This window comes from Paenibacillus sp. VMFN-D1 (assembly GCF_003386155.1).
Lineage (GTDB): Bacteria > Bacillota > Bacilli > Paenibacillales > Paenibacillaceae > Paenibacillus_AQ > Paenibacillus_AQ favisporus.
In genome coordinates this window covers 284,705-510,730 of sequence record NZ_QRDU01000002.1, presented here as the reverse complement: position 1 = coordinate 510,730, position 226,026 = coordinate 284,705, and the positions used below count along the sequence as shown (strand labels likewise).

Below are 226,026 nucleotides of genomic sequence, written 5' to 3'. Positions count from 1 at the left end.
GAGCTGTGGTACTGGCTGGAGGTTACCGGAAGCTGTCTGACCGGATTCGGAGGAGTGATCTCCACTTCCTCCGAGTGCGGCCTGTCGGAGGACTCACTGCCTGGATGCTCTGTATTGTTGTCTTTTCCAAGGGACTTAAACGGCCCGTAAGAATAGTAATAAGATGAATTATTCGAATCGGAAGACGGCTGTTCACGCTTTGTTGGCTCTTGATCAAACGAATCTTCCGGCTGGCCAAATCTGTTTCTTTCGTCCATGTGATTCATGCCTCCTGCTTTCCCTGATTTATAGCGTTCCGTAAGGGATATTGTTTAACTGTTTATATCATGTACTATAAACCTTAATGACAGATTAAAAACAATTAAAAAGCAGATAAAACATGTCGGGAAAGGCTATGACTGCACCCATCCTTTGCGGTGGGCGTAGATGGCCAGCTGCGTCCGGTCTTCCAGCTCGCATTTCATCAGCAGGTTGCTCACATGGGTCTTAACCGTTTTGATGCTGATATGCAGCTCCTCAGCGATATCCTTGTTGCTTTTGCCTTCGGCGACGAGCAGCAGCACTTCCTTCTCGCGTTCGGTCATCCCGGTGGAATCCCCCTGAACGGTCCGCTGGCGGATGCCTCTAGTCAGCGCCTGGGACACATCCCCCGTCATGACCGGCATGCCCCGGTTGGCCCCTTGCAGCGCATAGATCAGCTCGTCGGCCGAGACGGTCTTCAGCACATAGCTGACAGCTCCGGCTTCCACCGCGTCCACCACCAGGTCGTCTTCGAGAAAGCTCGTCAAAATGACGATTTTGATCGAAGGGTATTTCGCCAGAACGGCCCGCGTCGTTTCGGCACCGTTCATCACCGGCATCATCAGATCCATCAGCACCAGATCGGGATGCTCCTCCTGCGGCCGCTGGTCCAGCCAGTCCAGCAGCTCTTTGCCATTGCCTGCTTCCCCGATCACTTCAAAGGAAGGCTCCAGCATCAAATATGTTTTCAATCCCATTCTGACCATATCGTGATCATCCACGATGACCACCTTCACGCTCTCTGCCATTTCGATTTCCCCCTGCCTGTATTGATGAACCGTTCAAGATAAACTTATGTAAACTTCGGTATATGTACACGGATGGTCGTGCCCGAGCCTTGGCGGCTCATAATTTCGACCTGTCCGCCCAGCTTCTCGGCCCGCTCCCGCATCGTTGAGAGTCCATATGATCCCGGTCTGTGCGGAATCGAGTCAAATCCCTGGCCGTCGTCACTGATGCTGAGCACCACCTGCCGGCTCTCTTCGCGAAGCGACATGCTGACCAGTCTGGCGTGGGCATGCTTCACAATATTCGCCACCGCTTCCTGAATGATCAGAAACAGCTGATGCTCGATCGCTTCCGACAGGCTGCCCTTCAGTTCGACCTCCTTCATGCCCTTGAGGCCGTTCTGCCGGCAGTAGTCCGGGAACCAGACTTCCAACGCTTCAGCCAGGCTCTTGCCCTCCAGCTCGACGGGACGGAGCTGTGCAATCAGCGCCCGCATCTGCTTCTGGGCCATCTGGGACATTGTGATGAGCTGTTCCATGACGACTTTGCCCTGCTCCTCGTTCCGTTCAAGCACCCTCGGCAGCGATGAAGCCGACATATGAATGGCGAACAGCTGCTGGCTGACGGTATCGTGCAGATCCCGGGCCATCCGCCGGCGCTCCTCGATAACAGCCGACTCCGCGGCTTTTTCCTTTTCGATGACTTCCTGCTCGCCCATCCGCTGCAGCAGCTCCATTTTCTTTTCAATCGAATCCATCACATTGTTGAACTCATGATAGAGCCGGGCAAACGTCGGGTCGTCGGTTTCGCCGATCCGTACCGACAGATTCCCTTTGGAAACCTGAAGCATGTTAAGCTCCAGCACATCGATGCGTCTCTGAATCCGCTGACCAGCCATGTATCCGATGATGATCGACAACAGCAGAAACCCCAGGCAGGAATAAATCCATACCCAGGTTCCTTTAATAACGAGATATCCGCTGTCGCTGCCGATATAGAAAATCGCCGTCATCAGAAGGCCGGTCAGCAGAAAGTAAAACAGCAGCATCCATTTAGTATTTTTCATGATACTTTTCATACGATCAACCTACTTTGTTTACTTTAATATCACCGATAAACGCGCTGACGTTAATTTTGATTTTTTTGCGCGCTTCCTTGTAATACGGCGTTCGGGTCGAAATGTTGCCTGCAAATCCGCTCCGCGATTCGTTCAGCACCGACATATCCCCGATAAAGGAGCTTGTGTTCACCGTGACGCCCAGATCGGTATCGTCCGGGATGTACACCTTGATATCGCCGATAAACGCGGAGATGTTGATTTTGGTCTCCCCATAAGGAATATGCGCCCGGGTCAGGTCCAGTACCGTGTCTCCGATAAATTGGGACAGGTTGGTCGGCTTCAGCTGGAAGGAATCGTGTCCGAGATAAATATCCCCGATAAAAGAGGACTTGTTGATTTTCCCGTCGTGGTCGGATTCGCTGAAAGGACCGTGGTGGTCCCAATCGTGATCATCCGGTTCACGGAATGGTCCGCCCCGGCGGGCTTCCTCTCTGGCGTAGTGCTTGTAGTATCTTTTGTAGTGCCGCTTGTACTTGTTCTTGTAGTGCTTCTTCATCCGGTCCATTTCGTCGTCATCGTCCGAATCAAAATCGTCCATATCAACGTCTTCCTCATAGGAGGATTTCGGCGGAACGCCCTGCGGTCCCTTCTCCTTGCTGTACGGGATACCGAATTTCTCCTCGAACTGCCGGTCCAGGGACGAACCGTCAAGCTCAACCGGCTCCGGGGGCACCGGAGGTTCCGGCGTAAACACGGGCTCCTCGGGAAGGCGCTTGTCGGCTGGCGGAGGGGTCCGGTCATTCGGTTTGAAAATGACATACAGCCCGCCGATAATCAGCAGCGCAGGAATGATGATTTTAAACAGATTGCCTGGCGAGATCCAGAGCCATCCCAGATTACGGCCCAGGAAATAAGCCCCGATCAGGAGCAGGATCGCCCCGCCAAAGAATGAGCGCCGGCCCTTGGCCAGCTCTTTGAGCCCCAAAACAACCAGAATCACCGGCCAGTAGTCTCCGACCAGTCCCCAGAAGCTGACGTCGATATATCCGAGCTGATTCAACAAAAACACAACTCCGATCGCAATCAGCACCAGGCCTCCAAAAAGGCGGTCCACCCATTTTTTTTGCATAACCGTATCTCCTTTAACTCCATTGTTCATATCCTATAAAGTTCGCATCGCTTGCGAATCTGATATCAGTGTACAATAATGGCGGCCAGGCCGACAGCGGCGGCGGAATGATCCTGTTCTCGGTCCCCAGACCGAGGCGGATTACTTTTTTTTCCAAACAAAATAAAACACCCGCTTTTCAGCGGGCATTTTAGCAAACTTGACGAAAGAATGATTATTGTTGATCGTTTTGTTTGAATTCTTCGTCAAACTTTTGGTTAGGTGTTTTGAAGTTGCTGCTTTGGAATTTTTGTTTTTGCGTAGTGGAAGATGCGCTCTCGTTTCCGATTTCTGCAAACTCCTCGTCAAACTTTTCGTTTGGCGTTTTGAAGTTGTCTTGTTTCTTTTGCATTTGGGTTCACCTCCCTGTAGCTTGTCTGGCCGGGGATTCAAGCATCGCTTTACCCCTGTCGTAGTATGTGAAGCCTCCTGGAATTTATACCGTTCTGCGGCAAATTTGAAGAATGGAAAACGATACATAAATGGCATCCAAAAACAATAAAAGCCCTGGAGCGCCGCATTTCGGGCCCAGGGCTTCCTTCTTATTAAGTTTAAACCGCTTCATCCAGCAGCGAAGCCGGGACGGTCTTATACGTCTGGATCGCTTTCCCCAACGTCTGCAGCATTTCCTCGCTGCACTTGCCGTTCCCCCGCTTGATTACAAACACGTCCACCTCTTTTTTTCCCCACTCCTTATACACCTGCTTGGTCGTGGAGAAATACAGGTCGATCTTACGGCCCTTGATGGCCGAACCGGTATCCGCAACGACACCATAACCGTAACCTGGCACATAAAGGATCGTTCCGAGCGGGAACCATTTCGGGTCGGCCGCGATCGTCGAAATCGTATTTTTGTCTCTGCGCACCTTTACGCCGGAATACGTAATGCCGTATGACGGATGGCTCGGATGTTTGCCCGTGGATTCATAACCCGCGGTGTATCCAGTCGCTGTGACTTTTACCTTGCGGATGACCTGCTCCTGGCGCGGCATCAAGACCGGCATGGACGGCTCTTTAACGGCACCTGCCTCCTGCTGCGGCTTAACCTCAGCTTTACCGATCGCGGGAACAGCCGCCTTGGCCGTATATTTAGGCATGAACTCATTTTGCTTAAATACGTTTTGCTCCGCCCGCTTTTTCAAATCAACCACCTGAAACATTTCCGGCTTCGTAGCATATTTTAACGGCTTTTGATAATAGTCATTCGCCGCCAGCATCGGACTCTTTGCACTTCCATTCCCCGTAACCCCGTCACTCTCCAGCAGCGAGAAGGATGCCGCATACATCTTGGGCGCCCCTGCAAGCATGCCAAACAGAAACATACAACACAAAATCCTCTGCCATGTTTTCACCTTGTTCATATGAAATCCTCCCCCTTTACTTGCGAGGATGTCCATATGTTCCGGCGTTTATACATGTAAAAGTGAAGTCAGTCGTCTCACTTTGCAGAGGATTGTGCAAGCTTATCAAGTTATCGTGTTACACGAGTTTGTGTCTTAGAAAATTTCGCGTTTCGCGATTTGTTCACGGAGCAGCGAAATCGCCTCATCCACGGTTTTGGCCCCGATGTCGCCTTCGCCGCGTTTGCGGATCGACACGGTTCCCGCGTTCATTTCGTTATCGCCGACAATGAACATGTACGGTACTTTCTCGAGCTGGCCTTCGCGGATTTTGTAGCCAAGCTTCTCATTGCGCACGTCCGCTTCCACGGATACGCCCTGAAGCTTCAGCTTCTCGGCCACTTCCTTGGCATAGCCTTCGAATGCGATGGAGACCGGAATGACCTTAACCTGCACCGGAGACAGCCACAGCGGAAGGTTGCCCGCGAAATTCTCCAGCAGGAAGGCCGTAAAGCGTTCCATCGTGCCCAGAATGCCGCGGTGGATGACCACCGGACGGTGCTTCTGACCGTCGTCGCCGACGTATTCCAGTTCGAAGCGCTCAGGCAGCAGGAAGTCCAGCTGTACGGTGGACAGCGTTTCTTCCTTGCCAAGGGCGGTGCGAATCTGCACGTCGAGCTTCGGACCGTAGAAAGCGGCCTCGCCTTCGGCCTCGAAGAACGGGATGCCTGTTTCTTCCACAACCTCGCGCAGCATGCGCTGGGACATTTCCCACATGGCATCGTTCGGGAAGTACTTCTCAGTATCCTCCGGATCACGGTAGGACAGGCGGAAACGGAAATCGTGGATGCCGAAGTCCTCATACACCTTCGTGATCAGCTGAATAACACGCAGGAATTCTTCCTTGATCTGATCCGGACGGCAGAAAATGTGGGAATCGTTCAGCGTCATCGCGCGTACGCGGTGCAATCCTGTCAGTGCCCCGGACATCTCGTAACGATGCTGCATGCCAAGCTCGGCAATCCGGATCGGCAGATCGCGGTAGCTGTGCATTTCGCTCTTGTACACCATCATATGGTGCGGACAGTTCATCGGACGGAGCACCAGCTCTTCGTTGTCGAGCTCCATCTTAGGGAACATGTCCTCTTGGTAATGCTCCCAGTGGCCGGAGGTCTTGTACAGCTCTACGTTACCGAGAACCGGCGTGTAGACATGCTGGTACCCCAGGCTTTCTTCAAGGTCCACGATGTAGCGCTCGAGGGTGCGGCGCAGCTTGGCGCCTTTCGGCAGCCACATCGGCAGGCCTTGTCCCACCAGCTGGGAGAAAGTGAAAATGTCGAGCTCTTTACCGAGCTTGCGGTGGTCGCGCTTCTTGGCTTCTTCAAGGAAGTGAAGATGCTCATCCAGCTGCGCTTTCTTGACAAAAGCGGTTCCGTAGACCCGCTGCAGCATTTTGTTCTTGCTGTCACCGCGCCAATAGGCACCGGCCACGCTCATCAGCTTGAACACCTTGATCTTGCCGGTGGAAGGCAAATGCGGTCCGCGGCACAGGTCGAAAAATTCGCCCTGCTCATAGATGGTGATGACACTGTCTTCAGGCAGCGCGTTGATCAGTTCGAGCTTGTAGGGATCCCCGAGCTCGCCGAAAATGTCCAGCGCCTCCTTGCGGCTGACTTCCTTGCGGACGATCGGCAGGTTTTCGCCTACGATGCGCTCCATTTCCTTTTCGATCTTCTGCAGATCTTCCGGATTGAGCGGATGCTCCAGATCCATGTCGTAGTAGTATCCGTCCTCGATGACAGGTCCGACGCCGAGCTTGACCTCTTTGGCCCCGAACAGGCGCTTCACGGCTTGGGCCGTCAAATGCGCCGTACTGTGGCGCATCACTTCGAGGCCTTCCGGCGAATCGAGCGTAACGATTTCCACCGCGGCTCCTTCCACGAGCGGAGTGGACAAATCGACTACGATGCCGTTCAATTTCCCTGCGGCCGCATTTTTCTTCAGGCCGCTGCTGATCGAAGCGGCGACGTCTTCAATGGTACTTCCGTCCGCATATTCGCGAACCGAGCCGTCTGGCAGTTTGATGCTTACTGACACGTTGTATTCCTCCTTGGCATTTCGGCGGACAGCCGCCCTTTTCAAAATCGTACAGGCAACGCAAAAAAACACCCATCCCTATACAAGGGACGAGTGTTTGTACCCGTGGTTCCACCCAACTTCGACAGCCCTCCATATTCCCTGTTGCAGGTGAATACGAGATTGCTGTCCTTCAGCATCAGATAACGGAATGACCCGGCGGCTTATACTGAGCTTCCCCGACTGATCAAGAATCCGGGTAAACAGGTTCCAAACCGCAGCTGTAGAGGGGTAGACCGAAGCCGGAATTCGTGAGGAAATTTCAGCCAAGTTCCCTCTCTCTGACCGTCCGTATCTTCAGGTCCATGTCTCTGTCGACGCTTTTATCGAATTATGTGTAATTATAAATCCCTGTCCAGCGGCGAGTCAAGCTATATCTTACCTGTTTCGCGAAAATAGGCGTGGCAGTCCGGGCAGTAACGGCAAATTTCCACCCGCTCATCGAAAATCTGCATCAGCGTGCGAACGACGGTCATATGCGGTTCCCGCGTATGGATGACGATTTTGGCAGGGGACACGGAAATCAGCGTCGTGACGACCGTATCCTCCATTTGCAGGTCCTGCTGGTCCAGCCGCTCCACCACGACGCCTTCGTCATGACGGTACTCGAGCGGCCTTAAATCGCCGTCCAGCACGAGTAAATCCTGGCCTCCCTTATGAATGACATGGGCGATCGGCATCTGCGGCTGCTGGAAATAAACGAAGTATTTCAGAATGCTGACAAACTCCTCATACTGCCGGTCCATCAAAAACTCATCCACTGCGTACTCCACGACTTCCTTCAGCTCTTTAATGTAAGCAGCGGCACGAAAGGTCAGAAATCCGTCGACATGGAGCAGCGGCCGTTCGCTCAGGCACTGCTTGATGCCGCGAACGAGCATATCGTAACGGCGGGACCATGCGCCCCCTTCGGAGTTTTTTTCCAGGCTCATCCGGCAGTGCTTCAAAATCTGCTCTTTTTCCTCCGGATCGGGAAAATCAAAATCATCGGCCAGAATCTTCTCGATCAGCCGCTGCTCCTTTTCCTGCAAAATGTAATGGGCCACCGTCTTGGCGGCAGCGGCATACACCTGCTGCAGATGATGCTCCTTAAAGAACCGCGGATCGTCCTCCCGGCAGCTCCACAGCATCATATCCTCATGGACCGTACAGCTGATTGCGAGTGATCTGTACTTGTTATGTAAAACCTGGTTCGCTTCCGAAACCATGCGCTTATATTCCTCCGCTTCCCGCGGACTAAAGGTTCGGGCTGCTATGCTGAACAGTTCCATGGAGAACACTCCTTTCAAATTCCTTCTTACAAAGTATATGTTTTAGCCGGGGGGATATACGGGAGGGATCGATGGAAAACAGGCTAACATTTCTCAGTTAAAATCGACATGAAATGCTTGGTAAACGGGGGTTTCCGCTGAATAAAAAAGGTACCTTTTGCCGGGAAATAATAAAAGGCCTCCCCCTTTGAACAACAAAGGAAGAGGCCCCTATTCATATCTGAAATCGATCGGTTGTCAAGCCAGCCGGCCCGCGGCCTTGACCTTTACGAGCAGTGCGTTGCCCGGCAGGTATGCAAGCGGAATATCTTCGGAAAATACGACTTGGACCGTATCCGGCTCCGCCCCGGCAAGGACGGCTTGCCGAACGGCATGGTTCTTCGCATCAAGCATTGCTTCGTCATACGTCATCTCGTCCAGCGCGTAGATCCGCTCGGTCTCTCCGCTGACTTCCCCGAGCGCGGCGCCGATGGCGTTGGCGGCGTCGTAATGGTCGGGTCTGACAATCCGCGTGACGCCTTCAAGACGGTCCGCCACAAGGATGCTGCCGCCGCCGACAAGCACGACGTCGACCGGATCCGAGCTCGTCTTCATGCGGTCGATCGCGTCCTCGATGTCGCGCGTGATGATGCCGTCGGCCTGGCGGCACATCGTCTCGTCCAGACCGGCTGTGTCTGCGCCGCCCCAGGCGTGGCGTCCGAGCTTCACGGCCACATCGGTGGCCGTCAGCGTGTCGCCGCCGAAGATCCGGCCGCGCTGCAGCAGCTCGTAGCCGACGCTGTCCGGCCCGACGGTGACGCCGCCGGCTGCGTCCTGCCGCACGATCGTGCCGCCGCCGATGCCGATGGACAGAATGTCCGGCATCCGGAAGTTCGTGCGCACGCCGCCGATCTCGACCGCGGCCGAGGACTGGCGCGGGAAGCCGTGGGCGAGCACGCCGATGTCTGTCGTCGTGCCGCCGATGTCCACGACGAGCGCGTCGCTGAGGCCCGACAGATGGGCCGCGCCCCGGATCGAGTTGGTCGGACCGCAGGCGATGGTCAGGATCGGGTAGCGCAGGGCGTAATCGCTGCGCATCAGCGTACCGTCATTTTGGCAAATGTAGACGCCGGCCTGGATGCCAAAGCTCTCCAGCGCCTGCTCAAAGCCGCGGACGACGCCGGCAATGACGTTCAGCAGCGCAGCGTTCAGAAGCGAGGCGTTCTCCCTCTCCAGCAGTCCGATGCTGCCGATCTCATGGGAGAGCGTTACCGGCATATTCTCGCCGAGCACCGCTTTGACGATCTGCATCGCCCGCTTCTCCTGCTCGCCGTTGACCGGGGAGAACACGCCGCAGACCGCGACCGCGTCCACTTCTCCCCGCATACGGCCCGCCACTTCGGCAATCTGTGCCTCATCCATGTCAACAATCGTCCGGCCGTCATATTCATAACCGCCGCTGACCACATACGCATGCGGGCCAACCGCCGCTTTCAGCGCATCGTCCCAATCTGCAAGCGGCGGCACCGAGGTCGTTGCCGGCGCGCCGATTCGAATGAGGCCGACCTTACCCAGGTGCTTGCGCTCAACGATAGCGTTGGTGCAGTGCGTCGTTCCAAGCATCGCATAGCGGATCCGGGCGGGATTCACGCCGCTCTCTGCGAGCAGGCGGCGGATCGACTCCACGATGCCCTCGTTGACGTCGCGGGTCGTATGAACCTTGACCGTGTGCACCGGTCTCAGGCTGGAATCAAGGAGAGCCGCGTCCGTATTCGTACCGCCGACGTCGATGCCGATCCGGTAGAGATCTTCGCCGCCCTCAAGTTTCTCCCTACTGGATGGAATCACGTTATTGTTCAGCGGACTGCTCACATTACTCACGTTCATCGGATTACTCATGAGCCGCGCCTCCTTTCCCTTCGGCCAGTACTTCAATCGGCACATAGGGCGTGTCGTAGCCGAAGTATTGCGGCCCTACCGTCTCCAGCCCCTTCGGTGTACGCCATTTCGGATCGCACGGGAAGCCGACGGCCGTCACGCGGGCGCCGTATTTCAGATTCTCTGTCGTAATCGGCATGCCCGTGTCCTGATCCAGCAGCGCGATGAGGTCCGGCGTTACCGCCAGCGACGTTCCGTCCTGCGTGGCCAGCAGGAACTCGTTCTGGAAAAAGAGCTTCATCGTCCGGCCCCTCTGTGCATCCGTGCCCTCGAATACCGCTTCGCCCCGCGTAAACCCGCCTTCCGTGCGGCGGCGGATATCCACGGCTTTGCCATGGAACAGCGCATAACCGCTCAGCTGCTTGAGCAGCGCTTCGATCGGGTTCTGCTTCCGCTCTTTGGACAGATACAGTGTCCGGCCGATTTCATAGGCCTGGGTCAGCGTATTGCGCACCACGCTGCGCTTCGCTTGGGCGCCGGTGACCGGATAGTCGCAGATCGACGCCGATCCGCCCATCTGAATCGTCACGGCCCGCGCCATCCGTTCCTCCCAAATGCCGTCGACGGCATGCATCAGCACGGCGTTGCCGCGCTCGTCCGCCATCGTAATCGGGCTGCAGTCGTACCCGTCGAGGTAGAACGTCACCATTTGCGACTCCGGAAAAGCGCGGCCCATTGCGTCGGCGTCCAGCATCGGAATGCCGCGCTCCGCCGCCGCGATGACGGGCACGAGCGAGTTGCCGCCGCCCACCTCGATCGGCATGATGGCCGTCACTTTGCGGCCAAGCTCCCGCTCGAGCAGATCGAGCGGCTTCGTCATCTGCTCCGCGGACGGAATTTTCTCGTTCATGACGGTCGGCGCACCGATCATCGACAGCGGCACGACCAGGTCGTCATCCGCCAGCTCGTCCGGCTGCAGGAGCCGAACCGGACCGTATTTGCGAATGGCCTCGATGGCCATCAATTTACCGATATGGGGATCGCCGCCCCCTCCGGTCCCGAGCACCGCCGCACCGACGGCAATATAGTGGACGGCTTGCTCGTCCAGTTCCGTTAACACGTTGTTGTTCATGATGTAGATTTATCCTTTCTTACTTGCAATTTTTCCAATGATCCACTGTACGATAAAAGCAAAAACAAAGGCATCCAGCGCAGGGACGCGCGTCAATTGGAAGAGGCCGAACCCGTCCGGTGACGGTGTGGTCATATAAGCGAACAGCGTAGCCAGAATCCAGACAACCAGGGAACGGAAAATCCAGTTCCGGTTGCGGTCCAGCCCTTCAAACGTAAATTTCTTTCGGTCCACCAGCAGATACTCGGCGGTATACAGCCCTCCGATCGGCGACACGAAGCTCGTAATGACATTCAGGAACGACAGGAACTTGTCGTAAATGCCAAAGACGGCGAGCGAGGTGGCGATCAGTCCCGCAATGACGGTGATCCATTTTTTCGGGAACTTCTGAAATACGACCGAGAAGCCGAGCGACGCCGAATACAGGTTGTTCGTATTGGTCGTCCACTGCGCCAGCGTCAGAACGATGATGGCCGGCAGTCCGAGTCCAAGCGCGATAAAAATGTTCGTCAAATCGTCGGTGTCCATCAGCCGCGACAGGAAGATCGCGATGATCGTCATGAAGCTGTTGCCGACGAAAAATCCGATAAATGCGGCCGTCACCGCATGCATCGGCGTGCGCGCCCAGCGCCCGATGTCCGGCGAGAGCACCGTGCCGACGATAAAGATACCGATGACAAGCGAAATGGCGATGCCCATCGGAATCGGCGCTCCGGCAATCGGTTCCCATATCGCCGATGTTCCTTTCGTCTTAAACGCCGCTACGATGGCCACGCCGATAAAAATGACCAGCAGCGGCACGGACCATACGCTGAGGCGCTCGATCGAACGATAGCCCCAGATGGCCGTCGACATCATCAGCAAACCTCCGACAAAGGACAGCACGCCGAGCGGCAGGTCAATTCCCAGCAGCTTGTCAAAAGCGGTATGCATGTTCGACGAGAAAAATCCGACCTGCACGCCGAACCAGCCGAGCGAGAAAATTCCGAGCACGATCGATACGATGCGCGCTCCGACGTTTCCGAACAGAAACCGGCTGATCATCGCGGTGGACAATCCCGTCTTCGCCCCGACATAAGCGCAAAGCGCGCCGATCAGACCGAGGATGACCGAACCGACGATCGTTGCGGTCAGCGAGTCCGCCAAATTCATGCCGTTGCCGAGCTCCGCGCCGAGAAACATGGCTGACAGGTCGATGCCGATCGCGATCCAGACGAGCGACATGGACAACCATTTTTTGCGCAAATGCTGGGGAACGGGTTCCCTTTCAAAATCCTGTGTACTGCCTTCACTGCCGATGACTTGACTCGCTTCACTCATGTAAACCCTTCCCCCTGTTGTACAATCTTCTCGGTGAGGTGTCCCGCCTTACGAACGCACGCCGCTCCAGAAGGTCTCGAAGGCGTTGTTCACTTTGCGGGTGTACACCTCTTTGGAGGTGTAGTAGAAATATTGCATGCTCAAACCGTCCATCAGGTTCAAAAAAGCGTCCACGAGCTGCTGCACCGGCTGCTCCCGGACCGCCCCTTCCTCAATCCCCTGCACGATCCACCGTTCGACTGCCTGTGTCAGCAGCTCGTCGGCCTGCAGAAATGCCTCCTCGATCGTCTCCTTCAGAAAGTCCGGCGGGAACAGCACGTACCGCAGCACGAACATGCTCGCCTCCGGATGCTGCCGGTAAAACTCCGATTGTCTGGACACCGCGCCGTACAGGCAGTCCCGGGCGCTCATCGCCTGCTTCTCCTCCGACAGCTCCTGAATAAAAGCGTTGTACGAGAGCATCGCTTCGCGAAAGACCGTCATAAACAGATCCTCTTTGTTTTCGAAAAAGGCGTAGATCGCCGGGGTTTTGACCCCGACTTCCTTGGCGATTTCGGAAAGGGCCGTTCCGTCGTACCCTTTTTCCCCGAACAGCCGCAGCGCGGCTTCCTTCAGCTTGTTTCTGGTCATGGAATATCCTCACACTTCCTGTTTAATTAACGTTAATTAAGTAAACTATACAAAATAACGCATAAAAATACAACGTCTTTTTGTAACAATTCGAAGGAAGAATAACTGGAAACTTGCACCGGGTACGTGCCCTTAGACTTTTATGCAACACAAAAAACCGCCTCGCATAAGCAAGGCGGCCGGTCGTATCAAGAAATATATGAGATCCGTTCTAGTTCTGCATGACGAAGTCGCGTTCCACCTGGGAACCTTCTTCAAAGACGCGAAGCGTTTCGTATCTCGTGTTCCGCTGCGCCGGGATTTTACCTGCTTCGCGGATCAGCTGCAGGATGGATGTGATGTTAACCTTGTGCACCGCACCGGCGGAGGACACGACGTTCTCTTCCATCATGGTGCTGCCGAAGTCGTTGCAGCCGTAGCTGAGCGACAATTTGCCGACTTCCGGTCCCATCGTGACCCAGGAGGACTGCAAATTCGGCACGTTGTCCAGCACCAGGCGGCCGATCGCCACCGTCTTCAAATATGCTTCCGGCGTTTCGCGTTCCCGCTTCAAGCCCGTATTGTCCGGCTGGAACGTGAACGGAATAAAGGCGAGGAAGCCTTTGGAGTCGTAGCCGTTTGCGATACATTCGTCCTGCGCGTCGCGGATGCGCAGCATGTGCAGGGCGCGCTCTTCCATCGATTCACCGAAACCGATGACCATCGTGGCCGTCGTGTTCATGCCGATTTTGTGCGCCATTTGCATGACGTCCATCCAGTCGCGCCAAGTTCCTTTATGCCGGCTGATTTTGGAGCGGATCCGGTCGTCGAGGATTTCGGCGCCGCCGCCCGGCAGGGAATCCAGTCCCGCTGCTTTCAGCTCGCGCATAACTTGTTCCAGAGACAGCCCCGACACTTCCACCATTTTGCGGATTTCCGCCGGCGAGAAGGAGTGCATCGTGATGTTCGGGAACCGCTGCTTGATGCCCTTCAGCAGGTTCGTGTAGTAATCGAACGGCAGGTACGGGTTCGTTCCGCCCTGCATTAGAATTTCCGTGCCGCCGACGTCTTCGGTTTCCTTGATTTTTTGGAAAATCACTTCGTCCGGCAAGGTATACCCTTCTTTGTGCCCAGGGACACGGTAAAATGCGCAAAATGTGCAGTATGTATCGCACACGTTTGTATAATTGACGTTACGTCCGATGACGAAAGTCGTAATTGGATCGGGATGAACCCTCTTCATCATGATATCGGCAGCATGACCCATTTTCTCCACTTCATTGCTTTCGAACAATGTCACGCTGTCTTCCAAATTCAGGCGTTCGCCCCGCAGTGCTTTATCCAGGATACGGTCAACCGCACTCATATTTGGCAGCCTCCTATCATATGTGAATTTTGTAACATAAATTAAAACATGACCAATACCATCTTAACACAATTGGCGCACGGGGCAAACGAAATTCATAGAATCCGTTGGCCGAATGGCCGAACGTGGGCTGACGCGGGCGTCGCGGGCTGGATGGAGGAAAGGCACCGCCGGAAGCGGTGCCTTTTTGATGATTTAACCTTGAAGCGCCTGATCCAGATCAGCGATCAGATCGTCGACGTCCTCGAGGCCGACCGAGAAGCGGAGCAGCCCGTCAGTAATGCCGCGCTCCAGCCGAACCTCTGCCGGCATTGCCGCATGGGACATCATCGCCGGATAGGACAAAATGCTCTCCACCGCGCCCAGGCTGACGGCTACGAGCGGGATCTGCGCGCGGTTCAGCACCTGCTTGGCCCGCTCGCCGGAGCCCACGTCAAACGAGACGACGGCCCCGTAACCGGTGGACTGCTTCTCGTGAATTTCTCTGCCGGGATGATCGATGAGCCCCGGGTAAAAGACCTGCGTAATATCCTGACGACCTTTGAGCCAAGCGGCCAGTACGGCCGCGCTCTCTTCGCTGTGCTTCATGCGTGCCTGCAATGTTTTCATGCCCCGCATCAGCAGCCAGCTCTCCTGTACGCCCAGCACCGTTCCGAGGCCGTTCTGCAGCTGCTTCAGCTGGCGGCCGATTTCCTCGGTACGGGCGACGGCCAGACCGGCCAGCACGTCGCTGTGTCCGCCAAGGAACTTCGTGGCGCTGTGCAGCACGATATCCACACCCACCTCGATTGGGCGCTGGTAATACGGCGTCATAAACGTGTTATCCACCATGGTGAGCAGATCATGCTCCTTGGCCCACTTGGTGACGGCTTCGATATCGGTAATTTTCAGCGTCGGATTCGACGGGGTTTCCATATATACGGCTTTGGTGTTCGGCTTCAGCGCAGCCTTTACCTGCTCCAGATCGGTCATGTCCACGAAGGTGCTCTCAATGCCGTGCCGGTTCAAAATGCTTGTAAGCAGGCGGTAGGTTCCGCCATATACGTCCTCGGTCACGATCATGTGGTCGCCGGCCGACAGAAGCATAAACGTGCTCGAAATGGCCGCCATGCCCGATGAATAGGCGAACCCGCGCACCCCGCCTTCGAGCAGGGCGATATAGTCTTCCAGCGCCTGGCGGGTCGGATTACCCGAACGGCTGTAATCATGCACTGGCGGATTGAAAATATCTGCATGGTGGAACGTCGACGCCTGATAGATTGGCACGCTGGAGGCTCCCGTCGCACCATCGATTTCCGAGCCAAAATGGAGCAGCTTGGTCGCGAATTTCCGCTCCTGCTTGCCTTTGTCCTGATGTCCTTTGCCCAAATCACTCATCCTTGGCTGCTCCCTTCCACTTCCTTGATCGCGGCATCCAATGCGCCGCCCAGATCCGCAATCAGGTCATCGATATGCTCGATGCCCACCGAGAAACGGAGCAGGCGGTCGTCGACGCCGACGGCTTTGCGGATTTCTTCAGGTATATCGGCATGCGTCTGCACGGCCGGATAGGTCATCAGCGACTCGACGCCGCCAAGGCTTTCCGCAAAGGCGATCAGCTGGATGTGGCGAAGCACGGGCTCTACGTAACGGGCATCCTTCACCTTAAAGGAGAAGATCCCCGTATTCCCCCGTGACTGCCGGCTTTGGATGTCATGTCCCGGATGGTCCGGAAGCGCCGGATAGAACACTTCGGCAACCGCCGGATGCGTCTGGAGGTACTTGGCCATCGCTGTGGCGTTGCTTTCATGGCGCTCCATCCGCAGGGCCAGCGTCTTCATTCCTTTCATGAGCTGATAGGAATCCGTCGGCCCGAGCACCGCCCCGATGGAATTGTGCAGAAACGCTATTTCCTCGGACAGCTCTTTGCCTTTGGTCACGATCAGGCCTGCAAGGACATCGTTATGTCCGCCCAAATATTTGGTCGCGCTGTGCACGACGATATCCGCGCCGAGCTCGATCGGACGCTGGAAAAACGGCGTGAGGAGCGTATTGTCCACGATGGACAGCAAGCCGTGGCGGTGCGCCCAATTGGAGACGGCCTCGATGTCCGTAATCATCATAAGCGGATTCGTCGGCGTCTCGATAAACACCGCTTTCGTGTTCGGGCGTCTGGACTGTTCCAGCTCGTCCAGATTGTTGGTGTCGACATACGTTGCGGTAACCCCGTATTTGGAAAGGATTCTTTCCAGCAGGCGGTATGTACCACCGTACAGGTCCAGCGAAACGATCAGATGATCGCCCTGGCTGAACAGGGTGAAGATGGTTTGCAGCGCAGCCATGCCTGAGCTGCAGGCAAAGCCGGCGTCCCCGGATTCCAGCTTCGCTGCCGCGGCTTCGAGCACTTTGCGGGTCGGGCTGGCGGTCCGGGCGTAATCAAAACCGGTGCTTTGCCCAAGCTTCGGATGGCGGAAGGCGGTTGCCTGATAAATCGGGAAGTTTACCGCTCCGGTCACGGGTTCTTCGACGGAGCCGATTTGGGCCAATCTGCTTTCAATTTTCCATGGTTCCTTTTCCATATGCGTATCCTCCTGTAGGGTCGACTAAATTTGCGGCCAGACTTCAAGACTCTCCCCGATATCATAAGGAGTCTCCTGATATACATAGTAATTCAGCCAATTTGAGAATAATAAGTTGGCATGCGAGCGCCAGATGGCGAGCGGAGCCTGATTCGGATCGTCGTTCGGGTAGTAGTTGACCGGAATTTTCATGTCCATGCCTTTGGCGATATCACGCTCATACTCCCATTTCAGCGAGTCCGGATCGTATTCGGAGTGGCCTGCCACAAAGATCTGCTTGCCGTCCTTGCTTGCTACCATATGGATGCCGGCTTCCTCTGACTCCGAGAGGATCTCCAGCTCCTCCACATGCTCGATATCCTCGCGCCGCACCTCGGTGTGGCGGGAGTGCGGTACATAGAATACATCGTCGAAGCCGCGGAGAAGCTTCACATTGTTCTTCATCACCCGGTGCGGGAACACGCCGAAGCATTTCTCCTTCAGGTCCCACTTGGGAATGCCGTAGTGGTGGAACAATCCCGCCTGGGAGGCCCAACAGATATGCATCGTCGAAGTGACGTTCGTTTTGGTCCAGTCCATAATCTCGCGGAGCTCATCCCAATAGTTCACGTCTTCAAAATCCATTTTTTCGACCGGCGCCCCGGTGATGATCATACCGTCAAAACGGCGGTGCTTCACTTCCTCGAACGTTTTGTAGAACGACTTCAGGTGCTCCGAAGGCGTGTTCTTGGAAATATGAGAGCCCGGATGAAGCAGCACAATGTCGACCTGCAGCGGCGAGTTCCCAAGCAGGCGTAGAAGCTGGGTTTCTGTCGTTTCCTTGGTCGGCATCAGATTGAGAATCGCGATGCGCAGCGGACGGATGTCCTGGTGATACGCTTTGGTATCGTCCATGACGAAAATATTTTCCCGGGTAAGAACTTCTTTCGCCGGTAAAGTGTCGGGAATCTTGATCGGCATCGTTATCATCTCTCCTTTTTTCTGAAGACCGCGAAAATCGTAGCTTGAGAAGAAGCCGAGTATACAAAAATGACCTTTCCCATACAAAAGAGAAAGGTCATTACACGCTCATTACCGCGCCTCTCTCATCTGTCAGGAGACAACGCCTAAAGGCCGCTGCCATGCTCCTGCAAGAATTAGCACCGTGCGTAAATACCGCCGGTTGCCGGGTTTCATCGGGCTAGTCCCTCCACCTGCTCTTGATAAGATTTCGCTGTATTCAATTTTTCATTGTCTTGTTCCTTACTTTAAATCATAAGCCCATCCTTCGTCAAGACGCGGATTTGTCATTTTCGGCAGCATTTCGTGCACCGATCGAAGGTCGCTTCCATACCCTGTTATCGGGACCTGCCGGCCGCCATTTTGTTCTTGAAAGGAATAAAACCCGGCGTTATACTAGACAAGTGTTTCATACCCCGATATGACTGAGGTGACATGAAAGATGGAAGGCGACCCGAGCCCGAAGCTGAATGCATGGAAAACACAACTGCATAGACCTGAGATCAGCTTGCCGGCAGAGGGAAGTTATCGTTTTCATGCCCGTACGTTTATTCAGTACTCCCCCAAATCCCGCTGACCGGCAGCGCTGATTTCTTTTCTATGCTCAAACATCTTGAGCAAGGAGTGAAGTCATATGAAAATCCGGTTGGTAAACGAAGGAGTATTTACTCCGATCGATGACCTGCAAACTGTACTAACCCCGCCTTTGGCCGGCTTTTACTGGATCGATGCCGACGTCGACGACCTCGAGGAGCTGCAGCCGCTGTTTTCGCTGCATGATCTGGCGGTTGAAGACTGTCTCAGCGAAGAGGAGCAGCGCCCGAAGATCGAAATTTACGAAAACCACTATTTTATCGTGGTCAACAGCATCCGGTTTGACGATGAGGAGATTTTTCTGCGCGCACTGAACGTTTTCCTCGGAAGACACTTCATCATTACGGTGACGAAACAGAAAATCAACGAGCTGCGGACGCTGAAGCCGATCCTGTGGGAACAGGAAGTCAGCGGACCGGACCGTTTTCTGTACCTGCTGATCGACCTCGTGGTTGACAACTACTTTGTGGTCGGCGACCGGATCGAAGCCAAAATCGAGAAGCTCGAAGAAGACATTCTCATGCACACGAAAAAGTCCCATTTGAACGAAATTATCGGTCTGCGAAGCGAGATTCTGTGGCTGAAAAAAGTGCTGGGTCCGCAAAAGGATGTCATCAATACGTTAAATAAAAAAGACCTCCGGCTGATTGACGATCAGCTGCAAAAATATTTCAGCGACATTTACGAAAATGCGGTCAAAATTTCCGAAACATTCGATACGTACCGCGATCTGATGAGCAACTTGCGCGAGGCCTACCAGTCAAGTATCGCCAACCGCGCGAACGAGATCATGAGAGTGTTTACGGCCATGACCGTGATCTTCATGCCATTGACGATCATTACAGGAATCTATGGCATGAACTTCGATAACATTCCGGAAATTCATTGGAAATACGGTTATTTCATGATCCTCGGCATCATGCTCGTCCTTGGTCTCGGCATGGTTGTCATTTTCAAGAAAAAAGACTGGATTTGAAAGTCAGCGCATCACCCCATCATCATGCATTGGAAAACAGGACGAAGGAGACGGCCGCATGCGGTTAGAGCCTTCGTCCTTTTTGCATGGTCACCATCCGTAACTCCAGCGGGGAAGCACCCCGTTCACCCCACGCTTCTGTGGGTGCCGGGCTGCCGGCGGAACCGGATGCGGATCAGACGGATCCGCTCATAACGCTGCTCCATACCGCTTCCCGAGCCGGCATCCTCTCCATACACTTGCAGCAGCACCGGCTTCAAGAGCGCATCGCCCAGCTCCTCCAACGCGGCCCACACCCGCTCCTGCTCCTCATTCGGCACCTCCTCCAGCTCGCTTTGGATCAGCCGCTCGGTATCATACCCTTCCTTCTCCAGCTGCTCCAGCGCCTCCACCAGATCTCTGCGCGGCAGACCGCATTCCTGTTCAAGCTGCTGCAGATTCATCCCCTCATAAATTCCCTTCAGCATGGTGCGCCGTGTACGGTATTTATCCAGGTCCTGCTTGTACTTATGCTCCTTCTGCTTGTAGGTCCACGATAGATATGACTGGTCGTCCAGGGCGTCATTCACCCAATCCAGCGGAAATTCGTGGCTGCGCTGCACCGTTCCCGCAATCTCGATCAGATCGGCTCCGTACTCCGACGCCTTGCTCTCCCCGACGCCCGGAAGCTGCAACAGCTCTTCGATGGTATGCGGCACAAAGGCGCTGATCAGACGGAGCACCCGGTTGCTGGCGATAAAATAAGGAGCCTTGCGTTCGCTGGCCGCTTTCCTTCTCCGCCAGGCGCTGAGTTCGGCGTACAACTCCTCGTTGTTGTGCAGTTCGCTGTAGCAGTACAGCTTCTGTACAGCATGGCTGCGGCCCTTCAGCTCCTCCTCCTCATGGAACGTGCCGTCGATCAGCGGGCGGAATCCTTCGCCGAGCTTGACCGCCAGGCCGTGTCTGTAAATGTACAGCATCTCATTCCAGGATCCGCCTTCATACCAAGCGGTATCCATGGCTTCCCCAGTCATCTCCAGATCTCTCCATCCGAGATGCCAGGTTCCCTCCTCTTCGCCGATCCATACCTGCGCGAGCTTTTCTCCCTCGCTTCCCGCATCCTTCACAAGCCGGTTCATAAAAACGATTTGCATGTTCACCAATTCCTCCATCCACGTAGGGTAATCAGCACAACGCAAAAAAGCACCTCTCTTAAATTAAGAGAGGTGCTTCCCCATTCGTGCAGATGTGCTGTTATAGTTGATCATACCATATTATGTAAAATGGTCAATGGGTTTTTCGCCAAATCTCCGAAATAGCCGAGCAGCCGCTCAGCTGCGGCTCAGCGCGGAATGATATTCCTGCAGCTTTACCCGGGTCTCCGGGGAAGGGCTGTAAATCATGACTTTCAAATCCGGATCTTCGGGCGCCTGGAGCGTAATATGCTCGAATTCCAGGTGTCCCATGACCGAATGCTCGATTTCTTTATGGCCTTCCATCTTTTCCGCTGGATCGTGCTGAAGCCAGAGCCGGGAAAAATCCGGGCTTGCCTCCTTCAGGTCCCGGATCAACGCATCCATTCCTTCATCCTCCATATAACGGGCTCTCGCCGTATGGAATTCCGATATAACGCTTCTGGCCACCCGCTCCCAGTCGAGGTAACGCTGCCTGGCTATAGGGAGCGTAAACAGCCTCCATACCAAGTTGTAATGATACGGCGGAGCCGGGATATCCATCGCAAAAATGTCACCGGCCATCGCGTTCCAGGCCAGAAAGTCCCACCGTCTGCCCATGACGTAGGCCGGGACCGGATTCAGGTCGTCCAGTACGCTCTGCAGCGTCGGGCTCACTTCTTCTTCCGGCAGGGCAAGCGGCGGCAGGGATTCGCCCGCGAGAAGAAACAGATGACGGCGTTCATTCGCGCTGAGCCGGAGTGCCCGGGACAAGCTGTCCAAAATTTGTACGGAAGGGTGTACATCCCGGCCCTGCTCCAGCCATATATACCACGATGTCCCCATATTGGCAAGGAGCGCAACTTCCTCCCGCCTCAGCCCAGGGGTGCGCCGCTGCGAACCGGTGGGCAGCCCATAATCCTCCGGAGACAAGCTCTCCCTTTTGCCCCGTAAAAACTGGCCGAGCGCTGTGCGACGATCTTGGTCGTTCATATCGATCACTCCTCATCGTGGTGTTCCGAAACCTATGTTCAAGCCGCCTCTTCACCCGTCAATTCACCCAAAGTATACTCAGCCTTAGAACGTGAGTCAATTTCGGAGCCGTGTCATCTAGCTGCCATTTAAGACAGCATGGGGCCATTGAAAAAGAGCTCTGGATCAATCCAAGGAGGCAAAAACATGAATCAGATCACTTCTCAGCATCTTCAAAACCGGCAGGGTTTGCTCCACGATAAAGTGGCGATCATTACAGGGGCCAGCCGGGGGATCGGCGCCGCAGCCGCCAGGCTGTTCGCCAGGGAAGGAGCAATCGTAACCTTGATCGCCAGAACCGAGTCCAGCCTCGCGGCCTTGACGGAGGAAATCCGGGCTGCAGGCGGACAAGCGGATTACGTCACTGCGAATCTCGCGGAAGCCGGCAGCATCGAGCACGCAGTGCAGACGACGCTTGACCGTTACGGCCGCCTCGACATCGCCTTTAATAATGCCGGAGCTGCCATTCCTCCGGGACCGCTCGCCGAGACGGAGGAGCAAGGCTTTGATTTTATTCAGGACGTAAACTACAAAGCCATATGGCGGGCTATGGTTGCCGAAATCCGGGCGATCCGCGGCACGTCAGGCCGTGGGGCGATCGTAAATACCAGCAGCGTCGGCAGCTTGCAGGGGAACCCCGCGTTATCCCTTTACGGTGCGGCGAAGCGTGCGGTCAACAGCCTTACGCAAACGGCTGCGATCGAATACGGCCCGGAAGGCATTCGAGTCAATGCGATCGCTCCAGGTACGACGATGACCGAAATGATTCAGGGATGGGAATCGGAGCAGCCTGGGGTCATCGATCATCTGAATTCCCGGACGCCGCTGCGCCGGGCTGCGGAGCCGGAAGAAATTGCAGAGGCCGCCGCATGGCTCCTAAGCGACCGCGCAGCTTATGTTACCGGGGTGATCCTGCCGGTTGACGGGGGACTAAGCGCTTAAGTCTACGAAATTCCCCTTAGGCACAGCGTAGAGCAAGCTGCTGCGTTTGCTATTTTAAGGTTAGATGCAAACTTCCGCATAAACACAAAAAAGAGGGCCTTTCAGCCCTCTTTTCTTATTTCTATTCACCATCTCATGAAAGCCCGTCAGTCGATCAAGCCTTCGGCTTAACCCGCAGCCAGCGCCTTCTTGGCGAGCGCAAGCGCACCGCACAGGCCGGCGTTGTCGCCAAGCTGAGGCGGAACGATGTAATTCTCGATATCGTCCATGATGGCTGGAACCTGTACGTAGCCGTTCAGCTGTTTGCGCAGCTCGGCATGAATCAGCGGGAACAGCTGCAGCTGTTTCATGACGCCGCCGCCCATGACGATTTTTTGCGGAGACAGGATCAAAATGTAGTTCATCAGCGCCTGAGCGAGATAGTAAGCTTCCATCGCCCAAGCCGGATGGTCCGGCGTCAATTCCGCACCCGGAACGCCCCAGCGTTTGGACAAGGAAGGTCCGGCTGCCAGCCCCTCCAGGCAATCGCCATGATATGGGCAGAAGCCTTCGAATTTGTCCTCCGGATGACGGCGGACCAGGATATGTCCCATTTCCGGATGGGACAGGCCATGGATCAGCTCGCCGCCCACAACCGCACCGGCGCCGATGCCCGTGCCAACGGTAATGTACAGGCAGCTTTCGAGCCCCTGGGCTGCTCCCCAAGTCGCTTCGCCCAAGGCGGCCCCGTTCACATCGGTATCAAATTCGATCGGCAGATCGAAGTGAGAGCGCAAATGTCCTACCATATCGAAATTGCTCCAATAAGGTTTCGGCGTCGTCGTAATCCGTCCGTATGTAGGACTTCCCTTTACCGGGTCAATCGGCCCGAATGAACCTGCTCCGATCGCCGCGATGTCTTTGCCCTTAAAGAAATCGACCACCTGGGCCATCGTTTCCTCCGGCGTCGTTGTCGGGAAGCTGATCCGTTCCACAACGGTACCGTCCTCTTGGCCGATTCCGCATACGAATTTCGTTCCCCCTGCTTCAATTGCTCCTAATAGACTCATCGTAGTCGTTCCCTCCTGCAGCGGGCCTCCCCAGCCCTGTATAAATGCCATATACCTTCTATCTTGTCTATCAAACAATCACGGGCATTATAGCCCAGTTAATCCTTGAAAGTCAATCGAATAGCGCACAAAAGAGCCGGCGCTCCAAAAACGCCAGCACTCTGCACTCGTTAGCCGATGGCCAGTCCCATAAGAGAACACAGGCTCTTCATTTCCAGTTCTTCAAACTTGCTGATCACCTGATGATGATCGAGCGACAGCTGGCACACATCCAGCGAGCAGGCGACGGGCACGCAGCAGTGAATTTCGGCCAGCTTGCGCGAAAGGTGCAGCATGTCGAGGTCGGCCTCGATCTTGGCGCGGACACTCTTGGACAGCTGGTCCAGATTTTCGAGAATCCCTTCAACGGATTCGTATTCCTGCACAAGCTTGATCGCCGTCTTCTCGCCGATGCCCTTCACGCCGGGGTAATTGTCGCTCGTATCGCCCATGAGCGCCTTCACGTCGATAATCTGCCGCGGGCGCAGCTGCTTCTCTTCATACAGGGATTCCGGTGTATACACCATATAATTGCCGTGCCCTTTTTTCATAATAATGACCGTCGTCCGATCGCTGACGAGCTGCAGCAAATCGTTATCGCCGGACAGGACCATCACGTCCATCTCCCGTCCGAACTGGTCGGCCAGCGTCCCGATGCAGTCGTCCGCTTCATACCCTTCTGCGCTGATATTCGGAACGCCGAGGCTGTCCATTACGTCGCGGATCATCGAAAACTGCGGAATCAGATCGTCCGGGGCGTCCGGACGGTTGCACTTGTAAGCGGCAAACTGCTGTCCGCGGAACGTACCGCCTCCGAGATCCCAGCAGCAAACCACATGCGTCGGATTAAACGTTTGCACTGCATCCCAAAAATAACGAATAAAGCCATAGATCGCGTTTGTCGGAACCCCCGCCTTCGTGCGGCGAATGTAGCCGCTGGACGCGGTCGCGAAATAAGCTCTGAATAATAAGGCCATGCCATCCACGAGCATCACGGATTGGCGCTGTTCATTTGCTGTCACTTCTTGTTTCTCCCCTTGTCTGCCTGTTTCCCCTGGATTCCAAGGTTCGGCACTGCTTCCTCTAGTATAGCATATCCGCCAGGGCATGAGGCCCTTCCTGATATCACCATTCCCGGCTTATTCCTGCCTTTTTGTCCCGCCCGCTAAAGTCATAAACCAGACAGCCTATTACATAAAATTTGTGAAGAAGATCTCCCTTCATCCTGAATTACGCAGCAGGAGTTATTCTCCAAATATCGAATCTTGAAAAGGATAAATCCACTTAAGCAACAGGAGGAATGAATATGGGAAAAACGATCAAGGTTGCTGTCATCGGCTGCGGGACCATTGCCAGAGCGGCGCATATCCCCAACTATTTGAAACATCCGGACGCCGAAATCAAATATTTTTGCGACACGGACAAGAAGAAGGCAGAGCAGGCAGTCAAGGATTATGAATGCGGCACCGCCGTGGAAAATTACCGTGACATTCTGGACGACCCCGAGATCGATGCCGTCTCCGTATGTACCCCTAACGATGCTCATGCCGCCATCTCCATCGATTTTTTGCGGGCGGGCAAGCATGTCCTGTGTGAAAAGCCTGCGGCCCGCACCTACGCGGAAGCGCTGGAGATGCAGAAGGTGCAGCACGAAACGGGCAAAGTGCTGAATATCGGGGTCGTGAACCGGTTCAACAAAAGCGTGAACATGATCAAAAACCTGATCGAAAGCGGCGAGCTTGGCGAACTGTACCATATCTATGCAAGCTTCCGCGCTCACCGCTCCATTCCGGGACTTGGCGGCGCATTTACCACCAAATCAATTGCCGGCGGGGGCGTCCTTATCGATTGGGGCGTCCATTATCTGGACATCGTCATGTACTGCGCCGGCGATCCGCGCCCGTTGACGGTATCCGGCCAGGCCTACTCCAAGCTGGGGCGGGACCTGCCGAATTACGCCTACCTGAACATGTGGGCAGGACCCCCGAATTACGCCGGTACGTATGATGTCGACGACTTCGTCACGGCCATGATCCGCACCGAAGGACCGGGCATTACGATCAACGGTGCCTGGGCGCAGAACATCGGCACACCCGAAACCTACATCGATTTTCTGGGCGACAAAGCAGGGATCCGCCTACAATACGGAGGCGACTTCACTATTTACGGGGCCAAGGACGGAGCTTTGCTGGAAACGAAGCCCAAGTATTCATCGAGCGACCATTTCGAAAACGAAATCAACGGCTTTCTCGAATGCATCCAGACCGGCGTAAAGCTGCCGTCCCATATCGATACCGTCATCGTCACCTCCAAGATGATTCAGGCGATCTACGACTCTTCCGAGCAGCGCAGGGAGATCGAGCTGTAATAAGCGACTGAGGGGGATTGCTGCTTGAAAACGATCGGTTTTATCGATTATTACCTCGATGAATGGCATGCCGAGCATTATCCGAAGTGGATTGAACAGGCATCGGGCGGCACCATGAAGGTGGCCTATGCCTATGGAATGGCCGATTCGCCTTCCGGGCGCACTAACGTACAGTGGAGTGAAGACAAAGGGATCGAGCTGCTCCCTTCGATTGCCGAGGTCGTAGATCGAAGCGATTACATCATTGTCCTTTCGCCCGACCATCCGCAGTACCACGAGCCGCTCGCCCAGCTTCCGCTTCAATCCGGCAAGCCTACCTATATTGACAAAACCTTTGCCCCGGACCGCCAGACCGCTCGGCGCCTGTTCAATCTAGCTGAGCAGCACGGGACGACGCTGTTCTCCAGCTCGGCGCTTCGCTTCGCCGCGGAGTACGCCGGGGCCGAGCGCGCCGGCATCGAGAACATCATCAGCTTCGGGCCGGGGCGGTACGACAACTATTCGATCCACCAGATCGAACCGATCGTCTCGCTGCTGGGCCCCGGCGTCCGCCGGATGATGTATACCGGAACGCCTCACGCCCCGTCGTGGCTGATCGGATTCAGCGGGGGCCGCCAGGCCGAGATCCATCATCTCGGCGGGGGATGTCCCTTTTCGCTGACGGTCAGCTATACATCCGGTGAGACGAACGTGCTGAAAGCGGACTCCGATTATTTCGGGCTGTTCGCTGGGGCGCTCGTCCGCTTCTTCGAAACCGGTGTTCCGCCTGTCGATCCGGCCGAGACGGTAGCGATCATCACGATTATAGAACAGGGCTTCAAGGCGATGGAAACGCCCTATCAATGGGTAGAGCTCCCTTCGGAATAGATCCTCGAACGCAAAACAAAACGGTGGCAAAGCCGCAGGGAAATGCTAGGACCCTTCCCTGTCGGTCATGCCACCGTTTTTTACGGAATCCCAGGCTACGCCCAGTTCTCCTCGTACATGTCCTCTTTAAAGCCGACCGTCACCTTGCTGCCATCGGTTACGATCGGACGTTTGATCAACCGGCCGTTACTGGACAGCAGCTTGATCTGCTCTTCCCGGCTCATTGCAGGCAGCTTGTCCTTCAGACCCAGCTCCTTGTACGCCTCTCCGCTGGTGTTAAAAAACTTCTTCAAATCAAGCCCGCTCTTCTCGACCAAGCGGGACAGCTCGTCCGGAGCCGGCGGCTCCTCCCATAAATGCTGGAGCTCCAGCTCGTGGCCGTGCGCTTCCAGCCATTTCACCGCACTGCGGCACGTACCGCATTTGGGATAATGGTATACTTTCAATTTGCTCATCGTTGCTCACTCTTTTCATTGATCAAGTTCATGTTGCTTCGCCTGTGCAATCAGGCGGGTCATGTCGGGCGGCAGCGGTGCCTGAAACGTCATCCGCTCCCGGGTAACGGGATGCTGGAAGGACAGCTCCCAGGCGTGCAGCGCCTGCCGCGAAATGCTGTGATCCAGCAGCACCACAGTCCGCTCGGATGGGGTTAATCCCTGAGGCAGAACGGTCTCCGGGGCCCCCTCTTCCTCAGGCGGAAGCATCCGGTAGACCGGATGACGATACAGCTTATCGCCGATCAACGGGCAGCCGATGCTCGTCATATGGACGCGGATCTGGTGGGTTCTGCCCGTTTCCAGCTTCAGCTGAACGAGCGAAGAAGACGAGCCGTACGCCTCAACAACCTTATACCGCGTCAGCGACGGATACCCGTCAGGCGTAACGATACGGCGATGCGGCTCTTCCGGGTCGCGGTCGATCGGTCCGTCCACCTCCCCTTCTTCCGGAGACGGAACGCCATGAACGAGGGCCAGGTACCTTTTGTCCACCTCGTTTGCGATCATTTGCTCCGAAATATGCTGGTGGACATACGGATTTTTGGCAATAGCGATGACGCCCGACGTTTCCTGGTCCAGCCGGTGCACGGCTCGAAAGCGGAACGCCTCTCCCTTGTCCCGCCAATAGTGAACCACGCCGTTCGCCAAGGTTCCCGTATAGTGTCCGTGCGTCGGATGCACGATGATGCCGGCTTCCTTGTTTACGATCAGCAGGTGCTCATCCTCGTACAAAATGCGAAAAGGAATGGACTCTGGCAGAATATCATCCGAAATTTCTTTCTCCATCCGGATTTCCACCACATCCCCATCCCTGACCGGAACGCTGATGTACACTCTTTGGCCATTCACGGTAATCCCCTGTTCCGTCAGCTTCAGGCGGGACTGCAGCTTGCGGGATACGTGGAGTCTCTTCTGCAGAATCGTCTTCAGCAGCCACCCGTCTTCCGAAGGCGGGACGGTATATGAAATCGGGGGATAGTATTCGCTCATTTTTTCCGTCCGAATACCTTTTTGCTGCGCACGTATTCGATATCCGCCACGCCGCTGCGGGCGTTGGCCGTCCGGGCCACAACGAAGAAGTAGTCCGACAGACGGTTCAAATACCTGCGCACGTCGGGATTAATTTCTTTCTCCCGCCCCAGCGTCACGACTCTGCGCTCTGCGCGGCGGCAGACCGTGCGGCATACATGCAGCGTGGATGCCAGCAGGGTGCCTCCAGGCAGAATAAAGCGCTCCAGCTCCGGCGTCTCCTCCATGTAAGCATCCATCCACTGCTCGAGCCGCGTCACTTTGTCGGGACCGACCTTGTATTTGCTCTCGCTCAGCTTCACAAATGCCAGATCGGAGCCGCAGTCAAACAGCTCATGCTGAATCTCGATCATATTTTCTTTCAGGTCCTGCAATGACTCCGCTTCCATCAGGCTGATCGCCTGGCCCACAAAGCAGTTCAGCTCGTCAATCGTGCCGTAGGCCTCAACCTGCAGGTCGTCCTTCAGAACGCGCCCGCCAATGACGGACGTTTCGCCTTCATCGCCTGTGCGAGTGTAGATTCTCACCAGCTTCTTCTCCCCTTTATCGCGTTATATCATACATCAAAGGAACCGCGGAAGCCGCGTCCCCTGTGCTGGCTTCTTTACTCCGTCAATGCCTTGAGCGCCTTTACCGCATTGTCGACCGACTTGGCCGAGATCGGGATCGTGGCGTACAGCTTCTCCGGAACGTATTTCTGGTCTTTGAAAAATTTCATTTCACGAACGGGGATGCCGTACAGATGCTCGGTCGTATCCGTCGTGCCGTCTTCTTTTTCCTCGTTGCTGGCGAACACGCCGTCCGGATATTTTTTCGGGTCAAAATACGAATCGAGCACGGTATGGCCGCCCATTTTGGCGTAATTTTTCATATCGTCTTCCGGCAGAAAAATGATGTCATGCCCGCCGGCAGCATATTCAACCATCAGCTTCTCCGGGTTATAAATCGGACTTGCCGATACTTTGACCTTCAGGTCGGGCCCCATCACTTCCTGAAGCTTGTCCTGCACCTTCTCATACACCTGAGACGGATCGGACTGATTGTCAATCATAAAGACCGATAACTCGTTTTTATCTCCCTTGCCGCAGCCCGTCAGCAATAAAACGGCAAAGACAACCAGCAGCGCCAGCTTCCCGTATACCTTCAACTCCTGCTCCCCCTTTTCTCCGATAGGTTCAATATATCACAACCTGATGAGAGAAAAAAAGAAGACCCCATTCCGGGGTCTTCCTACTGCCGATTAAGATTTCTTCTTCGGGCAGCTTTTCATATATTCGTTTATTTTCAAATCCAGCAAACTGCTGATTTCGATTACGATTTCCGATGTAAAAGACTGTTCCTGCATAAAGATCTGTTCCATTTTTTTGCGGAGCATCATGATTTCGTCTTCCAAGGATAAAGTTTTCGTCTGATCTGTCGTTTTGGTTGACCATTTTACATTATTGCTGCCTTCAGCTGCGTAATGTCCGCGGAATGCAGGCAAATCGTATTCAGCGCAAAACAAGGTCATCCCTCCTTGGCAAGTCAATTTTTGCTCCCAAAATAGAATTATAACATACAAATAAATAAATAAAAGTGAAATTTATGTTAAATTCTACTAGAAACAGGGAATTATTGTTCAGCTGGTTTTCAGTTTGTGGACAAATTCTCCAATGCGCTCCAGAGCCTCAGTCAGCTGGGCGACGGAGGTGGCATACGAGCAGCGGAGAAAGCCTTCTCCCCCTTGTCCGAAAGCCGTTCCAGGCACTGCAGCGACCTTCGCTTCCATCAGCAGGCGCTGGGCGAACTCATCCGAGGACAGCCCGGTCTCAGCGATGCTAGGGAAGGCATAAAAGGCACCTTGCGGCTCATGACACGGCAGTCCGATATCGACGAAGCCCTGCACGATCAAACGGCGCCGCTGATTGTAGGACTCGATCATCCGGTCCTTTTCTTCCAGCCCGTTGGTCAGCGCCTCCAGCGCGGCCACCTGCCCCATCACCGGTGCACACATCACTGTGTATTGGTGAATCTTCAGCATGGCGGCGATCAGGTCGGGATGGGCACAGGCATAGCCCATACGCCAGCCGGTCATGGCGAACGCCTTGGAAAAGCCGCTGACCAGAACCGTCCGGTCCATCATGCCCGGAATCGAGGCAAAGCTGACATGCTTCTGCGTATACGTCAGTTCGGCATAGATCTCGTCGGAAATGACGATCAAATCATGCTTCTCCACCACTTTGGCGATCGGCAGCCAGTCCTCATACGTCATAATGGCGCCGGTCGGATTGCTCGGGTAACATAAAATCAGCACCTTGGACTTCGGCGTGATTTTGGCCTCAAGCGCCTCTGCCGTCAGCTTGAAGTCGTTCTCTGCGAACGTCTCGATGCCGACCGGAACCCCGCCGCCGATCGAGGTGATCGGGGAGTAGGATACGTAGCAGGGCTCGGGGATGAGAATTTCGTCCCCAGGCACGATCAGCGCACGCAGCGCCAGATCGATCGCCTCGCTGCCGCCGACCGTCACTAGAATTTGATTGGACGGCTGATAGGAGACCTGAAAGCTGTCATACAAATACTGGGCGATAGCTTCCCGGAGCTCGATCATCCCGGCATTGGAAGTGTAGGCCGTGCGCCCCCGCTCAAGGGAATATACGCAGGCTTCTCTCACATGCCATGGAGTCGTGAAGTCCGGTTCCCCTACGCCCAGTGTAATAATGTCCTTGCTTCCTTCGGCCAGGTCAAAAAATCGGCGGATTCCGGATGGCGGAATATCGCGGACCAAAGGAGCCAAATACGATTGCATCGATTTCGAATTTTGCGGTTTCTTCGTTTCTTCATTCACGATCATGACACATCTTCCTTTACGGTGAGATCATGAGACGGTTATCTTCTTCACGGTCTTCAAAAATAATTCCGTCCTGCTTATATTTCTTCAAAATGAAATTCGTCTTCGTCGACAATACCGAATCAATCGGCGACAGCTTCTCGGAAACGAAGTTGGCCACTTCCCGCAGGTTGCGCCCTTCCACTTCCACCAGAAGGTCGTAGGCTCCCGACATGAGATACACGGATTTGACCTGCGGATACAAATAGATCCGCTCCGCGATCCCTTCAAAGCCCCGCCCGCGCTCGGGCGTAATCTGCACTTCGATCAAGGCGGTTACCGTCTCGTCTTCAATCTTGCTCCAGTTCACGACCGCCGCATATTTTACGATGACATGGTCTTGTTCCAGCTCTGCGATCGCTTCCTTGACCGCTTCCTCTTCAACGCCGATGAGCGTTGCCAGCAGGGCCGGGGACCGTCTCGCGTCTTCGTTCAACAGGTCGAGGACCTTCAGTTTCAAATCCGTCAGTTGTTTCATACAGCATCCTCCAGCGCTTGTTCCACGGGCCTTCTTCACTATTACGACAAAGGACCCGGGTTCGAGATTAATACTAATATTACATGAAATTATCATGCATGCAAAGCAAAACCGTCTCCCCGGCGTGGGCCGAAATGGAGACGGCAAAATGGGTCCATGCTTCATAGAAGCAGGATTTTGGGTACTTATTGTTATCCGCTTGGTGACGCCGCACATGAGAACTAAACGGCGCCTGCACCACAGGCAAATTACATGTAATACGGGTTTTGGGAGCTTTGCTGCTGCTGGTACGGATTGGATGCCTGGGCATATTGGCCCATGCTGCTTGTTTTTTGCTGCACGAACTGACGGTTCTTTTGCTGCAAATTTCGCGCATCCTGAATCGACTTGTCCACATCTTGGCGAAGCGCCTTGGATGACGTGGAGTACATATTCAGCTGCTTCATCAGATTGTATAATTCTCCCTGCATGCGGAGCGTATCGTTCGTCAGCTGCGTAAACAATTGCCGCACGGTCGGACAGGAGGATTCCGTCGTTGCCGTGGTGTATTCGCGGACCGTTCTTTTCAGATCGGCCAGGATCGTGTACAAGAGGTCCTCGTCCTGCATGAACTGCGAGTTATTGGAATTTTGATAATACATTGCGCAATTGCCTCCTAAGCTATCATTGTTGGGGACTCGTCGGCGCCAGCGGCTGGTGCTGCTGAATGGCCTGTACGAGCAAATCGATATGGTGGTCCAGCGACCGGATGTATTGCTGGCACGCCTGCTGAATCGTCGGATTCTGCGTAGCAGCGGCCGTTGCCGCACACTGCTTGATCAGCAGATCCTCATTGGAAATCGAATCGACGATATATTCCAGCTCCTTGCCGGTAATCGCCTGCATTTGATTGGACTGCATCGGTATTCCTCCTCTGGATATCTCTAACTCCATCCGTATTATGTCCCGGGATAGCTTTTCTATGTATTGTCAGGCATGGCCTATTCCACCAGCCTGATCTGCCGGAACGGGCTATAAATTGTGCATGTGGAGCAAATACTTTGAATACTACCGATAAGGGGCGAAACACACATATGATTCTGAATAAAGGGAACTTGGCATGGCCGTCTACATTGAAGCCGGCACCCGCTTATCCGGAACTTGATCAAGATCTCTCCTGCGATGTGCTGATCATTGGCGGCGGGATGGGTGGAGCCCTTCTTGCCCACAAGCTGTCCGGGACCAATCTTCAGGTGGTTCTGCTGGAAAAGGGACGGATCGCTGAAGGAAGCTCTTCAGCCAATACCGGACTGCTTCAAAGCTTCAACGATAAATCGCTGACCTCCATCATCCATACGTTTGGCGAACAGGCTGGCATCACCTTTTACCAAATGTGCAGGGACGCGATGAGCAAGCTCAAGGAAGCAGCCAGCGGTCTCAAACTGGAACCCGAGTTTATTTCCCGCAGCAGCCTGTATTACGCAAGCAGCGAAGAGGATGTGCCTTACCTCAAAGAAGAATATGAAACCCTTCGCAGGCATGGCTTTGCAACGACTTATTGGAATCAGGCCGATATCGCTTCGCGGTTCCCCTTCTCCAAACCCGCGGCGTTGTATACGACCGGCGATGCCGAAGTCAACCCTTTCCGGTTTGTGCACGCCCTCGTCAAGTATGCAGTGGATCATGGGATACGGGTGCACGAAAACAGCCCGGTGATTCATTTGGAGTATGGAGAAGACGGCGTGGTTTGTTATACGCGCACCGGCCGGATCTTCGCCCGGAAAGTCGTCCATGCAGGCGGCTACGAAACACAGGAAGAGAAACCGGACCGCAATGCGCTGCTTCAGACAACCTATGCGATTGTCACGAGCCCCGTACCCGATTTTACCGGTTGGCACGAGCGCTGCCTCATCTGGGAGACGGCACGGCCGTACCTTTATATGCGGACCACCCCGGACAACCGTATCGTAGCAGGGGGCCTGGACGAGCATCCGGTCGATCCGGAGGAGAGGGAAGGCCGAATCCGGCATAAAAGCGAAATGCTGCTGAACGAGATTAAAGCCCTTTTCCCCCGTTACGCCGGTATCCAAGCAGACTATGCATGGGCTTCGCTGTTCGGGCTCACCCACGACGGACTGCCCATGATCGGTCCGCATTCCCGGTTTCCTCACAGTTATTTTATTGAAGCCTATGGCGGCAACGGGACGGTCTACTGCATGATTGCGGCGGATCTGCTGAGCGATGTTCTTTGCGGGAAAACGCGCCCCGAGCTGGACATTTTCTCATTGGAGCGGACTTCCAAACCGTCCCCCAATGCTCAGGTTCCCGGCTCCTGATTGGCAGATCAACTTTAAACCTTGCAGCCAGGTTGGGCTTCCGTAAGTTCAATCTTCCCTACTGAAAAATCCCCTGACTCCGAATGAAGGAATCAGGGGATTTGCTGTGTAACACGATTGTTCAAGTGCGTGCCGATTTCCCCGGCTTGAGCAGCCGTCTCACGCAGATCCAGCTGAGGATCGGTGATGCGCCGAGCACGAGCATCAGCACGGTTATGGTGCTCTGGTCTTTGCTGAAGGACAGCACGATGATGAATATTATCGTACCGAGAAGGCGGCCCACCATCAAACTGAGCTCACGCAGAACGACCAGCTCGACCCGCTTTTCCACGTTTTCGTCGCTGGTCCCCATCAAGTCGAAGCCGGATGAGACCATCGGCAGGATGTACAGCGGCATAAAGATAGCTGTACCTATGCCGAGCAGCAGCAGGGTGAAATAATTGACCTTCCAGATAAGCGGTACCATGACCACCCACAGCAGCAGGGCGCCCACCAGCATGCCCGCGCTCCGGTAGGCCGGTTTGAACCATTTGCCAGCCAGCCAGTACGTGGCCAGCGATACCGCGGACGTAATGAGCGAGAACTGCCCCAGCTTCGACTCCTGTTTCGTGGCTACAAACACAAGGAGATTGATCAGAAAGGCGAACACCCCTTCCCGAATTCCCTGCGCCGCCAGACCGGGGGCCATAAGCCGCCAGGGGCTGCCTTTGTCCTTCAGCTGCTTCACAGGCTCGAGCCAGGCATAGGTTCCGCCCTTTTTCCTCTTTTTCAAAAAGAAGCTCAGCACCACGCCGAGGGCATAAATGATCAGGGACGTCGTAAAAATAATCCGATACCCCCGGTCGCCCTTCAGCATGGAAATCAGCAGGCCGGAAAACCAGGGCCCGACAATGCCCGTAATGGAGCCGAGCAGGCCGACCCACCCGTTAAACAGGTCCCGGTTCTCCGGATCGGTGACTTCGAAATACACCACGTTAAAAGCAATCCAGAACAGCCCGATCGCAATCCCAAGCAGTATCCCGAGCGGCCATATATAATAAATTGCCTTTTCCCCAACCCACAGAACCAGCAAATAAAAAAGGCCCGTCAGCCCGATCCCCAGCCTGAGGGCGTTCATTTTGTTATACTCCTTCACCCATTTGCCTGCCAGCCAAAAGGTGAGCCCGACGGCCAGCTGCTGGGCGACGGTAAACCATCCGATCATCGCGTAATCCTGTTTGCTTTTCCATAAATATACGTTGAGAAACGTGCCCGACAAGGCGCCGGATAAAACGATCAGCCCGTTAACGGCAAGCAGCAGTATCGTTTGCCGGTTCAGCCGCGCAGATGATTTTGATTTCATAATTACCCCCTTCATATCCGGGTCTACCTCATTAGTAGTTCCCTAAAAGGGGGCAAATCATCGGTCGGTTTGCTTTTTTTACGAATTCTTCTTCTCTTGGCTCAAGTGGTCGACCATCCGCAGCCGGTCTTCCTCGGCCAGATTGTATTCGACATGAAAGCATCCCGTGCAAATATACATTTGAACTTGAAAAGGCGGAGTCAATACCGGACCTTGGAGCACGCCGAAAGCCGCGGGCTGAAATTGTTCTCCCACCTGATGCGTGCCGGCAAGCACCATGTAATCCCGGCATTTCGGGCATTCCGGCACTTCCTCCTGCTCATCCAGAATTTGCTCCACTGTCTCCTCGTAGTTCATGAGGTCATGGCTGTCCTCATACTTATCGAGCGTCCGGATCGACGGAGGCAGCTGCTGCATGTCTTCCTCATTCCAAAAAGGAACGGCTTTATCGTCATCCTCAGGAAGCTCCCAATCCGAACCTTCGATTCCCTCATGCTCCTCATCTACGTCCGCTTCCTCTTCATCGGCACCCAGCTGGATGCTCAGCGTCCGGTAACCTTTCAGCTCATTGTGGCAGTAAGGGCATTCATCCTCGGGGCCCAGTTCCTCGTCCCATACGATTTCCGTCTGGCACCAAGGGCAAACCGTGGTTTCCATATGATCCATCTCCTTAATGTTTCATCAAATATACGACGCCCACAACAAAGAAGGCGACCGCAGCGACGAACAAAATCCTCGCCAAATTTTTCATGTGTTCCTCCTACATTAAACAGGCTCCAATCACATATGAAAGGGACACCGGGATCAGCATAGAGATCAGGCCGACCGCCCGGTTATCCCGTTTAATTTCTTCGTCCACGGAAAACACCGGGGTTAAAAATTCGTACAGCAGGTAGGCGATAAACAGCAGCAGAAAGCCGTAGAAGGCCCACTTCATCATGTCATAGATCGACGTTTTGGACTCGATGCTGTACCTCAGCACATTGCAAAGGCCGAATATTTTACCTCCGGTAGCCAAAGCGGCGGCAATATTGCCTCGTCCGATTTCATCCCAGCACTTGTACCTCGCCACGATTTCAAAACAGTACAGAAAGACGATCAAGCCCAGAATCGCTACCGAAAAATAACCAATCAGCGTACCGATCGGATAGGCCAACAGCAGATCAGCCCCGTTCTTCACTCCCAACATCCCCCTGTTCCCGGCCGAAATTCAGGCTCGCACCCATATTATTTAAGCTCAACCACCGTCACGCCGGTTCCGCCTTCGCCGTAATTTCCCAGACGGTAACTTTTAATATGCTTGTGCTTGCGGAGATATTCCGAGATTCCCTGTCTCAAAATGCCCGTGCCTTTCCCGTGAATCAGGTAGACTTGGCCAAGGTTGCCCAAAAACGCTTCATCGATAAAACGGTCGACTTCGATCAGCGCCTCTTCCAGATTCGCGCCCCGCAGATCCAGCTCGCTGCGGATGTTGTCATCCCGCGTGCGCTTGATCGTAGTCGCATGCCGCTGCACCTGCTTCTCGGCCGGTTTGTTCGCATTCACCAGCTCGAGGTCGTCCAGGCTGACCTTCATCTTCATGATGCCGAGCTGCACCACGGCCTCCTTCGCGCCGGACAGCTCCACGACATGGCCCTTCTGGTTCAGGCTGTAGACCATGACTTCATCCCCGGGCTCGATCTGGCGCGGGGCCTTGGCCTTCGGTTTGGCCGCTCCCTTCTTGCGCTGCTGCGGCTCAGCCTCATCCAGCTGCCGGCGGGCAGCGATCAGCTTATGCTCCTTGACCGAAGCCCCTTCCTCTTTGGCCAGCTGACGCAGATCGGCGATGATCTGCTCCGCTTCACGGCGGGCTTTGGCAATGACTTCCTTGGCCTCGCCCCGGGCCTTCTCGATCAGCCGGTCGCGCTGCTCCTCGAGCTTTTCGAGCTCCTGCTGGTGCCGGCTCCGGAGCTGCTCCATCTCCTGGCGCAGTTTCTCGGCCTTCTCGCGTTCGCTTTCGGCGCCCAGCCGGTTCTCCTCCAGAGAGGCGATCATATGCTCGACGCGCTGATCTTCTTCTTTCACTTCCCCGCGGGCATAATCCAGGATCACATGCGGAAGTCCGAGCCGCTCCGCAATCGCAAACGCGTTGCTTCGTCCAGGAACGCCGACGAGGAGCCGGTAAGTCGGACTCAGTGTGTTCACGTCAAATTCCATGCTGGCGTTGATGACGCCTTTGCGTTCATAGGCATAAGCCTTGAGTTCGCTGTAGTGGGTAGTAGCCACCATCCGGCAGCCCAGGCTGTGGATATGCTCCAGAATGGAAATAGCAAGCGCTGAGCCTTCCGCCGGGTCGGTCCCGGCCCCCACTTCGTCAAGCAGCACCAGGCTCTTCGGCGTCATATGGTTCAAAATACGGATAATATTGGTCATATGGCTGGAGAACGTACTCAAGCTCTGTTCGATGCTCTGCTCGTCCCCGATATCGGCGTAAATGGCGTCGAACACGCAGAGTTGACTTCCTTCCTCCGCGGGAACGAACAGGCCGGACATCGCCATCAGGCTCAGCAATCCGATCGTCTTCAGCGTAACGGTCTTACCGCCGGTATTCGGCCCGGTCACGATAATGGAAGTGTAGGAGTTGCCCAATTCCACGTCGATTGGCACAACCTTCTCCATGTCGATCAGCGGATGGCGTCCTTTCTTCAGCTTCAAGTATCCCCGGTCGTTCATTCTCGGCTGGCTGGCCTTCATGACATGCGCCAGACGCCCCTTGGCAAAAATAAAGTCGAGCTGTCCCAGCAGATCGATATCGAGCAGAAGAAGATCCGCTTGATCACCGACGAGCGACGTCAGCTTTTGCAAAATAATTTCAATTTCGCGTTCTTCCTTCATCCGGGTTTCGCGCAGCTTGTTGTTCATCGCTACGATCGATTCCGGCTCAATAAAGAGCGTCGCTCCCGAACCGGACTGATCATGCACGATCCCGCCAAAATACGAACGGTATTCCGCTTTAACCGGAATGACAAACCGGTCCCCCCGGATCGTAATAAGCTGGTCCTGCAGCATTTTGGCCACGCTGGAGGAACGGATCATCGAATCGAGCTTCTCCCGGATCCGTACTTCGCCGGATCTCAGCTCCCGCCGAACCTGGGCAAGCCCCGGACTGGCGGAATCGAGCACTTCGGCGCTTTCGTCGATGCATGCTTTAATGGCATCTTCCAGCGCCTTCTGCTCGGATAAATTTTCACTGATCCCCTCCAGCAGGGGAATCGGCTCGTCCTCGTGAACATTCGCGATGAACCGCTTGATCCGTCTCGAACCGTTCACGGTGTTGCCGATGGCCAGCAGCTCGTTCGGGCTTAAGGTGCCGCCGATTCTGGCGCGCTTCAGCGGAGCGGCGATGTCCGTAATGCCGCCGAAGGACGGATTCCCCTTCAGACGGTCCACGGTATACGCTTCGTCGGTTGCCTGAAGCAAACGCTTTACCGATTCCAGATCGGTATCGGGCTTCAAGGACTCGGCCGCTTCCCTCCCCATCGAGGTTTGGGTATAGGCAGCGCATTTATCTAAAATCTTGCGGTATTCGAGCGTATGCAAAATCTTGTCGTCCAACAGTATTCACTACTCCTCTCGTGCAATGCCTTTATTATATACGAAATGTTTGCCGCTTCGCCATTTGCAGCGCTAAATCATTCCATACATAACATGGCGAAAATTGAATACAATAAGGTTTGCATAACACAGTATCCATGTGTAAAGGAGGCCAGTTGCATGCATTTTCTGGGTCATGTCGTTCGCTTTATCGTGTCTGCCATCGTCCTGCTGATCGTTGGCTGGATCGTTCCCCAGTTTTCCGTCGGAGGGTTCTGGAGCGCTCTGCTGCTCGCTTTGGTAATCGCACTGCTGGGGTGGATTATTGAAGGAATCTTCGGCAAAAGGGTTACTCCCTTTGGACGCGGGATCGTCGGTTTCATCGTCAGTGCCCTCGTCATATACATCGCCCAATTTATTGTCAGCGGCGTAGAAGTTACCATCCTTGGCGCCATTCTCGCCGCCCTCGTCATCGGTATTATCGACCTGTTTATCCCGGTGTCCGCATTTAATGCCGGAAGGGACAAGCGGTAAACCGTTTCCCGAATGAAAACCCCTGCCTAAGGACAGGGGTCTTTCCTTTTTTATCCGGCATAATCAGCTGCGTCTTCACCCGCGGTCACCACTTTATTTTTTCCCGTCCGTTTGGCCTGGTACAGCGCCATGTCCGCTTTTCGAAATAATGATTCCTTGTCGTCCCCCTGCTGAAAATTGCAAAGTCCAATGCTCACCGTAACCGGCTTCACCGTATGCGGCAGCTCGGTTCTGGCGATCCGTTCACGCAGCTGCTCAGCCATGCGTTCTGCTTCTTCCAATGTCTTATCCGCCATAATAATGGCAAATTCCTCTCCGCCATAACGAGCGGCAAAATCATTCGGCGTCATCGTCGACATCACCTTCGAAGCGACCTCTTTCAGCACGACATCGCCCACCCGATGCCCGTAATTATCGTTGACCTTTTTAAAATTATCGATATCGATAATTGCCAGCTGCAGCGGAAGCTGATACTTCTCGCATTGCTCCAGCAGAGCCTCCAGGTATTCGTGAAACGCCTTGTGATTGTATAGCCCGGTCAGTGCATCGATTTTGAGCAGCTTGTCCGATATCGTTCTTTCCACCAGGAGCTGCTGCTCCGACTTCATGACCGATTCCAGATGGCGCATAAATTCCTTGACCCGGACCAAAATCGTATGACCAATCATGATGCTGACAATAAACACGCTTTGGATTTGGATGAATTCCTGAATGGGTTTCTGGTAAAGGGAGCGTTCGGTGAGATAGATGAGACAGTACAGGAGGATCGTTAACGAACCAAAGCTATATAGAAGCTTGCGGTCAAAATAAACGACGGAAATCAAAACGGGCAGAAGGAGCGCCATCTGTGCCCCGTCCACGATCGGCTGAATGATGAAATAGAACAGGTAGGAGAGCAAAAATCCGCAGCCGACCACAACCTGCTTCCGGTATTTAGGTTCGAATCGCAGCCAGGTCTGTGCCGCCAGCATAAGCAGCAGGATGCAGCCGTCAGGGATGCCCAGACGCAACCAGTCCTCCGGCCCGTCCCCGGCGGTCACGGAAGGAATGCAGCCCAGCAGCAGCAGAACCGCCTCTGCCGCGAAAAACATCAGCGTCACGATCCAATAGGCGTTCAATATTTTGCGATGCCATAAATCTTCCAAAATCAACCCCGTGCGATTCATTGGAATGTCATTCCCCTAATCTTCTAAACAAGAATATTTGCGGGCTTCGTACATCGTCAATGCTCATTATATCTTAAATCCAAGATAAGCACTATCTTTTTTCCAGCTGATCCTTTTCCTGGGCGCGGCAAAATCAACGGGTGCTGCGTTCACCAATTTTTCAAATGAGCCTCGCCCAGACATATCCAATTTAAGGTATGATAAGGCATGGAACCAATTAAAATGATGAAGGTATACATAAAGGAGGATCACAAGTGAAGAAGACCCTGGCTGTCGTCCTTTCCTGCGTGCTGCTTCTGGTGCTGGCTGCTTGCGGACAATCCAAGAGCGGCGATTCCGCATCGGGCAGCGGAGTCACCGAAACCGGTGTAGCCCCGAGCGAGGAATTGGTGATCAAGGCGACAAACTATGCATTCGATCAAAAAGAATATCATCTCAAAAAGGGCGTACCTGTCAAAATTACGCTTGAAAACGATAAGGGAAACCACGGCGTTCTCATTCCGGGTCTCGAGCTTCAGCTTGACGGTAAAAACAAGTCCGCTGTCGTCACGCCGGAAAAAGCCGGCACGTTCGAAATGGCCTGCTCAGTGTTCTGCGGAGCGGGACATTCCGGCATGATTGCCAAAGTCATTGTGGAATAAAAGTTAGGCAGACTTGAACCCAAAAGTTAAAATCCCCTCGAAGTATGCTTCAGGATGATGCATGATCCGTCCTGCCGCTTACTCCGAGGGGATTTTCATTTAGGTGTGAAATGTGGGTGGTCTATAGAAGTCAGCTCTGATCCTGTTCGATCAGCTCGATCCACTCGTTATATTCGGTCTGCAGCTTGGAATACTCGTCCTTGAGCAAGCGGTACTCTTCCTCCAGCTTGCCGGTCTTCTCCAGCTGAATCTCATGCTCAGCCTGCAGCAGGCGGTATTGATGCGTCACCAGCTCAAAGCTTTCGCCCACCTGGCGTAGCTCATCCGCGACCGACTCCTTCTCGCTCTGGATCCGGGTAAGCTGCTGCTCGCCGGCAGCGATCTGCTGCTGCCAAGCCTCAAGCTCCTCTTGCAGCTCCAGCTCCCGGCTGCCCCAGGCTTCCTGCTGATCCATCATATCCTTCAGCTTATCCTGATAAGACTGCATGGATTGCTCGGCACTGCGCAGCAGTCCGCGCAGCTCGGTCTCCCGATCGGCCGCTTCATCCAGCTGCAGCGATGCTTCCTCCAGCTTCTTCACCGCGGCCTCTTTCTCCTCCAGCAGAAGCAGGTATTCGATTTCGGCATCCTCCTGGCGGCTCTGCGCCTCCTTCACCTGGCGCTGCAGCTCCTCATACTGCCGCTGCAAGCCCTGATACTGCTGGTTCAAGCTGTTGTACTGTTCGCGCTGGGCTTCGGTTTGGCTCCGCAGCTGTTCATTTTGCTCCTGAGCTGCCCGGTTGACCCGCTGCAGCTCTTCGTACTGAGCCTGAACGTCCTTGGCTTGAAGCTCCAGCTCTTCAAACCGTGCTTCAGCTTGCTCCTGCTGCTGGCGCAATGTGCTGTTGTCGCGGGCATATTCCTCGGACTGCAGCCGCAGGCGCCCGATCATTTCCCGGCTGTCCTCCAGCTGCTGCTCCAAATCCGCCAGCTGCTCTGCTCTGGCGTCATGCGCCTGCTGCAGTTCCTGATACAGCTCCTGGTGGTCATCATATTCCATCCGAAGCTCGTGATACTGCTCCTGCCGTTCTTCCAGCCGGAGCTGCAGCGCACGATACTGCTCTTGATGACCTTCGCTCTGCTGCTGCAAGGTTAAATATTGCTCTTCGAGATCTTCCAGCGCCCGGCGGGCCTTCCGATGCTCCGCCTGCTGTTCCTCGAACTGCTCCTGAACCTCCAGGTACTGATTCTCGAGGTCTTCCAGCGCCTGGCGGGTCGTTTGGTGCTCCTGCCGCTGCTCCTCCAGCTGCCGCTGTACGGCTCGATGCTGCTCTTCGCGCTCCTTCAGCGCCCGAGCCGCCGTCTGCTGCTGCTCTCGCTGCTCTTCCAGCTCCTGCTGCAGCAATGCGTACTCCTCTTCGCGCTCCTTCAGCGCCTGGGCAGCCGTCTGCTGCTGCTCACGCTGCTCTTCCAGCTCCTGCTGCAGCAATGCGTACTCCTCTTCGCGCTCCTTCAGCACCTGGGCAGCCGTCTGCTGCTGCTCACGCTGCTCTTCCAGCTCCTGCTGCAGCAATGCGTACTCCTCTTCGCGCTCCTTCAGCACCTGGGCAGCCGTCTGCTGCTGCTTCCGCTGCTCTTCCAGTTCCTGCTGCAGCGCTGCATTCTGCTCCTGCTGCTCTTCGAGCAGAAGCTGGGCGAGCTCGTACTGCTCCTCATGCTCAGCCACCTGCTTCCGCAGCTCGCCGCACTGCCGCTCGTATTCGCCTGAACGGCTCTGCAGCTCGGCATACCTTGCCTGCTGCTCTTCCCACTGCTCCTTCAGACCTGCATAACGTTTCCGTTCCTCTTCCGCCTGAAGCTCCAGCTCCGCGTGTACTTCCCGTCTTCTCTCCAGCTCCTGCTGCAGGTTTTGTACGTTCTCCTGCTGCTCCTCTGATTGGATTTCGAGCTCGAGATACAATTCCTGCTGTTCCTCCAATTGAAGCCGAAGGTCCTTGAGCTGCTGCGCATATTGGCTCGACTGCCGCTCCAGGCCTGCAATCTGCTCCTCTTTGGCCTCGATCTGCCGCCCGTAATCCTGCAGATCCTGCTCCCGCCCTTGCAGCGCCTGCTTCAGCGATTCCAGCTCTTGCTCCTTCGCGGCCAGCACCTTCTGCTGAGCTTCCAGCTGCTTCTCCAAGCGCTGAAGTTCCTCTCCCTGTTCCGAGGAAGAACGCTCCTGCGCCTGCAGCTTCTGCACCTGGGCTGCGAGCTGCTGCTGCTTATCTGCCAGCTCCTGCGCAAGCTGCTGCAGCCGCTCCTCTTTCTCGGCCAGTTCCTGACGGAGCACTTCCCGCTGCTGCTCGGCTTCCTGGCGGAGCCTACTCTCGCCGTCCGCCTGCTCTTTCAGCACGCTCAGCTCGTCATGCAGCGAAGCCATGCCTGACTCGAGCGTCTCGTTCTGCTCGCCGGCTTCCAGCACCTGCAGCTCCAATTCGCCGATCTCTTCCTTCTGCTTCTCGATCGTGCCTTGAAGGGTTTCGGCTTCGGCCGTCAGCTGGGCGATTTCGCCGGTCATTTTCTTGGAAGCCTCGCTGTAATCCTCAAGCAGCTTCTGCATGCGGCGGTGTTCCTCTTCCGAAGCGGCCGCCTCGTCCTTCAGCTTGCTGATCTGTCCGTTCAGCGCTTCCTCCTGCTCGGTCAAAGCCTGCACTTGCGCCTTGGCCTCCTCCTCGCGCACCAGCACGACTTGATGCTGCTGCCGCAGTCTGGAATAGGCCTCCTTGGCGTTCTTCAGCTCCTGCTCCATGTTCTGCAGCTTCTCCTGAAGCTCGCCGCTGCTGCCGCGAAGCTCGGTCAGCTGCTCCTGCAGCTCCTGAATAGAAGCTGCATGCTTCTCTTCGAGCTCCTTGACGGCTCCCTGATGCTTCTGCTCCAGCTCGGTGATCTTCGCGCGGTTGTTCTCCTCCGCCTCTTTCAACGCTCCGACCCGCTTCTGTTCGGCGGATTGCAGCGCTGCCGCATGCTTCCGTTCCAGCTCCAGCACGGCAGCTTTATGCCGTTCCTCCACAGCCTGCTTGTCCTTCTGCATTTGCTCCGCGGCCTGTTTCTCCTTGCGAAGCAAAGACTCCTTCTGTTCTGTCTCCCGCTTCAGCGAAGCGCGGAGCTGATCCAGCTCCTTCGTCAGTGAATTCCGGGTCTGCTCCAGCCGCGCCGTAAGCTCGGACTTGGACTGCTCCAGCTCTTTCGCAAGCGCAGCCTTCTCCTGCTCCAGCCGCTTTTGCAGCTCTTCCTTCTCCTTCTTGATCTGCTGCGCTTCTTCCTTCTGCTTGTTGACTTCCGCCAGCTGCTCGTCCCGTTCGGACTGCAGCCTGGTGAGCTCCGAGCGCAGTTCGCTGCGCTCGCCGGTCAGCATCTTCACTTCGTTGCGGAGATCCTGCATCTGCACGGCTTCCTCCGCCATATGTACCGCGGCCAGAACGGCAATCCTAGGGGTGTCCAGCCGGGAATTGCTTTTGGAAATGGCATTCATCCGTTCATCGACATAACTGGCAATCTTTCGCATATAATCGGCACTGCTGCCGACCAGTTTATAAGAAGTCCCGTAGATCTCCACGGAGACGCGTGTACGATCAGGTGTAGTCACAGTTGTGCCCTCCTTCATATGTGTGTTGACTCTAAGATGTCTTGTTCTCTCCAATAAAAAAAATCACATCGAATCTCTGTGTCTAAGGATTCGATGTGATTGGATTCAATTCCTGCTATTTTCTTAATTCCGCTTGAAACTTTTGCTCAAGGGCGCTGACGACCCCGGCATGCGCCGCGGTGACTTCCTCATCCGTCAGCGTGCGCTCATTGTGGCGGTAGACGAGCGAAATCGCTACGCTCTTCTTGCCTTCGCCGAGCTTGCTTCCGGTAAACACATCGAATACCTGTACGTTCTGCAGGAGTTCGCCCGCGGCTTCGCGGATCGTCTCAAGCAGGGAGCCCGCTTCCACGGCGCTGTCCACTACGACTGCAATATCCCGCTCCGAAGCCGGGAAGCGCGGAAGCTCCTGATAGCGGATATCAAAATCGGCATGATCGTACAGCGGCTGCAGCAAAATTTCCGCAACGTACACATCGCCGAGTCCGCGCTCCTGCTGCAATTCGGGATGCACCTGACCGAGCGTGCCGATCAGCACCTGCTCTCCGCCGCCATTGATCAGGTAGACGGAAGCCGAACGTCCGGGATGATATCCGGCCGGCTGGTTCGCCACGTACCGGATCGCCCCCTCCAGACCCAAATCTCCGAACAGCGTCTCCAGGGCACCCTTCAGGTCGAAGAAATCGACTTTCTCCGGCGCATAGTTCCACTGCTTCTGCCCGCGGTTGCCGCACAGCAGCAAGGACAGCACGTTCAGCTCTTTTGGCTGAACCGTCAGTGTCTGCTCCTGCGAGAAGAACACGTTGCCCACTTCGAACAGCGCCAGATCGTACTGCTTCCGGTTGGCGTTGTGCACCGCGATATCAAGCAGCTGCGGCAGAATGCTCGTACGCAGCACGCTGCGCTCCTCGCTCATCGGCATCGACAGCTTCACCGGCACGCTTCCTTCCGTCAAGGCCGGGAACAGCGCGGCCAGATCCGGATGGGTGAAGGAATAGCTGATCACTTCCTGCCATCCGCCATGGGTGAACAGTCTGCGGATTTCGCGGCGGATCGCCTGAGGCTTCGTATAGCCCCCCGGCGTAGTAGGCCCTTCGATCGCCGTCGTCGGGATATTGTCGTATCCGTACAGGCGGGCGATTTCTTCGATCAGGTCGACGTCTTTCGTAATGTCTCCGCGGCGCGTCGGTACCTGCACTTCCAAAATACCCTGGGCGGTATCCGCAGCGTGGAAATGGAGACGGCCAAAAATCGTCTTCACTTCCAGCATCGACAGCTCCGTTCCAAGGAACCGGTTCAGCTTGTCAAAGGACAGAACGATTACCTTTTCTTCTGCCTGCGCGGCACCGGCTTCGACGATGCCCTTATGAACCGTTCCTGCGCAATAACGGGCGATCAGCGACGCAGCCCGGTTCAGCGCCGGAATGACCGCACCCGGATCGACTTCCTTCTCGAAGCGCTGGCTCGCTTCGGAGCGCAGTCCGAGCTGGCGGGAAGTCTTGCGGATGGTGCCTCCGTCGAACTTGGCTGATTCGAGCAAAATGTTCACAGTGCTGTCCGTAACCTCGGAATCCAATCCACCCATGACGCCGGCTAATCCAACCGGCTTCACGCCGTCGGTAATGAGCAGCATGTGCGGCTCCAGCTTGCGTTCCTGGCCGTCCAGCGTCACGAGCGTCTCACCTTCACGGGCCAGGCGAACGTCAACGGCCCCGCCTGTCAGGCGGTCCGCATCGAATGCGTGCAGCGGCTGACCGTATTCAAGCATGACATAGTTGGTGATATCAACGATGTTGTTAATCGGACGGACGCCCGCAGCCATGAGGCGGTTCTGCATCCACTGCGGCGACGGCGCGATCTTCACGCCCGTAATATAACGCGCGGTGTAATGGCTGCAGTGCTCAGGCGAGCTGATTTTGACCGAGATATGGCTGCTTGCCGCGTCAGCGACCTCAACCAGTTCCCTTTCCGGATCAGGCAGCTTAACGTCACGGCCCAGAATGGCCGCCACTTCGTAAGCCGCTCCGCGCATACTGAGGCAGTCGGAACGGTTCGGCGTCAGGTCAAAATCGAGTACCTTGTCGTCCAGGCCGAGCACGGAGGTGATCGGCGTTCCGATCTCCGCGTTCTCCTCCAGGACGAGTATGCCTTCCTGCTGCTCCTTCGGCAGCAGCTTGTCGTTCATGCCCAGCTCTTTGGCGGAGCAAATCATGCCTTGAGAAGCGACGCCGCGCAGCTTGGCTTTTTTGATCTCCAGCCCGCCGGGCAGCAGCGCGCCAACCAGGGCGACGGGTACTTTTTGTCCGACATCCACGTTTTTCGCGCCGCAGACGATCTGCAGGTCTTCGCCCTGTCCCGCGTCAACGACGCAGACGTTCAGCTTATCCGCATCGGGATGCTTCTCCTTGCTTTTTACATAACCCACGACGACTTTCGAAATGCCGTGATTGCGGTGCTCAACCTCGTCGATCTCGATGCCCGCACGCGTAATCTGCTCGGCCAGCTCTTCGGCCGTTACATTTTCCAGTGATACATAATCGGATAACCATTCAGTTGATACTTTCACTTACGTTCCCTTCCTTCTTCCCGTATTCGCTAACCTTACGCTTACATGCGGGCAAACTGCTTCAAGAATGCCACATCGCCGCCATAAAAATGACGGATATCGTCGATTCCGTACTTCAGCATCGCAATCCGGTCCGGCCCCATGCCAAACGCGAAGCCGCTGTGCACTTCCGGATCGTAGCCGCCCTTGCGCAGCACTTCCGGATGCACCATGCCGCAGCCCAGAATTTCCAGCCATCCCGTATGCTTGCACACCCGGCATCCACTGCCGCCGCATCTGGCACAGGTTACGTCGACCTCCGCGCTCGGCTCTGTGAACGGGAAGAAGCTTGGACGAAGGCGGATCTGCGTGTTCGGTCCGAACATTTCGCGGACGAATTGCAGCAGCGTGCCTTTCAAATCGCTCATACGGATGTTTTCGCCGATCACCAGGCCTTCAATTTGGTAGAACTGGAACGAGTGCGTCGCATCGTCGTCGTCTCTGCGGTATACTTTGCCCGGGCAGATGATCTTCACCGGCACCTTGCCCTCCATGCTCTCCATCGTCCGGACCTGCACCGGCGACGTCTGCGTTCTCATCAAGAGCTCCTCGGTAATGTAGAACGTATCCTGCATGTCGCGGGCCGGGTGGTTCTTCGGCAGGTTCAGCGCTTCAAAATTATAATAGTCGGTCTCCACTTCCGGTCCTTCCGCAATGTGGTAGCCCATACCGATGAAAATCTCCTCGATTTCCTGGATGACTTTGTTGAGCGGATGGGTGCCGCCTTGGGTCATTTTGCGGCCGGGGAGCGTAACGTCCACCTTCTCCGCCTGCAGGCGCTGCTCGGTTTCGGCCTTTTGGAAAGCCTGCTGCTTGGAATCGATCAGTCCTTCGATCGCTCCGCGCACATCATTGGCCACCTGGCCGATCAGCGGGCGTTCCTCCGCGCTAAGCGCGCCCATGCCACGCAAAATCTCGGTCAGCGCCCCCTTTTTCCCCAGATACTTCACGCGCAAATCGTTCAGCGTCTGTACGTCAGCGACGTCATTCAGCTGCGCGATCGCTTCCTGCCGCAATGCTTCCAGCTTTTCTTTCATGAACTTCCTGCCTCCTTCTTGAAATCGCCAATACATTTTTGACCAACAACGCCCCGCAGAGCAGGGCTTTTGCCCCGGATGACTGCTCAGGTACTTGGCGGGGATCCTCAGAAAAAAATTCCCAAGAAATACAAAAAGGCCTTTTCTCCCGAAAAGGGACGAAAAGACCGTGGTACCACCCTTGTTAGACAAGCGAAAAGCCGTTTGATACGCACACGCGCACCTCTGGCCAGCTTGATCTCACTCTCACTCGATGTAACGGATCGAAAACCGTTATCCCCTACGCGGAATCCTGTCAGCAAACATATGCTGGCGCGTGGATTCGTTCAGGGAACTGCTCCGGAGGGAATTTCAGCAGCCTGTTTCTGTAGAGACGCTCTCAATCTCCGGCGTCCCCTCCCTGTAAAGAGGCACTGCTTACTTATCTCCATCAACGCATTTGTCTTGACACATAAATTGGATTGCAATGGCTGATCCATACGGGTCATTCATTCACCGGGATCAGTCCGTTGACTATAGTCAATAATTATAGGCAAAAAAAGCTGTATTGACAAGTCCGAATCGCCTAAATCAATAGGCGTTCCCCTTCTCAGCATGCCCATTTTTTGCGGAACCAGACTTCATTCCTCAAATTAGAGCTGTTCCAGCTCGCTCCGGAGCCTGCGGATATTCGTAATCCGTGCCGCAGCCTCCTCGTCGCTCCCGCCGTCTTCGTTCAGCAGCCGGGTCAGCTCCCATTCCAGCGCCAGCCGGGCGTTTTCCCGGTCGGTATCCTCCTTCAGTGCTCCGTTATGTCTGGCCAGCTGCTCTTCCTCTTCTTGAACCGTGCCCTCAAACAGATGCGGTTCTTCCGTATGGGAGACGGTCAGCAGCCGGTCCGCGAGCTTGCGGATCAGCATCCGGTCATGGGACACGACGACCAGAGCACCCGGATATGCGGATAACGCCTCCTCGATCACTTCCCGCGTCGAGATGTCCAAATAGTTCGTCGGCTCATCCAGCACGAGCAGATTGGCCCCGGAGAAATACAGCTGCACGAAAGCCGCACGGCATTTCTCCCCCATGCTTAAATCCCCGATTCGCTTAAACACGTCTTCCCGCTTGAACAAGAAGCAGCCCAGAAGCGTCCGCGCATGCGTCTCGGTCATCGAAGGCAGGCGTAGCAGGCTGTCAAGCAGCGTCTCCTCTTCGTTCAGCACCTCCAGCTCCTGCGAGAAGTAACCGATCTTCAGGGCCGGATGCTGCCATACCGTTCCTTCGCTCGGCACAAGCTCGCCCAGAATCAGCTTGAGCAGGGTTGACTTGCCCGCCCCGTTCGGCCCCCGCACGGCCAGCCGGTCGCCGCGGGAGAGGATCAGGCTGAACTTGTCGAACAGCTTCTTCGTCCCGTAGCCGAAGGACAGCTGCTCTAGCCGCACCAGCACACGTGCGGAGAACCCGCCTTCTCCCAGCTGCAGGTTGACCTTCGGTCCGCTCTTCGGCTTCTCCACGCTTTCGCTCTCGAGCCGCTCCAGCTCTTTTTGCTTGGCGTGGTACCTGGAGATGTTCTTCTTGGCTTTGGCTTTGTAGTAAGGCAGCGCCGCCTTCGTTTCCGTATTTTTATCCGCCGATTTCTCGGCCTGGTGGAACCATTCCTGGTAGTTGCGGATCGATTCCTCTAACGCTTCCCGGGCCTGCTTCTGCTTCTTATAGAGCGCCTCCTGCTCCCGAAGTTCGCGGTCCTTTTCCCTCCGGTAATCGGAGTAGCCGCCCTTATATTTTTTCAGTCCGGTCTCGGTCAATTCGCAGACTCCTGTCACCACCCGGTCCAAAAAGGTCCGGTCATGGGACACGACAATGACGGTGCCTTCGTAGTGACGGAGCCATTCCTCCAGCCAGTTCATGCTCTCCTCGTCCAGATGGTTGGTCGGTTCGTCGAGGAGCAGCACCTCCGGCCTTTTGACCAGCAGTGCCGCCAGCCTGACCCTGGTTTTCTGGCCGCCGCTCAGATCGGCAAAAGGGACCTGCCACAGCTCGGGACCGATGTGCAGCATGGTCAAATGCTTCTCCAGCCCGGTCTCCCAGTCAAAACCGCCGCTGAGCTCATACTGCTCAAGCCGCTGGCCGTATTCCTCCAAAAGATCAGAACCTACTTCGCCCGTCGCCATCGCCTGCTCCAGCTCCTTCAGCCGGCGCTTGATCTGCCACAGCTCGCCGCTTTCGCGCCCTGCCGCATCCAGTGCGGTCAGATGCATCAACTCTTCCGACGTCTGCGTCATATATCCCCACTGCTCCAGCGGGATTCCGCGTTCCACGGTGCCGCGGTCAGGCTCCAGCTGTCCGGTCAAAATCTGCAGCAGCGTCGTCTTCCCCGCGCCGTTGACGCCGAACAGCGCCAGCCTCTCGCCTTCATAAATTTCCATGTCTATCTTTTCAAAAACGGTCTTCCCTTTAAATTCTTTGGCTATATGTTTCGTTTTTACGATATTCAACATTAAGCATCACCCTTTAAAACATAAATTTGAATTTCCGTTGTTTCAGACACACCAGCGGTTTCCGTCCAGCCCCGGCCTCTGATCCATTTCACGAATCAAAAAAGCCGCAGGCAGCATCGCCTACGGCAGGAAATTCGTTATCATTGTCTATGTCAAAAAAAGGGTTACCCGTCCGAAATACCGCCCCGAACATGATAATCCGGCACGATATCACCCCATGAACACGTCAAAATGCACAAAAAAAGCATGATCCGTATCCATCGGTGAGGTATCCAGTCTCTGAAAATAGACATAACGATTCTCTTCCCTGCGGCAGGCGCAGAAACTGCATGGTTTCAACATTAAGTTGGTTTGCAGATTAGAGAGATCAGTCATGTTTATCCATCGGCTGTGTGGTTACCTCGTTTTCTTCAGGATGAAATGCTTGCTGTCATTTTAACAAAATTATCGAAAAAAGAAAAGCCCAAACCTATTCGTCCACAGTCATGTACATCTCCGGATGTACATCGGCCGAAAGAAAATCACCACACGGTTCGATTACGCGGCCGGTCCTCCTTGGTATGCTGGATTCATCACGAAAAATGAATGAGGTGTTAGCGATGGATCAATACTCAACTTATATTATTATCATCCTGCTTGTCATTTGGCTTACCGCAAGGGAAAGAACCTTCCGCCCTTCCAGCATGTGGATCGTTCCCTTGTTATGGGGAGGAATGGCCCTTTCGTCCATCCCGTGGGCATCGGTAGGTCCGGTTGAAGTCGTGCTGTTCGCCGTGTTTGCCGCTGCCGGTTTGGCAACAGGTATCATCCGGGGTAAAATGGAAAAAATGCGCATGGGAATGGACGGCCAGGTTACCGTGCAGGGTTCCATTGCCAGCATCCTGCTGTTTCTCGCCGTGCTGGCGTTGCGGGTGCTTGCGCAGTCCTGGGGGCAGTCACACGCCTTCTATCACATCGCGAATGCGCTGATGTTCATGCCGCTCGGTTCCATCTGCGCACGCCGGTACGTCATTTACCGGAGATATCAGGCGATGATGGGACAACGGGCATAAAGACCTGAAACACCGGCGTCCATGTGCCAGCTAAAGGAGACCTGCTATGGAAACAGGCAACGATGAACGAACAATACTGTCTTCCAATCCGGCCAGAAGGGCGCTGCTGAGTTTGTTGATCGTGTATTCCGCGATTCAGAACGGCATGTACGGTGAGCCCCGTGCGTTCGTTCCCGGCGTGCTGTTGACGTTGGCCGCGCTATGCCTGCAATGGCGTTCCCGGTGGTTTACCCGCCGGGGGCCGGCGCCTGCTTTTGCCGTGTGTGCCTTGCTTGGTATCTCTTCCATTGGGGTCATCCTGGGACTTGACGGCAGCTTGTATATTATCGTCTTTTTTCTGCTGGGATGGGTGAGCTACCGGCTGCCGGCATCGTACTCGGCCTCATATACCGTTCTAAATATAGCTGCCGCAGCGTGGATCCTGCTGGATCAGCATCAGACTTTAGAAGCAGTGATGACCCAATGCCTGATTCTCGCGGCGGTCTATCTTCTATTTTTGGCCGGCAGGCTACGCAGAACGACCCGAACGATGAAAGAAACGCATCTGCAGGAGCTGACGTCCGCTCATCAGGAGCTGGAGGCGGCTTACCGCAGCCTGCGCCAAGCTCACGAGGAGCTGGAGGCGGCTTCCGAGCAGGCTCTGCGCTATGCGGTACTGGAGGAGCGCAGCCGGATCGCAGCCGATATCCATGACAGCATCGGTCACGGCCTGACCTCCGTCATCGTGCAGCTGCAGGCGCTTCCGTATATGATCGAAGCGGCGCCGGACGAAGCCCGCTCAACGCTCAGGCAAGTGACGGATGTGGCCCGCGGATGCCTTCAGGACGTCAGAACGGTCGTTCACGAAATGGGGCTCGTCCGGCCCGGCGAAGGACTGAAGGAGCTCAGGAAGCTGGTGGACACCTTCAGTGAGCGAAGCGGGATTCCGGTGGCCTTTACCACGGATATCCCCGGCACCATCGCACCGGAGCAGCTGTACGTCCTTTACCGAATCCTTCAGGAGGCACTGACCAACATGATGCGCCATGCCCAGGCCACCCAAGCTGAGGTCCGGCTTATAGGTAACAAGGAAGGCCTGGTCTTGACTATCCGGGATAACGGCGTGGCGCAAGGTCCGGTCCAGCCGGGATTCGGACTGACCGCCATGCGGGAGCGATGTGCAAAAGCCGGCGGACGTCTGACGGTCACCCCCCTCGCTCCCCATGGTCTGGAGATTACCGCAAGCCTGCCGTTTTCCGCAGCGACACCCAATAACAGAGGGGAATGAATGCTAAAATGGACCCAGAACGTATCCGCATCATCATCGCGGATGACCAGCCCCTGATCCGGCACGGCATCGGGTTTATTATTAAGGCTCAGCCGGACATGGAATGGTGCGGAGAGGCGGGCGACGGCCGCGAAGCCGTAAACCTTGCGCTCCGAACCCGGCCGCATATCGCCTTGATGGACGTGCAAATGCCCGGCATGAACGGGATCGAGGCGACACGGGAGCTCCGGCGGCAGCTGCCGGAGTGCAAAGTCATCATCCTCACCACCTTCGATCTCGAGGAATACGTGTATGAAGGCATTCGGGCCGGAGCCGTCGGCTATTTGCTGAAGGATGCGGCGCCGGAGGAGCTGCTCCATTCCATCAGGGCGGCGAGCCGCGGCGAAGCCATCTACCGGACGGGAGCCGCAGCCCGGATGATTTCGGAGGCGCTGCGCCAGACGGAATCGTTCCAGGACCGGCAGGACATGCGGCTGTCCCTGCCGGACCCGCTGACTGACCGTGAGCTGGAAGTTCTGCAGGAAATGGCTTACGGCCTGAAAAACGAAGATATCGCCGCCAAGCTCCACATCAGCGAAAGCACGGTCAAAACCCACGTGCACCGCGTCCTGCAAAAAATCGGCGCCGAGGACCGCACCCAGGCCGTCGTGCTGGCCATACGCAATCAATGGGTGCAGTAAATTGCCTTTACAAAAAAGCAGGCTTTGCCGGGAAGTCCCGCAAAGCCTGCTTGTATTGGAATGGAAACGTATTTTAGCCGCGATACCTTGTCTTTACTCTGCTTCCTCCAGAATCATGACGCCGCGTCCCGGCACCTCGGCCGCCCCGTCCACGGTTACGCCGCTGAGAAGGTCCCGGCGTTTGATATCCCCCGTGCGAACTGTCGTACTCTCCGCGTTATGGTTAAGCACGAACAGGAACGAGCGTCCTTCTTTCACACGGCGGGCAACCTCTACGCCGGCCGGAAGCTCCGGCACCAGCGGCTGAACGCCTTTCTCGGCGCAGACGGCCCCGAGGAAGCCTTCCATGAACTCGCTGTCCGCGCTGGTCGCCACATAGTATGCTTTGCCTTCGCCAAAGCGGTTCACCGTGAGGGCAGGCATGCCTTTGTAGAAGTCCGAGCCATACTCGGCCAGCACTTCCGCGCCTTCGGCATGGATGAGATCAAACAGCATCTCGCATTTGTAGCTGCCCGTAAGCTTGCCGTACGGCTGCTTCATGACGATTTCATTGTACTGCCCGAGCGGCAGTGCGTCGATTTCCTCCGCCCAAATGCCGAGCAGCTTGCGGAGCTCGCCCGGATATCCGCCGAGGGTCACGAGATCGGTCTCGTTCACGATGCCGCTGAAGAACGTCGTAATAAACGTGCCGCCGGCAGCGGTGAACGCCTCCGACTTCTCGGCAAAGCCCGGCTTGACCATATACATGACCGGTGCAATTACGATATCGTATTTGCTGAAGTCGGCTTGGGTGCTGATCATGTCCGCCTCTATGCCCTGCTTGAAGAGGGCGTCGTAAAACTTATGCACCTCGCGCACATAATTCAGCTCAACGGTCGGACCGCTCGAGAGCTCCATGGCCCACCGGTTTTCCCAGTCGTACACGATGCCAACCTTAGCATCCGTCACAGCGTCCAGCAGCGTGTCCCCAAGACGGCCCAGCTCCTCCCCGAGCTGCGCCACCTCACGGAATACCCGCGTATTCTCATGACCGGAATGCTCAATGACGGCGCCGTGGAACTTCTCGCAGGCGCCCTTGGAGCGCCGCATTTGGAAGAACATCACCGTATCCGCGCCGCGGGCAACGGCCTGATAGCTCCACAGGCGCATCACGCCGGGACGCTTAAGCGAGTTGTACGCCTGCCAGTTCTGCTGGCTCGGCGTCTGCTCCATCAGCATGAACGGCGCCCCGTGCTTCAGGCCGCGCATCAAGTCATGCGTCATGGCAGTTTCACTGACCGGCGTCGTCAGAGACGGATAATTATCCCACGAGACGATATCCATATGCTTCGCCCAGTCGAAGTAGTTGAGCAGCGGGAACAACCCCATCAGGTTGGTCGTGATCGGCACGTCCTTCGAATGCTCGCGGATCGCTTCCGCCTCGATGTTGTAGCATTCCAGCAGACTATCGGACATAAACCGGCGGTAATCCAGGGAAATGCCCTGGAACGCGCTGACGTTGCCTTCTCCCTCTTCGCTCAGCCCGTCCGGAAGTACGATTTCGTCCCAGTCGTAGAAAGTGTGGCCCCAGAAGCGGGTGTTCCATGCTTCGTTGACGGCATCAAGGGCGCCGTAACGTTTTTGCAGCCAGACACGGAATTCGGCTGCACAGTTGTCGCAGTAACAGAAACCGCCGTATTCATTGGATACGTGCCAAAGCAGCAGCGCCGGATGATCCTTGTAGCGCTCGGCGAGCTTCCCCGCCATCAAGCGGGAGTATTTGCGGTAAGTCGGGCTGTTCGGGCAGGAGTTATGCCTTCCGCCGAACTTTCTTTTTCGCCCGTAAAAATCGACGCGGGTCACGTCGGGATGCCGCTTGGCCATCCAGGCTGGATGCGCCCCGGTGCTCGTCGCCAGTACGACGCCAACGCCGTCCTTGTGCAGACGGTCCATCGTCTCGTCGAGCCACCCGAAATCGTAAGTGTCCTCGTCAGGCTGGTTTAACGCCCAGGAAAAGACGTTGATCGTCGCCACGTCGATCCCGGCCAGCTTGAACATCCGCTGGTCCTCTTTCCATTCTTCCGGTCCCCACTGTTCAGGGTTATAATCTCCGCCGTACCAAATCTTAGGCAGTTTATCGTTAATCACGTACCCACTTCCTTTCTCTTGTTGATTCGCCGATAGCCCGTAACCTTGGCCCGCGACTTAGCCTGTAACTCTTAGCCCGTAACAAATAAAATGTCTTCACCGGCTTCTTGTACCGTAGAAGGTTTCCCACGGTTTTTTCGGTTTTTTCGGTTTTTTCGGTTTTTCGGCTTTCTTCTGTTTTCTTAGGTTTTCTTCGGTTATCTTCCGCTTCCTTCGGCTTCCTTAGCTTTCATTTCAGCCTCAGCTTCAGCTTCAGCTTCAGCTTCAATTCACCGATACCGTTTCCTTGTCCCGTGGTATAATTCGGTACATTTCGCCTGCTGTCGTAATAAATCCGTCAGCCGGTAGCTCCTGCCCATATGGTCCCTGCACCCGGTACAGGGAATGGTCTGCGATCCGGCAGATCCCGCCATGCGTGGAGGTTATTCCTGCTTCCTCGATCGTTCCGGCGCTCCACTTCATGTCTACCACGAAGCCGCCTCGCGCCCGCAGTCCTTTGACTTCCCCTTCGTTCCAGGCTTCCGGCAGAGCCGGCAGCATCCGGATCTCGCCCTGGTGGCTTTGCAGCAGCGCTTCCGCAACGCCGGCCGCATAACCGAAATTGCCGTCAATCTGAAACGGCGGGTGGTTGCCGAACAGGTTCGGCAGGCTGGAGTCGCTGAGAATCCGCCGGATGGAGCGGTACACGTTCGCCGGCTCCTTAAGCCGCGCGTACAGGTTAAAGATCCAGGCCGCACTCCAGCCCGTGTGCCCGCTTCCCGCCTCAATCCGCTTCTTCAGCGACAAGGAGGCGGCTTGCATCAGCTCCGGCGTATTCTCGTTTACGGCGTCTCCCGGGTACACTCCGTACAGATGGGATACATGGCGGTGCCCCGGCTCATTCTCGCCGAAATCGCGCTCCCATTCCCGCATCCGCCCGTCCGGACTCATGCCGGGATGTGCCAGCCGCTCCCGTTTTGAAGTCAGCTCCTGCCGGAAATCCTCATCGATCCCAAGCACTTCAGCTGCATTGATGCAGTGTCCGAACAGCTCGTCAATGAGCGCCATATCCATCGCCGATCCGGCAGCCGTACTGCAAGGCTCTCCCGATTCGGTCAGGAAGACATTCTCCGGTGAAGTCGAGAGACCCGTCGTCCATCGTCCGTCGGGAAGCTGGACAAGCCAGTCCAGGCAGAACAAGGCGGCTCCTTTCATCAGCGGATACGCTACCTCCTGCAGGTAGGCCGCATCCGGCCGGAACGCATACCGTTCCCACAGATGTCTGGACAGCCACACGCCGCCCATCGGCCAGAACGCCCACATGGCCCGCCCATCCGAAGGCGTCGACATCCGCCACAAATCGGTGTTGTGATGAGCCGTCCAGCCTCTTGCACCGTAATGGATCGCCGCGGTCCGGCTGCCGGTGACGCTCAGTTCCCGGATCAGGTCGAAGAGCGGCTCATGGCATTCTCCCAGACCGCACACCTCGGCCGGCCAATAGTTCATTTCGGCATTAATGTTCGTCGTATAATTGCTGTTCCAAGGCGGCTGCTTGTGCGGATTCCAAATGCCCTGCAGGTTCAGCGCCTGCGTACCCGGACGCGAACCGGCAATCATTAAATAGCGTCCATAATGGAACAGCAGCGTTTCGAGGGCCAGATCGACTCCTCCTCGGCGATACAGCTGCAGGCGTTCGTCCGTCGGCATTTCCGCTTCAGCCTGTGGCAGCTGTGGGCTCAGCCCCACCTGCAGGTCTACCCGGTCAAACAGCGCGCGGTAATCATCCAAATGCCGCTGTTTCAGATGCAGATAATCACTGTCCGCCGCGTCGGCATGTTCCCGGCACAAGCGTACCGGATCGATGCCTGATGCGCCCGGCATGACGTCAAAGCCTGCGAAATCGGTCGCCGCAGCCAGCACAAAGGTGACCGTGCTCGCTTTTTCGATCCGCAGCCGCCCTTCCTCCGTCTGCACCTCTCCGTCGGTCCGCACCGTCAGTACAGCTGCAAACCGGAGTCCCAGTCCTTCTTCATAGAGAACCGACTGAGGATGATCCCCCAAGTAATTGTCCGCGACATGCGACGGAGCTTGTCCTGTCAGGACCAATGCCGCCGGCTCTGCGCTCACATTGCTAAGATGCGGAGAGGTGAGCCATGCCGTCAACTCCGGCAGCTCCGCCTTCCCGGCCGAACCCCCGCTCACTGCGGGCTCCGTCCGGAAATGGACGACGATAACCTCATCCGGTCGGCTCGCAAATGCTTCGCGGATGACGCGCACCCCGCCGGTTTGAAAAGAAACCGATGCAACCGCATGCTCCAAATCCAGCTCCCGCTCGTAATCGTTAATTTGATCCATGCGGCCAAAAGTAAAATGCAAATCGCCGAGCGGCTGGTAGGATTCCGTGCGTCGTCCCAGCATCCCGGCTTCGATCAGCGCCTCCGCTTCGGCATACCGGCCCTCGGCGACCCATGCCTTGGCCGGCTCCAGATGCCGCAGGGCATTATAATTAACCGTGTCCCGGGGAAATCCGGACCACAGCGTGTCCTCGTTCAATTGAATTTTCTCTTCTTCCGCCCCGCCGAACACCATGCCTCCCAGCCGTCCGTTTCCGATCGGCAGCGCTTCCTCCCATACAGAGGCCGGCTTGCGGTACCACAGCCTTTTATTGACGGCGCGTTTGCTGCTTTGCTCCACGCTTATCTCTCCCTTTTCCGCGAACGGTTGTTTCTTCCAGTACCTTGCCGGACCGGCGGCCGAAGCGTGTGCTTTCGTATATCAGGCTGCCTGAAGAAAAACGTCTATCGCCGTACCTTCAAAGATGACAGACCGCTTCTAGAGGAGGTTTTTCTTGCGAGGTCAGAAAGCAGAAGCTCCGAAGCTTATACTTTCTGATCTCTGAAGAAATGACGGGAAGCCCGATGTATTGGATCAGACTTCCCGCCCTGTTTGCTTTTCAGCATATTAAATGAGTGATCTTCAAAACATTATGGCAGTACACGCCAACCGAACAGAGCCTTACGGTCCGCAGTTTTCGGTATTCCCCGCTATTTTTACCGCCATATAGGCAAGGTACGGATGATCTACCCTTATTCTAAAGTTCTGAAAGCGATTGCAGTACCCCGAAAATTCGATAAAAAATCATGTCTAAATTAGACATTAAGCAGAGCTTTCCGTATCTCATCCGCGCAAGGGAGGCACCGGCTTCCTAGTTCCGGTAAGGAACCAGCTTGCTGTTCAGCTCACGGGTTTGGCTGTATACTTCCTGGTACAGGCTGAACAAGCCGCTGTACAATTCAGCCTGCTCCGCATTCGGCGCGTACGTTTTGGCCGGGCGGATGAACGCCTTCGCACAATCCGTCAGCGACGGGAACCAGCCGCAGCCGTATGCAGCCAACATCGCCGCTCCCATCGCCGGGCCTTGCTCGCTTTCGAGCTTGATGATCGTTGCGTTGAAAATATCCGCCTGCATCTGCAGCCACGTTTCGTTCCGCGCGCCGCCGCCGATGGCCACGACCTCATGGATCTCTTTGCCGGATTCGCGTACGATGTCGATCGATTCCCGCAGCGAGAACGTAATGCCTTCAAGCACCGCTCTGGCAAAATGGGAAAGCGTGTGGCCGGAGTCCATTCCGATAAAGCTTCCGCGGATATCCGCGTCCGGATGCGGGGTTCGTTCCCCGGAAATGTACGGTGTGAACAGCAAGCCGCTGCTGCCCGCAGGGATGGAGCCGATGCCTTCAAGCAGCTCATCGAAGCTTTTTTCCTTGGCGAACGTCTCCTTAAACCAGGTCAGGCTGTGACCGGCCGCAAGCGTGACGCCCATAACATAGTACGCGTCCTTTTCGCTGTGATTAAAGAAATGCAGCTTGCCGTCGGCCTCCAGTTCCTTGCGACTTTCAAAAGAGAGGACGACGCCTGATGTACCGATACTGCACATCGTTTGCCCTTCCTGCAAAATCCCTGCACCGATGGCGCCGCAAGCATTGTCCGCTCCGCCCGCGAATACCTTGGTCGACGGCAGCAGGCCGGACGCCTCGGCGATGTCAGGCAGCAGCGTGCCCGTTTGATCGAAGGATTCCACGAGCGGAGGGCAAAGCGACAGCGGCAGATCAAAGGCTGCGGCAATGTCCTGGCTCCACGTTTTACCCGAAACATCCAGCAGCAGCGTGCCCGCAGCGTCGGAGTAATCCATCGCGTATTCGCCGGTGAGCCGGTATCTCACGTAATCCTTCGGCAGCAGGAACAAGCTGGCTTGGGACAGAATGTCCGGTTCGTTCTCCTGCACCCACAAAATTTTAGGCAGCGTAAAGCCTTCCAGGGCGCGGTTTTTGGCAATACTCAGCAGCTTTGATTCCAGCGTGTTCTCGATCTTGCGGCACTGCGCCGTCGTACGTGTGTCGTTCCACAGAATGGCCGGACGCAGCACCTTGCCCTTCGCATCCACCAGCACAAGGCCGTGCATTTGGCCGGAGAAGCTGAGGCCTTCCACTTCCTGCGGGTCCGCACCCGACTTTTCCATCAGTCTGCGGAGACTGACCAGCGTCTTGTCCACCCAATCCTCCGGATTCTGCTCGCTCCAGCCCGGCTCAGGTCTGCTCAGCGGATAAGCTTCAGAGTGCTCGTGCACGACTTCTCCCTGGGGATTCACCAGCACCGTCTTGACGGCGCTGGTTCCCAAATCAACACCAATAACGTATTTCATACTTTTTCCTCCTGTATGGATCGAATGGACATCAACGACGAACCAAGGATGTTCCGCATGGAAATCCGGTTCAAAAAAAGGCTGCCCGAAGAAGCTTTCTTCAGGCAACCTTCGTTGCATTTCAAAGAGATTTCATGATCGGTTTTGTAACAGCTGTGCCTGATGCTTGCTTCTACTCAGCCAGGATGTACTGGTTCAACTGAGCTTTCAGCAGCTCTTGGCGGCTGGACTCGTTGCGGCGCGGATTTTCATTGTTCAGTGCATACTCAGCCAGGGAAGCCAGGGTCGCTTTGCCGGATACGACGTCTGCGCCGATGCCTTCCTTGAAGCTGGCGTAGCGCTTGTCGATGAAGTCGTCGAACACGCGGTCTTCGATCAGCTTAGCAGCTACCTTCAATCCTTTTGCGTAAGTGTCCATACCTGCGATATGCGCCAGGAACAGATCTTCCGGCTCAAACGACTGACGGCGTACTTTGGCGTCGAAGTTAATGCCGCCTTTGCCAAGACCGTCGTTCTTCAGCACTTCATACAGCGTAAGCGTGGAATCGTAAATGTTCAGCGGGAACTCGTCGGTATCCCAGCCGAGCAGCATGTCGCCTTGGTTGGCGTCCAGGGATCCGAGCATACCGTTGATACGGGCTACGCGAAGCTCGTGCTCGAACGTGTGTCCGGCCAGCGTTGCATGGTTGGCTTCCAGGTTCAGCTTGAAGTGCTTGTCGAGATCGTATTTTTGCAGGAACGAAATCGTCGTCGCTGCGTCAAAGTCGTACTGATGCTTCGTCGGCTCCTTCGGCTTTGGTTCGATCAGGAACTGGGCGTCAAAGCCGATTTCCTTCGCATAATCCACAGCCATGTGGAACAGGCGGGCCATGTTGTCCATTTCAAGCTTGAGGTCCGTATTCAGCAGGGTTTCATACCCTTCGCGTCCGCCCCAGAATACGTAGTTTTCCGCACCGAGCTGTTTGCCGACTTCAAGGCCTTTTTTGACTTGGGCTGCAGCATGGGCATACACGTCCGCGTTGCAAGTAGAACCGGCACCGTGCATGTAGCGTGGGTTTGTGAACATGTTGGCTGTGTTCCACAGCAGCTTCTTGCCGGAGGTTTTCATGCCTTGGCTGATCAGGTCGACGATTGTGTCGATGTTGCTGTAGAACTCACGCAGGCTGCTTCCTTCCGGTGCGATGTCGATATCGTGGAAGCAGAAGAACTGCAGGTTCATTTTGTCCAAAAATTCAAAAGCGGCTTCCACACGGGCTTTGGCCTTGTCCATACCGTCGTATTTGTCCCAGCTGCGGACAGCGGTCTCTACGCCGAACGGATCGGAACCACCGGCAGTCAGCGTATGCCAGTAAGCCATCGCAAAGCGAAGATGCTCTTCCATCGTTTTGCCTGCTACCACTTCTTGCGGGTTATAAAATTTGAACGCGTACGGATTGGTCGAACGGCTTCCTTCATAAGCGATCTTCCCAACGTTCTCAAAGTATGCCATGTATAATCCTCCTCAAAATTTGCTTGTCGCAAACGTTTACAGGAACATAGTAACACATCGGATCGACTTTGTATATTGGTTAAACAAAGTTTTTTTAAACAGGTGATTTCGGGTTGCTTTTTGCTGCGGATGGCTCTAGACTAATTGATTATGTACTAGTGGGATTACTCGAAGGATGTGCGATATACATGAAAGTCACCGGCGACCAGGCTCTGGTCAAAAAAATAAACCGCTCGCTTGTGCTTCACACGATCCGCAAGCATTCCTCCACCCTCTCCAGAGCCCGGGTATCGGAAATGACCGGCCTGAACAAGGCGACCGTCTCCAATTTGGTAGCCGAGCTGTGCGAGCAGCAGCTGGTCACCGAAGTCGGGCCAGGCAAGTCCAGCGGTGGGCGTAAGCCGCTGCTGCTGCATTTTAACGCGATGGCTGGCACCGTTATCGGCATTGAGCTGCGGGTGAAGCAGCTGACGGCCGTGCTGTGCGACCTGGGAGGCAACGTACTGGAGGAGCGGGATCATACGCTTGCGCGTCACGATTTGTCTTATGTACTTGAAGCCATGAAGAAGGTGATCTCCAGTCTTATGGAATCGGCTCCGGACACGCCATACGGAACCGTCGGGATCGGGGTCGGCGTGCCCGGCATGGTGGATGAGAACGGGATCGTTTTATTTGCTCCCAACCTCGGCTGGGAAATGGTTCATTTGCGCCAGCTGCTGGAGGAAGCCTTTTCGGTACCTGTCACCATTGATAACGAAGCCAACGCCGGCGCGCAGGGCGAGCTGAATTTCGGGGCAGCAAAAGATGTGCGCCACCTGCTCTACGTCAGTGCGGGCTCCGGTATTGGTTCCGGCATTATCATCGGCGGGGAACTGTACAAAGGTGCGCGCGGGTACGCCGGCGAGACCGGCCATATGTGCATCGAGGCCGACGGAAGGCCATGCACCTGTGGAAGCCGGGGCTGCTGGGAGCTCTACGCCTCGGAGAAAACGTACGATACGGCCGGCACTGCCTTGCCGGCCCACAATACGCCGGAGCTGGTGCGCCTGGCTTCCGAGGGAAACGAGGCTGCCCGGGAACAATTCGCCCAGATGGGCAAATATTTGGGTATTGGCGTAACCAACCTCATCAACAGCTTCAATCCTGAGCTCATCGTGATCGGCGGGGCGCTGTCCGAAGCCCGGGATTGGCTGGCCGGGCCGATGCAGGCAGTCGTCGCGGAGCGGACGCTGCCTTACCATAAGCAGCAGCTCGAGATCACCTTCTCCCGGCTTGGCAGCCGGGGAACGATGATCGGCGCAGGCTTCGCCGCCGTAATGCATTTTCTCGGGCACGCGCGCGTCACACTGTAACCGAGGGTATAAAAAAGGCCGGAGATCCATGGATCTCCGGCCTTTTTCATCTATGGTGCGGGATAAATGTCCGCATGGACGGTAATCGACATCCTGTTCCAACAGCGAGCCTTTGGCTCGCCCTCAACTAGAAGTTGAAGCGCGCCCTGTAGAAGGATGTAAAAAGCTATTTCTATAATATCCAGATTACTCAAAAGCTCGTAAGATGGTGTCATATGGAGGTGGAGATGTTGAACAATAAAAACATTAAACTCAGGATTGTCTGGATTATTCCAAACGTTTTTATATATCTTCTTTTTATAGGTTTTGGAACCTTTGTACTTATTAATGCAGATGGTCTAAGAGATATCAATCGACTTGGCATTTGGGTATTCATGCTGCTTCTTATACTATTTGCGGCTTTGTTTGGTTCATTTCGAATTTGGACTTGGATAAAGCAAGGAAAAATATAGCATAAAAAAGGAGCTTTCAGCTCGCCACTAAGGTAGATGTTGACGCGCGTCCTGATCAGTCCCTTCATAGATGCCTGCACGGACGGTCGCACCCACGCTCGTGGGTTCTCTCCCGCACAACCACTCCAAAATAAAAAAACGCCATCGGCGTTGTTTGTTTAAATTAATATGGAGCGGGTGATGGGAATACTCAACATCCCGATCCAACAGCGAGCCTCTAAGGTAGATGTTGACGCGCGTCCTGATCGGGTTCCTTCATGGAAGCCTGCACGGACGGTCGCACCCACGCGCGTGGGTTCTCTCCCACACAACCGCTTCAAAATAAAAAAACGCCATCGGCGTTGTTTGTTTAAATTAATATGGAGCGGGTGTTGGGAATACTCAACATCCCGATCCAACAGCGAGCCTTCGGCTCCCCACTAAGGTAGATGTTGACGCGCGTCCTGATTGGGCTCCTTCGATGAAGCCTGCACGGACGGTCGCACCCACGCGCGTGGGTTCTCTCCCGCACAACCGCTCCAAAATAAAAAAACGCCATCGGCGTTGTTTGTTTAAATTAATATGGAGCGGGTGATGGGAATCGAACCCACGCTATCAGCTTGGAAGGCTGAAGTTCTACCATTGAACTACACCCGCATATCACCTGTAAAAGCAAAGCCGCCAAGGCGAATCTCGTACTTTCTCAGGGTGAATGTCTAGTATCGGGATGACACGATTCGAACATGCGACCCCCTGGTCCCAAACCAGGTGCTCTACCAAGCTGAGCTACATCCCGTTGCATTCAAGATATATCATCTTGTGAAGACAAGAAATAATATACCACGGATGCCGCGGGATTGCAATACTTTTTTAATTCAGCAGAAAGGTCCGTTCGAAATCCTCTGGTGAAATCGGCTTGCTGAAATAGTAGCCTTGTCCCTCGTGGCAGCGCTGCTCTTTCAGGAAATGGAGCTGCTCCTCATTCTCTACGCCTTCGGCCGTTACCTTGAGCTGCAGATGATGCGCCATCGATGCGATCGTGGAGACGATCGCCGCATCGTTATGGTCGCTCATCACTTCGTGGACGAAGGAACGGTCGATTTTCAGCCGGTCGATCGGCATGTTTTTCAAGTAATGCAGCGAGCTGTACCCCGTCCCGAAGTCATCGATACTGATGAAGACGCCGAGCTGCTTCAAGCGCCGAAGCTGGTCAAAGGCCGTCTCCTTGTCAAACGTCATGCTTTCCGTAATCTCCAGCTCGACGTACTTCGGATCCAAGCCGATTTCCTCCAGGATGGACCCGATGCGTTCAGCCAGCTGGGGCTGGAGAAACTGGCGCATGGATAGATTAATCGATACGCAGATCGGCTTATACCCCGCCTGCTGCCATTTTTTATTCTGCATGCACGCCGTGCGGAGAACCCATTCGCCAAGAGGAACAATCAGACCGCTTTCCTCTGCCAGCGGAATGAATTCGGCCGGCGAAACGAATCCCCGTTTCGGATGCCGCCAGCGCAGCAGCGCCTCCATGCCGACGATCTCGCTGCTCTCCAAATGAACGAGCGGCTGGTACTCCAGGTAAAACTCTTCCCGCTCGATCGCTTTACGCAGGTCGTTCTCCAGGCGGAGCCGCTCCTTCGCCTTCATCTGCATGGATGGGACAAAGTGACGAACGTCGACTCCATAGTCTTTGGCATGATGAACGGCGGTGTCCGCATGCTGAATCAGCTCCTCGGCCGTATCTCCGTCCTGCGGAAAGACCGCCATCCCTGCGCAGAGCGTGATATGATAATCGTTTTCCTCGATGACGACGGGCTTTTCAAAGAGCGTCAGCAAATAGCGGATTCGCTCCATCCCCTCTTCCACGCCGGCAAGCGCAGGCAGAATGATGGCGAACTCATCGGCGCCCATACTGAACACTTCCTCCCTGGACCGGGTATTCCGTTTGAGGCGGTCGCCGACAAGCTGCAGAATTCGGTCCCCCGCCTGATGCCCAAGAGAGTCATTGATATTTTTGAAGCGGTTGACGTTAAAAACGACGACCCCTGTCATTTCATGGCCCGTATTTTTGATCTTACTGGAAATGCGCTGAGTCAACCGGCGTTTGTTCGGAAGTCCCGTCAGGTCATCATGGAACGCCAGATAGTTCATCCGCGCCTCCACCCGCTGTTGTTCCCGGAATGGATCCTCGATCGTCAGGCGGTAAACCCCTTTGAGCATTAGATAGTAAGCCACACCTCCGGAAAGGGTGCCAAGCAGGTAATTCCACTGGTATGTATGATTCGCCGTCATCATCAGCCCCTGTCCGAGAGCGGAGTAAATCAGCGCCCGGATAATAATAAGCAGCGATGGGGCCCGGTCCTTTTTGCCCCGGTACATGATCGATCCGATGCCAATCAGGCATACCGCAATGATCATCAGGTCCAAATATTTCTTCAGCCAATTAATGCTGCCATGGTTCATCAGCAAAGGAAGTTTCTGATGCCACAGGAAAAAGGCAAACACACCAAATACGATCACGACCGACGTGATCATAAATGCGAAGCGTTTATGGGTAATTGACACCATCGTGTCTTTCAGATTATAAATCGACAGAAGCCCGAGGGCGCACGCCCCCTTGGAGATAATAAGCAGCCACATGGCATCGTCCTGGTTTAATGCATAGCCGAATAGAGGAATTCCGAGCAAGCTGACCGTCTGCAAAAAGTCAAATACAGCCAGAGACAAAAACAGCGCAGCCGTATACAGCCTATGCCGCGACAGTTTGTGCGAAAATAACAGCCATCCCTGGGCGAACACGGCAAAGCTGACAGCCACGCTGCTCCAGCCGGCAAGAACATAAACCGTCTTGAACCAGCCGGCGCCATCATTACTGTATAAAAATGCAGTTTGAACGATCTGAACCGCAACAAAAAACAAGATTCCCACCAAGGCCGTCCTGATTGTTCGTCTTTTCTCTACTCTGGTATGCATGCAGTCCTCTGACCCCCGGGCTTTTTCTGAAATATTTATATATGAATTTCATGCTAAATAATTCCACGTTTATGCCGACATTCCTGCTAACATTAGACAATAATTTTGCATTGGGGTCATCGTTCGACATGAGTCGTTTTGCAAAAAAATGAATCCTCATCCTCCTTCATCCGTATTGTAGATTATAATACCTAAGGGGTGTGGCATTGTATGATCATTACAACAACCGAAAATGTAGCCAATCATGAAATTATCGAGGTACTCGGCACCACGTTTGGAGTCGTCGTTAGAGCCAGAGGCATCGGCGGGGACATTATGGCTTCCCTCAAGGGCCTTGTCGGCGGCGAGGTGAAGCAGTACACACAGATGATTGAGGATGCACGGCGGCAGGCGGTGGACCGGATGGTGCAGAACGCGCATGCAATGGGCGGGGACGCCATCGTGATGATGCGCTTTGACAGCGGGGATATCGGCAATAACATGAGCGAAATTGTTGCCTACGGCACGGTCGTTAGAACCCGTCCTGTTAGCTGATGGGAGGTATGGTCATTATTCTGCTCATATACGCCTTGGAGCTGGTCGCTTTTCTGCTGCTGTTATGGGTAAGCTGGCGTTTCTTCGACAAGAGATACCGCCGCCGGGACGACAGCGGGGGCAGCAGGGACATCATGAACGGATCGTTTACGCCGACTTCGGAAGTATTTATTGACCCGAAAGACGGTCATAAATACCAGGTCTATTATAATCACCGTACCGGTGAACGCGAATATATCAGACTCGATTGAAGCCAAAAAAGGGCTGCCCGTACAAGTACGGGCAGCCCTTTTTCTAATGAATCAAATGAAGCGGTTTACTTGTGTTTCGGATCAAAGTTGACTTCCGGAGTCGTCAGCTTGTCGTAAAAATCCACGTACTTGTCCTTATCCTCCGATGCCCGGAGCGCCATGGCGGAACGTGGATGCTCCCCCAGCGTTCCCGTAACCATGTAAGGAATCAGGTAGCCCCATTCTTCCTTCTCACGAAGCGGAATCATCAGGCGTTCGATCACATCCAGCACCGGACGAAGGTTGTAATGGGTATTTTTCAGATGAGTGACGAGCAGCTCGGTCGGGCAGTTGCCAGCCGCGCGGCCCATTCCGTATACGGACGCATCCAGCAGCTCCACGCCCAGCTCCGCGGCGGTCAGCGTGTTGGAGAAGGCCAGCTGCATATTGTTATGCGTATGAACGCCAAGGCGCTTGTTCGGCAGGTGCTTCTTGAACTTCTCGACCAAATACTCCATGTCCTTGTGGTCAAGGCTTCCATAGGAGTCGACGATGTAGACGACATCGACCACGCTCTCCCGGATCATTTCGAAGGCTTCCAGCAGCTCGTTCTCCATGACGTTGGACAACGCCATAATATTCAGCGTCGTTTCGTAACCGCGTTCATGGAACGTCTGCACCAGCTCCAGCGCTTTATCCACGTCCTTGATGTAGCAAGCAACACGGATCAAATCCAGCATGCTCTCTTCGCGCGGCAAAATATCATTCTCATCGACACGGCCGATATCCACGAGGGCGGACAGCTTGGTTTTGCCCTTCTGGGGGATCACTTCACGCAGGAAGGAATCGTCCAAAAAGCGCCAAGGTCCGGCAGATTCGGCGCCCTTCAGCAGTTTGGGTGAATTTTTGTAGCCGATTTCCATATAGTCAACACCGGCCTCATTCAGTCCGGCGTATAAAGTTTGTACAAACTCGACGCTGAAGTCCCAGTTATTAACCAGTCCCCCATCGCGAATCGTGCAATCGACAATTTTACAAGGGTTCGTTTTCATCCAACAAGCTTCTCCTTCCGGCATAAAATTTATTCCTTCATCATACTTGAAGGTGACCAGAAAAGTAAAGGTTAATTGTCCGGACGGATATGACCGCGAAATGACGGCATACGAAATAAAGCGGCTATCCCGCTCAGGATTCCGCTTTACGTTCATGGTCTTTTATGAGGATGCCGCTTGCGACAAAATCCACTCCAGCAGGGTCCGGACCATCACCCCGGTACCTCCCTTCGGATTCACACCCCGCTCTTTTTGGGCGTAGGCCGTTCCGGCGATATCGAGATGAACCCACGGCAGCCCTTCGGCAAAGGTTCCGATAAACAGGCCTGCCGTTATCGCAGCCCCCCTGCCTCCGGTGCTGTTGCGAATGTCCGCCACGTCGCTTTTGAGCATATCCCAAAATTCCTTGTAAGCAGGAAGCGGCCATACTTTTTCACCGGATCTTTTCGAAGCGAGGATCAGCTCCTGGAGAAAAGTGTCATCGTTCGTTACCGCTCCAGTCGCCACATCCCCTAAAGCCGTCACGACGGCGCCTGTGAGCGTCGCCACATCGATGAGACGGACCGCTCCGAGCTGTCTGGCATAAGTCATGCCATCGGCGAGCACCACTCTGCCTTCCGCATCGGTGTTCAGCACCTCGATCGTCCGCCCGCTGAACGACCGGATGACGTCCCCCGGCTTAAAGGCACCGCCTCCAGGCATGTTCTCGGCACTCGGAATGACAGCCACGACGTTTACCTTCGGCTTCAGCGTTCCAAGTGCGTTCATGACACCCAGCACCGCAGCGGCTCCAGCCATATCGCTGATCATCTCTTCCATGCCGAGCCGCTTCTTCAGAGAGATGCCCCCGGTATCGAACGTAATGCCTTTGCCGACAAGCCCTAAAACGTCATCCCAGCTGTCCCTTCCTTGATATTTCATCACGATCATCCGCGGAGGTTGAATGCTCCCCTGGCCAACCGAGAGCAATCCCCCCATGCCGAGCGCCTTTTGCTCTTCGACATCCAGCGTGTGTGATTCCATGCCATGCTTCCGGGCAATTCGCTGCGCATGCTTCGCCAGATCTTCTGGAACCAGCATATTCCCAGGGAGGTTCGTTAAATCCCGCGCCAAACAGGTAGCTTCGGCTGCCGCTTTCCCACGGACTATGCCTTGACGCCATTCTTCAGCTTCCCGGGGATCCGCGTTTCCTTTTCGAAAAAGCACCAGCTCTTTAATTCCATGGTACGTCGGATGGTTTCGTTTGTACTGCTTGATCCGGTATGCGCCCAGAATGAACCCTTCGGTCAGGGCCTGGGCCGCAGTGATCGTGTTCTGTTCCGCAGTAAATCGCATCATGGTCATCGGCACTTCCCATGCCAGGCTGTGGGCTTGGATTTTGAGCGCGGTTTTAGCCGCCTGGGCGGCAGCAAGCCTGAGTTCTTCGGAGGTCAGCGGACGTTCGCCGATCCCGACTAGAATAACGGCGCGATGGCCGCTTGAATCAGGCACAGGCAGTGCGTGGATTTGATTGAAGGCAGCACCGAACAGGCGGCTGTCCCTGAGCTGCTGCACAATGGGTGCAAGACTGGGAGAAAGTGCGTTATCCTCAAAGTCCTTTTGGGAAACCATAACAACAAGCGCATCCATACTGAGCTGAGCAGCTTCCGTATGATCCTTCCATGTGACCGTAATATCTTGTCCTTCGGAAAACGGATGTCCATTCATCGGCGTCATCTTCCTTTGTCTTCAAGTTTTCGGACGATAGTCATATATATTATTCCACCGTTGTCCAAAGCAACTCCAAAGACAAAATGTTCCTGCTGTGCCGAATCAGGACATTTCAACGATCGGAAGCGAGATCACAAACTCTGTTCCCTTCCCTACTTTGCTGTCCACAGAGATATATCCCCGGTGATTCTTGATGATCCGGTAACTTACGGACAGACCAAGGCCTGTCCCGCTCTCCTTGGTCGTAAAGAAGGGATCGAATAAATGGCTCAGCGTGATATGATCCATACCCTTTCCGTTATCCGAAATACATATATTCACGTTTTTCTGGTCCTTGCGCGTGCGGATTTCAATCTTCCCGGTATGCTCATGTCCCTGATCAGCAATCGCATCCATGGCGTTTTTAATGATGTTGAGAATGACCTGCTTAATCTGCTTCACATCGACGGAAATATGAAGGGGCGTAGACTCATCAAGCAACACAACCTCGCAGCCATTCATCAGCGCTTCGCTCTCCGTAAGGAGAACAACTTCCTTCAGCAAAGACGAAACCGGGATGACGGTCGTTTGCGGCGCAGATGGCTTGGACGAATTCAGAAATTCATAAATAATATCGTTCGCCCGGTCGATCTCGGTCAATATAATGCGAGCATACTCGTCTTTTCCTAGCTTGGTCAAATGAGGTCTCAGCAGCTGAATGAATCCACGGATGGCCGTGAGCGGGTTGCGGATTTCGTGGGCGATCGATGCCGAAATTTTGCCGAGCATCGCCAGTTTGTCGTTTCGGTAGGCGGTTTGTTCGATCTGCTTGAAATCGGATACATCCTTGACACTAAATAAAAAATCACCGTCCATTTGATCGCCGTAGGTGACCGTAAGAAGCCACTGGCGTCCGGTTTCATCACTTAGCTCATGGTATCTTTTTCGGTGAAAAATGGTTTCGCGGTAAATACGCAATATTTTCTTCTTCTTATACCTGCTTAACTGGGGATGACGCAAAATTTGAAGCAAGGTTAGGCCAGTCAACGACTTACGGGAAATTTCCAACAACCTCGCCATTTGCACATTGATAAATGTCAAAACGCCCTCACTGTCGAAAAGGATTACCCCACTGTCCAAGTGCTCCAAAATGTTCTCGTACTTGTTCTTCACAAGCTGCGTAGATTGAAACGCCTCCAGGGACTGCAACAACGTCTCTTGGATTTCGCTCACACGATGCCCCCCCTTTATAAGGAAATGACGGAATTGGCAAATCGTTAGCAGGCAGATATTCCATCTTTTGGCCAGTAATAAAGATTAGTTTAATCATAGACAAGCTCGCCGGAAAACTCAACAAGAGATACTGTCGAAAAAAGAAAAAATGGTCCCAGCCTGAAAATGATGGCCGTCAATCGGTGCTCTTTCTTAGCCGAAAGTCCCCGCTTATGCAGAAGTTTCTCCTGTAAAAATAAGGATGTCGCCTCTTGCGGAAGCGAATCTTAAAACAAAAGCATCAGACACAAAAAATTTATATTTTTGTACCTGATGCTATGTCATGACCGGGCGCTCAGCCGGGACGATTTCCGCCGATTCGACGGCAGGCCCGGGTATCCGATGAAATTTTATGATTTATGCTGAAGACGCAGCCGGCGCTGGCTCATGACCGCGAGTCTTTTTTTCAGCTCGCTCTGCCATTTCTCGTCTTGAATTTGCTTGGCGACCGTCAACAAATCAAGGGCCATGTCAATCTGGCTCTGAATGATGTCTTTCGGATCTTCCTTCTCACAGTTGACCACATTTTCAAAAATGGTCTCTTCGTCCTCGATCACATAATCCTGAAAGTCAATTTCTGCCGCTCCGTCACCATGCGCATATTCGGCCAAAATTTCGTATTCATTCTCAACCTTGTAATGAACCTCAACCCGGTGGCACACGGGACAGAACAACAGGGGAACATTATGGACCTGAGTGCGATAATGTTTAAGTGTACCTTTCGTTCCAACCATACTTGCTCCGCAGCAATAACTCATTCCAGTTCACCCTCCTCTGGATTCCACCGTATTTCTTCATAATGTATTCGATTCCAAGCTCGACAATTCCTTTTTTTCAACCCTGACGGGACCCAAGTTTTCTCATGTATGCCTGCTCTTTGGTTTTCTATATCGCCCTGTTCAAATCCTGCTAAATAGATCAGTTCATTCTATATTAATGCCAAAACAAGACGTTATGCCGCTCCTAGCCATATTTCAACTTCTCCGAGGCATTCTAAACCCAAAACCACAGTTGATGAAAAACCCCCTTGGCCTGCATCAAGCAAGGCAAAGGGGGCTTGTCCGAATATTTAGAAATTAGTTGGTTACCAGATTTTTGTCGCCTGGTTTCCAGTTCATTGCGCACAATCCGCCGGATTGCAGCGCTTGGAGGACGCGAAGGGTTTCTTCAACACTGCGGCCGATATCGTTGTGGTTAACCACTTGATATTTCAGCTCGCCTTCAGGGTCGATGATGAACAGACCGCGAAGAGCAACGCCTTCTTCTTCGATGTACACGCCGTAGTCTTTTGCAACGGATCTCGTGATGTCGGAAGCCAGCGGGAAGTTGATTTTTCCAAGTCCGTTCGAGTCGCGCGGTGTGTTGATCCAAGCCTTGTGGCTGTGGATGGAGTCCGTGCTCACACCCAGAATTTCAGCGTCAAGCGCTTTGAACTGCTCGTAAGCATCGCTCAGCGCAGTGATTTCCGTAGGGCATACGAAAGTGAAATCGAGTGGATAGAAGAAAAATACGAGCCATTTACCGCGATAGTCAGTCAGGCTTGCTTTGCTGAAATCCGTGCCGTCACCTGTTACAGTTTCCATCGTAAATTCAGGAGCCGGTTTACCTACTAAACGTTCTGCCATGTCAAAAATTCCTCCTTTAATATAAAGAACAACTGCTCTGTTCTAGATTGAGTATCGTATTGCATCCCAAGTGGAATCTACATTTCAAATGGTATCATTCGACGAAATCAAAGTCAAGATTATATAGGTTATTTATTTATAATAATTATAAATAAGAAAATATCGTGAACTTTTCACCGAATCTTCAGCAGATGGATGTAAAAAAAAGGGGCCGCCGATCACCCGGCAGCACCCTTCCAAAAAAATCCCTTCATTTATATAGCGCTAAAACGACCTCAATATTACGTTGAAAATTACTTCTTCATCGCAGCCACGATCAGGTCGCCCATCTCCCGGGTGCCGATCGCCTTGCTCTTATCCACAGCGATGTCGCCTGTGCGATGTCCGGCATTCAGCACGTCAGCCACAGCTGCTTCAATCGCGTCTGCCGCATCGCCGTATCCAAACGTAAGGCGGAACATCAGCGCCAGTGACAGAATCGTGGCGATCGGATTCGCCAGGTTCTGACCCGCGATATCCGGTGCGGAGCCGTGAACCGGCTCATACAAGCCGAACGCGCCTTCTCCCATCGAAGCGGACGACAGCATGCCGATCGACCCGGTCAGCATGGCGGCTTCGTCGCTCAAAATATCGCCAAACATGTTCTCCGTCACGATGACGTCGAAGCTGGCTGGCCGGCGCAGCAGCTGCATGGCGCAGTTGTCGACAAGCACATGCTCCAACTCCACGTCCGGATAATCCGGAGCGACCCGATTCACCACTTCACGCCACAGGCGGGAAGTTTCGAGCACGTTCGCCTTATCGACGGAAGCGAGCTTCTTGCGGCGCTTCTGGGCGATTTCAAAGGCTTGGCGCACGATCCGTTCCACTTCCGCCACATTGTACACGCAAGTGTCCACCGCTTCTTCGCCATGCTCGCCTTGGCGTCTCAGCTTGTCACCGAAGTAAATGCCGCCGGTCAGCTCCCGTACGACCATCAGGTCCGTGCCTTCCAGCACCTCAGGCTTCAGCGTCGAGGCGTCCTTCAAGCAGTCGAACACCACGGCTGGACGCAGGTTGGAGAACAATCCGAGCGCCTTGCGGATACCGAGCAGGCCAGTCTCCGGACGAAGCTCCTTCGGATTGTTGTCCCATTTCGGTCCGCCTACTGCGCCAAGCAGCACCGCGTCTGCATTTTTACATACCGCCAGCGTCTCTTCCGGAAGCGGGGTCCCCTTCTCGTCGATCGCGATTCCCCCGAACAGCGCATGCTCTGTTTCAAACGAATAGCCGAACAGCTCCTCTGTGCGCTTGAGCACTTTCTCCGCTTCCGCGACAACCTCCGGCCCGATGCCGTCCCCTGCGATTACTGCAATCTTTTTAACCTCTGCCATAATTTCAGTCACTCCTTCAGTTACCTGCGTTTTCACTGTCCTAATTCTCTATATACTGTTGTAACACATGAAGGAGAGCATTGACCAAGATATAGAATCTATGACCTTAATAGTATTTTCCTATAAGCTGACCGAATGGATTAAATTATTCTATACCTGCCTTAACAAGGCACATTTCTTTTCCTGATTAATCCGGGTACAATGGTATTGTTTGGACTTATACTCTTCAATCGCAAAGGAGTTGAACGGATTCATGCAGTATACGTATTTGGGAAAATCGGGTTTAAAAGTGAGCCGCTTGTGCCTGGGAACGATGAACTTCGGACCGGCGACGGACGAGAAGGAAGCGTTCCGCATCATGGACGCGGCGCTTGACGCCGGCGTTCAGTTTTTTGATACCGCTAACATTTACGGCTGGGGTGAAAATTCCGGCTTGACCGAAACCATTATCGGCCGCTGGTTCGCCCAGGGCGGCGGCCGCCGCGAAAAGGTGGTCCTCGCCACCAAGGTTCATGGCGACATGAGCGACCCGGCGGACGGTCCGAACGGAGCGCGGGGCCTGTCCTCGTACAAAATTCGCAGGCACCTTGAAGGATCGCTCCGCCGCCTGCAGACCGACCATATCGAGCTGTACCAAATGCACCATGTCGACCCGAACGTCACTTGGGACGAGCTGTGGGGCGCTTTTGAAATCGCTGCGAACCAGGGCAAAATCGGCTACGTCGGCTCCAGCAACTTTGCTGCCTGGCAGCTGGCCATCGCCCAAAGCGAAGCGAAGAACCGCCATTTCCTCGGCCTGGTGTCCGAGCAGCATAAATACAGCCTGAACTGCCGCCTTCCGGAGCTGGAAGTGCTGCCGGCTGCGCAAAGCCTCGGCCTCGGCGTGATCCCGTGGAGCCCGCTCGACGGCGGATTGCTCGGACGCAACGCGCTGAAGAAGCTGGAAGGCACGCGCAGCGGCGGAAGCGCGGAGCGCATCGAGAAGCATCGCGCCAAGCTCGAGGCGTTTGCCGAACTGTGCAATGAGCTCGGCGAGCCGCAGGATAACGTCGCGCTTGCCTGGCTGCTGAGCAATCCGGCGGTGACGGCGCCGATCATCGGGCCGCGCACGCTGGAGCAGTTCGAAAGCTCCCTCGGCGCGCTCGAAATCAAGCTGGATGAAGCCGTGCTGAAGCGGCTGGACGAAATCTTCCCGGGACCGGGCGGCGCCGCTCCCGAGGCATATGCCTGGTAAGCGGGCATAACGGCTTACATCACTGCTCCCGAAATGCAAAAGGCGGATCCCCTCTATATCCGGGGATCCGCCTTTTTTATTGATGGATGAGTGCCGTATGTTATTTCTTGATCCAATGCATCATTTCGCGCAGCTGACCGCCGACAACTTCGATCGGATGGTTCGCTTCGTTACGGCGCGTTGCATTCAGGAATGCACGGTTGGATTGGTTCTCAAGGATAAAGTCGCGGGCGAATTTACCTTGTTGGATGTCGGACAGCACTTCCTTCATCGCTTTCTTCGTTTCTTCCGTTACGATGCGAGGTCCAGTTACATAGTCACCGTACTCAGCCGTATTGGAGATGGAGTCACGCATGTTAGCCATGCCTCCTTCATAGATCAGGTCAACGATCAGCTTCATTTCGTGGAGGCACTCGAAGTAAGCCATTTCCGGAGCGTATCCAGCTTCAACCAGCGTTTCGAATCCGGCTTTGATCAGCGCAGTTACGCCGCCGCAAAGTACGGCTTGCTCACCGAACAAATCGGTTTCGGTTTCTTCGCGGAAGGAAGTTTCGATAACCCCTGCGCGGGTACAGCCGATACCTTTTGCATAGGCCAGTCCGATTTGCTTCGCGTTGCCTGTAGCGTCCTGCTCGATGGCGATCAGGCCAGGAACCCCGAAGCCTTCGACATACGTACGGCGAACCATGTGGCCTGGGGATTTTGGAGCAACCAGGAGCACGTCGGAATCTTTAGGAGCGACGATTTGTCCAAAATGAACGTTGAAGCCGTGGGAGAACATGAGCGCAGCGCCTTTTTTCAGGTTAGGCTCGATTTCGTTTTTGTACACGGATGCTTGAGTTTCGTCCGGCATCAGGATTTGTACTACGTCCGCTTGGCTTGTTGCTTCGGCAACGGACAGAACTTCGAAACCGTCGTTTTTAGCTTTATCGAAAGATTTGCCTTCGCGAAGACCGATAACGACCTTGACACCGCTGTCACGCAGGTTTTGCGCCTGTGCGTGGCCTTGGCTTCCGTATCCGATAACGGCAACGGTTTTTCCTTTTAAAGCGCTGAGTTCTGCGTCTTGCTCGTAATAAGTTGTAACTGGCATGTGAATAAATCCTCCTTTGTTTTTAAAAAGAACCCTTCATAAAGAGCGGGTGTTTCAAAGGACCCTGCACCCGGTTTGTCCCGCTTTCGGGATACGATCCTCTCAAACCCCCGCTCTTTAGCGGGAATTTAATGAATATGTTGTTGTGTATGATTATGCATTTCCGCGAATCATGGCGGTGACTCCGGTGCGAGACAGCTCCCGGATTCCGTACGGCTTCAAGAGCTCGATCATGGCGTCGATTTTCGAGGAATCCCCGACAACCTGAACCATAATGCTGCCGCTTCCGATGTCGACGACCGAAGCGCGGAACGTTTCCACGACGCCGAGGATTTCCGGACGTTCCGCCGGCTCCGCACTGACTTTGATCAGCGCCAGCTCCCGCGCCACCATTGGTTTGGAGCTAAGGTTGATGACCTTGATAACATCGATCAATTTGTACAGCTGCTTCTCGATTTGCTCCAGCGTCATGTCGTCACCGATCGTGACGATGACCATGCGGGAGAGCCCCGCTTCTTCCGACTGCCCGACCGTAATGCTCTCAATGTTGAAGCCGCGGCGTCCAAACAGTCCGGATACCCGCTGCAGCACGCCCGGCTGGTCATTCACTAGAACGGCAATGGTATGTCTCATGCTCATAATTATGCATCCCCCATCAACATTTGATCAATGGTCGAGCCTTGAGTAACCATCGGATATACGTTCTCACCCTTGCTGACCACAAATTCCACAACGACAGGTCCCGGTGTTTCGAGCGCTTCTTTCCAGGCCGTTCTGGCCTCTTCCTTGTTCGTCGCCCGAAGTCCCTTCACTCCGTAAGCCTCGGCCAGTTTGACGAAATCCGGGCTTCCTTCCAGGTCGATATGGCTGTAACGGTTATCATAAATCAGTTCCTGCCACTGACGAACCATACCGAGCACTTGGTTGTTGATGATGACGACCTTCACCGGTATGTTGTTGATGGCGCAGATGGCAAGCTCCTGAGAGCACATCTGCATGCCGCCGTCACCATTCACCGAAATGACGAGCCTTTCCGGATTGGCCATTTGGGCACCGATGGCGGACGGAAGTCCAAATCCCATCGTTCCGAGACCGCCTGAGGTCACCCAGGAGCGCGGCTGATTGAACTTATAGTACTGTGCAGCCCACATTTGATGCTGGCCTACGTCGGTCGTGACGATCGCTTCGCCCTTCGTCGTATCGTTCAGCAGCTCGATAACCCATTGTGGCTTGAGCTCTGTATCCGAATCAGCGTAGCGGAGCGGATGCTCCAGCTTCCACTGCTGAACCCGGGTTCTCCAAGCCTCTGCCTTGCCCGCCCGCTTCACATCGTTGTTCAGCATTTCCAGCACCGTCTTGCAGTCGCCTACGATCGGAATGTCTGTCGGCACGTTTTTGCCGATTTCCGCCGGATCGATGTCGATGTGCACGATTTTTGCGTTCGGGGCAAATCCGTTCAGTTTGCCTGTTACCCGGTCATCGAACCGTGCGCCGATGTTGATCAGCAGGTCCGACTCCTGAATCGCCATGTTGGAGGCGTAAGTTCCGTGCATCCCCGGCATGCCCGTCCAGAGCTCGTGCCCGCTCGGGAAAGCGCCCAGACCGAGAAGCGTCGTCGTGATCGGAATTTCGGTCCGCTTCACGAATTCGTACAGCGCTTCATGTCCGCCGGAGTAGATCACGCCGCCGCCGGCAATGATCATCGGCCGCTCGCTCTCTTCGATCGCTGCAACCAGCTTGTCGAGCTGAAGCTTGTTAGGCACCAGCCGCGGGTTGTATCCGCGAAGGTTGATGCTGTTTCCCGGTTCGAACAGCGTAAGTGCCGCCGATACGTCCTTCGGAATGTCGATCAGCACCGGACCTTTGCGGCCGGTCGAAGCGATGTGGAATGCTTCGTGAATAATTCTCGGTAGATCTTTGACATCTCTGACGAGATAGCTGTGCTTCGTAATCGGCATCGTGATGCCGGTAATGTCGGCCTCCTGAAAAGCATCCGTTCCGATCAGGCTCGTTGCGACGTTACCCGTGATAACAACCAGAGGGACGGAATCCATATAAGCGGTGGCAATTCCTGTGACCAGGTTGGTCGCCCCCGGTCCCGATGTTGCTATACACACGCCGACTTTGCCGCTTGCCCTTGCGTAACCGTCTGCCGCATGGATTGCTCCCTGCTCGTGACGAGTCAGCACATGTTTGAAATCCTTAAATCCATACATCGCATCGTAAATGTAAAGCACTGCCCCGCCCGGATACCCGAAAACACACTCGACACCTTCCAGCAGAAGGCTGCGAAGCAGTATTTCCGAGCCGGAAATGACTTCCGGCTTCATCCATTTCTCACGTAATTGTTCTGTAGACCGCACTTCAGGAATTTGCGCGCTCATCAGTCATCCTCCTCTCAAGAATACGTTCATTTTTTTGTGATGGTAAACAAAAAAACCTTCCATCCCTCATCACACAATGTTCTTGTGTGAGGGACGAAAGGTTGTTCTTCCGTGGTACCACCCATATTTGCTCCGCACTTCACAGTGCACAGCCTCAGCAGGTATAGAAAATCAGGAACGGTGCCTCATCATCGATGGCTCATCCGTTTCCATACCTTGAGTCCGTAACGTGGACCTGACGATTCTCCCTAATAGGCTTTAGCGCTTTTCAGGAGAACAGCTCCGAGGTGAGCTCGTATAAAAGGGGTTTTGGCGGAGGTTGCAGCAGATCCTCTCACTCTCTGTTCAAAAGAGCCCTTTAAACTTCGTCCTCTTCATTGCCGATGACTGTATACTCGATAAAATGTTTAGACACATTATATGACCCATCGATTCTATAGTCAATACCCAGATTCGGATAAAAAAATACATGTCCGCTTTTGTCCTCCATTTTCCCGGGAACTTTCGGCACACCGCCCACCCCTATTTTCATATGATGACGTATGTCGCTCATGGATGAATTGGGCAGCAGAACGGAGGACAGACTCTATGATTAGATACCGCAGACCCAAGCAGGACGATGCTGTCATCATGCATTTAATCGAGACCCAGCTTGTCCCGCTGTCCCATATGACCAAAAGCCAATTGGATCAGGTGCGAAAGGATCTTCCCGGGCGCATGAACCGCGGCGTGACGCTCATCGCTTCCCCCTACTACGAAGGGGATCCGGTAGGATTTGTCCACTTCATGCTTCACGGCGATCTGCTCTATATCGATATGTTAGCCGTCGCACCCGAATCACAGCGCAAAAGATGGGGAAACCTCTTGATGGCCCATGCGGAAAGATTTGCGTTGTCACGCGGGTGCAAACGGTCGAAAGTCATGGTTGATTCCGGGAATGCGAATGGAATGATATTCTACCAAAAGTTAGGATATTTCAACATCAAGTACCACGCCAAAAACCAGTGCTACGAATTGGAAAAGCGGCTTTCCTAGCCGCGCCGAGAACTTCCTGCACTCCCCTTAACAATTGAGCCGGTAATTAAAGGCTTACCAGAATCCACCGCCGTAAGGATAAGCGCCCGGATATCCGACGGGGCCGTATCCAGGGCCGTAGCCGCCGTAAGGTACTCCGCCGTATCCCCCGTAAGGGCCGTAGGCGTATGGAGCCGTTCCGATCGCCAGCAGGTCAAACAAGACGAGCGGAATGATCGCTTTGGTGTGAACCTTTTTCCCTTTATCCCGCTGCAGAATCAGGCGGTTGCCCGAGATGCGCAGCAATTTTCCGGTCACCAGGCTTCCGTCTTTTTTGGCAGCTACAATATGTTTACCAACAAACTTCTGGGCGTGTTTACGAGTCACAGACTGTTGCATGTAATCCCTCCTCCAATGGTCTTCACATCAATCTATTCGAATGCCCCGCACGGCGCTTGTTCCATAGCCCGGTTCACGGGAAGATGGGTGAAGCAGGCATCGCGGGCGCAAGCATTGGAAGTATGTACTGCTGTCGGGAGGAATCCGCTGCTGGATGCTAATCAAAAAAAAGCTGCACTCCAGTTGAATGGAATGCAGCTTTTTCTGCGGTTTGATCATTATCTTTTTCCCGGATCGTACGGTTCCCCCAGCGCAGCCGGCGCAGACGAGCGTCCCACGGCCGCCACCAGAACGATAACGGTCAGTACGTAAGGGAGCATGTAAATAAATTCCTGCGGAATGTCATGCGCCCAATCGAAGAGCTGGAAGTAGTTCCCGATGGCCTGGGAGAAGCCGAAAAACACAGCTGCCCCGAACGCACCGAGCGGATTCCACTTCCCGAAAATCATCGCAGCGATCGCGATAAAACCTTGGCCTGAAATCGTATTATGCGAAAACGTGCTCGTCGTCGTGAGCGTAACCGTGGCTCCGCCGAGCGCAGCCAAAGCACCGCTGATCATGACCCCGATATACCGCATCCGGCGCACTTTGACGCCGACCGTATCGGCGGCGCTTGGATGCTCTCCGACCGCGCGCAGACGAAGGCCGAAGGAGGTTTTGTACAGGATATACGAAGCGACGATGACGACAATAATAGCCAGATATGTTGTCGGGTAATTGCTGAATATGCCTTCCCCGATAATCGGAATTTTGGAAAGGAAAGGAATCTTCCATTTTTCCAGAGACTCATTTAACAACGGTGTTTCTCCCGCACCTTCAAACATCAGCTTGACCATATACAGCGTGCTTCCTGTTGCCAGGAAGTTGATCACGACGCCGCTGATCACCTGATCCGCCTTAAAGGTGATCGAGGCGACGGCATGAATCAGCGAAGCGACTAGCCCGATCACGATCGCAGCAAGCATGCCGATATATGGGGAAGCCGCCCCCATGCCTGCATCTTCCGCGTAATAGGAAGCGACGCCGGCCGCAAACGCCCCGAAGGTCATCAAACCCTCAATCCCGATGTTCGTTACCCCGGAGCGTTCAGAGAAGATGCCGCCCATGGCAGCAAAAATGAGCGCTGTCGAAAAAACGAGCGTCGTATTCAGCAGCTGGCCAATTGTTGTGATCCAATCCATTTACAACACCTTCTCTTTCTTGCGCTTCAGATAGAAGGGCTTTAGAACCCAGCGTACAATGCCTTGTGCAGCAATAAAGAATATGATGGATCCGATAACGATCCGGATGATTTCCGGCGGAACGTCCGCACCGAAGCTCATGCCCGCGGAGCCGTAAGTCAGCGTACCGAACAAGGCAGCGGACAGCAGAATGCCGAACGGATGGTTCATGCCGATCAGCGCCACCGCGATTCCGTCAAAGCCGACGCCCGGAGACCCCGTGAAGATCGCCTGGTAATGAAATACGCCAAGCACCTGAAAGGCACCGCCCAATCCGGCGAAAACACCGCTGATGAACATGGCTTTCACGATATTGCTCTTCACGTTCATGCCCGCATATTTCGCGGCATCCCCGTTATGTCCTACGGCCCGCAGCTCATACCCCTGCTTGCTCTTCCACATGAACACATAGAAAAACACAGCTGCTAGAATCGCAATGGCGGTTCCCCAGTGCATACGAGCATCGCTAAACATGTCGGAAAGCCAGCCAATTGATATTGACGCCGTGTCCTTGATGTCCTCAGAGCGCTGCTGGCCCTTGAGAAGCAGGAAGTTTCTCACGATATAGTTACTCAAATACAGGCCGGTCCAGTTCAGCATAATCGAAATAATAACTTCGTTTACGCCCCGCTTGGCTTTGAGATAACCGGTGATGCCAGCCCAGATCCCTCCGGCCAGTCCGCCGGCAATGATCGCGACGATGGCATGCACGACGATTGGCAGCCCTGTCAGCTTAATCCCGACCACAGTCGCGGCGGTCATGCCGACAATGTACTGCCCTTCCGCCCCGATGTTGAACAGGCCTGCCCGAAACGCAAAGGCGACGGCAAGACCGGTCATGATCAGCGGCGTAATTTCACGGATCGTTTCCCCAAAATCGTACAGGTTTCCAAATACGGTGCTGAACAGGGAACTGTACGCCAGAATCGGATCGTACCCCCCGATCAGCATAATGATGGCCCCTACGATGAGTCCAAGCACAATCGATACGAGAGGCGTCAACAAACTGTTGACGGTAAAAATTTTAAACAATTTATTCATTAGACCTTACCTCCCGCAACCTTGCTGCCCGCCATCATCAGACCCAGCTCCTGGTCATTCGTGTCTTCCGGCCGCACTTCGCCGACGATCTGCCCTTCGTAAATGACCGCAATCCGGTCGGACACGTTAATGATCTCGTCCAGCTCGAAGGAGATCAGCAGCACGGCTTTCCCCTTGTCCCGCTGCGCAACAAGCTGCTTTTGCACAAACTCGATCGCACCGACGTCAAGTCCCCGCGTCGGCTGTGCCGCGATGAGCAAATCCGGATCTTTATCTATTTCCCGGGCTATAATCGCCTTCTGCTGATTACCGCCGGATAAAGCACGAGCCTTCGTCTCAATGCTCGGCGTTCTGACGTCAAATTGCTCGATCAGGCGTTTCGCCTGGTCGTCAATGGCGCTTTTATTCAAGAAGCCGCCTTTAGTATAAGGAGCTTTATAATACGTTTCCAGCACCATATTTTCACTCATGGAAAAATCAAGGACAAGCCCGTGTTTATGCCGGTCCTCCGGAATATGGGATACCCCACTTTCCGAAATGAAACGCGGTGGTTTGTTGGTAATATCCTTGCCGTTGATTTCGATCAGACCGCTGTCAACCTTGCTCAGGCCCGTCAGCGCTTCGATCAGCTCGCTCTGCCCGTTTCCGTCAACGCCGGCGATGCCGAGAATCTCCCCTGCACGCACCTGGAGATCAAGCCCGTTCAGAACGGGAATTCCCTCTTTGTTTTTGGACACCAGATTTTTTACATTTAGCACGGTTTGCTTCGGTACGGACGGCTGCTTGTCCACCTTAAAGGAGACGCTGCGGCCCACCATTTTCTCGGCAAGCTCGTTCGGGTTCGTCAGGGACGTCTTCAAGGTGTCGATGACTTTTCCCCGCCGTATAATCGTCACTGTGTCGGAAATTTGCATAATTTCCTTAAGCTTGTGCGTAATTAAAATAATCGATTTACCTTCGGCAACCAGCCGCTTCATAATGCCCATAAGTTCGCCGATCTCCTGCGGTGTAAGCACGGCCGTAGGCTCATCAAAGATGAGAATGTCAGCGCCGCGGTAAAGCGTCTTCAAGATCTCGACGCGCTGCTGCATCCCGACGGATATGTCGTGAATTTTGGCATGCGGATTAACTCTCAAACCATACTGGTCGGACAGGGCTTTGATCTTGGCAACCGATGCTCTGTAGTTCAGATGCACCCCGGCAATTTTGGGCTCCATCCCCAGTACGATATTTTCGGTTACCGTAAACGGCTGAACCAATTTAAAATGCTGATGCACCATGCCGATGCCCAGCTCGATCGCTTTATTAGGACTGTCAATGATGACGGGCTTGCCATTCACTTCGATACTGCCTTCATCAGGTTGGTACAAGCCAAACACGATATTCATCAAGGTCGACTTCCCCGCACCATTCTCACCGAGCAGTGCATGGATTTCGCCCTTGTGCAGCTTCAAGCTGATGGAGTCGTTGGCAACGATGCCGGGAAAGCGTTTGGTAATTTGCTTCAACTCAACGACAGGGGTCGCTGCATCCATGAGATCACCCTTATCACATATTTTGCGGCCTCTGTTTGGGCCATAACGTAAGACAAGGCTAGTCATAATAACCAGCCTTGCCGTTTGGTACACATGAATTATATCAGTTCAAATTATCATTATGGGGTTATTTTGCAGGGGTTTCAGGAACTTTGATCTCGCCGTCGATGATTTTTTGCTTGAACTCATCCACTTTTTTCAGGACGTCTGCAGGGACGTTTTTGCTCGAGGTATCGGCCAGACCTACGCCGTTTTCCTTCAGACCAAGAGTTTCATGCCCGCCTTTGAACGTACCGTCAATCACTTCTTTGGTCACTTTATCAACCGCGGTGGACACGCCTTTAACCATCGAGGTCAGCGTTACATCGTCGCCGAATTTCAAAGACTGATCTTTGTCTACGCCGATAACCCAAACTTTGCTGCCACCTGCTTTATTTCTTTCAATCGCTTCGTTGAATACTCCATTACCAGTAGCACCGGCAGCATGGAAAATAATATCTACGCCATTGTTGTACAAAGTAGCTGCAGCCGCTTTACCTTTATCAGGCGCGTCGAATGCACCTGTGTAGTTGACGGTGACTTTTGCTTCTGGATTCGCTGCGGCAACACCAGCTACGAAACCAGCCTCAAAACGTTTGATAACCGGAATTTCGGATCCACCGACAAAACCGATTTTGTTCGATTTCGTCATGGAGCCTGCCACGACACCAACCAGAAATGCTCCTTCGTTCTCCTGGAACGTCACGGAACGTACGTTAGGCGCGTCTACTTCCGCATCAATGATCGCCATCTTGGCATCCGGGTTCTGCTGGGCAACCGTCTTCATGTCTTCGCCAAGGTCAAAACCGATCCCCCAAGTGAGGTCGTATTTGCCTTTGACATATTTGTTCAGGTTCGGAACATAATCTTCTTTGGACTTACTTTGCAGATACTGGGCTTCGATCCCCTTGTCCTTCTTCAAAGCTTCGAGAGCTTCCCAAGCGGATTGGTTAAAGGACTGGTCATTAACCCCGCCAACGTCAGTCACGAGACCGACCTTCACGCTAGATTTTGCTGCGCCGCCTTCTTCGCTGCCGCCGGACGAGCTGCTCGTATCTTCGTTCTTTTTACCGCAGCCGGCCAGTACAACTGAAAATGCAAGCAGCATAATCAGCGACAATTTGAACATTTTCTTCATTAACTTATAGTCCCCCTAGAATGAATTATATCCTTTCACCTGTCTTCGCCCTTCAGCAATTGATCTATGGTCAATTAATTGCTTGTGAAGGCTTGTTCAAATGTCGGACATTCCACAGAACAGATTATACATTTTACCTACGCCAAAATCCAGCAAATTTACGTCAGAAAATAAAACTTTTTTAGTGAAAAATCAAGGGAAAACGCTTTATTTTGCCATAAATCACACAGCCTGTTATTTCCATGGAAGAGTAGCTGTCTATAAGCTCACCTGATGTCGATTCTAGAATGAAAAGATACGTGAAATTAACATTCATACCCATTCATGAGTGCGGCACCCGGTACCTGCGACGCTAGGTTCTGATTTATGTTAGCAAGCGGGGCTTTTCTTGTTGGGGATATGATTCTTATATCTAAAGAAACACGTCTATCGGTGTACGTTCTATGAAGCCAGACCGCTTTTAGCGGAGGTCTTTCTTGCGATATAAGGTAGTTTAGTCTCTGATGTATTTTCTTTCTTATATCTTAAAAAAACCGCCGGTTAGGGCGGTTTTAATATGCATTACAAGTATATTACGCGTTGACTTTCTCTTTGGCAACCGATGCGATCGAGTTGAACGCGTTGATGTCGTTAACGGCCAGGTCAGCCAGCATTTTGCGGTTGATGTCCACGCCAGCCAGTTTCAGACCATGCATCAGTTTGTTGTAAGACAGTCCGTTCATGCGGGCTGCAGCGTTGATACGCACGATCCACAATTTGCGGAAGTTCCGTTTCGTCTGACGACGGTCACGGTATGCGTACACGAGGGATTTCATAACCTGCTCGTTAGCTGTTTTAAAAATGCGGTGTTTGGAACCGAAATAACCTTTTGCAAGTTTCAATACTTTTTTATGTCTACGACGAACGACGAATCCGCCTTTTACTCTTGCCATAATATAAACCTCCCAAAAATGTGTGATTAACTATTTCAAGTTCGCCAAGCCTTGTTTCAAGCGTCTTACGTCCCCCGGCGCCATTTCTGGGTTGCCTGCCAATACGCGTTTAGCACGCTTGGACTTGTGGGAAAGCAAATGGTTTCTGTAAGCTTTGTAGCGAGTCACTTTACCGGAACCGGTAACTTTGAAGCGGCCTTTAAGGCTGCTGTGTGTTTTCATTTTAGGCATTGTACTTCCTCCTCAGGATCATTGGGCTTTTGGAGCCAAAATCATAATCATGCTGCGTCCTTCCAGCTTCGGCTGACGCTCAACGCTGGAGTGCTCGGCAACTTCTTCCCTTACACGCTCCAGAATCTTCTGGCCGATGCTCGCATGCGCGATTTCGCGTCCGCGGAAACGAACGGAGCATTTGACCTTGTCGCCTTCCTTCAGGAACTTGACGACATTGCGGAGCTTAGTCTGGTAGTCGTGCTCATCAATGTTTGCTCGGAACCATACTTCTTTAATATCAACGATTTTCTGATTCTTCCGGGCTTCCTTCTCTTTCTTCTGCTGCTCGTAGCGGAACTTGCCGTAATCCATGATGCGGCACACCGGCGGCTTCGCCTGCGGCGCCACGTTCACCAAATCCAGATTCAAATCCGCTGCCATCTGCAGAGCCTCACGAAGGGGCTTGATGCCAATCTGTTCGCCTTCAGCGCCTACCAAGCGAACTTCCTTCGCCCGGATCTCCTCATTGATCATATGTTCCTTACTGATAACCGTCCACCTCCAGATCTAATAGGTATTTCTGTGTGCAGAAGCAAAATAAAAAGGGATGCGGGTATCAGCACCCAGCATCCCTATGATCAACTCTTCATGAAATATCGCATTCACAAATCATTGGATCAGTAACCCGCCAACCTTCGTCGGTCAGGTGAGAAGCTGGAGCTTCTGCTTTGAATCCATTTCATATTTAAAGCACTCAAATAGTTTAACACAGGGCCCGGACAATGTCAACCCGGTTCCATGCGTTTACCCCTGCTTGCTCTGCACCTCTTCCAGTCTTACCACACGGGTATGCTGGGTATGGCTCCACTGCTTGTTGTTCTGCGTGAAGAACGCATAGAACGTGATTGGATACCAGGAGATCAGATAGATCGGGAAGAGCACCAGGTACAAATAGACCTTCTTGAAGGTGACCTTCTCCAAAATCATCGCAGCCAGGAACGTAAAGACGTTGGCACCGATCGCCACAAAGCTCAGCCACAACGGCAGATAGCCGTAGAGGTTGGCGATGTTCGGACCGTCGAAGAACGTATTGTCCACCCAGATCGTGGCCGTCATCAGGAATGTCAAGAGAACGATGTATACGTTCGCCCCGTACAGCGCCAAGTCCAGCTTGACGATGCTGCGTTCCTTGATGCTTTGCCAGATCAGCGGGAAGAAATAGCGGCGCGCCACCGTAAAGTGTCCCTGCATCCAGCGCAGGCGCTGTCTTGCGGAAGCCTTGAACGTCAGCGGCTTCTCGTCGAACACCTTGGCGTCGTAGTTGAATTTTGGATAGACGCCGCGCTTCACGCTGCGCATCGTAAACTCCAAGTCTTCAACCAAGCTGGTGGCTCCCCAGCCCATTTCCTTCAGCAGGTTGGTTTCAAAACACATCCCCGTACCGCCGAGGAAGTTGGCCATGTTCATGTTATGACGCGACAGCTGCCACAGACGGTTGATGTACCAATACGAAATCCCGTATGCAGCCGTAATCCAGGAATCCTCGGGATTCTTGGTGTCGATGTATCCTTGAATGACGCGTGCGCCGGAGCACAAATCGTCGTTCATTTCTCTCAAGAAATTTGTATCTGCCAGGTTGTCGGCGTCAAACATGACGACCGCATCATACTGGCGGGGCATGGCCCACAATTCCTTCAGCATCCACTCGATGGCGTAGCCTTTACCGCGAAGATTGTTGTTGGTGCGTACGCAGGCGTTCATGCCATGCTCGCGCACGATACGTGCCGTACCGTCCGTGCAGTTGTCACAGATGACAAACACGTCGTACAGCTCCTTCGGATAATTCAGCTGCTTCAAGTTCTCCATCAGAGCCCCGACAACCTGCTCTTCATTGTGCGCTGCAACGAGCACAGCGAAGGACTTGGTCGGTTCAAAATGCTGCTTCCTCTTTTTCCTGTAAAGTCCCAAAACGGAAAATACAAACTGGTACACACCGATCGCGGCCAGCAAAACCTGGAGCGCGATAAAAATGGCGTCTAACATGACTCTCAGAACCCCCCTTTTTTACCCCTCATAATCATGTTTCTCTCTGTAGATAGATTGAACTAAAGTTTGTTGAACTTCCTGTTATAGCGGTCCAATACGGTCCTGTTATGTTCATTTCCTTAGTTCATTCTATATAGATTACGGTAAAGCCGTTACCCTTTTCTAATTCTTTATGACCCTTTTGACCTTTTACATTCTTTTACGTTTTGTTAACGCTTCGGATGACCCTATCGATTTTCCACACTTTTCAGTCATTTGTCAAAACCGTAAAACCTCGTAATCGTCTAAAAAAACGGTAATGAGGCGGTTTCCTGACGGTTCAGCCCCTTACGGGCTCCTATTCATGACTGTTAGTTCTTATTTTCATCTCTTTTCCGGGTTTTTATTTCTCAGGTCCCCCCTTTTTTTAGTCATCAGTTTCCATGATTATCGGCATACTTTATAAATAAACGAGATAAAGCCAAGAAAAGTTATACTTTAAACATCAATTCTTTATAAACGGATTGCACCCGTTTGAATCATTGTAAAGGTTCCTCAGGGGGAAGTCAAAGTTGGCCAATTCCTTGCCGGGCCCCATTTTTCCGCGAAAAATGGCTTTGGACAAGATCGGCCGATTCCCGACAAAGTTCTCGGGCGGTGTCAAATAACGACCCTGAACTGGGTTATATATTATAAGAAGGGGACTTACGAAGTTATAGTTTCTGCTCCCTTCGGAAATATGATAAAATTTAGAAAAACATCGCATGAGTTGTCCATGATCTGCCATTATTTCATAGAAGATTGGCTGTACACGGAGGGATGGAATGAGACGTTTGTTCAAGAAACTTCAATTATGGGACCGGCGTCTTTTCCAATGGATCAACGGACGTCTTCATAATCGTTTTTTCAATTTCTGGCTGTATTATTTAACGCATCTCGGAGGGGCTACGTTTACGATCTGTGCCTGCCTCCTGTGCTGGGGCCTGGCCCCGCCGTCATGGAGCACCCAAGGCGCCCAGGCCGCCGTCGCTCTGGCCGTCAGCCACATCCCGGTTGCGGCAGCCAAGAAGATGTACCCCCGGGTCAGGCCGCATCTCGCCCTGCCGGGAACCCGCACCTTTCGTAAGCCGCTGGTGGACCATTCGTTTCCATCCGGGCATACGACGGCAGCATTTTCCTTGGCAGTTCCTATGATGATCGGGCATCCTGAGTGGACCGCGCTTTTTTTGGCTTTAAGCCTCGTGGTCGGATTTTCCCGGATGTATTTGGGACTTCATTACCCATCCGATGTGCTTGCGGGAGCTGTAATTGGTACTTCCGTAGCTACAGCAACAGTTGCATTGTGGCCCTAAAGTCGATATGGTGGGTATAAGGAAAAACATGCAGGAACAGGTGAATTGAGAGTGATGAAAAAAAGAGTATTGTTATTATCTGAAGGCTTCGGTGCGGGACATACTCGAGCGGCTTACGCACTCTCAAGCAGTCTGCGCAAGCTGTCGCCGAGTGTGCAAACCAAAGTGCTTGAGCTCGGAAGCTTCCTGAATCCCAAGGTCGCACCGCTCATTATTACCGCCTACAAGAAGACCGTTCTTTCGCAGCCGAGGCTGGTTGGAATGATGTACAGGCACCAGTATAAAAAGTCACTGAACCGGTTTACGACATTAGCGCTTCACCGCATTTTTTATACACATACCAAAAATATCGTCAATCAGCTGCGGCCCGACATCGTCGTCTGCACGCATCCGATTCCGAGCGCGGTCATTTCCCGCTTGAAACGGCTCGGTTCGAACATTCCGCTGTGCACGGTTATCACGGATTACGATGCCCACGGCACCTGGATCAGCCCGGAAGTGGACCGCTACCTGGTCTCCACCCAGGAAGTGAAATCGAAGATGCTGGAGCAGGGCGTCGCCGCCTCCAAAATCGAGGTCACCGGTATTCCGGTGCATCCGAACTTCTGGGAGCATCCGGTCAAGGAAGAGATCCGGGAGAAGTTCGGGCTGAAGAACATGCCCACGGTGATGGTCATGGGCGGCGGATGGGGCATTATGAATGACGAAGTCATCAATAATTACCTGACCCGCTGGAGGGACCAGATTCAAATCGTGTTCTGCCTCGGCAACAACGAGAAGGTCCTCCGCAAGCTCGAACAGGATCCAAGCTACAACCATCCCAACATCCGGCTGATCGGGTTTACCCCCGAGGTCGATAAGCTGATGGAGGTTTCCGATCTGCTCGTGACGAAGCCTGGCGGTATGACCTGTACGGAAGGTTTGGCCAAGGGCATTCCGATGCTCTTCCATCACCCGCTTCCCGGACAGGAAGAAGAGAACTGCCAGTACTTCACCGCCCAGGGCCTTGGAGAGCCGATTTCCTCTCTGGAGGTCATCACCAAGTGGATGAACAAATTGATCCACGAATACGATTCGATCCAGCAGCGCCGCGAAGAGCAGCTGAAGAGCATTGACCGCTACCGGCCGATGCAAAGCGCCCAGAGCATCATCGACATGCTGGAATCAAATAAGGTGCCTTCCTGAGGGAAGGCACCTTATTTTGTATTTATGGTTGTTCGCTGGAGGCCTCTTCCGGCTGCCCCGGCTTGTCCGGCCGCAGTCCGTATTTGTCGAGCCGCTGTTTCTGATACCGGCTCAGCGCTTCCTTGCCCACAATCACTTCGCAGCGGTGAATGTTGATGCCCTGACTTACAAATTTAGTCTCATACTCGGTCATGACATGCTCTTCGTTCGGTCCTTCGCGGTGCAGATTCAGCGAGATGTTCGTCATCTGCAGACCGTAATCCGCAAAGGAATTCAGCGAAAATTCAAACAGCGTCTGCGAGTCGGTCTTCAGATGAATTTCACCGTTATCGTTGAGCAGACCGCAGTATTTGTCGAGGAAACGGGGATGTGTCAAACGGCGGCGGGCATGTCTGGCCTTCGGCCATGGATCGCTGAAATTCAGGAAAATCCGCTCGAGTTCTCCCGGCGCGAACACTTCCTCCGCATATTCGACATTGGCCAACGCCAGCCGCAGATTCGGCGGATATTCGACCTCCCGTTCGGCCCAGGCGAGCTTGGCTTTCTCGCTGGCCCGGCGAATGAGTTCATCATACATATCGATGCCTATAAAATTAATGTCCGGGTTGCGATAGCTCATCTGGCTGATAAACTGTCCTTTGCCCATGCCAAACTCCACGTAGATCGGCCGGTCGTTGCCAAAGAGCGATGACCATTTTCCTTTATACGACCGGGGGTCCAGAACGACGAAGCCCTGCTGTTCTTCCAGACTTTCCCGGATTCCTTTTCTTCCGCGTAAACGCATCTCATACCTCCGCTAGTTATACTTCCGTCCTGCCGCGGCACTTGCGGCTACTGCAATATTGTGCCGAACTTAAGCCGAAATGTAAAGAGGGAAAGCTTGACTCGCCCCAAAAGAAAAAGAATCCCGGTCTCTCTCATGCGAACACGAGGAATTCGGAATTCTTTTCCATTATCTATTTGGAATTGGGGTCCAACGGTTTCATTGTTGATAGTCTACCGCATCTTGATGCTGAAAATCAAATGTCTTTTCGAAGGCGTTGCGAATTTTTCGGCGGGCAGCCGCTTTCACTTCCGGATTGCCGTTAAACTCTACGCCTGTCAGGGCAAGCGCCTCATCAGGAGTCAGCTCTACAGAAATCTTGCCTTTACCTTGTGTCTCAGCAGTTGAAGAATTCATCATTATCACCTCACGGTTAATATGTTGGCCATGACGTCACGCTTTTATGAATTCTATAAGATATTTACCCCGAAACCGGGGTGCTGACGCTAATTAAAATATAACACTTCATGTAAGTTTTATCAATGGAATATTCGCCTGATTAGCGGCATAGCGGCGCTGTTTTTGAAACATTTTTTTGCAGTCTATGAACCTGAAATATCCGGGTATTTCGCCCCGATTCATGGAGAACCTCTATATTAAATAACGGCTCAAAATCCAAGGGGAGAAAAGCCCGTAAGTCTCAGCGTTTCCCACGGGCCTCCTCATACCCTTTAGGCCTGATTTTTGTTACAATAGAGCAAGCGTAAGCCGCAATGCACAATAAAGGAGTACCATCCATGAACAGCCCAACCCTTTCTTCTCCCCTGCTGTGGGGCGATAAAAGATTCCATACGTGGAATTACGAGATGCGGGAACAGTTTAACGATAAAGTGTTCAAGGTCATGCTGGATGCCGGATTCACCTGCCCCAACCGTGACGGTTCAATCGCGAGGGGCGGCTGCACCTTCTGCAGCGCCCGGGGCTCGGGCGACTTTGCCGGCAGCCGGCGCGACGACCTGATCACCCAGTTTAACAGCATCCGGGACAAACAGCATGAGAAGTGGCCGCACGCCCGATATATCGGTTATTTCCAGGCCTATACCAACACGTACGCCCCCGTCGATGTGCTGCGCGAGTACTATGAAGTCATTTTGGAACAGCCGGGCGTTGTCGGCTTATCCATCGCCACGCGGCCGGACTGCCTGCCGGACGATGTGATCGAGTATTTGGCCGAGCTGAACGAGCGGACCTATCTGTGGGTCGAAATGGGGCTGCAAACCATTCACCAGGAGACGTCCGATCTGATCAACCGTGCGCATGACACCCAGTGCTTCATCGACGCCGTGGAGAAGCTGCGGAGGCATGGCATCCGGGTATGCGCGCATATCATTTACGGCCTGCCGCAGGAAACCCACGAAATGATGCTGGAGACCGGGCGTGCCGTGGCTAACATGGACGTTCAAGGCATCAAAATCCATCTGCTTCACCTGATGAAGGGCACGCCGATGGTCAGGCAGTATGAAGCGGATCTGCTCCGCTTCCTGGAACAGGATGAATATATTAAGCTGGTGGCGGACACGCTTGAATTTCTGCCGCCCGAAATGATCGTTCACCGCCTGACGGGCGACGCTCCGCGGAAGCTGCTGATCGGCCCAATGTGGTCTCAGGAGAAATGGGAAGTGCTGAACGGCATCGACGCCGAGCTCGAGGCACGAGACAGCTGGCAGGGTAAGTATTGGAGGAAAGTATAGCATGGGGTTTCTTTCCGTTCTTAGCTTTGCCCACAAACAAATCGCCGAGCGTCTGAGTCCCGGGGATATTGCCGTGGATGCCACGATCGGTACAGGGGCCGATACGCTCTTTCTGGCCAAGACGGCCGGACCCAAGGGGCACGTCTACGGCTTTGACGTGCAGGAGCAGGCGCTGACCCTGACCCGGCAGCGGCTGGCGCAGGAAGCACCGGAGCGGATCGCTCCGGTGACGCTGTACCTGCAGAGCCATGCCGCGATGCGGGAGGCGCTGCCGGAAGGCGTCCACGGCCGGGTCGGGGCGGTGATGTTCAACCTCGGCTACCTGCCTGCCGAGGAGGCGGACAAAGGCGTCATCACCACGCCGGACAGCACGATTGAAGCGCTGGAAGCCGGATTGTCCCTGCTGAGACGGCGGGGCATTATGACGGCCGTGCTGTATCCGGGCCATGCCGGCGGCGATCTGGAGGCCCAGGAGGTAACGGCTTGGGCCACCGCCCTGCCGCAGTCGTCGGCCCAGGCCGTCATATACAGGCAGCTGCAGCGCGCGGATGCCCCTTATGTCATTGCGCTGGAGAAAAAATAGCGCGCTGGCCGCTTATGCCGCTCGTGCCGCGAGCTTCCGCCCACCAGGCGTCGCGGCATGCTGAACACTTTGAAACCGTTTGTGCCCGGGGCCCGGCGCCCTCTTCATCCGGATGGATTCCGGTCCAAGGGGATCAGCCCGGCCCAAGGTATTGTTTTACATAGTAGCGGTTTATCCCAAGCGATCACACGAACCCAAGAAAGGAACGATGAAGACATGACACAACCTTATCCATTATTATTTCAGCCGGAGTTTAAAGAACGCGTATGGGGAGGCCGGGCGCTCGAGCAGTTCGGGCTGCAGATTCCGGAGGGACATATCGGCGAGGGCTGGATGATCGCCGATCATCCGAACGGCACGACAACCGTGATTAACGGCGAGCTGAAAGGCCAAGGCCTGGACCAGGTCCGCGAACAATTCGGCAAGGAATGGTTCGGCGCCAAGGGATTTTCCGAGAAAAACGGCCGTTTCCCGCTCCTGATCAAGCTGCTGGACTGCAATGACGACCTGTCGGTCCAAGTGCATCCGACTGACGACTATGAGGGGCTGCCGAAAGGCGAGCTCGGCAAGACGGAAATGTGGTACGTGCTGGACGCCAAGCCGGACGCCAAAATCATCTACGGCCTTAAGGAAGGTGTTACACGTGAGGCAATGAAAGAAGCGCTCGAGAACGGAACCGTCATGGACAGCCTGCAGGAAGTTTCCGTCGAAGCCGGAGACACGTTCTATATCCCTGCCGGCACGGTGCATGCGCTGTGCGCCGGTGTCGTCGTGGCTGAAATCCAGCAGAACTCCGATACGACATATCGCCTCTACGACTACAACCGTCCGGGATTGGACGGCAAGCCGCGCGAGCTGCACATTGAAGATTCGCTGAACGTCATCGCCTATGAAGGATCCGGCGCCACAACGATGAAGACCGCCGGCAGCGCTGCAGGCGAATGGCTGCAGCTGGCGAAGTCCCCTTATTTCATCGTGGAAAAGGGAATCGTGGACGGAGCCTGGAGCCTCTCCACCACGCCGGACAGCTTCACCATCTTGGTCGTATGCGACGGCAGCGGCTCCATCGCCTGGGACGGCGGCTCGCAGGACTACAAAGCCGGCCAGTGCTTCCTGCTACCGGCTAATCTCGGTCAATATGAGCTAAAAGGAAATGCTACCGTTCTTCGTTCCTACCTGCCTTAAGCCTATAAGGCGCGGGGCATTTCTTCTGATTCATCTGTCATTCACGAAAGAATGAAGGAGTGACCTCCATTGCGGGAACAAACGTTTACGATGACGGATCCGCTGGGCACGCAGATCCATGTCTATGCCTGGCTTCCCGACGAGCCGGCTGGAGTGAAGGCCGTCCTGCAGATCACCCACGGCATGTGCGAAACGGCCGAACGCTACAAGCGGCTAGCCGCGCTGCTCACGCGGTTCCGCTATGCCGTATATGCCCACGACCAGCGCGGGCACGGCTTGACCGCCGGCAGTGTGGAGCGGCTCGGCCATACCGGCAAGGACGGCTTCCGGCATATGCTCCAGGACATTCAGCAGCTCGGCGGTATCGTTCGTGACCGGCACCCGGATATTCCCCATTTTTTGATGGGGCACAGCATGGGGTCGTTCCTCGTGCAGCGGGTGATGGAGACGGACGGTGGACCGTATACCGGCTTTATTCTGTCCGGCACGAACGGCCCGCGGAGCATGCTGAACGCCGGCAAAGCGGTCGCCAGGCTGCAGGGTGCACTCCAGGGAGAGTCGCACCGCAGCGTCCTGCTGAACGCAATGGTCTTCGGCAGCTACAACCGCAGCTTTGCCCCGACCCGGACGCGGTTTGACTGGCTCTCCCGGGATCCGAAGGAAGTCGATAAATACATTGAAGATCCGTACTGCGGAGCCATTTGCACGACCTCATTCTTCTACGACTTCTTCAGCCTGCTGCAGGATATTCAAAATCCCGGCAGCTATGACGGCATTCCCCGGGATAAGCCGGTGTACCTCTTCAGCGGGGAACTCGATCCGGTCGGGGAACAAGGCAAGGGCGTCCGGCGGCTGGAGGACATTTATCGCAGCATCGGCATCAAGGACGTGGAATGCAGGCTGTACCCGAACGGACGCCATGAAATGCTGAACGAGATGAACCGGGACGAGGTCATGACCGAGCTGCTCGATTGGTTGGAGCGGCATGTGTAGTGCCCTTCCCCTACTTCGAAGAAATACCCGCAGGTTCAAGGCCTGAATGAACAAAAGCCGCTGCACGGTGGTCATAACCCCGTGCAGCGGCTTTTCTTTGCATATTATCGACGCTCAAAATTTGCCGATCTTAACGCGTTCAATTACAGCAACTCCGCCGGCTGCAGCTTCATCGTATAGAACACAGGCAGTTCGCTCTCGTTCTGCTGGTACAGTACGATCAGCACCGTCCCCCCGGAAGCCTCCGCTCCGTCGTCTCTGCCGGCCAGCAAGTCATCCAGCGCAAACGGCAGCACTTCAAGCACTGCATGCTTTTGAAGCTCCCGTTCGGACAAGCCCAGGGAAGCGAAGTTCCCCGAGACGAGCTCCGGATGCTCCGTAACCTTTCGCATCAGGCTGCTCCAATCGTCCTTGGCGAGCGGCTGCTCCCACCAAATTTTACGCGGCTTGTACTTATGGTTGAGGAAGTAATCCAGCTTCATCAGCCCCAGAATCACATCCATGCGCTTCGTCTCCCGCTGCTTCAGGAAGGCGGCCAGACGCGTGAACAGGTCCTCGAGCTGATGGCCGATCTTCTGCCAGCCCTGCCCTTCCCAATAGTCGCCGAATTCCTGGAAGAAGTCGAACGGTGACGGAAATTCATGGGTCATGAGATAGTTCAGCGTATGATCCATCCGGTGCGCATTCCAGTATTTCTCAAGCACATCCTCCAGCCGCTTAAGCCGGACGATGTCGGCAAATGGCAGCTTATGGCTGCCAAGAATTTCGTAAGGCGCCTGATCCATGTACGTGTAATCGTACTTGCCGGCATCGCGGCGCAGGCCGGTGCCCCGCAGCATTTTCAGAAAACCGAGCTGCAGCTCTTCCGGTCCCAGGGCAAACACGTCGTTAAACGTCTTACGGAACGTTTCATAATCTTCTTCCGGCAGACCGGCGATCAGATCCAAATGCTGGTCGATTTTGCCGCTGTTTTTAATGATGCTGACGGTCCGGGACAGCTTCTCGAAATTTTGCCGCCGCTTGACGATGACGTTGGTCGGATCGTTCGTCGACTGTACGCCGATTTCGAACCGGAAAATCCCCGGGGGCGCGTTGTCGGCTAGATATTGCAGCACTTCGGGACGCATGATGTCCGCCGTAATTTCGAACTGGAACACGCAGCCGCGGTTATTTTTAATGAGAAAATCAAACATCTCCAGCGCATACTGATGGTTAATGTTAAACGTGCGGTCCAGAAACTTGATGATCTTCGCGCCGTGATCGATCAAATACGTAATATCGGACTTCACCCGCTCGATGTCGTAATACCGGACGCCGTTCTCAATGCTGGAAAGGCAGAACTGGCACTGGAACGGACACCCGCGGCTCGTCTCGAAGTAGACGATTCGCTTCCCCAAATTCGGGATATCTTCGGGAAAACGGTGCGGCGTGGGCAGCGTATTGAGGTCGCTCTTCGGCCGCGGCGGGTTGATGATCACTTCGTCGCCCTTCCGGTAAGCAACGCCATAGACAAAATGGAACTTGCGGTCTCCTTCGATCACCTGCAGCAAATGGTGAAAGGTCTCTTCGCCGTCGCCCATGACGATGAAATCGACCGCCGGCATCCGCTCCATCCAATACTGGGTGTCATAGGAAACTTCCGGTCCGCCGAGCACGATCGTGACTTCCGGCATGACCTTCTTCACGATCTCGATCACTTTAAGCGTCTCTTCGATATTCCAAATATAGCAGGAGAACCCGATGACGTCGGGTTTCCGTTGAAACAGGTCGGACACGATGTTCATGACCGGGTCTTTGATCGTATACTCGGCCAGCTCGATATCAAATTCATGCTGGCTGTATGCCTTGAGCAGGCGGATGGCCAGGCAGGTATGGATGTATTTGGCATTCAGGGTGGATAACAGGACTTTCATCGGTTCACGACCTTCTTCTTATTCATCATATCCGCCAGCGTAGGCATCATCGCTCTGATTTTGGAAAAAATCAAGAAACGGTCTGCCGTACTTCCGGAACTTCACCTCGCCGACGCCTTTAATATTCAGCATTTCATCTTCGGTCTGCGGGCATACCACGCTCATCTCGCGCAGCGTCGCATCGTTGAAAATAATATACGACGGCACATGCTCCTTACCCGCGAGCTCGCGCCGGATCAGGCGCAGCTGCTCGAACACGGTCTCGTTGACCGCCGACGGCGAGACGTCGCGGCTGCGGGAGCTTCGGCCGCCCGTTTGCGCCACTGCCGGGCGCGCGGTGCGCTGCAGCACCTGCCGCTGGCCCTTCAGCACTTCGGCCGCCAGCGGCTGCAGCCGCAGCACCGGATACTGGCCTTCCGAAAGCGCCAGATACCCCTCTGAGGCGAGCACGTTAATGATCTCGGAAATTTCCTTCTCCGTCCGGTTCGCCATCGTCCCGTAAGTGGACAGGCTGTCAAAGCCGTACTGCAGCACCTTTTTATTCTTCGAGCCCTTCAGCACCGCCGCCACCAGCGATACGCCAAAGCGTTCGCGCATCCGGTGGACGCAGGAGAAAATTTTCTGCGCATCGACCGTCATATCGACCAGCTCGCGGTCATCCGTACAGGAACTGCAAATCCCGCAGGGCTTGTCCTCGTGAGACTCGCCGAAATAGTCCAGCATCGCGCTGCGCAGGCAGCGGGTCGTATAACAGTAATCGACCATTTGCTGAAGCTTGCGGTACTCGTTCGATTTGCGGTCCGTTTCCTGCGGGTTCTGCTCAATCAGAAACTTCTGCGTAATAATATCCTGCGGGCTGAACAGCAGAATACATTGGCTCGGCTCGCCGTCCCGGCCGGCGCGTCCGGCCTCCTGGACGTAAGCCTCCATGTTTTTCGGCATGTTGTAGTGAATCACGTAACGGACGTTGGACTTGTCGATACCCATTCCAAAGGCGTTGGTGGCAACCATCACCCGGATGTCGTCGTACAGAAATGCCTCCTGGCTGGCGGCGCGCTCTTCATCGCTCATCCCCGCATGATAGCGGCCTGCGGCCAAACCCACGCTGCTCAGACGCTGGTACAAATCGTCCACGTCCTTGCGCGTCGCCGCGTAAATAATCCCTGGCTGGCTGTTATGCGCCTCGGCGTAGCTCATGACAAAATCGCGCTTGTTCTCCCCGCGCAGCACCGACATGGCCAGATTGTCCCGGCCCAGCCCGGTGACGAACACTTCCGGCTCCTGGAGCCTCAGCAGGCGGACCATGTCTTCGGTCACTTCCGGGGTAGCCGTCGCGGTGAACGCCGCCAGGATAGGCCGCTCAGGCAGCCCTTCCACGAACGGAGCTACCGACAGGTAGCTCGTCCGGAAGTCGTGCCCCCACTGCGACACGCAGTGGGCCTCGTCGACGGCCACGCAGGAAATTTCCAGCTGGGCCATTTCGTCGCGGAACCAGTCGAGCTCAAGCCGCTCCGGCGCCACGTACAGGAGCTTCAGCTCTCCCCGCTTGGCTGCGCGGATCCGCTCGTTCACTTCCTTGCCGCTCAGCGTGCTGTTGATGTATGCAGCAGCGATGCCCATCGCCGTCAGCGCATCGACCTGATCCTTCATCAGGGAGATCAGCGGCGATACGACCAGGGTCAGGCCCGGCAGCATCAGCGCCGGAATCTGGTAACAGATCGACTTGCCTCCGCCCGTCGGCATAATGCCCAGCGTATCCTGATGCTTCAGGAGGCTGGATACGATATGTTTCTGGCCCTCCCGGAAGTCGGGATAGCCGTAATATTTTTGCAGCATTTCCTGTGCCCGTTCCAAAGAAGGGGTCTCCACACTCATAAATAAGAACTCCTAACGATGCAAATTCAGCGGCGGCCCATGCAGCTTCCAAGGCTGCGCCACATTTGTAAATTCAACCTTTGACTTTAGGGAATAGACATGATGACTTTCGAGAATGACTTGATTCAATCCAATTATAAGTTTACCGGGGTTTCCGGGAATGAGCAACCGTGGTGAAGGGATTCTGCCCGTGCTGGGAGTGCACTTCTTGTTGGTGAAACAGAATGTGCCAGCGATGGTTGCAGCTTAAGCGGAACATGGGATGCAACTCTTGCCGTCCGGTTCTCGTCATAAAAGATACATGGGGAGGGAGTGCAATGAAAAGAGGATGGTTATCTCTGCTTATCGCTGTGACGTTCCTGGCCGGGTGCTCTCAGGATTCTGATTTGGATAAAGGTAACGCTGCACCGTCAGCAGAGATGGCAAATCTTGAGGCCGATATGCCTGCAGACATGCCGGATGATTTTAATTTCGTTGTCCGTTTTGGTTATGGCGAAGTCACTAAAAATGAGATAAACACCTTTCAAGGGACCGTAACGAAAGATCTAATTACGAAAGGTACCGCAACGGCTCATCTCAAGTTCACCCCCAATGAAATGCGGGAGATTTACGGCAAAATGAGAGAAATAAACATCATAGCACCGAAGAAATTTGCTACAAGCCGAAATTGCTCCCAGTCGCCAAGCAATGAAGATGAGTGGACGGTAACCGTCGATGGTAAAACGGAGTCGTTCTCGTGGACAGACCGGAATTGCGAACTGTCCAACGATGCAATCGCGTTGTTGGAATTAAGAAATTTCATTCAATCCATCGTAAACGCCAAAGAAGCCTATCAGGCCTTGCCGGCAGCTGAAGGCGGTTATGACTAAGGGACGCTTGTTCATGGCCGAAAAAAAGTCGGCAGTCCGCCAGGCGCCTCCCATGATCGATGGGTCCATATGCACCGCGGACTGCCGCTTAGCGGCGGTATTCAGCTTTTGTGGAGCTACGCCCCGTGAAAAGTTCGTTAAACATCGAATCGATCCGGCGCGGCTTACCAGGTCAGCGCTGCTTCGAGACTGCCCCTTGAGCGGTATCCCAGCGGTGGCTGTACTGCTCAAGCTTCGGATGCACCGTCTCCGGCTCCTCCGTCAGCAGCAGCCTCAGCTTGACGATCCATTCCCCAAAGGTACTGTAGCTGGCAAACTGATTCGCCATCTCCGGCGTCAACAGCAGAAAATGCGGCGCAGGATATTTCTCCGTCAGATGGCGAAGGGCGGCTTCCACCGGCGTGTATTTTTTCCGGCGCCCCTCCCAGTTCTCGATGACCGTCTTCCCGTGCCCTTCAGATCTCCAGGCTTCCAGCCGTTTCTCCCGTTTGTAATACGGACTGACCGGTTCCTTGGTCATTCTCCGCACCGTCTCCTCATGCAGCGGATACAGCACCAGCTTGGAAAAGGATAGCACGCCGGCCAGAGACTCCGCTTCATTCAGACCTTCTTCATCAGTCTCTTCAAACGTATCGTAATAAATGAGCGTCCCCTTACGCTTTTGCACCGGAGGCTCGTACCCGTAGGGAACCGTCTGTACCGTATGCTTCATCCTCATCACTCCCCAGATTCATCCTATATGTAATGTACCCGGCAGCGGATGACGTGATCACTCCACTCCAGTTGCGGAGGCTCGCAGAGTTATTCGTCGACCTCGTCCAGGTGGTCCCGGCAGAAGTTTTCGAGCAGCTCCACTTCGTCCTCCTCCAGGTCAAAATCGAGATACTGCCCCGTCGTTTTTTCATAAATTTCGTATTTCACGATCGCGGATTGGTCTTCGTCAACCTTGTAAATGACCCGGACATAAAGTCCATTCTCCGTATAAAGCTCATCGTCATCAGGCACCTCGATGTCGAGCTTGAATTCATAGCGGGTTCCCTGCAAAATGCGGAACGGGTCCTTGATCTTCTCCGCTTCGTATTCCGTTATCGTCAGCATGTTGTCATCCTTTCATTCATCCATCCTATTCTTTATTGTACCAGACCTGTCCCGGTCCATTCACGGACACGAGCCCGCCGGGCATATAATAGCCCCATAAAGGGAGGCGTTAGCCATGATTTATGCAGTCATGCAGCTCATCGGCGGATTTATTTTGGCGTTCGGCTGGATTCCGCAAATTATTCAGGTCATCCGGACCAAATCGGTCGCGGATCTGAGCCTGAAAACGTTCGGCTCGCTCGTAGCCGGCATCGGCCTGATGGAGGTCTATGCCGTTCATATCGCACAGGGCGGTGTCGGCATTCCGTTTCTGATCACCAATACGCTGTCTCTGGTGCTGATGCTGATTATGATCGGCTGCATTTTAAAATACCGCAAGCGGCCGTAGCGCAATACTAACGCATACTTTCTGCCCCATCAACCAAGCCATCCAATCATCAGCGGCAGCAGCACAAAGGAAGCGAGCGTCGTCCATAATATGCACCGGGTCACGACTTTGGGGGCCGCATCAAACTGCTCGGCCAATATGACCGCGTTAACTGCGGCCGGCATGGAACTGAGCACCAGCATAACGTTAAACAATACGCCATGAATGCCGAGCAGGTATAAGAGCAGTGCGGACGCCACCGGCGAGATCACCAGGCGCATCGCCAAACCGGCGTAGAAAGCTTTGTTCATCGCTGCCGTATAAGCCGACTTCCCGCTCCTGACACTGACCATCTGCGCCCCCAAAATAAACAGAGCCACCGAGGAATACGCACCCGAAATCATCGATATTCCTTGATTCAGCTCCTGCGGCAGCTCCACATGCGTTGTCCGGCAAATCACGGCGAGCACAGCCGCGTAGATCGACGGCAGTTTGAAGATCGACAGTGCCGCCTGCTTTACGGAAAACTGCGAACGTGCGGCAAAATACACGCCCAGCGTATTCACGATGATGATCTGCAGAATAACGTACACTGATGCCTTATCCAGCCCCGCTTGCCCAAAAGCCAGCAGCACCAGCGGCAGACCATAATTGACGCAGTTCGTAAACAGCGCCGTCAGCGTGAGGCCTGACCGTTCGGCGGCCGGGAGCGAACACGCTTTTCCAATCCCTACGGCAATCCCCCACAGCAGCAGCATATTAAGGATCGTGAACAGAACCGTATCCGTAATCTCACCGTAGCTGATGTCGGCCCCAATCAGCGTTTCGAAAATAAGAGCCGGACTCAGCAGGTACAGGGACAGCGTGGAGATCGGCTTGGTATCGATCGGCTTAAAATGCTTGATCAGCGCCCCTCCGATTACCGGCAGCGATATCGGGAGGAACACCTGGTACACTGTAGTCAAAAACGTCTGCAGCATATGTAATCCTTTCCTGTCTTTGTGCTATGTTTAATCCCAGACGGGGGCCTTGTCCGGATGCCGCATCAATTCAAACATCAGCCTGATCTGCTCATCCGTATTACGGATTTGCGAAAGGGCGGGAAGGTCGTCCTCTGCAAAAAACTGAACGCCGCTCGTCTCTACCCCCTCAGCCGCTTCGCCGCCGGTGATTTCGCAGGCGATGAATATTTTATACACATGATACGGGCCCGGCGGATTATGCTTCAGGTTGTCGAGCACGGCCAGGAGCCGGGTCGGTGTAACCACAAATCCGGACTCCTCCCGTACTTCCTTCACGGCAATTTCGGAAGGCGACAGCCCGATATCCGCCCAACCGCCTGGCAGCGACCATTCCCCTTCGGCCTTTTCGCGGACAAGCAAAATTTGATTTTCCTGAAAAATCACCCCTCGCACATCCACCTTCGGTGTGGCGTATCCGTCTTCCCCGGCAAAAAGTGCCGTCAACAGTTCGGTCTCAACATTGGTGTACTCCCGCATAATCTCTACGCTCAGTGCCCGAAGCTGTTCAAAGCGTTCCAGGTCATATACGTCCCGCGAGTATGCCAATCCTGTCTGGGCAACGGCTTGAATCTGTTTGGCCCACTCCAGCCATTTCAACGGTTTGTTCATCGGCAGGTCTCCTCCACTGAATCGAATTCAACAATTTTTTCATAAAAATTAGTGAGAAAGATTATCATTGAGAATGAATGTGTGATACAATGATCTCGAGTTATCATTCATTAACATATCATAAGGAGTCGACGACCATGGTGAAAGCCCCTGATCAAAAATACGCTTCCTTGCGGGTTGACGATTATCTTGACCTTTTAAACCTGGCGAAGCAGCTGCAAGACACCCGGTGGCAGAAGGAAATTATCCGCAAGCTCGAACGCCTCAACAATACATCGATCCATCCATTGTCCTGTTAACATAGAAGACCGCGGGGCGCGTATTTTGATAGTACCATGCCTTCGGGGGAATCTGAACATATTTTCCAAAAGTATACCGTGAGCGTATTTGATATTTCAGCAGGGGTACCCCAGAGGGTGCTTCTGCTTTATTTGTGTTGGTCACCCTGCGTCTTCAGCCAATTTTCCCACCGGCGGGTCATGGACAGGCGTGCCTCGGTGCTTCGCTCGGAATAGGTGCCCTGCCCTTCCCTCCACTCCGGTATGGGTGGAAATTGTACACCTGTAATCCGTTCCAGTGCATTGCAGCGCTCGCCAAAGGTGGAAGCCCGTTGATGATTTGCTTCCTCAGCTAATCCCGCGATCAAGGGCCGGACAAACAGTGGATCGTTGATGTTTGCTGCGAGACGGACAGCCCAATACCGAATATCTAAGCTCGGGTCCCCAAGCAATGGAACGAGTTCCTCTGTGATCTCATCCCACCATTCTGGGTGCCTCTGGATCGCATACACCCCAGCCATGCGAACATGGGGACTTGGGTCCCGCAGCACCTCCCGTACCAATTTGGTCGTGTACCACTCCGGATGTTCCGACAGCAGCAGGGCAGACACGCAGCGAACTTTTTCATCGGGATGCTGAAGCCATTTATACAGTGGTTGTTTCAGTTCGATTAGGGCGGCATCGGAGTAAAAGGAGAGCAGCGACTTCATCACTTTATCGGTGTCACCACTCTGCAACGCTTGCAGCCTGTCGGCCAACCCTTTTCTTTTCCACCGTTGCCAACAAGCGTAAGCCCCCTCCCCCTGTATTTGCTCGATTCCATGATCAAAGTTCACAGCTGCATAGACATCAACAACGCCTGCCTGGAGTTTGTTCCATATCGGGAGCGAGGCTCGGCTGGTCGCCAGTAGAGCAGACTTCACCTGCCGGGAAGACCAGTTTGGTCTAGCCTCCCAAATGCAAGCGGCAGCTCCCAAGATCATCGGGGCCGCAAAGGAGGTTCCTTCTGTCCTGGCATAGCCCCAAGGCAAAGAATCGGATGAGGCAGTGAAATGATTCAGAAATTCCTCTCTGGACTGGAACGGAGTGGGCAGCATGATATTAGCGGCAGGGGCCAAAATTTCCGGAGTCCACTTATTTTCAAACGTCACGCCTCTGCTATTGGGATACGGGAGCGCATGCTCCGCCTTCCCATCTTTCGGAACGATCACACCACCTACCGACAAAACGGACGGGGCAGCTGCGGGTGCGTTGCTAATCAGCTCACGGGTATTCCCGCATGCCGAGACCAACATCAGCCCTTCGCCGGCCAGCTCCTCGCATAATCTGCGAACGGGATCAGCCTGCCAAGGCAGCAGCCCGGTGTCTCTGGAAGCGCTCACGGTCAAAACAGCCCCGCGAATGCGGTATTGGCGCCAGTTCGCTTTTAACCAGAGGAGTGCCCCTCCAATTTTCTCTTCAAGATCCTTGGGAGTGTGGAGCGCTCCTGCTTCGAGCAAAAATAAATGGGCTTCAGGTGCTGCCCCAGCATACTCTCCTTCCGAAAGCTCCCCGGATCCGGCAGCAGCGGCTGCGCTCATTAATCCGTGATGCCCTCGATCCCAAGGGCCTTGGTCAGCAGCTAGAAGTTCAGGCACCGCCTGAGAGTCTGATGTACGGACCAGATATGTGTCCCGCCGCTTGTTTGATGCAATGTCAGGATGGTGCGGGAAAATGCCGTCAATGACGGCGATATTGACGTTCTTCCCCGTTAAATGGTCTGGAATAGCCAGAAATGATCGAATCGATGGCCACATGCTAATTTCCTCCCTCAGTTTGGAATGAAATGCTTATTGCTGCCTCTCCTCACACGCACGAAAAAACGGACTGCCTGCAGGCAGTCCGTTTCGTTGTATACGTTCAGGTAAAATATGATATTAACCTTCGAGCAGCAGAGATTCCGGATCTTCCAGCATCTCTTTGATCGTCACCAGGAAGCGTACGGCATCAGCGCCGTCGACGATCCGGTGGTCATAGGACAGCGCGATATACATCATTGGACGGTTCTCCATCCGCTCGGCGTCGATGGCAACAGGGCGAAGCTGGATGTTGTGCATGCCCAGGATACCAACTTGTGGTGCGTTCAGGATCGGCGTGGACAGCAGGGAACCGAAGGTTCCGCCGTTCGTGATCGTGAACGTTCCGCCTTGGAGCTCAGACAGCGCCAGCGTATTGCTGCGCGCCTTGCCGGCCAGCGTGGCGATCTCTCTTTCGATGTCGGCAAAGCTGAGGCGGTCGGCATCACGTACGACAGGTACGACGAGGCCTTCTTTGGCCGATACGGCGATACCGATATCGTAGTATTTCTTCACGATAATGTCTTCCCCGTCGATCTCCGCGTTCAGGTGAGGGAACTTCTTCAGCGCACCCACCACCGCTTTGGTGAAGAAGGACATGAAGCCGAGGCCGATGTCATGCTTCTCTTTGAAAGCATCTTTGCGGCGCTTGCGGATGTCCATGATCGCCGTCATGTCCACCTCGTTGAAGGTTGTCAGCATGGCGGCCGTTCTTTGCGCTTCCACCAGGCGTTTGGCGATCGTCGCGCGGCGGCGGGACATGCGTGTGCGTTCCGCCGGTTTGCCCGGCTGGGAAACCGCTGCTGGAGCGGCTGCCTGCGGCGCCGGTGCAGCAGCCTGTGGCGCTGCCGGAGCTTCTGCATGGTTCTTCACGTTGTCCGGATAAATGCGGCCTTTCGGATCCCGGCTCGATACCTGATCCAGGTCGATGCCCTGTTCGCGGGCCAGCTTGCGTGCCGCCGGCGACGCGGCGAGGTAACCTTCGCCATCGCCGGAACGTGCAGGCTCGGCTGCTGCCGGCGCTGCCGGTTGGGCTGGTGCCGCAGCCGGTGCAGAAGGCTGCTGAGCCTGCGGCGCCTCTTCCTTCGCTGCAGGTGCGGATGCCGGTTTGGCGTCGCCGCCGGTGCCCATACGTCCGATCACTTCACCGATTTGAACCGTATCCCCGTCTTTTCTCAGAATCTTCTCCACCACGCCGTCTTCTTCGGCACTGATTTCCAAATTGACCTTATCCGTTTCAAGTTCGAGGAGGACGTCGCCCTGGCTGACTGCCTGGCCTTCCTCCACATGCCATTTAAAAATCGTTCCTTCTGTGATGGATTCTCCCATTGCCGGTACTGTAATATCGCTCACTGCCGCTACCTCCCCAGAGTGATGTTATGTTTAATGGATTTTTGATTTAATGCTGCCGCAACGATTTGCTGCTGCTCGAAGGCGTGTACTTGTTGGAAGCCGCTCGCCGTACTGGAGCGTTCCGGACGGCCGTTGTAGTTCACCGGCGTATCCTTCGGCGCCACCTTGCGGAGCTTGGACTCGATGTAGCGCCATGCTCCCATGTTCTCAGGCTCTTCCTGTACCCACAAAATTTCCTTCACGTTCGTAAAGCGGGCCAGAATGCCAGCGACTTCCTTCTCAGGGAACGGATACAGCTGCTCCACACGGAGGATGTGCAGCCATTCGTTCGCCTCGCCGCTCTTCTCCAGTGCCTCCTCCAGCTCAACGGCAATCTTGCCGCTGCACAGGACGATGCGCTCAACGCGCTCCGGACGTGCGCCCAGACCCGGTTGTTCCAGCACAGGCTTGAAGGAGCCTTCGGCGAATTCGGCCGGGCTGGAAGCCACGCGGGCATTCCGGATCAGGCTCTTCGGCGACATCAAGATCAGCGGACGCGCATCTTCGCTTTCGGTCAGTGCGGCTTGCCGGCGCAGCAAGTGGAAGTACTGGGCTGCCGTCGTAACGTTCGCTACCGTAAAGTTCTCTTCCCCGCCGAGCTGCAGGAACCGTTCCAGACGGGCACTGGAGTGCTCCGGTCCGGCGCCTTCGTAGCCGTGAGGCAGGAGCATCACAAGGCTCGATTTCTGTCCCCATTTAGAGCGGCCGGCCGAAATAAATTGGTCGGTGATCACCTGTGCCACGTTGGAGAAGTCACCGTACTGGGCTTCCCAAATGACCAAGGTCTCCGGCGAGTACACGTTGTAGCCGTATTCGAATCCGAGCACCGCGGCTTCGGACAGCGGGCTGTTGTAAATTGCAAAGGATGCCTTGGCGTCCGGCAGATGGTGAATCGGGCAGTAAGTCGAGCCGTTCTTCGTATCATGCAGCACCAGGTTGCGGTGTGCAAAAGTGGCCCGCTCGGCGTCCTGACCGGTCAGCCGGATCGGCTTGCCGTCCGCGACGATCGAGGCGAAAGCCAGCGTCTCTGCAAGACCCCAATCCACCTTTTCCCCTTCGTTCAGTGCGGTTTCCCGGCGCTCCAGAATACGCTGCAGCTTAGGATAGACGTTGAAGTCATCCGGACGGCTCAGCAGATCCTTATTGATCTTGCGCAGCTTGCCAATCGGCACGGCCGTCTTGATCATGGCGATCCGCTCTTCGGCTGGCGTCTGGTGATACGAGTTGGCTGGATCCTGTTCCTTGTCCTTAATCCGGTCGTATGCCGCCTTCAGACGCTCCTGAACCTGCTGGATGATCTGCGCGGATTCTTCCTTGCTGATCACGCCTTCCTTGATCAGGATATCCGCATAAATGGCGGCAACCCGCGGATGAGTCTTCACTTTCTGGTATACGAGCGGCTGGGTCGTATCCGGATCGTCCGTTTCGTTGTGGCCGTAGCGGCGGTAGCCGACCAAGTCAATCAGGAAATCCTTCTTGAACTTGTTGCGGTATTCGCTGGCCAGGCGCATCGCGTTGATGCACGCTTCGGGATCGTCGGCGTTCACGTGAACGATCGGAATTTCATAACCTTTCGCCAGGTCGCTTGCGTAATGCGTCGAACGGGAGTCTTTACTCTCCGTCGTAAAGCCGATGTTGTTGTTCGCAATAATATGAATCGTTCCGCCGTTCTGGAAGCCCGGCAGCTTGTTGAAGTTCAAGGTCTCGGCCACGATGCCTTCGCCTGGGAATGCGGAATCCCCATGAATCAGCACCGTCGCGGCTTTGTTTACGTCCTGCTGCGGATATCCCGGCTCGGTGCGGTCCTCCTGGGCGGCGCGGGCAAAGCCCTCGACCACCGGATTAACGTACTCCAGATGGCTCGGGTTGTTCGCGAGCGTGATCTTGGCTTTGACGTCGCCGCCTTCAACGGTGCGGTTCGCACCCAGATGGTATTTCACATCTCCGGTCCAGCCGAAATTGATGCCCATCGATCCTTCCGAAGGGAACATCTTCTTGTTCGGGGAGTGATGGAATTCCGCGAAAATTTTATCGTAAGGCTTGCCGAGCACATGAGCCAGCACGTTCAGACGGCCCCTGTGAGCCATGCCCATCAAAATATGCTCCGCACCTTCGTCCACCATGTGGCGGACAAGCTCATCCAGCATCGGAACCATCGTGTCAGTTCCTTCGATGGAGAAGCGCTTCTGCCCGACAAAAGTTTTGTGAAGGAACTCCTCGAATTGATCTACTTCCACCAGTCTTTCGAGCAGCGCCTTTTTCTGCTCTGCGTTCAAAGGAACCACAGACTGGTTCTCGACCTGGCGGTTAAGCCATACGCGCTCCTCCACTTCATGGACGTGGCTGAATTCGTAAGCAATCGTGCCTGTATATGTTTGACGCAGTTTCTGGATCGCTTCCCAGCCAGTTCTCACGTTATCGGGAGCTCCGTCCCAGATCAATGAAGCCGGAAATGCTTCCAGGTCGGATTGGCTCAGCCCGTACTGCTCAGGCTCAAGCACCCGTGTGTCGGCTTTGGTGAGAATGCCCAGCGGATCAATGTCTGCCGCCAGGTGTCCATAAGTGCGGATGTTCCACACCAGCTTGCCTGCGTCAACGCCCTTCTTCAGCAGGTTGCCATCCAAAGCGACGGATTTCGGTGCCGCAGCCGGCTCCAGCTCGGCAGACGCCATCGGCGGCGCTCCCCACAGCTGGAACACTTTACGGTACGTTTCGTCCACCGATTCCGGATCATTTACATAACGTTCGTACTGTTCCTGGACGTACCCCAGATTGGGCCCGTAATACGATTCCCAAGCCCCCTGCGCTTGCTCGTCTCTCTTATTGGTTATCATCGTTAACGTGATACCTCCGCCTTGATTTTTTAATAGTCATATAGAATGAATAAACCGCTTCATTGTTCAATCTATATTTGGACGGAAATCTGAACAATCAATGCAATGTAAGCCATTTCACGATAATGTAAGCGGCTCAATTTCTATTATAAACAAATCGGAGCCAGACCTGAAATAACCATTTAATATAGTTATCATCTAAAAAACAGATGGATCAAGTTTGTCACCCATTCTCGTATATGACAATATTTACAGCTCCCCTTCGCCAAAAAGCGACAGCTGTCCCGGAGGCTTCTCCGGGGTCTTCATGCCGAGCATGTCCATCAGCTGAATTGCATTGTCCGCCGCATCCCCGCCCGAATTGTTGTTAAAAATGACCCAGCATTCCCGGGTTTTCTCCAGCAGCTTCCCGATATGCTCCTTCCATTCCTCAAGCTCCTCGTCGCTGTACCTGTACAAATACCGGACCTCCCGCCAATTGGGCTGACCGCTGGAATGCCATCCCGCCGTATTGCGGCCATGCAGCCGCACAAGCGACACGTCTTCACGGGTCGCTTCCAGAACGAGCGGCACCGATCCCTCTCCGGCCTGAGGCTCGTCGCAGACGGTATGAATCCATCCTTCTTCCTTCATAAAGGCCAGCGTCTTCTCCCTCATCTCCCCGGCAAACCAGCTCTGATGACGGAATTCCAACGCCAGCGGAAATCCGTCCATCCACTCGCGGGTCCGGCGCAGTATGTCCACATGCTTGCGCTCACAGTCAAACCACGGCGGATACTGAAACAGCACGGCGCTCAGCTTGCCGGCCTGGCGCAGCACCTCCGCAGATTCCCGGAACGCTTGAAACATCGTCTTGGAATCAGGATAAGGGCTTTTGCCCCGGGCGTGTCCGGTCATTCCCTGATAGGCTTTCACCACAAAACCGAAGGAATCCGGCGTTTGGGCAGCCCATTTCTCCATACGCTCCGGCGAGGGAGTCGCATAGAAGGAGTTGTCCATCTCCACGATGGGGAACACGTTGCCGTACATCCCCAGCTTCTCACCCGCCTTGGTTCCCTTTTCGTAAATGTCGTCATGATCCCCCCAGCCGGAAAGTCCGATTCGAACCCGCTCGGCGGGGGTTATCGTCTCATCCATAGCCATCGACTCCATCCATAGTATTGACCAACAATAATTTTCCAAGTATAAATCCGCTTACCATACCTATACCCGATTGAAGGAGGCGTCCTTCAGATCTTGCGATATTCCAGAAAGTGGATATGATAAGAGATATGCGTCAGCTTTACGATCTTTAGTAGCAAAGGAGCATGAATGTATGAGCCATTCGTTCGTCATGTTTTCCGGCCCGCACCTTGCTGCGCTGACGGTCTTCGTGCTCGCCTGCATCCTGCTGTTCCTGGGCAGAATCCGCCTTCAGGACAGCGTGCCGGCCAGACAGACGGTCCGTTATTTGATCATCGCCTGTCTGATCGCCTCCGAAATCGCACTCGACATATGGAACATAACAGAAGGCTACTGGAACATCAAGTCCACGCTGCCGCTCGAGCTGTGCAGCATTACGCTGCTGCTCTCGGTCGTCATGCTGGCCGTCCGCAGCCGCTTCCTCTATCAAATCCTGTTCTTCGCCGGGATCGGCGGCGCCCTTCAGGCCCTCATCACCCCAAGCCTGGATTTTGCCTACCCTCATTTCCGGTTCTTTCAATTCTTCGCGGCTCATATGCTCATCATTCTAGCATCCCTGTACATGACCTGGGTCGAAAAGCTTCAGCCCACCTGGAGATCTATCGGCTGGACGATGATTTTTCTGAACGTTCTTGCACTTGGAGTTGGCGTCATCAACTGGATGCTGGGGTCCAACTACATGTTTCTGATGCACAAGCCGCCGACCGCTTCGATTCTGGACTTTCTCGGCCCGCACCCCTTATATTTGCTGGCGGAGGAGGGAATCGCCCTGCTGATTTTCGCATTGATGCAGCTGCTGTTCTTTGTCCTGCCCGCGAAAATATCCAAAGCGTCAGCGGCAGCCAAAGCCAGGGATAAAAGCGTTCTTTAAGCCGGCCATAAAGCCTTTCACGCTGCCCTCGCCGGTATCTCCTTCCGCTGCCTCTACGTTGTGATCTCCCTGCCGAAGTTCTATAATGAACGGAAAGCTTAGAAGCTGTGAACCGGCTGATGAACTGACAAGGAGATGGACCCCATGACTGGACCGAAAGTTGTGCAAAATATTACCGAGCTCATCGGCGATACCCCGGCGGTCAAGCTCCGCCGTTTGGCGGGAGAACAGGATGCCGACGTGTACGTGAAGCTCGAATACTTCAACCCTAGCGGAAGCGTCAAGGACCGGGCCGCTTATAATTTGATCGCGCAGGCGGAGCAGGACGGCCTGCTGAAGCCGGGCTCGACTATTATCGAGCCGACGAGCGGCAACACCGGCATCGGGCTGGCGATGAACGCGGCGGCCAAAGGATACCGCGCCATTATGGTGATGCCCGACAACATGACCAAGGAGCGGATCAATCTGCTGAAGGCGTATGGAGCCGAAGTGGTGCTGACGCCCGCAGCGGAGCGGATGCCCGGCGCCATTCGCAAGGCGCAGGAGCTGCACCGGGAAATTGAAGGCAGCTTCATTCCTCAGCAGTTCGAGAACCGGGCCAACCCGAATATCCACCGCCGCACGACGGCTCTGGAAATTCTGGAGCAGATGGAAGGGCGGCTGGATGCCTTCGTCGCAACGGCGGGCACTGGCGGCACCATTACCGGCACGGGCGAAGTGCTGAGGGAGAGACTCCCCGGCATCGGCATCTTTGTCGCCGAGCCGAAAGGCTCGCCCGTGCTATCCGGCGGCCAGCCGGGACCGCATAAGCTGGTGGGCACCAGCCCCGGGTTCATCCCGCCGATCCTGAACACGGACGTCTACGACGAAATTTTTCAGGTCAGCGACGAAGATGCCATCGGAACGACACGCAGGCTTGCCGCCGAAGAAGGCATCCTGGTCGGCCCCTCCTCCGGCGCTTCCGTCTGGACCGCGCTGCAGGTAGCCCGGCGTCTGGGACCCGGCAAACGTGTGCTGTGCATTGCGCCGGATACCGGAGAACGGTATCTGAGCATGGGCATTTTTTAGTCGTGCGCAAATCATCGAAAGGCATCAACCGGTTTGTATACCCGGCTGATGCTTTTTTTGTGTTGTTCATCGGTCGGGACGGGCATATGCCCGAATGGGAGAGCAACATCTCAAAATCCCTCTCATGCTATAAATGACTCAAGCAGGTCACAGCCCTGTTAAACCGATGAGGAGTTGACAATACATGAATAGATTGACTGGAAAAACGGCACTGATTACCGGAGCAAGCCGCGGCATCGGCCGGGCCATCGCGCTGCGCCTGGCCGCCGGAGGGGCGCTGGTGGTTCTACATTACGGAAAGAACCGCCCCGCCGCCGAGGCGGTCGCCCGCGAGATCGAGCAGCAGGGCGGAACGGCGCTGCTCCTCGGGGCGGACTTCAGATCCGTTCGTGGCATTCCGGAGATGTATGAAGCTCTGGATGGCCTTCTGCAGAATCAAACAGGCAGCCCCGGCCTGGACATCCTTGTGAACAATGCGGGCATCGGCCTTTCTCTTCCCATCGAAGCAACGACAGAGGAAGCCTTCGATGAGGTGATGAACGTGAACGTCAAGGCACCGTTTTTCGTCATTCAGCAAGCACTGCCGCGGCTGCGGGACGGCGGGCGGATCATCAACATCTCCTCCGCGACGACCCGGATCTCGCTGCCGGTGATTCCCGCCTACAGCATGTCCAAAGGGGCAATCAATACGCTGACCCTGAACCTCTCGACTCAGCTTGGCTCCCGCGGCATTACGATCAACGCGATCATGCCGGGATTCGTGGAGACCGAGATGAATGCCGAGACGCTGCAGACGCCGGAAGGCCGCGAGTTTGGCGCGAACTTCTCGATCTTCAAGCGGTGGGGACAGCCGGAAGATGTCGCCGATATCGCCGCCTTCCTGGCTTCGGACGACAGCCGCTGGATCACGGGCCAGCTGCTGGACGCCAGCGGCGGAACGCATCTGTAACGGGGCTTGCCGTGCCTCGCGCCCGGCTGCCCTGCAGACTGCCATTACAAGCAAAAAATCCAGTGCCCTCGGCGGCACTGGATTTTCTTTTACCCGAGATTTATGGAATATACTGCTGCACCACTTTGACGACTTTGCCGTCCTTCACCGTCAAATGAAACGGAAAAGATCGGATGTCCAGCAGCTTGTCGTTATGGTAAATCGCCAAAAATTTGTTCAAGCTGACCGGTTCGTTCCACTGAATGTTCATTCCTTCATAGGTTCCGTCATGATCATACAGCTGCATCAGCACTTCAGCATCCGGAGCGATTTCGTACGTCTCCAGCGTCTCATCGTCGTTGACAATGTAATACCCGTCAGGAGCGCCGCCCAGCTCTTCGGCGTCCGGCTCCCGTTCAAGGAACTTCTTGTCTGCCGCCGCGCCCTCGTACCATTCGATCGGATCCACCGTCACGTAGAGGTGGCCGTTCTTGTCCCCAATGGTGGACAGCATCGCCGTCACCGTATCCTCGGTTTGCGGAACCGGCTTATATTCGTTATCAGACCCGACTGCACTCGTTGAAGTCACTACCAGCCCCAGCAGAAAAACGATCATCAGGGAAGCGAATACGGTCATCTTTTTTTTCATTTGAAAATATCTCCTTTATGGAATCATGATTTCTATCCATATCAACCATTACCCTGCGGGATTGTTTTCAAACGCTGCGAGAGGGCTCTGTGATGTAACTTTATTGTAAGCCACAGCCGGGGCCAAATCGTCACAAATTCGTTACAGCCGAGTCAAATTGTTGTAAATTCTTCAAGCGCTTTCGTGAATGAAGGAGCCGACAAGCCCGGTCAGCCCTTCATCTCCAAAATGTCCTTGATCTCCGCCAGATCGTGGATCTCATAAGTCGGGACGATGGCGGTTTCGTTGGGCAGGCGGTTCGGGTTGTACCAGCACGTGTCGATGCCGATATGGTTGCCTCCCTGAATGTCAGAGGTGAGGGAATCGCCGACCATCAGCATTTTATCCTTGCGGTCCTCCTGAATCACCCGGAAGGCATGCTCGAAAATGCCCGCCTGCGGCTTCTGGAATCCCGTATCCTCGGAGACGATGACCGCCTCGAAAAAGTCCTTCAGGTCGGAGCGGCCGATCCGTCCGAACTGCACCTCTTTAATGCCGTTCGTGATGATGGCCATTTTGTAACCGTGCTCCTTAAGATAGAGACAGATGTCCAGCGCACCCGCCAAAATAAACGCGCCTTCGGCGAGCGATCCCAGGTAACGTCTGCTCAATTCCTCGGCATCGTCGCTCAGCCCCTGCTCGCGGCCGAATCGGCGAAAGCGCTCGACCCGGAGCTCCGCCGAGCTGATCCGTCCCTGCTCAAATTCGCGCCAGAGCTCCTCATTGATCCTTTTATAGCAGCCCGTTATTTCCGTATCATTCGCGTCCAGGCTGCAGCTGGTGAGCAGCTGGTTCAGCGCGTGGCTCTCCGACATTTTAAAATCGAACAGCGTTTCATCCGCATCAAACAAAATCCATTCGTAAGACAAGATGTACCCTTCTTTCAGTAAAGTGATATAAACGGCGTCAGCGTGCCTCAATCAATGTCATGCAAAAGGCATCATCCGGTTGTTTTGTGCGTTTCTATTGTACCATGCCGCCAAAAACGCCTGCTTGTGTCCATGTCCGCGACCAAAACCAAAACGAATGAGTGATTCGCTTTCGGCATCAGTCGCCATCTGGCTCTTGGAGAGCCTTATCCCAGGCAGACGCGAAGTCGGCCACAGAAGCGTACCGCCCTGCCCGTTCGGCATGAACCGCCTTCAGCGCAATGTCATACAGGGACCTGCCGGCATCCCATTGGTCATAGGAGCGGTCCAGCTCCCCGCCAAAGATGAAAAAGGCTGTCGCCCCCATATTATACACATTAGTGATGCCGTCAATCGCAGCGCCGTATTCAAACTCCTCGGGGGACATAAAGCGGGACGATCCCCACAGCCTGCCCATCCGGTTCTCAAAAGGGCCTTTCTGGTACAGGTCGATATCGCAGATTTTCGTCATGTCGGCGGCAAAATCGTAAAGAACGCTTCCGTCATAGAAATCAACCGCTATGTACCCTTTTTCCTCGACGTGGACATGAAAATCAAGTATAGCCCTGTAGGACGCCAGCCGCTTCTCCAGCGGCAGCCTGCGGTAACGATAAAACGGGGACCTCGGGTCTTCATATTTGGCCGGAGGCGGAAATGCCCAATGAGGGTGCAGCGACTCCCCGTCAAACCATTCAAATACGGCGGCGTAGCCGGGCCCGGCTTCAAAATGGCTCAGCAGCCGCACCAAGCTCGGATGATCCAAATCTTCGTAAACTTGAACAGCCTGCTTCAAACGCAGAATGGCGTCCGCCGGTTCCCCCTCGAACTCCGTGGTAGCCGCTCCGGCGTACTTGATGAACCGTCTGACCCCATCCTTTTCCACGCCAAACGAAAGGTTGCCGGAGTCCTGCTTGTCAAACACCGCAAACACTTTGCCCCAGGCGGGCAGCCATTCCAGCGGATGCGGCTTTTTCAATTGAAATGTTACTTCATCGATCTTGATCGTAAGCGGTTGATCCATTCGCGTTCAACTCCTTTTTATGGTTGTCTGGGCTAATCGCCCTTGGCGTCATGCCCGTTATTCCTCCCTCTGGGTAGGACTGCGCCCCTTTTCCGCTTCTTCCGCACTGCCAGGTTCCTCGGCCAGCTCCCGTTCGAGCTCCGCTTCAATGTCCTCGTCGCTCATCCGGTAATCATCCTCTTCCGATACGCCCAGCTTCCTTTCCAAAAAGCTCACCCTTGCCCTCAAGTCCTCCACCATGCCGTACAAATAGCTCAGCAGGCCGACCATAACCAGAAGGGCCAGAACGGTCCCCCAGGGGCCAAACACCCAGGTTGCGATCAGCCCCCCGGCAAGAAACACAACGATTCCCATGATAAAATAAACCATTGCCCACTTCCCTTCTGCCGCCGGTTCAGTATGCGTCACCTTGGGGCTGCTAACTGCCACTGCGGCAAGCTTCTAACGGGCGCCCAATCCTTCCGCTACCATATTCAAAAAGTAATCCCGGTTCTCTGGATGACAAGCGATCAGGTAAGGCTCCTCCGTCATGGCTTCAAATGGTTTTCCTTCAAAGTCCATGACCAGCATCCCCACTTCCTTCGCGATCAGAACGCCGGAATAGAGGTCCTCCCCTTCGGAGTTATACAAAATGATGGCATCGATGTTCCCTCTCGCCAGCATGCACCACTGCAGGGTCGGCGCCCACAGCCGCATCATCCGCTTCGTATGCAGGTCAATGTGGTTTCTAAGCCGGGTGGCGCGTTCGTCGCTGCCTACCACATGTCCCTGGATCCAGGCGACCGTTGCTTTATTAAACGCCGGTGCAGGCCCGTTCGTTACGGGCTGCCCATTGCAGGTTGTTCCACCGTTACGAGTGGACACGAACAGACGGTCAATCATCGGTTCGTAAACCACCGCCACGACAGGCTGCCCTTGGTGCATCAGCGTAATCGAGCAGGAGAACGCAGGCAGGCCGATCGCATAGTTGTTCGTTCCGTCCAAAGGGTCCACCAGCCACAGCCAGTCGCTGCGCTGGCCATGATCTCCCGATTCCTCGGCCCGGATCCGGTGATCCGGAAATGTGCTGCGGATATGCTCAAGGATCCGCTCCTCGGCCAAATGGTCCACCACCGTGACGAGGTCGCCGTTATCCCCTTTTTGGTCAACTTTTTCCAGCTTGTCAAAATACGCCTTCGCGATCGCTCCCGCTTCCTTGGCTGCGGCGATTGCCAGTTGCTTCGCCTCTTCAATGATCCGTTGATCCATATGTACCATCTTCTCCTTTTGCCTAGTGTTCATATTGCTGCGCCCGCCTTCGCTCCTTCAAGAAAGAAAAAACCCTGTGCGTCAGGGTTTAATGTCAAGCATTATACTTTCCGTTTGAAAATGGCGATGACGTCCCGCGACTGTCCCTGGGATACGCTCGTGTCAAAGCACGATACCAGCTCCCAGCCCTCGTAGCCGTAGCTGTTCAGCAAATCCTCAAATTCCTCCTCGTCCACCTTGCCGCCCAAAAAGCCTCCTGTTTTATACTTCACCGTCTTGTAAGACCATTGTTCCATCATTTTACGCTTCCTTTCATCGTATCGTTTGGCCGCTCACGACATGCCAATGCATATGTTTGGATTCCTGGTAGTCTCCTAAGTTAGTGACGACCTTGGCTGCTCCCGTCTGCCGCACCATGTCCGAGGCGACCTTCTTAATTACCCTTAGAACTTCGAGCAGCAGCTGTTCGGTATTCTCCTCTTCTCCGGATATCAGCGATCCTACATGAATCTTCGGGATCACCACAACATGATGCTCATAATAAGGACGCGTATGATGATAAGCGAGCACCTGATCCGTCTCATACACGCGGTTGACCTGCGTTTTGCCGTTTAGCACCTCGTCGCAATAAAAATCGTTCGACACGCCGCTCACCCTTTCCTTATCGCTGCTGCTTCAGCAGCTGCGAAACTTCCTCCATCCAGCGGCCTTCGGGATCCGCGATCACCGTATGCCAGCCCAATGCCCTGGCAGGGATCAAATTTTTCTCCTGATCGTCCACATAAATGTGGGGTCCTCCCCCATCGCCGAGCTGCTCGCATACGAGCTGATAAATGCGGGGATCCGGCTTGCAATACCCTGCTCTGCTGGATATGGTAAGGCTCTTCACCTGCTCCTTGACGGGTGCCAGCAGCCCGCTCAGCCATTCCTCCCGGTGGTTACTCAGCAGGTGAATATCTGCGTTCCTGCTCCATGTGGCAATACGCCCCAAAGCGGGGAGGGGTTGCAAATACCTCATCGCCAGTGCGCTAAGCCGTTCCATGCTCAGATCTGGTCCATGCCCGGCAAGCCAGTCCCTAAACTGCTCGATGGAGATGCCGCCTGTCCAGAACGACTCGCGAATTTCCCGGCTGAAGCTGTCTTTTAACTGACGATAACTCGTTCCCCCTGCCATGGCGGCCTCTTCCCAAAATCCAGGCGAGAGGTTCGTTGCAATGACACCGGCGACATCCAAAATAAGCCGGGGTCTGTTCATCGGCTCCTCCCCTTCCAAGCTTCCAGTCATCATCAGCTGGGATGGGTGCTGCGCAAACATTCGGCTACCCATTCATAACAGCGCTGCAGATCCTCATGGCTGACCAGGTCGGAGCGATGCTCGAACTGAATTTTGACTTGCGAGTTTTCCTCGCGGATAACGGTTAAATAATCTCCAATCGGGGCCCATCCGTCCTCAGGACGCTGTTCCGGCAGCACCGGGTAGCGCAGTTTGACGGACGATTTCGTGTACTGAAGATTCCACAGGTGGATAACCTCCGCATACTTCGCATATTTGCGGATGACCGGCAGGGCCTGAAAAGAAGGGTCCACGTTCTGCTGCAAAAACAGCCTTCCCGTATCCAGGCACAGCCGGATGTCCGGGTACTTCTTCAGCAGCGCTTCCAGCACGTCATGCTCATAAATATAAGAATTCAGCGCATCGAATTCCAGAACCGGCGTGAAGCCGTAATCTCGGGAAGCGGCGCTAAGCCAGGCAAAAAGCTGATCGCTGCGCTCCGCAAACATTTCAAGCGAATAATCGCTATCATAGACATACTCCGTTCTGTCGGAAAAATGCCATTTGTCCCAGTTCACCCGGTCATCCAGGATGACGGGCTTCGGATAATGGAACAACACGTAACCCGGCCGTACGCTCCTTAAATAGTCGAGCTCGTCACGGATCAGCCGGAGCGCTTCATCACGGACATGTTTGTCCGCATCCAGAAACAGGGCGTCCCGAAGCAGCGACTTCCCCGCACGCAGGGGAAAATGTACGCCGATGTGGAAGCCCCGCGCTCTGGAGGCGCTCAAGAGCTTCTGCGTGTCCGCTTCATTTTCAAACAAACAAGCCTCGATTCCGTAAAAGCCGTCTCTGAAATCGCGCTCCATCTTTTGCTCGTCAAACGAGCCGTATTGCCCGATCAAAAATCGCTTCATCGTCGTTCCTCCGGCAGCGGGGTGTGAACCATTCATATGAAAATTTAACCATTACTTCCACGTTCCGTCCAGTATTCATTGAACCCGGCCTGTACGAAAGCCTATGAATCTATCAATAACGAATTGAAATGGATGATAGGAGCAAGTGCGCAACATTTGCCTACGATCGGATAATCAGGGACGAATCCCCTCCTCCGTCATCCGCTGCTTAATCGCGTTCAGCATATCCCGAGCAAAAGCCTGAAGCATCCGAGGTTCCACGCTCACTTCATCCGTCTGTCCTCCATAATGAAGAAGACACTGGCGCAGGAGCGTTTCATACGCAGGCGGAAGGGCCGCGAGTCCCCATTCGCCGCCTTCCTTTTTGGAGGAAACTTCGCCTTCCCGCAAAAATTGCAAAATTCTGCACAGATTAAGCGTATAATATACCGGCGCCTCGGCGATCTTCTCTTCGGCATGCTCGACATCGGACCAGATCGACCGGATGTACATCTCTTTCTCCGGCCTGAACACGGACTGTGCGGGCTCCCCATACAGCGTTATCCCACGGTGATAAATGACCATCATATGGGCCGCAAGATCAGGGTCTTCATAACCGCCGCATACATACTGCGCATCAGATTCATACCGCTCCCGGTGAGCCTCCGAATAATGGAATTCAAACGGTGTCGGGTGCAGCGGCTCCCCGGCGTACTGCCTGAGAATGACGCTGACTTCCATCCCGCGGTGCCCCGGCATCAGCCCGTGAAGCTCAAGAAGGCCTCGGGCGAGCCGAGTCCAAACCTCGGGGTCGAGCTTCTCTTCAATGACCGCCAGGAGATCGATATCGCTCCGGTCTTGACGGTAACACCCCATCGCCAGCGAGCCGTGCAGATATAAACCGGTCAACGGTGCTCCCAGCTCGGTAATAAAAAGCTGTGTCAAACGGTCCAGCACCTGCTGTGTATTCATAACTATCCTCCAATATAGAAAAATGGCTGCCCCCTTACCGGGAACAGCTGTCATTTCGGCACTATGACCCCTTTTTGCCTGATCCGAAAGCAATCGCATACCGATCCGGATCGACCAGCACGAAGTCTTTCCAGTCCCCCCATCCCTGATGTTCCAGCACAGGCTCCTGAATGAACTGCGCTCCTCTAGCTTTGAAATGCTCATACAATTGATCCAGTTCTTCATGCGTTTCGACATATGCGTAAGTGTCCCATGGAACCATCTTGTTGTTCCCGGAGGGGTTGGGACGGACATCTTCCGCCTTTGCCGCCTGAATCAATTTGAAGCCGAGGGCAAAATCATCCCTTACCGCCCAAACGTCCGACACGTCACAGCCGAGCACATCCGCATAATACCGCTTGGACCTCTCTAAATCCGAAACCAATCGAACCTGAACCGAAAAGTGAACTTTACTCAAATGAACATCATCCTCCGAATGGTCGATTCTCCTTCGTGTGCTCAACCTCTTCCTGGATTGGCCGCACAGCCAATGGATGAGCTCGAAGGGTTGCCCTATGAAACTGGCAGATATAGCGCTTTCAGTCTATCACAAATTTTAACAATGATACATATGATTTCCTACTCCTTCCACATTCTCGTCACCTGCCGCAGGGCCTCTCCCTCCCACTCCGTCTTGTAAATATCCGGCATGGAAGTGGATTCCCAGAAGGCGTAATCGAACCGCGGGTCAAATTCGCCCAGCATCAACGTCATAATATCGCAGTGAGTCCCAATGACAATCCGCTTTCCGGCATGCTCATTCAGCAGTTTCCGGACCACCTGGGCCGCTCTATGCCGCGCCTCCAGGCTCGACTCTCCCCCCGGAAAAGCAAAAGCGGCATCGCCGTATACCTTTTGCTTCGCTTCTTGAAACGAAAGGCGCCCGATCTGCCCGATTTCCCGTTCCCTCAAATCTTCTTCTATGATGATTTCCTTGCCCGCGAAGGCGGCCGCATCCCGGATCGTTCGCACGGCTCGCTCGTAGGGACTGGAAATGTACAGGTCAATGCCTTCACCCAACAGTCTGTCCTTGACCGCAAGCGCGTCTGCCAGCCCCTGACGGGACAGTCCCCGTGTTCGTTCCCTGCCTTCCTCATAAGGCGATTCGGCATGCCGGACCAAATAAAGAATCGTGCTCCGCTCCTGGTGATGTGCTGAATTTGCAGTCATGAACCAGCAACCTTTCCATTTTATTGGGTTAAAAAAGAAAAGCACCCGCTTCAGCTCCATCATACCAGCGAGATCCTGCCGCTGACATATCTGAAAGTTCCACGGGTGCTCATATTAAGATAATAACGGTTTAAGCTCTTCTCGCCAGCTCGTAAGGCAGACACAGCGGGACTCCGGTCCGGGGGTCGACGAGGATATCGGCTTCAATAGCAAAGACCTCCCGCAGCACTTCCCGGGTCATGACTTCGCCGGGCGTTCCCTCCGCCACGACTGTGCCTGATTTGATCGCCACCATATGCTGCGCATACCGTGTGGCATGGTTCAGGTCGTGAACGACCATGACGATCGTGCGACCCTCTTCCTCATTCAGCTTCTGCAGCAGCTGCAGCACTTCCAGCTGATGCGCCATATCCAAGAAGGTCGTAGGCTCATCAAGGAACAGAATATCCGTCTGCTGGGCCAGCGCCATGGCGATCCATGCCCGCTGACGCTGTCCGCCGGACAGCTGGTCGATCGCCCGGTCTCTGAAGGCCCCAAGCCCCGTAACGTTAATGGCCCACTCGATAACTTCACGGTCCTGCGAGCTAATGCTGCCAAATCCCCGCTGATGCGGCGAACGGCCGAAGCCGATCAGCTCGGTTACGGTCAGCCCATCCGGGGCCGTGGGGGTTTGCGGCAGGATCGCGAGCTGCTTCGCCACATCCTTGGTCGGCTGGCTGTGGATCGATTTGCCGTCGAGCAGCACCGCTCCGGAGGATGGCTTCATCAAGCGGGCCATCGTTTTGAGAATCGTTGATTTGCCGGAGCCGTTAGAGCCGACCAAAGCCGTAATTTTACCCGCCGGAATGCTCAGGTTCAAATTGTTGACAATGAGCGTATCGGCGTATCCGATGTTCAGCTGCTCGGTGCCGAGCCTCGACTGGAGCTGCGGTTTTTCCTCTGTGGCGATCTCTTGCTCCGGCCAAGCCAATGTGTTTTGTACCATACCGTATCATCCTTTTTTAGGGATTGTATTTCGCGGCGGGTTCGCCGCTCCGCATGCAGGGTGCCTTATGCTATGTTCAACGTTGTCGAAATGCCGTATCGTTTAACGCATGATTGCCTTTGTTGACACATTATGCGTGGAAAAGTGCAATTTATGTGTATGTATACACACTTATTATGATAATGATTCTCAATTTCATTGTAAAGAGTTTTTTCCCTCTTCTCCGTCTTATCTCACGAAAAAAGGACAACGGAACTCGTGGTCCCATTGTCCAAATATTGCATCCGGCTTAATTACTCAAAATGTCCTTCAGTTCCATTAAGTCGGTGATCGAATAATCCGTCTCACAGCTCGTGTCTCCGGCAGCCGCCTTCATCCATACCGCCTTCATCCCGACCATCCGGCTGGCCTCGACATCGTTAACGGCATGATCCCCGACAAACACAGCCTCCTCCGGCTGGAGCTCCAGCCTGTCCAATGCCCTACGGAAAATGGCCGGGTCCGGCTTGCGGAGCCCTTCAAGCTCGGAAATGAGAATGGCGTCAAAATCATCAGCAATGCCGAGCCCTTGAATGCTGCCCCATTGAAACTCGCCGAAGCCGTTGGAAATGATCCCGAGCTTCATTCCTTGGCGCTTGAGAGCAGTCAGCATTTCCCGAAGATGCGGATAACCTATGCAGTGAAGGCGAAAACCGGCGATATAATCCTCCAGAAGGCGCTCCCAGGACAGCTCCAAGTCCATTTCCCGCACAAGCTGTTCATAAACTTTGTCCTTCCAGACATACCCCCGCGCGTCCAGCTCTACAAAACGGCGGATATATTGATCCCGGTCCACGCGTTGAAGCTCCGGAAAACGTTCATATTGATCCTCCGTAAAGCGCAGCAGCGAGGTATCCCGGTCCAGCAGTGTGCCGTCCAGGTCAAACAGCACGCCCTTGATCATGCCCCGCTCCTTTCCGCCAGCTGTTCCTGCTTTACGGCCGTGACCCGGGTTGTCTTCTTGTCAAAAGAGACGTTGGCCTCCTCCACAAGCTCAACCTGCCCCTCCGCGAACGTTAGGGTGAGCGTGACCCTATAGGGTGCCTCGATGTACACCACGGTTAGCTCGAGCTGCAGATCCTCGGTCAATCGGGCCGAAATGACGGCTTCCTGCCGATGCATGGCTAGATCCTTCCGGAAGATGTCCTTGGTGCTTACCCTCTTCGTCAAATCAAAGGGAAGTTCGCGCCGGCTGCCATCGGCATAAATGATCCAAAGCTCGGACCGCTCATCCAGGCTGCACACCGCAATCTCGGCAACGCCGCCTGGCTCTGGAGCCTGGACACGGTATTGACCTGCCCAATCATCCGGCATAGGAGACGAAGCAGAAGGTACCTGGTGCTCAGCGTCTTCCTGCATTCGCGCGATCCGCCGCAGAAGCAGCGGGTACGCTTCGGAGCTGACTTGTTGCGATCGGTCTACCCGGTCCACAATATGCTCATAGATGAGGTCCAGCAGCTGCGGCAGCTGCTTTTTCATATGGCTCATGCCCGAAGAGGCTGCAATGACAATGCCGTGCTTCGGAGCAACAAAGCAAAGCTGCCCGAACCCGCCGTTTCCCATATAGCATCCCTTCCGGCACCGGAAAAACTGGTAGCCATACCCTTCCGAAAAATCAGCCCTCGTCTCATTGCGGCGGTTATCGCTCTGCTCCGTGGTGGCTAACCGGATGTATTCCGCCGATACGATTCTCCGGCCGCCATACACGCCCTCGTTCAGCAGCATCTGACCGAACTTCGCCACGCCATCGATGGGAATGCTCAGCCCCATGCCGCCTGCGGCCACTCCCATCGGGCAGGTCTCCCAATCCACCAAGCCAATTCCAAGGGGCTCGAACAATCTCGGTTTTACATATTCGACGAGGCCCATGCCGGTCGCTCTTTCCAGAATGGCGGCAACCATATAGGTCGCATGGGTGTTGTACACGTAATGGCTTCCCGGCGGATGCTCCGGCGCCAAGGATAAGAACGTTTGGGCCCAGTCTGGCTCGGATTCCATCACCCGGCAGTAGATATTGTCATGATGTCCTGTATTCATCGAAAGCAGATGGTGGATGGTCATCTGGGATAAGTAGGGCGGGACGTCACCGGCAAGCTTATCGGGAAAATACGAAACGACCGGGTCCGTCAGTCGAATATATCCTTCATCCCTGGCAATTCCCGCCGCAATGGAAGTGAAGCTCTTGCTGAGCGAAAATAATAATGTGGGTGCCTCTTCCCGATACGGCTGACGGTTGAAACGGGCCGTAACTTTTCCATTCTGAAGCAGCATCAAACGGTTGACCTGAAGCTCCAGTTCCTCAATCCGTTCTAAGAACCGAAGTACATCGCCGGACGACAGGCCGTGGCTTTCCGGCTGTGAGGTTTCCAGTTCCAATCCCAATCGTACACCTCCAACATTCCCTCTTTATTGAAGTTCCTTAATAAAAAAGAGATTCAGATCATCGTCCACCCGGACCATCTCGCCCGGCACGACCGGCTGGTTCTTATACACGATGCCGTTGCCATCGGGAATGTAACCTCTGCGGCAGTAAATGCGCTGCGCCTTGCCGTAGTCCTTGAACAAGCCCACACCGATGCCGATCCGCTTGCCCTTGCGGCTTACGATCGATTCAAACTCCTCCAGGATCCGGTTGCCGATTCCTTGGCGCTGGAAGACGGGGAATACGTTCAGATCATTCACTTCCGGAATGCCCTGCTCTTGGAAAGGGGGGTAGTCCGATTCGTATTTCAGGTGACATACCCCGGCGACCTGGTCATCTGCATAGGCGATGATCGTTTCACGGACACCCGCTGCGTTTTCAGCGAGACATTTGTCGTAGTACTCATCGGGGCGAAAGATGTCCTGTTCGGTAAAAGCCTGCTTCCACTGCTGCTTTAATTCCTCTGAAGTGAGCAAAGTCAGCTTGATTTTCATTTACAGCACCTCCATATCGAATATATTTTTGTCCCCGTGTTCCGCGGCTCTCTTTTAAAAGTTAATGTTCACTTACTTTAGCATTGATGATTAAAGAGATTCGCGATTATAATATGTATAAATATGCCACGGCTTGATAGTAGAGAGGGGAACTGCCATGCGATCCGCTGAAGTCCATAATTACGACTTTGCCTTTAGGCAGGCCGCGATCGGCATGGCCCTTATCGCGCCTGACGGAGCCTTCCTAGAGGTCAACCCCGCTTTATGCACCCTCCTCGGTTATACACCTGACCATTTCACTTTGCCGGATCTTCTTCTTCCCGCGATTCAGGAACTGTCCCGCGACATCGTTAAGTGCGGGGAATGGCTGCAGTCCATGAAACGGGATCAGCACCGGATCGACCAGCATTACTATCATCCTTCAGGACAACGGTTATCCCTTGATATCCGCATCTCCTTGATTCGGAATGAGGCCGGGAAACCTGAGATTTACTTCACCCAATTCTAGAACAGGACCCAGATGATGCAAATGGAAACCCGGCTGCATTATACCGAAACCCATCTGCACGAGCGGGAGGATTCCTTCATGCAGCTGCTGGATGGCCTCCCCCTTTCCGTGCTGATTACGAACCACGGCCAGATTCAGTATGCCAATCCTGCCGGCCTCAGGCTCATTCATGCAGACAGCCTTGAAGCCGTAATCGGCATGTCAACGGACGATTTGGTCGACGCCGCCGACCACGAAATTCTGGCCGAGCGCAAGCAGCGGCACTACAACAACAGGCCCATCGGCTCCGTGCGCTACCGCATCCGCTGTCTCAATGGACAGCTGAGGCATGTGGAAGGATTTTCACTGAAGATTACCTATCAAAAAAAGCGGTGCGTCATCGGGATCTTTAAAGATATCTCCGACCAGAAGCTTGAGGAAGACCGGCTCATGCAATCCGAGAAGCTATCGACGGCAGGGCAGCTTGCCGCAGGCATCGCTCACGAAATCCGCAATCCGCTGACCGCCATTTTCGGCTTTTTGAAACTCCTCCGCACTTCCAGCCATTACAACGACCAGTACTTTGCGATCATGGAATCCGAGCTGAAGCGGATCGAATTTATCGTCAATGAGCTGCTGGTGCTGTCCAAACCCCAGGTTTCGCACGCGAGCAAGCCAATGGACATTTTGCCGCTGCTGGACCAGGTGATCACGCTGATGAACGGCCAGGCCGCATTAAAAAATATCGAGATCGTTTCCGCCTTCTCCGAACCTTCCATCTGGATTGCCGGCGAGGCCAACCAGCTGAAACAGGTCTTCATTAACCTGCTCAAAAATGCGATGGAAGCCATGCCGGAAGGCGGCATCATCCGGATCCACGCTCTCGCCCGGAACAACGAGGCCTCCATCAGCGTTCAGGATGAAGGCTGCGGCATGACTGCGGAGCAGATCCAGGCGCTGGGCAAGCCCTTTTTCACGACCAAGGAATCAGGCACCGGGCTCGGGTTTATGATCACACACAACATCATCCATAATCACGGCGGGAACATATCGGTCCAGAGCGCTCTCCAGGAGGGCACTACGTTTACCGTGACGCTCCCCGTTATTTCCGAACCCGAGGCAGCCTCATCATAACAAGCCTAATCCGGTGATCAGCCGGTAATTGTAAGTTTCACATCCTGGGACCAAAAAATGGACGGTACTCCCGCGTTATGCTCCTATGTATTGGAGGAATACAGCAGAATGCCGTCCCTCCGGCTCCAGCCCGATTTGGCCCAAAAATAATTGCCGATCTCATTCTCCTCGATCACCATGATATGGCACTTGGCGATGCCCTCTTCCCGGAGCTTATCCAGCCCGGCTTTCGCCAGTTTCTGCCCGATGGCTCGGCCCCTGTAAGCCGTATCGACCGCAACGTGGTAAATATACCCCCTTCGGCCGTCATGGCCGCACAGAATGGTGCCGATCACTCGATCACCCTCGGTGGCGACAAAGCTCATGCCCGGGTTCCGAACCAGGTACCGGTATATCGATTCTTTCGAATCGGCGTCGCTCAGCGCCATCCCTTCCGTATTGCCCCACAGCTCCATGCATTGTTCGTAATCCTCAATTAACAGCTCTCGCAGTGTTTCCATGATGTTCGTTTCCTCCAGTCATTAATTAGAACAAACGTATATCGACGTACATTCAATGAAGCCAGCCGCGCCCGGACTATGTCCCGGCCTCCGCCCGCTCTACCGACTCCGGACCGATAATCTGTCTAAAGTGGTGCCGCATATGCTCCAGGTAATCGTTCACCAGCCAATCCAGCGTCGCTTCACCGCCGCCGGGAAGAATGCAGGTTTTGCCGTAATCCTCCGCGGTCAAACGCTCGAGAACATGGGCAATTTGCCTGTTCAGCATAACCCACAGCGTAATGATTTCCGTCTGGGTGTATTGCTCCTGATACCCGTGCAGGTCCACCCACCGGTCCTGATCGTATCCCTCAAGGGATACCGGATGCGCCGACAGTTTTATTTGGACAAACCGAAGATGGTTGTTCGCCGCCGAATCGCATAAGTGGCCTACGATCTCCTGCTTCGACCACTTAGCGGGTCCTGGCTTGTGTCTGAATACCTCTTCGGGCATAGCTTTCAGTTCGCTCTCAAAATATCCGACTAAACGGTTCAAGTTTTGACTATAACTATGATTCATCCCGCTTCTCCTCTCCATTGGCTGCACTGTATTCAATCAGCCAGCAATCGCGGTACTCTCCTTCATGCCATTCGCGTTTTTCCAGCAGCCTGATCTTGCGGAAGCCGCATTTTTCGTATACGCGCAGGGCCCTGGTGTTCCAGGTTTGCGGGTCCATGACAATTTTATCGGCTTGAAGCGTGTGGGTCAGATAAGAAACCATGCCTTGAATCAGCCTTGTGCCGATTCCCCGGTTCCAGCAGTCGGGCTCCCCTATAAACTGATCCATGCCGAAAATCCGCCCGTCCTCTTCGCTATAGCCATATACCTCGCGTTCCTCCGGATCGACCGGATAATATTGAATATATCCGATATCGCGGTCGTCCAGTTGAATGATGCAGGCTTCTATTTGATCATCCCGGTAAAAGTGCTCCTGCACCATGGCCATATCATGCGGACGGTCCCGGCCTTCATAATATTCGAGGACCCGCGGATCGCTGAGCCAACGGACCAAATGGTCCGCATCGCCCGCCTCCAATTTCCTTACGCTGACCCCCTGCTTGCTCCAAAGAATCAAAATTACGCCTCCTCCCTCATAACTCAAGCACGCAGCGTTTGAGCCATTTTATATGAAAAGCTTAACGTTTTTGACCACGTAATGGTACCCCGACAAGACGGTCATCATCACGGCGACCACCATCAAGAAGGAATCGACGCGAAGGCTGGTCAGCCATTGAAAAGGATAGTTATTCAGCAGCACGGCCGTAATGGCGACGACCTGGGACACCATTTTCCACTTGCCGTAGCGGTCTGCCGCCAGAGCGATCCCTCTGCCCGAAGCCGCCATGCGCAGCGCAGTCACGATAAATTCACGGCCGATCATCACGAAGGCCATCCAGGCTGGAATCATCCCGGCCTCGACCATCATGATCAACGCCACCGAAACAAGCAGCTTATCCGCAAGCGGGTCCAATAGCTTCCCCAGATTGGTAACCAGGTGGTATTTGCGGGCAATATACCCGTCGAGCTTGTCCGTAGCGGAAGCGAGAATGAATACGGCCACCGCCATATAGGTTCCGTAATGATTCAGAAATTGAATGAACGCGTTGGAGTCCGCCAGCCGTACGGGGTACTCTGCGAAAAAAACGATAAACACGGGGATCATCATGATTCTGGCCAGCGTCAGCTTGTTCGCCGGGTTCATGCATCCTTCCTCTCAAAAAACGTGATCCGGTTACCGAAAGGATCGATCACGCTCACCTCCATATCCTCAAGCCCAGGGCGCGCATGCTTGTACTTCTTCGCTATCAGTTTGGCATGGAGGCTCTGGATGTCTTCGACTTCCACACGGATCGCCGAGCCGGGGGTGCAGTCGCCGTGATGCCCGCTCAAATGGATCTCGCAGTCCCCGCTGGACACCTGCATGTATAAGGGAAGATCGTCTTCATAGCGATGCTCCCAGTCAATCCGGAATTCCAGGAAATCCACGTAAAACTCCTTGGCTTTGTCCTCATCGAAAATCCGAAAGATCGGTGTGATCTTCTTCATCACTTATCCTCCTCTAAAAGTTCATCCAAACTTATGCCTGGCCCGGCTATCGTACAGGCAATGCGGAGGCAAGCTGCATAGGCGCCGACAGTTGAGCGAACCGGCTCTCCACATAGGGATTGAACCAGACCGCGTGGATGACCTTCATCCCTGCCTGATGCGCCCCATCCAGCTCTCCGGAGCCTCCGTCACCTACAAACACGCAATCCTCCGGAAGCACCTGCAGCCGCCGGCATGCGAGTTCATAGATAGCAGGGTCGGGCTTACAGCATTGTACCTCGTATGAAAAAATAACATCATCAAAATACCCGGCCAGCGGGGAATCTTCCCAGCCCCGGACTTCCTCCTCCGAACAGTTGCTGATCAGTCCCAGCTTCCAGCCATGGGTACGGAGATTTTCGAGCATTTCCAAAATGTCAGGGCGAACAGCTTCAAAAGGAATCCGCTTCTCCTGGATCCTTGCCTGGTAGAGCGTCTGAACGGACTGTTCGTCCGCATCCAGGCCTCTGCTTCGGCAAATATCCCGGATGACGTCCGGAAAACTTGCCAGCTCCCCGCGCATCCGCCGCCCCACCCGGCTTCTCCACTCCAGCTTGAACTCTTCCTGGCTCAGACCAAGCAGACCCGGGTAATCGTAGCGGCGCCCCGATATCCGTCGGCCATCCGCATATTCGGTGATCAAGGTCTCGAACAAATCGAACAAAACGGCTTTCGTGCCCAAGCGCCATCCTCCTTAACGGTATTCGGGATTCCGGTTATATCATAGCCCGGCCCGCTTCCCCCAAATATACGGTTGGAATGACCGCCTCCACCACATGCCCTTCCATGGCTCGCACCTCGTAGGCTTTGGCCTCAGGACGAGAGCTTACCGCCCGATGAAAAACACCATCTACATAATGCAGTGCCGCTCCGTCATCTGCGGCTATTCCCCCACCGATTTGTCCGCTTTGGATCAGCCGGTGATAACTGGGCCTTCGGTCCGCTTCCCCGTCATAATGGGGACAGTGGCTCCCTGAAAGCAGGCCGAGGCCCTCCAGCCGGGTCAGATCGCCTGGGATGGAATCCGTCACGCCTTCCTCAAACCAGCAAATGGAACCGGCGCTTAGCCCGGATAGAATCACCCCGTTTTCCCAGGCCGTCTTTAAGTATCGATCCACACTCCGTTCCTTCCATACCGCAAGCATCGATTTCGTATTGCCGCCCCCGACATAAATAATATCCTTGTCCAGAATAAAATCCTCCAGATCGACAGTTGGGGGCTGGACCAGGGAAAGATGAGAAGGAGTGCATTCCAGACGCTGAAACGCATCATAAAAACGATCGATATATCCTTGTGCGTCACTGCTTGCCGTTGGTACAAAGCAAATCTTGGGGCGGCCGGTGCCTGCCTGCCGAAGAATGTACAGATCCAGCAAGGGGTTATCCGGTTCCATTGAGAATCCTCCGCCACCCATAGCGATAATTTGTTTGATGCTGACGCCCTCCTTTCCGTAACGTGTCATAAATTCCAAGTAAAACTGCCGCAAGCGATGTTAATTTACCTATTCGACGGGAAAACGCCATACCCTTTCTTCGCCGGGTACTTGCTAAAAATGGATCGATATGGTAGCCTGTTAATAATTTACGAAGAACGGAGGGTTACGTGTGGTAGATCAGTTTATCCGGGTTCGCACGTTTTGCAACTAACATATTGCAAAATTCTCTGCTTGTACGCGGAGGACTCAGGATTGGTCTGCCATTTTTTAAAGGTAACCCAGGTATTATAACGACTATGGCTGAAGCATCATCAGCAGGAACACGCATGATCATGTCCAGCCTGCCTTTAAAAATTCATCTCACATGAACGCATTGCGGGATCGTACCCTCAAGGGATAGGAATGATCGTCTCTCCCTGCCATTGGGCCTCTTCCGGCTTTCATGTAAGACCTCATATCCTGCGGCCGAAGGAACGGTTGTTCCTTGGACCGGTCGGTCCTTTCGCGAAACGCTGACACAGGCAGACAGCCTGTGTTTTTTTGTGCTTATTTTTAGATTAACGATGATTCTGGTGAGGAGGGTTACGTGTGGTAGATCAGTTTATCCGGGTTCGCATGGTGTACAGCTGCTAAGAAAAAAAGCCGTTGGCTTTGCTGTGTACAGAGAAACTCAGGATAGGTCTGCCCTTTTTGCCAGGTAACCTCCTTTTTGCTCAGGAAAAAATATCGCTTGGTCGATGCATAATGTGCCGCCACCCGCCGCTTCAATGCCGGGCTTATATGCCGATGAACTGCTCTTTCATGCAGTGCGTCCGGCCCGCACAGGTGCCTGTCATTCGGTGAAATCCGCCGGATCCCGCGGCGTTATCCTGAGTCTCTCCACTTTACAGCACAGCCGATGGGCAAGAAACCATCGCTGGATAACGGAGGGATTCATGGATGCATAAACATCGACAACGTCATATTAAGACGCACTTGAACATAGAGAAACCCGCAGCAAAAGGACAGCACCTGCTGCACCACGAGCCGGTCATTCACGACATGATCGGAATGGCCGGCGTCACAGCCGCCGACACGGTGCTCGATCTGGGCGCCGGGCGGGGAGCCATCACATTCCCGCTTGCGAAGAAGGCTGGCAGAGTGCTGGCCATTGAGAACGATGCCGCATTCGCCGCCGCCCTTAGGCAAAAAGCGCTTCCCGGCTCCAATGTAGCCGTTATTGAGAGGGACATTCGCGAGGCTTATCTTCCGAAGGAGCCGTTTCATGTTGTAGCCAACATTCCATTTTTTATGACGACATTCATTCTCGAGAAGCTGCTCGATCCGCCAGGTTCTGCGTTCCAGGGGGCGGTGCTGATCGTGCAGCACGGAGCAGCCAAGGGATTTACAGCAAGGCAGATTCGCAGCCCGCGTCTGCTCAAGTGGCGGATGTGGTTTGACTTCGAGCTGGTGAAGGTTGTGCCCCGGCAGCATTTTTCACCCCCACCTCAGGTGGACGCAGCCGTACTCCGTATTCGGAGACGGAAAACACCTTGGCTGCAGACGCAGCATCATCATGCGTTCGGCGGATTGGCCGAATACGCGCTGAACGAGCCGGCACTGCCGGTGTGCGAGGCACTGGCGGGGATTTTTACACCGGTGCAAATCAGGCACCTGCTGCAGCACATCCGGGTAGAACGAAATACGCCGGTATGCTTGCTGCGCGAGCGGGATTGGGCCGCCGTATTTGATACGATGCGGGAGAAGGTCCCCTCTTATCGCTGGCCGAAAGCACCAACGAAGAAAAAGAGCGCCAGGTAGGCGTGAATTGAAATTTAAGGAGGAAACACAAATGACAGAACAACTCATTAAAGTAGATGGTATTGAACTGTGCACCGAAAGCTTTGGACGTAAGGAAGATCCGGCAATCCTGCTCATTATGGGCGCCACCGCCTCGATGATCTGGTGGGAGGACGAATTTTGCCAGCGACTTGCTGACGCGGGGCGGTTTGTCATCCGTTACGACAACCGCGACGTCGGCCAATCGATGAACGATGAGCCCGGCAACCCGCAGTACGGCTTAGAGGACATGGCCGATGACGCCATCCGCGTGCTGGACGCCTACGGAATTAGCCGGGCCCATGTGGCAGGCATGTCGCTTGGCGGCCTGCTGACGCTGATGGCTACGGTCAAGTATCCCGAGCGGGTGCTGAGCGATACGCTGATCATGACCTCTTCGTTCCGTGACCCGAGTCTGCCGGAAATGGAAGAAAAGGTAGCTGCCTTTTTTGCTTCAGCCGATCAGGTCAATTGGGAGAGTGAACAGGAGGTGCTGAACTTCAGCGTCCAAAAATGGAACCTGCTCCGCGGGTCAAAGCACGCTCCGGACGAGGATAAAGTCCGCCGGCTGGCCGCACGGGAGCTGCAGCGGACCCGAAATTGGACGGCGAGTATGTTTAATCATGGCCTGCTGACCGGCGGAGAGGAATTGATTGCCCGGGTACCGGACATCCGGGTGCCGGCCCTTGTCATCCATGGCACGGAGGATCCGATCATCCCTCATGTCCACGGTGAAGCATTGGCACGGGAAATTCCAGGAGCCCGGCTGCTGACCCTGGAAGGAACCGGCCATGAGCTGCATGAGGACGATTGGGATGCCATTCTGGAAGCGATCATCCAGCATACCGCAGACATCCAGCAGAGCGAGTCGAGATCAGTTAAGTAATTAGCAAGACAGCGGGCAGGGATGAGTCCCTGCCCGCTGTCTGTATGTAACCCTACGGATGATGAATCTGATGCTTCAAGATTGCGCTGCCGCCAATCACTGACATGATGTCTGTCTTCAGCTCAACCGGATATACCGACACATCGCTCACACCCAGCTTCCGTTTCGCAGCAGCGGCTCGATCGTGCCGTCCTCATGCTCCGCATCGATGCTCAGTTCCGCCGAACCGACCATAAAATCTTCGTGCTGCATGCTGACGTTGGCTCCGCGGGCAAGCAGCTCCTCATCGCTGAGTCCCGCCCCGCCCTGCAAATTGGTCGGATACGCACTCCCGAGCGCAAAATGGCAGGACGCATTCTCGTCGATACCCACGTTATAGAAAACCCGATTCAGACGGGAGATCGGCGAATCATGCGGTACGATCGCAATCTCCCCCAAATACCGCGTCCCCTCATCGGCATCCAAAAACTGCTTCAACGCCTCATATCCGGTCTCCGCCGTAAAATCCACCACACGTCCCTCACGAAACGTCAGAGTGAAGCGATCCACCAGCTGCCCGTTCAGCACAAACGGACGGGTGCTCGATACCGTTCCGTTTGTCCCGGCGCGGTGCGGCATCGTATACACTTCCTCGGTCGGCATATTCGCCACGAACGGAATTCCGCTCTGATTAACCTGGCCGCCGCCAAGCCAGATATGGCCGGGAGCGAGTTCGACTGTCAGATCCGTGCCGGGTGCCTTGTAATGCAGCATGCGGTACTGCTTCGCGTTCAGCTTATCGGTGACGGCTCGTAAATGCTGCGTATGCCTCCGCCAGGCAGCCACCGGATCCTCTTCAACGATATGATTCATGCGGAAAATCGATTCCCATAAGGCGTTCACCCGCTCTTCCTGCGGGCGGTCGGCAAACACTTGATCCGCCCAGGCCTGGCTCGGCACGTTGACGATGCACCAGCTGATCCGGTTGGTGCGTATGTACCCGAGATACGTCTGGCGGGCGGCGGCGGCGGCTTTCCGGGAAGCCGATATTTTCGCCGGATCCACGCCGTCATACAAATTCGGATTCTCCCCGTCCAGCAGGAGAACCGCTCCGCCGGACTCCGCGATGCTCTCCATCATGTGCGCCGTCCAAGGGGGATAGAACGCAAACGATTCCGGTCCCGCCAGGTCATAGCGCATGCGCTCTACCGTTTCATCACGCCAGTTCAACTGTACATACTTGGCCCCTGCCTGGTAGGCTTTTGCCGTAACCAGCCGCGCAAAATCAGCCGACTCTATAGGCGATTCCACATAGAGCACCTGGCCTGGCTGCACATTTACGCCCACTTGGACGAGCAGCTCCGCATATTTTTCCATTTGCTTCTGAAACTCCGTCAATAACATCCCCTGCCTTATCTATTTATAAATTGTACGATCTTCATAACGAGCCGATTAGCCGGGTGACCAGAGGAAACGTATAAATGACCACCATGCAGGCCAGCAAAATCCAGCTGAGGATCCGCGGATACTTGGCACGGTACAGTCTCACGGTACCAAATATGCCCGCCACGAGCAATGCCAAACCGGCGATGACCGGCAGATGATACCCGGTTGAACCCCCTGTCCATGGATCCAAACCTAAGCTTGAAAAAATCATGTCCCCCACGGATACATCCTGATGATTTTGCACCAAAAGGACCAGCGCGGCCAGAATCATCAGGAAATAGGGTATGCCCTTTTTCACGCGTAATCACCTCCCTCGGAATCTGCTCGCTTCGCTAATTCCTTTCCAGCATCCAATCCAGGTGTTTCTTACTAAGGTTCCATATCCAATGGGTCCCCGTCTCGATCTGGGGCAGCAGCCCATTCAGGGTTCGGTGCGCGAGCACGAAGTCCTCCTCCGTAATAGCCGAACTGCGAAGCGCTCCGCTCAACTCGTCTTCATCTTTGATCACATAGCTGCCGTCGGGAAAGACGACCAAGTCCAGATACAAGTCATCCCAGTAAGGAATGCCCTCCCCGCTCAGACCGTTCCGTTTCGTTATATCTACGTACCACTGGATGACCTCACGCTCCGCATTAAACATGGTGGTGACCGCGTAGTGCTCCTCTTCCGGAAAGTGCTGCATCCAAACGTATCCCTGATCCGCCAGGCACAAGTCCCGGTTCTGCATCTGTACGACAAGAGGTTCGCTGATTTGATGAATCGAGATGAGTGTCACATGCCCATTAAATTCGTCGGATCGGAGCGGCCGGTAGGCAAAGTCTCTTTCCAGCACCCGCCGCCAATTCTGCCGGTCGGCATATTTTCGCTTCACTTGCTCCCCTCCCGAGCTCCCCGCTTCTGCATAACTCTGGCCGCCGCCGCTAAGCTAGCGACTGAGACGATGCCGATCCCCGCGTACAACCACCATATCGTTCGCATCTCTGGCCCTCCGGAATAAGCTCCCTGCTGAATCGCCAAAATGTACGTATCTTCGCCTGTTCGAACTGCGATAGCCTCCTGGCTGCTCCGCCCTTGAATGGCGTAGTAACCTGTTCCTTTGGGATACATATTGGAGAAATTCCCCCGATACGTCCCTTCCCGGTCCGAGTACTTCGTGACTTTGCCAATTTTTGGGCCAATGTCCTCGGGCTGAACGGCTTGTTTTGTGACCTGGTAGATATGGCCGGAGTATACGACAAATGGATAAGCCCAGCTTGCAGAGGCGATCGATAGTGGAAAAAGAAGGATGAAACCAAGGAATAGAGGCAGCACCCTTTTCAAATGACATTCCTCCTCCGAAAAAATAGCCATCAGCAAAAACGCTAATCCGTGACTTTTACACAACGACCGTCAGCTTATGCCTGAACCCATGTTCCCCGGGTATAGCCCAGCTTCAGACCTGCCCGCTCCATGTTGCGGTGGCTGGTCGAGGCGTAGGCCGCCTGGCCGACCACGATCCGGCAGCCGCTTTGATGCGCTTCGGTGATCCTTTTTTCCAGCAGCGCCTGCTGAACCCCCTGGTTACAGTATTCCGCAAGTGTAGTGGCAAATGTCAGCGAAGCCGCGTCATCCTGGATATACATCACGCCTACGCCGGCCGGCTTGCCGTTAACCCACGCAGCATAGAACTTCCATCCATCCCTGTCATAAAGAACGATGTTGTTGTCGGCGATGTGGTGTTTGCCGGATATCGGCAGACCGGTGCCCAGGCAGTGAATTTCGGCATACAAGTCCATTTCGTCTGCGGTGAGTTCCCGGATCGTAATATGCTCTCTTACTGTCTCACAAGAGCGCGGTTCGCCGTATAAAGTCGCATGATACCCGGTCTGGTAATAGCCCTGATCAAAAAGAGCCCTCATCAGCTTGGGATGAGTTTTGGAAGGAACCACCTCAAATTGGCATCGGCCCTGCCGCTTCCGATAAAATTCCAGAACTTCATCCAGACGCTCAGCCTCTTGCTCTCCAATTCCCTTCACCGTATTAAACTGCGGCCACGGCATCGCTTGACTATAGAACGCGGCAGCACCGCCAAAAGTTTGAATGTCGATCCCCATCGGATTGCCGGGCCGCTCCTGAATCGCCTTCATCCGGTCGATCATGTAATCGATTTCGGATTGCTCCATCAGATCGGACAATCCTTTGCTTATGTACATATTATGACGTCCTTTCGGGCTTGATCGTCGTTGATTGATCCCTATTTATTCTCGCGGCAAAAGCGGCAACCTGGGAGGTATGATGACGATGATGCCAGATGAACCTTTGCAGGGCCGTGTCCAGTGTGATCGTTCCGAGCACTTCGGTTCGCATCGTTCTGCGAAAGTCCATCGGAGTCAGGTTTAGCAGCAGTCTATAAAAGCGATGATGCAAAAGCTCCATCAGCGACACTGAATGTCCAATGGTCAGATCCATATAATCCGGCAGCTCGGCCCACAGGTCTTCCCGGTATGAACTTGCCAGAGGCTCCTGCTCGGTCAGGGCTCTTTTAAAACGAATATACGCATTCATATCATTATCCGCCAAATGATGAACGATCTGCCGGACCGTCCAGCCTTCAGGGCGGTAAGGAACATCGAGCTGCTCTTTCTGAAAATGGCTTAGAACGCTTTGCAGCTTGCTGCTCAATTCCGGAATTTGCCCGATCCAATCTTCGCGCTGCTGAGAGGAGGGGGCAATCACGGGCTCAAAAGAACCTATCGGAAATCGCAAAGCATCAAGCGCGCTCATCGTTCTTTTCCCCATTTGTCACCTTCGCTGCCTCATGACTCTTGTGCATGACGACCTGCCGTGTCGGCTTGTAGCCGGTCTGTTGATAAAAATCCACCAGGCCGCTCTCGCAAAATAAGCTGACCACGTGGATATTTTTCAGTTCTGCGGTGATGCGGTCGATGATTTCCCGTCCCAAGCCGCGTTTTCTGTAATCCTCGTGCACGCTCATATCCTCGATATAGGCACGGAACAAGCCGTCCGAGACCGCTCTCGCAAACCCGACCAGCCTGTCCTCGTCCCAGGCGCCGACAGCAATGGATGAACCGAGCATGGATTCGATATCGGCCAACGTTCTTTCCGGCCACCATCCCAGGTGATCATACAGCTGTTTCACTTGAGCGGCAGGGATATTTTTCTCCTGATACGTCCGTACAGTGATTGGACTCATAATTTTAGCTCCTTAATATAGAAATTTTCATTTGCATTAAATCTTCAAAAACAGGCCGCTGAACGGAACTGATCGGCAGCTGTTCGATTTCATCCATGGATTTGAATTCAAGCTGAAGCGACTCCTGATGAAGGTCCTGAAAAAGAAGTGCCCTTCCGTTATCGGAAAGGCTTCCCTGCAAGTTTGCTTCCGCCTTGAAGATGAACATGACAAACACAACCTCGTTCCCGTCAGGGTAGGTGTACTGCATTCTCGGCCCGCTATAGACACCCATCAGTTCATGTTTCAGGACGACCAGTCCGGTCTCTTCCAGCACTTCCCGCCGCATCGTCTCCTCAATCGTTTCTCCGGGCTCCATCGCACCGCCGGGCAATCCCCAATCCCCATAATCGGACCTGCGCTGCATAAGGATGCGGCCGGCTTGATCCTGAATAACAGCGCCTCCTGTCACGATAATGCGCATAGCTACCTCCTCCCTCCTACGGTGAATCAGACCTTTGCCCACTCCCGCGCTTGCTTTAACAGCTCAGCAATCGTTCCGGACTTTTCATCCGAGTATTTCAGCAGCGTGTTGATGCCGCTGGCCACCGTGTTCCGTTTGGCCTGTGCATAGGCATTCGCCTGCTCCGGATGGGCGCGCAGGTAATCCCTGAACAGCAGGTTATCCCGCCAAATGGCGGAGTCCCACTCGGTAATTTGCAGATTGATCTTCTGCCCGGTACGTTTACGGTAATGAATCCGCTCTGGCACTCCCGCCTCACCCATGCTCTCATACTGTAAAGCAACCAGCTGCCGGTCTGTACACTCGTCAATGTGAAGCTCCTTGAGGCCGATCAGGATATCGACAATCGGTTTGGCTGTCATCCCTTCAACAGACGTACTCCCGATATGGGCAAACTCCACCGCTTGTCCCGCGAACACAGGCTCCAGCTTCCTCTGCTCTTGCTCATAAATTTCTTTCCATTCATCCTGATAAGATGACAGCTCAATGATTTCATCAATTCCCATCAGCTCCCTCCGATCCGATCATTGCTCCATTTTTGGACAGCTCCTTATTTGGAAAAATCCAATCCCTTGTCGGCCATTGCCCGCCGAAGCTGTTCTACCGCTGTGGGGCCGATGCCGTGAAGCTGCTTCAGCTCCGGTTCGGTGAGTTTCGCGACCTCTTCTAGCCGGGTAATGCCCGCATTCCGGAGCGCGCGTACCGCCGGCTGGGCCAGCTTGGGCAAATCGCTTTCCGTCAGATCCTGCTTATCCTTTGGCATGGCTTATAAACCTCCATAAATAGATGGTTAATACCTTCCAATCACCTTTTCATCCCAAATCTGTGCCTCAATGTATCGCTCTGGCCCCCGGTCCCCGTGCTTGTTCCATTCCTGCGGGAGCCCATGCCTGGCAATGACTTCCCGGATTTCATCCTTCGTATATACCTGCTTCCGGTAGGGCTTGCCATCTTCGTAGCGCATTGTCGGAAACAGATCGCCGTACGTAAAACTGATCGAACGATCATCGAATTCGTCCCAATCGATTTGAACCACGTTCGGTTCCACATACCAAGAACACAGCCAATCGCACGGTCCGAGGGTCATATAATGCGGATACGGATTTGCGGGCTGGCCGCCTTTGGCTATAAACGCCTCTCTGGCCCGGCTCTCCAGTATAAGCCTCGTTTCCATGTGATCGCCTGCCCTTTTACTGGCAAACGTTTTTCCTTCCTGCACGATCTGCCCCAAAATTTCACGAGCTTCTTCCAGCGGCAGACACGAAAGGTTTCGAAAAGGACCCTGTGCTGCTTCATAGTAGTGATACAACACCAGCGTCATGGCCATCGCCCCTTCCGGCAGCTCTGTTGCACTTAGCCCCACTCAAAAAATAAAGCATCAGAACATACCGATGATGTCTGACGCTTTACGTTTTATTCCATTTTAGTCAAAAGGAACATCCTTCTCAACGAAAACTGTTGTTTCATCGTTCCTCTACACGGCCTTGGGGCACATTTACTATGCCCCTTTTGCGAATCCCCTACATTCAGTACCGTTCCAAAACTTATATCTCATCCTTCGAACTCTGTTCCCCCAAATTCTCGTCGAATGATTTTGACATTCTCCTCATGACTCGCGATGGTCGACTCAGACACAAATCCGTGCTCCTGCTGCAGCCGTTCCAGCGCTTCCCGGTCATCCGCAAGCACCGCCTGTTTCAACCGCTCGATATGATCAAGCGCCATGCTCACTCTCCGCTCCATCTCTGGAAGATCAGCCGTGTATTGACCGTGACCAGGAATCAGGCACTCCACCGCATGCTCCTTCAGAATCCGGCCGGCCTTATGCAAGGTCTGCTCATAAGATCGTGCACTATCTTCAATAAAAGGCAGTTCGAAATCGGATAAATAGTCTCCGGCCACAAATACACCAAGCGGGTCGATAACAGTAAACAGACCGTCCGCCGTGTGTCCCGGCGCTAAATAGAAAGTCAACGTATCACTGCCGATCGGCACCTGCTGGCCATCCCCGGTAATCATGATATCCAGCTCAGGGAACTCCACCGGGTAGTCCCTGGTAACATAGTAAGTCGCGTCAAAATCGCGAATCAGGCGCAGCTTATGCTCTTTCTTCGGATGGCGCTTCAGGCCCTCGCTTCCGATTGTGACCGCCCCTGGAAAAGCACGGTAACCGATAATATGGTCGAAGTCTCCGTGGGTAAACAGCAGATAGCATGGCCGATCCCCACGAACCTTGCCAACGTATTCCTTGATCTCCTCGATCTCGCCGGGAAGCCAATTCGGATCCACGATCAGAATGCCCTCGTTCAACTGAATGACAGTAGAAGTGGTCTGAAACAAGGCGCTTTGAAACACGGTGATCCGGTCATTGGAAAATTGAATCATAACCCAGCCACTCCTCGTTGTTTTTCTTCGCATAACGATACACATTAAAATCGCTGTATTCCACATAAAATCCGTCATGGATCAAATGGTAGTCTTCCGGATTTATAGTATATAACGCGCTCCACCGCCCTACCCGATCAGCTTATCCACCGTTTCGCGGTCCAGCTTCTTGATCACCGCCGTCAGCAGGTCGGCGGCCTGGCTGAAATCGGATTTGGACATCACGGAATTATGGCTGTGAATGTATCGCGTGGCAAATCCCACGGACAGCGTCGGGCAGCCGATGCCGCTCGTATGAATCCGGCCGCCGTCTGTCGTGCCGCCGGTAATGGCGTCAAACTGCACGGAAATGCCCAGCCCCTCCGCCGTGTCGATTACAAGGTCCCGCAGGGCGGTATTCGGAATCATCGAAGCGTCAAAAATGAGCACCAGCGGTCCGCCGCCCATATTGCATTTCATCGGGTTCGACTCGCTGCCCGGTGTGTCATGCGCGATACCGACGTCCAGCGCAAAAGCTACGTCCGGCTGGATGAGGTTGGCGGCCGTTCCCGCACCGCGGAGACCTACTTCCTCCTGCACTGTCGCTCCCGCATAAATGACGTTCGGATGCTGTTCATTCTGTAGACGGGACAGGATTTCGACCGCCAGCGAGCAGCCGGAGCGGTTGTCGAGCGCTTTACCCGCCCACAGCTCGCCATCTCGCATCGTAAAGAAATCGCTTACCGGTACGACCCAGTCGCCCGGACGAACCCCCATGTCCTTGGCGTCCGCTTCATCTTTGGCCCCGATATCGATGTACAGATCCTTCAGCTTCATGACCTTGGTCCGCTCCTCGGCCTCCAGCACATGGGGCGGCTTGGAGCCGATGATGCCGATGTATTCGCCTTTGCGCGTCTTTACTTTCACCCGGTGGGACAGAACGTTATGCGCCCACCAGCCGCCCAGCTGGTTAAAACGCAGAAATCCCTTCGGCGTAATCTGGGTGACCATAAACCCGATCTCGTCCAGATGGCCGGCAAGCATGACTTTAGGTCCTCCGGCAAGGCCGGTTTTCACCCCAAACACGCTGCCGAGCCGGTCCATAACCAGTTCCTCGCTGAGCGGTTCAAGATAGCTTTTCATTTGGGCGCGGACGGCGCCTTCATGTCCGGGCACACCGTCGCACTCGGTCAATACCTTCATTCGCTGCGTCATTTCATCCATCATGGTTATTCAACCTCCAAATCTGCGTTTTAAAAAGGATAGAACTCGGACGAACTTATCCATATTTCTTCGTATATTGCTTCGCCCTCACCAGTCAATTACCTCCCTTGGCGTGGGAAATTGCTTTTTGGGCATTCCCTTTGCACTCTTCGGCTCGAGCCTACGCGTCTACGATGACTGTTCATACACTTCCACGCTTACTGGATGACACCCGTTTTTCTTTTCAAAACAAGAGAGGTACAATATTTCTAGACTTATCTTCGCAAAGAAAGGACGCACTCCCTATGATCATTACACCCAGAACACGCGGTTTCATCTGCACGACGGCGCATCCGGAAGGCTGTGCCGAGCAGGTCCAGGAGCAGATCGATTACATACAGCAGCAGCCTAAATTGAACGGCCCGAAACGGGTCTTGGTTATCGGAGCCTCCACAGGGTACGGCCTGTCGGCCCGGATCGCTGCCGCTTTTGGGGCGGGAGCCGCCACCATCGGCGTCTTCCGACCCAGCTCCGGCCGGGATAAACGGACCGCATCGGCGGGCTGGTACAATTCGGCGGCTTTTGAGCGGCGGGCCGCTGAAGCCGGTTTGACATCCGTCAGCATTACAGGCGATGCCTTTGCGGATGAGACGAAGGACCGCGTCATGGACACGATTGCCAATGAGTTCGGCCGAGTGGACCTCGTCGTGTACAGCGTAGCTTCGTCCCGACGTACCGACCCGGACAGCGGCAAGACGTATAACTCGGTTTTGAAGCCGATCGGAGCGCCCTTCACCGGCAAGGCCGTGAACTTTCATACCGGCGAAGTGACCGACGAAGTCACGACCGAACCGGCGGAAGGTGACGACATCGCCCAGACGATTGCCGTAATGGGAGGCGCCGATTGGCAGCGCTGGATCGACCGGCTTCGGCAGGCGAACCTCCTGGCCGACGGAGCGATGACCATTGCCTACTCCTATATCGGCTCGGAGCTTACCCGGGCCATTTACCGGGAAGGCACCATCGGTAAAGCCAAGGAGGATCTGGAGGCAACCGCGCAGCGGCTGACCCGTGAGCTGTCCGCTTTAGGCGGAAAAGCTTTCGTCGTCGTCAGCAAAGCCCTGGTCACCCAGTCCGCTGCTGCCGTTCCGGTCTTCCCTCTGTACATCGCCGCGCTCTACAAAGTGATGAAGGAAAAGGGCATCCACGAAAATACGATCCAGCAGTCGTACCGGCTGTTCGCCGACAAGCTGTACCACGAGGGTGGAACGCCTGTAGACGAGGCGGGCCGAATCCGCATCGACGATTGGGAACTGCGTCCGGATGTCCAGCAGGAAGTGGCCTGGATCTGGGATCAGGTCACAACGAATAATGTATATGAGCTGACGGATCTGAAAGAGTACCGTCGCGAGTTTTTCCAGCTGTTCGGATTTGAGACGGACGGCATCGACTACGGCAAGGACACAAATCCGGACGTACCCCTTTTAAACGTAAGGTAATACAGAAAAGGCAGCCGGTGAGAACCGGGCTGCCTTTGGATTTTTATACGCTATCCTTTTTTGTTGCTCTCCAGGTATGTTCCGCAAAGCTAGACACTACTTTAAATTGATGCCTCTCATACAGCCTTTTGGCACCCTGATTGGTTTTGGCGATACGCAGATAGATTTTTGGGATCTGCTTACCCATCATATGCCGGATGCAGTGAGTAAGGATGGCACTGCCATATCCGCGGTTCTGCTGATCCGGTGCTACAACGATGTCCTGGATATATCCACCAGAAATAATATAAGCCCCAATCAGAGTTCCCTCTTTCCAAAACGAACGAAACTCATCGTTTCGGACCTTATCCTCCAATCTCTCATGAAACAAACTTATATTCATGCGGTGTTCGTCCAGTGGCCAGCCGTTTTCTGCATTCAATGCGGCGTATGCCCTGTCAAATAAGTCGGCCAAAGGAGTCAGCATACTCGCTTCATATGTATTTACGATGAGATCCGTATGGGATAGATCCGGTTCATGAGGCCCGTCATAATACAAATGATAGCCCTCCATATCCGTTTGAAAACCCAACTGGCGGACGAAATGAATCGCCCTTACGTTCTCTCCGTATAAATTGAAACACAGCTCCTTGGTGCCAGTCTGCTGAAGGTAGGGAGTCATGGTATTCGAAATGAGATCAAGGAGGGCATCAGAATAAGCTTCCTGTATGAATGAAAAATATGCAATAACTGATTGATCATCCTCGGCGATACAAAAAACACCATGTTCCCGCTCTGTTGCTTTATGATAGATAACATCAAGCTTTTCATTCCGGACAGCCAGCTCCACATAATCCCTTGCTTGTGGCGAGATATAAGCAATCAACCCGAGAATGTCCGCTATGGTTTCGGTATTCACACGCCCCCACCTTTTTTACCAAATAATCTAAAGTTATCAGGATATCTGCCCTGCCCCAATTGTGGCCTCTGATCTTCCTGAAGGTATGTCCTTTAATTTCTTCATTCACCACTTATCGTCTTACGAATCAGCTCGTCGATCCAGCGGATCTCCCCTACAACCCGCGATATCGTTTGCTGAAGAACCTCATTCAGGAACATGTCATGAGCCACGCTTCCTTCCTGGCGCTGCTGAATGCCAGCCAAGAGGGATTCGAGGTCCTTTTTGCGCATATCCAGAATTCTGAGCCGATTCTCACGGGAAATACGGTCAAAAAGGGATACTCGGATCATGAACTCAATTTCATGCTTGGCGTCCTTTTCGGTAAAAGCGTTGATCAGCTCGGCGATTTTCGCCCTGCCCGCATCGGTAATTTCGTACACGTACTGGCTGGGCCGGCCTTCCTGCTCATTACGCTTTCGGATAATGGCCCCTTCCGACGTAAATCGGCGCAGCGCCGGGTACAGCAGGTTATGATTCACATCCATCAAATAGCCGAGGTCCTTTTGGATCTCTTTTTTGATTTCGTACCCGTGTTTGGGGGATTTTTCAATCTGGATTAAAATGAGTAAATCGATATACATAGATCCTGCCCTCTCGTCTGATTTGACTGCTGTCCGGGTTTATGTATTTAATAGCATACCAATTCGGATATCGTTCTTCAACGAATTCCGACAAACTCCGCATTTCCTACTGCACCCAAAGTCATGGGGCGTTGGGCAGTGGCTCCCCTTCGGCCAATATGTTAAATTAACATATGATATTTTAAGCATGAAGTCACCTACTATTCTTCAACACGGGAGGGAATGGAATGCAAGAAATCATTGCTTTAGCGGATATCACCCAGTTCCGATCACGATCCGAAGAATTCAACCCGTACGATTGGTACCGGGACAAGCTGCAGAACGAGCCGATCAGTTACAATGAAGCCACAAATACCTGGAACGTATTCCGCTACGACGATGTCAAACGGGTGCTCAGCGACTATGAGTATTTCTCCAGCGTGAGAACGCGGACGACGATCAGCGTCGGCGCCGACAATGACGAAGGCCGGGGAAACGATAAGATCAATACGATCAATGCCGATCCGCCGGAGCACCGGAAACGCCGTTCCCTGCTGTCCGCCGCTTTTACGCCGCGAAGCCTGAAGCTGTGGGAGCCGCGGATTCACGAGGTCGTCCGCCAACTGCTAGATGAGATGGGAGATGCTCCCGTCATCGACGTGGTCAAGGATTTTACCGGCGCATTGCCCGTCATTGTGATGGCGGATCTGCTCGGGGTGCCCTCCAAAGACCGCCTGCTGTTCAAAGAGTGGGTAGACACCTTGTTTCTTCCGTATAACAAAGACAAGGCAGCCGAAATCGGCGAATTGAAGCGCAAGGCTGCCACAGAGTACTATACTTACCTTTTTCCTTATATTGTTCAGAAAAGATCCCAGCTCGGCGATGACATTATTTCCGATCTGATCCAGGCTGATGTGGAAGGAGAACGGTTCACGGATGACGAGATCGTCCGCACCACGATGTTCCTGCTCGGCGCTGGCGTAGAAACGACAAGCCATCTGCTCGCCAACTCGTTCTATTCGTTCCTGTACGATAACGACCAGGTTTACGGTGAGGTCCGGGCAAACCGGGAGCTGGTGCCAAACACCGTGGAGGAAATGCTGCGTTACCGCTTCAATATTTCCAAAATGGACCGTACCGTCAAGCAGGATAACAACGTGCTCGGCGTCGATTTAAAAAAAGGCGATGTCGTCGTCGCCTGGATGAGCGCCGCCAACATGGATGAACAGGTGTTTGAGGACCCCTTCACCCTGAACATCCACCGTCCGAACGCCAAAAGGCATCTGACCTTCGGGAATGGACCGCATTTCTGCATGGGCGCACCGCTGGCACGCCTCGAGGCGAATATCGGGCTGGAGCTGTTCATGGATTACTTTGAGATGATCGAGCCGGTTCCCGGCTTCCAGCTGGAAGAGAATTTAACGCCTTCCGCCGCCGGCCAAGGGCTGGTAAGCCTGCCTGTGCGGGTCAAGCGGGCCTAAGATTGGTATAAGAACAGCCGCTTCCGGTAATCGGGGGCGGCTGTTGTTATCTTCTATTCCGGATCCTCCTCCAGCAAAATGTCCAGCATCTGCCCCGGGCTCTCCATCATTTTTCGGGTGATCACGTAATGGTCCGTATCCTCCAGCTTCACCGGGCGCATGCCTTGATCGTCGAGCAGCCAAATTTCCGCATGGGGATATGACATCAGGATCGGCGAATGCGTGGCGATAATGAATTGCGACCGCTTTTTCACTAACTGGTGGATCCGCGACAGCATGGACAGCTGCTTCAAGGGAGAGAGTGCGGCCTCCGGCTCGTCCATCAGGTACAGGCCCCTTCCCCCAAACCGATTCATAAACGTCGCAAAGAAGCTCTCCCCATGGGACTGCTCATGCAGCGACTTGCCTCCATAGGAGTCCCGGATCGGAGGACCATAGCTCATCTCCGCATCCAACTGGTCGATATTCGTCGCCACATTATAATAGCTTTCCGCCCGAAAGAAAAAGCCGTCCTTCGGCCGGACGACGCCGCGCACGAGCCGCATGTACCGGTGCAGCTCCGAGTGGGAGGACATCGTTTCAAAGGAAAAATTAATGGTGCCTCCTTCGGGATTAAATCCCCAGGCGACCGCCATCCCTTCCAGCAGGGTGGACTTGCCCGATCCGTTTTCGCCGACGATAAACGTCACCGGCTTCTGAAACGACAAGCTGTGAAAGTCATGGACAGCCGGCAGGCTGAAGGGATACGCACGAAAGGACGGCACTTCCTCTCTCCTCAGCATCACGCTCCGCAAATATAATGAACGTGCATCCAGCATGAATCGATCTGCTCCTTTCCATCAGAAAATCATACGTTTAAATCCTTCCTCGACATAGAGGCCCGCCCCGTCCTCCTTATTGCAGGCGGTACCACGCCGGCGGCCCCCCGTTTTGAAAGTCATGCGTGTTGATCGTCCGCTCGATCTTTTTCAGCGTTTCCTGAACTCTATCATGTTGGATGCCCCCGATCAAGGTCGCGTGCTGGTTCAGCGCCACAAACAGGTTGTATTTCGGCCAAAAGTCCTCCGGAATGCCATCTTGGAAATATCCGTGAACCTGGCCCTTGGCAAAATACGGGCTGACTTGGCAGGTATACTTCGGCAGTTTGAAAAATTCCTCCCACGGGTCTCCCCAGTCAAACCGGCCAAAGTCGATCACACCGGCAAGGCATCCATGTTGAAAGATCAAGTTGGAGGGGTGAAAATCGTCATGCTGGAAGGTTACCGGACTCTTTTCAAGCAAGCCCAGGTTGTCGTCTATGTATTTCTCCAAATCGTTCTGCCGATAAAAGCGAAGGCCCAATTCCCGAACCTTCTCCCTTTTCTGCCTGTATTTTTCTGCACGCCGCGCCGCCCAGTGTATAGGGAGGGACCTCAGGAGTGACCTGATGAATCTTTCTTAACTCTTTTCCGGCCGCCGTCCCCTGCTGAAGTTGAGCTTCCGGCGCTAATCCGGGCAAAACTTCATCCCCGCTAACGCCAGGGATGTAGGACAGCAGCAAATAGCAGAGGTCAAGATGCCCAACCAGCTCCGCCACCAGCGGCTTGGAGCAGTGGACCTGATTCGCTTCGTGCTTTCGGAGCAGTTCGAACTCCATCCGCTGTCTGAAATACATGCTTCCTTCATGTATCCGAAGCAGGTACACCGGGGTATCCGCCTGATACAACACAAATTTCCGCGCGTCCGAAAATCCCTTCTCAAGCGGCTCAGCCCGGTCATACCCAACTTGCTCCCTGATTTCGGCAAGTAACTTCCGAATCCGCTCCTCGATCGGTTCCATCCCTCTCCCCCTCTGTCCATCCGTTATCACGTTGTTCTCCTCTTCTCCACACCCATCCACCATATAGAGATCCCAACGCTATAGCCGTATAATGGTATCACAAATATACAGGAAATGGGTGCAAAGGAAATGGCATTGCCTGACGTTCACCACAATTTTAGGCAGTTCTTTGATGGTTTACAGATGCATGGTTCATCAGGGCGCCGGTACGAACGCATGAGCCTTCATTCATGGATGGGAGAAGGAACGGTGCAGCGACTGGCTCCCCGGCAGGATCTAGGGGTGGCGGCAGTCGATTTTCGTTTGAACGATGACTATACTGTAGCCCTGCACACCCAGGTGCCGATGGTCGAGCTGAGCTGCTGTGTTCAAGGCTACCGGAGGGTCGAGGTGTCCGGCAGGGAGTTCGAGATGAAGCCGGGCAGCTGGAGCCTCCAGTTTGCCAACCCGGCGGAAGCCCGCATGCCTTTTTCCAAAAATCAGCCGTTTCAAATGATGAGCATCGCCATTCCCGTCACCGCCTTCCATCATTTCATGGAAAATAGCGAGGGCACCCGGGCCGTGGATTTTCATCAGATTATCGGAACGCTGCCATATCGTCTGTTCCAGGAAGCCTATGATCCTGCTTCGGCCTACCTCCTGCAGCAGATGATGGAGGCCTCTGCCCGGCCGGACTCGCTGAGCATAGAAATGGAGTGCCGAATTTTGGAGCTGCTGTCCCACGCGTTCCGTTCGATGCTTTTGGGCAAGGAAAAGAGGCCCTCCGGCCTGTCCAGAACAGATCTGTCCAAGCTGGAACGGGCGAGGGAAATCATATTGGATCGAATGAGCCACCCGCCATCCTTATCGGAGCTCTCCCACCTCATCGGCCTGAACGAATTCAAGCTGAAGACCGGCTTTAAGGACTGGTACGGCAGCACCGTGTTCGGCTATTTGAGGGAGGCACGGCTGGAAACGGCATACCACCTGCTTCAAGAGCCTGATGCCAGCATCATCGACGTATCCGTGTCAGTCGGTTATTCCAATCCCAGTTATTTTGCCGAGGCGTTCCGCGGGAAGTACGGCATGAACCCGGGTACGCTGATCAGGAAACCGTAAACCCTCACAAAAAAATCCCGCCAACCAGCATCCGGCTCCTTCTACTGGTAGTGCTTCATTCCCCGGTCACGATATGATGAGCGCATATCCTACAAGGGAGAGTGAAGATATGTCCGATTCGCCCCAATGGAAGCTGAATGACGAACTGTCGGCAACAACCCGGCACGGCCTGGAAGTGCTGCCCGCAGCCGTTACCGAAGCGATCGAGCGCTCCGTCGAGGACCTACGCACATCCGGTGCCGCACGCGGCCTGATGGTTGGAGATGACGCACCCGATTTTACGTTAAGCAATCAGACAGGTGACCCTGTTACGTTATCTGAAGAATTCGCGCACGGTCCGGTCATTCTGACCTTTTACCGCGGAGAATGGTGCCCGTTCTGCAATTTGGAATTAAGGGCCTACCAGCGGCTTTTGGACCGCATTCATGACGCAGGAGTCCGGCTGCTGGCCATCAGTCCCCAAACAACGGATCACTCCTTGTCCATGCAGGAAAAAAACGGACTCGGTTATCAAGTCCTGAGCGACCTGCACAACAAGGTGGCGGAGAAATACCGGCTGACCTTCCGGCTGGCGGAAGACCTGCAGCAGGTGTACCGGTCACTCGGTTTTCCCCTGGACCAATTCAACAGTGACGATTCGTGGGAGCTTCCCGTGCCCGCCACTTACGTCATCGATCCGCAGGGCGTCATCCGTTATGCGAGTGTAGATCCGGATTATCGGACGCGGGCTGAGCCGAAAGAAGTGGTGCAATTCGCGGAAAGCATCTAACGGAAGCTTTTCCGGCGAAATTAGAAACGTTCACGCTCTACAAAAACAGCCCGGAACGACCTTATAGTCATTCCCGGGCTGTTTCATTGTTCTCCCAGTCCCTCAGCACCCCTGCTATCCGCCGGACTCCCTCTGGAATCTGCGGCTCGGCTGCATCGCCGAATCCCATAATCAGTTTGTCCTCGAACCTCCCCTTCACGATGGCATACTTTTCGGCCGGATAGACCCGGACACCCTTTTCCGCTAATGCTCGGACCCGTTCCTCGTCAAAAATATGCCCTGAAAATTCTGCGATCAAATGAAGGCCCGTGGCGTCGCCGCTCACCTGAATCCGGTTCCCGAACGTTTCGCTCAGACTGCGGATCAGCAGCTTCCTTCTCCGGCTGTAAACACGCTTCATGCGGGTGACATGGCGCTGTAAATGCTGATCCGCGATAAACCTCGCCAGGATGGCCTGATCCAGCGTAGGCGTATGCATATCCATAAGACGTTTGATGCCTTCCATAGGCGCTACCAAATCCCGCGGCAGAACCATATAGCCGATGCGTAGCGCCGGGAACAGATTTTTGCTGAAGGTGCCGATGTAGATCACCCGCTCCGCATCCAGCTCCCTTAACGCATGGACTGGCATACCCGCGTACCGAAACTCGCTGTCATAATCATCCTCAATAATGAAGCAGCCGGTATTACGCGCATACTCCAGCAGTTCCATCCGCCGCCCGATGGATAAGATGCTGCCGAACGGAAACTGATGCGACGGCGTGACAAAAACAAGACGGGGCCGGGCCTGGCCGGGAATATCCTGAACCCGCAGCCCTTGGGTATCCACCGGAACCGGCACAATGTCCGCGCCGGCCGTCTGAAAAATCCCATGGATGAACGTAGACGTCGGGTCCTCCGAGATGACCGTCTCTCCCGGCTGCAGCAGCAGCTTGCACACCAGCGTGATCGCCTGTGTCGCACCGGCCGTAACGACCACCTGCTCGGGATCGCATAGGATGCCCTTCGTATTCAGCAGCATGTCGCATATTTGCAGGCGCAGCCCCCAGTGCCCCGCGGGACCGGCATATCCGTATTCCCGGTCGTCCAGCTGGTCGTATACCTTGTAGGCGACCTCGCGCCACTTTTTGCGCGGAACATGCTCCATCGACGGAAAGCTCGGCCGGAAATCGACTCCGTCGAAACCATAACCGTCATCAGGCTGCTTCCGGGAAGAATGAAAGCTCTGATCCGACTTCTCGAATCTTGCAGGCTTCCTGTTTTCCAAATCGACCACATACGTCCCCGATCCGAGCCGCCCTTCCAAATACCCCTCCGCTACCAGCTGCTCATATACGCTGACGACCAGCGTGCGTGACACGCCGAGCTCCTGCGCCAGCTCCCGGCTCGACGGCAGGCGCATACCCGCGAAATATTGTCCCTGGAAGATCCGTTCCCTGAGCAAGGAGTAGATTTGTCTCGTTTTAGTGTCTGCTGCCTGCACGCCTGTAGGTTCCTGTGCCAATACGGCTCACTCCCTTCCTTTTCAAATTGGTATGTTCAAAATCATTCCAGAGTGGTGCTTATTACAGCCAATCTAGCATGGTAGGATGGATTTTGCAATGAATGGAAGGAAGGTGACGCCTATGTATCGGTCTCCAAAACCAACCCATGGCGGCCTCATGACCGCCGCTCTCTTTTTGGCCGCTTTGAACTTGCGCCCTGCCATCAGCTCGGTATCCCCGCTGCTCGCCTTCATCCGGGATGACCTGGGCATGTCGTCCGCAGCGGCAAGCCTGCTGACATCCATCCCTGTGCTGTGCATGGGATTGTTATCCCCCGTATCGGCCAAGCTGGCAGGTCGGGTGGGGACTGAGCGCGTGATTCGCTGGTCACTCGTTCTTATCGGATTCGGAACGGTCCTGCGGCTGTTCGTGCACTCGGCCGGCGTATTGCTGCTGACCGCCCTGATTGCCGGGCTTGGCATTGCAGCCATGGGTCCCCTGCTGTCCGGATTTATTAAGCAGCATTTTCCCAACAGCGTCCCTGCAATGATCGCCGTCTACTCGGCCGGCTTGTCTCTCGGGGCTGCGCTCGCTTCAAGCTTGTCCCTCCCCTTGCAGGCGGACTCCCAATCGTGGCAAGCCGCCTTAGCCGTATGGTCGGCACTCGGGGCGGCCGGAGCCGCCGTCTGGTGGACCCTGCACCGGGGGAGCCGTCCCGGTCCGCGAAAGGTTAGCGAAGTCCCATCTGCCAGCCTGCCTTGGCGGAATCCCAAAGCATGGCTGCTCACCCTGCATTTCGGCCTTATGGCAGCCTGCTTCTATTCCCTCCTCGCGTGGCTGCCGCCCGTGATGCAAAGCCTGGGATACACCTCGTCGGAAGCGGCCGTCATGCTCACCATCTTTGCCATCACGCAGATTCCGGCCGGTACGATCCTGCAGCGGCTGCTGCGGCGCTACCCTTCCCGCCTGCTGTGGCTATGGGTATCATCGGTGACGCAGCTGGCCGGCCTGATCCTGCTGTTCTCGCCTCTGCCCTGGCTGGCCGCGGCCATAATCGGCCTGGCCAGCGGAACTTTATTTGCGCTGGGCCTGCTCCTCCCGATGGACGCAGCTGCAACCAGCCACGAAGCCGCATCATGGGCCGCCATGACGCAATCCGCCGGTTATTTGATCGGGGCCGCCGGACCTTTTCTCATCGGCCTCATCCATGATGCCGCAGGTCCGTTTTCGTTTGCCATTTACGGCTTGATGGGAGTAACGGTGGCGCTCATCGTCGTTCAATGGTTCGTGGCTCCTTTTCAAGCACAGAAAAGGGCTGCTTCCAAGGCAGCGCCTCCTGCAAAGAGGGTGGATCTATCCGAATAGGAAACCGCCTGAATGGAAACCAAAAGACCCGCAGCAGGGATCGCCTCCCTCCATGCGGGTCTTCGTTTTATTTTTCCGACCTAGCCCAGTTCCACCAGTGCCTCGATGACAGGATACGAAATGAGATGCCGGCTTCTGCATATCGATGACCAGCAGACCCGGTTTCAAATGGATTCCTCCTCAACTTGTTTACCTCATATAAAATACAATTCGAATTTCTATGCAAAATTTCCTTGTTCGAACATGTTTTTTCCAAATTTTGACCCCCAAATAGGGCTAATATCGTATACAATAGTAGTCAATTAGTACCTTTTTCCATGGAATGTTATGGGATGAAGGCGAACCGTGTCAGTAAAGGAGTGCAGCAAATGGCTATCATTGAAGTAGTGGAATACGAAGGACCACCGGGGGTGTTCGCCTGGCGCTACCCGAACCAGGAGCTCGGGACCTGGACCCAGTTGATCGTTCATGAAACACAGGAAGCGATATTATTTAAAGGCGGCCGGGCTCTCGATTCCTTCGTGGCAGGACGCCACACCTTGAGCACGGCGAATATTCCGATCCTCTCCAACCTCATTAATCTGCCATTCGGCGGCAAATCGCCGTTTACTGCAGAGGTATGGTTTGTGAATAAGCTCCGGTCGCTGGATGTGAAGTGGGGAACCGCATCTCCCATCCAACTGCAGGATCCGAAGTTTAACATTATTGTATCGCTCAGGGCCTTCGGCCAATTCGGGGTGGAGATTGAAGATGCACGCAAGTTTTTGCTGAAATTGGTCGGCACACTTCCATCGTTCGATCAAGATACACTCGTGAAATACTACCGCGGGGTTCTGACCTCGAACATTAACGAAATGATTTCCTCTTACATTATCCACAAAAAAATCAGCGTGGTTGAAATTAACGCCTACGCCGCCGAAATTTCCAAGCATATCCGGGACACGATCGCACCGTCTTTTGAGGAAATGGGCATATCCCTTGTGAATTTCTTTATCGATTCGATTAATTTTCCGGAAAATGATCCGTCTACGCAGCGCATTAAGGAAGCACTGGCCAAAAAAGCGGAAATGGACATTATCGGCTTCACCTATCAACAAGAACGTTCCTACGATACGCTCGAAAGCGCCGCCAAAAATCCGGGCAGCACCGCCGGTATCGTCGGCAGCGGACTCGGCATGGGATTAGGCATGGCAGGATCGATGTACGACGCCGTCCAGCAAATGGCCGGCAATGTGAAGGTTCAAACCACTAGCGATATGGACGTGAAGCAAAAAGCCTGTGTGACATGCGGGCAGCTGAACGCAGCCGATTCGAAATTTTGCTCTGCCTGCGGCCAGAGTTTGACGTTAGGAGCAGCCGGCATCCCCGCGAAAAAAATCGTCTGCAGCGATTGCGGACAACCGCTTCCGCCGAACGCCAAGTTTTGTCTGAACTGCGGCGATCCGTACAACGCCTGCCCTGCGTGCGGCTATGACTTCAAGATCGGATCGGTGAACTGCAGCAGCTGCGGAACCCTGCTGCCGAAGCTGTGCCGCGAGTGCGGGGAATGGATGGACCCGAAGGCCCGTTTCTGCCCGGGCTGCGGAACCAGCAGCATCCTGAAATGCTCGAACTGTCAGGCGGAGGTACAGCATGGACAGAAATTCTGCATGGAATGCGGCCATGCCCAAACCTGATAACGAGGCCAAAGGAAGGGGAACCACACTGATGCATAAAAGCAGGTTTTTTACCGCTGTCATCCTCATTCCCTTGATTGTCTTCATCGGGTTTGGGTGGAGCGGCGGCTGGGCCGAGAGCCGGTCCTGGATATCCGGTGCCGGCGCGGGATGCGCGGCAGCAGCCGTTCTTCGGTTTGTATATCGCATGCTTAACCGCCGTCAGGGTTCAGGCATGCCTGCTCCCTTTTACATTGGCTCCGGTATAGCAGCTGGACTGTACGCCGGGGCGGTGCTGCTGGAGATGTTGTTGTTCAGTCTTTGGACCACGCTCTCCGTCACCTCTTATGTATGGAGCCAGATTCTCACCCTGATCGGATTCATCATCCTCACGGGGACGGTGGAACTGTCCGGAACCTATGCTGCCAGGCAGGAGCGGCGGGATCACCGCAGCTGGAGCAAGGGGCGGGATACGGCAAATCGGCTGGAAACTATCCGTCAGAAGCTTCAATCGCTGCCGGAGCAGTCCCAGCACGGTCATGTTCAAGAGCAAATCCGCCGCCTGGAGGATACGCTCCGGTACAGCGACCCCATTTCGGTTCCGGCCTTATACGAAGTGGAGCAGCTGCTTCTGCAGAAAATATCGCTGCTGGAGGATCAGGTGAGCCTGATCGCTACCGCTGTGCCGGACCAGCGTGAACAATTAGCCAATGAAGCTTTACTCCTGATCCAAGATATCGAGCGTACAGCACGAGAAAGAAATTCGCAGTTACTTCAAACAAAAGCTGGTTCTATATAGATTGAACTAAAGTTTAACCATTTCTTTAGTTCATTCTAATATACATAAACATCATCACGCATAAAGGAGACCATCATATGGAGATCCCGGTTCCATATAAAGTTAGATTTTCGACATTTGACACGTGGATTATCATCCTCACCCTGCTCGTATTTCCCGTCGGCGGACTGCTCGCCTTCATCCGCTTGGCATCGACCCACCATCATAACAAAGCCAAAGGCAGAAACTTACGGCTATTGGGATGGGCTATGGTCTTTTCCTATATCTCCATCATGATCATTCTCTATTTGACCTACGATACGTTTGGAGAGGAGGAACAGATTGATTATTTGACCTCAGGGATTGTTCTGGCGATATATTGGTTTCTTCCTACCCTGATCTTTTTCCTGGTCGGCCATAGACTTGATAAAAAATTCGGCTCCCTGCTTCAAGTCTATCAGGAAGCCGTTGTAAGCATGCGCCTGACCTCCGTTGAGCAGATTCGCAGCCTTTCACAGACATCCCCCGCCGATGTCACCCGGGATTTGACGTTTATGTTTGAGGAAGGGCTCCTCCCGGAAGGCAGAGTTATCAACGGAACCGTCTACATCCAACAACAGGCGCTTGAGGATTACCTCAACGGAGAGTATGAAGAAGAATACGATGATGAGTACGATGACGAGTACGATGACGAGTATGACGAAGAGGACTCTGCCTCTGATGAAAACGGTCATGGATGGCCTTCGGGATTTCAATCCCCCGTTTCCGGTCAGTCCTCCTCTCCGAAAACCGTTGAATGCCCCGGCTGCGGAGCAAGGGTATTTCTGGGCGCGGAGCGGGAAAAAGAATGCGAGTACTGCGGCAATGTCGTTTGCGCCTGACCGCTTTGGTGCTTAGCAGGACCTCACCCTTCCTTTTCCCCGCTTCGCCGGGTCCATGCCCAGAATAAAAGCGCAAACGCACTGACGCCTGCCCCGAGCATGCACACCCCGTCCCAGCCGAATCGGGCATAAATGCTCGTCGAGGCGATGGAACCCGTGGCGCTGCCGATCGAGTAAAACGTCATGTAAGCCGCAGTCAATCGGCTGCGCGCTTCCGGGCGTACGCTCAGAATCATGCTCTGGTTCGTCACATGGACGGCCTGTACCGCCATATCGAGCAAAAGGATGCCCAGGATCAAGGACAGCAGCGAGTGCTCCGTATATCGGATCGGAAGCCATGAAACGAGCAGCAGCGCCAAAGCAACACCAGTGGTACGCTGTCCCATCCCCCGGTCGGCCAGCCGACCGGCTCTTGCCGCTGCAACCGCTCCGGCGGCCCCGGCGAGTCCGAACGCTCCGATGGCGCTGTGCGACAGGGAGAGCGGCGGGCTGCTGAGCGGAAGCACCAGCGAGGTCCACAATATGCTGAACGCCATAAAAATCAGCAGCGCCAGCATGGCGCGAACACGCAGGATCCGCTCCTGCACGAACAGGCCCAGCACCGACCGAAGCAGCTGAGGATACTTCAGCGAAGTCTTCTCCGGATCCTTCCCCGGCAGTACCTTAAGCAGAATGCTGGCCACGATCAGCATCAGACCCGCAGACGCCAGGTAGACGGAGCGCCAGCCGGCGGCATCCGTTAGCAGACCGGCGAATGTTCGGGCCAGCAGAATCCCGATCACCACCCCACTCGTTACTACGCCGACGACCCGCCCCCGTGATTCGGGGGCCGCCAGCGTCGCGGCATAAGCAACCAGCACCTGCGTGACCACGGCCAAAAGCCCGACGACCGCCATCCCTCCAAGCAGAATGCCCCGGTTAGCTGCCGTACCTACGACGACCAATGCAGCCACGGATATCAGCATCATGCCCGGAATCAGCCTGCGGCGGTTCAACAAATCTCCCAGCGGAACGAGCAGAATCAAACCTATGGCATAGCAAATCTGCGTAACGGTAATGACCACCCCGACCGACGAATGCGAAATCCCGAACTGCGCCGCCAATGAATCCAGCAGCGGCTGGGCGTAATAGACGTTGGCGACCGCCAAGCCGCACGCCGCAGCAAACAGCAGCGCGGTCCAGCGGGTTATCGGCTGCACGGATGCAGCCGTTGCGGTGGTTGGAACGGCGGCCCTTTGTTCCTTTTCCTCCCCCATCCTTTCTCCGGTTACCATCGATTTGGTTTCCTGCAGATTGTTCACAACGAACCCCTCCCGAGCTTTCAATTATCATAACATACCAATCGGTACATAATGATTTGTGCTTACCTTACCTTCCCGAGCAAAGTGCTGTCAAGAGGTTCGTGGATCGAATTTGTTCATGGGCCTGAATTTAAAGGATTACGAAAAATATTTATAGGCTAGTCCGATCACTGATCTTGGCTGACCGAATTGACAGAAGGGAATGAATCTCCTACAATCTAATCATACCGATCGATATGAAATGAGGTGCCAAAAATGGTTAGGCAGCGTGAATTCGATGTGGATCAGGCGCTGGAAGACGCCATGCATATATTTTGGAGTAAAGGCTATGAGGCAACGTCTTTAACCGATCTGACGGCGGGAATGGGCATTCAGCGCCCAAGCATTTACTCCGCGTTCGGGGATAAGAAGGAGCTGTTTGAAGCGGCTCTGCGTAAATATACTGCCGCGCATGCGGCGCAGGCCAGATCCGTGCTTCTGCACGGCGAATCCGTTAAGGAAGCCTTCAGACGTTATTTTGCGGGGATTGTCGAAGAGTCGTATGCTGACCCGCAGAACCGCGGATGCTTCTGCATTAATACGATGGTGGAGATGGCTCCACATGACGAAAAATTTGAGGTTTTGACACGGGAGCATGAGATGTATTTGGCGGCGATTTTTCAGGAGGCGATCGAACGCGGGCTCCGTTCAGGCGAGCTGCACACCGGTGTGGACGCCAAGTCCCTGGCGCAGACTTTGGTCGTCTCCTTGATCGGTCTGACGGTGATGATGAAAGCCCGCCCGGAGCGTTCCTTTGTCGATCATTCGGTTGAGGTGATTCTCACGTTGATTCAATAAGATGCATGAACGGAACCGGCAGTTGTGTTGTGCTCAGGGGAAAGCCTTGGAGCAGCAGATTAAGCCGAGTCCCGCTCGAGCGACAGGCTCGTCAGGCACCCTTTTAAGCTGGTGATCGCTTCTTCCTTTTGTGCCAGCAGCCGGTCCTGCGGCCAGACGCTGTCTCCCCGTTTCAAGTCGCCTGAAATCAGGAGCAGCATCCAAATAGAAAACACGGTGGAGAAGCGGCAGTAATCGCGGATAAAATCGCCAAGATCCCACTCTGCGCCATACAGCGCCGACTGAGCTACGTAATAGGTCAGGAGCTTTTCCCGATCTTCAGCGGTCACCTGTTTCGGAAACAAGGGATGCGACATGTCGATGAGATGATACAGGTCCCAGAACGGGGTATTCAGGTGGGCATGCTCCCAATCCATGATGTACAAACGGCCGTCAGCCGCAACGGCATAGTTGCCCAGATGCAGGTCCCCGTGGGATACCACCTTTATTTTCGGGAGAGCCCGGCCCTCCGCAAAGCTGAGTATCATGCCGTCCAGCTCCCACGGCTCGCCGATTTCGTTCATGACTGTCACCGCCTCATCCCGTCTGTTCATGAGATCGGCGGCGATCTGCTCGATCTGCGGCTTAGGCCCCGACCCGCTCAAACCCTCCCGGCGCTCCTCCGGCAGCGCATGCCACCAGGCGATCTGCTGTACCACTTTCATGGCGGTTTCTACATCGTACTCATGTCGAAGGGGGCCAAGGTCTTCAAAAATCGTCCATCCCTCCTCCCCGGCTCCTTCCTCCGAAGAGGCGAGCAGCGCCGGGTAAATGTCCGGAAAGCCGGACAGCATGTGCCGGTAAATCCAGGCTTCCCGGTCCACGCTCTCCCCGTTGGTCAGCGGCTTGAAAATGTAGCTGTGCTGCCGATCCGGGTAGAACCGTTCCACGAATTTTCCGTTCATGCCTTGGTACAGGGCTTCCCGCTTCCACAGCCCCTCCCCGCTCAGCGTTCCGTTCGGCAGAACGAATTGGCTCAGGTTGTACATTAAAAACTCCCCCTTCGGCTTGTTTACAAACCGATATATTCGAAGTCCCATGCGTCAAAGCTCACTTGGTCCGTCCATGTATTTTTTCGGTTCGGATTCCGAAGAGCCCTGATTTGTAAACGATCGATGTCGAAGTCAGTTTGGACCCCATTCGGCTTGCCTGACTTTAGAACAAGCTGCTCAGCGGATGGCGCCATCCTCATAAAATTGCCTTTCATAAGACTAAGACTGACTAGTGAATGCTCCGAAACTTTGTTAAAAGCGACCACGTAGGCGTCACCAAGCGCTTCAAGATCGAGCGGCGCAACCAATATTCCGCCTATACCTAGCTGATCGATCCAAGGCTGCGGAAGAAACGGCGGCTTCGCTGCCGCTATAATTCTATCGTAGGGAATTGACTGATGATATCCGTAAAACCCGTCACCGCAGATGACTTTTACATTTCTGATTCCCGAACTGTCCAGCTTCGCCTTTGCCCGTTTGGCAACAGACGGATCCACTTCGACCGTATGCAGGGTCCCTTCCGGACCGATCAAGTTGGAGATAAGTGCCGCATTGAATCCGCTTCCGGTTCCAATTTCAAGGACGCGCTGTCCCTTCTGAACCTGAAGACACTCAAGCATTTCCGCCATAAAACGAGGATTGGTGCTTTGAATGACCCGGGAACCGTCCTGGTGGAAGAGAAACTTGGCTCCGTCGACGTGCTCAAACGCATTTAGGATAGACGGTGATACATGTAAGCCATCCAACTCGATAAGATGATTGGGATTCATCCTCATTCCTCCCACATGAATTTTTATCAGGTGAGTAATTCTGCTGATTTATTCATACATCGCCCGGTATACGCCCGCTTCTCCCAGAAAGTCCTTCCGGGTCAGCCCCTGTTCGCCAAGGAGCATGCGATAATTCGTAATCGTCCCGTCATGGGAAACGATGATAACATGTTCCGCCTGTGCCTTGCACCAATCCAGCAGCTGTCTCCCATAGGTCTCGAAGGCTTCCTGTCCGATGCGGTTGATCCCTTCTTCCCAAAGGTCCAAGCCAAAATCCACGATCACGGCATCTGGAACCGCCTCGCGAATCTCGTCCTTCGAATAGATTTGATCGCAGACGAAGGGCGAATACGAAGGATCTTGCGGGAACATACGCGGCCCTGCCAGCGGAGAGATCACAAAAGGACCGTCTGACAGCAAGATCCTCGCTGTTTCGATGGTACGTTTAGTCGGGCTGACGACAACCTGCTCATTACCGTTCAGCAATAAACGCCCCCGCAGCTCATTCACCTGTGACTCTCCATACAGCGTTAACCCGGGATGCAGCATGTTCAGCTGGTTAGGATAATCCAGCAAATGCTCCCCGTGCCCATGACGGACAAATACGACTTCCACTCTGATGCCCCCGATTCTAAAAGAAGGATATGAGCTTACACTTATATTTCGTTCTCCGATGTCCGTTGTGATGTGGATCTATTTTAGCATGGATTTTAGGGAGCAGACTCACCATTTTTAAACAAAAACTGCTTGTATAAGTTGAATAATTAAAATGGATGATGGGGGCAAGTACGTAAAATGTCTCTGCATCACTACCGTCACTACAAAAAAAGAAAGCTTCCTCCCGATGCATCAGGAAGAAGCTTTCCTTATCGTCCGCTTATTTTACACTTACACTGCATCTATAACGAACCCTTGACCGCATAATGCAGCTGCACCACACCGGATCCCAGCGGTTTACAATCCAGCAGCTCCACATCTTTAAATTGATATTCATGTTGGTCCGTGACCAAGTTCAGCCCTTTTCCTTCCAGCACCGGAGCTACATTGAACACCAACTCGTCGACAAGACCGCTTCCCAGAAAAGCATTATGCAACTCGGCCCCTCCCGCCAAAAGCGCGGTGGAATGCCCCCGGCTCGCGAGATACTGCAGTGCCTCTTCGGGAGAGCTCACGACCGTCACGCCTGCGATCTCCTTGACACGCTTGGTGACAACCACTATATCTAGCCCTTCAAAAACCGCTCCACCGCCGCTGGCCTGCATCCCCTCAAAGGTTCTGCGCCCCACGATAAAGTTCCCCGATCGTCCGGCATGGGCCGTAAAATCGGCCAGAGCTTCCGGCTTCGGCGGGTTGTCAGGCCCCGACTGCGCATAGTTTCCGTTGGCGGACAGCGCTGCCCAAAGAATCGTTTTCATATGGATATCCTCCTCGATTTCGTCTCTGTCAATTTAATCGTGTTCGGCCGCTTCGCTGCGCCATTTGTTCTTTCCAGTACTCTGCGGATGGACGCCGCCACCCGGTCCGGGCGGTCCTCCTGCACATAATGGGATGCATCGCTCAAAGCTTCCGTTTCGTGCATTCGCAAAATGCCCTGCCAGCGCTGCATTTCCTCTACCGGAAAACCGGCACTGTCCTTCAGTCCCCACAAAATTTGCGCAGGAATCTCCGCGAGCAGAGGCAGTCTGGATTCAATTTCAGCCAGCCACGGTCCGGCTTTGCGAATGCTTCTAGGGAACACCCAGGTCGGTTTGCGAAGCGCCGGGGTAGGAAAAGGATCGGTATACGCCTTCCTCAAGGCTGCCGTGACCTTCTCCTTATGGTGAATGCCGCCGGGCACAATCGTATGGGCAAAAAAGTTCCGCTGAGTCTGAAGCCAATATCCGAGCGGCCAGCCTCCCATGGCCATCGAAAACAGCTTCATCGGCAAGATCTTGGCCGGCCATGCCCACGTATTCATGAGGACGATGCCGCGTATGTTGTCAGGGTGATGCACCGCATAATGGAGCCCAACCGGTCCGCCCCAATCCTGAACGACGAGGACTACATGTTGCAGATCCAGCTGCTCGATCAGTGCCGTCACTGCTTCCGCATGTTCCTGGGGTGTATAGCCATAGCCCGTAGGGGCCTTTGACATCCCGAAGCCGGGATAATCCGGCGCGATCAGCCGGCACTGGCCGCTCAGCTCTTTGATCACATTCCGGTACAAATAGGACCATGTGGGGTTGCCATGCAGGAGCACGACAACCGGCCCCTCGCCTTCATCGATATAATGAATCATACCGTCCCGGTAAGGCAGCCAATGATCCTGAAACGGATATTCCGAATTGTCTACCTCAAAGGGTCTTTGCATCATATTTCTCCTATCTTCTCAATGGGTATATTCCAAGACTTGGATCCAGCAAGCCCGATAATCGATTATGGGTCGGGACCGGAATTTAATGGAATCCGTCCCCTTTCCTAAGATTAGTCGACTGTGGTACATTTGAAAAGTAGTTACATTTAAGTGCACTAGTTTCAAAAAATGAACTAGGAGGGTTTCATCATGATCGATCCCAAATGTCCGGATACGATTACCCCGGTCATCGAATTGCTGGAGGGAAAATGGACGCTCCTGATTCTGCGCGACCTGTTTAACGGGTTACATCGTTTCGGGGAGCTTCGACGGTCCCTGCATCCCATCAGCCCGAAAACGCTAACCGACCGGCTGCGCCTCCTGGAGGAGAATCACATCGTCACGCGGACCATTTTTTCAGAAGTGCCGCTGCATGTGGAATATGAGCTTACGGATAAAGGCCGGCGCCTTCAGCCGATCTTTGCCGCCATGCGGGAGTGGGCCGAGCAGCCCTGTCCAACGGCGCATACAGCGGAATTGCAGGAAGCCCAGGCCTAAATACAAGAACCCCCTTCCAAATGGAAGGGGGTTTTTAGATCTTACAGTTGGTATCTGCAAACGCAAAAACTCAAGCCGATTTGGACCAGTAAGCTGCGCGATTCAGTTCCCAAGAAAGTGCTGCTACTTCAAGGCTTAACTGCTTGATACATCAATTTCTGATTATTGCTGGTCGGCTTAGTTCCATCCTTAAAATCTGCATTGACGGTTACATTTGAAAAACCAATGTCTTCAAGAATATAAATGAACTCCTCAACCCCATACCAGCGTAGTGCAAAACGCTGCAGCTCCGTTAGGAAAATATTAGGCGAAGGAATGTTTGTGTATAGTTAAAAATTACCTGACTTTTTAGGTAATCTGCACGGAGGCTGCTGCGGTCGATTGTTCATTTAATCCTCAACTGGCTAAAGGAATGACAGCTGCCCGCCAATTTGACGGATGTGGTTGACATCGGCCCACAGGATAAAATAATTGTAGAACGTTTCCCCGATTTGGACAGGACGGGGATACCTCACAATGAGGGCGGCCTGTTTATTCATTTCCGCTGGTTGGTCGACCGAGGGAAAAATAAAGCAGGCCTCTCTGGTTTGTATTGTCTGCATGACAATCCGAGGAGAAGAGCCGTAAGGCATCAATGGATGAAAAGCTTCGGAGCTGCATACATCGGCAATCCTGTCGCCGGCTGAAATCGCAGATACCTGAAAAAAACCGTCTGTCCCTTCGGCTCTCTCTTCGCTGACCCGGCGCCAGGTTGCGGGATATGGAAAGGATACCCTGTACACGGAGCTTGTGTAGATGTTTTCCGGAACCCTTCTGACGCGAGGAGACCACTGCAAGGCAGTAATCCGGCCGCCGCTGAGGACCTTCACCGGCATCATCCCGCCAATATCGACTATCCAGATCTGACTTGCGCTTGCTGCACCTGCACAACCAGATAAATACGCGATTTTGCCGCCGTCCGGCGACCAGGCAACAGGAGTGGCAAAACAGTCGGAAGCGGCCAACGTTCTTTGATTCTGACCGGTACGGCTATCGATTTGGATGAGAGAATAATAGTTTGGCTCCTTATAAGCGGTTGCGCTATAGGCGATGCTCCGGGAGTCCGGGGACCATGTCGGTAGAAAGTTTTTGGCAAGCGGTCCGCCCTTCAGCCTGTAGATGGTGCCGCTGGCCAGATCCACCGTCGAAATGATGGAGATACTGACACCGGGGAACGTATAAAGAGCAAAGGCTCCGTCCGGAGAAAGCCGAACGTCATGTAGCGGTCCGTCCGTATTTTGCGTGATTTGTCTCCGATTTGTCCCATCAGTCCGGATGCGGAAGAGCTGGGTAATGCCGGTGGTATCCGGAGCCGCGAACAGAAGCTCCGTACCTGAAGGAAACCACTGGACATCGCTGGCTCCCTCCTCAGGGATGGCATAGCTTCGATGTGAGAATGTATCATAGATGAGGATCCGCCCGTTTTTGACATACGCGAGAAAACGGCCGTCCGGGGACCAGTCCAGCAGCGTGTATGGTTCGATTTGGTCGATCCTTGCGACAGCAAGCGTCACCGTATCCAGCAGGTGAACCACGTTGCCAATGCCGATGAAAGCGATACTCCTGCTGTTCGGAGACCAATAGGGAACCGAAAATTCCGCACCAAGCCCTATCGTAAGTTGAAAATGAAGACCGTCCTGCGGTCGGTAAAGCCAAATGTCGAACGTTCCACCGCGGTCCGACGTGTAAGCGATCCTTCCTTGAAGGGGATCGTGAGAAACAGCTTGCAAGTGCCAACATCCTCTCCTGAATCATCTTATACTTCAGTTGTATTCAGTGAAAGGTGGTTAGGCAACTGTCCCATAGTTAATTTCGCGTGATTCAAGGCTTCTCCCGATTACTCAGTGAAACTCATCTTCTTGATAACCAAGTCTCCCCAACTCATAATCTGTGATTTTCATCATAAAAAGACTTGAATCCTGCCACACGCGGTGTCATTATAAACAAGGGACTGTCTGCAAAACTATTCATCACTAGATCACGCTTACTAGAGGAAACTTCAGCAGGAAGCCGGAACTTTCGTGTTGGAGTCGAAACATCCAAACCCATATGAATACGGAGGACAGGATTCATGAAAACGATTAAGCTTGGCAGCAGCAGCTTGGAAGTACCTGTAGTTGCAGTAGGCTGTATGCGCATCAACTCCCTGGACAAAAACGAAGCGGAGCGTTTCGTGCAAACGGCACTGGAGCAAGGAGCCAATTTCTTTGACCATGCCGATATCTATGGCGGCGGTACATGCGAGGAAATTTTCGCAGACGCCATCCATATGAACAGCGACGTCCGTGAGCAAATCATTCTTCAATCCAAATGCGGTATCCGTCAGGGCATGTTCGACTTTTCCAAGGAGCATATCCTGAATTCGGTGGACGGCATTCTGAAAAGACTGAAAACCGACTACTTGGATGTTCTGCTGCTGCACCGTCCGGATGCATTGGTGGAACCGGAAGAGGTAGCCGAAGCGTTCGAGCAGCTGGAATCCTCCGGCAAAGTGCGCCATTTCGGCGTATCCAACCAGAACCCGATGCAAATCCAACTGCTGAAAAAATTCGTGAAGCAGCCCATTGTAGCCAACCAGCTGCAGCTCAGCATCACGAACGCCACCATGATTTCCGCCGGTATTAACGTGAACATGGAAAATGAATCGGCCGTGAATCGTGACGGCAGTGTCCTGGATTTCTGCAGACTGAACGACATTACGGTTCAGCCCTGGTCGCCTTTCCAATACGGCTTCTTCGAAGGCGTGTTCCTTGGAAACGACAAATTCCCGGAATTGAACCAAAAGATCGACGAAATTGCCGGTAAATACGGCGTAACCAATACGACCATCGCTATTGCGTGGCTCCTCCGCCATCCGGCCAACATGCAGCCGGTCATCGGCACGATGAACCTTGAGCGTCTTCAAGACTGCATCAAAGCAAGCGATGTGACCTTGACCCGCGAAGAATGGTACGAAATTTACCGCGCAGCCGGTAACATTTTGCCGTAAATCATTGCATAACGGCCGCTCGTGCATATGGCCCGAAACAGAAGCAGCCTCAAGTCGACGACTTGGGGCTGTTTTCGTTTTCGATGAGTGCCTTGAGCGTCCGTTGACGGTAGCGGATAAAGGCTCTCATGTATTTTTCCAACACGAGCGCATCAAACATCCGCCCAACCCATCCGAACGGAGCGCTGAAATCGAGAATGTCCCTGACCAGCGTTCCTCCGGCAACCTCCTCAAATTCATGGCGGTGAGTCAGATGGCGAAAGGCCCCCTTTTGCATCTCGTCGGTAAAAGAATAGGGCTTATCCATCTCGGTCACCTTCGAGGTCAGCCGCTGCCGAATCCCAAAGTGCCTTGCTTCGAACACCACCGTGTCGCCCGCCTCGAGCAAACCGCTCATCCTTCCCGCGACGACCCGCTCATGGGTATGCGGCCAGACCGTCCGGGAGTGGTCATCCACATTTCGGGAGACGTCAAAGCAGACGTCGATCGGGGCATATATCATTATTTCTTCTTGTATCGTCGACATACTGTTCATCCTGTCATGATGGTTTAAAATGTCCTGAGCAAATCGCCCGCCATATTTCCGAACTGACGGATATCCGCTAAATAATCGTAATCTTCCGAATTGCTGAGCTGGTTATACATCCGAACGACCACCGCATCATACTCCGGAATGACGAGGCAGGCGCATCCAGTAATTCCAAGCACCTGGTAGGCTCCGCCAGGCAGCCGTTCGCCTAGCTGGTTCAAGGGAGTGTCCCGCTGCAGCCACCAGATGAATCCGTTGAGCGGCTCATGAGCCGGCAAGGATTTCGGGGTTTGCGGGGAAACGATACGACCAAATACGCTTTCGGGAATCAGCTGGTCCCCTCCGACGTTTCCTTTGTTCATATGAATCGCACCCCAGCGTGCCAAATCCCTTGCACTGGCAAATAAATTGCTCTGGTCCCCCGCCGCGCTATCATTAGGTCCAACCCAGGCGTCCGGAACCTCATAATAGTTGTAGATCAGCTCTTCCCGCTTTTCCGTTCTCCAGCCTGTTTCGTGAAGCCCGTAAAGGTCGAATACGTTTCTTTGCATGTATGTACTGAGTGGATATCCCGTTAATTGATGGACCAATTCGATGAGCAGAGCGATGCCTGTATTTCGATAGGCCCAATCGCTGCCGGCAGGAAATTCACGAACGAGCTTGCCCTGCATTTCCGTCAACCCGTGGGTATGAGTAAGGAGGTGCCTCAGCGTCACTTCTTCAGCTTGTGGGATGTCCTTATCTAAATAACGACAGATCGCATCGTCAATGCTGTGAATTTCCCCCTGTTCGATCAGCAGGCTGATGGCAAGGCCCAAATACGTTTTGCGAATGGAGGCTACGTTGAACTGAGTTTTCTCGTCTACAGGTCGGGAATCCGGTTCGGATCCATGCCTTCCGCCGTACCATTCATTCACCACTGTATCCTTATGAATAATATAGACTGCCGCCGCCGTAGCTCCGATCCTGTGTTGCACCTGATGGACATAATCATTCAGGGGTTGAAAGTGGCTGCTTCGAGTATGTTTCAATGGAATTCCCCTTTATCTTTGATAATTCTAGGGCTAGTACACCATCAATCCTTCGATCCCTCTAAATTGCGAAATTTCCTCCCGGTCATCCGTCTGGATCCACGCTTCATGCTCATGGGCGATATTAACAAGCCAAGGCTGACCGCCTTTAAAAAAGCATAAATCCTCCAACAAATTCGGCCACACCCATTCATACAGGCCATCAGCGGACTCCAAGATCAGCTTCTCCAATGGCGGCTGGCAATCAAAATAATATACGTCGGCATAATGCCCAAACAGTTGGGTTCCCGGCCAAGCGTCCTGCTTTTTGACCGTTTTGACGTATGGCTTTAATCGTTCGGCCAGCGCCTCCATTGCAGGCGTTAGCGTTAGTTGATCCTTTTTGACCAGAATGAATTCATCGCACACACGGAATGCCATCGAGATCAAACCCTCATAAGCTCTGCCGCGAGGTTCCTCTAAAATGTATATCAAAAGCTCCCCCCCCTGCTTACCGTTCCGGCATCGTATTAAAAAAGTTCTTCCCCTGGATCATCCAATACCGTTCCGCTTCCGGCACCAGTTCCAAAAAATCACGATATTCCCCGCCCCATCCCTCGGGGACATAATGTTCGAAGGACATCGGTTCCGGGAACAGCTAATACAGCAAGCGGTCGTCGAAATGGACGTAAAGGGCCGGAACAAACTCGAGAACCTCGTCTTGATGCTGAAAAGAGTCCTGCAAATCCACGAGCATTTGAGAGAGCTCCGTTGAAGGCACCCGAAAGTCCGAGATAAGACGGAAAAATTCCGCTGCCGTGGTTTCATCCAGCACTTCAATACCGAAGCGGTCTTCCATTTCCACATTCAAAAACCAGTATTCCCTCTCCGTTATGTACCAGCTCCACTGGTTTCGAAAAACCACACCAACGATAATATTGTGGGCGTATTCAGGCATTAATTTCATGCTGTTCTCCTAACGGTTACAAGATGGTTCTGCCAAAAGACAGGCTCTTTCGTTCTTTACTACCATGCTACTCTATTTCCATGATACTCACCGAATCATTCCATGAAATACGTCAAGCGGGTAGAACTCTTTCCGTAACAACCGCCTGGTGATCTGCTTGATGACTTTCGCTTCCCGCAGCTGTTCATCCGGCTGATGGAGCAGCGTATCGATGGCAACCCACCGGCCATCCATAATTTCATCATTCTGCACTCTTAAAGCGTCACCCGCTGCTTCGCCGACAAAATGAAACAGGATCACCTGCTGACCACTGGTGCTTCGAAACGGGTACACACCAGTAACCGCCTTCAGCCGTACGTCCAGTCCAGTCTCCTCCTTAACTTCCCGAACAGCGGTCTCGGCCAAATCTTCCCCCGTCTCCCGCGTCCTGAAGGAAAGTTCCACAGACCATACGCGGAGGCCTTCTTCTCCTGGATCATGAACACCTCTCCGTTCCGCAGAACGGAAACGCTGGCGACAATGATGTTTTCTTCTGAGCTCATTCCATCTCTCCGTTTATGTTCAATTTTCCCCTCCAAATTCCCGTTACCGCATGCTATGATAGCGATGGGCCTACGAACCATAATAGACGAACAGGGGTGATTTGGAGAATGAAAAAAAGCATTTTACTTTCTCTAAGTGTGATTCTATGTACTGGGATCAGTCTGGGCACCGTCAGTCATGCGCAAGCGGCAGGTCAAGTGAAAAAGTACCAGAACTGCGCTGAATTAAACAAAGATTACAAGGGGGGCGTCGCCCGCTCGGCTTCTGTCAAAAACAAAGGCGGCAAGACCAAATATAAGCCTTATGTTTCTAAGGAGCTCTATGACGCCAACAAAAGCAAGGACCGGGACAAAGATTTGATCGCGTGTGAAAGATAACGAACAGATTATGAACAGTGTTCTAGCAGCATGATCCCTTAACTATGAGGTCGTGCTTGTTTTCGTTTTGACCCGTTCTAAGATGGCCGCATGACCGGCTCTAGTAAACCAGCTCGCAATCCCGATGCTCCCATACGTCAAACAGGTTGCCGTCCAAATCCTCGAGTACGAAAAACTTTCCGTACTTTCCTTCGTCGCTTAGGTTGCCTACCTTGACATCCCCGGCCTGTAACCGGCTGTGCAGCGACACGATATCGTCCGAAAAAAAGGTGATGACCCAGCGCTTTCTACCGTTCACTTCGAACACCGCTCTCGAATCGTGCTCACTTTGGATCAGATCAAGAATCGGCCGGTTCTCTCTGAACAAGCTCAGATAACCGTCACGCTTATTGCGAATGTTAAATCCGAAATGCTTCACAAACCATTCCGCCGATTTCTCCACGTCTTTCACCGGGATAACATTATAAGTAATCCCCAGGATTCGCCCAGATTCCATATCCGAACCTCCCATTTGGAATTTATACCCAAATACATTTCACAAGAATGTATGTTCGCATGTAAAGCAAAAATATTAGATATCAATCTGTGGTCCCGATCATACTCGGCTCGCTGTCATCTGCCGAAGCCTCGACTACATTTTCCCCTTCGCTATCCACTGCAAAAAGTCAAAGCTTCTCTCCAGACATGCCTGATAGGCTTGGGGAAGGTAGCTTTTGGAGTAAGGGTTCATGAAACCATGCGCCCCTTCGATGACGTGGACGTGCGTGTTCTGACGATGCTCCAATTTTACAACGAGCTCTGATACGTTAAAGGATTTTTCGTTCCTTGCAAAAAACAATAAAGCCGGGCACTTCGGCTCCGTTTCGGCGTAATTGCGAATTCTTGATCCGTAAAATCCGACGATCCCGTCGATTTCGGATGCACTGCACAGCCAGGCAATGGTTGCTCCAATGCTGAAGCCGACGATCATGATGCAGTCATATTGATCCCGGTGATCTCGTACCATTTGCCTCACTTCATCAGCGGCTCGGTCAAAGCCGATCTGGCTCACAAAATAGGAGTAGGCCTCTTCTTCTTGTTCATATGGAAAAGGCTCCCGTTTCAGCAGGTTCGGGGTCAGCACCTTGTAACCCGCCTGGGAGACCTTATCGCGAAAAGCGAGAATATGCTCGTTAAGCCCATAGATTTCATGGAGTATGATGACCAGTGCCTTTCTGGATGTTTGAAAATTCATGTTTGCCATCTCTTTCTATAGTAAATAATTAGAGCTCTGCTATCGTGATTAGCTGTAGTCCTCGATAAGAGACAGCTTTCCATCCCTGACCGTAAAGACCGACCTTCCCTGTAACCGAATGGTATCCCCAGCCTTTACACCGTCAGGAAGATCTGACGCCAGCACACCCGTGTAATCAATGTCCGCCTCAAACCGGCCGCCTATCTCCCGAAGCTCCAAGATCGTTTGATGTCGGATCGAAAACAGGGCTGCCGCCTTTTCCGCCAAAGCCCGAAATGGCTGCAGTCCATTCGTTTCCACCGAAACCTCGTTACCGACGATATTTCTGAAAATGACATCCGGATGAAGCACACTTAACATCCCCTCGATGTCAAATGTGTTATAAGCTTCGATATAATGGCGAATGAGCAGCTCGGCATCCTGTTCTAACAGCTTGCGGTAAATCTCTTCATTTTCCTTGTCAAAGCAAACGAACTGCACCTTCTTGATGGAGGTCTGCGGATGAGCCGATAGAAACTCCTTTACCGCACGGATGGCGATCGGCGCTGCCAACGTCTTGGGAAAACCGTAGATTCCCGTGCTAATGTTGGGAAAAGCTACGCTTTCCAGCTCGTACTGATCAGCCAGTTCCAGCGATTGGATATAGCAGCTGTGCAGCTTGGCCTCTTCCTCATACTGTCCGCCGTTCCACACGGGCCCCACAGTATGAATAACATATTTGGCCGGCAGCCGGCCAGCCGTCGTGATCACGGCTTCACCTACGGGGCAGCCTCCCTGTCTAGCCCGGATTTTCTTGCAATCCTCAAGAATTTCGCTCCCGCCGGCACGATGAATGGCCCCGTCGACGCCGCCCCCGCCCAGCAGGCTCGAATTCGCAGCATTCACGATGCCATCCACTTCAGCGCGGGTAATGTCTCCTTGGATTAATTCAATCACGGTAGATTGAAAGTTTCGTTCCATGCATCGTTCTCCCTTCCGCCTGAATCTTCCAGCACGGGGAGGTCGTGATAGACGTTTTTCCCCATTCCCCTCACCCTCTCTGATCGATACGGACCGTTTTATACGGAGCCGCCCTTATCCATATTTCTGATGTAATCCGCCATGCGCCGCATCATTTCCATTCTTGTAAAATGGTATTGTTCGTATAAACCGTGCGCATCTTTGGTAGCAAGCAGGCCGTTCAAATCTTTGAACTCATCGGCATTGGTAATCGTGCCGACCAGCTTTTTCCCGATGCCGTGCCCCCTATACTCCTCATCCACAAACACGTCGCACAACCAATACATCGTGGCCCCGTCAGTCACGACCCGCGCAAAACCGACCAGCCTGTCTCCGATATAAGCCCCGTAGCAAATGGAATTTTCGATCGACTTCAGGATTCTTTCCCTGGGCCGTTTATTCGCCCAATAGCTCCGCGACAGAAAATCGCAAACCTTATCCATGTCCAGTTTCGACTTATCGGTGCTGATCACCAAATCTCCGTCAATATTTTCCATATATATCCACCCTTTATGTATTTAAGGGCAATAGTATCAAGTCTGATTCCAAAGTTCAATCGTTTTTTTGCAAAACAAAAAGAATAAGGCCCGAGATTTCTCGGGCTTTATTCTTAGGCTTGGGTTCTACGGATCGCCGGGTCCGGTTTTCCTTTCGAAAAGCCGACTTTAAGCGCCGTGTACCCTCATGTCATTTTTAATTTAGGGGGTCATCGTATTAATCGTTGTCACGCTGACGCGCACGGGCTTCGCCGCCTTTTTCACCGATTTTACGATAAAAGTCCTTGTCATGCGACTCGGCTGTAGCCTCTCCGCCTTTGCGGCCGATTTCCTGATAAAATTCTTTGTCATGATTTTTCGCCGTGGCTTCTCCACCCATACGGCCTCGTTCTTCCGGACTCATTTTGCCATTTTGGTTATTTGCCATGATCAATCACTCCTCTGAATTTTTGGGAATTTAATTTCCTTCACGACATGTATTTAACCGCATGAAAAAATATTAAACAGGTTCTCTTCCCGTTTACCTTCATGAAATTTTTACCTTTTTCCCGAGCGACTTAATCTATTACCAATTACCTAAACGTTTAAGTTATTCAACGCCATACTAGGCACCTTTTTCTGTATCACCCTATATTCAAAAAAAGGGAGCGTCCCCACACTCTATCTGCTGCGGTTTCTTGTATAACTTCGTCATTTCTCTTTTCTCATTGACAATATCGTTACCGGATTATTAATATTAATTTGTAAAGTTAACGATAACTTAATAAAGGAAGTGTGTTGGGCGTTGAAATCCATTGAACAGGAAATCCGCAGGGAATGGACCGAGCATATCCTCCCCTTTTGGGCGGGATTGCGGGATGACCGACATGGGGGATATTACGGTGAAGTGAGCGTAGACCTGCAAACAGACACCCAAGCTCCCAAGGGCGGTATCGCCACCGCGCGCCAGCTGTGGTCTTTTTCCGCAGCTTACCGGGTAACCGGCGATGAGATATGGGCATCCCATGCAAAGCATGCCTATTCGTTTTTGAAAGACCGGCTCATTGACCGGGAGTACGGCGGTATTTACTGGATGGTCGATCATGAGGGACAGCCGCTGGACACGCGCAAGCATGTGTATGCCCAGTCTTTCGCCGTCTACTCGCTCAGCGAATACAGCCGGGCCACCGGCGATGCGGAGGCGCTTGAGCTGGCACGCGAGCTTTTCGGGCTGATTGAAGAGAAGGGATACGACACCGGCATTCAGGCTTATAAAGAAGAGTTTGACCGCGAGTGGCATGAGCAGCCAAACGAAATGCTCAGCGAAAATGGAATTAACGCGGACATCACGATGAACACCACCATCCATGTGCTTGAGGCGTATACGACACTGTATCGCGTATGGCCGGATCCCCAGGTCCGCTCCGCACTGGAGAATTTGCTGTCCATGCTCTACAACCGGATTTATGATCCAGAGAAAAAGCGTCTGAACGTATTTTTTGACCGCAGCTGGAACTCCCTGCTGGACCTGACCTCGTTCGGTCATGACATTGAGGCCAGCTGGCTCATTGACGATGCGATGAAAGCCATCGGTTCCGACCATGCCGATTACGCGAAGATGGTGGTAGACATCGCTTATCAGATCGCCGATACCGCAGTTTCGGAAGACGGCTCCCTGATGAACGAGCAGCACGGGGACCGTATCGACGATACCCGCATTTGGTGGGTTCAGGCCGAGTCTATGGTCGGTTTCTACAATGCCTATCAGCGGACGGGCGATACCCGTTTTCTGGATCTGATCGACCGGATGTGGACGTATACGAAGACCCATATCATTGACTCTAGAGGCGGCGGCGAATGGTATTGGTCGGTTCAGGCGGACGGGCAGCCGGACCGCCGCGAAATAGCCGGACCTTGGAAGTGCCCTTATCATAACAGCCGATTTTGTATCGAAATGATTGAAAGGATGAATGAAGCATGATCCATGAAAAATATGCCGAGCTGGCTTCCCGCCAGGAGGAACTGTTGTCCAGGCCCAATGAGCGGAATACGGAGTTTTACAACGGAGTCTATGACCGATACAAGTACCCTGTGATCACCCGCCACCACGTACCGATCCATTGGAGGTTTGACCTGGATGCGGAGCGCAATCCGTTCTTTATGGAGCGGCTGGGCATTAACGCCACGCTGAACCCGGGAGCTATTTATCACGATGGTAAATATATTCTGGTCGTACGGACAGAAGGTCTGGACCGCAAGTCGATATTCACCCTAGCTGAGAGCAAGACCGGAATCGATAACTTCCGTTTCGTGGATCAGCCGCTGGTCTGGGACGATATCGACCCGAACGAAACGAATATGTACGACATGCGCCTCGTCAAGCATGAGGACGGCTGGATTTACGGGATCTACTGCTCCGAGCAAAAGGACCCGGACGCACCGGCTTACGATACGTCGAGCGCTGTAGCGCAGGCCGGACTTGTCCGCACCCGGGACCTCAAAACCTGGGAGCGTCTGCCGAACATTCAGACCGGTTCACCGCAGCAGCGGAACGTGGTGCTTCATCCGGAATTCGTGGACGGCAAGTATGCGTTCTACACGCGTCCACAGGACGGCTTCATTTCCACCGGTTCGGGCGGCGGGATTGCTTTCGGGTTGTGCGATAACATCCTGAATCCGGTCATTGACCAGGAGACGGTGATCGATGAGCGCCGGTATCATACGGTGTACGAAGTGAAGAACGGTCAAGGGCCGGCTCCCATCAAAACCGACCGCGGCTGGATCCACATCGCCCACGGCGTCCGCAACACGGCGGCGGGTCTCCGCTATGTCCTGTATACCTTTGCAACCAGCTTAGACGATCCTGCCAAGGTTATTGCCAAGCCAGGCGGCCACTTCATCGCACCGTACGATGACGAACGCGTCGGGGACGTTTCGAACGTGATTTTCTGCAACGGAGCCGTCGTCAACGAGAAGAATGAGGTCTTTATTTATTATGCTTCAAGCGATACCCGCATCCATGTGGCCACAACGACGGTAGACCGGCTGGTCGACTACACGTTCAACACGCCGGCGGATGAGTTCCGTTCGCTGGATAATGCTGCCCAGCGCGCCAAGCTGATCGCACAGAACGAACAGCTGCTGGGCGAGCGCGCTTAAGTTTTAACCAACACTGTACAACCCGGCCTTATTTAGATACATCTTTCTTTATTCGTTTGCCAAAGCAGGCTATACTTGTACTATATGATGTATGGAGCGTCCGGCTGCCGCAAGGCAGCCGGCGTTCAATGTAACGGACCTTTTTCGAATAACCAATTGTTGTAAGGAGATGGTGGAATGAACAAGCATATCACCTTGCGGGACATCGCCGAGCGAATGGGCGTCAGCAGCGTCACCGTCTCAAAGGCTTTGAATGACAAGGAAGGCGTCAGCGACGAATTAAAGGAGCGGATCAAACAGCTCGCGGACGAAATGGGGTACCGCATCAACAAAGTCGCCAAATCGATGAAAGAAGGCCTAACCTATAACATCGGTGTCGTCATTCCCGAGCGTTTTACCGGACAGACACAGTCTTTTTACCTGAAAGTGTACCAGCAGATTTCGATGGCCCTTGAGCCCTACGGCTACGACGGCATTCTGCATATTTTGTCCGCCGAAGACGAGAAGCTGCTCCACCTGCCGCGCATCTACTATGACCGCAAAGTGGACGGATTCATCCTCCTTGGCCAGATCAGCAAGCCTTATATCGAAGCGCTGGAGCATATGGAACAGCCGAAGCTGTTTCTCGACTTTTATGACGAGCATTCCGACATCGACTCGGTGACGACCGACAATTTCTACTGTGCCTATGAAATCACGAACTATCTGGTCCAGCAGGGACACCGGAAGATCGGCTACGTCGGCAATCTGTATTCGACCAGCAGCATCCAGGACCGATACCTGGGTTACTATAAATCTTTGCTCGAGCACCGAATCCCGTTGAACGACCGCTGGATTGTCAATGACCGTGATGAGGAAGGAACGCTGATCGATATGGAACTGCCGGAGGATATGCCTACCGCCTTCGTCTGCAACTGCGACCGGGTTGCCCATTTGCTCGTCCTCAAGCTCAAATCGCAGGGTTACCGTGTACCCGAGGACTGCTCGGTCGTCGGGTTTGATAATGATGTGTTCGCTACCCTGACTGAACCGCACCTGACGACAGTAGAGGTCGATACGCCGCAAATGGCCCAGACCGCCGTCCATTCCCTGCTGAAGAAGATCAGCTCGCCGGAAATGCGCTTCGGCCGCGTTCTTGTTCAAGGCAAAATCATTTACAGAAACTCCGTCAAGAAAGCAGGCTCTACAGATTGAGTCGGACCGTGATCCCACCTTACGATGCTGCGGCATGCTGATCTTCCGCTTCGCTATGCATCCGATCTCGGCGGCGTCCAGCCGGCCGCTTGCGACCAATCATGCGCTCTCTGCAGAATCTCCCATACAACAGGCCCTTTCCCCTCCACATATTTCTCACGTTCGTGCTGAAACCGCTGCATCAGGCGATGCTTCTCGGCCGCATAACGCTGGCAGTCTTGGGGATGCTCGCGCAGATAGTCCCGGAACAATAGGGTCAGCTGCTCGGACCAGCTCCCTGCCTGCCGTACATGGATATGCGTTCTGCGAGTGCCGGGAACTTCACGAAAGTATTTTTTCGTCAGGTCGGGATTATCCTCCCTGTGCACAAAACCGACAGACTCCATCTTGTCCCGGTAACGCGCAACATCCTGTAATGCCGCTACCGACACCTGAACATCAATGATCGGCTTCGCATCCATCCCGGGAATAGAGGTCGATCCCACATGGTCGATTCGCACGGCCGCCTCCCCCAAGGCTCCTCTTAGTTTCATCCCTAATTCAGAAAAGAGATGTCTCCACGCCGGATCGTACGGCGCAATTCTCCACTGGTTTTCCATATCTGGCTCCTTTCCTGGCGACAACAAAGAGAGGAATCCACGCAGGACGCCTCTCTGTCTTCATTTGGATCGGATGCGTGCCGGCGTTACTCCCTGCTGCGGTCGCTTAATTTTTCGCTGATCTCCCGCAAGGTTTGCTGCAGCGCATCCATCTTCTTCAGGCTTGCATATTGGTTACTGATGATGGCAACCAGAGCGATCAGCAGGATGACAAACAAAAATAGCATGTGATCGTCCTCCAATCGTTATAACTGCTGCTCCAAGTTATTCTTAGACACTCCATTCTGTATCCTGCCGCAAAATGGAGTACATCCGTTGATCCACAAACTGCCCCTTAATCTTCAGCTGCTCCCGGAGCACTCCCTCGAAGCTCATCCCGAGCTTCTCCATCACCCGGTAAGACCCCGGATTGCTGGCGTTGCATCTGGCTTCCAGCCGATGGAATCCTGCTTGGACAAAAGCGTAATGCACGATCTCCCTCGTAGCTTCCGTGATAATCCCCTGACTCCAATAAGCTCTGGCCAACGCATAACCAATCTCGGCTTTTTCATGCACCGGATCAACATGGATGAGGCCAGTTCTGCCTATCAGTTTACCACTGGCTTTCTCGACAATCCCCCAATGGATCGCCTGCTTCATGTCAAACCTTTGATTGACTCTGGTTAGATAATCGCCGGTCTCCTCTATGGAATGATGCCGGTCCCACACGGTTTCAGCCGACACATCCGGATCGCTTGCGAGCTCAAAGTAATCTGGAGCATCGGAGAGTTCCAGTCTTCGAATCCAAAGCCTCGCCGTTTCAAATGTTGGGGGACTCGAAAATAGTTTTCCTGCATCCATCATCCATGGGCCTCCCCATTCTAAGCACTCCTCTTAGGCATTAGCTCCAAACCACCTTCAAGTACTTCCGAAATAATTCATCCAGCAGCGGCGTCGGATCTTGGAGTTCTGTCTTAAAGTCCTTCAAAGAATCGATTACATGCTCCATTTCGGCTTCGATAAAGTCATTGATGCGATCGATCCGCTTTTCATAATCCAGTTCCTCCCCAGCCATCTTGCGGCTTAAGAGCGAATGAATTTCTTCTAAAAGGGACTCATCCGAAATTAAATCCGCAACGAGATCCTGAAAGAGAATCGGAGGACTCGTGTTATACTTTTCGATCCATTTACATGCCAGAATAGGCCGCAGCACATAGAAGTATTTTTTAATCTTCACATGCTCACCGCGCAAATACTCCCGGAAATTCCCTTGGGCCATACTTAGATAATGGTGCATGGAGGCTTTGGGAGAAAACACCCTCTCTTTGATGTCTAACAATTCGTCTTTAAATCCATAGTTTTCATCATAAACGATGTCAGAAACGAGCCACTCCAACAGCGGAGGATTGGACTTTCTAAACAGCTTCAGCGCTTTTCGGATGTCCCACCCGTTGATATCCAGCATATCGTTGATCGGCAGTTCGATAACGTCTCTTTTATCATCGATAGACAGGTACCATTCGGGTCTGTTCACATAGACAAAACGAACATCGTAGTCGCTGTCTTTGGAAGGAAACCCCCATGCACGGCTTCCTGATTCCACAGCGAAAAGAATCTTCACCTGATGCTTCTGTTCAATTTCTGCTAAATTCTGTTTTATGATCTCTTTCACTGCTTGCCTCCTTCCGTCACGTTTGAAAGGAATACTCTGCATTTTGATGCGTTTCAATCGACATCTAGAAGAAATCTTCGAGGAGGTCCTGCCTCCTGCTCAGCTTCAAAATAAGATAGCCGTTCCCCGAAAACAAGGACGGATGGTTGCCCAAATCCAACAGCAGCCTGGAGGGCTTCAAGCAAGGGCAGCTTTTTTCCATCAATTTCAACATTCCACGAAATGCAGTAGGAAACATTGTATGCCTTATGATTCAGCAATATTTCGTAAATACGCTGAACATCCGAATTGGGTTTGGGAATTTCTATCATACGCCGAAGAATGAAGAGGTCTTCATATCGATGCGAAAATCGGCTTAATGCATGCTTTCGTTTCTTTTCCGAACTAAGCTCGTAGATCAGTCTCTCTCGAACTTCTTTCCGGCAAAATCGCTTGATAAAGTCTGCCTCAATCTCCCTGTCCATTGCCGCTCCCCTTGCTCTATACGTCCACCCGATAATTGAGATGCAGCTCGTCCCCCGGAAGGCCGCGAATTCCCCAATTCGTTTTCGGTGTTTCAAAAATCGTGATTTCCAGGTCCGAAACGCCGATCCCCAAGGCGGGAATTTTTTCGAAAAGAAGCTGGATCAGCTGCTTTTTCGCGGCAGCCGATCGTCCTTCGAACATACTGATTTCAATAATCGTATATTTGTCGGTGCGGTCACCAGGGTAAATGAAGTCTTCTTGATCCATGAAAAAGAACCGGTGAAACCTTTTATCCTGAGGCAGCTGCAGCGCCCCCACGGCGCAGGCATGAAGCACATCCGAGAAAGCGCTCTGGATCGGCTTCAGTGTGGAACGCAGACCGAAAATTTTAATTTGAGCCATACGTCTCTCCCCTTCCATGAAATAGAATCATCCCGGGATGCTGACTTGGTTATACGTTAGGAAAAAGAGGCGTCGAGAGATATCTTTCCCCTGTATCGGGCAGCAGGACGACGATCCGTTTATTGTGATACTCCGGTCTTTTGGCCAATTGAATGGCCGCGTACACGGCAGCCCCGGACGAGATGCCTACCAGCAGTCCTTCCCATCTCGACAGCGAACGGGCCGTTTCCAGTGCGTCTTCGTCCTTGACCTGGATGATCTCATCGACGATAGACGGGTTGAAGTTATCCGGTATGAAGCCCGCTCCGATACCTTGAATCTGGTGTGCACCCTTCTTCCCTCCGGACAGAACCGCCGAGGTAAAAGGCTCCACCGCCACGATCCGTACGGACGGATTTCTTTCCTTCAGCACTTCGCCAACGCCAGTGATCGTGCCGCCTGTCCCGACGCCGCTGACGAAAATGTCCACATCTCCGCCGGTATCTCTCCAAATCTCTTCCGCTGTCGTCATCCGGTGAATCGCCGGATTGGCCGGGTTGTTAAATTGCTGCGGAATAAAAGAGTTCGGAGTGGATGCCGCGATTTCTTCGGCTTTGCGGATGGCACCGCTCATCCCTTCATTCGCCGGTGTCAGCACCAGCTCGGCTCCAAGCGCAAGCAGCAGCTTGCGGCGCTCCAGACTAAAGCTCTCCGGCAGGGTAATAATCAGCTTGTAACCGAGAGCTGCAGCCGCAAAAGCCAGGCCTACCCCGGTATTTCCGCTCGTCGGCTCGATGATCACCGAGTCCTTGTTCAGCACTCCGCGCTCCTCGGCATCCTTGATCATGGCATAACCGATGCGGTCTTTTACGCTGCCTGCCGGGTTAAAATACTCCAGTTTGGCAATGAGGGTCGCCTGAAGCCCGTGCTTCTCCATCACATGGCCCAGCTCCAGCAGCGGCGTATTTCCTATAAGTTCAGTTAAGTTCTTGGCGATTGTCATTTCCGTTAACACTCCTGAGTATAAAATCCAACTTCCTCCGTTGGTCATTACTTCAAGTTATCATTTCCGGAAAATAAAAACAATCCATGCGACCCGTGAAGCACCTAAGACAGGCTGCTTGCCCGCAATGCTCTGGTCATACCTCTACAATACCGGCGGCTTGGTAAGGGTAGTCGATCTGCTTTTTCACGAGCTGCGCCGCTTCCGTTCCCGCAAATTGTTCAATGACGTATACGCCCAGATCAATCGAGGTGGCCACCCCGCCAGCCGTGATGAAATGGCCATCTTTTACAATCCGGGCTTGAACCACCTCTTCGCAGTATGGCTGCAGCAAGTCGTAGACGTTGGGATGGGTCGTCGCTTTCCGTCCTTTTAGAAATCCCGCAGCTCCCCACAGCAGCGAACCTGTGCATACAGACACTTTGAATTCCGCCGATTCAGCCGTCCGAATCCAGTCGATAAAATCCGCATCCTCCCGCAGCTTTCGCGTTCCCATTCCCCCAGGAATGAACACCAGGTCATACGCCGATAAATCCGGCCGGATTACATTTACGCTGACCCGCATCCCAAGCTCATCCGTCACTTCCTCCGTTAAACCGCAAATGTCCCATGTCGTATCTTTCGTTGGCTCAAACTGCCGCAAGCGGTAGATGACATCATAAAAGCCGACAAAATCCAGAAACGTAACGCCATCGAACAATACCAGCGCAATTTTCAAACCGAATCATCCTCTCAGAAAGGGCAGCCTAGGATTACAGCTATGTGAAACGAACCCCGGGCTCTTCTATATTTTTGAACTGCTCAACGCCGTATGGGAGGCAGCATATTCTTCTTTCAGCAAGCCGTAGATCTCCAAATCGACAACGCCTTTACCCGACCAGACGGTTGCCTGCCTTAACGTGCCTTCCAGCATAAATCCGTTCTTCTGCAGCACGCGCTTGGAAGCATCGTTCGCCGGCATCACTTCGGCCTGCAGCCGATTGACCCCCACCTGTTCGAATAAATAGCCGGTCAGCAGCTGCACCGCTTTCGTGGCGATGCCCTGCCCCCAATAATCTTCATTTAAAAAGTAGCCGATGGACATCATATTCACTTTGGAGTTGATATCATACACTTCGGCAATACCGGCCAGTTTTCGGGAGGAGTCCGGGATCAAGATGCCCCACTTCACTCTCGATTTTTTGTTATAGTCGCGTTCGAAATGCCCGATCATCTTTTTCACCGTATCTTTATTGTGCTTGGGGATGATTCCGCAGTAGTCAAACACGCGGTCGTTGGAATAAATTTCGTATAGGCCATCTAGATGGGCCGGTTCGATTTTACCCAGCTCAATGCTGTCGTTGTGTAAGGTAGGAAAGGTGTCGAATAGCGTGTCTGTATTCAAATTCGTGGGCCTCCTTGTGGGGGTTAACTAAAGTTGAAATGATAATCGTGGACTTGTTCCTATTTGCTCCTAAATGCCCGAAAGGCAAACTTTCCTATGATAAACAACATCACGCCGGCTCCAAAAAATCCGATGACCTCTAAGATCCCTTGCGCGCTGAGGGTTATCCCGAATTCGACCTGCTTCTCCAACAACTCGGCGGATTTATCTGATTTTAAAAGACTAGGAACGTAGTGCAGTGTCTTGTAGTAACCCCAGCCCGCCTGAACTCCAAAGTAGAGCAGCAGTGAGGCCGCCGAAAAAATGATAGATTGCAGTAGGGTCTTTCTCATCGGAACGTCGCCCCTTTTCAGTCGAAGTTAGGTGCTGCCAGTTCAGCAACCTGGCGAATCACGTCACCGGCATCATCACTGTTCCGGATCACAAAGAAATGGTCCGCTTCCTCCGCCGTAGGCTCTATGACGCCGCTGTCCGGAGACTCCGCCTGCTGCCGATCTAAAATTGCTTTAAAGGAAGAAGCTTTGCTGAAGATAGAAGTGCTGCGCTGGCTGTGGGCTACCCTTTCTTGAAGAACCGCATCCGGAAGGTCAAAATAAACGACAACCGTCGTAAACCCGTGGTTCCGGTAATAATCGATCAGTTTGAGGCGGGCATGGCGATGGCGGTTAGAGTTGCACAGGATGAGATGATAGGAGGTCTGGTTTACCGCATAATCCACAATGGTTTGAGTCACGGCGTATTTGATCCGATTAGGTCTTTGTTTTGGCAGCAAAGCCCGGTAGTGGGTATTGATAAAGTCCGCATGGTTGTCCTGATCAATGATCAGGGAGTTCGGCAGCTGTCCTTCCAAGGCTTGGGCAAACGTCGATTTACCGCTGTGGGTTACCCCGACGGTTAGAACGACGAGCCTGCTCATGACGGCTGCTCCTTCGGCTGGTAGGCGCCCAGCTCATTTCCGAACGGATCGACGAATTTGATGACCCAACCGAATCCGTGATCTTCGTACTGCCTGATATGTACTTCGTTGTCCTGCAGGGTCTCGTGCAGGCGTTCGATCTGCCGGGTGATAAACATGAATGACGGCATCGGAAATTCATCTTCCGCCAGCCAAAATGTCCGCTCATTTTTTGTGCTGCGGTGCAGCATGAGAACCGGACCGGAGTTGAATTTTAACCAAGCCGCGTGATCGTACACCGTCATCACTTCAAGACCCAGCACTTTGTTATACCACTCAACCGCTTGCGGAATATCCTGCACCGGCAATTGTACGTGATCGACGTTCTCTACGAGATGTTTCAAAACATTTCCTCCCTTCATTATTCACGGATCAACCATGTTTTGGCTTAGTAATATTTCAATAATTCCTTGTCGATCTCATCAATATAACCGATGTCTTCTTGACCATCCCAGAATACAATTCTGCTCGCTTCATTATTGATGACGAAAGGCCTCTCCTGATCAATATCCGCGCAAAATAATCCACCGTATTCGATCCTGCCGTCCTTTAATCGGAACTTCATCATTCCTCTAAATGCAACACGATTCGAGGTTTGACTGGTCTCCTCAGCCATCTCGCGTATAGCGCATTCCCGAAGGGATTCGCCAGGCTCCAACATTCCCCCGGGTAACTCCCAGTGATTTTTCCATGTATTATGGAGCAGCAAAAATCCGTCCTTATTCCTGGCAACGACCAAGGCGTGAGTTATCGGAAAATCCAGGTTCATTTGGGCTGCTTCCTCTTCGGACACGGGCAGAAATTCGTCAAACACATCCCCATTCTGATTGATACAAATTGGCATCCTAATCCTCCCTTTCATGAGATATAACTGAAACTCAACGGAAACCATGCTCATTAGCGCATGAGTCTATCCCTTTTTCACAATAAAATTTTGATACCTTCTGCCCTTCTCCATCCTTACGCTGACCTTGCCCTCAACAGCTACTTTGTTTATGACATTATCCCAAAACGCCTGAGCTGGAATATTGTTGCTAAGTTGGCTTAGCTCCCATTCCCCCGAAACACTTTTCAAAAAGTCCACAGCAGCCCCAGTACCGGCTCCCAGCCTCCTAAATTTGCGAAGAATAAAGAAATGGCACAATCGGCTGTACTTTCTGGGCTGTTCTATTTCTTTCGTTAAAATAAACCCGCCTATTTCACCGTCCACTTTAATCAGATAGGGATGATGCCCACTGGCAGGGTCCCAGTAAGCATCAAGTTCAGGTGGTTTTGGATAACACCCGTCTTCGCCAATAGCGGTATTAGTGAATTCGGTAAAATCATATACATAGAACTGTAGTAAGTTTGCTAATAATTCTTTTTGCGACTCGCCTGCTCTTGTAACCAGAACCTCCATCCGCTTAAAAAATCTCCCCAAGCTTGATCTCATCATAAGAATGAACCGTGATATCCGCTTGGTCCAGGTTCTGGTTCCCCGAGTTCGGGTTCAGATATCCAATACACATCATGCCAGCCTTCTTGGCGGCGATTACCCCGTTTCTTGAATCTTCAAGGACGACGCAATTCGGCGGATCGACTCCGAGCTGCTTTGCTGTCTCGAGGTAAATGTCAGGTGCGGGTTTTCCTTTTGGAACCTCTTCACCGCTGACCACGGTCTTGAAAAAATGGCTCAGCCCGAATTTTCCAAGAACACCTTCAATAAAAATCCTCGGAGAAGACGAAGCGACCGCCATCGGAATATTCCGCTCCTTAAGTTGAGCAATCAGCTCCCGAATGCCTTCTATAGGCTCTATTTCGAGATTATTGAGAATATTCATTTTCAAATTCAGTTGATACTCGATCATTTCCTGAATCGTATGCACCAAATTGTGCTCCTGCCTGAAAATGCCCAACATCTCGGGATTCGTCATCCCGACAAACCGCTCCAGCTCCTGCTCCGTTGTTTTCACACCAAAGTAATCCAATGTCTTAATATCCACGTCAAAATGAATCGGTTCGCTGTCAATAATGACGCCATCCATATCGAAAATAAATGCGCCGCTCATGAAGTTCCTCCCTTTCGCCTAACCTGCAGTTATATTGCTTTACTTTACTGTAACAACCCAAACTTATGCTTCAAATAATACATGATCCCAGCCCGGTCCACATCGGAAAACTGTCTTGGTTCCTCTTTCATCATCCTCTGGATTTCATCGACCGGCCTCCAAGCGGCATCCGACGTTTCATCGCCATTTCGAAGCAAGGTCCCTTCCGCTCTGCATAAAAAGTACATGCCAATGGAATCTACCGGACCTTTGATGGTCTGGTATACACAATAGGGTTCGACGCACTCCACCTCAAACCCTGGGTTGATCCCGGCCGTATCGATCCTTTTCTCGCTGCCTTCGACTTCGACGATGGTGAGCCCCGTTTCCTCACGGACTTCGCGTTTTAATCCATCCAGGATCGGTTCAAAGAGCTCTAATCTGCCTCCAGGCAATTCCAATGATTCTTCACCCGGCTTGGTGCGGGTCTGAAGAATGATCTCCGTTTGGTTGCGGTGAACGCGTTCAATGATGGCTCTCGCATTAACGAAAAACATAACGCCCTCCTCCTATTCACTCGATTTACCCACTAAAAGCAGATCACATCCGCATCCTTTAATAGGAATATTGACCGGTGCCTGAGTCGTTATTTCTTTAAGGGTATAACGTTGAAAAAGTCTCTGTAGTTGGTTAGGTAAAAATCGGCGCCTGGGGTTTCGTTTTGAAACAAGCAGGTTTTAATTCCTAAAGCCTTACCAGGCAATATATCGATCTCCCGATCGCCGATAATGAAATCGATTCGGTTTCTATGGTGCAAATGTAGATATGACGCCGGATCCGGCTTTCTGGGAAAGCCGTCATCCCCGGCCACGATATCCACAAAATAGGACTCCCAGTGATAATGTTGCAGTATTTGGATGACTTCTCTCCGAGGTTTGTGAGTCATTATTACATTCTTTTCTGCCGTCCGTAGAATGTTCTCTAAATCGGGGAAGGGTGGAGTTTGTTCCGGTTGCAGGCTCTCTTCTCTTCTAAAAATTTCTTCGATTTGAAGCTCTGTTAGATTGAAGTACTTAACTGCGTGAGTAAACGAGATTTTCAGGTGCTGCAGGATTTCTTCTGTGGGTCTTTGCTGTTCCAACACCTCATAAAAAATGTCCGTATAGGCTGGGTATGTATTAAACAAGGTACCATCGAAGTCCCATAATATGTTCAAATACTTCCTCCTCCCTTCACTAGAATCAGAGATCCTCTCCTAACTCATTCACTTCTCTGCTCCCGCCACCAAAATACCATTGATGCCTCTCTATGAATTCTAAAAATTCGTCTATAAAAATATCGTTATCCTCATCATCTCGAATTTCGACGATTCCCTCAATTTTGATGAATTTGGCCATTACAAGCCTCCATTAATTAAATTTTTCAGTATACTCGTTGATCCGTCTCGCTACTTCAAAATGATTCGGACCGTTTCCTTTAATGTCTTTACGGATCTTTATAATTGCTCGCGTTCCTTACAATCCTTCAAATGCGCACCTACAAAAAGATCAGATCCTAAATTGCATCATCTTTGATACATATTTTTTTTGTGTTATTATATATGTAATAAAGACCAAGTGCTGGTAACACTTGGTCCATACAATTGGCTTGGATGGAGTTCCCCTTCTTAGTCAGTATAAAGGAAAAAAACCCACCTTTTGCTTCCAACCTTTGGGTGGGTTTTTACTTTTTCTTGTTGTTATTATTGATGTATGTTAAAAGAGCAAGAATGAACGTCCCAAATAGGAACATGATCGTTAATGCGTCTTTTACTTCCATGGCTTCACCTCCTTTCGAAGGGAAACCATGCCCACCCAAGATTCAATTGTAATTATATTTTACCTTTTATCACATATACGCACGAGTGTTCCCGTCACTTTATTGAGGAATCCTGACCCTTAAAAAATCTTATGAAGATTCCCCAAACAGCTGCTCCTTGAGCCTCTCTCTTACATCCACATCCGCCTGCTCTAACATCTGCTTCAGCCGCACAGCATGCCAAGAAATATACCAAGGATCCATCCTGGAGCCCTTGTCAAAAAAATCTGGAGGATAATCAGATGACTCTAAATCCCTCTCCTCTACCGGCCCAAAATACTCAAATACATACGGAAAGCCCTCTTTTTCTATTAAATCGTCAACGACTTGTTCAATTCGCTCCCGGTTAATGGTGTCAACGATAATAACTGGTGTAGATGCACACCAATAGGCTCCATTGAGGCATGCTCCGCTCGTTAAATAATCTTTTCTCATGGATTCGATGCATGGGATCGTATAGAAATTCGATATCCAACGTGTTGCATCGGGAAAAGTAACCACTACATCCACATGAGCCTGTTCCGGATCGTTAATCCAGTTCTCTGCGTCAATCCGGATATGTCTTTTCTTCACAATCATCCTGCCCTCCTCCAATTCCTATGACTCGGTTGTTTCTCACTACCCCACCGCAACAATCACACTCGTTACGAGCAATAACAAAGAGACGGGCAACCAGATCCTTCTCTCCCATTTGCTTCGAGTAATCAGGTTCAGCACGGTTGAAATCGTTGAAAAAGCAACCACAAACCAGATCGCTTTGTTGGCAAACCCATCCCACGACGGAACGAATAAGCCCGACCTGCTCAGCATGATCGCCGCGATGGCGAGAAGAACGATAGCCTGGACAATCGCCCCCACTCGCATACCCGGCGGATATTTCCCCGGAAACTTTCCTCCCATCGCATAACTTCCCCATGGCATTCCTAGTGCCAAAGCCAGTTGAAAAAGCACCACGATTAAAGTCAAAATAGTGAATACCATCGCCGATATGGATACCAACACGGTCATCCCACTCCCTCTCAACTGAAGTCTACTGGGTGAAAATCCGCTTCTTCCTCTGACGGCGTAAGCCATGTCATCGAAAGTATTCTTTTCCGGTCTGTGCTGCCCTTAGACCTCGAACCAAAAACGGTTCAAGACATTTCCGTCATCCTCAATAAAGTCTTGGTCTTGAATCCCGCCATTGTTGAGGATCGTCTTCTTAGAGCCTATATTATAGGCATCGCAGACCACCAACACTTTATGTATTCCAAGCTTCTTGGCTTCTTGAAGTGCTAAGGAGAGCAATTCGGTGGCGTAGCCTTTTTGCCTTTCCGAAGGACGGATCCCATATCCGATATGTCCGCTGCTTTCCAATAATTTTTCATTAAGCTCATGTCGTATATTTACGGCTCCAACGATCCGATTCGTCTCCGTCACCAGCCACAACGTGGAGTTCCTTACATATCCATCCGGCAGGTCCTTGCCTTGTTCATTGTCCTCTAAAAACCGGATCATCCCTGCAAAATCCGCAGGATCCTTCGAAACTACCCAAGGCACAATCGGTTCGTTGCTTTCCTTCCAGTCCAGATAAAAAGAGAGGTACTCCTCCTGCAGTTCTGCCGTAGGTTTGATTAATCGTACATTCATCTCGGTTGCTCTCCTCAATCACAATTGTTTTATCGTCTGACCGTCCGCGACACTCCATTCCTAATAGACTATTCCCAGAATGTCCTCAATCTTCTTGATGTAATATGTGCAATTTTCACGGAGCAGTTCTCCGTCGCTTCCATATCCATACTCGGCTCCAATAGAGTCAATCCCGTTGTTTTTGGCCCCGATCATATCGTGCTTTCGGTCGCCGATCATAACCACTTCGCTTTTAACAAGGTTTCTGTTCTGGAGGATGTATGTAATGATTTCGGTTTTGTCGGACAGCGTCCCATCCAGATGACTGCCAACGACCCATTCAAAGTAATGGTCTACTTCAAAATATTTCAGGATCTCATCCGCAAACACTTTCGGTTTAGAGGTGGCGACATACAGCGTAAATCCGTCGTCCTGCAGCTGCTTCAGCACGTTTTGCATCTCGGGATACAGCTCATTTTCAAACATTCCGCGCTCCCTAAAATACTCCCTATAATATTCAACGCCTTGCAGCGCCTGGTCCTCTGAAAAAGAATATATTTCCATAAACGAATTTTTCAACGGGGGACCAATAAACGGCTCCAGCTTATCTAAGTCATCCTCTTGGATCCCGAATTTGTTCAGTGCATATTGTACCGACTTGGTAATCCCTATCTTAGGGTCCGTAATCGTGCCGTCCAGATCAAATAAAAGATGTTTGTATCTCATGAGTTAATGTCGACCTGCTTTCTAATTGCTGGTTTGGGATGATGGGTTCTGTATCCAGTACTTGCAAATCCCTTTATTAATCCCCTCAAGAGTTCCGCTGTTACTTTCAATGACCTTCCTGGACTTTATATTTACTTCGTCACAGGTGAGTAGCAATTTTTCAATTCCAAAATCCTTTGCCTTCTTTACGAGCTCCGATAAGAAAAGCTTTCCGTAGCCCTTGCCACGTTCACTTGGCCGTACGATATAACCGATATGTCCGCCATATTCCGCCAAGCGTTCATTCAATCGATGTCTCAATTTTCCATAGGCAACGGGACGATCATTGATGCACATCCAATAAATCGTCTGTGGAACATAGCCCTCAGGCAAGTTAATCCCCGCTGAAATTTCAACCAACCTAGGTAAACTGGCTTTAAACTGATCGAAATCATATTCCGGAAAATTGGTGGTAAACCCGTTCTCGCCTAGTCCAATTTCATGGATCATTTCAAAAATATCCCTGTCATCGTTCTCTGATAAAGCTTTCAGTTCAATCTTCAAAGTTTTCACCCGCCCACCAATCATTACTTGTATAAAAAACAAGCCCTTACGTTGCCCTGAGCTTGTTTTCATTCCAATCATGTTCCTAAACTTGATGATCTGTTAAGTCTTTTATGAAATAGTAATGCTTACTTCCTAGAGGTGCATTCTCGATCACAGCCATTTCTTTATATCCGTACTTCTTATAGAACTCGGGAGCCTGAAAGCTGAAGGTGTTCAATTTAATGAAAGTACACTGCTTTGAGCGCGCAATTTCTTCCGCCTCCTCCAGTAACCTTTTCCCCTGTCCGCTTCCACGATGCTCATCATCCACCCATAAAATATCAATTTCCATCCAATTCCAGCATATCACACTGTTTAAGCCGGCTATGATGTGTTCCTCTTCATCCTTTACGCAAAGGTTCACTTCTTCATAAACACCATTGGGAACTTGCTTGGAGTTAAATTCAATCAATTTATTTCTTACGTAATTCGCTTCATCGGCTGTTCCTCTTCGTATTTTGGAGATTTCGGGCATCGTATCCTCCTATTGGGTTGGTATCGTCTTACTCCTTCTCTTCTTAAGAATGACCCGCTTTCATTCGCTCCATGATCGGATGGCCTTCTTTCAATTGAAGCAAGTCCCACAGGTTCCCATACAGGTCTTTAAAGACGGCGACCATTCCATAGGACTGCTCTTTCGGCTCCCTCACAAATTCGATCCCTTTGGCGGTCATATCGTTGTAATCTCTCCAGAAATCATCTGTATTCAGAAATAAAAACACCCTTCCGCCGGACTGATTGCCAATGAATCGTTCCTGTTCGGGTTTCGATGCCCTTGCGAGCAGAATGGTCGTACCTGCCGAACCCGGAGGAGCAACGACGACCCAGCGCTTATCCTGTTCTGGCTGATACGTATCCTCGACTAATGTAAAATGAAGCTTCTTGGTATAAAAATCGATAGCCTCATCGTAATCCTTAACAACCAGCGCGATGTGCACGATGGATTGAATCATATCCTCTTCTCCTCCGATATCTTGTAACGTCCCATGAAACATTGAATTCATTTTATATGGATTCCTATAATTTACAAGGTTTTTCATTAAAACATCCTTATTTCTCCGGAACGCCTCTGTCTATTCGAACGACCACCTTGCCTATCGCTCGACCTTGGCCGAAATACTCAAAAGCCTTGGCCGCGTCTCCCAACGTATAAACCCGATCAATAACAGGCTTGACTTGACCCGTTTCCACCAAAGACCTCCAGATCAACTGGTCCTCATGGTTCGGCTTATGGATCAGTAATCCCAAGTTCTTTTTTTGAAGCTTGGCCGTCCATGGTGCAGTCAATAATGTCTGAAAAATACGCGGAAAGGGACCACCCACCATGACATAGGTGCCGCCCTGTTGGAGTGCGCGCTGGATCGCAAATACTGATCGGTTTCCGACCACATCGAGAATCAGATCATACCGCTTATCACCTGCAGTAAAATCTTCATTCATATAATCTACAACATGATCCGCCCCCACGGAAAGCAGCGTTTCCAGCTTCTCGGCCCGATCTACGCCGGTTACCACTGCCCCATGCAGCTTGGCGTATTGAATCCCGAACGTGCCTACACCGCCGCCGGCTCCGTTGATGAGAACGTGACAGCCTTTCGATAGCTTTCCTTTATCGCGTAGTCCTTGCAAGGCCAGAACCGCTGCTTGAGGGATGGCTGCTGCCTGCTCGAAACTTACCCCTTCCGGCTTCGGCGTCAGTGCTTTTTCGTCAGCGCAGACGTACTCTGCAAACCCTCCCCAGCCGCAGCCGGAAATATCCCCGAACACTTCGTCGCCGGGCCGAAACCGCTTGGCGGCCGCCCCCACAGCAATAACCCTTCCTGCAATGTCTGCACCTAAAATGCGGTAACGGGGTCTCCGCATCCCACCAATCCGGTTCACAAACGGTTTTCCGCGCAGGAGATCCCAGTCCCAGGAATTTACGGATGCGGCGTGGACCGCGATCAACACTTCATGTTCCTTGGGCTTAGGGATTTCCACCTCTTCGATCCGAAGAACATCCGGCTGTCCGTAAGTTTCATAGACAAGCGCCCTCATCATACCAGTTCCTAAACTTGCTTGATGCTCTTTCGTCTCGATCCCGGTCTTCATGGCCGACACCATCCTATCTTCAAATTAGGGTTAAACGCTAAGGCGAGCTAGTCAGCTCTTCGAAAGCAGAAGAGATCAGCTCTTTTTTAAAATACCTAAATATGCACTCCACGGCCCAACATCAGCCCGGTATCTCTCCGCCATCACCCGAACCATTTGCGCCATATGCGTAAAATCATGAACAACCCATGCAGAGAGGAGCTCCCTTAACTTCACGACGCCGAATTCCGGATGAAGACCGGTCTTTTCCAGATCATGAGGATTGACGACTGCCCTCAGTTTGGATATGTTCGCCATTCTGATGGTATGGAACTCTGATAATGCATCTTCAACGGTTCTCTCAGACGTGTCTTTCAAATGGGCATAGCGGTCGAATACGGGAAACGGATTGTTTTCCCCTTCCGCAAGAATGGATTCCATCCGCGGGATCCAGTTATGCTTCTCCGCTTCTACGAGGTGCTCAACGACTTCAAGCGGGTTCCAGGTTCCTTCCCCTTCATTGCTATGCAGCCATCCCTCAGATAGACCGGATAAGAAACGCTCCAAGGTTTGCGGCGTGCGCTCCAATATTTCGAGGGCTTCATTCAAATGGAAGTTCATATCAACACTCCTTTTGGCTATGTAAAAGCTCATCTTCAAAAATGCTTCCACCAGATCCCCGCACATTCCGGAACCGTTGCCCACTGATTCTGAAGGATCCGATCCACAAGTTCTTGTCCGAAGAAAAACTCCGTATGATGAATGGCTTCTTCGATACTCCCAAAGTCATAATCGGTTCTGATCCATTGATGGTCAAATCCATATTTGTTTTGAAGTAATGCATAATACGGCTGCAAAAATTCAGGGGGATGCGGCGTCTCATATCCCGTTCCCATCGTTTCAAAAATAATGACCGTTCCCTTCGGCCTTAACACCCGCTGCAGCTCGGCCATGATTTGTTCCAGATTCTGTTCCCAGTGATTATCTGACGCATCGGCCAGGTAACAAATACTCCACCCCGAGACAACCAGGTCAATGCTCTGATCGGGTATGGGCAGCTGCCTATGGTCCGACACCACGGTTTTCCAATTCAGCGGACCGTTCATCCCCTGCAGCTTGCTCTCCAAGATGTCCAGCATCGGACGGGAGATATCCGTGCAGATCAGAGACTTCGCCTCAGGCGCAATCACCATCGATAATCGCCCCGCCCCTGCGCCTAAATCCAGCACGTCCAAATTTTTGAAAACTCTGATTGTATTGATGATGTCATATAAATCAGGCTGACGGCTGACCATGGCGTCATACATGTTGGATTGATTCGTATAGATAGGATCTTGGGTTGACATAGGAAAAGGCTCCTCAAAAGTAGTATTTTTGTGCAAATGACAGTTCTTGAATATCAATGACAATTCATCTCGTACTGTAGTAGTTTTCTGCCGTGTAGATCGAATAGTTCCAAAACTTCGTACCTTGACTAATGACAAACCGGTCGAACCATAATTCAAAATTCATATGTAATGGCCTGCCCTCAGAGAATTGACTAATATGTCCTTTTACGAAGAGGTAATTCTTTTGTCCACGATTGAATAAATTCAGGTCAATAAAGATGTTATCTTGATAAAAATAACCGATCTTTAAATATCCCTCGCTTGGTTCCTCATATGTGAATTGCAATATTTCCTCGAGACTGTACAAATAATTCTCCCCGCCATAATTGGGGTCATCGAATAATCTACATCCATTAGCAATCTTTAAAAATGCCACATAATCATCAGGTAATTGATAACCTATACGATCCAAAAAAGCCGCCAGCTCGGCATCGGATACGGGTTCATTGAAAGTGCACGTTCCTTCAGTAATAAAACCTTCCTCGAGCTGAAGGATAAGAACGTTATTGTTAGACTCTAACCTTTTCTTAAGTGAAGAAATCGTTCTCGCAATTATCGTAGACTCTTCCATCTCATCTCCTCCTACTGCAGCCTTCATTCGAGTCGATTAACTGTACGATCTGATCCGCTGACAAAAAATACTTCTTTTCACTCTGATCTTTGAACATCTTAGTCACTTCAGTTGCTAAATCATCATTTCCCATCTCTAAAATACGCTAGTATTTGAAAAGATTGATGCATCGCTTTCGAATTGATCTTTTCAAAATAAATGGGCTTTAATAAAGGGTCGAAGTACATCAAAACCATGGTTAATCCAATGATGAAGACGGAACTTCCCCAAGCAAGTTGAGCCCTTCGTATCCAAAAAATATTACCGGAAATCCACACCAAAGCGAGGAACAAGAAGCTTCCAATGATGAGATAGACAGGCACATAACCCTCCATACACCAATAAAAAAGGCTGTACCAGTACATCCACACGAGCAGCATCAGCATATTATATGGAACTAGCGCTAATCTCTTTATCATTTTTGCAATCACCCTTAATCTTTCAGGCAAAGGTTATGCCTTCGGATAGTCACTCCATAATTCGATGATGTTCCCATCCGGATCATAAAATCCAAAAGACTTCCCCTGGTAATTCGATATCCGTCTGACTTCAATCCCATGATCCATCAGCCACTGCCTGGCTTGATCAATATCGGGAACGACAAAACCATACGCAGCTTGCGGACCATTTGAATACGTCATCTGTGAGTTTACCGCTTCTTCACTTACGATCAGCATGATCCGAATTCCCGTGGTCGACCTCATTTCCACGTACAGAGGGTCTTCAAATGCAGTTTCAAAATGCAGATATTTGGCATACCATTCTACGGAGCGTTCCAGATTCGTCACAGGGATATAAATGTATCCACTCAACAATTCCATTAAACAACGCCCTCCTCTCTTGAAATGGGTTAACCTCTTACAAAATCCTCTTTCAATTCGTCCTGTGGATCCCATATGGACCAAGCGGCCTCCAGCAGATTCCCCTCTTGATCTCTAAAGTAAAAATATTTAGCTTCTCCAGCTCCGAGAGTCTGCAAATCTTCGACCATCACCCCTTTGTCTTTCAGGAGTTGATGGGTGTAATCAATGTCCGGACAGTTTATCGCCATGATCGGAAAAGGCTTGCCGTTCCTCATAATTTCCAGCGGCTGCTTGTCTTCGGTTTCAATAAGCAGCAAAGCAATCGAATGTTGATGAGGATGGTGCAGCACGGCAATATAAGACCCGCGGTCCTGAAACTTATTCATTAACTTGAAATCCAAGTTTTCCGTGTACCATGCAATAGATTCATCAATACGGGTTGTCGGAACATATACGTAACCAATACGGGAGAAAGCAAAGGTTGGACTCATTGGATACACTCCTTCGTTTGGATGGTTTTTAGTCTCCATTTGGGTTTGAAGAATAATCAAAAAAGTGATTAAAAATCCCGAAGGCTTTTATTTCAAAATCCATATTTCCTTCAGAATACTTATCCCTCACCTGTATATAAATCCCCGCGTGCATAATATATCTCGAATTCCACTTAACCTCGGCCTCTTGTCTCTTGCACCCCATGTCCGGTCCGGTATTCACGCATACTATGCCGTGTTCCGTGGAAAGCCATTTCGTGTAATCTTCCTCATTTGGACAGGTCATCACTAAAATTAGCAATACAGCGCCAACCAGGCCAAGGGCCCACTTCATAACATTATTCATCATACCTCCTTAGACTCTTAAAACATTTCTCTCCACCAGCTGCTTTACCTTGAATTCACTTTTCTTTATACCACTTTCGAAGCAGATTAATATGCGCCTGATGATAGCGGTTATGGTCCGCCATATGCCATATCCCCCAGCGTATCGTTGCCTGCTTCTCATTTTCATGTCCAAAAGAGACGGTTTTCTCAAGATCTGCATCGGTTAGCTGCGTACACGCCTCTTTCAGCATGCCTAATACATCGTCATATTCAGTCATAAGTGTATTTAAAGATACTCCTTGGACCATCGGAAGCCTGCCATGCCCATCGATCATGGGGCCGTACTGCTTTTGAAGCGACTGTGGAAGTGGGAGCTCCTTTATTCTATAAACCCAGTTCAGATCAACGTACATGAGGTGTCTGATTAACTGAGCTGTGCTGTTAAAGTTGTTATCGGGCCCCTTGTAATCCACCTCTTCTTGCGGCATACCGTTTGTGATGGATTGTAGTCGTTGGATGTTCTCTTTTACCGCAGAATATAAGATACCCACCATTGGAGCCATGTTGGCCCCACCTTTTAAATCGTAGAGCATCCTGGCTCCTCCTTGACGATACTGCCTTCTTCGAGCCCGTTGATGACATCCCTTACTTCCCACAGGTCCCTACAGATAAAGTCTGGCTCATTACCTTCTGGTTTCTTCTTATTTAGGCGATTTAACCATACGGTCCTAATGCCCACATTGCTGGCTCCACCAACATCGCTTGTAAAAGAATCTCCAATATGTATAACTTCATCTGCGGATAGGTTATGTCTCTTTAATGCTTCTAGAAACATTTCAGGCCTTGGCTTATAGGATTTCACGTCTTCACTTGTAACGATGTCATTTACCTCGATGCCATGATATTGGGTAGCAGCTAATACATCAGATGAATCAATGTTGGATAAGATCAAGATGGGGTAACTTTTAAATTCATTCAGAAAAGGAAGGGTATCTTCGTATATAGCAGGCTGTCTCCAGTGGTCAAATTGACTTTGGATGATCGAATGCGCATCGCATTTCGCCTTGTATTTTGTAATCGTGTTGGTTAATGAAAGAAGCCCAAGTTCTCGTTGGGACCGAAAAGTTTCTCCATAACTGTTTTGAAACATTGTAGAAAACTCTTTCCACCAATACCTTCCGATATCGCTGATTTCACAACTTTCACTAGCATTCTCTTTAATTTCTTGACAGATGTTTGGAATAATATCGTCGTCCTCATGAACCAACGTTCCATAAAAATCAAGAAAGATTGCCTTTACTTTCATTACCTCAGTCCCTTCGCATAATCGCTCTATTCTTTAAACGATTTCTTCCTCTTCCGCTCTTCTTTATGAAATAACCCAGCCATAGAACACTCTTATTCTAGGCTGGGTCGTTTGTTGTCTGAAGCTTTTTCCATGATTATACATGTATATGACCAATAGGATAAAGCCCCCTGGCGACTGAAATCTCTTCAACCTATTATTCTTGTCTTGCATTTCTCATACGGATCATGGAAAAGTTGACGGTGGACTTCAATATTTGTTCTCGCAGAGGCTGTAACGATGGAGTGATCCTTAGCTCTATACCCTCATTCAGAATCGCAGTTATCAAATCGTCAATTCTCTCTACTTCCATCGGTATAACCGGACGTCTTGATACATAGTATCCCGCATTCTCTTCTTCCAACTCGAAATCAGCCGCATCAAAAGTGTAACGATAGATAGAACCCTTTTTTACCCGTTCATACCACCCGGTCTCAATGGCTATCATCCGGCTAGTTTTCGACATCCCAAAAAAACGTTCATTATCCATCTCACTTGTATCATCCTTTGGACAAATGCAGACTCTGAGGCATGCTCTTGGAAAATAATAATGCGGCGCATGGTACTCATCGATCGTCCAGACTTACGCATCGGCTTGATCGTATATGGTCCGAGGTTCAAAGACTTGGATGCCGGGTTCTTCACTAAAATGAAACAGCTTCATATGAATTCCCCCTTCAATGCGCTACTTCCAAGAATCCCCTTACCTCCTGTAACACAGGTTCCCAATTAAATTCCGTATTATTTATCGTTAATTTATCGATTTTCAAATGATCCATGATGTCTAATTCATATTCCTTTCGTTCCTTCAGTACTTCACAAAGGCCATCCACACCGTGATATCCCTTTGCCTTACCGAATCCCTGCTCTGTGAAATACCACGTAATATGGCGCAGCCAATCATCCGATCGTTCCTGAGTGACTCTGCTGATGGTTGACCTTATATTGTCTTGATAAAAGTAAATGATTTTAGGATGTAAAGGTTGAATAATCGTTTCTATTCTCTTTATAAAATCAGTAATCACTTGTTGTGACTGATTGAACCGCCCGAACATCATAGTCAGCGGATTCTGCAAAAAGCAGCATTCTAATATGACGGTTCCTTCCGCTTTTTGAGCATCGCTAACGAACTCTTCCCATCTTTCAATAACGAGCTCTTGATATCGATCCAACGATCCATTGTATACATCTAATCCGGCTAACTCATCGATGAGGCTTTTATATTGGTCGATCGGTATTTGTTGCTGTAACTTGCCGTAGTAAATTAACCGGTATTGCCTTACCGTCTGAGTGAATTGATTTATTATATCGCCCAATTCAGGGTACTTATTTTTCAACACTTCATACTCATTAAAGTCCAAACAAGCTACGGACTCATAATCCGCCGGATGATTTAGATCCCCTTCCAGGTACAAGTGATTGTCCTTATCGTGAGCATCAAGCAGCCCCTTAATATATCGAGCTGTAGAGGTTTTACCCGATCCGGGTATACCTTCCACTAGAATTAATTTTGTTTGGGTCAAGATGATGTCTCCTTTTTAACTCTTGTCTTTTTTGCGAATTTAGGAGCAGACTGGAGCAGGTCAATTACGATGGTTTCGATTTTGCGTGGGAATTCTTTTGTAAATAATCAATATGCGCCTTGACCTCACTCCAATCCACAGCACGATAAACAAATTCATGCTTAATAAATCGGTTATACGGCTGCTCGTATAAAATAACAGGCATACCCCTTTGTGCAAACTCTTCTGCATAATGAGGCCCATCATCGATCATCACTTCGACTTGGAGCTTCAAGCACTCCTTAAGTTTATCCTCGATAAATACAATATTGTTGTATTGAACGCTATGGTATTCGAGCCATTTAACGGTAACATCCCGAAACTGTGTTGGTCTTGCGGTAACGATTGAAATGGTATGGTGTTTAAAAAGCGAGGCCAGCGTTTGTATAGCTTGAGGATACGGGGATGAATTCCAGTGAATATCATGTCCATGTTTATGATAGATCACATCGCTCTCCGTCTTGTCCCAGCCGTACATTTTATATAGATAAAAATCATTAACATCTTCATGGGTTAAGGTTAATCCAGATGCTTTATTGTAATATTGCAAATGGGCAGTAGTTGCATCAAGGAGGGTATTATCCAAGTCCACACCGATATGCATAACGTTCACCCTTTCATTTTTCAAGTGAAGACTTAGATTTCATTATTTCCGTCTTCAATGTTGTTCTTAGATCCTTTTCCATCCCATGTAAAATCAAATAATGCCAAATTTCGATAGAGCGTAATATATTCCACCTTCACTTGCCTTTTTCGTAACGAAATTTGCTTTCATTTTCAACTTATCCACACTGTTTCCCATCGCAATTCCCATACCTACGTATTCTATCATCTCAATGTCATTTCCACCGTCTCCAAATGCGATGGCATTAGCCTTATCGATTTTATAATAATCCAGCACTTTTTTGATAGCAGTTAATTTAGAAACTTCTGTTTGTTCGAGAACATTCAGGACATAATTATGAAAACGTTCAAAGCGTAGGCTAGGGAAGTAATCTATAAACTTTTGAGCTTCATTCTCATCCGCATACAAACAAATACAATATATCTCTTCTAACAATAAGGCTATTTTCTCGGGATATTGTGTCAGACCTAATGTTTCTTTTAACGCCTTCTTTACACGATCATCTTCTGCCCCAAGTCCGTTCATCGAAATCACATCAGTGAAATAGGATACGCTGTGTCCGTTTATTTGAGCAAATTCCGATAAATCACGAACGCTTTCTGCTGAAAGGCTTGACTTGTGAATAACGTTATTCCCGGATTTAATAAGAGCTCCATTTGCTGAGATAATAGTATCAATCCCGAGCTCTATAAGCTCTTCGCATAGATTATGTGGTCTTCCTGTTGCGATTGCCACCTTAATCCCTTTATCATGCAATTTATTTATCGACTCTCTCGTACTGTTCAGCAAAGTCCTGTCAATTTCACTTAATAGAGTTCCGTCGACATCACAAAATACAATTTCATACATATTTATCTCCTTGTGTTAGAACATTTACCAACTGTAGTCATATAGCCTGCTCTCGCAAGAGCTTACTGGTCATGGCTGATTTAGCTCCCCGTATTCTCTTTTCAAAATACTCATATAAATGGTATCCGAGTAACGTCCATGGATAAAAACCTTTTCCCGTAATCTTCCTTCTTCCTTAAATCCACATTTCAAATAACATTGATAAGCCCGTTCATTGAAGTCATGTACTTCTAGCTGCAATCGATTCAAATTTAATCTGTTAAAAACAAACTCCTGCATCAACTTTATAGCCTCCGTGCCATATCCCTTGCCGAGATGCTCTTTTATTCCAATGACAATGCCAAGCTCAGCAGATCTATTTTTCCAATCTAATCGAAACAAATCAATTTGCCCGATATACTCCTCGGTATTTTTGTCTGCTATAATAAATCCTTTTTGTTCCGTTTTGCCCTCAAGTATTGAATTTAAGTACTGCTCTGTCCCATTTAAGGTATGTGGAAATAGAAAATATCCGATAGGTTATCGACGATCTCTGGGTCATTACACCACTTTCTCATAAAAATTAAATCTTCTTTTCTGTACTCTCGCAGAACAATCCGGCTGCCAATAAGTTGCGGCATGGCGACACATCCTTCAGATTTTTTGTCATCCCTTCTTCAAGACAAATACTTCCGATACCCCTCGACCTTTCTTTAAATCCTAATTTCTCATAAAAGGCATGGGCTTCCTTTCTCTGTCCACCAGACACCAAAATAACATAATTACAGTCTCTCTCCCGCGCTATGGCTTCAATGTTCATCATGAGCTGCTTTCCTATGCCGAGCCTGCGAAAACGATCTGAAACCACAACGTTCTCAATCACCATGAAGGGTCTGCACTCTCCGACAAGATCCTGGCAGACAATTCCCATAACGGACCCTGCCAGTACTCCATCCTTAAAAGCCCCCAGGACATGGTAGTTACCGCTGGCTTGCATGACTTCATATACCTCTACTATTTTTTCGTAATTGGTAGGCTGATGATCCATGAGCTCCTCGTACAGACGGCATAGGTCATTCAGATCGCCTTTGGTGACTTCTCTTATAGTAATCATTGAACAGTTTCTCCTTGCTTTCAAAAGTAAAAGGCCACTACTCATTTACTGTCCGGTTCTATAATACGTCCTATCACAAATTGCTTGTTGGAATCATTGGCATTGAACATCGGTGTGGTTTGGCCAGGGTGAACTTCGATCACTCCGTCCGGTTGCAGCACCTCATGATTAAATTCTAGATAACCTCCGATGACCTTTCCTTCGGATTCTAAAATATAGGCTACAATCTGATTATATAGGTCCGTTTTTTCCTTAAGGATATAACCCGTCTCTATAACCTCCTTGTTAAAAAACGGTGCCAAATCAATGTTCCCTTCCGTTCGGATGGTATCGACATGATCCTTATAACTCTGCAAAGTTTTTGCTTCATATTTTGTTTCCGATGCAAAGCGTTCCGCCTGCCAGCCAAATTTTTGCAAATAGTCTGTGTGCATTGGCTTATAAAACGGCATATATTCTTTCTTTTCTTCTTTACACCCTGTAAGTACGAGGACGATCAGTATCAGTAAAATAACGATTTTGGATCGCAATGAATGACCTGCCTCCTTACATTTGGTTTCCACATATATATTGATGATATCGCATATATAACACAAAATTCACCTAAATTTTCCCATCATTCTTCACCTGATCCAAAAACTCCTGTACCTCTTTCCTCGACTTTAATATGACGACTTGTTTTCGACCCTTTACCTGTTCGAGCGCTTCCATGACCTTGTTTCGGCTTCTTTTTTTATAGTTCCAGACCCAAATAAAAAAAGCCCAATCCAGTTTTTCGGGGCATTCCTCGTTCAGATCGGGTCGTGTTTTTCCATGATATCGGATTCGTCTTTTCATGATCCTATAAATGCATAAGAGTCTGGGCATATCTAAAAATATGACGGCATCCGCTTCATTCAAACGAATACCTAAGGTTCTGGTGTAATTTCCATCGATAATCCATTGATCCTCGCTTACAGCATCCTTCACAAATTCATCCCATTCGTCATTTACGGTTGGAGTCCAGTTTGGTTTCCAATAAAATCGGTCCAGATGAACAACAGGCAATGATAGAATCTCGCCTAATCTTCGAGATAAGGTAGATTTACCGGAGCCGGCTGAGCCGATGATCGCGATTCGATTCGTCAAGGGTTATCCTCCTTTCTATTGAAGAACATCCTAGGATGTCAGCATCTTCATAGAGATTCCAACTCAGCTTTTATCCTTATAAATGCCCTATGTAACCTCCCTTTTGTTGCTATAAACAAATCATTGTTTTTATCGATGACTTCTTCCTTACCAAAGACACGATCCTCAATATACGTAGTATACCGGATTTCAATTTGTACAGCTTCTGTATGTGAAAGCGATCCATAATGAGATACGATATAACCACCTGTAAGTCCCTCGGCATCTACTTCAACCTTGAACCCTTCTTCTCGAAACGCTTTAACTAGAACACTTAGGAATTCTTCTGAACACGTCTGGCCTCCTCTGGTTCCAAGAACAATATCCGCTGAAGACTGGATGTAGAAGCTATGCAAGTCAAACAAATATACCTTTCGATGATTTGATGTAATCTGCCCTATCTCTTCCGCAAGACAGTGATGATATGGCAGGTACATCGTTTCAATTCGATTTTTGATTATTGCCTCATCTGGTGATGTATCATAAATTTGTTCTCCAAAAGTAGTCTTATGATAAATTAACGAGTTTCTGTAATTGTCTTTATTATCTCTGAATGACATATCCCGGTTTACGTCGATAACATACCGACTATAGTTCGCAGATATAACTGTGAAATCAATACTGTCTAAGAAATCGTATAATTCGCGAACATACCAATCATTGTTAGACAAAATAATTTCAGGAACTAATCTAGACTTCATTTCATCAGTTAATAATGAGGAGCCGTGTGGAATACTTGCAATAAACGGGGATTTTGATGTACTTCTTTGGATATGGAAAGGGTCTATTTTCTTTCACCTCCAATGATTAAAGTACTTTACTGACTTCCCATAAGTTCCTGTATTTAAGAACCCAATAGATGACGTACAAACATTTTGCAATCACAATAATAGGTGATCCTTTCATATACACGCAGCTTGTGCTCTGCGTTTTTCTCACGTTTTCAATCGAAGAGCTTCCCCCTCCGGATCAGATCCATCCATTCTTCTAACGTATCCCTAATCACGAATCTGTTCCTTGATTCCTTACTCCGTATCACTTCCCAATCTTCATTGACCAAAACTAAATGATAGGAACCGTCGGCGTCTGAATCAGGGTACCATCCAAGGTCAAGGATGAGTTTATTCTTCTCCGGTATGATCCAGCTTCCTTTTCGAAGCTCCATTTTATGTATTTGCAATATATCCTCAGTGAAATATCCCCAATTCTCTAAATACTGATCTTCTTTAGATTTCACGGGTTCAATGTCTTCAAATTTGTTATAGCAAACGGCAAATCCTGCCGGTACCTTCATTCTCATTAACGACAAATTAGTTTATCCTCCATTAAAAGATTGGTATCTATAAACCTGCTCGTTCTTCATTTCATGAAATATGTCTATTAAGAGGCTATCCATTACTATTACGTCTCAGCCCCATTAATGGATCCCGTCGTATATGAATCACAAAATCTTGTTTTGAAGTATGATACACGACATTCCCAGGCCTCGCTTGAAAAAACTCTTTATTAGCATCTTCTTCCGGTATCGTCCGAATCGGTGCAACCTCGTCTACTATCTTTTTGTTGCCTTCCTCATGATAATCAAGTATGGAAACCAGAACAAATTGGTCAGGGAATAGTTCCCTTACTTCTTGCCATTTCATTCGTTCTACCTCCTATAAAATCGTCCTTATTACCCTTGCTACCCTGATTTTATCACACACAAAACCAAGTATTCCCAAGTTATTTCGACTTGACATACAGTTTTTTAAGTGTTATCACCCTTTAAAAAAATCCGTGTCGGGTACACCCCACTGGACAAATGTCCTGGATCTTCTAAGCGATCAGAATAAAGACCCACCTTTGGCGCTAACCTTGGGGTGGGTCTTTGCTTTATCTTATTGTTTAAATCGAAGTAGCCAATAACTCCCCCGCAAAATGGTAAAATGCCATCGCATCCTCCCCGTTGGCAAAACCGGCCTGCGCCATTTTTTCGCTGCCTCCGCCTTTACCGCGATAATCGGCCAGATGCTGCTTAAATAGCGCGCCGCAGGCGAGTTCGCTATCCCCTCCCCGGGCGAGAAGCACCTTTTGGTCCGCCCCCGATACGAAAAGCACGATCACATCCGTTTGTTCGGTAAGTTTGGCCGCCAGGTTCTGCATATCTTTCAGCGGCTTGTCCGCAAAAGCATGCTTGATTAGGCTGCCCTGACGGTCAGCTAGCAGCTTCTCAGCCAGGTAAGCGTCATTCTCAGCTTTTACCGCGGTTAATTCAGCCTGGAGCTGCTTCTGCTCCTGATCCCATTTTGTAATCCGGTCCATAATTTCTTCCTTGGCGGTATTGAACCGGGTCGACAAGCTGCCGAGAATCTCCATGCCAGCATTAAATTCTCTAAGCGCACGATAGCCGCATTTAAAATAAACACGCGTATGCCCCTTCTGCTTCTCGGCTCTCAGCAGTTTGATCATCCCGATCTCTCCCGTTGCGGAGACATGCGTGCCACCGCAGGCGTTATACTCGATGCCTTCAATCTCGACGATCCGAATATTATCGGTTACCTTCGGCTGCTTCACCAGAGGCAGGGCCGCTGCCTGCTCCTGACTCACAAAATAACTCGTTACTTTTCGATTCAAGTAAACCTGATCATTCACTTCCAGATCCAGCATCATCAGCTCGTGCGGAGGCAGATCGGAACGTGCGATATCAATGGTGGCGTAATCCTCACCTAAGTGGAAGCTGAGCGTCTCCGCTTTACACACCTCCAGACACATCGCCGACAGCAAGTGCTGGCCGCTGTGATGCTGCATATGGTCGAACCTTCTGTCCCAATCCAATCGGCAGCGAACGTCTTCTTTTTCAGGGAAATGCTCGACCTTATGAAGGATTTCTCCTTCCTCAAGGATGACATCCAGCACCGGGATCGCATTGATCCATCCCAGATCACAGGGCTGCCCACCGCCGTGCGGATAAAAGGCTGTCTCCTCCAGGATCACATAAGTTCCGTCTTCCCTCTCCATTTTGCGCGTGATACGCGTCTCCCATTCCCGGGTATATGCAGATTCGTAATATAGCTTTTTCGTCATGTTTGTATCCTCACTGTCCTGTCATGGTTAAATTCACTTTAAATCCAGCTTACTATAAAACGGTCCCCCTGCGCCAAATCCTTCTGAAAAAGAAAAAACCGCCTGCAGCATCCCAACAGTACGGTCTTCATGATATGTTAGAACATTTTTGCACGATCGGTTATGTCGCAACCCCATGCTGTATGCCTCCGCTGCTTTCCAAAAAGTCAGACCGCTCCACACCATACAAATCATAGCGCTGCTGCGAATGGTTAATCGATTGATAGACCTGCTCGTACCGCTCATTGGCTAATTTGACGTATGGCAGCTTTTCCACGGCTCTCTTCGACCGGATGTTCTGGGTGCGGATCTTCAAAAAGATCGTCTCAATATCCTGTCTAAGAAACAATTCAGCCAAAAATGCTTCCTTTGCGCGTTGGTTATACCCTTTTCCAAAATAAGGGGCCCCAATCCAAGTCGCCAGGAAGCCTGTTCGATGATGGATATGATATAGATCGATGGTGCCGATGGGGTGGCCGATGTCGTCAAGAATCGTTCTGGAGATGCACGTCCCCTGCTCTTCCTCAACGATCAACTGCTTGGTGACGAATAAGTATTCCTCATACGTTTGGCATGGATAACGGACATAGGGAAAAACGGCCGGATCCGTCATCAGGTTATACAGTGCATGGCATTCGTGCAACTCACGTTGTTTTAACATGTCATCGCCACCCTAGTCCTTGTAATTAGCTATACTCAGATTTAAGTATATAAAAGGACTTGGAGGATTGGATGAATGCTGCATTTTCCAGATGTAAAATCCGTCTTAAAAGCTGAATTTGGCTATGCCCCGCGCAGCGGATTTTACCGATCGTTCAATCCCTTGCCATCGAGGATTTGCTGTGTATATTTTTTGACCCGGGACTCCCGGGTTTTGGATTGCTTGGGCGCCGAAAAATAATACACGTACGCTCTTTGCCGCCCCGGCGTCAGTGCTTCAAAAGCAGCTTTCAAGGCAGGGTTTTCATCTAGTTTATTTTGAAACTCTTCGGGAATATCGAGGTGTGTTTCTTTGATGATATCCTCTTTTACACCGGATTGTTCGACTTCAATGGCTTCCGCAATATAAGCTCTCAAGATGGGTTCCAGCTGGACGATTTCTTGGGTATCATTAAACCGGATCTGGCGCCCTACTTTCGTATTCTCACCGGTTTTAACCAGAATGCCATGGGGATCCTGTAGCATGTAACCTTTGAAAAACAGAAGCGCCAAGTAGGCTTTAAATCCCTGGATGATCACGATGTTTCGTCCCTGTGACGTGTAACAAGGTTTGCCCCACTTCAATTCCTCGGTAAGCCCGCAGTCAAGCAGGATCTCTCTCAATTTCTCTGTTTCTTCAAGCCACATTGTGGCTCTGCCTACATATGCATCTACTTTGGGATTCATTTTATTTTCCATGTTTATGCTAGTTCCTTTTCTCGCAGCGGTTTTGGTATATATCCATATTTGTTTACAGAAAGCTGGTGTCTGATACGGGGGGAGAAAGTCTACCATAAATGAATCTTACAATGGGTTGGGTAGATAGTAATGATAAGTTCTATAATTGTTATTTGTCCTGATTGTATTCCCAGCATATAAACCATTCTTGGTTTCCCACGCTGTTGTAATGATGCTCTTACTCAACTCAATAATCTCATTTGAGCTTTTCACATCTTCAATGTGCCAATATTTCATGTCAGCTATTTCTGCTTCATCTTTTATCATGGATCCTGAGACAAGTTTCATTTCAAAAACAATGTACAAACTCGCTTGGATTTCACCATTTCGTTCTTGTGTACCGGAGCGGAGACATACGACTCGACCTGATTGGGTTACTAAACCCGTTTCTTCTTTAAACTCTCTTTCAGCAGCTTCTTCAATAGATTCGCCTGGTTCTGCAAAACCACCTGGTAGCATCCACATTCCTCGATTAGCACCATAATCAACCTTTACCAGCAGAACGGAATGATTGTTAAATAAAATACCACCCGCTGAAATAGAGAAATGATTCATATACACCCTCCTGAAGGATCATTTGACTGTGAATTTACCATATAGAGGAAGATGTATACCAATACATAAAACAAATGAAGATGATCGTTCTGTCCTATAAGTATATTCAATTTGCTTGATTTCTCATATAGCGTTCCCAAGAGATAGACGCGATGCGTTTTTCAGGGTTGTCTTTTATGAGATCCTCTCAAAAACGGTCCCCCCATCGTTTCGATTAGCACACCAATCCTTTTCAGTTATTAAACAATCGAAGGACTTTTTTGGGGATTGTCTTGAAACTCAATTTAGAGGAGATTTGTTTTTTATAACTCAGCTATCTCAGATAGCCTTTTTGTTCCCAATACTCAATGGCGAACGTTTCCGCCTCGTAGGGAGCTCTCCCTTCAAGCAAGCTCCGATTGAGCGAAAGCAGCGTTCTCTCGGCCATACGAAAGAGCCAGTAGGCGGTCTTCAGCTTGTCCGGATCCCAGAGGGGAAAAGCCTTATGTTCATACCCATTTTCAGCCTGGTAAAGAATATGGACGTATTCCGTTCCATCCGCATCTTTTTCAAGTACAAAATGGTAGATGTCCATCTCCTCTCCTTTTTCTCTTGCGAGAAGAAAGCAGGGTGGTTTTTCTTCCCCATCGCGAACCACGCCAGGCTGCCGAAACGCAGTGTATATGCTGCCGCTCCAGAATCCGCTTTTATCATCGTCATAAAAGTCATCATACGGTTCAGCAAGAGGCAAAGAAAGGAGCGCTCTGATTCGTTCCGGACGGATGAATCGGCGATAGTATTCGAACACGGACACTTGCGTCAGCAATGTGCGCCAACCGTTTTGCAGAAGAAGATGGATATCGTTCGGAGAATGAGCGTCCAGCGCGTGCCATTCGGTTTCTTCCCCTTCAATGTATCGCCACCTGATGTTCAGGCTCAAATCCTGTTTTTTCGAACGCCGGACCCACCTGCTTAGTCGTCGATCCCCCTGCTCATTCTCTTGTGTCTCTATGATGACCGCCAAAGGATCTTGCTGCAAATAAACCGCCCGATATGGCGATGGAGCCTGCGAACGAATAACACGATAAAAATCGTCCTGCAACCAAAACTCATATTTCCGGTTTCCGTTTGCGTTAGCTTCGGACGGCATCAAGATCGAGTCTGTCAGCCGACACAGATTCACGATGCTGATTTCAGCATTTTCAAACAGGAAAGGGATGTCGATTTCGCTTGCGGCAGTGACTTTAGCTGGCACAATGACAGAACGTCCGCTTTCGAAATGTTCCAGCATTCTCTCTCGGTACAGCATGACCTCTTCATCGGTCTGGATCAAGCAGTCCTGCATTAACACCTCTTGAAGCAAGTCTTCGTCAAGGTCATACCCGTTCCCGAATTCGTCCCACTCGCTGATTCGAAGCTTATCAATACATGATACTCTTCGGTATCTATAAAAAGAAGGGCAGCAGCATTTCCTGCTACCGTCAAATCGCCGTGATTATAATCCCCCCAGAACAACTCCGACACCTGCAAATCGCCTGTCACATAAATCTCCTGGCCACCAACAACCATATTTCTCGCTTGGAGATCGCCGAATACGATAAGTCCCGTCGCACCATCGGTGTCCTCATTATAGATATAGGAATCAACGACGAGATTGCCGTCCACCAATACGATAAAGACAGATTCCTCACCTAAGGGCTTATCCAGATTCAAGCTATCGAGCCGAGTATCTCCCTCGAGTAATATGACGGATTCGTTTTCGAATTCGCCGTCGTTTCGTTCATTGCGAACATAAGCCCAACTGTCCACTGGCAGCAAATGTTTGATTTGTGAAAAAGGCAGGACTTTATAGTTCATGATTCTACTCCCTAACGGATTAAGTTTTTGATTTCAACAGCATAGGAAGATCATTTGTTCCATAGCCCAAGCAAGGATCGGCGTCAGTCGGGCTGCAGCGCGAATACCATGTTATCTGATATATGACCTTTTCTGAACTGCTCACGAAAATACCAATCTTGTATCTTTTCTTTATCTGTCATTTGATCCATGTCCTTGTTCAATTCAATCAAGATATCGTGTGTCCATTTGTCATTTTCATAAACACAACGGTGTTCATAGCAGTTTGCGTCGTCTATAAATCGATGTATGCTTTTCGGAATGATATCCGCGATCCCGTTATTTTCCGGGTGCATAATCCACTCCAAGCTCTTCCAGTCCAGGATTCCTTCTGGTGTCTTTATGGGAGTCTCATGGATGAAATCGGACGGTAACTCAGCAAAATAAGCATACATCCCGCCGGTTAACTTACCATCTACAATCCAAGTTACAATACCCTTAAAATCAATGGATTCCAGGGCAATCCCTGTCTCTTCCTCGATCTCTCTTAGCGCAGACTCTCTTGGCGATTCATTCTCTTCGATTTTTCCGCCCACGCCATTCCACCTTCCCATCCAACTCGGCTTTTCCCGGTTAAGGAGCAGGATTTGATCGCTTTGTTTAAGGAAGCAAATGTTGTATTTAAACATGGATAACCGCCTTTCATGACAACGTATAAAGAGAATTCACAAACCAGATGTTATTATATAAGTAATAAAAACCAAGTGCAGCAACACTTGGTCAGTACAATTGGCTTGGATGGTTTATTCCCTTCTGAGTCGAATATGAACAAAACCCACCTTCGGCCTCAACCTTTGGGTGGTTTTTTACTTTCTCTTGTTGTTATTATTGATGTGTGTCTTCTGCTAACCTACTTGATAATTTTTCTTAAGCAATGCAAATATGGCAGTATCAACAAACTGATTTCTCCAATAAAAATGTTCCTTCAATATCCCTTCTTCGCTAAATCCGACTTTCTCAAGCACCTTCCTTGAATTCACATTCCCCGGTTCAACGAATGCTTCGATTCGGTTTAATCCAAATTCACGGAACCCGAATTCAATCACCCTCTGAATGGCCTCGGTCATAAAGCCCTTACCCCAGTAATCTGGTGTCAGTTCATATCCAATTTCGGCTTTAAAATGATGTTTCATCCAACCATGATACCCACATGTGCCAATGACACGGCTTTCAGATTTTAAAGTAATCCCCCAGCGAATGCCTAGATTTTTCTCAAATCTTTGCTGCCACCGATCAATTAATTCCTCAGCTTGTTGTACATTCGTAAAACTCTCCACATCATAAAATTTTGTTACTTCATCCAATGAGAAATAATGAAACAGGTCGCCTGAATCCGCTGGTGTAATCTGTCTTAGAACCAATCTTTCCGTTTCTAATATGGGAAATGGGGTCATCCTGTCTTCTCCCTTCAGTGTGAGTACCGAACTTATCCCCCGAACGCAATTCTATACCCATCAATGTCTTGAATCGTGAATTCACTAAAAAAATCATTCAAATCCGGACCTTGTACAATGGGGATTTCTTTATCCTTGATCTCTTCTAGCAATTGTCGAACATTTGTATAACAAAAAGCATCAAAATAGAGTCCGCCTTTAACAGATGAAAATGGTCTTACATCTTCCGGATCAGCTGCTTGATGTAGAATAAAGGTTACTTTATCTCTTGTCATATGTACATGTTGGACAACCGGACCACCAACGAGTTCATAACTGAAACCGAGTTTCTTGTAAAAATCGATTGATTTTTCAATATCTCTCACAAGTAAGACCATGGTTGGTCCGGAAAATGCAGCCTGATTCATCTTCGAATACCTCCACTTATAAATTGGGATTGTTAATATCGAATAATCCTCTGCCAATCAAATTTGCTGTAACAGGCTTCTTTCCGATTTCTCTTGCCCATACAGACAACTGACCGATGTGGTGGATTTCGTGGGCGATCAGATGGCGCATAACCTCGCCGTATGTATGGGCTTCTCGTTCCCCTTCGTCCGTAATATCGATCATAATACGGTCTTCCAAGCTGTCGTTCCAATCATAGACAAATGGAGCAATTTCTTCGTGGCAGCGCGCAGAAAAATCCTTAATCTGCTGCACACTGGCCACTTTCTCAAACGGAGGGATTTCAACTGCTTTTTCAAGGATTCCGCCGCATATCCAGCCATACTCGACCCCCACAATGTGATGCAGCGTGGGAAGGAAGTAGCCTATGCCACCGGTGCGTTTTTTCAGCAGCTCTTCTTCACTCACCGTATCGCACCAGTCTAACCAATCTTTACGAACCTGACAGTTATACTCGAATAATTTCAGCATGCTGTGGCCTCCTTATTTGGTTGGTATCTCCACAATATCAAATTCAACTTTATTTATTAAGATTATTTTGAACATCTTTCAGTACTTCGTAAAACCACTGATATGCCTGCTGTGTATGCTTACTAATATCTTCTATAGAATTCACTTTATATAACTCTTCTAATTGTTGAACAATTTCTCTAGGTAGATGCTTAGAGATACAGACAATGTAATAATCGTGGTTAATTGGCTTGTATTTTATTCTTAATACTTCTACTAAAGGGGAGATCATAAATTTATGATAATATCCTATAGCTTCAATAAATTTATTTCTCTCTATATATTTTTCTATTCTTGCTTTCTGCTTGATAGTGTTTTCTAGATGATACAATCGATTTCGCAAAGTTTGTTGTAATTCCGACTCGTTATGTTCTCTGATTTGAATGACTTGCTTTTTGTCAAATAAAACAATAGGAACTTCACTATCATTGAACCTGTCAAATTCAATGGGTCTATGACTATAAACATTCACATCAATAAATAAGTAGGATGGTGTGTTTTCTAAGTGAAAAACTTTGTATCTCATATTTGGATGGTGTCGTGGTTCTTCGTAGGATAAATCAAGTGCTGCAATCTCTTCCAATAAGTTTTCACATATTGAAAGTGCGTTTGTTTCAAATCCGCTATTAACATGTATGACTAAATCAATGTCAGATAAATGATCCGATGTGCTTGTTCCATCTGACCCCTCCAACCATAATGCATTAATTTCAGGATAATTGATCATTCCCTCGCTTAAGTGTGAAATAATACGTGATCGTATCCCCATTTTTAGCTTCCTCGCTTTTTTGGGTGCTAGTCTCCCTTTTTTTGAATCCTTTGTTTAATTCGAATTGATTTATTTAAATGCAAAAAGATATGTCTTGTCGCCGGCATCAATATTAATCCTGCAATCGTCTTTCCCCCCCAATATTCAAGCAACCAGGAAGCTTCTTTCTTGACGGCTTTTTGCTCTTCAAGTACTTTAATTCTTTCGGCTTCCACCTTTTGATTAAACGCGTTGGGCAATAGACGAGATACAACTTTACGAGTTTTTCGCCCTACTTCAATTCGATAGGCCATTAGTGCTTGAATATCAATATTTTCACTAAGATCGGTAATTTCAGCTTCTGTCATTTCGTTTCCAGAATGGGGGAAATTCACATTAAGCTTCTTGTTCCATTGACCTGAATGCAGCACTTGTTCATCGTTATTTACAAGTACGTTCATGGTCATATCTTCAATGCGAGTAATGTGCCAAATATGCCATACTATGGAGTTCTTGGTATCCGGAGCTGTAACAGGATATTTGCGGAGTGTTCCTTCACAAAGGTTAATAAATAATTCGTCTTCAAGAGTAGGAACAGGTGAATTGCTCATTCTTGTTGCATGTAACAACCTATGCTGATCCAAAAATAGTTCAATGGAAGTTTGATGTTCATTGGGTTTAAGAATGATATGGGTTAGTCTTTTATGATTTTCATTCCATTGTTTTCTTTGCTTCAAATCCACAATGAACCGTCCTTTGCTTAATCGATTTTGGGGTTGTGTTTTACAATGAATATAGTAAGGCTCTCATCCTTTTAGTTACGATACCTCAATAATTCCTTCAGCAGTGTATGGATAGTCCATTTGTTTCTTTATATTTTCTATTTGTTCTTTCCCTATAAATTGTAATTCAATAATAAGGTTTTGGATTTTGTGTTTACTCTAGTTCTCCATACCTTCGATGAATACCAAGTTGAGCCTATATTTAAATTGTTATTTTCTTCTGATATCCTAAGATATCTTGTTGTTCCTACAATTTCATTTGTCTCTTTATCATAAATAACAAATGGAAACTGCTCTTTCCGATCACGCCCATCCAATGCTTTTTGGACGAATTTCTCCATCTCATTTAACGTCCGAATATGGGTTGGATAGTTTGCCCAAATTTCTGGGTCCCTAGAGCATTCATATAGATGTATACTGTGTTCCAATTCTAACGGAATTAACTTTACTCGTTTTCCATCCAGTTCTGAAAAAACAAACATCTCATGCCCTGCCTTTCGTAATTGGTACGTAATGTTCTTTGTAGCTAAGAACCAGGGAGGGTTTAAGGCACGAATGCGTCTGCCACATTGATCACATTGCTAGCAAACAATAAGGATAGGAACCGCCAGGTATTAATTGTTTGTTAGTTGGAATACAATCTTTCCTGATTATACCATTATGCTTCCAAACACACCGAAGGATTTGTTACCGGAATGCGCTTGTATTCTAATATTAATTGATGGTCTCACGACTTAAGAAGTGAATTCGGGTCGCTGCGGACCTAGAGAAAGGGGATCGGGGCTAAGCTGACGAAAAATGAAAAAAAGGGGGAACCGAGTTCTCCCTGTAGGATGCTTGACTATCCCCTACGAATTACAATTCACAAGGGCTTTAGTTCGTTATGATTTAATAGTAAATGTAAACTGATAAACGCTTGATATCTCTCCACCAAGTTTTTTATAAAATTCAACCGCGTGTTGATCAATAGCATCTGCTTGAACAAAAATTTCATGGATTTGCTTTGATTTACAATACTCGACTAATTCCTTAACCAGACGGCTTCCTATTCCCTTACGTTGGTCATTTCCTCCTACCGCTATGTCATATAAATACAAACTTGAACCCATTCGATCATACATGGGTAGTTCGTATCCGGTTAATCCGCCAATAACCTCGTTGCCTTTTATTCCAACGATACAAATAAATAAAGGATTTGATAAAAGCTCCGCAATATTAGCATGATTGACGAAATCCGTATGTGGTGATTCAAACTCCTCATTGAACAGCAATACTAAATCAAAAAATATCGATTCATCACCTACTTGCAGCTTCTTATATGTAACATTCTTATCCATGTTAACCTCCAATTTAATTGAGTTATCTTAATGGATATTTCATTTCACCTAACAGCCACAACATACTACTTTCTTGTTTTAACGCCAATCTGATCCTCGCAGCTGCCGGCGTTTACTCTTTATGAACCAGTTCCTGCAATTCTTTTTCCCTATTACGTGACTCTTTCAAAAAAAGAATCATCACAACAATAACTCCAATGCATAAGAAGGAATCGGCCACATTAAAAACGGGAAAGTTGAAAAAATGAACTTGTATCATGTCCACAACTTCCCCTTTAAAAACTCGATCGATAAAGTTGCCCATTGCTCCGCCTAACTTCAGAGCTAGACCATTCCCTCATTCATCAATATTTCAGCAATCCGAATGGTGTCCAACTTTCCCTTGTCAGTCAGCCATGTTATTTAATCCCTTCATTTTTTCGAAATTCGTTCTCTAATATGCTCATCGTAATGGAGTCATGGTACTCATGGTTATAAAAGAGAACCTCTCGCTGGATTCCCTCTTGTATAAATCCTAACTTTTCATATGCTTTTATGGCTCTTGCATTATATGAGAATACGTTAAGTTCAATTCTATGTAGATTCAGCACCCCAAAGCCATAATTCAGTAATAATTTTAGAGCCTCCGTTCCAAATCCCTTGCTAAAATCCGCTTGATTAAATAAGGCTATCCGTATATTGGAATTGCGATTTACATAATCTATATCCTGTAGTGCAACTTCTCCAATAATACGATCTTCCTCTTTAAGAACGATCAATAAGTGAATACGATCCGTTTCATTCTGTATTTCTTCAATATAATTTTCGATCATCTGTTTTGAAAATACTCTTTGGGTTCCCGTCAATCTCCTCACTTCTTCGTTCAACATGTTCGGGTAATACATATCGGAATCTTCACTTACAAGCGGCCGAAGGTAAAGCCTGTCACTTTCCAATGCTCTGTTTAATTGCTGCATAGTAATTCCCTCCTGTTATTTATATAAAAAGAATGGCTCGTCCTCAAACGGATCCTGAGGCACAGTAACTTCCACTTTTAATTTTAATGAGCTCTCTGTATCATAACCACCTGAATGAGAGGTGGTATGCGGAAATCCGTGTATCTTCCCTAATTGAATAATCACGTACTGATTATTTTCACCGTATATTTGAAATTGGTTCATTGTCTTAAGCACCTCAACTCCTAATAAACAAGATCTTCACGCACTTCGATTCCATTCTCATCACAATAATCTCTATATTTTTTGAGCACTGTGAAAATATCGTCTTGACCAATAACTACGTTATTATGATCGAAATACTGCAAAGATCCACCCAGAATGAATAAAGTTATAACTTCCTCATCTTCAGTAATAAGCGTATGAATGTCCCCAGGCGGTTCAAAAATAAAGGTTCCAGGTTTCGCCATCCAATGACGTCCTTCATATCTCCATTGTCCCTGAATGTTGTATCCTATGACAGATCCTCCAGTGTGCCGGTGGCGTGTTAGCACTTGATTACTCTTTATCTTAAAGAGGTATATCCAGGTGCCGGTGGCAAGGTCAAATCGAAGAGGTTTAAAATAACAATTTGCTTCTTTCCCCTCATCGAAAGGAACCCAAGGTAAATCTTCAATATCAAAGACCCTTTCGGGTAATTGGAGATCCTCAGCTAATTTTACTACAGCATCTTTAATCAATGGATTCATGGTATATGTCTCCTTTTATGATAACGATCTGAATCACCGCAAGAATTATCTGCTGTTGCTTTCTTGATCGAGATGACCCGCCAATATACCTGCTCTTCTGATGATTTCAATTCGTTCTCCTCTTCCTTCGATGTTCATTATCATGTCTATAGCCGTTTCAAAATTTGTTATGATGTAGCCTGTCTTTTCAAATCCTTCAGGTATACTCACGAATTTATTAACTTGAGCTAGAAAATATACGGTATACGAATTGGTTTCCTTCCAAAACCAGCTAGCAAACGGTATTCTTGTCTCAGCTAGTTCTATCCCTGCTTCTTCTAAAGCTTCTCGCTCTAAACCCTCTTGTATGGATTCATTCTCTTCGAGTCTTCCACCAATGGTAGTAAGTACTTTCTCTTCCCGATCCCAGACCATCATCAGATTGCCGTTATCAAATACAGGTACACAGTGAACTCCAGCAATTGGGAAATCTGTCGGAAGTTCATGAATCAATTTTAGCATGCTTATCCCTCCCTGAATCCATTACCTTAGTTTTGGGTAAAGGTGTCGCATCTCTTTTACTTTCAGCCAAGAGTGAACACCCCTAGCGTGAATATTATGTTAGCTGAAGCCATCAAGCTTTTATGATCTTTACCTTATTGCGCGTCCTTTCATTACTTTCAACATTTTCGATTCAATGCCTGCTTTTCCTCCCGCTTTTGCTTACACCCAAATGGGCTTCCGAAAAAACTAATGAATATATTTTTATATCATGTTAGCATGCGTTGTGTATCCAATATCATCCAGGGAGGAATGAATCATGGTGATTAAATTTGAAATGATGCCAAAAACCCGCATTGCTTTTGTGCGCCAAGTAGGTCGGTACGGTCCTCAGAACATCCAAGCAATGGAAGCGTTAAAGAAATGGGCTGTGGAAAAAAATTTACTCAACGGATCATCCATACTGCTTGGAATTGCCCAAGATAATCCGGAAACTACGCCTCCTGAGGATTGTCGTTATGATGCTTGTATTGTTATTTCAGACGATTATCGGATAGAAGACACGGATCATAACATTTTCGAAACTGAACTCGATGGTGGACATTATGTTACCTATAAGGTGAAGCATACAGCCGAGGATATTCAAAAAGCGTGGACTGATATTTTTCCTGCGTTAAATAGTAGCGGATATCAAATAGACAACAAACCCATATTCGAAAGATACATTGGTGATATGTTGTTTAACCATGATTGCGAGATATGTATACCTGTAAAAGCGTTATAGTCCAGCGTATGATAACAAACTCCACTGCCTTGATGGTCATGATTAGCTTTCATAATTTGTTTATGAATATGCATCACTTTTACCTAAGGCTCTCGTATTCACGACGTCGATCTCCCTCTGATTGCTCCTATCTTAGGGAGATCGATGTTTCCACGTGATTCAGCCCCTGCTCATCTCCCCGGGCGAAGCAAAGATCGGCGTAAGCCGATCCGCAGCGTGAATACTATGTTATCTGTGTGCCAGTGCCGTCTTCGAGTGACTCACAAAAAGTTTATCATTTGTTCTTAAGCAGCTCTTCTATCAATATCCCGTTGATCTTTAAGCCGGTAATGTCACAATTATTTATCTCCATATTGCTCAAATTACAATTATGAAACACTATAGGCTTATAATCTCCGTTTGGATCATAATTTCTGTCACCTTCCTGAGGCAAAACAATATTTACAAACTCAGTCCCGAATAGATGTACATGATCTACCTTCATATGGCTCATATTTGCGTGCTGAACTGAAGTCGCGGATAGGTTAGCATTTCTAATATCAACTTCACTAGCATTAACGTCATTGAAAGTCATTCCACTCATATTTGCATTATTAATCTTAGACTTTGATAAGTTAATATTATCGAAGTCTAATCCCTCCGCATTAACTTCTTTGAACTTAGATCCTGAAATGTCTTTCATCTCCAATTCCATCTTTGCAACTTCTAATCCCATGCTCATTCTCCTTTTCAATTTAGGTTTGAATTTAGGTTTGTATGTGAATTTCAATGATGTTTAATAAAAGGTTCCTACTGGTTTCAAATAACATCTCCCGTATGAACGAAGCGACCCGGCCTTAGATAACTCCTATCTTAGGCCGGGTCGTGTGTTGTCTGAACCATCTTCCATGATTATACATCTGACAACCAAGGGGCGTCAGCCCCAAAGTGTGATGTAATGGGCCCACTTCTTCGAATAAAGACAAGACGTCGGCCCGCTAAACGATCTTCTTACTAAAGACCTCTATTTTTATTATTCATATACTAAAACCCAATACTTCTCTCCGGGTTTTCCTTCTTCAACAACCTTTTTCCATCCACTTTTTTCATAGAAACCCAATGCTTTATGATTTTCAGATACACACTTTAATCTTACGGGCTTACCCATTTTTTCTATAGCATGGTTAACTAATTGAGTACCAACCCCTTTACCGCTAAAATCGGGGTGTACAAATAAATTATGAATAAAGTTTTCAGGTAAATATAAAGATGCGAAACCAAGGATTCGCGAATTTTCTTCAGCTAATAGTATATATTCTTCAGTTGTATCTCTCTCAAAATCATCTAAATTCATTTCTTCTGTATTCGCCCAGTGAAAGCTCTTGCGGCGTGATTCAAGATATATTTGTCTTAACTGAGGGTAGTCTATTATACTTGCTTCTCTGATAATTATAAGATCAATCTCCTATCCACAAAAAATTATGAGTTATATAAATATAATAAAGGATATGGTGAAACCCCTTCAAGCAGCAGAATGTCGCGAATGAATAACACATGGAAATAGGTTAACCATATAAGTTCTTCTAAACTAAAAAGCCACAGCTACGCAGCTGTAATAAAATCTTTCTTCAGCATGGAGAATATCAAAGTATCCGTAATGAACTCACCAAATATATAGTCCCGAAGCAAACCCTCCTGTACAAAACCCACCTTTGATAAAAGTCCTACAGATGAATGGTTATCCGGCATTACTTTGGCCTGTATTCGGTTCATATCCAACTCATTAAAGGCAAAAGGAATAATCGTTTTGATCACTTCAGTCATGATCCCTTTTCCCCAATAATCTCTTGATAAGTTGTAGGATAAGTTAACCATGGATCCTCTCACAAAATCGTTCAATACGCATGTCCCAATAATTTGATCCTCTTCTTTCGTAGCTATTCCCCAAGTGATCATTTCTTTTCTAGTAAATGCGTTTTGAAACCGCGTAAATGTCTTGGAGGCCGTCTCGATATTTTTGGGCCCTGGATATCCCCAATATTTTGTTACTTCTTGATCTGAGAAATAACTGTAATATGCCTCGGCATCTTCCGAACGTAATTCTCTTAATATAAATCTTTCAGTTTCAAGCTTAGGGAAAGAAGAAAATGCATCTTTAAAAGGCATATTGGATCCTCCGGTTTATGGGTTTTTATAGCTTCTTATGCCATCTGCGAACATCTTCCATGATTATACATTGGATAACCGAGGGGTGTCAGTCCCAAACGTTAGGCACTGACGTGCCTATTTGCTTAGACCTACAATGTCCTACTAAAATTCATCAGACGTATCGTTATCATTCACTTCCCAGAATTTGTTAATAGTGATAATGTATTTATAACTAATTAATATTAAGGAGATAGTTAAATTGCATAAAAAGAAATACTTTACCCTTTTACCACCGTTCCTCCTTCTTGCGATCATCCTGGCTTTCACTCTTCCAGAGGATAAAAAATCTTTGGCATTACTTGCTATGATTGCATTTTGGATTACTTACTATGTTTGGATTTACATTGAGAAGCGGATACAGAAGAAGAACGAATAGTATTTGTTCCGACTTCTGACTCTACTGCGTCATTACCTCTATTCTTATTGATGATTCATCGTTAGTGGTTATTGATGGATTAAACCCCTTATTTTGTGCTAAGGTCTATACTGAGGTGCATCCATGAATGGTAAAAAACTTGTGCTCTTGATTGTGCTTATTTGTGTATTTGGATTAATCGCTATCTATGGGTTAGTTTATTTGATCATATGGTTTGCTTTTAATTCATAAATTTCGGCCCCGGCGTCTTGGACTACAATCTAACTTCTGCTTCGGGAGGTAATAACATGAGTGGTAAAAAAATTTTCCAGCTGGTAGTGCTCATTTTTGTAATTATCGAAATCGGGTTAATTGGATCCTATTTTGGGGCGACCGCGGAATCTCCAACTCAATAAACATTAAGTTGCGTTCCCCCATCGGTCCGTCAGTTAGTCAATATTTGCTAAGCGGAACTTCAAGTAACTCCTAAGCGTCTTATATAAAAAGGAGCTGATTTACCCATGGTTCAAGCAACCTTCATTATTTTCGGTGCTATATTTATTGCACTCGGTATCCTTAGTCGCATTAAACCCACGTTTGGTTGGAATATGAATGAAGCGTGGAAAGTGAAAGGTGACTCCGAGCCAAGTGACGCCTACATTGAAGCCCGAAAATTTGGTGGGTTTATTGCGATCGTGATTGGTTCATTTTTCTTTGCACTTGGAATTCTATTAATATTTATATATTAAGCTCTCAGTAAGCAAGTTATTACATATTCAAGTAAATCTGGTGATAATACGATTCTATACTCGCTGGATTTATGCGAGCTGAGTCCCTCTCTTATTTCTGACACGACAGGGTTGATCATCTCTTATGTACTCTGTAACCGGCATTACGAATGGCCCACCGAGACATGAAATGATGTTCGGTCTGGAGGTGAAAAACAGCTATGAAAAATAGAAACGTAACAGGTATTGTGGTGGCCATTATTTATTGTATTGTCCTTTATGGGATTTTAATTGAAGCACCCCCTGGTGAAGTTCCAAATCATCCGCCATGGGCATACTTAATGATTCCGCTAGGAGCAATTGCAATTACGGCTCTCTTTGATTTTGTGATCAAGTACGATTTCTTCAAAAAAAGGAATAAAACAAGATCTCATTCGTTGCAACAAAACCTGGAAAAAGATCTGGCCCAACCTCACGATTGTGCACATTCGGCAAGGACTAATATTTTGTAACGCCGAGACGACAGCAACAAAAGGCCCCCATGCCGGAGACCCCTTAACCCTCTCTAACATTTATTTGCCTGATGACCGTAAAATCGGACCTCCGGGTACGCCTCATTTGGCCCTTTCAGCAGCGTTCCGGCGTTTCCCTTAATGCTCATCGAAAAATTCCAGCACGTCTTCAAATAGCCGCATACATTCCTTCTTCTGGAACCTTCAACATTCATGTTATCGGATGTCCAAGACTTTTCGAAACATTCAGCAATGAGTCCATATTTATAGGATAGGGTTGTAAGTATCATTAAATTGATATTCATAGTTGTTATCTATCCGGATATACCCTAATATACAATGCCACCTATCTCTGTAAAAAACACTAGAGTAGTTCTGATTATCCGTATTCCCTTCGGCGACTAAAATTTCATTATCATTGCAAGCCAGTACAATCCCCGTGTGGTCATGTGAATCATTAGATAGTAATTTTTCATAGATCACGATATCGCCACGTTGGGGAGTAAAGCCGTTATGCTTATCAATATGAAAAAAACCAGTTTCAGGTAACTGTGCCCATTCGAGCAACGCTCCTACACCGGCAAGTCGATATTTACCATTAGGATATCGGATCGGCATTAAAAATCCAGCTTCAAAACAACAATGATACACAAAAGCAGCGCACCAACTATTCTGTAAAACTTGATAGATGGCTCGATCCGGCCAATATTTACAAATTTTCCGATATCGCTGATCTCCTGGCAATCCGATGATGTTTGCTCTCCCCAGGTCCTCAGCAATTTCAGCCATTCTCATTCGTTTATCTACGTTACTAAAAACAATTTCTTCTTGGTTGCTCTTCTCAACTATGCAATCTCCCGGGATTCCCAGTTCACGAAAAACCTTCTGCTGCAGTCTGTCGGCATCTTGTTGCTTCACGATACAACCCGGATTTTGAAAATACAAATGCAGAACATATGCATCCTTAATGATTTCATCAAGAGGGCCATGGGTCCGATCTCTGTAATCTCTATAAAAGATTGCCCGTAAAATTGTGACCTGCTCTTCTGTAGTAAAGGCCTTCAGCTCTCTTAAAATCGGTCTTACGGTTTCTGCACTATTGATGCCAGGGAATTCTATGATCCCAGTATTAAAGCGGTAATAATCATGAAGAAGGCCACTAATGGCTGCGATTTCTTGATTTTGATCCCTTCTCTTTGCAAGCAGCGAGGCAGTGCTGGACACTCCATATAACTGAACACAAGCTTCCTGCCGCTGTATTTCACTATCCAATGAACCGATCATCTCTTGAACAAGAATACGAATGCTATCCAACCGTTTATTCAAAGCCACGCCTCCATGTTTTAATGCGCCGTAATGATGTACGTTGATTCTCTATAACGTTCCAATAATCTACGAACCCTAGAAGATCATCTGTTGTCATATATCCTCTTGTTATACTAACCTTCTCGATATTCCCTACAAAGCCACTAATCTTTCCTATCCCATACCACGATGAATAGCGTTGCTAATGGTCCAATTAATAATGATATTAGAAACCAATGAAGTCCGCTTCTGTTCTTTCCTTGTGCTAATCCTGCATTAATTAATGCAAGTGTTCCCCAGCCAACTGTGAACTCACTATTATTCATAAATTAACTCCTTATTTTTGTTAAATCGACGCTGCAGCACATTGTTAAACGAAGGAACTTTGTAACATCTCAGATCATGTACTTCATAATTCCACCTTTAAAATGCCTTTGAAATTACATATTTTTAAATTGGTTTAATAAACTCAACTCGATTGCCAAATGGATCCCTGAATTCAAATCTTTCATATCCTGGTATTGCAACAGATTCCAGTATCTCAATACCATTATTGTTAAGCAGCTTTTCCATTTCTTTTAAATTTTCGACTTCATACGCTAGATGGGCTTTCGTTTGTAAACGATCCACTCCATCTTCTGTCCCTATATGTAGCTGTTGATCTCCTACCTGAACCCAAAAGCCGCCTCGACCAACTAATGATTCCGGTTTTGAGATCTCTTCCAGTTTCAGAATGCCACAATAGAAGTTCCTGGCCTCTTCTTCTTTTCCCTTCGGAATTGTGATTTGGGCATGATGAAATCGTTTTATCATATCAATGCTCCTTTTGAAAATTTTTTAATATCGCTTCGTTCATACATGTAACGTTCTTCATATTCACGAATTGTAAGTAGAGATTTCTATTAAATTTCCATCTGGATCTCTTAGGTATACCGACGTGATCGATCCTAATGCCCCTGTTCTTAATACAGGACCTTCCTCAATCATTACATTGCAATATTCTAAATGGCGTATGACATCGGGTATATGATCGTCTGTTATAAAACATAAATCAGCAGTGCCTGGCATAGGCGTTTTCGCTTTTGGTTCAAACTCTTTGCCTGCTTCATGTAGGTTTATTTTCTGCTGCCCAAAATGCAATGCCTTTCGTCCTTCTCCAAACGTTACGGTTTGCATTCCTAAGACCGAATAAAATTCACATGTTTGATCAATATTCGAAACAGTCAACACTATATGATCTAAACGATTGATGTTTA

253 protein-coding genes, 2 tRNA genes, 3 pseudogenes, 1 riboswitch and 1 other annotated feature (2 of these 260 only partly in view) are annotated in these 226,026 nt (G+C 51.8%); of the genes and pseudogenes, 50 read left to right on the top strand and 208 right to left on the bottom strand.

Translation table 11 applies throughout. From position 1 onward, the window contains the following. From C7820_RS17830 to metA, 16 genes are all read right to left on the bottom strand, one after another. A protein-coding gene (locus C7820_RS17830) for a S1C family serine protease (protein ID WP_116232181.1) crosses the window boundary here: on the bottom strand, positions 1-257 show its start. It extends 1,399 nt beyond the left edge of the window; the window shows 257 of its 1,656 coding nt (coding positions 1-257); the start codon lies at positions 255-257; its stop codon lies beyond the left edge, outside the window. A gap of 135 nt (positions 258-392) precedes the next feature. Next, entirely contained in the window at positions 393-1,049 is a 657-nt protein-coding gene (locus C7820_RS17825; RefSeq protein WP_076170641.1) for a response regulator, read from the bottom strand. Positions 1,050-1,093: 44 nt separating this feature from the next. Continuing rightward, positions 1,094-2,107, bottom strand: a complete 1,014-nt coding sequence (locus tag C7820_RS17820) for a sensor histidine kinase (protein WP_105441833.1) — start codon at positions 2,105-2,107, stop codon at positions 1,094-1,096. 4 nt (positions 2,108-2,111) lie between these two features. Continuing rightward, positions 2,112-3,218 carry a cell wall-active antibiotics response protein LiaF gene (gene liaF, locus C7820_RS17815; RefSeq protein ID WP_116232180.1) on the bottom strand — a complete coding sequence of 369 codons (1,107 nt, stop codon included), beginning with the start codon at positions 3,216-3,218 and terminating at the stop codon, positions 2,112-2,114. A gap of 214 nt (positions 3,219-3,432) precedes the next feature. Beyond that, positions 3,433-3,609 carry a hypothetical protein gene (locus C7820_RS33505; protein ID WP_181909105.1) on the bottom strand — a complete coding sequence of 59 codons (177 nt, stop codon included), beginning with the start codon at positions 3,607-3,609 and terminating at the stop codon, positions 3,433-3,435. A gap of 199 nt (positions 3,610-3,808) precedes the next feature. Next, entirely contained in the window at positions 3,809-4,354 is a 546-nt protein-coding gene (locus C7820_RS17810; RefSeq protein WP_116232664.1) for a 3D domain-containing protein, read from the bottom strand. A 399-nt stretch (positions 4,355-4,753) separates the two neighbouring features. After that, on the bottom strand, positions 4,754-6,694 hold the full coding sequence (gene thrS / locus C7820_RS17805; protein ID WP_089545737.1) for a threonine--tRNA ligase: 1,941 nt from the start codon (positions 6,692-6,694) through the stop codon (positions 4,754-4,756). Positions 6,695-7,104: 410 nt separating this feature from the next. Next, positions 7,105-8,004, bottom strand: coding sequence for a putative sporulation protein YtxC (locus tag C7820_RS17800; protein WP_116232179.1), 900 nt, complete (start codon positions 8,002-8,004; stop codon positions 7,105-7,107). Between the two features lie 237 nt (positions 8,005-8,241). Further along, positions 8,242-9,882, bottom strand: a complete 1,641-nt coding sequence (locus C7820_RS17795) for a hydantoinase/oxoprolinase family protein (protein ID WP_258875297.1) — start codon at positions 9,880-9,882, stop codon at positions 8,242-8,244. Then, on the bottom strand, positions 9,875-10,993 hold the full coding sequence (locus C7820_RS17790) for an S-methyl thiohydantoin desulfurase family protein (RefSeq protein WP_116232178.1): 1,119 nt from the start codon (positions 10,991-10,993) through the stop codon (positions 9,875-9,877). Before C7820_RS17790 ends, C7820_RS17795 begins: the two co-directional genes overlap by 8 nt. 9 nt (positions 10,994-11,002) lie before the next feature. Continuing rightward, positions 11,003-12,313: a cytosine permease gene (locus tag C7820_RS17785; protein ID WP_116232177.1), complete on the bottom strand. Its 1,311-nt coding sequence runs from the start codon at positions 12,311-12,313 to the stop codon at positions 11,003-11,005. A gap of 48 nt (positions 12,314-12,361) precedes the next feature. Then, a complete protein-coding gene (locus C7820_RS17780) occupies positions 12,362-12,943 on the bottom strand; it encodes a TetR/AcrR family transcriptional regulator (RefSeq protein WP_116232176.1) in 582 nt (193 codons plus the stop codon). A 211-nt stretch (positions 12,944-13,154) separates the two neighbouring features. Further along, on the bottom strand, positions 13,155-14,288 hold the full coding sequence (gene mqnC / locus C7820_RS17775) for a cyclic dehypoxanthinyl futalosine synthase (protein ID WP_089545734.1): 1,134 nt from the start codon (positions 14,286-14,288) through the stop codon (positions 13,155-13,157). A 195-nt stretch (positions 14,289-14,483) separates the two neighbouring features. Further along, the gene (locus C7820_RS17770; protein ID WP_116232175.1) at positions 14,484-15,665 is read right to left on the bottom strand and encodes an aminotransferase class I/II-fold pyridoxal phosphate-dependent enzyme; all 1,182 of its coding nucleotides are present in this window, start codon (positions 15,663-15,665) and stop codon (positions 14,484-14,486) included. Further along, the gene (locus C7820_RS17765) at positions 15,662-16,846 is read right to left on the bottom strand and encodes a PLP-dependent transferase (protein WP_076170649.1); all 1,185 of its coding nucleotides are present in this window, start codon (positions 16,844-16,846) and stop codon (positions 15,662-15,664) included. The genes C7820_RS17770 and C7820_RS17765 overlap by 4 nt, the downstream gene beginning before the upstream one ends. Positions 16,847-16,870: 24 nt before the next feature. Further along, positions 16,871-17,806, bottom strand: a complete 936-nt coding sequence (gene metA / locus C7820_RS17760; protein WP_076170650.1) for a homoserine O-acetyltransferase MetA — start codon at positions 17,804-17,806, stop codon at positions 16,871-16,873. A 122-nt stretch (positions 17,807-17,928) separates the two neighbouring features. Continuing rightward, a riboswitch (SAM riboswitch) is annotated at positions 17,929-18,055 on the bottom strand. Between the two features lie 424 nt (positions 18,056-18,479). On the opposite strand from metA, the gene corA reads away from it, so the two are divergent. Next, a complete protein-coding gene (corA, locus tag C7820_RS17755) occupies positions 18,480-19,415 on the top strand; it encodes a magnesium/cobalt transporter CorA (RefSeq protein ID WP_116232174.1) in 936 nt (311 codons plus the stop codon). Between the two features lie 125 nt (positions 19,416-19,540). On the opposite strand, the gene C7820_RS17750 is transcribed toward corA, so the two are convergent. Then, entirely contained in the window at positions 19,541-20,548 is a 1,008-nt protein-coding gene (locus C7820_RS17750) for an HRDC domain-containing protein (RefSeq protein WP_116232173.1), read from the bottom strand. 177 nt (positions 20,549-20,725) lie between these two features. Next, the gene (locus C7820_RS17745; protein ID WP_116232172.1) at positions 20,726-21,559 is read right to left on the bottom strand and encodes a helix-turn-helix transcriptional regulator; all 834 of its coding nucleotides are present in this window, start codon (positions 21,557-21,559) and stop codon (positions 20,726-20,728) included. A 186-nt stretch (positions 21,560-21,745) separates the two neighbouring features. Between C7820_RS17745 and C7820_RS17740 the strand changes: the two genes are divergently transcribed. Beyond that, a complete protein-coding gene (locus tag C7820_RS17740) occupies positions 21,746-22,540 on the top strand; it encodes an SDR family NAD(P)-dependent oxidoreductase (protein WP_116232171.1) in 795 nt (264 codons plus the stop codon). A 167-nt stretch (positions 22,541-22,707) separates the two neighbouring features. Here C7820_RS17740 and C7820_RS17735 read toward each other — a convergent pair whose 3' ends face one another. Further along, the gene (locus C7820_RS17735; protein ID WP_116232170.1) at positions 22,708-23,589 is read right to left on the bottom strand and encodes an ROK family protein; all 882 of its coding nucleotides are present in this window, start codon (positions 23,587-23,589) and stop codon (positions 22,708-22,710) included. A 170-nt stretch (positions 23,590-23,759) separates the two neighbouring features. Further along, complete coding sequence (locus C7820_RS17730) at positions 23,760-24,620, bottom strand: 5'-3' exonuclease (RefSeq protein WP_116232662.1); 861 nt, start codon at positions 24,618-24,620, stop codon at positions 23,760-23,762. A gap of 314 nt (positions 24,621-24,934) precedes the next feature. Between C7820_RS17730 and C7820_RS17725 the strand changes: the two genes are divergently transcribed. Both C7820_RS17725 and C7820_RS17720 read left to right on the top strand, forming a co-directional pair. Continuing rightward, positions 24,935-25,996, top strand: a complete 1,062-nt coding sequence (locus C7820_RS17725; protein ID WP_116232169.1) for a Gfo/Idh/MocA family protein — start codon at positions 24,935-24,937, stop codon at positions 25,994-25,996. A 24-nt stretch (positions 25,997-26,020) separates the two neighbouring features. Next, positions 26,021-26,863, top strand: a complete 843-nt coding sequence (locus C7820_RS17720; RefSeq protein WP_116232168.1) for a Gfo/Idh/MocA family oxidoreductase — start codon at positions 26,021-26,023, stop codon at positions 26,861-26,863. Positions 26,864-26,958: 95 nt separating this feature from the next. Here C7820_RS17720 and C7820_RS17715 read toward each other — a convergent pair whose 3' ends face one another. From C7820_RS17715 to C7820_RS17675, 9 genes are all read right to left on the bottom strand, one after another. Beyond that, positions 26,959-27,318 carry an arsenate reductase family protein gene (locus tag C7820_RS17715; protein ID WP_116232167.1) on the bottom strand — a complete coding sequence of 120 codons (360 nt, stop codon included), beginning with the start codon at positions 27,316-27,318 and terminating at the stop codon, positions 26,959-26,961. Positions 27,319-27,333: 15 nt separating this feature from the next. Further along, a complete protein-coding gene (locus C7820_RS17710) occupies positions 27,334-28,350 on the bottom strand; it encodes an RluA family pseudouridine synthase (RefSeq protein ID WP_116232166.1) in 1,017 nt (338 codons plus the stop codon). Continuing rightward, the gene (locus tag C7820_RS17705) at positions 28,347-28,916 is read right to left on the bottom strand and encodes a cob(I)yrinic acid a,c-diamide adenosyltransferase (RefSeq protein ID WP_076170668.1); all 570 of its coding nucleotides are present in this window, start codon (positions 28,914-28,916) and stop codon (positions 28,347-28,349) included. The genes C7820_RS17710 and C7820_RS17705 overlap by 4 nt, the downstream gene beginning before the upstream one ends. Before the next feature lie 77 nt (positions 28,917-28,993). After that, positions 28,994-29,536, bottom strand: a complete 543-nt coding sequence (locus C7820_RS17700) for a hypothetical protein (protein WP_116232165.1) — start codon at positions 29,534-29,536, stop codon at positions 28,994-28,996. Positions 29,537-29,629: 93 nt separating this feature from the next. Then, complete coding sequence (locus tag C7820_RS17695; RefSeq protein ID WP_076170672.1) at positions 29,630-29,893, bottom strand: aspartyl-phosphate phosphatase Spo0E family protein; 264 nt, start codon at positions 29,891-29,893, stop codon at positions 29,630-29,632. A gap of 114 nt (positions 29,894-30,007) precedes the next feature. Continuing rightward, the gene (locus C7820_RS17690; protein WP_116232164.1) at positions 30,008-31,219 is read right to left on the bottom strand and encodes an aminotransferase class I/II-fold pyridoxal phosphate-dependent enzyme; all 1,212 of its coding nucleotides are present in this window, start codon (positions 31,217-31,219) and stop codon (positions 30,008-30,010) included. A gap of 13 nt (positions 31,220-31,232) precedes the next feature. Then, positions 31,233-31,733: an Lrp/AsnC family transcriptional regulator gene (locus tag C7820_RS17685; protein WP_076170676.1), complete on the bottom strand. Its 501-nt coding sequence runs from the start codon at positions 31,731-31,733 to the stop codon at positions 31,233-31,235. A 248-nt stretch (positions 31,734-31,981) separates the two neighbouring features. Further along, complete coding sequence (locus C7820_RS17680) at positions 31,982-32,374, bottom strand: spore coat protein (RefSeq protein ID WP_116232163.1); 393 nt, start codon at positions 32,372-32,374, stop codon at positions 31,982-31,984. Positions 32,375-32,396: 22 nt separating this feature from the next. Beyond that, positions 32,397-32,633 (bottom strand): hypothetical protein, encoded by a 237-nt coding sequence (locus C7820_RS17675; RefSeq protein ID WP_076170680.1) that lies wholly within the window; start codon positions 32,631-32,633, stop codon positions 32,397-32,399. A 173-nt stretch (positions 32,634-32,806) separates the two neighbouring features. Between C7820_RS17675 and C7820_RS17670 the strand changes: the two genes are divergently transcribed. Then, complete coding sequence (locus C7820_RS17670) at positions 32,807-34,048, top strand: NAD(P)/FAD-dependent oxidoreductase (protein WP_116232162.1); 1,242 nt, start codon at positions 32,807-32,809, stop codon at positions 34,046-34,048. A 121-nt stretch (positions 34,049-34,169) separates the two neighbouring features. On the opposite strand, the gene C7820_RS17665 is transcribed toward C7820_RS17670, so the two are convergent. The 4 genes from C7820_RS17665 to C7820_RS17650 all read right to left on the bottom strand — a co-directional run bounded on the left by C7820_RS17665 (position 34,170) and on the right by C7820_RS17650 (position 38,984). Further along, positions 34,170-35,390, bottom strand: coding sequence for an MFS transporter (locus C7820_RS17665; RefSeq protein WP_076170684.1), 1,221 nt, complete (start codon positions 35,388-35,390; stop codon positions 34,170-34,172). 78 nt (positions 35,391-35,468) lie between these two features. Beyond that, the gene (locus C7820_RS17660; RefSeq protein ID WP_116232161.1) at positions 35,469-36,047 is read right to left on the bottom strand and encodes a hypothetical protein; all 579 of its coding nucleotides are present in this window, start codon (positions 36,045-36,047) and stop codon (positions 35,469-35,471) included. 103 nt (positions 36,048-36,150) lie between these two features. Further along, positions 36,151-36,579 (bottom strand): DUF350 domain-containing protein, encoded by a 429-nt coding sequence (locus tag C7820_RS17655; protein ID WP_105441850.1) that lies wholly within the window; start codon positions 36,577-36,579, stop codon positions 36,151-36,153. A gap of 38 nt (positions 36,580-36,617) precedes the next feature. Next, positions 36,618-38,984, bottom strand: coding sequence for an endonuclease MutS2 (locus tag C7820_RS17650; protein ID WP_116232160.1), 2,367 nt, complete (start codon positions 38,982-38,984; stop codon positions 36,618-36,620). A 159-nt stretch (positions 38,985-39,143) separates the two neighbouring features. Between C7820_RS17650 and C7820_RS17645 the strand changes: the two genes are divergently transcribed. After that, the gene (locus C7820_RS17645; RefSeq protein ID WP_076170692.1) at positions 39,144-39,497 is read left to right on the top strand and encodes a phage holin family protein; all 354 of its coding nucleotides are present in this window, start codon (positions 39,144-39,146) and stop codon (positions 39,495-39,497) included. A gap of 50 nt (positions 39,498-39,547) precedes the next feature. On the opposite strand, the gene C7820_RS17640 is transcribed toward C7820_RS17645, so the two are convergent. Further along, a complete protein-coding gene (locus tag C7820_RS17640) occupies positions 39,548-40,663 on the bottom strand; it encodes a GGDEF domain-containing protein (RefSeq protein WP_116232159.1) in 1,116 nt (371 codons plus the stop codon). Positions 40,664-40,917: 254 nt separating this feature from the next. Between C7820_RS17640 and C7820_RS17635 the strand changes: the two genes are divergently transcribed. Next, the gene (locus tag C7820_RS17635) at positions 40,918-41,304 is read left to right on the top strand and encodes a cupredoxin domain-containing protein (protein WP_116232158.1); all 387 of its coding nucleotides are present in this window, start codon (positions 40,918-40,920) and stop codon (positions 41,302-41,304) included. A gap of 130 nt (positions 41,305-41,434) precedes the next feature. Here the strand turns inward: C7820_RS17635 and C7820_RS17630 are convergent, their stop codons facing one another. The 4 genes from C7820_RS17630 to abc-f form a co-directional block, all read right to left on the bottom strand. Beyond that, entirely contained in the window at positions 41,435-44,908 is a 3,474-nt protein-coding gene (locus C7820_RS17630; RefSeq protein WP_116232157.1) for a cell division protein ZapA, read from the bottom strand. 115 nt (positions 44,909-45,023) lie between these two features. Beyond that, the gene (gene pheT, locus C7820_RS17625; RefSeq protein WP_116232156.1) at positions 45,024-47,474 is read right to left on the bottom strand and encodes a phenylalanine--tRNA ligase subunit beta; all 2,451 of its coding nucleotides are present in this window, start codon (positions 47,472-47,474) and stop codon (positions 45,024-45,026) included. 41 nt (positions 47,475-47,515) lie between these two features. After that, positions 47,516-48,550, bottom strand: a complete 1,035-nt coding sequence (gene pheS / locus C7820_RS17620) for a phenylalanine--tRNA ligase subunit alpha (protein WP_116232155.1) — start codon at positions 48,548-48,550, stop codon at positions 47,516-47,518. A gap of 151 nt (positions 48,551-48,701) precedes the next feature. After that, positions 48,702-48,993: a binding site (T-box leader), on the bottom strand. A 189-nt stretch (positions 48,994-49,182) separates the two neighbouring features. Then, positions 49,183-51,024 carry a ribosomal protection-like ABC-F family protein gene (abc-f, locus tag C7820_RS17615; RefSeq protein ID WP_116232154.1) on the bottom strand — a complete coding sequence of 614 codons (1,842 nt, stop codon included), beginning with the start codon at positions 51,022-51,024 and terminating at the stop codon, positions 49,183-49,185. Positions 51,025-51,623: 599 nt separating this feature from the next. Here abc-f and C7820_RS17610 point away from each other — a divergent pair. The 3 genes from C7820_RS17610 to C7820_RS17600 are packed head-to-tail and all read left to right on the top strand — an operon-like array spanning position 51,624 to position 54,023. Beyond that, complete coding sequence (locus C7820_RS17610) at positions 51,624-52,076, top strand: CcdC protein domain-containing protein (RefSeq protein WP_181909104.1); 453 nt, start codon at positions 51,624-51,626, stop codon at positions 52,074-52,076. A 46-nt stretch (positions 52,077-52,122) separates the two neighbouring features. Next, positions 52,123-53,343 carry a sensor histidine kinase gene (locus C7820_RS17605; protein WP_116232152.1) on the top strand — a complete coding sequence of 407 codons (1,221 nt, stop codon included), beginning with the start codon at positions 52,123-52,125 and terminating at the stop codon, positions 53,341-53,343. A gap of 8 nt (positions 53,344-53,351) precedes the next feature. Beyond that, positions 53,352-54,023 carry a response regulator gene (locus tag C7820_RS17600; protein ID WP_116232151.1) on the top strand — a complete coding sequence of 224 codons (672 nt, stop codon included), beginning with the start codon at positions 53,352-53,354 and terminating at the stop codon, positions 54,021-54,023. A gap of 93 nt (positions 54,024-54,116) precedes the next feature. Here C7820_RS17600 and C7820_RS17595 read toward each other — a convergent pair whose 3' ends face one another. The 4 genes from C7820_RS17595 to xylA form a co-directional block, all read right to left on the bottom strand. Beyond that, entirely contained in the window at positions 54,117-56,150 is a 2,034-nt protein-coding gene (locus tag C7820_RS17595) for a beta-galactosidase (protein ID WP_116232150.1), read from the bottom strand. A gap of 264 nt (positions 56,151-56,414) precedes the next feature. After that, positions 56,415-58,823: a glycoside hydrolase family 95 protein gene (locus C7820_RS17590; protein WP_116232149.1), complete on the bottom strand. Its 2,409-nt coding sequence runs from the start codon at positions 58,821-58,823 to the stop codon at positions 56,415-56,417. Between the two features lie 511 nt (positions 58,824-59,334). Further along, positions 59,335-60,831: a xylulokinase gene (xylB, locus tag C7820_RS17585; protein ID WP_116232148.1), complete on the bottom strand. Its 1,497-nt coding sequence runs from the start codon at positions 60,829-60,831 to the stop codon at positions 59,335-59,337. A gap of 172 nt (positions 60,832-61,003) precedes the next feature. Further along, complete coding sequence (xylA, locus tag C7820_RS17580) at positions 61,004-62,320, bottom strand: xylose isomerase (RefSeq protein WP_116232147.1); 1,317 nt, start codon at positions 62,318-62,320, stop codon at positions 61,004-61,006. A gap of 188 nt (positions 62,321-62,508) precedes the next feature. Between xylA and C7820_RS17575 the strand changes: the two genes are divergently transcribed. Together C7820_RS17575 and C7820_RS17570 are read left to right on the top strand one after the other, a co-directional pair. Further along, positions 62,509-63,672 carry an ROK family protein gene (locus C7820_RS17575; protein WP_116232146.1) on the top strand — a complete coding sequence of 388 codons (1,164 nt, stop codon included), beginning with the start codon at positions 62,509-62,511 and terminating at the stop codon, positions 63,670-63,672. Positions 63,673-63,899: 227 nt separating this feature from the next. After that, positions 63,900-64,124: a hypothetical protein gene (locus C7820_RS17570; protein WP_258875296.1), complete on the top strand. Its 225-nt coding sequence runs from the start codon at positions 63,900-63,902 to the stop codon at positions 64,122-64,124. Positions 64,125-64,686: 562 nt separating this feature from the next. Here C7820_RS17570 and C7820_RS17565 read toward each other — a convergent pair. The 3 genes from C7820_RS17565 to C7820_RS17555 all read right to left on the bottom strand — a co-directional run bounded on the left by C7820_RS17565 (position 64,687) and on the right by C7820_RS17555 (position 67,031). Continuing rightward, a tRNA-Gly gene (locus tag C7820_RS17565) sits at positions 64,687-64,760 on the bottom strand. Between the two features lie 65 nt (positions 64,761-64,825). Then, positions 64,826-64,899, bottom strand: a tRNA-Pro gene (locus C7820_RS17560). Positions 64,900-64,973: 74 nt separating this feature from the next. After that, the gene (locus C7820_RS17555; RefSeq protein WP_258875295.1) at positions 64,974-67,031 is read right to left on the bottom strand and encodes a putative bifunctional diguanylate cyclase/phosphodiesterase; all 2,058 of its coding nucleotides are present in this window, start codon (positions 67,029-67,031) and stop codon (positions 64,974-64,976) included. Between the two features lie 255 nt (positions 67,032-67,286). Between C7820_RS17555 and C7820_RS17550 the strand changes: the two genes are divergently transcribed. Continuing rightward, the gene (locus tag C7820_RS17550; RefSeq protein WP_105445850.1) at positions 67,287-67,610 is read left to right on the top strand and encodes a YbjQ family protein; all 324 of its coding nucleotides are present in this window, start codon (positions 67,287-67,289) and stop codon (positions 67,608-67,610) included. An 8-nt stretch (positions 67,611-67,618) separates the two neighbouring features. Further along, on the top strand, positions 67,619-67,861 hold the full coding sequence (locus tag C7820_RS17545) for a hypothetical protein (protein ID WP_076173228.1): 243 nt from the start codon (positions 67,619-67,621) through the stop codon (positions 67,859-67,861). A gap of 65 nt (positions 67,862-67,926) precedes the next feature. Here the strand turns inward: C7820_RS17545 and C7820_RS17540 are convergent, their stop codons facing one another. The 6 genes from C7820_RS17540 to leuB all read right to left on the bottom strand — a co-directional run bounded on the left by C7820_RS17540 (position 67,927) and on the right by leuB (position 74,851). Continuing rightward, positions 67,927-68,892 carry an aldolase catalytic domain-containing protein gene (locus C7820_RS17540; protein ID WP_116232661.1) on the bottom strand — a complete coding sequence of 322 codons (966 nt, stop codon included), beginning with the start codon at positions 68,890-68,892 and terminating at the stop codon, positions 67,927-67,929. Between the two features lie 162 nt (positions 68,893-69,054). Beyond that, positions 69,055-70,599 carry a leucyl aminopeptidase gene (locus C7820_RS17535; protein WP_181909103.1) on the bottom strand — a complete coding sequence of 515 codons (1,545 nt, stop codon included), beginning with the start codon at positions 70,597-70,599 and terminating at the stop codon, positions 69,055-69,057. Between the two features lie 105 nt (positions 70,600-70,704). Beyond that, positions 70,705-71,814 carry an ATP-binding protein gene (locus C7820_RS17530; RefSeq protein WP_116232143.1) on the bottom strand — a complete coding sequence of 370 codons (1,110 nt, stop codon included), beginning with the start codon at positions 71,812-71,814 and terminating at the stop codon, positions 70,705-70,707. A 389-nt stretch (positions 71,815-72,203) separates the two neighbouring features. Next, the gene (locus C7820_RS17525) at positions 72,204-72,611 is read right to left on the bottom strand and encodes a hypothetical protein (RefSeq protein WP_076173231.1); all 408 of its coding nucleotides are present in this window, start codon (positions 72,609-72,611) and stop codon (positions 72,204-72,206) included. A 318-nt stretch (positions 72,612-72,929) separates the two neighbouring features. Next, positions 72,930-73,478 carry a peroxiredoxin gene (locus tag C7820_RS17520; protein ID WP_116232142.1) on the bottom strand — a complete coding sequence of 183 codons (549 nt, stop codon included), beginning with the start codon at positions 73,476-73,478 and terminating at the stop codon, positions 72,930-72,932. A 293-nt stretch (positions 73,479-73,771) separates the two neighbouring features. Continuing rightward, positions 73,772-74,851 (bottom strand): 3-isopropylmalate dehydrogenase, encoded by a 1,080-nt coding sequence (gene leuB, locus C7820_RS17515; RefSeq protein ID WP_076173233.1) that lies wholly within the window; start codon positions 74,849-74,851, stop codon positions 73,772-73,774. 253 nt (positions 74,852-75,104) lie between these two features. On the opposite strand from leuB, the gene C7820_RS17510 reads away from it, so the two are divergent. Next, a complete protein-coding gene (locus C7820_RS17510; RefSeq protein ID WP_116232141.1) occupies positions 75,105-76,085 on the top strand; it encodes an aldo/keto reductase in 981 nt (326 codons plus the stop codon). A gap of 100 nt (positions 76,086-76,185) precedes the next feature. On the opposite strand, the gene ilvC is transcribed toward C7820_RS17510, so the two are convergent. The 3 genes from ilvC to ilvB form a co-directional block, all read right to left on the bottom strand. Beyond that, the gene (gene ilvC, locus C7820_RS17505; protein ID WP_076173235.1) at positions 76,186-77,178 is read right to left on the bottom strand and encodes a ketol-acid reductoisomerase; all 993 of its coding nucleotides are present in this window, start codon (positions 77,176-77,178) and stop codon (positions 76,186-76,188) included. 153 nt (positions 77,179-77,331) lie between these two features. Further along, positions 77,332-77,817: an acetolactate synthase small subunit gene (gene ilvN / locus C7820_RS17500; protein WP_076173236.1), complete on the bottom strand. Its 486-nt coding sequence runs from the start codon at positions 77,815-77,817 to the stop codon at positions 77,332-77,334. Positions 77,818-77,819: 2 nt separating this feature from the next. After that, positions 77,820-79,562 carry a biosynthetic-type acetolactate synthase large subunit gene (gene ilvB, locus C7820_RS17495; RefSeq protein ID WP_116232140.1) on the bottom strand — a complete coding sequence of 581 codons (1,743 nt, stop codon included), beginning with the start codon at positions 79,560-79,562 and terminating at the stop codon, positions 77,820-77,822. Positions 79,563-80,150: 588 nt separating this feature from the next. Here ilvB and C7820_RS17490 point away from each other — a divergent pair. After that, complete coding sequence (locus C7820_RS17490) at positions 80,151-80,597, top strand: GNAT family N-acetyltransferase (protein ID WP_116232139.1); 447 nt, start codon at positions 80,151-80,153, stop codon at positions 80,595-80,597. A 54-nt stretch (positions 80,598-80,651) separates the two neighbouring features. On the opposite strand, the gene C7820_RS17485 is transcribed toward C7820_RS17490, so the two are convergent. The 9 genes from C7820_RS17485 to C7820_RS17445 all read right to left on the bottom strand — a co-directional run bounded on the left by C7820_RS17485 (position 80,652) and on the right by C7820_RS17445 (position 89,136). After that, complete coding sequence (locus tag C7820_RS17485) at positions 80,652-80,975, bottom strand: hypothetical protein (protein WP_076173239.1); 324 nt, start codon at positions 80,973-80,975, stop codon at positions 80,652-80,654. Positions 80,976-81,193: 218 nt separating this feature from the next. Further along, on the bottom strand, positions 81,194-82,156 hold the full coding sequence (locus tag C7820_RS17480; protein WP_116232138.1) for an ABC transporter permease: 963 nt from the start codon (positions 82,154-82,156) through the stop codon (positions 81,194-81,196). Further along, positions 82,157-83,236 (bottom strand): ABC transporter permease, encoded by a 1,080-nt coding sequence (locus tag C7820_RS17475; protein ID WP_116232137.1) that lies wholly within the window; start codon positions 83,234-83,236, stop codon positions 82,157-82,159. Continuing rightward, the gene (locus tag C7820_RS17470) at positions 83,236-84,771 is read right to left on the bottom strand and encodes an ABC transporter ATP-binding protein (protein WP_116232136.1); all 1,536 of its coding nucleotides are present in this window, start codon (positions 84,769-84,771) and stop codon (positions 83,236-83,238) included. Before C7820_RS17470 ends, C7820_RS17475 begins: the two co-directional genes overlap by 1 nt. 127 nt (positions 84,772-84,898) lie before the next feature. Then, a complete protein-coding gene (locus C7820_RS17465; RefSeq protein WP_116232135.1) occupies positions 84,899-85,948 on the bottom strand; it encodes a BMP family ABC transporter substrate-binding protein in 1,050 nt (349 codons plus the stop codon). A 572-nt stretch (positions 85,949-86,520) separates the two neighbouring features. Then, positions 86,521-86,880 carry a 50S ribosomal protein L20 gene (gene rplT / locus C7820_RS17460; protein WP_076173244.1) on the bottom strand — a complete coding sequence of 120 codons (360 nt, stop codon included), beginning with the start codon at positions 86,878-86,880 and terminating at the stop codon, positions 86,521-86,523. 30 nt (positions 86,881-86,910) lie between these two features. Next, entirely contained in the window at positions 86,911-87,111 is a 201-nt protein-coding gene (gene rpmI, locus C7820_RS17455; RefSeq protein WP_076173245.1) for a 50S ribosomal protein L35, read from the bottom strand. Between the two features lie 18 nt (positions 87,112-87,129). Continuing rightward, entirely contained in the window at positions 87,130-87,627 is a 498-nt protein-coding gene (gene infC / locus C7820_RS17450; RefSeq protein WP_076173246.1) for a translation initiation factor IF-3, read from the bottom strand. Positions 87,628-87,897: 270 nt separating this feature from the next. Continuing rightward, positions 87,898-89,136, bottom strand: coding sequence for a glycosyltransferase family 2 protein (locus tag C7820_RS17445; protein WP_105445856.1), 1,239 nt, complete (start codon positions 89,134-89,136; stop codon positions 87,898-87,900). An 806-nt stretch (positions 89,137-89,942) separates the two neighbouring features. Here C7820_RS17445 and C7820_RS17440 point away from each other — a divergent pair. Together C7820_RS17440 and C7820_RS17435 are read left to right on the top strand one after the other, a co-directional pair. Beyond that, the gene (locus tag C7820_RS17440) at positions 89,943-90,470 is read left to right on the top strand and encodes a phosphatase PAP2 family protein (RefSeq protein ID WP_076173248.1); all 528 of its coding nucleotides are present in this window, start codon (positions 89,943-89,945) and stop codon (positions 90,468-90,470) included. A 51-nt stretch (positions 90,471-90,521) separates the two neighbouring features. After that, complete coding sequence (locus C7820_RS17435) at positions 90,522-91,655, top strand: MGDG synthase family glycosyltransferase (RefSeq protein WP_116232134.1); 1,134 nt, start codon at positions 90,522-90,524, stop codon at positions 91,653-91,655. Positions 91,656-91,677: 22 nt separating this feature from the next. Here C7820_RS17435 and trmB read toward each other — a convergent pair whose 3' ends face one another. Both trmB and C7820_RS17425 read right to left on the bottom strand, forming a co-directional pair. Next, the gene (gene trmB / locus C7820_RS17430) at positions 91,678-92,439 is read right to left on the bottom strand and encodes a tRNA (guanosine(46)-N7)-methyltransferase TrmB (RefSeq protein WP_116232133.1); all 762 of its coding nucleotides are present in this window, start codon (positions 92,437-92,439) and stop codon (positions 91,678-91,680) included. Between the two features lie 198 nt (positions 92,440-92,637). Beyond that, complete coding sequence (locus tag C7820_RS17425) at positions 92,638-92,835, bottom strand: hypothetical protein (protein ID WP_076173251.1); 198 nt, start codon at positions 92,833-92,835, stop codon at positions 92,638-92,640. A 380-nt stretch (positions 92,836-93,215) separates the two neighbouring features. Between C7820_RS17425 and mnmL the strand changes: the two genes are divergently transcribed. The 4 genes from mnmL to C7820_RS17405 all read left to right on the top strand — a co-directional run bounded on the left by mnmL (position 93,216) and on the right by C7820_RS17405 (position 96,930). After that, on the top strand, positions 93,216-94,169 hold the full coding sequence (mnmL, locus tag C7820_RS17420; RefSeq protein ID WP_076173252.1) for a tRNA modification radical SAM protein MnmL/YtqA: 954 nt from the start codon (positions 93,216-93,218) through the stop codon (positions 94,167-94,169). Between the two features lies 1 nt (position 94,170). Beyond that, a complete protein-coding gene (mnmM, locus tag C7820_RS17415) occupies positions 94,171-94,752 on the top strand; it encodes a tRNA 5-(aminomethyl)-2-thiouridylate-methyltransferase MnmM (RefSeq protein ID WP_116232132.1) in 582 nt (193 codons plus the stop codon). Positions 94,753-94,968: 216 nt separating this feature from the next. Continuing rightward, the gene (locus C7820_RS17410; protein WP_116232131.1) at positions 94,969-95,937 is read left to right on the top strand and encodes a type I phosphomannose isomerase catalytic subunit; all 969 of its coding nucleotides are present in this window, start codon (positions 94,969-94,971) and stop codon (positions 95,935-95,937) included. A gap of 69 nt (positions 95,938-96,006) precedes the next feature. Continuing rightward, complete coding sequence (locus C7820_RS17405) at positions 96,007-96,930, top strand: alpha/beta fold hydrolase (RefSeq protein WP_181909101.1); 924 nt, start codon at positions 96,007-96,009, stop codon at positions 96,928-96,930. 143 nt (positions 96,931-97,073) lie between these two features. Here the strand turns inward: C7820_RS17405 and C7820_RS17400 are convergent, their stop codons facing one another. Both C7820_RS17400 and recQ read right to left on the bottom strand, forming a co-directional pair. Further along, entirely contained in the window at positions 97,074-98,843 is a 1,770-nt protein-coding gene (locus tag C7820_RS17400; protein ID WP_116232130.1) for a B12-binding domain-containing radical SAM protein, read from the bottom strand. 18 nt (positions 98,844-98,861) lie between these two features. Further along, positions 98,862-100,718, bottom strand: coding sequence for a DNA helicase RecQ (recQ, locus tag C7820_RS17395; protein WP_116232129.1), 1,857 nt, complete (start codon positions 100,716-100,718; stop codon positions 98,862-98,864). A 317-nt stretch (positions 100,719-101,035) separates the two neighbouring features. On the opposite strand from recQ, the gene C7820_RS17390 reads away from it, so the two are divergent. Then, entirely contained in the window at positions 101,036-101,587 is a 552-nt protein-coding gene (locus tag C7820_RS17390) for a hypothetical protein (RefSeq protein WP_116232128.1), read from the top strand. A 172-nt stretch (positions 101,588-101,759) separates the two neighbouring features. Here C7820_RS17390 and C7820_RS17385 read toward each other — a convergent pair whose 3' ends face one another. Beyond that, a complete protein-coding gene (locus tag C7820_RS17385) occupies positions 101,760-102,299 on the bottom strand; it encodes a hypothetical protein (protein ID WP_116232127.1) in 540 nt (179 codons plus the stop codon). Positions 102,300-102,388: 89 nt separating this feature from the next. After that, positions 102,389-102,685 (bottom strand): DUF6509 family protein, encoded by a 297-nt coding sequence (locus C7820_RS17380; protein ID WP_116232126.1) that lies wholly within the window; start codon positions 102,683-102,685, stop codon positions 102,389-102,391. 115 nt (positions 102,686-102,800) lie between these two features. Between C7820_RS17380 and C7820_RS17375 the strand changes: the two genes are divergently transcribed. Continuing rightward, positions 102,801-103,073 carry a SemiSWEET family sugar transporter gene (locus C7820_RS17375; protein WP_076173260.1) on the top strand — a complete coding sequence of 91 codons (273 nt, stop codon included), beginning with the start codon at positions 102,801-102,803 and terminating at the stop codon, positions 103,071-103,073. Positions 103,074-103,102: 29 nt separating this feature from the next. Here C7820_RS17375 and C7820_RS17370 read toward each other — a convergent pair whose 3' ends face one another. Together C7820_RS17370 and C7820_RS17365 are read right to left on the bottom strand one after the other, a co-directional pair. Further along, positions 103,103-104,032, bottom strand: coding sequence for an AEC family transporter (locus C7820_RS17370; RefSeq protein WP_116232125.1), 930 nt, complete (start codon positions 104,030-104,032; stop codon positions 103,103-103,105). 30 nt (positions 104,033-104,062) lie between these two features. Then, positions 104,063-104,683, bottom strand: coding sequence for an NUDIX hydrolase (locus C7820_RS17365; RefSeq protein ID WP_116232124.1), 621 nt, complete (start codon positions 104,681-104,683; stop codon positions 104,063-104,065). A 137-nt stretch (positions 104,684-104,820) separates the two neighbouring features. On the opposite strand from C7820_RS17365, the gene C7820_RS33500 reads away from it, so the two are divergent. Further along, positions 104,821-104,982, top strand: coding sequence for a hypothetical protein (locus C7820_RS33500; protein ID WP_163878816.1), 162 nt, complete (start codon positions 104,821-104,823; stop codon positions 104,980-104,982). 128 nt (positions 104,983-105,110) lie between these two features. Here C7820_RS33500 and C7820_RS17360 read toward each other — a convergent pair whose 3' ends face one another. The 4 genes from C7820_RS17360 to C7820_RS17345 all read right to left on the bottom strand — a co-directional run bounded on the left by C7820_RS17360 (position 105,111) and on the right by C7820_RS17345 (position 112,159). After that, a complete protein-coding gene (locus C7820_RS17360; protein ID WP_116232123.1) occupies positions 105,111-106,757 on the bottom strand; it encodes a S8 family serine peptidase in 1,647 nt (548 codons plus the stop codon). A gap of 120 nt (positions 106,758-106,877) precedes the next feature. Further along, a complete protein-coding gene (gene odhB, locus C7820_RS17355) occupies positions 106,878-108,149 on the bottom strand; it encodes a 2-oxoglutarate dehydrogenase complex dihydrolipoyllysine-residue succinyltransferase (RefSeq protein ID WP_116232122.1) in 1,272 nt (423 codons plus the stop codon). A 5-nt stretch (positions 108,150-108,154) separates the two neighbouring features. Beyond that, complete coding sequence (locus C7820_RS17350; protein ID WP_116232121.1) at positions 108,155-111,022, bottom strand: 2-oxoglutarate dehydrogenase E1 component; 2,868 nt, start codon at positions 111,020-111,022, stop codon at positions 108,155-108,157. Positions 111,023-111,271: 249 nt separating this feature from the next. Then, the gene (locus C7820_RS17345) at positions 111,272-112,159 is read right to left on the bottom strand and encodes a DUF72 domain-containing protein (RefSeq protein ID WP_116232120.1); all 888 of its coding nucleotides are present in this window, start codon (positions 112,157-112,159) and stop codon (positions 111,272-111,274) included. A 178-nt stretch (positions 112,160-112,337) separates the two neighbouring features. On the opposite strand from C7820_RS17345, the gene C7820_RS17340 reads away from it, so the two are divergent. From C7820_RS17340 to C7820_RS17330, 3 genes are all read left to right on the top strand, one after another. Further along, the gene (locus C7820_RS17340; RefSeq protein WP_116232119.1) at positions 112,338-113,075 is read left to right on the top strand and encodes a YwaF family protein; all 738 of its coding nucleotides are present in this window, start codon (positions 112,338-112,340) and stop codon (positions 113,073-113,075) included. Positions 113,076-113,219: 144 nt separating this feature from the next. Continuing rightward, positions 113,220-114,143 (top strand): cysteine synthase A, encoded by a 924-nt coding sequence (gene cysK, locus C7820_RS17335; protein ID WP_116232118.1) that lies wholly within the window; start codon positions 113,220-113,222, stop codon positions 114,141-114,143. A 184-nt stretch (positions 114,144-114,327) separates the two neighbouring features. Beyond that, a complete protein-coding gene (locus C7820_RS17330; protein WP_116232117.1) occupies positions 114,328-115,092 on the top strand; it encodes an SDR family oxidoreductase in 765 nt (254 codons plus the stop codon). A 100-nt stretch (positions 115,093-115,192) separates the two neighbouring features. On the opposite strand, the gene C7820_RS17325 is transcribed toward C7820_RS17330, so the two are convergent. The 16 genes from C7820_RS17325 to C7820_RS17250 form a co-directional block, all read right to left on the bottom strand. Then, entirely contained in the window at positions 115,193-115,720 is a 528-nt protein-coding gene (locus tag C7820_RS17325) for a hypothetical protein (RefSeq protein WP_116232116.1), read from the bottom strand. Between the two features lie 209 nt (positions 115,721-115,929). After that, positions 115,930-116,628 (bottom strand): YjjG family noncanonical pyrimidine nucleotidase, encoded by a 699-nt coding sequence (locus tag C7820_RS17320; RefSeq protein ID WP_116232115.1) that lies wholly within the window; start codon positions 116,626-116,628, stop codon positions 115,930-115,932. Positions 116,629-116,806: 178 nt separating this feature from the next. Continuing rightward, positions 116,807-117,688: a serine/threonine-protein kinase gene (locus C7820_RS17315; protein WP_116232114.1), complete on the bottom strand. Its 882-nt coding sequence runs from the start codon at positions 117,686-117,688 to the stop codon at positions 116,807-116,809. Between the two features lie 57 nt (positions 117,689-117,745). Then, entirely contained in the window at positions 117,746-118,117 is a 372-nt protein-coding gene (locus C7820_RS17310; protein ID WP_147306283.1) for a hypothetical protein, read from the bottom strand. Positions 118,118-118,129: 12 nt separating this feature from the next. Continuing rightward, positions 118,130-118,969, bottom strand: a complete 840-nt coding sequence (locus C7820_RS17305; RefSeq protein ID WP_258875294.1) for an inositol monophosphatase family protein — start codon at positions 118,967-118,969, stop codon at positions 118,130-118,132. A 68-nt stretch (positions 118,970-119,037) separates the two neighbouring features. Continuing rightward, positions 119,038-119,232: a DUF4177 domain-containing protein gene (locus C7820_RS17300; protein WP_076173494.1), complete on the bottom strand. Its 195-nt coding sequence runs from the start codon at positions 119,230-119,232 to the stop codon at positions 119,038-119,040. A gap of 16 nt (positions 119,233-119,248) precedes the next feature. Continuing rightward, complete coding sequence (locus C7820_RS17295; protein WP_116232111.1) at positions 119,249-119,581, bottom strand: HIT family protein; 333 nt, start codon at positions 119,579-119,581, stop codon at positions 119,249-119,251. Positions 119,582-119,597: 16 nt separating this feature from the next. Next, positions 119,598-120,191: an HAD family hydrolase gene (locus C7820_RS17290; protein ID WP_181909100.1), complete on the bottom strand. Its 594-nt coding sequence runs from the start codon at positions 120,189-120,191 to the stop codon at positions 119,598-119,600. 32 nt (positions 120,192-120,223) lie between these two features. Beyond that, positions 120,224-121,129, bottom strand: coding sequence for an apurinic/apyrimidinic endonuclease family protein (locus tag C7820_RS17285; protein WP_116232109.1), 906 nt, complete (start codon positions 121,127-121,129; stop codon positions 120,224-120,226). A 174-nt stretch (positions 121,130-121,303) separates the two neighbouring features. Beyond that, complete coding sequence (locus C7820_RS17280) at positions 121,304-122,080, bottom strand: aminoglycoside adenylyltransferase domain-containing protein (protein WP_116232108.1); 777 nt, start codon at positions 122,078-122,080, stop codon at positions 121,304-121,306. A gap of 61 nt (positions 122,081-122,141) precedes the next feature. Then, positions 122,142-122,537 carry a VOC family protein gene (locus C7820_RS17275; protein WP_116232107.1) on the bottom strand — a complete coding sequence of 132 codons (396 nt, stop codon included), beginning with the start codon at positions 122,535-122,537 and terminating at the stop codon, positions 122,142-122,144. A gap of 161 nt (positions 122,538-122,698) precedes the next feature. Further along, a complete protein-coding gene (locus C7820_RS17270) occupies positions 122,699-123,289 on the bottom strand; it encodes a histidine phosphatase family protein (protein WP_116232658.1) in 591 nt (196 codons plus the stop codon). Positions 123,290-123,419: 130 nt separating this feature from the next. Next, entirely contained in the window at positions 123,420-124,274 is an 855-nt protein-coding gene (locus C7820_RS17265; RefSeq protein ID WP_116232106.1) for an ABC transporter ATP-binding protein, read from the bottom strand. Between the two features lie 289 nt (positions 124,275-124,563). After that, a complete protein-coding gene (locus tag C7820_RS17260; RefSeq protein WP_116232105.1) occupies positions 124,564-125,217 on the bottom strand; it encodes an HAD family hydrolase in 654 nt (217 codons plus the stop codon). Beyond that, a complete protein-coding gene (locus tag C7820_RS17255; protein WP_116232104.1) occupies positions 125,214-126,695 on the bottom strand; it encodes a serine hydrolase domain-containing protein in 1,482 nt (493 codons plus the stop codon). Before C7820_RS17255 ends, C7820_RS17260 begins: the two co-directional genes overlap by 4 nt. A 24-nt stretch (positions 126,696-126,719) precedes the next feature. Next, a complete protein-coding gene (locus C7820_RS17250) occupies positions 126,720-127,229 on the bottom strand; it encodes a GNAT family N-acetyltransferase (RefSeq protein WP_116232103.1) in 510 nt (169 codons plus the stop codon). 157 nt (positions 127,230-127,386) lie between these two features. Here C7820_RS17250 and C7820_RS33875 point away from each other — a divergent pair, with 157 nt between their 5' ends. Both C7820_RS33875 and C7820_RS17245 read left to right on the top strand, forming a co-directional pair. Beyond that, complete coding sequence (locus C7820_RS33875) at positions 127,387-127,737, top strand: PAS domain S-box protein (RefSeq protein WP_258875293.1); 351 nt, start codon at positions 127,387-127,389, stop codon at positions 127,735-127,737. Positions 127,738-127,749: 12 nt separating this feature from the next. Then, complete coding sequence (locus C7820_RS17245) at positions 127,750-128,850, top strand: ATP-binding protein (RefSeq protein ID WP_258875292.1); 1,101 nt, start codon at positions 127,750-127,752, stop codon at positions 128,848-128,850. A gap of 83 nt (positions 128,851-128,933) precedes the next feature. On the opposite strand, the gene C7820_RS17240 is transcribed toward C7820_RS17245, so the two are convergent. The 7 genes from C7820_RS17240 to C7820_RS17210 form a co-directional block, all read right to left on the bottom strand. Then, positions 128,934-129,350 carry a GNAT family N-acetyltransferase gene (locus tag C7820_RS17240; protein ID WP_116232102.1) on the bottom strand — a complete coding sequence of 139 codons (417 nt, stop codon included), beginning with the start codon at positions 129,348-129,350 and terminating at the stop codon, positions 128,934-128,936. 76 nt (positions 129,351-129,426) lie between these two features. Further along, positions 129,427-129,909: a DinB family protein gene (locus tag C7820_RS17235; protein ID WP_116232101.1), complete on the bottom strand. Its 483-nt coding sequence runs from the start codon at positions 129,907-129,909 to the stop codon at positions 129,427-129,429. Further along, entirely contained in the window at positions 129,899-130,465 is a 567-nt protein-coding gene (locus C7820_RS17230; protein WP_116232100.1) for a GNAT family N-acetyltransferase, read from the bottom strand. Before C7820_RS17230 ends, C7820_RS17235 begins: the two co-directional genes overlap by 11 nt. Positions 130,466-130,513: 48 nt before the next feature. Then, positions 130,514-131,092, bottom strand: a complete 579-nt coding sequence (gene pgsA / locus C7820_RS17225; protein WP_116232099.1) for a CDP-diacylglycerol--glycerol-3-phosphate 3-phosphatidyltransferase — start codon at positions 131,090-131,092, stop codon at positions 130,514-130,516. Beyond that, the gene (locus C7820_RS17220; protein ID WP_181909099.1) at positions 131,089-131,436 is read right to left on the bottom strand and encodes a glyoxalase superfamily protein; all 348 of its coding nucleotides are present in this window, start codon (positions 131,434-131,436) and stop codon (positions 131,089-131,091) included. The genes pgsA and C7820_RS17220 overlap by 4 nt, the downstream gene beginning before the upstream one ends. A gap of 46 nt (positions 131,437-131,482) precedes the next feature. Then, positions 131,483-132,157: an HAD family hydrolase gene (locus C7820_RS17215; RefSeq protein WP_116232097.1), complete on the bottom strand. Its 675-nt coding sequence runs from the start codon at positions 132,155-132,157 to the stop codon at positions 131,483-131,485. Between the two features lie 34 nt (positions 132,158-132,191). Next, a complete protein-coding gene (locus C7820_RS17210; RefSeq protein WP_116232657.1) occupies positions 132,192-132,908 on the bottom strand; it encodes a Type 1 glutamine amidotransferase-like domain-containing protein in 717 nt (238 codons plus the stop codon). Positions 132,909-133,850: 942 nt separating this feature from the next. On the opposite strand from C7820_RS17210, the gene erm reads away from it, so the two are divergent. Further along, entirely contained in the window at positions 133,851-134,711 is an 861-nt protein-coding gene (gene erm / locus C7820_RS17205; RefSeq protein WP_116232096.1) for a 23S ribosomal RNA methyltransferase Erm, read from the top strand. A 31-nt stretch (positions 134,712-134,742) separates the two neighbouring features. Then, positions 134,743-135,615 carry an alpha/beta fold hydrolase gene (locus tag C7820_RS17200; protein WP_116232095.1) on the top strand — a complete coding sequence of 291 codons (873 nt, stop codon included), beginning with the start codon at positions 134,743-134,745 and terminating at the stop codon, positions 135,613-135,615. Positions 135,616-135,762: 147 nt separating this feature from the next. Here C7820_RS17200 and C7820_RS17195 read toward each other — a convergent pair whose 3' ends face one another. The 13 genes from C7820_RS17195 to C7820_RS17135 all read right to left on the bottom strand — a co-directional run bounded on the left by C7820_RS17195 (position 135,763) and on the right by C7820_RS17135 (position 144,327). Next, positions 135,763-136,992 (bottom strand): aminopeptidase, encoded by a 1,230-nt coding sequence (locus tag C7820_RS17195; protein ID WP_116232094.1) that lies wholly within the window; start codon positions 136,990-136,992, stop codon positions 135,763-135,765. A 40-nt stretch (positions 136,993-137,032) separates the two neighbouring features. Beyond that, on the bottom strand, positions 137,033-137,338 hold the full coding sequence (locus C7820_RS17190) for a hypothetical protein (protein WP_116232093.1): 306 nt from the start codon (positions 137,336-137,338) through the stop codon (positions 137,033-137,035). Positions 137,339-137,372: 34 nt separating this feature from the next. Then, entirely contained in the window at positions 137,373-137,912 is a 540-nt protein-coding gene (locus tag C7820_RS17185; RefSeq protein ID WP_116232092.1) for a ribonuclease FAU-1 family protein, read from the bottom strand. Continuing rightward, entirely contained in the window at positions 137,909-138,361 is a 453-nt protein-coding gene (locus C7820_RS33495; RefSeq protein ID WP_181909098.1) for a hypothetical protein, read from the bottom strand. The genes C7820_RS17185 and C7820_RS33495 overlap by 4 nt, the downstream gene beginning before the upstream one ends. Positions 138,362-138,435: 74 nt before the next feature. Further along, complete coding sequence (locus tag C7820_RS17175; protein WP_116232091.1) at positions 138,436-139,233, bottom strand: GNAT family N-acetyltransferase; 798 nt, start codon at positions 139,231-139,233, stop codon at positions 138,436-138,438. 1 nt (position 139,234) lies between these two features. After that, positions 139,235-139,804 carry a YfiT family bacillithiol transferase gene (locus C7820_RS17170; RefSeq protein ID WP_116232090.1) on the bottom strand — a complete coding sequence of 190 codons (570 nt, stop codon included), beginning with the start codon at positions 139,802-139,804 and terminating at the stop codon, positions 139,235-139,237. After that, entirely contained in the window at positions 139,791-140,234 is a 444-nt protein-coding gene (locus tag C7820_RS17165; protein WP_116232089.1) for a GNAT family N-acetyltransferase, read from the bottom strand. Before C7820_RS17165 ends, C7820_RS17170 begins: the two co-directional genes overlap by 14 nt. Before the next feature lie 4 nt (positions 140,235-140,238). Further along, entirely contained in the window at positions 140,239-140,697 is a 459-nt protein-coding gene (locus tag C7820_RS17160; RefSeq protein WP_116232088.1) for an NUDIX domain-containing protein, read from the bottom strand. Between the two features lie 26 nt (positions 140,698-140,723). After that, positions 140,724-141,242: a GrpB family protein gene (locus tag C7820_RS17155; RefSeq protein ID WP_116232087.1), complete on the bottom strand. Its 519-nt coding sequence runs from the start codon at positions 141,240-141,242 to the stop codon at positions 140,724-140,726. A 44-nt stretch (positions 141,243-141,286) separates the two neighbouring features. Next, the gene (locus C7820_RS17150; RefSeq protein WP_116232086.1) at positions 141,287-141,499 is read right to left on the bottom strand and encodes a helix-hairpin-helix domain-containing protein; all 213 of its coding nucleotides are present in this window, start codon (positions 141,497-141,499) and stop codon (positions 141,287-141,289) included. Positions 141,500-141,526: 27 nt separating this feature from the next. Then, the gene (locus tag C7820_RS17145; protein WP_116232085.1) at positions 141,527-142,057 is read right to left on the bottom strand and encodes a hypothetical protein; all 531 of its coding nucleotides are present in this window, start codon (positions 142,055-142,057) and stop codon (positions 141,527-141,529) included. Between the two features lie 230 nt (positions 142,058-142,287). Further along, positions 142,288-143,121 carry an MBL fold metallo-hydrolase gene (locus C7820_RS17140; protein WP_116232084.1) on the bottom strand — a complete coding sequence of 278 codons (834 nt, stop codon included), beginning with the start codon at positions 143,119-143,121 and terminating at the stop codon, positions 142,288-142,290. A gap of 129 nt (positions 143,122-143,250) precedes the next feature. Continuing rightward, positions 143,251-144,327: a M42 family metallopeptidase gene (locus C7820_RS17135; RefSeq protein ID WP_397334173.1), complete on the bottom strand. Its 1,077-nt coding sequence runs from the start codon at positions 144,325-144,327 to the stop codon at positions 143,251-143,253. Positions 144,328-144,608: 281 nt separating this feature from the next. Here C7820_RS17135 and fabV point away from each other — a divergent pair, with 281 nt between their 5' ends. After that, entirely contained in the window at positions 144,609-145,802 is a 1,194-nt protein-coding gene (gene fabV / locus C7820_RS17130) for an enoyl-ACP reductase FabV (RefSeq protein WP_116232083.1), read from the top strand. A gap of 43 nt (positions 145,803-145,845) precedes the next feature. Here the strand turns inward: fabV and C7820_RS17125 are convergent, their stop codons facing one another. Continuing rightward, positions 145,846-146,700, bottom strand: a complete 855-nt coding sequence (locus C7820_RS17125; protein ID WP_084204032.1) for a GNAT family N-acetyltransferase — start codon at positions 146,698-146,700, stop codon at positions 145,846-145,848. A 101-nt stretch (positions 146,701-146,801) separates the two neighbouring features. Then, positions 146,802-147,323 (bottom strand): PadR family transcriptional regulator, encoded by a 522-nt coding sequence (locus C7820_RS17120; protein WP_076173304.1) that lies wholly within the window; start codon positions 147,321-147,323, stop codon positions 146,802-146,804. A 227-nt stretch (positions 147,324-147,550) separates the two neighbouring features. Here C7820_RS17120 and C7820_RS17115 point away from each other — a divergent pair, with 227 nt between their 5' ends. Next, positions 147,551-148,783, top strand: a complete 1,233-nt coding sequence (locus C7820_RS17115) for a cytochrome P450 (protein ID WP_076173305.1) — start codon at positions 147,551-147,553, stop codon at positions 148,781-148,783. Positions 148,784-148,836: 53 nt separating this feature from the next. Here C7820_RS17115 and C7820_RS17110 read toward each other — a convergent pair whose 3' ends face one another. From C7820_RS17110 to C7820_RS33680, 3 genes are all read right to left on the bottom strand, one after another. Then, positions 148,837-149,601, bottom strand: coding sequence for an AAA family ATPase (locus tag C7820_RS17110; protein WP_089545655.1), 765 nt, complete (start codon positions 149,599-149,601; stop codon positions 148,837-148,839). Positions 149,602-149,677: 76 nt separating this feature from the next. Further along, complete coding sequence (locus C7820_RS17105) at positions 149,678-150,124, bottom strand: aminoglycoside phosphotransferase family protein (protein ID WP_258875291.1); 447 nt, start codon at positions 150,122-150,124, stop codon at positions 149,678-149,680. Continuing rightward, positions 150,057-150,602 (bottom strand): phosphotransferase, encoded by a 546-nt coding sequence (locus C7820_RS33680; RefSeq protein ID WP_220376656.1) that lies wholly within the window; start codon positions 150,600-150,602, stop codon positions 150,057-150,059. The genes C7820_RS17105 and C7820_RS33680 overlap by 68 nt, the downstream gene beginning before the upstream one ends. A gap of 249 nt (positions 150,603-150,851) precedes the next feature. Here C7820_RS33680 and C7820_RS17095 point away from each other — a divergent pair, with 249 nt between their 5' ends. Both C7820_RS17095 and C7820_RS17090 read left to right on the top strand, forming a co-directional pair. Further along, on the top strand, positions 150,852-151,700 hold the full coding sequence (locus C7820_RS17095) for a helix-turn-helix transcriptional regulator (RefSeq protein ID WP_258875290.1): 849 nt from the start codon (positions 150,852-150,854) through the stop codon (positions 151,698-151,700). A gap of 109 nt (positions 151,701-151,809) precedes the next feature. Beyond that, positions 151,810-152,469 (top strand): peroxiredoxin-like family protein, encoded by a 660-nt coding sequence (locus C7820_RS17090; RefSeq protein ID WP_116232079.1) that lies wholly within the window; start codon positions 151,810-151,812, stop codon positions 152,467-152,469. Positions 152,470-152,536: 67 nt separating this feature from the next. Here C7820_RS17090 and pdxR read toward each other — a convergent pair whose 3' ends face one another. Continuing rightward, positions 152,537-153,973, bottom strand: coding sequence for a MocR-like pyridoxine biosynthesis transcription factor PdxR (gene pdxR, locus C7820_RS17085; protein WP_116232078.1), 1,437 nt, complete (start codon positions 153,971-153,973; stop codon positions 152,537-152,539). 97 nt (positions 153,974-154,070) lie between these two features. Here pdxR and C7820_RS17080 point away from each other — a divergent pair, with 97 nt between their 5' ends. The 4 genes from C7820_RS17080 (at position 154,071) to C7820_RS17065 (ending at position 158,632) form a co-directional block, all read left to right on the top strand. Continuing rightward, entirely contained in the window at positions 154,071-155,318 is a 1,248-nt protein-coding gene (locus C7820_RS17080) for an MFS transporter (protein ID WP_181909097.1), read from the top strand. Between the two features lie 368 nt (positions 155,319-155,686). Further along, positions 155,687-156,994: an SPFH domain-containing protein gene (locus C7820_RS17075; protein WP_116232076.1), complete on the top strand. Its 1,308-nt coding sequence runs from the start codon at positions 155,687-155,689 to the stop codon at positions 156,992-156,994. Continuing rightward, on the top strand, positions 156,951-157,772 hold the full coding sequence (locus tag C7820_RS17070; protein WP_116232075.1) for a DUF2730 family protein: 822 nt from the start codon (positions 156,951-156,953) through the stop codon (positions 157,770-157,772). Before C7820_RS17075 ends, C7820_RS17070 begins: the two co-directional genes overlap by 44 nt. A gap of 77 nt (positions 157,773-157,849) precedes the next feature. Continuing rightward, entirely contained in the window at positions 157,850-158,632 is a 783-nt protein-coding gene (locus tag C7820_RS17065) for a hypothetical protein (protein ID WP_116232074.1), read from the top strand. 23 nt (positions 158,633-158,655) lie between these two features. Here the strand turns inward: C7820_RS17065 and C7820_RS17060 are convergent, their stop codons facing one another. Continuing rightward, complete coding sequence (locus C7820_RS17060; RefSeq protein WP_116232655.1) at positions 158,656-159,888, bottom strand: MFS transporter; 1,233 nt, start codon at positions 159,886-159,888, stop codon at positions 158,656-158,658. Between the two features lie 300 nt (positions 159,889-160,188). Between C7820_RS17060 and C7820_RS17055 the strand changes: the two genes are divergently transcribed. Then, positions 160,189-160,770 (top strand): TetR/AcrR family transcriptional regulator, encoded by a 582-nt coding sequence (locus C7820_RS17055; protein ID WP_116232073.1) that lies wholly within the window; start codon positions 160,189-160,191, stop codon positions 160,768-160,770. A 59-nt stretch (positions 160,771-160,829) separates the two neighbouring features. Here C7820_RS17055 and C7820_RS17050 read toward each other — a convergent pair whose 3' ends face one another. The 5 genes from C7820_RS17050 to C7820_RS17030 form a co-directional block, all read right to left on the bottom strand. After that, a complete protein-coding gene (locus tag C7820_RS17050) occupies positions 160,830-161,798 on the bottom strand; it encodes a phosphotransferase family protein (protein ID WP_181909096.1) in 969 nt (322 codons plus the stop codon). A gap of 23 nt (positions 161,799-161,821) precedes the next feature. Further along, positions 161,822-162,571: a protein-L-isoaspartate O-methyltransferase family protein gene (locus C7820_RS17045; RefSeq protein WP_181909095.1), complete on the bottom strand. Its 750-nt coding sequence runs from the start codon at positions 162,569-162,571 to the stop codon at positions 161,822-161,824. Between the two features lie 48 nt (positions 162,572-162,619). Further along, positions 162,620-163,186: a histidine phosphatase family protein gene (locus C7820_RS17040; protein WP_116232070.1), complete on the bottom strand. Its 567-nt coding sequence runs from the start codon at positions 163,184-163,186 to the stop codon at positions 162,620-162,622. A 284-nt stretch (positions 163,187-163,470) separates the two neighbouring features. Then, complete coding sequence (locus tag C7820_RS17035; RefSeq protein ID WP_089545644.1) at positions 163,471-163,986, bottom strand: dihydrofolate reductase family protein; 516 nt, start codon at positions 163,984-163,986, stop codon at positions 163,471-163,473. Next, a complete protein-coding gene (locus tag C7820_RS17030; RefSeq protein WP_258875289.1) occupies positions 163,983-164,924 on the bottom strand; it encodes an alpha/beta fold hydrolase in 942 nt (313 codons plus the stop codon). Before C7820_RS17030 ends, C7820_RS17035 begins: the two co-directional genes overlap by 4 nt. A 189-nt stretch (positions 164,925-165,113) precedes the next feature. On the opposite strand from C7820_RS17030, the gene C7820_RS17025 reads away from it, so the two are divergent. Then, positions 165,114-165,461, top strand: coding sequence for a winged helix-turn-helix transcriptional regulator (locus C7820_RS17025; protein ID WP_076173319.1), 348 nt, complete (start codon positions 165,114-165,116; stop codon positions 165,459-165,461). 128 nt (positions 165,462-165,589) lie between these two features. Here the strand turns inward: C7820_RS17025 and C7820_RS34110 are convergent. Beyond that, a pseudogene (locus tag C7820_RS34110) lies at positions 165,590-165,754 on the bottom strand (class I SAM-dependent methyltransferase); the annotation flags it as partial. A gap of 111 nt (positions 165,755-165,865) precedes the next feature. Beyond that, complete coding sequence (locus tag C7820_RS17015; RefSeq protein ID WP_116232068.1) at positions 165,866-167,230, bottom strand: PD40 domain-containing protein; 1,365 nt, start codon at positions 167,228-167,230, stop codon at positions 165,866-165,868. A gap of 341 nt (positions 167,231-167,571) precedes the next feature. Between C7820_RS17015 and C7820_RS17010 the strand changes: the two genes are divergently transcribed. Then, entirely contained in the window at positions 167,572-168,489 is a 918-nt protein-coding gene (locus tag C7820_RS17010; RefSeq protein WP_116232067.1) for an aldo/keto reductase, read from the top strand. A gap of 49 nt (positions 168,490-168,538) precedes the next feature. On the opposite strand, the gene C7820_RS17005 is transcribed toward C7820_RS17010, so the two are convergent. The 5 genes from C7820_RS17005 to C7820_RS16985 all read right to left on the bottom strand — a co-directional run bounded on the left by C7820_RS17005 (position 168,539) and on the right by C7820_RS16985 (position 171,439). After that, the gene (locus C7820_RS17005; RefSeq protein ID WP_116232066.1) at positions 168,539-169,015 is read right to left on the bottom strand and encodes an SRPBCC family protein; all 477 of its coding nucleotides are present in this window, start codon (positions 169,013-169,015) and stop codon (positions 168,539-168,541) included. Positions 169,016-169,038: 23 nt separating this feature from the next. Continuing rightward, on the bottom strand, positions 169,039-170,049 hold the full coding sequence (locus C7820_RS17000; protein ID WP_116232065.1) for a serine hydrolase domain-containing protein: 1,011 nt from the start codon (positions 170,047-170,049) through the stop codon (positions 169,039-169,041). A 33-nt stretch (positions 170,050-170,082) separates the two neighbouring features. Beyond that, entirely contained in the window at positions 170,083-170,523 is a 441-nt protein-coding gene (locus C7820_RS16995; RefSeq protein ID WP_116232064.1) for a hypothetical protein, read from the bottom strand. A 163-nt stretch (positions 170,524-170,686) separates the two neighbouring features. Continuing rightward, positions 170,687-170,995 carry a hypothetical protein gene (locus C7820_RS16990; protein WP_258875288.1) on the bottom strand — a complete coding sequence of 103 codons (309 nt, stop codon included), beginning with the start codon at positions 170,993-170,995 and terminating at the stop codon, positions 170,687-170,689. Between the two features lie 87 nt (positions 170,996-171,082). Next, the gene (locus tag C7820_RS16985; protein ID WP_116232063.1) at positions 171,083-171,439 is read right to left on the bottom strand and encodes an NUDIX domain-containing protein; all 357 of its coding nucleotides are present in this window, start codon (positions 171,437-171,439) and stop codon (positions 171,083-171,085) included. A gap of 206 nt (positions 171,440-171,645) precedes the next feature. On the opposite strand from C7820_RS16985, the gene C7820_RS16980 reads away from it, so the two are divergent. Next, on the top strand, positions 171,646-171,915 hold the full coding sequence (locus C7820_RS16980) for an excalibur calcium-binding domain-containing protein (protein WP_116232062.1): 270 nt from the start codon (positions 171,646-171,648) through the stop codon (positions 171,913-171,915). Positions 171,916-172,015: 100 nt separating this feature from the next. On the opposite strand, the gene C7820_RS16975 is transcribed toward C7820_RS16980, so the two are convergent. The 6 genes and pseudogenes from C7820_RS16975 to C7820_RS16955 all read right to left on the bottom strand — a co-directional run bounded on the left by C7820_RS16975 (position 172,016) and on the right by C7820_RS16955 (position 175,072). Further along, complete coding sequence (locus tag C7820_RS16975) at positions 172,016-172,411, bottom strand: VOC family protein (RefSeq protein ID WP_116232061.1); 396 nt, start codon at positions 172,409-172,411, stop codon at positions 172,016-172,018. Positions 172,412-172,546: 135 nt separating this feature from the next. After that, positions 172,547-173,149 (bottom strand): dienelactone hydrolase family protein, encoded by a 603-nt coding sequence (locus C7820_RS16970; protein WP_116232060.1) that lies wholly within the window; start codon positions 173,147-173,149, stop codon positions 172,547-172,549. Positions 173,150-173,197: 48 nt separating this feature from the next. Continuing rightward, positions 173,198-173,542, bottom strand: coding sequence for a nuclear transport factor 2 family protein (locus tag C7820_RS33870; RefSeq protein WP_258875325.1), 345 nt, complete (start codon positions 173,540-173,542; stop codon positions 173,198-173,200). 24 nt (positions 173,543-173,566) lie between these two features. After that, positions 173,567-174,109: pseudogene (locus C7820_RS33865) on the bottom strand (O-acetyl-ADP-ribose deacetylase); the annotation flags it as partial. Positions 174,110-174,207: 98 nt separating this feature from the next. Then, entirely contained in the window at positions 174,208-174,645 is a 438-nt protein-coding gene (locus C7820_RS16960; RefSeq protein ID WP_116232058.1) for a GNAT family N-acetyltransferase, read from the bottom strand. Positions 174,646-174,862: 217 nt separating this feature from the next. Beyond that, positions 174,863-175,072 (bottom strand): KGG domain-containing protein, encoded by a 210-nt coding sequence (locus C7820_RS16955; protein ID WP_076173330.1) that lies wholly within the window; start codon positions 175,070-175,072, stop codon positions 174,863-174,865. Positions 175,073-175,429: 357 nt separating this feature from the next. Here C7820_RS16955 and C7820_RS16950 point away from each other — a divergent pair, with 357 nt between their 5' ends. From C7820_RS16950 to C7820_RS16940, 3 genes are all read left to right on the top strand, one after another. Beyond that, positions 175,430-176,605: an AGE family epimerase/isomerase gene (locus C7820_RS16950; RefSeq protein WP_116232057.1), complete on the top strand. Its 1,176-nt coding sequence runs from the start codon at positions 175,430-175,432 to the stop codon at positions 176,603-176,605. Next, entirely contained in the window at positions 176,602-177,783 is a 1,182-nt protein-coding gene (locus C7820_RS16945) for a glycoside hydrolase family 130 protein (protein ID WP_116232056.1), read from the top strand. The genes C7820_RS16950 and C7820_RS16945 overlap by 4 nt, the downstream gene beginning before the upstream one ends. 177 nt (positions 177,784-177,960) lie before the next feature. Further along, entirely contained in the window at positions 177,961-178,977 is a 1,017-nt protein-coding gene (locus tag C7820_RS16940) for a substrate-binding domain-containing protein (protein WP_116232055.1), read from the top strand. A 53-nt stretch (positions 178,978-179,030) separates the two neighbouring features. Here C7820_RS16940 and C7820_RS16935 read toward each other — a convergent pair whose 3' ends face one another. From C7820_RS16935 to C7820_RS16625, 65 genes and pseudogenes are all read right to left on the bottom strand, one after another. After that, positions 179,031-179,576 carry a GrpB family protein gene (locus C7820_RS16935; RefSeq protein WP_116232054.1) on the bottom strand — a complete coding sequence of 182 codons (546 nt, stop codon included), beginning with the start codon at positions 179,574-179,576 and terminating at the stop codon, positions 179,031-179,033. An 86-nt stretch (positions 179,577-179,662) separates the two neighbouring features. Further along, the gene (locus C7820_RS33490) at positions 179,663-179,803 is read right to left on the bottom strand and encodes a hypothetical protein (RefSeq protein ID WP_181909093.1); all 141 of its coding nucleotides are present in this window, start codon (positions 179,801-179,803) and stop codon (positions 179,663-179,665) included. Between the two features lie 43 nt (positions 179,804-179,846). After that, on the bottom strand, positions 179,847-180,419 hold the full coding sequence (locus C7820_RS16930) for a GNAT family N-acetyltransferase (protein WP_116232053.1): 573 nt from the start codon (positions 180,417-180,419) through the stop codon (positions 179,847-179,849). Positions 180,420-180,456: 37 nt separating this feature from the next. Further along, positions 180,457-181,227 (bottom strand): nucleotidyltransferase domain-containing protein, encoded by a 771-nt coding sequence (locus C7820_RS16925; RefSeq protein WP_116232052.1) that lies wholly within the window; start codon positions 181,225-181,227, stop codon positions 180,457-180,459. A gap of 53 nt (positions 181,228-181,280) precedes the next feature. Next, positions 181,281-181,691 (bottom strand): hypothetical protein, encoded by a 411-nt coding sequence (locus C7820_RS16920; protein ID WP_116232051.1) that lies wholly within the window; start codon positions 181,689-181,691, stop codon positions 181,281-181,283. Between the two features lie 16 nt (positions 181,692-181,707). Next, complete coding sequence (locus C7820_RS16915; protein ID WP_116232050.1) at positions 181,708-182,094, bottom strand: tautomerase family protein; 387 nt, start codon at positions 182,092-182,094, stop codon at positions 181,708-181,710. Between the two features lie 49 nt (positions 182,095-182,143). Continuing rightward, positions 182,144-183,076, bottom strand: coding sequence for a cysteine synthase A (gene cysK, locus C7820_RS16910; protein ID WP_116232049.1), 933 nt, complete (start codon positions 183,074-183,076; stop codon positions 182,144-182,146). Positions 183,077-183,212: 136 nt separating this feature from the next. Next, positions 183,213-183,794, bottom strand: a complete 582-nt coding sequence (locus C7820_RS16905) for a DJ-1/PfpI family protein (RefSeq protein ID WP_116232048.1) — start codon at positions 183,792-183,794, stop codon at positions 183,213-183,215. A gap of 66 nt (positions 183,795-183,860) precedes the next feature. Then, complete coding sequence (locus tag C7820_RS16900; RefSeq protein ID WP_116232047.1) at positions 183,861-184,460, bottom strand: GNAT family N-acetyltransferase; 600 nt, start codon at positions 184,458-184,460, stop codon at positions 183,861-183,863. A 59-nt stretch (positions 184,461-184,519) separates the two neighbouring features. Continuing rightward, positions 184,520-184,792, bottom strand: a complete 273-nt coding sequence (locus C7820_RS16895) for a hypothetical protein (RefSeq protein WP_116232046.1) — start codon at positions 184,790-184,792, stop codon at positions 184,520-184,522. A 17-nt stretch (positions 184,793-184,809) separates the two neighbouring features. Then, positions 184,810-185,376 (bottom strand): ATP-binding protein, encoded by a 567-nt coding sequence (locus C7820_RS16890; protein WP_116232045.1) that lies wholly within the window; start codon positions 185,374-185,376, stop codon positions 184,810-184,812. Continuing rightward, on the bottom strand, positions 185,373-185,759 hold the full coding sequence (locus C7820_RS16885; protein WP_181909092.1) for a VOC family protein: 387 nt from the start codon (positions 185,757-185,759) through the stop codon (positions 185,373-185,375). The genes C7820_RS16890 and C7820_RS16885 overlap by 4 nt, the downstream gene beginning before the upstream one ends. A 44-nt stretch (positions 185,760-185,803) precedes the next feature. Next, on the bottom strand, positions 185,804-186,259 hold the full coding sequence (locus C7820_RS16880) for an NUDIX hydrolase (protein ID WP_181909091.1): 456 nt from the start codon (positions 186,257-186,259) through the stop codon (positions 185,804-185,806). A gap of 66 nt (positions 186,260-186,325) precedes the next feature. Continuing rightward, the gene (locus C7820_RS16875; RefSeq protein ID WP_116232042.1) at positions 186,326-186,814 is read right to left on the bottom strand and encodes a GNAT family N-acetyltransferase; all 489 of its coding nucleotides are present in this window, start codon (positions 186,812-186,814) and stop codon (positions 186,326-186,328) included. A 4-nt stretch (positions 186,815-186,818) separates the two neighbouring features. Next, the gene (locus tag C7820_RS16870; RefSeq protein WP_116232041.1) at positions 186,819-187,463 is read right to left on the bottom strand and encodes an HAD family hydrolase; all 645 of its coding nucleotides are present in this window, start codon (positions 187,461-187,463) and stop codon (positions 186,819-186,821) included. Between the two features lie 44 nt (positions 187,464-187,507). Further along, the gene (locus tag C7820_RS16865; protein ID WP_116232040.1) at positions 187,508-187,999 is read right to left on the bottom strand and encodes an NUDIX hydrolase; all 492 of its coding nucleotides are present in this window, start codon (positions 187,997-187,999) and stop codon (positions 187,508-187,510) included. 89 nt (positions 188,000-188,088) lie between these two features. Then, the gene (locus C7820_RS16860; RefSeq protein WP_116232039.1) at positions 188,089-188,658 is read right to left on the bottom strand and encodes an HAD-IA family hydrolase; all 570 of its coding nucleotides are present in this window, start codon (positions 188,656-188,658) and stop codon (positions 188,089-188,091) included. A 25-nt stretch (positions 188,659-188,683) separates the two neighbouring features. Further along, a complete protein-coding gene (locus C7820_RS33485) occupies positions 188,684-188,839 on the bottom strand; it encodes a hypothetical protein (protein WP_181909090.1) in 156 nt (51 codons plus the stop codon). A gap of 325 nt (positions 188,840-189,164) precedes the next feature. Further along, positions 189,165-189,260 (bottom strand): competence inhibitor ComI, encoded by a 96-nt coding sequence (gene comI, locus C7820_RS33675; protein WP_019419116.1) that lies wholly within the window; start codon positions 189,258-189,260, stop codon positions 189,165-189,167. Between the two features lie 129 nt (positions 189,261-189,389). Continuing rightward, positions 189,390-189,878, bottom strand: coding sequence for a hypothetical protein (locus tag C7820_RS16855; RefSeq protein ID WP_116232038.1), 489 nt, complete (start codon positions 189,876-189,878; stop codon positions 189,390-189,392). 39 nt (positions 189,879-189,917) lie between these two features. Continuing rightward, positions 189,918-190,307, bottom strand: a complete 390-nt coding sequence (locus C7820_RS16850) for a hypothetical protein (protein WP_258875287.1) — start codon at positions 190,305-190,307, stop codon at positions 189,918-189,920. Between the two features lie 102 nt (positions 190,308-190,409). Continuing rightward, positions 190,410-190,928 (bottom strand): GNAT family N-acetyltransferase, encoded by a 519-nt coding sequence (locus C7820_RS16845; RefSeq protein ID WP_116232037.1) that lies wholly within the window; start codon positions 190,926-190,928, stop codon positions 190,410-190,412. Positions 190,929-190,988: 60 nt separating this feature from the next. Continuing rightward, positions 190,989-191,633 carry an HAD family hydrolase gene (locus tag C7820_RS16840; RefSeq protein WP_116232036.1) on the bottom strand — a complete coding sequence of 215 codons (645 nt, stop codon included), beginning with the start codon at positions 191,631-191,633 and terminating at the stop codon, positions 190,989-190,991. A 21-nt stretch (positions 191,634-191,654) separates the two neighbouring features. Continuing rightward, complete coding sequence (locus C7820_RS16835; RefSeq protein ID WP_309545761.1) at positions 191,655-192,248, bottom strand: GNAT family N-acetyltransferase; 594 nt, start codon at positions 192,246-192,248, stop codon at positions 191,655-191,657. A gap of 13 nt (positions 192,249-192,261) precedes the next feature. Next, a complete protein-coding gene (locus C7820_RS16830) occupies positions 192,262-192,693 on the bottom strand; it encodes a GNAT family N-acetyltransferase (protein ID WP_116232035.1) in 432 nt (143 codons plus the stop codon). A 43-nt stretch (positions 192,694-192,736) separates the two neighbouring features. Then, the gene (locus tag C7820_RS16825) at positions 192,737-193,171 is read right to left on the bottom strand and encodes a VOC family protein (RefSeq protein ID WP_116232034.1); all 435 of its coding nucleotides are present in this window, start codon (positions 193,169-193,171) and stop codon (positions 192,737-192,739) included. Positions 193,172-193,268: 97 nt separating this feature from the next. Continuing rightward, complete coding sequence (locus tag C7820_RS16820) at positions 193,269-194,309, bottom strand: NAD(P)-dependent alcohol dehydrogenase (protein WP_258875286.1); 1,041 nt, start codon at positions 194,307-194,309, stop codon at positions 193,269-193,271. Between the two features lie 75 nt (positions 194,310-194,384). Then, complete coding sequence (locus C7820_RS16815) at positions 194,385-194,909, bottom strand: DinB family protein (protein ID WP_116232033.1); 525 nt, start codon at positions 194,907-194,909, stop codon at positions 194,385-194,387. Positions 194,910-194,944: 35 nt separating this feature from the next. After that, positions 194,945-195,634 carry a class I SAM-dependent methyltransferase gene (locus C7820_RS16810; RefSeq protein ID WP_116232032.1) on the bottom strand — a complete coding sequence of 230 codons (690 nt, stop codon included), beginning with the start codon at positions 195,632-195,634 and terminating at the stop codon, positions 194,945-194,947. A gap of 64 nt (positions 195,635-195,698) precedes the next feature. Then, complete coding sequence (locus tag C7820_RS16805; protein WP_116232031.1) at positions 195,699-196,247, bottom strand: SMI1/KNR4 family protein; 549 nt, start codon at positions 196,245-196,247, stop codon at positions 195,699-195,701. A 491-nt stretch (positions 196,248-196,738) separates the two neighbouring features. Then, on the bottom strand, positions 196,739-197,107 hold the full coding sequence (locus C7820_RS16795) for a VOC family protein (protein ID WP_181153220.1): 369 nt from the start codon (positions 197,105-197,107) through the stop codon (positions 196,739-196,741). A gap of 29 nt (positions 197,108-197,136) precedes the next feature. Then, complete coding sequence (locus tag C7820_RS16790; protein WP_116232028.1) at positions 197,137-197,580, bottom strand: VOC family protein; 444 nt, start codon at positions 197,578-197,580, stop codon at positions 197,137-197,139. A gap of 28 nt (positions 197,581-197,608) precedes the next feature. Then, positions 197,609-197,929, bottom strand: coding sequence for a hypothetical protein (locus C7820_RS16785; protein ID WP_181909089.1), 321 nt, complete (start codon positions 197,927-197,929; stop codon positions 197,609-197,611). Positions 197,930-197,981: 52 nt separating this feature from the next. Next, positions 197,982-198,500, bottom strand: coding sequence for a DinB family protein (locus C7820_RS16780; protein ID WP_116232026.1), 519 nt, complete (start codon positions 198,498-198,500; stop codon positions 197,982-197,984). Then, positions 198,485-199,213 (bottom strand): HAD family hydrolase, encoded by a 729-nt coding sequence (locus C7820_RS16775; RefSeq protein WP_116232025.1) that lies wholly within the window; start codon positions 199,211-199,213, stop codon positions 198,485-198,487. Before C7820_RS16775 ends, C7820_RS16780 begins: the two co-directional genes overlap by 16 nt. Before the next feature lie 196 nt (positions 199,214-199,409). Further along, a complete protein-coding gene (locus C7820_RS16770) occupies positions 199,410-199,826 on the bottom strand; it encodes a DUF6886 family protein (RefSeq protein ID WP_397334200.1) in 417 nt (138 codons plus the stop codon). A gap of 103 nt (positions 199,827-199,929) precedes the next feature. After that, positions 199,930-200,775, bottom strand: a complete 846-nt coding sequence (locus C7820_RS16765; RefSeq protein WP_116232023.1) for a P-loop NTPase family protein — start codon at positions 200,773-200,775, stop codon at positions 199,930-199,932. 64 nt (positions 200,776-200,839) lie between these two features. Beyond that, positions 200,840-201,418, bottom strand: a complete 579-nt coding sequence (locus C7820_RS16760) for a 5' nucleotidase, NT5C type (protein ID WP_116232022.1) — start codon at positions 201,416-201,418, stop codon at positions 200,840-200,842. A gap of 93 nt (positions 201,419-201,511) precedes the next feature. Next, positions 201,512-202,288 carry a Cof-type HAD-IIB family hydrolase gene (locus tag C7820_RS16755; RefSeq protein ID WP_116232021.1) on the bottom strand — a complete coding sequence of 259 codons (777 nt, stop codon included), beginning with the start codon at positions 202,286-202,288 and terminating at the stop codon, positions 201,512-201,514. A 69-nt stretch (positions 202,289-202,357) separates the two neighbouring features. After that, a pseudogene (locus C7820_RS16750) lies at positions 202,358-202,908 on the bottom strand (GNAT family N-acetyltransferase). Next, positions 202,851-203,381: a GNAT family N-acetyltransferase gene (locus tag C7820_RS16745; protein WP_258875285.1), complete on the bottom strand. Its 531-nt coding sequence runs from the start codon at positions 203,379-203,381 to the stop codon at positions 202,851-202,853. Before C7820_RS16745 ends, C7820_RS16750 begins: the two are co-directional and overlap by 58 nt. A 41-nt stretch (positions 203,382-203,422) precedes the next feature. Continuing rightward, entirely contained in the window at positions 203,423-203,911 is a 489-nt protein-coding gene (locus C7820_RS16740) for a DUF4830 domain-containing protein (protein WP_251673107.1), read from the bottom strand. Positions 203,912-203,984: 73 nt separating this feature from the next. Further along, positions 203,985-204,509 (bottom strand): DNA topology modulation protein, encoded by a 525-nt coding sequence (locus C7820_RS16735; RefSeq protein ID WP_116232020.1) that lies wholly within the window; start codon positions 204,507-204,509, stop codon positions 203,985-203,987. A gap of 47 nt (positions 204,510-204,556) precedes the next feature. After that, positions 204,557-205,291: an N-formylglutamate amidohydrolase gene (locus tag C7820_RS16730; RefSeq protein WP_258875324.1), complete on the bottom strand. Its 735-nt coding sequence runs from the start codon at positions 205,289-205,291 to the stop codon at positions 204,557-204,559. Positions 205,292-205,491: 200 nt separating this feature from the next. Then, complete coding sequence (locus C7820_RS16725) at positions 205,492-205,848, bottom strand: hypothetical protein (protein WP_116232650.1); 357 nt, start codon at positions 205,846-205,848, stop codon at positions 205,492-205,494. Between the two features lie 88 nt (positions 205,849-205,936). After that, entirely contained in the window at positions 205,937-206,191 is a 255-nt protein-coding gene (locus C7820_RS16720; RefSeq protein WP_116232018.1) for a hypothetical protein, read from the bottom strand. 241 nt (positions 206,192-206,432) lie between these two features. Further along, positions 206,433-207,611: an alanyl-tRNA editing protein gene (locus C7820_RS16715; protein WP_116232017.1), complete on the bottom strand. Its 1,179-nt coding sequence runs from the start codon at positions 207,609-207,611 to the stop codon at positions 206,433-206,435. A 160-nt stretch (positions 207,612-207,771) separates the two neighbouring features. Then, positions 207,772-208,311, bottom strand: coding sequence for a GNAT family N-acetyltransferase (locus tag C7820_RS16710; RefSeq protein ID WP_116232016.1), 540 nt, complete (start codon positions 208,309-208,311; stop codon positions 207,772-207,774). Between the two features lie 143 nt (positions 208,312-208,454). Next, a complete protein-coding gene (locus C7820_RS16705) occupies positions 208,455-209,048 on the bottom strand; it encodes a YdeI/OmpD-associated family protein (RefSeq protein ID WP_116232015.1) in 594 nt (197 codons plus the stop codon). Between the two features lie 105 nt (positions 209,049-209,153). Next, positions 209,154-209,642: an NUDIX domain-containing protein gene (locus C7820_RS16700; protein WP_116232014.1), complete on the bottom strand. Its 489-nt coding sequence runs from the start codon at positions 209,640-209,642 to the stop codon at positions 209,154-209,156. A gap of 313 nt (positions 209,643-209,955) precedes the next feature. Beyond that, positions 209,956-210,966 carry a hypothetical protein gene (locus tag C7820_RS16695; RefSeq protein ID WP_116232013.1) on the bottom strand — a complete coding sequence of 337 codons (1,011 nt, stop codon included), beginning with the start codon at positions 210,964-210,966 and terminating at the stop codon, positions 209,956-209,958. Next, the gene (locus C7820_RS16690) at positions 210,966-211,478 is read right to left on the bottom strand and encodes a hypothetical protein (protein ID WP_116232012.1); all 513 of its coding nucleotides are present in this window, start codon (positions 211,476-211,478) and stop codon (positions 210,966-210,968) included. The genes C7820_RS16695 and C7820_RS16690 overlap by 1 nt, the downstream gene beginning before the upstream one ends. Before the next feature lie 83 nt (positions 211,479-211,561). Continuing rightward, a complete protein-coding gene (locus C7820_RS16685) occupies positions 211,562-212,146 on the bottom strand; it encodes an NUDIX hydrolase (RefSeq protein WP_116232011.1) in 585 nt (194 codons plus the stop codon). A 216-nt stretch (positions 212,147-212,362) separates the two neighbouring features. Further along, a complete protein-coding gene (locus C7820_RS16680) occupies positions 212,363-212,911 on the bottom strand; it encodes a GNAT family N-acetyltransferase (protein ID WP_116232010.1) in 549 nt (182 codons plus the stop codon). A 32-nt stretch (positions 212,912-212,943) separates the two neighbouring features. After that, positions 212,944-213,318: a VOC family protein gene (locus tag C7820_RS16675; protein WP_116232009.1), complete on the bottom strand. Its 375-nt coding sequence runs from the start codon at positions 213,316-213,318 to the stop codon at positions 212,944-212,946. A 16-nt stretch (positions 213,319-213,334) separates the two neighbouring features. Then, the gene (locus tag C7820_RS16670) at positions 213,335-213,829 is read right to left on the bottom strand and encodes a DinB family protein (RefSeq protein WP_116232008.1); all 495 of its coding nucleotides are present in this window, start codon (positions 213,827-213,829) and stop codon (positions 213,335-213,337) included. Positions 213,830-213,878: 49 nt separating this feature from the next. Then, a complete protein-coding gene (locus C7820_RS16665) occupies positions 213,879-214,637 on the bottom strand; it encodes a hypothetical protein (protein WP_116232007.1) in 759 nt (252 codons plus the stop codon). Positions 214,638-214,663: 26 nt separating this feature from the next. Further along, positions 214,664-215,359, bottom strand: a complete 696-nt coding sequence (locus C7820_RS16660) for a DinB family protein (RefSeq protein WP_116232006.1) — start codon at positions 215,357-215,359, stop codon at positions 214,664-214,666. Positions 215,360-215,511: 152 nt separating this feature from the next. Beyond that, entirely contained in the window at positions 215,512-215,880 is a 369-nt protein-coding gene (locus tag C7820_RS34105; RefSeq protein WP_116232005.1) for a GNAT family N-acetyltransferase, read from the bottom strand. 399 nt (positions 215,881-216,279) lie between these two features. Next, positions 216,280-216,735, bottom strand: coding sequence for a GNAT family N-acetyltransferase (locus C7820_RS16650; protein WP_116232004.1), 456 nt, complete (start codon positions 216,733-216,735; stop codon positions 216,280-216,282). Between the two features lie 112 nt (positions 216,736-216,847). After that, on the bottom strand, positions 216,848-217,057 hold the full coding sequence (locus C7820_RS16645; RefSeq protein WP_397334199.1) for a signal peptidase II: 210 nt from the start codon (positions 217,055-217,057) through the stop codon (positions 216,848-216,850). Between the two features lie 76 nt (positions 217,058-217,133). Beyond that, positions 217,134-217,691, bottom strand: coding sequence for a GNAT family N-acetyltransferase (locus tag C7820_RS16640; RefSeq protein ID WP_116232002.1), 558 nt, complete (start codon positions 217,689-217,691; stop codon positions 217,134-217,136). 15 nt (positions 217,692-217,706) lie between these two features. Then, the gene (locus tag C7820_RS16635; protein WP_116232001.1) at positions 217,707-217,895 is read right to left on the bottom strand and encodes a hypothetical protein; all 189 of its coding nucleotides are present in this window, start codon (positions 217,893-217,895) and stop codon (positions 217,707-217,709) included. A 20-nt stretch (positions 217,896-217,915) separates the two neighbouring features. Beyond that, the gene (locus C7820_RS16630; protein ID WP_116232000.1) at positions 217,916-218,419 is read right to left on the bottom strand and encodes a 2,4'-dihydroxyacetophenone dioxygenase family protein; all 504 of its coding nucleotides are present in this window, start codon (positions 218,417-218,419) and stop codon (positions 217,916-217,918) included. Positions 218,420-218,464: 45 nt separating this feature from the next. After that, positions 218,465-218,920 (bottom strand): NUDIX hydrolase, encoded by a 456-nt coding sequence (locus C7820_RS16625; RefSeq protein WP_116231999.1) that lies wholly within the window; start codon positions 218,918-218,920, stop codon positions 218,465-218,467. 298 nt (positions 218,921-219,218) lie between these two features. Between C7820_RS16625 and C7820_RS16620 the strand changes: the two genes are divergently transcribed. Continuing rightward, positions 219,219-219,683, top strand: coding sequence for an AraC family transcriptional regulator (locus C7820_RS16620; protein WP_116231998.1), 465 nt, complete (start codon positions 219,219-219,221; stop codon positions 219,681-219,683). A 274-nt stretch (positions 219,684-219,957) separates the two neighbouring features. Here C7820_RS16620 and C7820_RS16615 read toward each other — a convergent pair whose 3' ends face one another. The 3 genes from C7820_RS16615 to C7820_RS16605 all read right to left on the bottom strand — a co-directional run bounded on the left by C7820_RS16615 (position 219,958) and on the right by C7820_RS16605 (position 221,828). Further along, positions 219,958-220,398, bottom strand: coding sequence for a pentapeptide repeat-containing protein (locus C7820_RS16615; RefSeq protein ID WP_116231997.1), 441 nt, complete (start codon positions 220,396-220,398; stop codon positions 219,958-219,960). A gap of 297 nt (positions 220,399-220,695) precedes the next feature. Further along, positions 220,696-221,115, bottom strand: coding sequence for a GNAT family N-acetyltransferase (locus C7820_RS16610; protein WP_116231996.1), 420 nt, complete (start codon positions 221,113-221,115; stop codon positions 220,696-220,698). A gap of 149 nt (positions 221,116-221,264) precedes the next feature. Beyond that, entirely contained in the window at positions 221,265-221,828 is a 564-nt protein-coding gene (locus C7820_RS16605; protein WP_116231995.1) for a GNAT family N-acetyltransferase, read from the bottom strand. A 918-nt stretch (positions 221,829-222,746) separates the two neighbouring features. On the opposite strand from C7820_RS16605, the gene C7820_RS16595 reads away from it, so the two are divergent. Both C7820_RS16595 and C7820_RS16590 read left to right on the top strand, forming a co-directional pair. After that, a complete protein-coding gene (locus C7820_RS16595) occupies positions 222,747-222,974 on the top strand; it encodes a DUF6199 family natural product biosynthesis protein (RefSeq protein WP_116231993.1) in 228 nt (75 codons plus the stop codon). Positions 222,975-223,174: 200 nt separating this feature from the next. Continuing rightward, a complete protein-coding gene (locus C7820_RS16590; protein WP_258875284.1) occupies positions 223,175-223,465 on the top strand; it encodes a hypothetical protein in 291 nt (96 codons plus the stop codon). A gap of 264 nt (positions 223,466-223,729) precedes the next feature. Here the strand turns inward: C7820_RS16590 and C7820_RS16585 are convergent, their stop codons facing one another. From C7820_RS16585 to C7820_RS16575, 4 genes are all read right to left on the bottom strand, one after another. Next, on the bottom strand, positions 223,730-224,797 hold the full coding sequence (locus C7820_RS16585; RefSeq protein ID WP_397334172.1) for a CHAP domain-containing protein: 1,068 nt from the start codon (positions 224,795-224,797) through the stop codon (positions 223,730-223,732). Positions 224,798-224,934: 137 nt separating this feature from the next. After that, on the bottom strand, positions 224,935-225,096 hold the full coding sequence (locus tag C7820_RS33480; RefSeq protein ID WP_163879033.1) for a hypothetical protein: 162 nt from the start codon (positions 225,094-225,096) through the stop codon (positions 224,935-224,937). A gap of 124 nt (positions 225,097-225,220) precedes the next feature. After that, positions 225,221-225,583, bottom strand: coding sequence for a VOC family protein (locus C7820_RS16580; protein WP_116231992.1), 363 nt, complete (start codon positions 225,581-225,583; stop codon positions 225,221-225,223). Positions 225,584-225,646: 63 nt separating this feature from the next. Continuing rightward, positions 225,647-226,026, bottom strand: partial view of a VOC family protein gene (locus C7820_RS16575; RefSeq protein WP_116231991.1) — the 3' portion only. The gene runs 1 nt beyond the window's last position; 380 of the gene's 381 nt are visible here — the last part of the coding sequence; the start codon is cut by the window's right edge — 2 of its three bases fall inside, at positions 226,025-226,026; it ends in the stop codon at positions 225,647-225,649.

Bases quoted from the DNA above. Each gene is read 5' to 3' on its own strand.
- C7820_RS17660 (WP_116232161.1), bottom strand. From the start codon at position 36,047: ATGGAAACCACGGTTTGCCCTTGGTGCCAGACGGAAATCGTATGGGAC.
- C7820_RS17825 (WP_076170641.1), bottom strand. From the start codon at position 1,049: ATGGCAGAGAGCGTGAAGGTGGTCATCGTGGATGATCACGATATGGTC.
- C7820_RS17065 (WP_116232074.1), top strand. From the start codon at position 157,850: ATGGAGATCCCGGTTCCATATAAAGTTAGATTTTCGACATTTGACACG.
- C7820_RS16780 (WP_116232026.1), bottom strand. From the start codon at position 198,500: ATGCTCTACGATTTAAAAGGTGGGGCCAACATGGCTCCAATGGTGGGT.
- C7820_RS17710 (WP_116232166.1), bottom strand. From the start codon at position 28,350: ATGAGCGAATACTATCCCCCGATTTCATATACCGTCCCGCCTTCGGAA.
- C7820_RS33480 (WP_163879033.1), bottom strand. From the start codon at position 225,096: ATGAATAATAGTGAGTTCACAGTTGGCTGGGGAACACTTGCATTAATT.
- C7820_RS17445 (WP_105445856.1), bottom strand. From the start codon at position 89,136: ATGTTAGACGCCATTTTTATCGCGCTCCAGGTTTTGCTGGCCGCGATC.
- C7820_RS16595 (WP_116231993.1), top strand. From the start codon at position 222,747: ATGGTTCAAGCAACCTTCATTATTTTCGGTGCTATATTTATTGCACTC.
- C7820_RS16580 (WP_116231992.1), bottom strand. From the start codon at position 225,583: ATGATAAAACGATTTCATCATGCCCAAATCACAATTCCGAAGGGAAAA.
- C7820_RS17330 (WP_116232117.1), top strand. From the start codon at position 114,328: ATGAATAGATTGACTGGAAAAACGGCACTGATTACCGGAGCAAGCCGC.
- C7820_RS17525 (WP_076173231.1), bottom strand. From the start codon at position 72,611: ATGAGTTATTGCTGCGGAGCAAGTATGGTTGGAACGAAAGGTACACTT.
- C7820_RS16825 (WP_116232034.1), bottom strand. From the start codon at position 193,171: ATGATTCAATCCATCGTGCACATCGCGCTGGTTGTTAAGGATTACGAT.
- C7820_RS16695 (WP_116232013.1), bottom strand. From the start codon at position 210,966: ATGCAGGACTGCTTGATCCAGACCGATGAAGAGGTCATGCTGTACCGA.
- C7820_RS17750 (WP_116232173.1), bottom strand. From the start codon at position 20,548: ATGCAAATCGTTTTTATGAACCGGCTTGTGAAGGATGCGGGAAGCGAG.
- C7820_RS33500 (WP_163878816.1), top strand. From the start codon at position 104,821: ATGGTGAAAGCCCCTGATCAAAAATACGCTTCCTTGCGGGTTGACGAT.
- C7820_RS17340 (WP_116232119.1), top strand. From the start codon at position 112,338: ATGAGCCATTCGTTCGTCATGTTTTCCGGCCCGCACCTTGCTGCGCTG.
- C7820_RS16880 (WP_181909091.1), bottom strand. From the start codon at position 186,259: ATGCCAATTTGTATCAATCAGAATGGGGATGTGTTTGACGAATTTCTG.
- C7820_RS16715 (WP_116232017.1), bottom strand. From the start codon at position 207,611: ATGACGAAAAAGCTATATTACGAATCTGCATATACCCGGGAATGGGAG.
- C7820_RS17050 (WP_181909096.1), bottom strand. From the start codon at position 161,798: ATGTACAACCTGAGCCAATTCGTTCTGCCGAACGGAACGCTGAGCGGG.
- C7820_RS16930 (WP_116232053.1), bottom strand. From the start codon at position 180,419: ATGATGGATGCAGGAAAACTATTTTCGAGTCCCCCAACATTTGAAACG.
- C7820_RS16805 (WP_116232031.1), bottom strand. From the start codon at position 196,247: ATGGAAGAGTCTACGATAATTGCGAGAACGATTTCTTCACTTAAGAAA.
- C7820_RS16760 (WP_116232022.1), bottom strand. From the start codon at position 201,418: ATGCATATCGGTGTGGACTTGGATAATACCCTCCTTGATGCAACTACT.
- C7820_RS17055 (WP_116232073.1), top strand. From the start codon at position 160,189: ATGGTTAGGCAGCGTGAATTCGATGTGGATCAGGCGCTGGAAGACGCC.
- C7820_RS17600 (WP_116232151.1), top strand. From the start codon at position 53,352: ATGGACCCAGAACGTATCCGCATCATCATCGCGGATGACCAGCCCCTG.
- ilvC (WP_076173235.1), bottom strand. From the start codon at position 77,178: ATGCCAGTTACAACTTATTACGAGCAAGACGCAGAACTCAGCGCTTTA.
- C7820_RS17685 (WP_076170676.1), bottom strand. From the start codon at position 31,733: ATGAAACAACTGACGGATTTGAAACTGAAGGTCCTCGACCTGTTGAAC.
- C7820_RS17810 (WP_116232664.1), bottom strand. From the start codon at position 4,354: ATGCCTAAATATACGGCCAAGGCGGCTGTTCCCGCGATCGGTAAAGCT.
- C7820_RS33680 (WP_220376656.1), bottom strand. From the start codon at position 150,602: ATGGAACCGATCGAGGAGCGGATTCGGAAGTTACTTGCCGAAATCAGG.
- C7820_RS17735 (WP_116232170.1), bottom strand. From the start codon at position 23,589: ATGAGTCTATTAGGAGCAATTGAAGCAGGGGGAACGAAATTCGTATGC.
- C7820_RS17175 (WP_116232091.1), bottom strand. From the start codon at position 139,233: ATGTACATAAGCAAAGGATTGTCCGATCTGATGGAGCAATCCGAAATC.
- rpmI (WP_076173245.1), bottom strand. From the start codon at position 87,111: ATGCCTAAAATGAAAACACACAGCAGCCTTAAAGGCCGCTTCAAAGTT.
- comI (WP_019419116.1), bottom strand. From the start codon at position 189,260: ATGGAAGTAAAAGACGCATTAACGATCATGTTCCTATTTGGGACGTTC.
- C7820_RS16840 (WP_116232036.1), bottom strand. From the start codon at position 191,633: ATGAGATACAAACATCTTTTATTTGATCTGGACGGCACGATTACGGAC.
- xylB (WP_116232148.1), bottom strand. From the start codon at position 60,831: ATGAAATACGTTATTGGTGTTGATTTGGGAACCAGCGCCGTCAAGACG.
- C7820_RS17080 (WP_181909097.1), top strand. From the start codon at position 154,071: ATGAATGGAAGGAAGGTGACGCCTATGTATCGGTCTCCAAAACCAACC.
- C7820_RS17350 (WP_116232121.1), bottom strand. From the start codon at position 111,022: ATGATAACCAATAAGAGAGACGAGCAAGCGCAGGGGGCTTGGGAATCG.
- C7820_RS17115 (WP_076173305.1), top strand. From the start codon at position 147,551: ATGCAAGAAATCATTGCTTTAGCGGATATCACCCAGTTCCGATCACGA.
- C7820_RS16745 (WP_258875285.1), bottom strand. From the start codon at position 203,381: ATGATTACTATAAGAGAAGTCACCAAAGGCGATCTGAATGACCTATGC.
- C7820_RS16940 (WP_116232055.1), top strand. From the start codon at position 177,961: ATGAACAAGCATATCACCTTGCGGGACATCGCCGAGCGAATGGGCGTC.
- C7820_RS16935 (WP_116232054.1), bottom strand. From the start codon at position 179,576: ATGGAAAACCAGTGGAGAATTGCGCCGTACGATCCGGCGTGGAGACAT.
- C7820_RS17410 (WP_116232131.1), top strand. From the start codon at position 94,969: ATGACACAACCTTATCCATTATTATTTCAGCCGGAGTTTAAAGAACGC.
- C7820_RS16690 (WP_116232012.1), bottom strand. From the start codon at position 211,478: ATGAACTATAAAGTCCTGCCTTTTTCACAAATCAAACATTTGCTGCCA.
- C7820_RS17745 (WP_116232172.1), bottom strand. From the start codon at position 21,559: ATGAACGACCAAGATCGTCGCACAGCGCTCGGCCAGTTTTTACGGGGC.
- ilvN (WP_076173236.1), bottom strand. From the start codon at position 77,817: ATGAGCATGAGACATACCATTGCCGTTCTAGTGAATGACCAGCCGGGC.
- mnmM (WP_116232132.1), top strand. From the start codon at position 94,171: ATGGGGTTTCTTTCCGTTCTTAGCTTTGCCCACAAACAAATCGCCGAG.
- C7820_RS34105 (WP_116232005.1), bottom strand. From the start codon at position 215,880: ATGTTTGTTTTTTCAGAACTGGATGGAAAACGAGTAAAGTTAATTCCG.
- C7820_RS17120 (WP_076173304.1), bottom strand. From the start codon at position 147,323: ATGTATATCGATTTACTCATTTTAATCCAGATTGAAAAATCCCCCAAA.
- C7820_RS17535 (WP_181909103.1), bottom strand. From the start codon at position 70,599: ATGAATGGACATCCGTTTTCCGAAGGACAAGATATTACGGTCACATGG.
- C7820_RS17665 (WP_076170684.1), bottom strand. From the start codon at position 35,390: ATGAAATCAAAATCATCTGCGCGGCTGAACCGGCAAACGATACTGCTG.
- C7820_RS17285 (WP_116232109.1), bottom strand. From the start codon at position 121,129: ATGAAGCGATTTTTGATCGGGCAATACGGCTCGTTTGACGAGCAAAAG.
- C7820_RS17545 (WP_076173228.1), top strand. From the start codon at position 67,619: ATGGTCATTATTCTGCTCATATACGCCTTGGAGCTGGTCGCTTTTCTG.
- C7820_RS17570 (WP_258875296.1), top strand. From the start codon at position 63,900: ATGTTGAACAATAAAAACATTAAACTCAGGATTGTCTGGATTATTCCA.
- C7820_RS16700 (WP_116232014.1), bottom strand. From the start codon at position 209,642: ATGAATCATTTCTCTATTTCAGCGGGTGGTATTTTATTTAACAATCAT.
- C7820_RS16755 (WP_116232021.1), bottom strand. From the start codon at position 202,288: ATGTATGAAATTGTATTTTGTGATGTCGACGGAACTCTATTAAGTGAA.
- C7820_RS17575 (WP_116232146.1), top strand. From the start codon at position 62,509: ATGAAAGTCACCGGCGACCAGGCTCTGGTCAAAAAAATAAACCGCTCG.
- C7820_RS16920 (WP_116232051.1), bottom strand. From the start codon at position 181,691: ATGGACAGGGAGATTGAGGCAGACTTTATCAAGCGATTTTGCCGGAAA.
- C7820_RS16795 (WP_181153220.1), bottom strand. From the start codon at position 197,107: ATGGAATTGTTGAGTGGATACATTTATATCCCTGTGACGAATCTGGAA.
- C7820_RS17795 (WP_258875297.1), bottom strand. From the start codon at position 9,882: ATGAGTAATCCGATGAACGTGAGTAATGTGAGCAGTCCGCTGAACAAT.
- C7820_RS16675 (WP_116232009.1), bottom strand. From the start codon at position 213,318: ATGAATCAGGCTGCATTTTCCGGACCAACCATGGTCTTACTTGTGAGA.
- C7820_RS17465 (WP_116232135.1), bottom strand. From the start codon at position 85,948: ATGAAGAAAATGTTCAAATTGTCGCTGATTATGCTGCTTGCATTTTCA.
- metA (WP_076170650.1), bottom strand. From the start codon at position 17,806: ATGCCGATCAAGATTCCCGACACTTTACCGGCGAAAGAAGTTCTTACC.
- infC (WP_076173246.1), bottom strand. From the start codon at position 87,627: ATGATCAATGAGGAGATCCGGGCGAAGGAAGTTCGCTTGGTAGGCGCT.
- C7820_RS17800 (WP_116232179.1), bottom strand. From the start codon at position 8,004: ATGGAACTGTTCAGCATAGCAGCCCGAACCTTTAGTCCGCGGGAAGCG.
- C7820_RS16815 (WP_116232033.1), bottom strand. From the start codon at position 194,909: ATGAACTTCCATTTGAATGAAGCCCTCGAAATATTGGAGCGCACGCCG.
- C7820_RS16790 (WP_116232028.1), bottom strand. From the start codon at position 197,580: ATGAGTCCAACCTTTGCTTTCTCCCGTATTGGTTACGTATATGTTCCG.
- C7820_RS17240 (WP_116232102.1), bottom strand. From the start codon at position 129,350: ATGGAAACACTGCGAGAGCTGTTAATTGAGGATTACGAACAATGCATG.
- liaF (WP_116232180.1), bottom strand. From the start codon at position 3,218: ATGCAAAAAAAATGGGTGGACCGCCTTTTTGGAGGCCTGGTGCTGATT.
- abc-f (WP_116232154.1), bottom strand. From the start codon at position 51,024: ATGTTGAATATCGTAAAAACGAAACATATAGCCAAAGAATTTAAAGGG.
- C7820_RS17270 (WP_116232658.1), bottom strand. From the start codon at position 123,289: ATGACTGCAAATTCAGCACATCACCAGGAGCGGAGCACGATTCTTTAT.
- C7820_RS17010 (WP_116232067.1), top strand. From the start codon at position 167,572: ATGAAAACGATTAAGCTTGGCAGCAGCAGCTTGGAAGTACCTGTAGTT.
- C7820_RS17305 (WP_258875294.1), bottom strand. From the start codon at position 118,969: ATGAACACTAGGCAAAAGGAGAAGATGGTACATATGGATCAACGGATC.
- C7820_RS16605 (WP_116231995.1), bottom strand. From the start codon at position 221,828: ATGCCTTTTAAAGATGCATTTTCTTCTTTCCCTAAGCTTGAAACTGAA.
- C7820_RS33490 (WP_181909093.1), bottom strand. From the start codon at position 179,803: ATGCTATTTTTGTTTGTCATCCTGCTGATCGCTCTGGTTGCCATCATC.
- C7820_RS17290 (WP_181909100.1), bottom strand. From the start codon at position 120,191: ATGAACAGACCCCGGCTTATTTTGGATGTCGCCGGTGTCATTGCAACG.
- pheS (WP_116232155.1), bottom strand. From the start codon at position 48,550: ATGAAAGAAAAGCTGGAAGCATTGCGGCAGGAAGCGATCGCGCAGCTG.
- C7820_RS17540 (WP_116232661.1), bottom strand. From the start codon at position 68,892: ATGAAAACGAACCCTTGTAAAATTGTCGATTGCACGATTCGCGATGGG.
- C7820_RS16725 (WP_116232650.1), bottom strand. From the start codon at position 205,848: ATGAGAATGAAGGTACCGGCAGGATTTGCCGTTTGCTATAACAAATTT.
- ilvB (WP_116232140.1), bottom strand. From the start codon at position 79,562: ATGAGCGCGCAAATTCCTGAAGTGCGGTCTACAGAACAATTACGTGAG.
- C7820_RS16710 (WP_116232016.1), bottom strand. From the start codon at position 208,311: ATGTTAAAACAACGTGAGTTGCACGAATGCCATGCACTGTATAACCTG.
- C7820_RS17670 (WP_116232162.1), top strand. From the start codon at position 32,807: ATGATTCTGAATAAAGGGAACTTGGCATGGCCGTCTACATTGAAGCCG.
- C7820_RS17675 (WP_076170680.1), bottom strand. From the start codon at position 32,633: ATGCAGTCCAATCAAATGCAGGCGATTACCGGCAAGGAGCTGGAATAT.
- C7820_RS17605 (WP_116232152.1), top strand. From the start codon at position 52,123: ATGGAAACAGGCAACGATGAACGAACAATACTGTCTTCCAATCCGGCC.
- C7820_RS17645 (WP_076170692.1), top strand. From the start codon at position 39,144: ATGCATTTTCTGGGTCATGTCGTTCGCTTTATCGTGTCTGCCATCGTC.
- C7820_RS16635 (WP_116232001.1), bottom strand. From the start codon at position 217,895: ATGAACCAATTTCAAATATACGGTGAAAATAATCAGTACGTGATTATT.
- C7820_RS17300 (WP_076173494.1), bottom strand. From the start codon at position 119,232: ATGGAACAATGGTCTTACAAGACGGTGAAGTATAAAACAGGAGGCTTT.
- C7820_RS17425 (WP_076173251.1), bottom strand. From the start codon at position 92,835: ATGAATTCTTCAACTGCTGAGACACAAGGTAAAGGCAAGATTTCTGTA.
- xylA (WP_116232147.1), bottom strand. From the start codon at position 62,320: ATGGCATACTTTGAGAACGTTGGGAAGATCGCTTATGAAGGAAGCCGT.
- C7820_RS17480 (WP_116232138.1), bottom strand. From the start codon at position 82,156: ATGGATTGGATCACAACAATTGGCCAGCTGCTGAATACGACGCTCGTT.
- C7820_RS16865 (WP_116232040.1), bottom strand. From the start codon at position 187,999: ATGTTTTTCGTTAATGCGAGAGCCATCATTGAACGCGTTCACCGCAAC.
- C7820_RS16855 (WP_116232038.1), bottom strand. From the start codon at position 189,878: ATGATTGTGAAGAAAAGACATATCCGGATTGACGCAGAGAACTGGATT.
- C7820_RS17790 (WP_116232178.1), bottom strand. From the start codon at position 10,993: ATGAACAACAACGTGTTAACGGAACTGGACGAGCAAGCCGTCCACTAT.
- C7820_RS16685 (WP_116232011.1), bottom strand. From the start codon at position 212,146: ATGTTTAAATACAACATTTGCTTCCTTAAACAAAGCGATCAAATCCTG.
- C7820_RS17365 (WP_116232124.1), bottom strand. From the start codon at position 104,683: ATGAACAAACCGTTGAAATGGCTGGAGTGGGCCAAACAGATTCAAGCC.
- C7820_RS16625 (WP_116231999.1), bottom strand. From the start codon at position 218,920: ATGCTAAAATTGATTCATGAACTTCCGACAGATTTCCCAATTGCTGGA.
- C7820_RS16890 (WP_116232045.1), bottom strand. From the start codon at position 185,376: ATGAGCAGGCTCGTCGTTCTAACCGTCGGGGTAACCCACAGCGGTAAA.
- C7820_RS17360 (WP_116232123.1), bottom strand. From the start codon at position 106,757: ATGTGGCCATCGATTCGATCATTTCTGGCTATTCCAGACCATTTAACG.
- C7820_RS16915 (WP_116232050.1), bottom strand. From the start codon at position 182,094: ATGGCTCAAATTAAAATTTTCGGTCTGCGTTCCACACTGAAGCCGATC.
- C7820_RS17375 (WP_076173260.1), top strand. From the start codon at position 102,801: ATGATTTATGCAGTCATGCAGCTCATCGGCGGATTTATTTTGGCGTTC.
- C7820_RS17440 (WP_076173248.1), top strand. From the start codon at position 89,943: ATGAGACGTTTGTTCAAGAAACTTCAATTATGGGACCGGCGTCTTTTC.
- C7820_RS16870 (WP_116232041.1), bottom strand. From the start codon at position 187,463: ATGAGCGGCGCATTTATTTTCGATATGGATGGCGTCATTATTGACAGC.
- corA (WP_116232174.1), top strand. From the start codon at position 18,480: ATGAAAATCCGGTTGGTAAACGAAGGAGTATTTACTCCGATCGATGAC.
- C7820_RS17170 (WP_116232090.1), bottom strand. From the start codon at position 139,804: ATGAGCGCGCTTGATGCTTTGCGATTTCCGATAGGTTCTTTTGAGCCC.
- C7820_RS16850 (WP_258875287.1), bottom strand. From the start codon at position 190,307: ATGACCGTGTTGGTATCCATATCGGCGATGGTATTCACTATTTTGACT.
- C7820_RS17220 (WP_181909099.1), bottom strand. From the start codon at position 131,436: ATGAAGAAGATCACACCGATCTTTCGGATTTTCGATGAGGACAAAGCC.
- C7820_RS16975 (WP_116232061.1), bottom strand. From the start codon at position 172,411: ATGGAATCTGGGCGAATCCTGGGGATTACTTATAATGTTATCCCGGTG.
- C7820_RS17770 (WP_116232175.1), bottom strand. From the start codon at position 15,665: ATGAGTGATTTGGGCAAAGGACATCAGGACAAAGGCAAGCAGGAGCGG.
- cysK (WP_116232118.1), top strand. From the start codon at position 113,220: ATGACTGGACCGAAAGTTGTGCAAAATATTACCGAGCTCATCGGCGAT.
- C7820_RS17250 (WP_116232103.1), bottom strand. From the start codon at position 127,229: ATGAAAATCAAGCTGACTTTGCTCACTTCAGAGGAATTAAAGCAGCAG.
- C7820_RS17510 (WP_116232141.1), top strand. From the start codon at position 75,105: ATGCAGTATACGTATTTGGGAAAATCGGGTTTAAAAGTGAGCCGCTTG.
- C7820_RS16980 (WP_116232062.1), top strand. From the start codon at position 171,646: ATGAAAAAAAGCATTTTACTTTCTCTAAGTGTGATTCTATGTACTGGG.
- C7820_RS17715 (WP_116232167.1), bottom strand. From the start codon at position 27,318: ATGAGCAAATTGAAAGTATACCATTATCCCAAATGCGGTACGTGCCGC.
- C7820_RS17060 (WP_116232655.1), bottom strand. From the start codon at position 159,888: ATGGGGGAGGAAAAGGAACAAAGGGCCGCCGTTCCAACCACCGCAACG.
- C7820_RS17075 (WP_116232076.1), top strand. From the start codon at position 155,687: ATGGCTATCATTGAAGTAGTGGAATACGAAGGACCACCGGGGGTGTTC.
- C7820_RS17345 (WP_116232120.1), bottom strand. From the start codon at position 112,159: ATGGATGAGACGATAACCCCCGCCGAGCGGGTTCGAATCGGACTTTCC.
- C7820_RS17380 (WP_116232126.1), bottom strand. From the start codon at position 102,685: ATGCTGACGATAACGGAATACGAAGCGGAGAAGATCAAGGACCCGTTC.
- C7820_RS17140 (WP_116232084.1), bottom strand. From the start codon at position 143,121: ATGATTCAATTTTCCAATGACCGGATCACCGTGTTTCAAAGCGCCTTG.
- C7820_RS16945 (WP_116232056.1), top strand. From the start codon at position 176,602: ATGATCCATGAAAAATATGCCGAGCTGGCTTCCCGCCAGGAGGAACTG.
- mqnC (WP_089545734.1), bottom strand. From the start codon at position 14,288: ATGAGTGCGGTTGACCGTATCCTGGATAAAGCACTGCGGGGCGAACGC.
- C7820_RS17030 (WP_258875289.1), bottom strand. From the start codon at position 164,924: ATGATGCAAAGACCCTTTGAGGTAGACAATTCGGAATATCCGTTTCAG.
- C7820_RS17475 (WP_116232137.1), bottom strand. From the start codon at position 83,236: ATGAATAAATTGTTTAAAATTTTTACCGTCAACAGTTTGTTGACGCCT.
- C7820_RS16590 (WP_258875284.1), top strand. From the start codon at position 223,175: ATGAAAAATAGAAACGTAACAGGTATTGTGGTGGCCATTATTTATTGT.
- rplT (WP_076173244.1), bottom strand. From the start codon at position 86,880: ATGGCAAGAGTAAAAGGCGGATTCGTCGTTCGTCGTAGACATAAAAAA.
- C7820_RS17005 (WP_116232066.1), bottom strand. From the start codon at position 169,015: ATGTCGACGATACAAGAAGAAATAATGATATATGCCCCGATCGACGTC.
- C7820_RS16705 (WP_116232015.1), bottom strand. From the start codon at position 209,048: ATGGAAAATAAAATGAATCCCAAAGTAGATGCATATGTAGGCAGAGCC.
- C7820_RS17325 (WP_116232116.1), bottom strand. From the start codon at position 115,720: ATGAAAAAAAAGATGACCGTATTCGCTTCCCTGATGATCGTTTTTCTG.
- C7820_RS17640 (WP_116232159.1), bottom strand. From the start codon at position 40,663: ATGAATCGCACGGGGTTGATTTTGGAAGATTTATGGCATCGCAAAATA.
- C7820_RS17740 (WP_116232171.1), top strand. From the start codon at position 21,746: ATGAATCAGATCACTTCTCAGCATCTTCAAAACCGGCAGGGTTTGCTC.
- C7820_RS17765 (WP_076170649.1), bottom strand. From the start codon at position 16,846: ATGGAAAAGGAACCATGGAAAATTGAAAGCAGATTGGCCCAAATCGGC.
- C7820_RS17280 (WP_116232108.1), bottom strand. From the start codon at position 122,080: ATGAATACACAGCAGGTGCTGGACCGTTTGACACAGCTTTTTATTACC.
- C7820_RS16845 (WP_116232037.1), bottom strand. From the start codon at position 190,928: ATGAATGTACGATTAATCAAACCTACGGCAGAACTGCAGGAGGAGTAC.
- C7820_RS17090 (WP_116232079.1), top strand. From the start codon at position 151,810: ATGTCCGATTCGCCCCAATGGAAGCTGAATGACGAACTGTCGGCAACA.
- C7820_RS17045 (WP_181909095.1), bottom strand. From the start codon at position 162,571: ATGAATCCCAATCATCTTATCGAGTTGGATGGCTTACATGTATCACCG.
- C7820_RS16830 (WP_116232035.1), bottom strand. From the start codon at position 192,693: ATGCCCGAAATCTCCAAAATACGAAGAGGAACAGCCGATGAAGCGAAT.
- C7820_RS17725 (WP_116232169.1), top strand. From the start codon at position 24,935: ATGGGAAAAACGATCAAGGTTGCTGTCATCGGCTGCGGGACCATTGCC.
- C7820_RS17680 (WP_116232163.1), bottom strand. From the start codon at position 32,374: ATGTATTATCAAAATTCCAATAACTCGCAGTTCATGCAGGACGAGGAC.
- C7820_RS17520 (WP_116232142.1), bottom strand. From the start codon at position 73,478: ATGGCAGAACGTTTAGTAGGTAAACCGGCTCCTGAATTTACGATGGAA.
- C7820_RS33485 (WP_181909090.1), bottom strand. From the start codon at position 188,839: ATGGCCAAATTCATCAAAATTGAGGGAATCGTCGAAATTCGAGATGAT.
- C7820_RS17315 (WP_116232114.1), bottom strand. From the start codon at position 117,688: ATGGATCAACCGCTTACGATCAAGATCGATGAAGTAACATTTCAATTG.
- C7820_RS17035 (WP_089545644.1), bottom strand. From the start codon at position 163,986: ATGAAAACGATTCTTTGGGCAGCGCTGTCCGCCAACGGAAACTATGCG.
- cysK (WP_116232049.1), bottom strand. From the start codon at position 183,076: ATGACAATCGCCAAGAACTTAACTGAACTTATAGGAAATACGCCGCTG.
- leuB (WP_076173233.1), bottom strand. From the start codon at position 74,851: ATGGCAGAGGTTAAAAAGATTGCAGTAATCGCAGGGGACGGCATCGGG.
- C7820_RS17400 (WP_116232130.1), bottom strand. From the start codon at position 98,843: ATGAAAGTCCTGTTATCCACCCTGAATGCCAAATACATCCATACCTGC.
- C7820_RS17550 (WP_105445850.1), top strand. From the start codon at position 67,287: ATGATCATTACAACAACCGAAAATGTAGCCAATCATGAAATTATCGAG.
- C7820_RS17235 (WP_116232101.1), bottom strand. From the start codon at position 129,909: ATGAATCATAGTTATAGTCAAAACTTGAACCGTTTAGTCGGATATTTT.
- C7820_RS17155 (WP_116232087.1), bottom strand. From the start codon at position 141,242: ATGGGAATTGATGAAATCATTGAGCTGTCATCTTATCAGGATGAATGG.
- C7820_RS16670 (WP_116232008.1), bottom strand. From the start codon at position 213,829: ATGCTGAAATTATTCGAGTATAACTGTCAGGTTCGTAAAGATTGGTTA.
- C7820_RS16835 (WP_309545761.1), bottom strand. From the start codon at position 192,248: ATGAAAACAAGCTCAGGGCAACGTAAGGGCTTGTTTTTTATACAAGTA.
- C7820_RS17110 (WP_089545655.1), bottom strand. From the start codon at position 149,601: ATGCTGGATGCACGTTCATTATATTTGCGGAGCGTGATGCTGAGGAGA.
- C7820_RS17730 (WP_116232662.1), bottom strand. From the start codon at position 24,620: ATGCTCGTGGATGGCATGGCCTTATTATTCAGAGCTTATTTCGCGACC.
- C7820_RS17150 (WP_116232086.1), bottom strand. From the start codon at position 141,499: ATGCCAAAGGATAAGCAGGATCTGACGGAAAGCGATTTGCCCAAGCTG.
- C7820_RS17145 (WP_116232085.1), bottom strand. From the start codon at position 142,057: ATGACGCTGGTGTTGTATCACTACTATGAAGCAGCACAGGGTCCTTTT.
- C7820_RS17135 (WP_397334173.1), bottom strand. From the start codon at position 144,327: ATGATGGATGAAATGACGCAGCGAATGAAGGTATTGACCGAGTGCGAC.
- C7820_RS17025 (WP_076173319.1), top strand. From the start codon at position 165,114: ATGATCGATCCCAAATGTCCGGATACGATTACCCCGGTCATCGAATTG.
- C7820_RS16810 (WP_116232032.1), bottom strand. From the start codon at position 195,634: ATGTCAACCCAAGATCCTATCTATACGAATCAATCCAACATGTATGAC.
- C7820_RS17160 (WP_116232088.1), bottom strand. From the start codon at position 140,697: ATGCGCATTATCGTGACAGGAGGCGCTGTTATTCAGGATCAAGCCGGC.
- C7820_RS16990 (WP_258875288.1), bottom strand. From the start codon at position 170,995: ATGAAATTAATGCCTGAATACGCCCACAATATTATCGTTGGTGTGGTT.
- C7820_RS17780 (WP_116232176.1), bottom strand. From the start codon at position 12,943: ATGACCAGAAACAAGCTGAAGGAAGCCGCGCTGCGGCTGTTCGGGGAA.
- C7820_RS16970 (WP_116232060.1), bottom strand. From the start codon at position 173,149: ATGAATTTTCAAACATCCAGAAAGGCACTGGTCATCATACTCCATGAA.
- C7820_RS16630 (WP_116232000.1), bottom strand. From the start codon at position 218,419: ATGAATCCATTGATTAAAGATGCTGTAGTAAAATTAGCTGAGGATCTC.
- C7820_RS33505 (WP_181909105.1), bottom strand. From the start codon at position 3,609: ATGCAAAAGAAACAAGACAACTTCAAAACGCCAAACGAAAAGTTTGAC.
- C7820_RS17470 (WP_116232136.1), bottom strand. From the start codon at position 84,771: ATGGATGCAGCGACCCCTGTCGTTGAGTTGAAGCAAATTACCAAACGC.
- C7820_RS17690 (WP_116232164.1), bottom strand. From the start codon at position 31,219: ATGATCGTGAATGAAGAAACGAAGAAACCGCAAAATTCGAAATCGATG.
- C7820_RS16785 (WP_181909089.1), bottom strand. From the start codon at position 197,929: ATGATGAATAATGTTATGAAGTGGGCCCTTGGCCTGGTTGGCGCTGTA.
- C7820_RS17265 (WP_116232106.1), bottom strand. From the start codon at position 124,274: ATGGTACAAAACACATTGGCTTGGCCGGAGCAAGAGATCGCCACAGAG.
- C7820_RS16775 (WP_116232025.1), bottom strand. From the start codon at position 199,213: ATGAAAGTAAAGGCAATCTTTCTTGATTTTTATGGAACGTTGGTTCAT.
- C7820_RS17200 (WP_116232095.1), top strand. From the start codon at position 134,743: ATGACAGAACAACTCATTAAAGTAGATGGTATTGAACTGTGCACCGAA.
- C7820_RS16650 (WP_116232004.1), bottom strand. From the start codon at position 216,735: ATGGATAAGAATGTTACATATAAGAAGCTGCAAGTAGGTGATGAATCG.
- C7820_RS16960 (WP_116232058.1), bottom strand. From the start codon at position 174,645: ATGGAAAATATTGACGGAGATTTGGTGATCAGCACCGATAAGTCGAAA.
- trmB (WP_116232133.1), bottom strand. From the start codon at position 92,439: ATGCGTTTACGCGGAAGAAAAGGAATCCGGGAAAGTCTGGAAGAACAG.
- C7820_RS17610 (WP_181909104.1), top strand. From the start codon at position 51,624: ATGGATCAATACTCAACTTATATTATTATCATCCTGCTTGTCATTTGG.
- fabV (WP_116232083.1), top strand. From the start codon at position 144,609: ATGATCATTACACCCAGAACACGCGGTTTCATCTGCACGACGGCGCAT.
- C7820_RS33875 (WP_258875293.1), top strand. From the start codon at position 127,387: ATGCGATCCGCTGAAGTCCATAATTACGACTTTGCCTTTAGGCAGGCC.
- C7820_RS17370 (WP_116232125.1), bottom strand. From the start codon at position 104,032: ATGCTGCAGACGTTTTTGACTACAGTGTACCAGGTGTTCCTCCCGATA.
- C7820_RS17655 (WP_105441850.1), bottom strand. From the start codon at position 36,579: ATGTTGGGAGTGAAGAACGGGGCTGATCTGCTGTTGGCCTATCCGATC.
- pgsA (WP_116232099.1), bottom strand. From the start codon at position 131,092: ATGAACCCGGCGAACAAGCTGACGCTGGCCAGAATCATGATGATCCCC.
- C7820_RS17820 (WP_105441833.1), bottom strand. From the start codon at position 2,107: ATGAAAAGTATCATGAAAAATACTAAATGGATGCTGCTGTTTTACTTT.
- recQ (WP_116232129.1), bottom strand. From the start codon at position 100,718: ATGAGTGTGGAGACCCCTTCTTTGGAACGGGCACAGGAAATGCTGCAA.
- C7820_RS16615 (WP_116231997.1), bottom strand. From the start codon at position 220,398: ATGGGATTAGAAGTTGCAAAGATGGAATTGGAGATGAAAGACATTTCA.
- C7820_RS16640 (WP_116232002.1), bottom strand. From the start codon at position 217,691: ATGCAGCAATTAAACAGAGCATTGGAAAGTGACAGGCTTTACCTTCGG.
- C7820_RS17490 (WP_116232139.1), top strand. From the start codon at position 80,151: ATGATTAGATACCGCAGACCCAAGCAGGACGATGCTGTCATCATGCAT.
- C7820_RS17390 (WP_116232128.1), top strand. From the start codon at position 101,036: ATGAAAAGAGGATGGTTATCTCTGCTTATCGCTGTGACGTTCCTGGCC.
- C7820_RS17385 (WP_116232127.1), bottom strand. From the start codon at position 102,299: ATGAAGCATACGGTACAGACGGTTCCCTACGGGTACGAGCCTCCGGTG.
- mnmL (WP_076173252.1), top strand. From the start codon at position 93,216: ATGAACAGCCCAACCCTTTCTTCTCCCCTGCTGTGGGGCGATAAAAGA.
- C7820_RS16895 (WP_116232046.1), bottom strand. From the start codon at position 184,792: ATGAGAAAGACCCTACTGCAATCTATCATTTTTTCGGCGGCCTCACTG.
- C7820_RS17070 (WP_116232075.1), top strand. From the start codon at position 156,951: ATGGACAGAAATTCTGCATGGAATGCGGCCATGCCCAAACCTGATAAC.
- C7820_RS16680 (WP_116232010.1), bottom strand. From the start codon at position 212,911: ATGACCCCATTTCCCATATTAGAAACGGAAAGATTGGTTCTAAGACAG.
- C7820_RS16820 (WP_258875286.1), bottom strand. From the start codon at position 194,309: ATGAAGACCGGGATCGAGACGAAAGAGCATCAAGCAAGTTTAGGAACT.
- C7820_RS16620 (WP_116231998.1), top strand. From the start codon at position 219,219: ATGGTGATTAAATTTGAAATGATGCCAAAAACCCGCATTGCTTTTGTG.
- C7820_RS16720 (WP_116232018.1), bottom strand. From the start codon at position 206,191: ATGAAATGGCAAGAAGTAAGGGAACTATTCCCTGACCAATTTGTTCTG.
- C7820_RS16955 (WP_076173330.1), bottom strand. From the start codon at position 175,072: ATGGCAAATAACCAAAATGGCAAAATGAGTCCGGAAGAACGAGGCCGT.
- C7820_RS17485 (WP_076173239.1), bottom strand. From the start codon at position 80,975: ATGCAACAGTCTGTGACTCGTAAACACGCCCAGAAGTTTGTTGGTAAA.
- C7820_RS16665 (WP_116232007.1), bottom strand. From the start codon at position 214,637: ATGGGGATACGATCACGTATTATTTCACACTTAAGCGAGGGAATGATC.
- C7820_RS17245 (WP_258875292.1), top strand. From the start codon at position 127,750: ATGATGCAAATGGAAACCCGGCTGCATTATACCGAAACCCATCTGCAC.
- C7820_RS17785 (WP_116232177.1), bottom strand. From the start codon at position 12,313: ATGAGTGAAGCGAGTCAAGTCATCGGCAGTGAAGGCAGTACACAGGAT.
- C7820_RS16875 (WP_116232042.1), bottom strand. From the start codon at position 186,814: ATGGAGGTTCTGGTTACAAGAGCAGGCGAGTCGCAAAAAGAATTATTA.
- C7820_RS17165 (WP_116232089.1), bottom strand. From the start codon at position 140,234: ATGAGTCCAATCACTGTACGGACGTATCAGGAGAAAAATATCCCTGCC.
- C7820_RS17260 (WP_116232105.1), bottom strand. From the start codon at position 125,217: ATGATCAAGGGCGTGCTGTTTGACCTGGACGGCACACTGCTGGACCGG.
- erm (WP_116232096.1), top strand. From the start codon at position 133,851: ATGCATAAACATCGACAACGTCATATTAAGACGCACTTGAACATAGAG.